Raw genomic sequence first — 227019 nt, 5'->3', positions numbered from 1 at the left:
GAACCGGGTACGTCCTCGATGTAGTTGAAGCCCCAGCTCCACTGGAAGCCGACCACGTTGACCGTGACGTCGGGCTTCTTGTCGAGGCTCAGAAGCTTCGTCTCGTCCCGGGCCGTGAAGTAGAAGAGGACCGAGACGATGATGAGCGGGACCACCGTGTACAGGGCCTCGATCGGCATGTTGTACCGGGTCTGCGGAGGTACCTCGACCTTGGTGCGGCTGCGCCGGTGGAAGATGGCACTCCACAGGATCAGGCCCCACACCAGCACACCGGTGGCCAGCGCGGCCGCCCAGGAGCCCTGCCACAGGGAGAGGATCCGCGGAGCCTCTTCCGTGACCGGGGTGGGCATGCCAAGGCGGGGGAAGTCCTTGTATGTGCAACCGGTTGCGGTCGCCAGGACCAGGCCCGCGGTCAGTGCCTGCAGCAGCTTCCGCCGCATCGGGCGCCGCGGCGAGCGGTCGGAGCCGTTGGGACTCACGTAGCGCCTTCCCGAGAGTCTCGCCCGCGCGGTTCGGCTGCGGCCTTCTCGCTGGTCGGTCGCGGCCCTGCGTCGGGCAGGGGTTTGGATGTTTATGCGGACCAAACCCTAGCCGACGCTCTCCGAGGGTTCGCGGGGAGGGTGGCATACGCGCCGCTGGTCACTCCTTAAGGGTGGGATTGGGCGCCTAATAGCTCGGGTTGTCGCGGTTTGGCGGGCGAGTTCGGGTGCGTTGTGGCTGGTCGCGCTGTTCCTCGCGCCCCTGGGTTGGCTGCCCTCACCGAAGTCTTAACGTTGAGGCGTGTCCTACTTTGACGCTGCCTCCGCCGCTCCCCTTCATCCCGTAGCTCGTCAGGCCCTGTTGGCCTCTTTGGATGAGGGGTGGGCCGATCCTGCTCGGCTGTATCGGGAGGGGCGGAAGGCTCGGATGTTGCTTGATGCGGCTCGGGAGGCGGTGGCCGAGGCGGTGGGGTGCCGGGCGGACGAGGTCGTGTTCACCTCCTCCGGGACCCGGGCCGTACACACCGGCGTCGCGGGGGCGTTGGCCGGGCGGCGGCGGGTGGGACGCCACCTGATCGTGTCCGCTGTCGAACATTCCTCGGTACTCCATTCGGCGGAGGCGTTCGAGGCGGCGGGGGGGACGGTCAGCCATGTGGCCGTGAACCGCGCCGGCGCCGTCGACCCGTCGGCCTACGCGGCCGCGCTCCGGCAGGACACCGCGCTGGCCTGTCTGCAGTCGGCCAACCACGAGGTCGGGACCGTGCAGCCGGTGGCCGAGGTGGCCGAGGTGTGCCGGGCGGCCGGGGTGCCGCTGCTGGTGGATGCCGCCCAGTCGCTGGGATGGGGGCCGGTCGAGGGCGACTGGTCGCTGCTGGCGGCCAGTGCCCACAAGTGGGGCGGGCCTTCGGGGGTGGGGCTGCTCGTCGTGCGGAAGGGCGTGCGGTTCGCTGCGCGGGGGCCCGTGGACGAGCGGGAGTCGGGGCGGGCGCCCGGGTTCGAGAACCTTCCGGCGATCGTCGCGGCCGCGGCCTCCTTGCGGGCGGTGCGCGCCGAGGCGGCCCAGGAGGCGGTACGGCTGCGGGAGCTGACGGAGCGGATCCGGGCACGGGTGCCCGAGCTGGTGTCGGACGTGGAGGTGGTGGGGGATCCCGAGCGGCGGCTGCCGGGGATCGTCACCTTCTCCTGTCTCTATGTCGACGGAGAGGCCCTGCTGCACGAGTTGGACCGGGAGGGTTTCTCCGTCTCGTCCGGCTCGTCCTGCACGAGCAGCACGCTGACGCCCAGCCATGTGCTGAAGGCGATGGGGGTGCTGAGCGAGGGCAACGTGCGGGTGTCGCTGCCTTCGGGGGCGGCCGCGGAGGACGTCGAGCGGTTCCTGGCGGTGCTGCCGGGTGCGGTGGCAGGGGTGCGGGAGAAGCTGGGGGCGCCCGCTCCGGCGACCGTGGTCCAGGCGGAGGAACTGGTCGTCGACTCCCTCGGCAAGCGGTGCCCGATCCCGGTCATCGAGCTGGCCAAGGTGATCGGGGATGTGCCGGTGGGCGGCACGGTACGGGTGCTGTCGGACGACGAGGCGGCTCGGTTGGACATCCCGGCGTGGTGCGAGATGCGGGGGCAGGAGTACGTCGGGGAGGAGCCCGCGGAGCGGGGTACGGCGTACGTGGTACGGCGAGTGAGCTGATGGGGGATCCAGGGGGCTCGCCCCCCGGAAGGGGCGCGGGGCTGTGTCGATTTGCGGCTACCGCCGCGTGGGCGCGACCAGCCCCCACGCACCCGCACCCGAGAACGGCGCCTCAGCCCAGGTGCGCCTGAACCTCTTCGGCCGCGTCAACGCCGTACGCCTTGGTGAACCGGTCCATGAAGTGCGCCCGCCGCAGCTGGTACTCCTGCGTTCCCACCGTCTCGATGACGAGAGTCGCCAGCATGCAGCCGACCTGCGCCGCGCGCTCCAGGGAGACACCCCAGGCCAGCCCCGAGAGGAACCCCGCGCGGAAGGCGTCGCCGACACCCGTGGGGTCGGCCTTGCGCTCCTCCTCCGGGCAGCCGACCTCGATCGGGTCCTCGCCGGCCCGCTCGATCCGTACGCCCCGGGAGCCGAGCGTGGTGACGCGGTGGCCGACCTTGGAGAGGATCTCGGCGTCGCTCCAGCCGGTCTTGGACTCGATGAGCCCCTTCTCGTACTCGTTGGAGAAGAGGTACGTCGCCCCGTCCAGCAGTATCCGGATCTCCTCGCCCTCCATGCGGGCGATCTGCTGGGAGAAGTCGGCGGCGAAGGGGATGTTCCGGGAGCGGCACTCCTCCGTGTGGCGGAGCATCGCCTCCGGGTCGTCGGCTCCGATCAGGACCAGGTCGAGGCTGCCGACGCGGTCGGCGACCGTCTTCAGCTCGATGAGGCGGGCCTCGCTCATCGCACCGGTGTAGAAGGAGCCGATCTGGTTGTGGTCGGCGTCGGTGGTGCACACGAAGCGCGCGGTGTGCAGGGTCTCGGAGATACGGACCGAGTCGGTGTCCACGCCGTGGCGGTCCAGCCAGGCTCGGTACTGGTCGAAGTCGAAGCCCGCGGCCCCGACGAGGATGGGCTTGGTGCCGAGCTGGCCCATACCGAAGGCGATGTTCGCGCCGACGCCGCCCCGGCGGACGTCCAGGTTGTCGACCAGGAAGGAGAGCGAGACCGTGTGCAGCTGGTCCGCGACGAACTGGTCGGCGAAACGGCCGGGGAAGGTCATGAGGTGGTCGGTGGCGATGGAGCCGGTGACTGCGATGCGCACGTCGGCATTCTCCTGCGGGAGGCTGGATTGACAGTTCACGCTACCCGCTCTTGGGCAGCCACTGAAGCTGGCAAAACTACCCGATAGTAGATCTTTCTTCGCGAGGCCCGGCGTGCCTACGGTGCCGTCATGACGAACCTCAAGGTCAACTCCTCCGCTGCCCCCGCCGATCTCGAGGGCGACCTCGCCTCGCTGCGCGGGGACTGCGCCCGGATGGCCCCGCACTGGACGGTTCCCGAGCACACCGACTCCCGCCCGGTGCCGCCGTCGCTCATCCATGGGGTGAACGTGCCGGTGAAGTCGGCCCGGATGCTGGACGCCATGTCGGACTACGGCGACTGACGCCAGGGGCGCACCACGGGAACCGCGCGCTCCCCTCGCACGTCCCATCGCCGTCCCCCGTGCCGGGGGCGTGGGACACGATCCAGCGAGGAGCGATGCGGTGAACACCGAGCGACCCGAGAATTCCGAGGAGCCCGAGGTCTCCGCGGCCTCCGACGCGACCGAGAACGCCGAGAACGCCGAGGAGCCCGGGGCCTCCTCGGCATCCAAGGAACCCGAGGTCTCCGAGGCGTCTGGCGTCTCCGAGATCTCGGAGGGCGGCGAGGCCGCCGGTCCCCCGCACGGCGAAGTCCGTGAGGTCGTTGGTGCCGGTGCCGGTGAGCAGCCCGGGCGGCGGCGCTCCCCCATGGTCGTCGTCTCGGTCGCGGCGGCCGTCCTGCTGGTCGGGGGCGGGGGTGCGTACCTCGCCGCGAGCCATGGTTCGGACGGCCGTACGGGCGTCGGCGGGTCCGGCGGTGGCGGTACCCCTCCTCCCCTGGTCCTGGACGGCTGGGCGCAGGGCGGCACGGGCGACATCGCGCCGGGTGAGCCGAATCCGTACGGGGCGACGTACGTGGCCGCGGGGAAGCTGGCCGACGGTCCCGGCTCGGCGCCGGTGTACGCGCCGAAGGGCGAGGTCGGCAAGGAGGACGTGGCCCGGCTGGCCAAGGCGCTCGGGATCGACGGCACGCCGGTGGCCGAGGGACCGAGCTGGCGGGTCGGCGGCAAGGACGGCTCCGGGCCGGCGCTCCAGGTGAACAAGGACGCCCCGGGCAGCTGGACCTTCAGCCGGTACGCGCCCGGCACCGACAACTGCAAGAAGGTCACCGTCTGCGCGCAGGACCCGGGTGCTCCGGCGGGCGAGCCGGTGAGCGTGACGGTCGCCGAGAAGGCGGCGGCGCCGGTGCTGAAGGCGCTCGGGCAGGACGACGCGAAGATCGACGCGAGCCAGATCATGGGCGCCCAGCGGGTGGTCAACGCCGATCCGGTGGTGGGCGGGCTGCCCACGTACGGCTGGACGACCGGCCTGACCGTCGACAAGCAGGGGGTCATCGTCGGCGGCCACGGGCTGCTGGTGGCGCCGGCCAAGGGGGACACGTACCCCGTGCTCGGCGCGGAGAAGACGCTGAAGCTGATGAACTCCGGGCAGAAGCACGGGCACCGGATGGGCATCGGCGGCTGTGCGAGTCCGGTCCCGCTGAAGAACCGGCTGGAGCAGCCGTGCGGCACGTCCTCGACGGCGCCCCGGGTGGCCACGGTCACCGTGGAGAAGGCGGTGTTCGGGCTGGCCGCGCACTCGGTCGCCGGGCGGCAGACGCTGGTGCCGTCCTGGCTGTTCGAGGTCCGGGGTACGGAGGCGCGGGGCGCGTTCACGGTGACGTATCCGGCGGTGGACCCGAAGTACCTGGCCTCGCCGTCGGCGTCGGCGCCGTCCCCGGAACCGACCTCGCCGTCCTCGGCGCCGAGGACGCATGACGTGAAGGTCGACGGCTACACCGCCGACGGCCGCGAGCTGAACGTGAGCTTCACGGGCGGGGTGTGCGCCGACTACAAGGCGTCGGCGAAGGAGAGTGCGAGCCTGGTGACGGTGAAGGTCACCGAGAAGACCTGGCCGGACGCGGTGTGCGTCGCGATGGCCAAGATGTACGTGAAGACCGTACGGCTGGATGCGCCGCTGGACGGCCGGAAGGTGGTCGGCGCCGACGGGGCGCGGATCCCGCAGGCGAAGGCCGGAGCGCTGCGGCCGCTGGCCCGCTGAGCGCTCCGCGGGAAGTGCCGCGATGTGGCCGTCTGCGGCACCGCCGTGGCTGATCGCGCAGTTCCCCGCGCCCCTTTGCGGCGCTGCAGAACCGCAGCCGACTTCGCCGACCCCGCTCAGCGCCCCATGGACACACGAAGGCGGCGGCCCCTCGGAGGGGGCCGCCGCCTTCGTCGTCAGGCTGTGGCCGGCTCAGTCGTCAGGCTGTGGCCGGGCTCAGCTGAAGGAGTCGCCGCAGGCGCAGGAGCCCGTCGCGTTCGGGTTGTCGATCGTGAAGCCCTGCTTCTCGATCGTGTCCACGAAGTCGATGGTGGCGCCGCCCAGGTAGGGAGCGCTCATGCGGTCGGTGACGACCTTGACCCCGCCGAAGTCCTTCTCCACGTCGCCGTCGAGCGAGCGCTCGTCGAAGAAGAGCTGGTAGCGCAGGCCGGAGCAGCCGCCGGGCTGGACGGCGACGCGCAGCGCGAGGTCGTCACGGCCTTCCTGGTCGAGCAGGGCCTTGACCTTGGACGCCGCGGCGTCGGTCAGGACGATGCCGTCGGTCACGGTGCTGGTCTCGTCCGATACGGACATCTACATCTCTCCCGGGTTGTACGGAGACTGCTTGCCGACCAGTGCAACCGGCGTTTCCGCGGATTCATTCCGGGCCGGGCGTTCGCGTGGTCGCCTTTTTTCTTCCTCCCTCATGCTCGCACATGCCCGCGGGGGCGGACAGCGACCGATGGAGGGGCCCGGCGGGATTCACGTCACATCGACGCTATCGCCATCGTCAAACTGACGTGAACCGGTTATGATAGATAGCGTCAGTTAGACGAAAAGTAGAAAGGGTGCGTGACGTGACCACCGCCCAGACCCCGGAGCTCGACGTACAGCCGTCTCCGCTCGCCCTGCTGCTTCTCGGCCGTGAGGCCGACCCGAAGAGCGAGCGGGGTGTCGAGTGTCCCGGTGACCTGCCCTCGCCGTCCGACCCCGACCTGGTCGAGCGCGCCCGCGCGGCCAAGGAGAAGCTCGGCGACAAGGTCTTCGTGCTCGGCCACCACTACCAGCGTGACGAGGTCATCCAGTTCGCCGATGTCACGGGCGACTCCTTCAAGCTGGCCCGGGACGCGGCCGCGCGCCCGGAGGCCGAGTACATCGTCTTCTGCGGTGTGCACTTCATGGCCGAGTCGGCGGACATCCTGACGTCCGAGGACCAGAAGGTCGTCCTGCCGGACCTGGCCGCCGGCTGCTCCATGGCCGACATGGCCACGGCCGAGCAGGTCGCCGAGTGCTGGGACGTGCTGACCGAGGCGGGCATCGCCGAGCAGGTCGTGCCGGTGTCGTACATGAACTCCTCGGCCGACATCAAGGCGTTCACCGGCAAGCACGGCGGCACCATCTGCACCTCGTCGAACGCCAAGCGCGCCCTCGACTGGGCCTTCGAGCAGGGGGAGCCCTCGGCAACAAAGGTCCTGTTCCTGCCGGACCAGCACCTCGGCCGCAACACCGCCGTCCGCGACATGGGGATGTCCCTGGACGACTGCGTGGTCTACAACCCGCACAAGCCGAACGGCGGCCTCACGGCGGACGAGCTGCGGGCCGCGAAGATGATCCTGTGGCGCGGCCACTGCTCGGTCCACGGCCGCTTCAGCCTGGACTCGGTGAACGACGTGCGCGAGCGCATCCCGGGCGTGAACGTCCTGGTCCACCCCGAGTGCAAGCACGAGGTCGTGGCCGCGGCGGACTACGTCGGTTCGACCGAGTACATCATCAAGGCCCTGGAGGCGGCCCCGGCCGGCTCGAAGTGGGCCATCGGCACCGAGCTGAACCTGGTCCGCCGCCTGGCGAACCGTTTCGCTCCCGAGGGCAAGGAGATCGTCTTCCTCGACAAGACGGTCTGCTTCTGCTCGACCATGAACCGGATCGACCTGCCCCACCTGGTCTGGGCCCTGGAGTCCCTGGCCGAGGGCAACCTGGTCAACCGCATCGAGGTCGACAAGGAGACGGAGGCGTTCGCCAAGCTGGCGCTGGAGCGGATGCTGGCGCTGCCGTAGCCGTCCGACGGAGTCCGGCGTCGGCGTGCGTCCGTCACGTCGACGCCGGTTTCCGTTCGGGGTGAGCCGGATCCACTGTGAAGAGCGTGCCGTCGGGGGTCGTCACCACCAGGGAACCGCCGTTGACGAACAGCTCCGGCGAGCTGTAGTCGCCGCTCAGCACCCTGCCCGCGCGGGGATGGGACTCCCACAGCAGGTGTCCGGTGCGGGCGTCGAGGGCGGCGACCCGGCCGCTCGCGCTGTACATGAACACGCTGCTCCGCTTGTCGGCGACCGGCGCGGCCGGCTGCTCAAGGGTCGTCGCGGTCTGCCACACGCGCTTGCCGGTCACCGGTGAGACGGCGCTCATCCGGCCGTCCGAGGCCGCGAAGCAGAGCACTCCGTGCACCATCGCCGCCCGACCCAGGTGTTCCTCGGACAGGGTGCGGGTCTCGCGGGTGCCGGTACGCGGGTCGATCACCTCGACGCGGGCGTACGGGTTGTCGCTCGCCGTCGGGTCGTTGCTGCGCCTGCCCACATAGACCAGCCGTCCGTCCAGGGTTCCGGCGTAGTCCGCGACCACCGAGGGTGCGGTCGCCTGCCGCCGCGTGGAACCGTCGGCCGGATCGACGGCGATCAGCCGGCGCTGGGCGCCGGAGGCGGTGTGGTAGCCGGTGCAGTCCGCGTACACGCCGTCGTCCGCGCCGAGGAAGTCGCAGTGGTATCCGCCGGCCGGCAGGGGCATCGTCCAACGCGCGGCGCCGTCGCGCGGGGAACGGGCGGTCACGGTCGGGCCGTCCGGCGTGAGGACGAGGCCACCCACGAGCGTGGGGGACGCGCTCCCCACCCTTGTCGGGCGGGACCACAACCGCTGTCCGCTGTCGGCGCCGAACGCGACGACGGAGGACGCCGTGAGGTTGGCCGCTGTTTTCAGGACGCTCTCGTGCACGAGCACGACGCCCTCGTGCACCCCGATGATCCTGCTGTCGTAGTTGTCGCGGTCGAGCCCCGGCGGCTGGGTGTCGGCGCGCCAGAGCGTGCGGCCGGTGACGGCGTCGACGCGGACCGGCAGGGTCGCGTTGCCCCCGCAGTAGACCGAGCCCCCGTCCAGCATGCAGGACGGCTGCGCGGCGGGGTCGGACCCGTTCGTCGGCGCCGAGGGACGCTTGACGCCGAGGGCGGCGACCGCGTGCAGCGTCGTCTGCCAGGGGCGCCAGCCCGCCGGGAGGGCGCCCCATCGGGTGGTCGCCGGGTTCGGTGTGCGGCTCGCCCCGGTCCCCTCGCCGCCCTTGAGCGGCCCGAGCAGAACGGCCATGACCGCGGCGACCAGCACACCCACCACCCCGGCGGCGTAGGGCAGCCGACGACTGCGTGCCCGGGGCGTGGAGGCGTCGGGTGCGAACGCGGCCTCGGCGGGGACGAGTCGGGCGGCCGACGGAGGGCGGGTCGGTTCCGGGTTCCGAGGGCGTTGCGGGACGGTGCGGGGCTCGCCGTCGGGCTGCTCGGGCAGGGCCGCCGCGAACTCCGCGGACAGGGTGTCCAGGGCGGGACGGGCGGTCGGGTCCTTGGACAGGCAGCGGGACAGGATCGTGCGCAGCGGCTCGGTGACGACCGCCAGGTCCGGCTCCTCGTTCATCACCCGGTACGCCGTCAGATACGGGTTGTCGGCGTCGAAGGGGCCGCTTCCGGTCGCGGCGAAGACGACCAGCGCGGCGAGCGAGAAGACGTCGGACGCGGGGCCCGCCGACCGGGCATCCGTGAGCTGCTCCGGAGACATGAACGGCGGGGTGCCCATCATGTGCCCGGTCTCGGTCAGCGCCTGGTTCTCCGCCGCGCGCGAGATGCCGAAGTCGATGACCCGGGGGCCGTCGTCGGCCATCAGCACGTTGGCCGGTTTGAGGTCGCGGTGCACGACCCCGGCCCGGTGGATGTCGCGCAGCGCCTCGACCAGGCCGAGGACGAGCCGTCGTAGCTCGGCGCCGCGCAGCGGGCCGTCGGCGCGGATGTCCGCGGAGAGCGAGCGGCCGGGGACGTACTGGGTGGCCATCCAGGGCCGGGGCGCCTCCGGGTCGGCGTCCACGACCGGTGCGGTGAAGGCACCGCTCACCTTGCGGACGGCGGCGATCTCCTGCCGGAAGCGGGCCCGGAAGACCGGGTCCTCGGCGTACTGGGCGTGGACGACCTTGACGGCCACCTCGCGGCCCGACCGGGCCCTCGCCCGGTAGACCACCCCCATGCCGCCGGCCCCGAGCCGGTCGACGATCCGGTATCCGCCGAGCGACCCGGGGTCACCCTCGTGCAACGCCACCGCCCCGTTCCCCCTCCCCCGAAGAGCAGTTCCTGATCACAGGATAGGAAAGCCCGGTGAGGGAGGGGACGCCGGTGCCGGGGGTCAGACTCCCGCCGGCTCCGGTTCTTCGGAGGCGGACTCCGTCGGGGAGGAGAGGCCCTTCTTCGCCGCCCGCTTCTTCGCCCGCCGCTCCTTGCGGAGCTCCAGCATCGCGTAGAGCGTCGGGACCAGGAGCAGGGTCAGCAGGGTCGACGTGATCAGGCCGCCGATGACCACGACCGCGAGGGGCTGGGCGATGAAGCCGCCCTCGCCGGTGACTCCCAGGGCCATCGGGAGCAGGGCGAAGATCGTCGCCAGGGCCGTCATGAGGATCGGGCGGAGACGGTGGCGGCCGCCCTCCACCACGGCCTCGACGACGCCGTAGCCCTGCTTGCGGTACTGGTTGATCAGGTCGATCAGCACGATCGCGTTGGTCACCACGATGCCGATCAGCATCAGCATGCCGATCATCGCCGGGACGCCCATCGGGGTGCCGGTGACCACGAGGAGGCCGATGGCGCCGGTCGCCGCGAACGGGATCGAGACCAGCAGGATCAGCGGCTGGGCCAGCGAGCGGAACGTCGCCACCAGCAGCATGAAGACGATCGCGATGGCCGCCAGCATGGCCAGGCCCAGGTTCTTGAACGCGTCGTCCTGGTCGGAGGACACACCGCCGATCTCCGCCTCGGCGCCCGCCGGGAGCTTCAGGGCCTTGATCCTCGACTGCAGCTTGGTGCTGATCGCGCCGGTGTTGTCCCCGGTCGGCCGGGCCGTGATGGTGGCGGCCCGCTGGCCGTCGATGCGGGTCATGGACACGGGACCGTCGACCAGCTTGACGGTCGCGATGTCGCCGAGCTTCACCGGGCCGAGGCGCAGCGCCTTCAGCTGGGCCAGGGTCGTGGCGGGCTTGGCCGACTTCACGACGACGTCGCGCTCGGTGTCGTCGAGGATCGCCTTCGCCGCCGTCGTACCGCGCACGGCCTGCGCGACCGCCGCGCCCAGCTTCTGGTCGTCGAACCCGGCCGCGGCCGCCTTGGAGTTGGCCTTGACCGAGATCCGCGGCACGCTCTGGGCGAGGTCGCTGGTGACGTCGGTGACGTGGTCGAGGCCGGCCACGGTGGAGCGCACCTGCTCGGCGGCGTCGCCGAGGACCTGCGGGTCGGACGCCTTCACCACGACGCTGAGGTCCTGGTTGCCGAAGCCGTCACCGGCCGAGACGGTGGTCGTGCCGATGCCCCTGAGCTTCTTCAGCCCGTCCTCGAGGTGCTTCTGCACGTCGCCGTAGGAGGCCGAGTCCTTCAGCATGACCTGGTACGACGCCTGGTTGGTGTCGGTGCCGCCGCCGAAGGCCGCCATGAAGCCGGAGGAGCCGACGGTGACCTGGTAGTCCTTGACGCCCTCGGTGGAGCCGAGCAGCTTCTCGACCCGCTTGGCCTGCGCGTCGGTGGCCGCGAGGCTGGTGCCGGGCCTCAGCTCCTGCTTGACGGTGAGGACCTCCTGGTCGCCCTGGTCGAAGAAGTTCGTCTTCAGCAGTCCGGACATGCCGAACGTGAGGACCAGGACGACCACCGCGATCAGCACGCTGGTGAGGCGGCGGCGGGTGGCGAAGCGCAGGACGGGGACGTAGAGGCGCTGCAGGCGGCTCTTCGCCTCCTTCTCCTCGGCCCGGCGGCGGGCCTCCTCGGCGTCCTCGGGGGTGCCCTTGGGGGCGCGCAGGAACCAGTACGACAGGACGGGTACGACCGTCAGCGACACCAGCAGGGAGGCGAGCAGGGCCGCCGTCACCGTGATGCTGAACGAGCCGAACAGGGCGCCCACCATGCCGCCGACCAGGCCGATCGGCAGGAACACGGCGACCGTGGTGAGGGTGGAGGAGGTGACCGCGCCGGCCACCTCGCGCACCGCGCCCAGGATCGCCTCCTTGCGCTCCTCGCCGTAGCCGAGGTGCCGCTTGATGTTCTCCAGGACCACGATCGAGTCGTCCACGACCCGGCCGATGGCGATGGTCAGCGCGCCCAGGGTGAGCATGTTGAGCGACAGGTCCCGGGTCCACAGCACGATCAGGGCGAGGACGACCGACAGCGGGATGGACACCGCCGTGACCAGCGTGGAGCGGATCGAGGCCAGGAAGACCAGGATGACCAGGACCGCGAAGAGCAGGCCGAGCGCGCCCTCCGTGGTCAGGCCCTTGATGGACTTGGACACGGCCGGACCCTGGTCGCTGACGACCGTCAGCTTGGCGCCGGCACCGAGGTCCTTGCGCAGGTCGGGCAGCTTGTCCTCGACCGCGTTCGAGATGGAGACCGCGCTGCCGTCGTGGTCCATGGTGACGTTGACGGCGAGGCTGGGCCGGCCGTCGGTGCGGGTGATCGAGTCGGCCGGGGCCGGCTGCTCCTTGACGGTGGCCACGGCACCGAGGCGTACAGGCTTCCTGACGCCCTCGCCGGTGACCATCAGGTCCTTGATCTGCTGCAGCGAGGTGAAGCCGCCGCCGACCTGGACGGTGCGGTTGGCGCCGTCCTCGTCGAAGGAGCCGGCCGGGACGGTCGCGCCGCCCGCCTGCAGGGCCTGGCCGAGCGCGGCGGAGGTGAGGCCCGCCTGCGCGAGCTTCGCGTCGTTCGGGGTGACGGCGACCTGGAGGTCGCGGACGCCGGTCACCTGGACGCGGCCGACGCCGTCGACGTCCTTCAGGGCCGGGACGACGGTCCTGTCGAGCTGGTCGGCGAGGGCCTGCTGGTCCTTGTCGGAGGTGACGGCGAGCACCACGGTCGGCATGTCGTCCGTGGAGCCGGCGACGACCTGCGGGTCGACGTCGTCCGGCAGCTGGGCGCGGGCCCGGTTGACGGCCTGCTGGACGTCGGAGACGAGCCGCTTGGTGTCGTTGCCGTAGTCGAAGGACGCCATGATCACGGCGTTGCCCTCGCTGGCGGTGGAGGTGACACCGGTGATGCCGTCGACGCCCTGGAGGTTGTCCTCGATGGGCTCGACGACCTGCTTCTCGACGACGTCCGGTGCGGCGCCCTGGTACGGCGCGATGACCGACACCATGGGCAGGTTGATGGTGGGCAGCAGTTGCTGCTTGATCTGGGGTATCGCGATCAGCCCGAAGACGAGCGCGATGAGCGACATCAGGCCGATCAGGGCCCGTTGCGCGAGGCTGAATCTCGACAGCCAGGACATGGGTCAGGGTCTCTCTTCTGTGAGCGGCAGAAGCTCAGAAGCTGCTGCGGGGCGCACAGGTGAGCGCCCACCCCAACACCCTGAGCCATGGAAGAGCCCGCACTTGTAGGCCCCAGGTCCCGTTCCTTATCCGGCCCCTACTCCGCGCGCAGTACGCGCGGGTGGAGATCAGTCCATCCTCGGACGTACCAGTCCCGACTCGTAGGCGATGACGACGAGCTGGGCCCGGTCCCGGGCGCCCAGCTTGGCCATGGCCCGGTTGACGTGCGTCTTCACGGTCAGCGGGCTGACTTCGAGGCGTTCGGCGATCTCGTCGTTGGAGTGGCCGCCGGCGACCTGGACGAGCACCTCCCGCTCCCGGCCGGTGAGCGCGTCGAGGCGCTCCGAGCGGGCGGGGTCGCGGCCGTCGTCGCCGTCGCCCTGGGCGAGGAAGCGGGCGATCAGGCCCTTGGTGGCGGCCGGGGACAGCAGCGCCTCGCCGCCCGCGGCGACCCGGATGGCGCTGAGCAGTTCCTCGGGTTCGCTGCCCTTGCCGAGGAAGCCGGAGGCCCCGGCGCGCAGGGACTGGACCACGTAGTCGTCGACCTCGAAGGTGGTCAGGATGACCACGCGGACGTGGGCGAGGGACGGGTCGGCGCTGATCAGGCGGGTGGCGGCGAGGCCGTCGGTGCCGGGCATCCGGATGTCCATGAGGACGACGTCGGCGCGGTGCTCCTTGGCCAGCCGGACCGCCTCGGCGCCGTCGGAGGCCTCCCCGACGACCACCATGTCGGGCTCGGAGTCGACCAGCACCCGGAACGCGCTGCGCAGCAGTGCCTGGTCGTCGGCGAGCAGGACACGGATCGTCATGCGGGCTCCCCCGATGCCGTCGTACGGGTCTTGACCGGCAGGATCGCATGGACGCGGAAGCCGCCGCCGTAGCGGGGTCCGGTGGTCAGGGTGCCGCGCAGGGCGGTGACCCGCTCCCGCATGCCGAGCAGCCCGTGCCCGCCGCCGCCCCCGGGCTCGGCGGCCGCGCCCGTGCCGTCGTCCAGGACGGTGACCTCGATGTTCGGTCCGACGCGTACGACGCTGACCTCGGCCTTGGCATCGGTGCCCGCGTGCTTCTGCACGTTGGTCAGGGCCTCCTGGACGATCCGGTAGGCGGCCAGGTCGACGGCGGCCGGGAGTGCGGTGCCGTGGTCGGCGCGGGCCACCTCGACGGGGAGTCCGGCGCTGCGGAAGGTGCCGGCGAGGTCGTCGAGACGGCTGAGGCCGGGGGCGGGTTCGGTGGGGGCCTCGGGGTCGCCCGACTGGCGGAGCAGGCCGACGGTGGCGCGCAGTTCGTTGAGCGCGGAGCGGCTGGCCTCGCGGACGTGGGCGAGGGCCTCCTTGGCCTGGTCGGGCCGCTTGTCCATGACGTGGGCGGCGACTCCGGCCTGCACGTTGACCAGCGCGATGTGGTGGGCGACGACGTCGTGCAGATCGCGGGCGATGCGCAGCCGCTCCTCGGCGACCCGGCGGCGGGCCTCCTCCTCGCGGGTGCGCTCGGCCCGCTCGGCGCGCTCCCGCATGGCCTGGACGACCGCGCGGCGGCTGCGGACCGCGTCCCCGGCGGTGGCGCCGATGCCGGTCCAGGCGAGCACACCCAGGTTCTCCTGCGCGTACCAGGGCAGGGGGCCGCCGAGCATGGCGGCGGCGGTCAGCACGGTCATGGTGAGCAGGCCGATGCGCCAGGTGGTGGTGCGGTCGGTGGTCGAGGCGACGGTGTAGAGGGCGACCACGGCGGACATGGCGACCGGGGCGCGCGGGTCGCCGGTGACGCACTCGATCAGGGACAGGGTGCCGGCGACGGCGAGCACCGTCTTCGGTGCCCGGCGCCGGAAGACGAGCGCGGCGGCGCCGAGAGTCATCAGCAGCAGGCTGAGCGTGTCCGGGCTGCGGACACCCCAGGTGACGCCGTTCTCCCCACGGGGATCCACGAAGGAGCCCGCGACCATACACACCAGCACCCCCGCCGCGATGGCCGCGTCCAGCGCGAGGGGGTGCGCCTTCAGGCTGCACCGGGCGCGTTCGAGAGTGCTCACCTGGTGAACAGTACGGGCCCCGGCGGGGTGCCGGAACAGAGCGGGGTGCAGCTCACCCGCCGTCAGCTGTCGACCGGTGTTCGCAGGGGGTACGGCAGCCGGACGCCCCGTGTTGGCCGTACATGCTCAACCTTCTCGTCGGCATTCGCGCCGCCCCGGCCGGATGCGTCCTGTCGACGAAAGGCAGCCCTCGTGCGCGCTTCCCTCATGTGGCCCGCCGCAGCCCTCGCCCTCGCCTCGGCCACGGTGCTGGTCACCCCCGCGCAGGCCGTCACCTACGGCACCCCGACGATCAAGCTGTCGTCGGCCTACCTGTCGGGCGCGGTCGGCAGCAGCGGTGACCCGACGGTCGCCGTGACGGTCGCGCAGAGCGGCGCGGACGCCTCGGCGCTGACGGTGACGGCCACCCGGAGCAGTCGTACCGCCGTGGCGGCCACCTCCGACGTACGGGTCACGGGCGCCGGAAGCGGCCGTACCGTTGCCGTCGCCGCGCACGCCCAGGGGTACGCCGACCTCACCCTGAAGGTGACGGGGCTCGGTGGCAAGACCGCCACCACCACGCTGCACTACGCGGCTTCCCCCACGGTCCAGTACTCGGCCGACGCCCGCTATCTGACCGGCGCCTCGGACGCCTCCGCCGCGGTGGACGTCGGGGGCGGGTACGTCGTCGTCGGCAACGACGAGGACAACACCCTGCGTCTGTACGACGGCACGGCCTCGGGTGCCCCGGTGAAGACCTGGGACCTGGGCGGGGCGCTGGGCGCCGGCAAGGAGGTCGACATCGAGGGCGCGGCGCGCGTCGGCGACACGATCTACTGGACCGGTTCGCTGGGCAACAACAAGGACGGTGTGTACAAGCCCGACCGCAACACGGTCTTCACCACCACCGTCTCCGGCTCGGGCGCCACCACCTCGCTCACCTTCGGCAGCGCCGGGCACAGCCTGCGCGACGACCTGGTGGCCTGGGACGAGGCGAACGGCGACCGGTACGGCTTCGCCGCGGGGACGGCCGACGGGCAGACGCCGAAGCAGGTGGACGGCTTCAACGTGGAGGGTCTGGAGTTCGCGCCGGGCTCCACCACCGCCGCCTACGTGGGCTTCCGCGCCCCGCTGGTGCCGCCGCAGTCGGGTGGGAAGGCGCTGATCGTGCCGGTCACGAACATGGACCGGGTGGTGCACGGCACGCAGGCCACGTTCGGTACGCCGATCGAGCTGGACCTCGGCGGGCTGTCCGTCCGTGACCTGCGCCGGAACGACAAGGGGCAGTACCTGATCCTGGCCGGGTCCTGGGCGGCCGACGACAACAGCGACCCGCAGGCGCTGTACCGCTGGGACGGGGTGGCCGGACACCAGCCGGTGAAGGTGCTGGACCTGCCGACCTCGGACGCGGGGGCCTGGGAGTCGGTCGTGTCCGTGCCCGACCTGGACGCCGCCGGCGCCCGGGTGCAGCTGATCACCGACGACGGGGCCGCCGACCTCTACGGCGACGGCGTCGAGGCGAAGGACCTCGGCCACCCGGAGTGGCAGAAGTCCCGCACCACCTGGTTCACCCTGGGCTAGCCCGGGATCAGTCCGTCGTCGCTCAGCAGCTCCCGGACCTCCGTGAGCGTCGCGTCCGAGGACGGAAGGATCAGCTCCGAGGGTTCCAGGGCGTCGTCCGGCAGCGGGGTACCGAACCGGCGGACGGCGTCGAGGAGCGCGGAGAGCGTGCGACGGAAGCCCGCGTCGTCGCCGCTCTCCATCTCCGCCAGCAGCTCGTCGTCCAGCTTGTTCAGCTCGGTGAAGTGGGCGTCGTCCAGCTTCACCTGGCCCTCCCCCATGATCCGTACGATCACGTCGGCCTCCTCGGCTCGGGGTCCCGGCGCCGGACTACTGCTTGTCGAAGCGCGGGGTGTCCTGCGGCTGCTGCTGGGACTGCCCCTGGCCGGTGCCGCCCTCGATCGCCTGCTGCGGCGAGCCTCCGGCCAGCTCCGCCTTCATGCGCTGCAGTTCCAGCTCTACATCCGTACCACCGGAGATGCGGTCCAGCTCGGCGGCGATGTCGTCCTTGGCCATGCCGGTGGGGTCGTCCAGGGCGCCGGAGGCGAGCAGCTCGTCGATGGCGCCGGCCCGGGCCTGGAGCTGGGCGGTCTTGTCCTCGGCGCGCTGGATGGCGAGGCCGACGTCGCCCATCTCCTCGGAGATGCCGGTGAAGGCCTCGCCGATGCGGGTCTGGGCCTGGGCGGCGGTGTAGGTGGCCTTGATGGTCTCCTTCTTCGTACGGAAGGCGTCCACCTTGGCCTGCAGCCGCTGGGCCGCGAGGGTGAGCTTCTCCTCCTCGCCCTGGAGGGTCGCGTGCTGCGTCTCGAGGTCCGTGACCTGCTGCTGGAGGGCGGCACGGCGGGACAGCGCCTCACGGGCCAGGTCCTCGCGGCCGAGCGCGAGCGCCTTGCGGCCCTGGTCCTCCAGCTTGGAGGACTGCTGCTGCAACTGGTTGAGCTGGAGTTCCAGGCGCTTGCGGGAGGTCGCCACGTCGGCGACGCCGCGGCGCACCTTCTGCAGCAGCTCCAGCTGCTTCTGGTACGAGTAATCGAGGGTCTCGCGCGGGTCCTCGGCCCGGTCAAGGGCCTTGTTCGCCTTCGCGCGGAAGATCATCCCCATACGCTTCATGACACCGCTCATGGGCTTCGCGCGCCCCCTTCTGACGGACTCCAGCTCACAGATCCTGCGACAGAACCCACAGTACGGGCCCTGACTCCATTACCGCACTGTTCGGGGAGTGATGCGCTCATCCCCAAGGACGACTGCGGACGGTACCGCTCCGGCGTGAGGAGTAGGTGGATCTCCGGGTGGGCTCCTCGGGCCCTTCGATGACCGCCGGGTGAAGCGTCTGCAACGTCCCCTCTGTCCCCCTACAGACGTCCGGTGTTGCCGGATCGTTCCCCGGTGGACTGGGGTCCATGCCGGGGAAGCCCTTACCCTTGGGTTTTGTGTTCCGTAGCCGTGCCAAAGAAGAGAAGGCCCCCGCCGACAAGGCGCCGGTGAACTTCTCCAAGCAGTCCCGCGACCCGCAGGCCCCGAAGGGCAGGCCCACGCCCAAGCGCAGTGAGGCCCAGTCCCAGCGCCGCAGCGTCGCCAACACGCCGACGACCCGCAAGGACGCCGCCAAGCGTCAGCGCGAGGAGCGCCGGCAGGCGCTGGAGCGGCAGCGCCAGGCGCTGGCCGGCGGCGACGAGCGCTATCTGCCCGCCCGGGACAAGGGCCCGGTGCGCAAGTTCGCGCGCGACTGGACCGACTCGCGGTTCAACGTGGCGGAGTTCTTCCTGCCGCTGGCCGTGGTCATCCTGGTGCTCAGCGTGGTGCGGGTGCCGGCGATCCAGAACATCGCGCTGCTGCTGTGGCTGATCGTGATCGTGCTGATCGTGCTCGACGCGGCCCTCAGCGGCCTCCGGCTGAAGAAGCGGCTGGCCGAGCGCTTCCCCGACCAGAACCGCCGGGGCGCCGTCCCCTACGCCCTGATGCGCTCCCTTCAGATGCGCCGGCTCCGGCTGCCGAAGCCGCAGGTCAAGCGCGGAGAGCGGCCCTGAGCGCAGAGGCTTTCACCGGGGGCGCGGCCGAGTCCTGGCTGAACAAGCTGGGCGGGCTGCGTGATGTCGTACGACAGGAGCTGGTGGCCCGGCAGCTCGACGAGCAGATAGCCGGGCGGTTCCCGGTCGGGCAGCGGCTGCGGGTGCTCGACGTGGGCATGGGCCAGGGCACGCAGGCGCTGCGGCTGGCCCGGCTCGGTCACCAGGTGACCGGCGTCGAGCAGGACGCGACGATGATCGCGGCCGCGCGCGAGGCGCTCGCCGGTGAGCCGGACGGCATCCGCGAGCGGGTGCGGCTGGTGCAGGGGGACGGGCGGGACACCGGTGTGCACTTCCTGCCGGGCAGCTTCGACGTGGTGCTGTGCCACGGCGTCCTGATGTACGTCGAGGACCCCGACGCGCTGGTGGCGGGTCTGGCCCGGATGCTCGCGCCGGGCGGGCTGCTGTCGCTGCTGGTGCGCAACGGCGACGCGCTCGCCGTGCGGCCTGGCCTGTCCGGGGACTGGGCGGGCGCGCTGGCCGCGTTCGACACCACCACCTACCGCAATCGCCTCGGCCTGGAGGTGCGGGCGGACCGCCTCTCGGCGCTCACCGCCACGCTCGCCGGAATCGGCGCCGCGCTGCACGCCTGGTACGGCGTGCGGGTCTTCACGGACACGGCGGCGGACGGCGCGGAGATCCCGGACGACCTGGAGACGCTGCTGGCGGCCGAGGAGCGGGCCGGGCGGACGGATCCGTACCGGGGGGTCGCGGCGCTGCTGCATCTGTGCGGGGTGCGGGGCTGAGCCCTCGGCCGTACGGGGTGTAAATCGGGCCCGTTCGGGTGCACACGGCAAGCTGTGACATTCACCCCGAAGGGACACTCGGGGCATGGACGCTTCCCGTACCCGTGCCCTCCGCAGGGGCGCCGTCGTGCTCGTGTTCGTGGCGGCCGCGCTCGTGGCCGCCGGCTGTACGACCCCGGAGTCGTCGGCGGCGAAGAAGGACGCCGCGGCCACCCGGGCGGCCCTCCCGATGTCCGTGGACGACCTGCAGAACCAGTATCTGAAGGTCATCAAGGAGGTCCTGCCGTCGGTCGTGCAGATCCAGGCGAGCCATGCGCTGGGCTCCGGGGTGGTGTACGACGGCAAGGGGCACATCGTCACCAACGCGCACGTGGTCGGCTCCGACAAGACCTTCAAGGTGACCACGGCCAACAACGAGGAACCGCTCACCGCGCGCCTGGTGTTCTCCTACCCGGACCAGGACCTCGCGGTGATCAGGCTCGACAAGGTGCCGGCGGGGCTGAGGCCGGCGACGTTGGGGAACTCCGAGAAGGTGCAGGTCGGCCAGATCGTGCTGGCCATGGGCTCGCCGCTCGGGCTGTCCTCCAGCGTGACCCAGGGCATCGTCTCGGCGACCGGACGGACCGTCAGCGAGGGCCGCTCGGGCGGGGGTACGGGCGCCACGATCGCGAACATGGTGCAGACGTCGGCCGACATCAACCCCGGCAACAGCGGGGGCGCCCTGGTCAACCTCGACGGGCAGATCATCGGCATCCCGACGCTGGCCGCCACCGATCCCGACCTCGGCGGCGGCGCGGCGCCCGGCATCGGGTTCGCCATCCCGGCGTCGATGGTGAAGACGGTCGCCGACCAGATCGTCAGGAGCGGCAAGGTCGTCGACTCGGGCCGGGCCGCGCTCGGCATCACCGCGCGGACGGTCCTGGACGAGAGCTACCAGCCGGCCGGGGCCGCGGTGGTCACCGTCAGGAGCGGCGACGCGGCCGACCGGGCGGGGCTGCGGCCCGGCGATGTGATCACCAAGGTGGACGACGCCCCGGTCACCACCACCACGGAGCTGTCCGAGGCGCTGGCGGTTCTGAAGCCGGGGCAGAGGACGACGGTGACCTACCAGCGTGACGGCGTCGAGAAGACGGTGGAGGTGACGCTGGGCGAGCAGTGAGGAGGGCGGCCCCTGGCTCCGGGTGTCCCCTCCTCACCCCCCGATCGGGTTACGACGCCTCGGCGTGCAGGCTCATCGGGCCGTAGATCTCGCTGCTGTCCTCGAACAGCCGCACCTGGTCCGCGCCGCCCTCCGCCAGCGCCTTCCAGTGCTCGCCGATCCAGGACTCGGCGTCCCCCTGCGTGGTGAACTCCTCCGGCTGCACCGCAGGCTGGACCTCCGTCCCGTCGGCCTTCTCGAACCGCCACGTCCATGCCGTCATGTGGGCCTCCTTTGATCCAACACGTTCCGGCAGCGTAGCCGGAAGCGCAAGACCTGCTGAGACAGGTGAAAATCGGTGCGTGGAAGTGACTCTGCTCGGTACCGGTGCCCCCGCGGGACTGCCCCGCCCCGACTGTCCCTGTGCCGTCTGTGCGACGGCGCTCGGGCCGGACGCGCGGGCGGCCACCGCGCTGCTGGTGGACGGGACGCTGTTGCTCGACCTGACGCCCGGGGCGGCGTTCGCGGCCGCGCGGTCGGGGCATTCGCTGGGCGGGGTACGGCAGGTGCTGCTGTCGCATCCGCACGACGGTCCGGCGGTGGAGGTGCCGGCCGGCCTGCCGCAGCCCGGGCGGGTGCCGGACGGGCGGGAGTTGGCACTGCTGACGGGGCATCGGGTGCGGGCCGTGGCGATGGACGCGGGCGGCACCGGGTACGCGGTGACCGGGCCGGACGGGCAACGGCTGCTGTACCTGCCGCCGGGCGGGGCGCCGGCCGGTCTCGAGGGGGCGCCGGCGGAGACCTACCAGATGGTCCTCGCCGACGTCGTGGGACGCCCGGACGCGCTGGCCCGGCTGCGGGCGGTCGGATCCGTGGGGCCGACCACGGACGTCGTGGCCGTCCATCTCGACCACGACGTGCCGCAGGGCGCGGAGTTGCGGCGGCGGCTCGCGGCGGCCGGGGCGCGGGCGGTGCCGGACGGTACGACGCTGACGGTCGGGGTGTACGAGGACGTGCCGGACGTGCCGCGCCGGACGCTGGTGCTGGGCGGGGCGCGTTCGGGCAAGTCGGTGGAGGCCGAGCGGCGGCTGGAGTCCTTCCCGGAGGTGCTGTACGTGGCCACGGGCGGGACACGGGGCGGGGACACCGAGTGGGCGGAGCGGGTGGCCGTGCACCGGGAGCGGCGGCCGGGGTCGTGGCGTACGACGGAGACGACCGATCTGGTGCCGCTGCTGGGGGTGGACGGGCCGCCGGTGCTGATCGACTGTCTGTCGCTGTGGCTGACGGATGTCATGGACTCCGTGGGGGCGTGGGACGACGCGGAGTGGGCGGGGGGTGGGGAGAAGGCGCTGCGGGAGCGGGTGCGGGAGCTGACGTCCGCGGTGCGGGCCACTCGGCGGACCGTGGTGGCCGTCTCGAACGAGGTGGGCTCGGGGATCGTGCCTGCCACTGCTTCCGGGCGGCGGTACCGGGATGAACTCGGGCGGCTGAACGCTGCGTTCGCGGCGGAGTGCGAGCAGGTGCTGTTGGTGGTGGCGGGGCAGGCGTTGGTGTTGCGGGGTTGAGCTACGAGCGCCCCTAAGGGGCGCGGGGAACTGCGCGACCAGCCCCCGCCGGGTCGCAGTCAGAGGACGGCGTTGGTGTTCTTGCGGGCCACCAGGCGGTACGCGTTGGAGAAAGGGGTGTGGCGGAACAGCGGAGCCAGTGCGTGGTCCAGGATCGCGGCCACGTCGAGTGCCGGGGCGGCCATCGCTCTCAGAAGCAGGGGGGCGGGGGCCAGGGCCAGGGTGAGGGCCGCTGAGAGGTCGTAGGGGACGTGGGGGGACGTGCGGTCCGTCACGAGGATCGTGCAGCCCTGGGTCTCCAGTTCCGCGCGGAGGTTGGGCAGGGGCAGCAGGTGGAGATGGCGGGGCTGGCCGTAGGGGAACCACCACTTGCCGAGGAGCGCGGCGAACACGCTGCGCGGGTCGGGGACTTCGACGACGAGGTGGCCGCCGGGGCGCAGGACCGTGAGCGCGGCACGGAGTTCGGCGCGTGGGTCCGGGGCGTGTTCCAGGTGGTGGAACATGCTGACCACGTCGTAGCGGGAGCGCAGCCGGGCCGCCATCCCCGGGGTGGTAAGACAGCCGCGGTGGGCCTCCTCCACCCGGCCCTCCAGCAGGGCCTGTTCCACGCGGGCCGTCAGGTCCAGGCCGTCGAAGCTGGTGTACGGGAAGAACTCCTTCGCCGCCTCCGGGAACCGGGCGTGCCCGGTGCCCACGTCCAGCCAGCTCTCCGGATCGGGCAGCGCCGACAGCTTGTGGGCGGCGGCACGGTGTCTGCGGCTGACCGCGCGCTCGGAGAGGACGCGCGCGGTGAACTCCTCCAGCTGTCTCTCGTAGAAGTCCCGGTGGTAGAAGGCGAATCCCTCCGCCGTGAGCCGGGGGTTCTGGAAGACGTGCGCACAGTCTCCGCACTCGTCCAGGACGAACGTGCCCGGCCGCTGCCGCAGCGGGTCGGCGGCGCGCAGCCGGGTCCGCAGCCGACGGGAGCCGCACCAGGGGCAGGCCTCGCGGCGCGGCTCCTGGAACGGGTCGCGCGGCTCGATGACCTGCGGGGTGAGGGGCGAGGGCTGCATGGCGGCTCCCTGGGCGACAATCCGCTGCAAACCGGAACGTATGGGATACCCCTCTCGGGTGCAAAGACGTCGCGACCATGTGGTGGCGGTGTGGCGCGGATGCGTTCGTTGACTGGCGGTACTGTTCGGCGAATGAGCAGCCTTAATCTGGACGACTTCACCGATCTGATCGAGCGCCCGGACGGGGGCGTACGCCGTGACGCCGAGGCCCGCAGGGAGCGCCAGATCGTGCCGCCCGGGTCGCTCGGGCGCCTGGACGAGCTGGGCGAGTGGCTGGCCGCCGCACAGGGCGCCGTACCGGTGCGGCCGGTCGAACGGCCCCGGGTGGTGCTCTTCGCCGGTGACCACGGCATCGCCGAACTCGGCGTCTCCGCACGGCCGGCGGGCAGTGCCGAGCAGCTGGTGCGGGCGGTGCTGGAGGGCGGCAGCCCGGTGTCCGTCCTCGCGCGCCGGCTCGACGTGCCCGTGCGGGTCGTGGACATGGCCCTGGACTGCCCGCCGGACGCCTTCCCGGAGGAGGTCGTACGGCACCGGGTGCGGCGCGGCAGCGGTCGTATCGACGTCGAGGACGCGCTGACCCTCGACGAGGCCGAGGCGGCCTTCCGGGCGGGCGTGGCCGTCGCCGACGAGGAGGCCGACTCGGGGACGGATCTGGTGGTGCTCGGCGATGTGAGCGTGGGCGGGACCACGGCGGCCGCGGTGCTGGTCGCGGCGCTGTGCGGGACCGACGCGTCCGTGGTGACCGGGCGGGGCGGGCTGGCCATCGACGACCTGGCGTGGATGCGCAAGTGTGCGGCGATCCGGGACGCGCTCCGGCGGGCGCGGCCGGTGCTCGGGGACCAGTTGCAGCTGCTCGCGACCGTGGGCGGGGCCGATCTGGCCGCGATGACCGGGTTCCTGTTGCAGTGCGCGGTGCGGAAGCTGCCGGTGATCCTGGACGGTGTGGTGGCCGCCGCGTGTGCGCTGGTCGCCCAGCGGGTCGCGTTCCGGGCGCCGGACTGGTGGCTGGCCGGGCACGACAGCGGGGAGCCGGGCCAGGCGAAGGCGCTGGACCGGATGGCCCTGGAGCCGCTGCTGGAGCAGGGCGTGAAGGTCGGCGAGGGGGTGGGGGCGCTGCTGTCGCTGCCGCTGGTCCGGGCCGCGGCGGCGCTGGCCGCCGAGCTTCCCGAGAAGCCGGAGTCCGAGAAGGAGCCGGAGGAGTCCGAGCAGCCCAAGGAGAAGGAGTAGTCGCACCACGGCAGCCGGAAAAGAATGGTTCGCCAGGACGGCCCCCATATGATCCTCCCCCATGGGAGATGCCCGAATTGCCGTGGAACTGCAAGCCGAGCCGGAGCGGCGGTCCAGCGGGGCCTCCCGTCGGGCCGCCGCCTTCGCCGTCTGGTATCTGCGGGCCGTCGCCTTCATCAACTTCCTGAGCGCGGTCTGGGTCTCGCTGGGCCAGGACGTGCGCCGGCACAACCAGGAGAACTACTTCACGCCGTACCTGCTGACGGCCGGCTTCGCCTCGGGCGTGTTCACCGCGTTCCTGGCGATCACGATGCGCCGGCGCAAGCGGGCCGCGTGGATCCTGAACCTGGTGCTGAGCGGGTCGTTCCTGGCCCTGTTCGCGTTCGCCATGGCGTTCCCGGAGATCCGGCGGTACGCGCAGAACTGGGTCTCCCTGGTGCTGACGGCCGCCTTCGTCGGCGCGCTGCTGGTCGGGCGCCGGGAGTTCTACGCCAAGGGTGACCGGTCCAACCCGCGGCTCGCCGCGACCGTCGCCGTCGGCGGTGGGCTCGTCGCCTCGCTGCTCGCCGGGCTGCTGATCACGGTCACCAACACGGCGCCGGACGCGGCCCGTTCGACGTTCCTGGAGCGCTGGCACTACGGCACCCTGCGGCTGGTGTCGGTGGCCGCCGAGGAGTCGCGCTTCCCCGGCATCGAACCGCCCAACTGGGCCAACGTGGCGATCAACGTGCTCAGCACGCTGCTCGTCCTCGCCGTGTTCTACGCCGCCTTCCGCTCCCGGCGTGCCGTCGACCCGCTCACCGAGGACGACGAGAAGCGGCTGCGGGCGCTGCTGGAGCGGCACGGCGAGCGGGACTCCCTCGGCTACTTCGCGCTGCGCCGGGAGAAGAGCGTGGTGTGGTCGCCGACCGGGAAGGCGGCCGTCGCCTACCGCGTCGTCGGCGGGGTGAGCCTGGCCTCCGGGGATCCGCTGGGCGATCCGGAGGCGTGGCCCGGTGCGATCGTGCCGTGGCTGGTGGAGGCGCGGGCGCACGGGTGGATCCCGGCGGTGATGGGGGCGAGCGAGGAAGCGGGGACGGTCTACGCCCGGCACGGCCTGGACGCGCTGGAACTCGGTGACGAGGCGATCGTGGAGGTGGCCGAGTTCACGCTGGAGGGACGGGCGATGCGCACCGTGCGGCAGGCGTACAACCGGGTGAAGCGGGCCGGGTACCGGGTGCGCATCCGACGGCACGCGGACATCCCGGCGGACGAGATGGCGCGTCTCGTCGAGCGCGCGGACGACTGGCGGGACGGGGCGACCGAGCGCGGGTTCAGCATGGCGCTGGGGCGGCTCGGGGACCCCGAGGACGGGCAGTGCGTGATGCTGGAGTGCACGGACGCCGAGGGCAGGCTGCGCGCGCTGCTGTCCTTCGTGCCCTGGGGGCCGCACGGACTGTCCCTGGACCTCATGCGGCGGGACCGGGACTCCGACAACGGGCTGATGGAGTTCATGGTCATCGAACTGCTGCGCCGGGCCGGCGAGATCAGGATCACCCAGGTCTCACTCAACTTCGCCATGTTCCGATCGGTCTTCGAACGTGGGGCGCGCCTCGGTGCCGGACCGGTGCTGAGGCTGTGGCGGTCGCTGCTCAGCTTTTTCTCCCGCTGGTGGCAGATCGAGTCGCTGTACCGCGCCAACGCCAAGTACCGGCCCATCTGGGAGCCCAGGTTCCTGCTCTTCGAGAAGAGCGCGGACCTACCGCGCATCGGCATCGCGTCGGCGCGCGCGGAGGGGTTTCTGGGGGGCCTGTCGTCGGATTCCCGTCGTCCGCCCGCAGGGCGGGCCCGGCGGCGTCTGGTGCGTGCGATCGCAAGGCGCCGGAGTGCCTTCGTGGCGGAGCCACGTGGGCGCTTCGGCAACGCGGCGAGCGTGCGTGCCAGACGCCGCCGGGCAGGCGGGAATCCGACGACAGGCCCCACGGCGCCGGGACTGCCGAAGTGGCTGCACCGCAGGCACCTGGACACGCACCGATGAGGATCGTTTGATGAGGACGCTCGCCCGCTGGGCCCGTGCCGAGTGGGGGCTGCTGTACGTCACCGTGCGCGAGCCCCTGCTCAAGCGCCGTTGGCGGGCGTTCCCCATGACGCTGGGGGCGGTGCTGCTGACCGCGCTGCTGCAGTTCGTGCAGAACCAGCCGTGGGGCTATCAGATCGTGCAGGACATGGGTGCCGTACGGGCGGAGGACCCGCTGGGGCCGGCGCTGCTGCGCACTCCCCTGTCGCTGTTCGTCCCGGCGCTGGACCTGCCTGTGTGGGGGGCGCTCGCGCAGATCCTGTTCGTGTTCGGCGTCGCCGAGGTGTGCATCGGCTGGTGGCGGACGCTGGCCATCGCGTACGTGGCCACGCTCGCCGGGACGCTGTACGCGCGCGTGGGCATCTCGCTCGGCCCGCATGCGGCGTTCGGCCTGCCCTGGACGGACGCGCAGGTCGTGGACACCGGTCCGTCGGCGGCCGTGGTGGGGCTCGCCGTCTATGTGAGCTGGCGGTACGGCGCCTATGTGACGTCGGGTGCGGTGACGTTGGCGATGGTGGTCGAGGTGCTGCTCAAGGAGAACCTGGCGGGCAAGGAGCATCTGGCCGCGCTGATGGGTGTGGGGACGCTGTGTCTGGTGGCGGCGGTACGGCACCGGTACGGGCGGCTGCCGGGGCCCGGTCAGTGGCGGTGGCCGCCGGGCAGGCGGACCGGGCGCGGGTCGGGTTTGCCGCCGATCCAGTCCTGAAGGGCGCGGCGGGGCCCGGCCCAGCGGCGGTCGTGGTGATAGGCGCGCAGGGCGGCCTTGGCGCGGGCGCGGGGTCGGCGGCCGTAGAAGCGGCGGGCCCAGGGGGAGCCGGGGCGGGCCAGGCGGACGGCGCCGACCATCGCGACCAGCGGCACGATCACGCCGAAGATCGCGACCCGGGTCTTGCCCTTGCTCAGGGCGATCAGGGAGAAGAGGAAGTTCATGCCGATGTTGGCGATGACCGTGCCCCGGTCCTGGAGTTCCTCGGCGGACAGGTCGTTGACACCGAACGGCGCGAACCCGGCGAGCAGCAGGCCGACGAGGGCGGCGGTGACCACGACGACCTCGACGCTCTTGCGGCCCTCCTCGGTCCAGTAGACGTCGTCGAGGTGCAGGATCAGCGCGAACTCGTCCAGGACGAGCCCCACCCCCATACCGAAGACGACCGCGGCGAGGGCCCCGCCCGCGCCGTGCCGGTCGCTGGCGACGGCACCGAAGCCGCCGACGACGGTCAGCAGGACCCCGGGGACCACGTGGTGGATGTGCAGCCCGCCCGCCTTGACGTTGCCGAAGGGGCCCTTGCCCGCACGGATCAGCCGGGTGATCACACGGGTGACGACGAAGGTGACGACGAAGGCGGTCAGGGCCAGCAGCAGCGGAAGCTTCCCCGGCTCCAGGATGTTCCGCTCCCACCAGTGCCCCATGTGCGCACTTTATCCTTGGCCCTATCAGGGGGCGCCGCGACGGCCCGGTAACCTGCGCCGGTGCTCAAGTCCTCCCCTCTCGACGGCCTTCGCTTCGCCTTCGGCACGCTCTCCGTGCTGCCCGTCCGGGTGCACCGGTGGGACAGGGAGGCCGCGCGCGGGGGCATGCTGGGCGCCCCGGTCGTCGGGCTGGTCGCCGGCGGCTGTGCGGCGGGGCTCGGGCTGCTGCTGCTCCTCCTGGGCGCCGGTCCGCTGCTCGCCGCCGTCGCCTCCGTCGCCGTACCGGCCGCGCTGACCCGCGGTCTGCACCTCGACGGGCTCGCCGACACGGCGGACGGGCTCGGCAGCGGCAAGCCCGCGGAGGAAGCGCTGCGGATCATGAAGCAGTCGGACATCGGGCCGTTCGGGGTGCTGACCCTCGTCCTGGTGCTGCTGGCCCAGGTCGCCGCGCTGGCGCAGCTCTACGCCGACTCCTGGGTGCGGGGCGGCACCGCGGCGGTGACCTCGGCGGTCGTGGCCCGCCTCGCGCTCACCCTGGCCGCGCGCACGGGGGTGCCGGCGGCCCGTCCGGAGGGTCTCGGGGCGGCGGTCGCCGGCGTGGTGCCGGTGCCGGGCGCGCTGGCCGTCACGGCCACCTGCACGATCGTCGCGGCCGCCTGGGGCACGACACTCGGCCCGTACGGCGCCGTGCGCGCGGCGGCCGCGGTCCTGCTGTCCCTCGCCACCGCCGAACTTCTGCTGCGCCGCTGCACCCGCCGCTTCGGCGGGGTCACCGGGGACGTGTTCGGCGCCCTCGCGGAGACGGCGGCGACGGCCGCGCTCGTGGTGCTGTCCCTGGGCTGACCGGCGACTCACCGACGCCCGGGGGCGAGAAGTGGCCACGACGCCACGCACAGGTGAACACCCGCAGGCATGAGCGAACGGTCGTACGCGCGTAGTCTCGTCACGGGTGTTCGCCGACAGGGTGAAGGCCCCGGTTGCCACCTACCCCAAGGCCTGGACCTAGGGTCGGCTCTCGGGCCCGGTCGACCCACCCCTCATCGGCCACAGCAACTTCACATCGGAAGCGAGATTTCACCACCGTGACTGCTCTGACTCTCAGCACCGCCGCGGCGCCCGGCCTGCGGGCCGACGCGATCGTGATCGGTGTCGCCAAGGGCGCCAAGGGACCCATCGTCGCGCCCGGCGCCGACGCCGTGGACAACGCGTACGACGGCAAGCTGGCCGGCGTCCTGGAGACCCTCGGCGCCTCGGGTGCCGAGGGCGAGCTGACGAAGCTGCCCGCCCCGGCCGGCTTCAAGGCGCCGCTCGTGGTGGCGGTGGGCCTGGGCGCGGTGCCCGAGAAGGACGCCGGGTACGACGCCGAGGCGCTGCGCAAGGCCGCCGGCGTGGCCGCCCGGGCGCTCGCCGGCTCCAAGAAGGCCGCGTTCGCGCTGCCCCTCGAAGGCCCGGACGCCGTCGGCGCGATCGGCGAGGGCGTCCTGCTCGGCGCCTACGCCTTCGACACGTACAAGGACTCCGGCAAGGACGCCAAGGCCAAGAACGGCAAGGCGCCGCTGGGCGAGGCCGCACTGCTCGGCGGCAAGCCGCGGGACGCGGCCCACAAGGCCGCCGTGGCCCGGGCCGTCGCGGTCTCCGAGGAGCTGAACCGTTCCCGCGACCTGATCAACATGCCGCCGAACGACCTCACCCCGCAGGCGTTCGCCGCGGTGGCCCAGGACGCGGCCAAGGAGCACGGCCTCAAGGTGCAGGTGCTCGACGACAAGGCCCTGACCAAGGGCGGCTACGGCGGCATCCTGGGCGTCGGCGGCGGCTCGGCCGCGACTCCGCGCCTGGTCAAGCTGACGTACACGCACCCGAACGCCGAGAAGCACCTGGCCTTCGTCGGCAAGGGCATCACCTACGACTCGGGCGGCATCTCGCTGAAGCCGGCCGGTCACAACGAGACCATGAAGTGCGACATGAGCGGTGCCGCCGCCGTGTTCGCCGCGGTCGTCGCCGCCGCCCGCCTCGGCCTGGAGGTCAACGTCACCGGCTGGCTGGCGCTGGCCGAGAACATGCCCTCCGGCTCCGCGGTGCGCCCGGGTGACGTGCTGCGCATGTACAGCGGCAAGACCGTCGAGGTACTCAACACCGACGCCGAGGGCCGGCTGGTCCTGGCCGACGCGCTGTGGGCGGCCTCGCTGGAGAAGCCGGACGCGATCGTGGACGTGGCCACGCTGACCGGCGCGATGATGCTGGCGCTGGGCAGCCGGACCTTCGGGGTCATGGCCAACGACGACGCGTTCCGCTCCGCGGTGTACGAGGCGGCGGAGGAGGTCGGCGAGCCCGCCTGGCCGATGCCGCTGCCGGAGCACCTGCGCAAGGGGATGGACTCCACCGTCGCCGACATCGCGAACATGGGTGAGCGGATGGGTGGCGGGCTGGTCGCCGGTCTGTTCCTGAAGGAGTTCGTCGGCGAGGGCATCACCTGGGCGCACCTGGACATCGCCGGGCCGGCCTTCAACGAGGGCGGTGCGTTCGGTTACACGCCGAAGGGCGGTACGGGCAGCGCGGTGCGGACGCTGGTGCGGCTTGCGGAGCTCACCGCGGCGGGTGACCTCGGCTGAGGCTGAGTCCTTTGCCATGACGGCTCCGGGGTGTCCTTCACTCCGGAGCCGTTTTGTCCCGTTGCTCGCCACCAGTGCGATGTGTCACACCCCGGCCCGGCGTCTCGTCCGCCTCGAACAAGTGCAAAGATGGAGCCCGGCAGGACAGGGCCCCCACCGAAGGGCCGAAGCATCAAGCGGCCGGACACCAGCCGCCCGCCGGTCACTGGAGACCGGTCTACGGCGCACATGCATGGAGGACGTGACGTGGCGAACGACGCCAGCACCGTTTTCGACCTAGTGATCCTCGGCGGTGGTAGCGGTGGTTACGCCGCGGCCCTGCGCGGGGCGCAGCTGGGCCTGGACGTCGCCCTGATCGAGAAGGACAAGGTCGGCGGCACCTGCCTGCACCGGGGTTGCATCCCCACCAAGGCCCTGCTGCACGCGGGCGAGATCGCCGACCAGGCCCGCGAGAGCGAGCAGTTCGGCGTCAAGGCCACCTTCGAGGGCATCGACGTCCCGGCCGTCCACAAGTACAAGGACGGTGTCATCGCCGGCCTGTACAAGGGTCTGCAGGGCCTGATCGCCTCCCGCAAGGTGACCTACATCGAGGGTGAGGGCCGTCTGTCCTCCCCGACCTCCGTCGACGTGAACGGCCAGCGCATCCAGGGCCGCCACGTCCTGCTGGCGACCGGCTCCGTGCCGAAGTCGCTGCCGGGCCTGACGATCGACGGCGACCGGATCATCTCCTCCGACCACGCCCTCGTCCTGGACCGCGTGCCGAAGTCCGCGATCATCCTGGGCGGCGGTGTCATCGGCGTCGAGTTCGCCTCGGCGTGGAAGTCCTTCGGCTCGGACGTCACGGTCATCGAGGGGCTGAAGCACCTCGTCCCGGTCGAGGACGAGAACTCTTCGAAGCTTCTTGAGCGCGCGTTCCGCAAGCGCGGCATCAAGTTCAACCTGGGCACCTTCTTCCAGAAGGCCGAGTACACCCAGGACGGTGTCAAGGTCACCCTCGCCGACGGCAAGGAGTTCGAGGCCGAGGTCCTCCTCGTCGCCGTCGGCCGCGGCCCCGTCTCCCAGGGCCTGGGCTACGAGGAGCAGGGCGTCGCGATGGACCGCGGTTACGTCCTCGTCGACGAGTACATGCGCACCAACGTTCCGACCATCTCCGCCGTCGGTGACCTGGTCCCGACGCTCCAGCTCGCGCACGTCGGCTTCGCCGAGGGCATCCTGGTGGCGGAGCGCCTGGCCGGTCTGAAGACCGTTCCGATCGACTACGACGGTGTCCCGCGGGTGACGTACTGCCACCCGGAGGTCGCCTCCGTGGGTATCACCGAGGCCAAGGCCAAGGAGATCTACGGCGCGGACAAGGTCGTCGCTCTGAAGTACAACCTGGCGGGCAACGGCAAGAGCAAGATCCTCAACACCTCGGGCGAGATCAAGCTCGTCCAGGTGAAGGACGGTGCCGTGGTCGGCGTCCACATGGTCGGCGACCGCATGGGCGAGCAGGTCGGCGAGGCCCAGCTGATCTACAACTGGGAGGCACTGCCGGCCGAGGTCGCCCAGCTCATCCACGCCCACCCGACGCAGAACGAGGCGCTCGGCGAGGCACACCTGGCGCTGGCCGGCAAGCCGCTGCACTCCCACGACTGAGCCTTCGGTCACGGGCGCGACGACACAGACTTCCGCAATTCGTAAGGAGCAACCGAAACCATGGCGGTTTCCGTAACCCTTCCGGCGCTCGGCGAGAGCGTCACCGAGGGCACTGTCACCCGCTGGCTGAAGGCCGAAGGCGAGCGCGTCGAGGCCGACGAGCCGCTGCTCGAGGTGTCGACCGACAAGGTCGACACCGAGATTCCGGCGCCGGCCGCGGGCATCCTGGCCTCGATCAAGGTCGCCGAGGACGAGACCGTTGAGGTCGGGGCCGAGCTGGCGATCATCGACGACGGCACCGGTGCGCCGGCCGCCGCTCCGGCCCCGGCCGCCGAGCCGGTGGCCGCCCCGGTCGCCGAGGCCGCTCCGGCTCCGGTCGCCGAGGCCCCGGCCGCCCCCGCCCCCGCTGCCGCTCCCGCCGCCCCGGCCGGTGGCGCCACCGGCACGGACGTGGTCCTGCCCGCGCTCGGTGAGTCCGTCACCGAGGGCACCGTCACCCGCTGGCTGAAGTCGGTCGGTGACTCCGTCGAGGCCGACGAGCCGCTGCTCGAGGTCTCCACGGACAAGGTCGACACCGAGATCCCGGCGCCCGCCTCCGGCGTGCTGCTGGAGATCGTGGTGAACGAGGACGAGACCGCCGAGGTCGGCGCCAAGCTCGCCGTCATCGGCGCCGCGGGTGCGGCTCCGGCCGCCGCCCCGGCCCCCGCCGCTCCGGCCCCGGCCGCCGCTGCCCCGGCTCCGGCCGCTCCGGCCGCCCCCGTGGCTCCGCCGACCCCGGTCGCTCCGGCCGCCCCGGCTCCGGCGCCCGCTCCGGTTGCCGCTGCCCCGGCCCCCGCGCCGGTCGCTCCGGCCCCGGTCACCCCGGCTCCGGCCGCTCCCGCCCCGGCCGCCCAGGCGACCGACGAGGGCGCCTACGTCACCCCGCTGGTGCGCAAGCTCGCCGCCGAGAACGGCGTCGACCTGTCCACCGTCAAGGGCACCGGCGTCGGCGGCCGTATCCGCAAGCAGGACGTCATCGCCGCCGCCGAGGCCGCGAAGGCCGCCGCCGCTGCCCCGGCCCCGGCCGCTGCCGCTCCGGCTGCCGCCGCCAAGAAGGCCCCGGCGCTGGAGGTCTCCCCGCTGCGCGGCCAGACCGTCAAGATGACCCGCATCCGCAAGGTCATCGGCGACAACATGGTCAAGGCGCTGCACGAGCAGGCCCAGCTGTCGTCGGTCGTCGAGGTCGACGTCACCCGTCTGATGAAGCTGCGCGCCAAGGCGAAGGACTCCTTCGCGGCCCGTGAGGGCGTCAAGCTCTCCCCGATGCCGTTCTTCGTCAAGGCCGCCGCCCAGGCGCTGAAGGCCCACCCGGTCATCAACGCCCGGATCAACGAGGCCGAGGGCACGATCACCTACTTCGACACCGAGAACATCGGTATCGCGGTGGACTCGGAGAAGGGCCTGATGACCCCGGTCATCAAGGGTGCGGGCGACCTGAACATCGCCGGCATCTCCAAGGCCACGGCCGACCTGGCGGGCAAGGTCCGCGCCAACAAGATCACCCCGGACGAGCTGTCCGGCGCGACCTTCACCATCTCCAACACCGGTTCGCGTGGCGCGCTGTTCGACACGATCATCGTGCCGCCGAACCAGGTCGCGATCCTCGGCATCGGTGCCACGGTCAAGCGTCCGGCCGTCATCGAGACCGAGGAGGGCACGGTCATCGGCGTCCGCGACATGACCTACCTGACCCTCTCCTACGACCACCGCCTGGTCGACGGCGCCGACGCGGCCCGTTACCTGACGGCGGTCAAGGCCATCCTGGAGGCGGGCGAGTTCGAGGTCGAGCTCGGCCTGTAAGCCCCCTGGGCTTCATGCCAGTACGGCACCCCGTCCGGAGCTTTCCGGACGGGGTGTTCGTGTTTGTCGGGACGCTCAGCGTGTAAGGCTCGTCTCACCTGCGCAAAAGCACCCCCACACGCCCTACTCACGGAGCGAACCCGCCGTATTGTCTAAACGTCAGCCCTCCCTAAGGAGCCCTCATGACCGCGCCCGTCGTCCACTCGCTGCGCGAGCAGATCCGCGAGCACATCGTGGAGGGAATCGTCAGCGGGCGCTGGCAGCCGGGCGAGCGCATCGTGGAGCGGCGGATCGCCACCGAGCTGGAGGTCAGCCAGACCCCGGTACGGGAGGCCCTGCGTGAGCTGGAGTCCCTGCGGCTGATCGAGTCGGCTCCGAACAAGGGCGTACGGGTCCGGAACCTGACCGCGGCCGACCTGGAGGAGAGCTACCCGGTCCGAGCCGGCCTGGAGGCCATCGCCGCGGAGCTGGCGGCGGACCGCCTCGCCGAGGACTGCTCGGCGCTGGAGCCGCACGTCCTGGCCCTGTACGAGGCCGACCGCAAGGCCGACGGCACGGCCCAGGTCCGCCACACGGTCGGCTTCCACCGCGAACTCGTGCGCGCCGCGCGCAACTCGGTGCTGCTGCACACCTGGGAGGGCCTGGGCATCGAGGTCTTCACGGCCCTGTCGATCCGCTGGCTGGGCACGGTCCAGCAGTCGTACGCGGAGGAGCACGAGGAGCTGGTGCAGGCCTTCAAGCGCCGGGATCCGAGGATCGCGGAGCTGGTGAAGGCCCACGTGCTCGGCTGCGCGCCGCGGGCTTGATTCAGTAGAGCGCACCCCCGCTCAGACGCCGCCCCACCTGCGAAAACAAGGCGATTCAGCGTCACCCGGTGCCATCGCCGAAGGCACCGGGTGCCTACTTTCTCGGAATCGAGAAGTTTTGCCCCGCAACCCTTTGATCGATCATCGATCAGGGAGTTACAGTCGCCGACGGACTTCCACCGAAGTCCGCCTGCCCTGTCCTGCCAAAGACCAAGGGCACCCCCGAACCCTTACCGATGAGGGAACCCCCTTCGACTGAGGAAGGCGGCGACATGACCGACCCCAACGCCATCCAGCCGAGCGCGCTCGACCAGCTCCCCGACCGCGACCCGGAGGAGACCGCCGAATGGCAGGCCTCCCTCGACGCCGTCGCCAGGGAGGCCGGGCCGCACCGCGCCGCATACCTGATGCGGCGCACGCTGGAGCGCGCCGAGGCGGGCGGCATCGCGCTGCCGAAGCTCCTCGAGACCGACTACGTCAACACCATCCCCACCGCCGCCGAGCCGGGCCTGCCCGGTGACGAGGCGATGGAGTCCCGGATCACCGCCTGGAACCGCTGGAACGCGGCCGCCATGGTGACCCGCGGCTCGAAGTACGGCGTCGGCGGCCACATCGCCACCTTCGCCTCCGCGGCCTGGCTCTACGAGACCGGCTTCAACCACTTCTTCAAGGGCAAGGAATCCCAGGAGGCCGCCGGCTCCGGCGACCAGCTGTACATCCAGGGCCACGCCTCCCCCGGCATCTACGCCCGCGCCTTCCTCGACGGCCGCCTGAACGAGCACCACCTGGACCACTTCCGCCAGGAGTCCGGCGGCAACGGCCTGCCGTCCTACCCGCACCCGCGCCGGCTGCCCTGGCTGTGGGAGTTCCCGACGGTGTCGATGGGCCTCGGCCCGCTCTCCGCGATCTACCAGGCGCGCTTCAACCGCTACCTGACCAACCGCGGCATCAAGGACGTCTCCGCCTCGCACGTGTGGGCGTTCCTCGGCGACGGCGAGATGGACGAGCCGGAGTCGACAGCGGCCCTCGCGCTCGCCGCCCGTGAGGAGCTGGACAACCTCACCTTCGTCATCAACTGCAACCTGCAGCGCCTGGACGGCCCGGTCCGCGCCAACTTCAAGATCGTGCAGGAGCTGGAGGCCCAGTTCCGCGGCGCCGGCTGGAACGTCGTCAAGACGCTCTGGGGCACCGCCTGGGACGAGCTGTTCGCCCTCGACACCACGGGCGCGCTCGTACGCCGCCTGCGCGAGGTACCGGACGCGCAGATCCAGACGTACCAGACCCGCGACGCCGCCTACATCCGCGCCGACTTCTTCGGCAAGGACCCGGCGCTCGTCGAGATGGCGAAACTGCTGAGCGACGACAAGATCCTCGAGGTCTTCCACCTCTCGCGCGGTGGTCACGAGGCCCGCAAGGTCTACGCCGCGTACAAGGCCGCCGTCGAGCACAAGGGCGCGCCGACCGTGATCCTGGCCCAGACGGTCAAGGGCCACACCCTCGGCGAGGGCTTCGCGTCGAAGAACGCCAACCACCAGATGAAGAAGCTGACGGTGGACGAGTTCAAGACGATGCGGGACCTGCTCGACCTGCCGATCAAGGACAGCGACTTCGTCGACGGCGTGGTGCCCTACGGCCACCCGGGCGCCGACTCCCCCGAGGTCCGCTACCTCCAGGAGCGCCGCGCCGCCCTCGGCGGTCCGGCCCCGGCCCGTCGTACGCACGCGCTGGCCCCGCTGCCCGCGCCCGCCGAGAAGGCCTTCGCCTCCTTCGACAAGGGCTCCGGCTCGCAGAACGTGGCCACCACGATGGCCTTCGTCCGCCTGGTCAAGGACCTGGTCCGCGACAAGGAGACCGGCAAGCGCTGGGTGCCGATCGTCCCCGACGAGGCGCGCACCTTCGGTATGGAGTCGCTGTTCCCGTCCCTCGGGATCTACTCCCCCAAGGGCCAGACGTACGAGCCGGTCGACCGCGACCAGCTGATGTACTACAAGGAGGCCAAGAACGGCCAGATCCTCAACGAGGGGATCACCGAGGCCGGTTCGATGGCCGACTTCATCGCCGCGTCCACCGCGTACGCCACGCACGGCGAGGCGATGATCCCCTTCTACATCTTCTACTCGATGTTCGGCTGGCAGCGCACCGCCGACCAGATGTGGCAGCTCGGCGACCAGCTCGGCCGCGGCTTCCTCGTCGGCGCGACGGCGGGCCGTACGACCCTGACGGGTGAGGGCCTGCAGCACGCCGACGGCCACTCCCCGGTCATCGCGGCCACCAACCCGGCGGCCCTGACGTACGACCCGGCCTTCGCGTACGAGGTCGCGGGCATCGTCCGCGAGGGTCTGCGCCGGATGTACGGCGAGGCCAAGCCGGGCGAGGACCAGAACGTCTTCTACTACCTGACGGTCTACAACGAGCCGATGCCGCAGCCGGCCAAGCCGGCCGGGCTCGGCATCGACGAGGGCATCGTCAAGGGCCTGTACCGCTTCAACACGGCCGAGTCCGCGGGCGTGACCGCCCCGGCCAACGCCCCGCGCATCCAGCTGCTCGGCTCCGGTACGGCGATCCACTGGGCCCTCGAAGCCCAGAAGCTGCTCGCCGAGGAGTGGGGCGTGGCCGCCGACGTGTGGTCCGCGACCTCCTGGTCCGAGCTGCGCCGTGACGCGATGGAGGCCGACGCGGCCCTGCTGCGCGGCGAGGAGCGCGTGCCGTTCGTGCGCCAGGCCCTGCAGGGCGCCGAGGGCCCGGTGCTCGCGGTGTCCGACTACATGCGCCAGGTCCCGGACCAGATCGCGCAGTGGGTCGAGCAGGACTACTCCTCGCTGGGCGCCGACGGCTTCGGCCTCTCCGACACCCGCGAGGCGGCCCGCCGCCACTTCGGCGTCGATGCCCAGTCGATCGTCGTCGCGGCCCTGGCCCAGCTCGCCAGGCGCGGCGAGGTCAAGGCGACGGCGGTGAAGGAGGCCCGGGAGAAGTACGGGCTGTAGTCACCGAGGTCCTGGGAAGGGGTACGGCATCTGCCGTACCCCTTCTCTGTCAGTGGCCCCCGGCATGATGAACGCATGCGTGCGGCCCGCCTCATCAAGATGGTGCTCCTCCTCCAGTCCCGGCCCTCCATGACCGCCGCCGAGCTGGCCCGGGAGCTGGAGGTGTCCGAGCGGACCGTGACCCGGGATGCGCAGGCGCTGTCGGAGGCGGGGGTGCCGGTGTATGCCGACCGGGGGCGGGCCGGCGGTTACCGGCTGATCGGCGGGTACCGTACGCGGCTGACGGGGCTTGCGCGCAGCGAGGCCGAGGCCCTGTTCCTGAGCGGGGTGCCGGGGGCGCTGCGGGAGATGGGTCTGGAGGACGTCGCCTCCGCGGCCCGGCTGAAGGTCTCCGCCGCTCTGCTGCCCTCCCTGCGGGACGCCCCGGACAGCGCCGCCCAGCGCTTCCATCTGGACGCGCCCGCCTGGTTCCGGGAGCCGGAGACACCCGCGCTGCTGCCCGTGATCGCCGAGGCGGTGTGGGAGGAGCGGCGGATCGGCGCCGGCTACCGGCGCGGGGATGTGGTGGTCGAGCGGGAGCTGGAGCCGTACGGGCTCGTGCTGAAGGCGGGCGTCTGGTACCTGTGCGCGCGGGTGCCCGACGGCGGCGCCTTCCGGACGTACCGGATCGACCGGTTCGACACCGTCGAGGCCCGTGACGAGCGCTTCGGCCGTGATCCGGAGTTCGACCTGCCCCGCCACTGGGCCGAGCAGGCCGAGCGGTTCGCCCGGTCGATCCTGCGCGCCGAGGTCGTCGTACGGCTGTCCCCGGACGGTGTGCGCAGACTGCCGTACGCCGTCGACCCGCTCTCCGCGCGCGAGGCGCTCACGGACGCGGGCGAGCCGGATGGCGAGGGGTGGGTGACGGTGACCCTGCCGGTGGAGTCGGAGGAGGTCGCGCACAGCCAGCTGACGGCGCTGGGGCCGGAGGCCGAGGTGCTGGCGCCGGGAGGCCTGCGGGAGCGGTTCGCGGCGGACGCGGCCGCGCTCGCCACGCGGTACGGGCGCGGGAACGTCTGATAACGATCCTCCGCACTCCGCGTGCGCCCCACCGGCTCAGGCACGATGCTGGTGCCGTGATGGAAGAGACGGAGTTCTGGGAGCTGATGGACGCCGCCCGCGAGGCCGCCGAGGGCGACCCCGAGGACCAGGCCGACGTGCTCGTGGAGCGGCTCCTCCAGCTGGACCCCGAGACGGTCCTGGACTTCGCCCGTCACTTCGAGTCCCGCTACAACCGTGCCTACACCTGGGACTTGTGGGGCGCCGCCTGGGTGTTGCTCGACGGGGCCAGCGACGACGCCTTCGACTTCTTCCGGTGCTGGCTCATCGGACAGGGCCGGGAGATCTTCGAGGGCGCCGTGCACGAACCGGACTCCCTGGCCGAGCTGCTGGAGGACTTCGACGAGGAGATCGACGGCGACGGCGAGGAGCTGGGTTACGCGGCCGACGAGGCGTACGAACAGCTCACCGGCACCGTCGCCCCGGACCTCGGCATCGCGCCGGCGCCCGCCGAACCCGAGGGCACCCCGATCGACTTCGAGAACGAGGCGGTCCTCACCGAGCTGTATCCCCGGCTTTCAACGCGTTTCAAGGGCTGACTCCGCGTGCAGCGGCGGCGCCGCGTTGGCCCGGTCGAGGGCCGAGGCCGTCGCGGCGGCCGGCCCGACCACGACCGCCGCGACCACGCAGACGACGGTCCAGGGGCGGCGTACCGCCCGGGTCCACACGGACTCTTTCTGCTGCTGCGTACGACCGCTCATCGTTCCCCACCTCCAGTCGGCGCATCTCGCGCCGAGTGCGTGCCTCGACGGTAGGGCGGAGACCTCAGGGGGTGCGGTGAGCCACCTGTGGCGTTCCTGTGGGCACCGGGCCTGCGGGGACACGGCCCTGCATGCGGGCCGCGGTCCGTCTGATCTCCGGGAGCCGGGCGGTCAGGGCGGCGCCCGGGCAGCTGGTCATGAAGCCTTCGTTGTGGCCGGCCACGGCGGGCAGGGTGGCGGTGCTGCCCGCCTTGTAGCGGCTGAGGCCGTTGCTGGAGACCAGGCGGGTGCGGGAGCGCGGGTCGACGTCGGCGAGGCCGAGCTTCCAGGCGGCGACGGCGGCGATCGCGTCGGTCATGGCCTGCGGCACGGGGACGCCGGCGGTGAAGGTGCCGAGGGCGGCGATTCCGGCGGTGCGGTGGTTGAAGCCCTGGGTGTGGGCGCCAGTGACGGGCCGCTCGACGCCTCCGGCGCGGCCCTCGTAGATGGTGCCGCAGCGGTCGACGAGGAAGTTGTAGCCGATGTCGTCCCAGCGGCGGGGGCCGGTCTGCCCCGCGTACAGGTCGCGGATGATGCGGGGAGAGTCCGCGCACTGGTAGCGGTTGGGCGAGTCGGTGTGGTGGACGAAGACGGCGACCACCTTGTCGTCGTAGCGCGGGGGCGGCTGGCTGGGCGTGGCCGCGGTGCGCTCCATCCAGGCGGAGCGGGGCAGGATCCGCGGCCGCGGGGCGTGGTGGGCCGGCTGGGGCCGGTCCGCCGCGGGCCGGCCGAGCCGGACCGCGACCGGGCGCTCGACACCGCGGGCGAACAGGGCCAGCGCGAGGACGGCGGTCAGGCCGGGCAGGCATCCCAGCAGGACCAGTACGGCGCCGGGAACGCGCAGGGCCCGCCGCTTCCGCGTCCCACGCGATCTTCGGAGGACAGACATGAGCCCACTGTCGGGCCGGTACGCCGGGCTCGCGATGTGTGCTGTGCCACCCGGTGGAACCATCGTCCTGGTGGAGGACGTTTCTGGGGATATACGCACACGTGGCCGGTCCGCCGCCCGGTGGCCGCTCCCGCGCGCGGGACTGATCATCGGGCCCGTCCCGGCCGTATAAGGGGGTCCGAGAGAAAGGCGGCTCCGTGGACCTGCTCGACCTGGTGCTTGCACTGGTGATACTCGTCTACGCGGCGTCCGGGTACCGGCGCGGGCTGGTGGCCGGATGCGTGTCCCTGGCCGGGTTCGTGGGCGGCTCGGTCATCGGTGTGTGGGTGCTGCCGTGGGTGACCGGTCTGGTGGCCCGCGGGTCGGCGGCCGCGACCGTGCTGGCCGTGCTGACGGTGCTGGTGCCGGGGGTGGTGGGGCACGAGCTGGCGGGCCGGCTGGCGCTGCGGCTGCGGCGGGAGCTGGACCGGGAGGGCCGGGGTCCGCTGCGGGTGGCGGACGGGATAGGGGGTGCGGCGGCGAACTCGGTCGCCGTGCTGATCGTGGCCTGGGTCGCGGCGAGTGTGCTGGGCGCCTCCTCGTCACAGACCCTGACGACGTCGATACGGAACTCGGCGTTGCTGGGCGCGGTGCAGCAGACGATGCCGGAGACAACCCCCGTGTGGTTCTCGCGGGCGACGTCCGCGCTGACCGAGGCGGGCTTCCCGCAGGTCTTCAACCCGTTCGAGAACGAGTCGACGGCCCAGGTGCCCCGGCCCACGGGCGACAGTGTCACGCCGGCCGCGACCGACGCCGCCAAGCGGAGCACGGTGAAGATCGAGGGCGCCTCCGGCACCGAGGGCCGCGAGGGCAGCGGCTTCGTGTACGCGTCGCGGCACGTGATGACGAACGCCCACGTGGTGGCGGGCATCGACCACCCGAGTGTGCGGGTGGGCGGGGTCGGGCGGTCGTACGAGGCCCGGGTGGTGCTCTTCGACCCCGACCGGGACGTGGCGGTGCTGTACGTGCCCGAGCTGCGCGCCCCGGTGCTGCGGTTCGACCGGGACGCCTCGCGCGGCGACTCGGCGGTGGTCGCGGGCTACCCGCAGGACGGGAACCTGAACCTGCAGGCGGCGACGGTGGCGAACCGGGTGCGGGCGACCGGCCAGAACATCTACAACGACCACACGGTCACCCGGGAGATCTACTCGATCCGCTCGACGGTCCGGCCGGGCAACTCCGGCGGCCCGCTGCTGACCACCGACGGCAGGGTGTTCGGCGTGGTCTTCGCCCGCTCCACCTCGGACGCCGAGACGGGGTACGTGCTGACGGCGGCCGAGGTGGCGAGCGACGCGGGGCGCGCGGCCAGGGCGACCGCGCCGGTGGACACGGGGCAGCTGGTCACGTCGTAGCTCTGGTCGTGCAGCGCGTCGCCTCATAGCGCGTCGACTCCTGGCGCGTCCTCGCCGCATGACGGCCTCCTTAGGTGCGAGGGGGAAGGATGGGGCGCATGGAACGTTCGCGAATCGCGGTGGCCGGTGCGTCCGGTCTCATCGGCAGCGCCCTGGTGCGGTCCCTGACCGCGGACGGGCACGAGGTAGTGCGCCTGGTCCGCCGTGCGCCCCGGGACGGGAGCGAGGTCCGCTGGGACCCCGAGCGGCAACAGGTGGACGCGGCCGGGCTGGTCGGCTGCGACGCGGTGGTCAACCTCGCGGGGGCGGGGATCGGTGACCGGCGCTGGACACCGGAGTACAAGCGGCTGGTGCGGGACAGCCGGGTGCTGGGCACGGCGGCGCTGGCGGAGGCGGTGGCCTCGCTGGACACCCCGCCGCGGGTCTTCGTGAACGGCAGCGCGATCGGTATCTACGGCGACACGGGCGACCGGGCCGTGGACGAGGACGCGCCGCCCGGGGACGGGTTCCTGCCGTCGCTGTGCGTGGAGTGGGAGGAGGCGGCGGCGCCCGCGCAGGAGGCCGGCGTGCGGACGGTGTTCGTGCGCACGGGGCTGGTGGTCGCGCGGGGCGGCGGGGCCTGGGGGCGCTTGTTCCCACTGTTCAAGGCGGGGCTCGGGGGGCGGATGGGCGACGGACGGCAGTACTGGTCGTACGTCGCGCTGCACGACGAGGTCGCCGCGATCCGGTTTCTCATCGACCACGACACACTGTCCGGGCCGTTCAACCTGACCGCACCCCAGCCGCTGACGAACCGTGAGATCACGGCGGCGATGGGGCGGGTGCTGCACCGGCCGACGCTGTTCGCCGTCCCGGCACCGGTGTTGCAGACGGTGCTGGGCGAGATGGCAGGGGAGGTGCTGGGCAGCGCGCGGGTGGTGCCGAAGCGGCTGCTGGAGTCCGGGTTCACCTTTGCGTTCCCCGGTATCGACGACGCGATCCGCGCGGCCTGACACCACGTCAGGGAAGCTCCTGAGATCTCCTGCGACCTCCTGCGACTTCTTGTGACCGTATGCGACCGCCGTGCGACCGTGCCCTGTTGATGCGCGACTGTTCCTGACCGATCACGGCCCTAACCTCGACCCGAACTCGGGTATCCCTGGAGCCAGTTGGGGGCATGACGTCTCCACCGGCCGCGCAACCACAGGAGGGGCCTCGTGCTTGAGCCCGCGTACCAGGTGGACGTCGTCATCGTGGGAGCCGGAATCGCCGGACTCTCGGCGGCTCATCGGCTCACCAGCGCAGGAGTAACGACCACAGTCCTGGAGGCCGCCCCTTACGTGGGCGGCCGTATGTCGACCGAGAAGGTCGACGGCTTCCGGCTCGACCGCATCGGACAGCTACTGTCCACGTCCTATCCCGAGCTCCGCCGCACCGCGGGGCTCGACTCACTCACCCTGCGCCGCTTCGCGCCCGGCGTCCTGCTGCACCGCGACGGGCGCACCCATCGCGCGGGCGCACCGGCGGCCGGAGGGAGCGCAAGGGGCGCACTCCATGTGGTGCGCGCCCTGGCGAGCGCCCCCAGGGGTCCGGCGGCCGTGCCGGGCCGGGCCGGTGCGCCGGTGGGCGGCGCGGTCGACCAGGCCCGCCTGGGCGCCGCCCTGGGCCGGATCGCCGCCACCCCGGTCGAACGTCTGCTGTCCCGGCCCGAACTGCCCGCCGCGCAAGCCCTCGCCGCCCGTGGGGTGCCCGCCCGGACGGTCGACGGCTTCCTGCGTCCGCTGCTCGCCGCGCTGCTGTGCGACCCGGAGCTGACCACGTCCAGCCGGTGCGCCGACCTGGCGCTGCACTCCTTCGCGAGCGGCCGACTGTGCGTGCCGGAGGGCGGCGCCGAGGTGCTGCCGGAGCTGCTGGCCGGCGCGCTGCCGCCCGGCACCGTGCGCACCGGAGTGCGGGTCACCTCCGTGTCCACGACCTCGGTGACCACGGCCGAGCACGGTGAGATCCGCTGCCGTGCGGTGCTGCTGGCGACCGACGCGCGGGCCGCGGCCGAGCTGCTGCCGGGGCTCAGGGTGCCGGACTTCCACCCGGTGACGGTCGTCCACCACACCACGGACGAGCCGGCCGCGGTCTTCGCGACGGGCACGTCGCTGCTGCTGGACGCCGACCGGGGCGGCCCGGTCGCGCACACGGCGGTGCTCAGCAACGTCGACCCGAGCCGCGCCCCGGCCGGCCGCGTGCTGATCTCGTCGACCGTGCTGGGCACCCCGCCCGACGGGATCGACACCGCCGTCCGCATCCACCTCTCGCGGCTCTACGGCACCTCGACGCGCCGCTGGGAGACGCTCGCCGTGCACCACACCCCGCAGGCGATACCGGCGATGCGCCCCCCGCACGACCTGCGCCGCCCGGTACGCCTCCTGGCCGGCCTGTACGTCTGCGGCGACCACCGCGACACCAGCACCGTCCAGGGCGCCCTGCACTCGGCCCACCGCGCCGCGGCGGCGGTCCTGGCGGACCTGGGAGCGACGGGTTCGCTGCACAGCGCGGACCCGGCCCCGACGCTACCGAGGGCGGCGTAGCGCCCCAAAGGGGCGCGGGACTGGCGAGAGAGGTGCACCTAGCCCAAAGCCGCCACCTTCTCCCGGTACCCCCGCACCGGTGCCGCGTCCCGATACGGCTCCAACCTGCGTTCGAAGTCCTTCACGTATTCGATCGCGCGAGCGCTCCGCATCTCCGCCGCCTGGCCGGCGGCCTCGGCGGCCAGGGCGCAGGCCTGGTCGAGTTCGCCGAGGCCGAGCCGGGCGGTGGCGAGGACGACCCGGCAGAACAGCCGGCTGCGGGCGTAGGAGGGGGCGCGGAGCTGGAGGGAGCGTTCCGCGTGCTGGGCGGCGGCCCGGAACTGCTGCAGGTCGCGGTGGCAGTGCCCGAACTCGTCCGCGAGCTGCGCCTCGTCGAAGAACCGGGCCCAGTACGGCACCTCGTCCCCGGGCCGGGCCGCCTCCAGGGCGCGCTCGGCCCGCACCAGCGCTCCGGTGCACGCCCGCACCTCCCCGAGCACCCCGTGCGCGCGGGCCTCGGAGGCGTGCAGCAGCGCCTGCACGACCGGTGGCGCGCCGGTGCCGACCCCCTGTTGGGCCACCCGCGCCAGCTGCACGGCCTCCCTGCCGTGCCCGAGGTAGACGGCCTGGCGGCTCATGGTGACCAGCACGTAGGAGCCGTAGGACCGGTCACCGGCCGCCTGGGCGAGGCGCAGGGCCTGCACGAAGTAGCGCTGGGCGAGTCCGTGCGCGGCGATGTCGTACGAGGTCCAGCCCGCGAGCCGGGTGAGGTCGGCGGCCGCGGCGAACAGGCGGCGGCCGGTCTGCTCGTCGTAGATGCCGCGCAGCATCGGCTCGCACTCGTGCTCCAGGTAACGCACGAGGGCCTGCCGGGCGTGGCCGCCGCCGTAGGCGTCGTCGAGGGTGCGGAACAGCTCGCCGACCGAGCGCAGCGCGGCGATGTCACCGCCGCTGACCTTGTGGCCGGGGGCGCGGGCGGCGTGGCCGCGGGGCCGGGGCGGAGCCGGTACGGCCTCCGGGCGGCCCTGGGCGCCGGGGCGGACCTGGGCGGGCACCCGGGGCGCCGGCTCCCGGGCCACCTTGTCGTCGGCCTTGCCGATCAGCCAGTCCCGGCTGGGCACGACCAGCCCCGCCGGGGTGAAGGCGATCTTGCGCAGCTCGGCGTGGCTGCCGGAGTCCTTGCGCCACAGCCCGCTGACGATGTCGACGGCCTCCTCCGGGGTGGCCGCGAACTCGAGCCCGGCGTACACCGGCGCACAGGCGTCCAGGCCGAGATCCTGGGCCGTGAGCCGGCGCCCGAGCCGGCGCGTGAACACCTCGGCGATCAGGGCGGGCGTCGTGCCCCGGGGCTGCTGCCCGCGCAGCCAGCGGGTGACCGAGGTCTTGTCGTATCTGAGGTCCAGCCCGTGTTCCAGACCGAGCTGGTCGACGCGACGGGCCAGTCCCGCGTTGGAGAACCCCGCTTCTGCGATGAGCGCGGCGAGCTGGCGGTTGGGGGTGCGCTGCGCGGGTCGGTCCGTCATCTGTGGTGCGGTCTCCTGCCTTCCGGGCTTCTGAAGTGCCGGGATTGCCTGTGAGCTGCCCTTTTGGCATCACGAACGGCGCGAATGTAGCGGAGAGTGAGTAGACCATCACACACTTCCCGGCGCATTCATCCGATCGTGTGAGGATTGCCCCCAGGGCTGACGTACGCCGGACGGACGTACAGTGGCGTGGGCGCTTTACGTGCCTGACACACCCATCGCTGAGGGAGGCGCTTGCCGTGAGTGAGTTGCGGTTCGTCCACATGGGGTTCGGCGCGGATGCCGTCGAGTACCAGGAGGCGTGGGACGAGCAGCGCCGGGTGCACGCGGCCCGGTTCGCCGACGAGGTCCCCGACACCGTGCTGCTCCTGGAACACCCCCCGGTGTACACGGCGGGCCGCCGCACCGAGGACAGCGAGCGTCCGCTGGACGGCACCCCGGTCATCGACGTGGACCGCGGCGGCAAGATCACCTGGCACGGCCCCGGTCAGCTGGTGGGCTACCCGATCCAGAAGCTGCCCCGGCCGGTGGACGTCGTCGCGCATGTGCGCCGCCTGGAGGAGGCGCTGATCCGCACCTGCACCGAGTTCGGCGTGGAGACCACCCGGGTCGAGGGCCGTAGCGGCGTGTGGGTGCTCGGCGACCCGGTCGAGCAGCGGCCGGCGCTCGGCGGACTCTCCCTCGACTTCGACCCGCGGCTGCACGACGACGAGTTCGATCCGCGCCTCAACGGTCCGGAGTACGCCCCCTCCAACGCCGGCCAGCGCCGCGAGGACCGCAAGATCGCCGCGATCGGCATCCGCGTCGCCAAGGGCGTCACGATGCACGGCTTCTCCTTCAACGTGAACCCGGACAACCGCTGGTTCGACCGGATCATCCCGTGCGGCATCCGGGACGCGGGGGTGGCCTCCCTCGCCAACGAGCTGGGCCGGGAGATCACGATCGAGGAGGTCCTGCCGGTGGTGCAGCGCCACCTGACGGACATCCTGGAGAACGCGGAACTGAAGCCGCGGGTGATCGAGAAGGCATCCGCCTGATCCAGGGAATGCGCCCTGCGGCCGTGAGGTTGGCCTCACCGGAAGGGCTCAGTTAACACGGGCGTACCCTGGTGTACGCCGAAGAATCGAAGCTACAGGGAGCCGGTCGTGTCCGCAGTCGCACCCGACGGACGCAAGATGCTGCGCCTGGAGGTCCGCAACAGCCAGACCCCCATCGAGCGCAAGCCCGAGTGGATCAAGACCCGGGCGAAAATGGGTCCCGAGTACACGAAGATGCAGAACCTCGTGAAGAGCGAGGGCCTGCACACGGTCTGCCAGGAAGCCGGCTGCCCGAACATCTACGAGTGCTGGGAGGACCGCGAGGCGACCTTCCTCATCGGCGGCGACCAGTGCACCCGGCGCTGCGACTTCTGCCAGATCGACACCGGCAAGCCCGAGGCCCTGGACCGGGACGAGCCGCGCCGCGTCGGTGAGTCCGTGGTCACCATGGACCTGAACTACGCCACCATCACCGGCGTCGCCCGCGACGACCTGGAGGACGGCGGCGCCTGGCTGTACGCCGAGACCGTGCGCCAGATCCACCAGCAGACCGCGGACCGCGAGGCCGGCCGCACGAAGGTCGAGCTGCTGGCCCCCGACTTCAACGCGGTCCCGGAGCAGCTCGCCGAGGTCTTCTCCTCCCGCCCCGAGGTCTTCGCGCACAACGTCGAGACCGTGCCGCGGATCTTCAAGCGCATCCGCCCCGGCTTCCGCTACGAGCGCTCGCTGAAGGTCATCACCGAGGCCCGCGACTACGGCCTGGTCACCAAGTCCAACCTGATCCTCGGCATGGGCGAGACCCGCGAGGAGGTCAGCGAGGCGCTCAAGCAGCTGCACGAGGCGGGCTGCGAACTGGTCACCATCACCCAGTACCTGCGCCCCTCCGTGCGCCACCACCCGGTGGAGCGCTGGGTCAAGCCGCAGGAGTTCGTGGAGCTGAAGGAGGAGGCCGAGCAGATCGGCTTCTCCGGTGTGATGTCCGGTCCGCTGGTGCGGTCCTCGTACCGTGCCGGGCGCCTGTACCAGATGGCAATCGAGAAGCGGGGCTCGTACATCGCGACCCAGGCGGTGTGAGCCGCGCGTGTGAATTCGCGCACAAGAAATTACTGGCCAGTAATGGCCGAGTCGACGCGGTTCTGACCGTCCTCGCTGATGAGGGCGACCGTCAGGGCCGCGTCTCTGTTTCAGCGCTCTGTATCAAGGCTTCATTGGTGTTTGACCGGTCGGTCACGCCCTGGTAACACCAATCAGTGACTCTGATATCACGCCCAGTACACCCGACCGAGGGGGGACCTCGATCATGCAGGCCGCGCCCGTTCGCGCCACCGCCATTCCGTCCTTCACCGACGCGCTCCGCGCCGTCGAGTCCCTGCTGATGAGCAGCGGACAGCGCACGGCCCGCCGCAACGCCTGGACCTCCGTGCTGGAGGACCGCCGCCGCGCCAAGGACCGGGTCGAGGCGCAGCGCGTGCTCGATCAGGCCGCCACCCGCTCCTGAAACCCCTCCCCACCGGGCACTGCCGTCGTGGGCACTCCCGGGGGCACGTAGACTTCTGGGCATGGCGAGGAAGGAAACCGCGGCGGACGCCGCGAACGCAGGGCGACTGAAGCAGATCGCCCTCACGTACAAGATGACCCGCAAGGCCGACAAGAAGATCGGTCTTGTACTCGCGGCCGTCGGCATCGGCACCCTCGGTGTCTTCCTCGCGATCGGCTTTCTGATCGGTCACCCGGTCTATCTCGGCATCCTGGGCCTGTTGCTGGCCTTCCTCGCGGCGGCGATCGTTTTCGGCCGCCGCGCCGAGCGGGCCGCCTTCGGGCAGATGGAAGGCCAGCCGGGGGCCGCGGCGGCCGTGCTGGACAACATCGGCCGGGGCTGGACGACGACTCCGGCGGTGGCGATGAACCGCAGCCAGGACGTGGTGCACCGGGCGGTCGGCAAGGCCGGCATCGTGCTGGTCGCCGAGGGCAACCCGAACCGGGTGAAGAGCCTGCTGGCCGCCGAGAAGAAGAAGATGAACCGCATCGTGGCGGACGTGCCGGTGCACGACGTGATCGTCGGCACGGGCGAGGGCCAGGTCGAGCTGAAGAAGCTGCGCACGACCATGCTGAAGTACCCGCGCGTGCTGACCGGCCCCCAGGTGACCACCACCAACGACCGACTGCGCGCCATGGGCGACCTGATGAGCAACATGCCGCTGCCCAAGGGCCCGATGCCGAAGGGCATGCGGATGCCGAAGGGCGGCCCGAAGGCCCGCTAGACCTCCTCGTACGAGACGCGTACGAGAAAGGGGGCGCCCGGTTAATCCGGGCGCCCCCTTCGTCGTACGAGAACTCCTCGCCGTAGGAGGATCAGATCCGTACTTCCACGGTCTGCGCGAGCCGGTCGTGCAGGCCGCGGCCGTCCCGGTCCCAGATCAGGGCGGGGAGCGCCAGGCACAGCAGGACCGTGCGCAGCAGGGCCCGGAGCGGGTTGACCGTGCCGGTCTGCAGGGCCACGACCCGGATGCCGAAGAGGCGCTTGCCCGGGGTGAAGCCGAGCGTGCCGACCAGAAGGGCGCTCATCACGAAGAAGATGAGCAGGGCCCAGTTGCTGGTGGCGGGGCTGTTGCCGTGCGTGATCAGGCCGTATGCGATCAACACACATAGACCCCAGTCGACAGCCAGGGCCCCGAGGCGCCTGCCGGGCCGTGCGATCGAGTTCGGTCCGTCCTCCGGGAGGCCGAGCTGTTCGCCCCGGTATCCGAAGTCGGCTCCGGCTTCTTCCATGGCCGCGCGCGGCCCGGAAAGCCACGATCCCATTGCTTGCCTGTTGTCCACCCGTCCACGGTACGCGCCCGGATTCGGGCAGGGCGCACAGGGGTGTGTCGGCGCTACGGTGGAAGCGTGGCCGGTTAACTTCTGCGAAACAAATGGGTCACGCCCGAGAAATCACCCGTCCCTAGGGTCGGAGGCAGCGTGTGCCACCGCACTGGCCGCACGAACGATCTACCACCCCGGCGGGACGGTCGGGAGTAGGAGGAGCTGGATGTTCCAGAACGCCGACGAGGCCAAGAAGTTCATCGCGGACGAGGACGTCAAGTTCGTCGACGTCCGGTTCTGCGACCTGCCGGGCGTCATGCAGCACTTCACGGTGCCCGTTGAGGCGTTCGACCCGGACGAGGAGCTGGCCTTCGACGGATCGTCGATCCGTGGTTTCCAGGCCATCCACGAGTCCGACATGGCCCTGCGCGCCGACCTCTCCACGGCCCGCGTGGACCCGTTCCGCCGCGACAAGACCCTCAACATCAACTTCTTCATCCACGACCCGATCACGGGCGAGCAGTACTCCCGTGACCCGCGCAACGTGGCCAAGAAGGCCGAGGCCTACCTCGCGTCGACCGGTATCGCGGACACCGCGTACTTCGGCCCCGAGGCCGAGTTCTACGTCTTCGACTCCGTCCGCTTCGCGACCGGCGCGAACGAGTCCTTCTACCACATCGACTCCGAGGCGGGTGCCTGGAACACCGGTGCGGTCGAGAACAACCGTGGTTACAAGGTCCGCTACAAGGGCGGTTACTTCCCGGTCCCGCCGGTCGACCACTTCGCCGACCTGCGCGCCGAGATCTCCCTGGAGCTGGAGAAGAACGGCCTGAAGGTCGAGCGCCAGCACCACGAGGTGGGCACCGCCGGCCAGGCGGAGATCAACTACAAGTTCAACACGCTGCTCGCCGCCGCCGACGACCTCCAGCTCTTCAAGTACATCGTGAAGAACGTGGCCTGGCGCAACGGCAAGACCGCGACCTTCATGCCGAAGCCGATCTTCGGTGACAACGGCTCGGGCATGCACGTGCACCAGTCGCTGTGGAGCAACGGCGACCCGCTGTTCTACGACGAGGCAGGCTACGCGGGCCTGTCGGACATGGCCCGCTACTACATCGGCGGCATCCTCAAGCACGCCCCGTCGCTGCTGGCCTTCACCAACCCGACGGTGAACTCGTACCACCGTCTGGTCCCGGGCTTCGAGGCGCCGATCAACCTGGTGTACTCGCAGCGCAACCGCTCCGCCGCGATGCGTATCCCGATCACCGGCTCCAACCCGAAGGCCAAGCGCGTCGAGTTCCGCGCGCCCGACTCCTCCGGCAACCCGTACCTCGCCTTCTCGGCCCTGCTCCTCGCGGGCCTGGACGGCATCAAGAACAAGATCGAGCCGGCCGAGCCGATCGACAAGGACCTCTACGAGCTGGCTCCCGAGGAGCACGCGAACGTGGCCCAGGTCCCGACCTCCCTGCCGGCCGTCCTCGACTCTCTCGAGGCCGACCACGAGTTCCTCCTCCAGGGCGACGTCTTCACGCCGGACCTGATCGAGACCTGGATCGACCTCAAGCGCACCAACGAGATCGCGCCGCTGCAGCTGCGTCCGCACCCGCACGAGTTCGAGCTGTACTTCGACGTGTGATCGACGCTGCCCCCAGCATGTGAGGGCCGCCACCGGGAACGCTCCCCGGTGGCGGCCCTCGGCCGTGTCTCCGACCCGTCGCCGTCAGCTCACCACGATCACCACGACGGGGGTGTTGAACCCGTTGTTGAAGCCGAACCCGTTGTTGAAGCCGAAGAAGCCGTTGCGGTCGAAGCAGTTGCCCCGCCAGTCGTTGAAGCAGCCACGGTTGGTGGACACCTGCGTCGGGGTGGCTGCCGACGCGGTACCTGCCGTGCTGATCGCGGCACCGCCGAGCATGAGGACGCCGATGGCGGACACTGCGGCGAGTCGCCTCGCGCGATGTGCATTCATGGATCCACCTTCCTTCCACCCCTCGTGCGGCTTTCCGAAGCACGAGACTGATGGCCGCGAACTCGGAGTGAAGAGTCCGGCGCGGGTAGGGGGCACCGCACGCGTAGGAGAAAGCAGGGCAGACGACGTCGGACACCCTGCGGTGCGGCTCTCACGGAAAATGCTAGCCGCGAAACGACCATGCAGCATCCTGGGCAACCTTTGCCGCTTCCCATGCTTCCTACTCTCGGGGGATCATCCTCCTGGTTCTGTCCGACGAGAGAGGTTGAACGGGGATGACCGAACGGGACGACTGGGAGCGCGAGTTCGATCACAGATGGGCGAACTCTGCCGAGCACAAGGAGCCCTCCGCACGGGCCCGGATGCTCGCCGCCCGCTGGAAGGAGAACCCGCCGGACCCGGCACCCTTCCGCGCCGACCCGGAGCCGGCGGCGCCGCGGCGGTCGTCGTGGGTGTCGACGGTCGTGGTGCTGGGCTGTGTGGCCGCGGTGATAGTGCTGCTCGGGTACGCGCAGATGCGTTCTCCGTATTAGGAGTATCCGGAGTAAGAGGAGTGCGGGGGATGCGGGAGGGGAGCCGGGCCGCGCTACGGCTGGCCGAGGGCGCGGCGCTGCGGGACGTGATCGACACGAGCGACCCGAGCGCCTGGCTGTGGCTGGACGAGGGGGTGCGGACGGACGAGTGGTACTTCGCGCCGTACGCCGTCCCCGCCTGGGAGGAGACGCCCAGCGGGCTTTCGCTGGCTGCCGCCCTGCACGCCGCCGGCCCGCTCACCGAAGGGCAGCTCGCACTCGCCCTGTGCCACCGGGACGGCCGGATCCGGTACCGGGCGCTCGGGCGGGTCGCCGGGCGGCCGGCGCTGCTGCCGCTGGTGGTCGTGCGGTGCGCGGACTGGGCGGAGCCGGTGCGGGAGCGGGCCAGGAAGCGGTTGGCCGAGGCGCTGGACGCGGAGACGGCGGCACGGCTGGCCCCGCTGGTCCGGCGCCTCGCCGACCGCCACCGGGGCGACCACGCCCTCGGCCTGCTGGGTGAGGTGCTGCGGCAGGCGCCCGGTGAGCGGTTGGCCCCGCTTCTCGCCTCCCCCGACCGCCCCGTACGCCGGTTCGCGTACGGTCTCGCCGTCGAGGAGGGGCTTCTCTCCGCCGTTGAGCTGGCTCGCGCTGCCGCCGGGGACGACGACGCCGTCGTACAGACCCTGTGCGGCGAGGCCGCCCTGGCCGCCGTAGGAGATGAGGACGCGGAGGAGGTGCTGGGGGCGCTGCTCGGCGCCCGCAGTCCCCGGGCCCGGTCCGCCGGGGTGACCGCGCTGCGGCGTCTGGGGCGGCCCGAGCAGGCCATCGGGTTTCTGGCGGACCGGTCGGCGCTGGTGCGGGCCTGCGCCCGGTATGTCGTACGGCAGTACGGGACCGATCCGCTGCCCTGGTACCGGGACCGGTGCGCCGACCCCGGTGACCCGGCGCTGCCGCCAGGTGCCGCGATCGGGCTCGCGGAGTGCGGGACCCGCGCGGACGCCGGCCTGCTGTGGCCGCTGCTGGACCACCCGGCGCCCGGCGTGCGGGCCAAGGCGGTGGCCGGGCTGCGCATGCTCGATGTGACGGACGTGCCGCGGATGCTGCGGCTGCTGGACGATCCGGCGCCCGGGGTCGTCGGCGAGGCCACCCTCGCGCTGCTCCCCTCGGCCGGGCTGCTGCCCGAGGCGTGGCTGGCGGAGCGGCTGGCGGCCGGGCGTCCCCGGTGGGTACGGGTGTCGGCGTACCGACTGCTGGACGCGCGCGGTGGTGTCGTACGACTGCGGGCGGCCGTGGCGCTGCTCACTGACGCGGACGAGCGGCTGCGGGCGCGGGCCGAGCTGACCGTGCGGTGGACGCGTCCGTGGGGAGCGGACGACGAGGTCGCGGAGCTGCTCGCCCGGGCCCGTTCCCATCTGGGCCGAGGCGCCACGGATCCAGCCCAGGATTCATAGGAAGCCTTTGCTGCCCCTAGGTCTGCTCGCGACCTCCTTATGGGATTCCGCAGGTGCACACTGGACATCGGGACGAGTGCCTGACTGCGGGGTGATGCAAGATGCAGAGCCGCTTTAGGAGCGATCGGCAGCTGACCGTGCGGATGACGGTCACGATGTTCCTGCTCGGGCTGCTGTACGTGGCCTTCGTCGCCGCGTTGATCGTGCTGCTCAAGTCCTGGCTGCTGGTCGTCGTCCTGATCGGGGCGATGTTCGTGGCTCAGTTCTGGTTCTCCGACCGGATCGCGATGTTCGCCATGCACGGGCGGGTCGTGGAGCGGGAGGAGTATCCCGAGCTGCACGCGGTGGTCGACCGGCTGTGCGCGATCGCGGACATGCCCAAGCCGGTGATCGCCGTCTCCAACATGGACATGCCGAACGCGTTCGCGACCGGGCGCAATCCCGACCACGCCGTGGTCTGTGTGACCACGGGCCTGCTGCGTCGGCTGGAGCCCGCCGAGCTGGAGGGCGTGCTCGCGCACGAGCTGTCGCACGTGGCGCACAAGGACGTCGCCGTAATCACGATCGCGTCCTTCCTCGGGGTGATCGCGGGACTGATCGTCCGGTTCGCCTTCTACTCGCAGCTCTTCGGCGGGGGCCGCAGGGACCAGAACACCGCCGTCGTGTTCGCCGCCGTGATGGGCGTCTCGGCGGCCGTGTACGCGCTCAGCTTCCTGCTGATCCGGGCCCTGTCCCGGTACCGGGAGCTGGCGGCCGACCGGGCGGCCGCGCATCTGACCGGCCGGCCCTCGGCACTGGCCTCGGCGCTCACCAAGGTCTCCGGGGAGATCGCCCGGATCCCGACCAAGGACCTGCGCACGGCCCAGGCCTTCAACGCCTTCTACTTCACCCCGGCGACCGGCAAGGAGCCCGGCATCGAGCGCTTCTTCTCCACCCACCCGACCCTGGAGCAGCGGCTGGACCAGTTCGGGCGGATCTCCGCGGAGCTGGGCGAGGCGGCGGCTCCCGGGAAGGCGGGCTGAACATTCGAAGGCGGGCTGAACACGTGAGGCAGCTGCGGAAGGCGGGCTGAACTTTGGGGCTGCTGGACATCCTGCTCGGGCGGACGAAACCCGTCGCGCCCGACCTCGACCAGCTGTTCGCGCTGCCCTCGGCGGCGATCACGCTCCAGGCGGCAGCGGGGTTCACGCCGACCGGGGTGGGTGCGGTGTGCTTCGCCACGGTCGAGGGCGCGGCCTTCGAGCAGACCCACCGGGAGGTGCAGGCCCTGCTCGACGCGGACGCCGACCGCGCCGGTCCCCCGGTGGAACTGACCCAGGACGGCTACGGCTACTCCTGGCTGGTCTCCCGGCGGGCCCCCGACCAGCTGCCCCAGCTGGTCAACGACCTGCACGCGGTGAACAGCTCGATGGAGGTCAACGGCTTTGGACCGCAGCTGCTGTGCTCCCTGGCCGCCTTCGAGGACGAGCGGGGACGGCGCCTGGCCCTCGTCTACCTCTACAAGCGCGGCACCTTCTATCCCTTCGCGCCCCTGCCCGGCGCCGCCGAACGCCGGGACAGCGCACTGGAGTTGCAGGTGAAGGCGCAGCTCGTAAGCGACCTCAGGACCGAGCAGGACCTGAGCCGCTGGTTCCCGGTGTGGGGAGCCCCCGGCCTGTGACCGGGGGCTCCCTGGCTCACTTGCTCTTCTCGCGCTCCTGGCGCCGGGCCTCGTAGGGGCGCTCGCGACGGTAGCGGCGCTCCCACTTGGCCTGGCGGTCCCGGCGCTCGCGGTAGGCCTGGTAGGTGGTGGGCGCACCCGGCTGTCCTCCCCCGGCGGACGGGGTTTCGCCCCGCCCGTACCGCACGTAGAGGAAGAGGACGGCGACGGCGGCGAGCCACCAGGTGTGGTTTCCGAATCCGAGGATCACCAGGACGGCGGTCCCGGACAGGACGATGGTGCCCATGACGGTCCTCCGTTCGCGTGGATGTGTGGTCGGCGTGAATCCAGCGTAGGGATCCGGTCACTCGGAGTGCATCCCGATTTCCGTGAGTGAATGGGCGTCATGAGCGAGCCGATCTCCTTCACTCACGAGTACGACGGTGAACGCCTCAGCGGCCTGTACGGCGGCGGTCCCGGCCGGGCCACCGTCGTCCTCCTGCACGGCGCGGGCAACGGCAGCAAGGAGCGACTGCTGCCCCTGCTCACCGAGGCCGCCTCGCACGGCTGCCGCGCCCTGGCCTTCGACTTCTCCGGACACGGCGAAAGCACCGGCGCGCTCGCTGAGTTGAGCCTGCGCCGGCGGTTCGAGCAGGCGGTGGCCGTGCTCGACGCACACGCTCCGGCGAACGACCCGCTGGTCCTGGTGGGGTTCAGCATGAGCGGGCAGACGGTCGCGGATCTCGTACGGCACTACGGCCCACGGGTGGCCGCCGTGGGCCTGTGCGCGCCCGCCGTGTACGCGCCGGAGGCCCATGACGTGCCCTTCGGGGAGGATGGGGGTCCCTCCCGCTCGAGCGAAGCCGAGAGTGGGGGAGGAAGGTTCAGCGAGATCATCCGTACGCCCGGCAGCTGGCGGAACTCCCCCGCCCTCACGGCCCTGCGGGCGTACGAGGGCCGGGCGGTGCTCGCCGTACCTGGCACGGACACGGTCATCCCGCCGGAGGTGACGGAGGCCGTCCAGGACGCGCTGGCGGCGCGCGCCCAGTACACCCGCTTCGAACTCCCGGACGCCGAGCACCGGTTGGGGCTCTGGTTCCGCGACCACGCCGAGGACCGGCGGGCGTTCGTCGCGGCTCTGCTGGGCGGGCTGGAGGAGCAGGGCTGGGCGGCGACGCGGAGATGGGTGGCCAAGCAGCTTCCGCAGGGGCGTTCGGTCACCGACTCCCGCCCGCTCTCAGGGGGTTGGTCCTCGCAGATGCGCGGGCTCACCCTGGACGACGGGGAGGAGCTGGTGCTGCGCACCTTCGTGAAGCCCTTCTTCCGGCGGCACGCCCCGGGCCTGCTGTCCCGCGAGGCGGGCGTTCTCGGCCTGCTGGCGGGGCAGGAGGGCATCCCGGCCCCGGCGCTGGTCGCCGCGGACGCCGGCGGCGAACACTGCGACCACCCCTCGCTGTTGATGACCCGGCTGCCGGGTCTGGTGCGGGTGGACGAGGAGGACCGGGAGTCCCTGGACCGGCGTCTGGACCTGCTCGCCGCCCAGCTGGTCCGGATCCACACGGTCGACCCCGAGGAGCGTCCGCGCCCGTACCAGGCGTGGACCTCGCCGGAGCGGGTGCGCACCCCGGAGGGCGGGATGTGGGATCGGGCGGTGGACGTGATCCGCCGCGACCCGCCGCCGTACCGGGGCCGCTTCCTGCACCGGGACTACCACCCCGGGAACGTGCTCTTCACCGGGGCCGGGGACGGACTGCAGGTCAGCGGGGTCGTCGACTGGGTGGAGACCTCGTGGGGCCCCGCCGACCTCGACGTCGCCCACTGCTCGACCGCGCTGGCCCTGCTGCACGGCCCGGCGCACGGGCTCGCCTTCCGGGACCGGTACGAGGAGCAGGGCGGCCACGGGCTCGCGGACGGGCCGGACCACCTGTACTGGCGGCTGCTGGACGCACTGGCCTACTCCCCCGACGCGGAGAAGCTGGCCGGACCGTGGCGTGAGCTGGGGCGTACCGATCTGACACCGGCAGTGCTGGGCGGGCGGCTGGAGGCGTACGTGCGCGGGCTGCTGGAGCGGTACGGCTGAGCGGCGCCCCCCGCGGTCAGACCCCCGGTGTCGCCGTGACCACGCCCGCCGTGATGGCCGCGCCGAGAGCGGCGTGGTCGGCGGTGGTCCGGTCGGCGTAGACCACGGCGAAGTCGGCGACGGCGTGGTCGAAGGTGTCGGCGGTGCCGAGGTAGGCGGCGATGGCGATGCGGTCGCCGGAGCGGGCGTGGGCGCGGGCCAGGGTGGTGCCGCACAGCCGGGCGTAGGCGAGCAGACCGGCCGGGTCCAGGCCGGCGACCTCGGCGGAGCCCTTCATGTCGCGCAGCTGGCGCCAGTAGAAGGAGCGGCCCTGCGGCCCGTTCATCCAGCCGAGGAAGATGTCGGTGGCGGACTGCAGCAGCCGCTGTCCGGCGACCACCCGGTGCCCGGGATGGACGTACGGCCCGCTCGGCAGATGCTCCTCGAGCACCGAGGCCCGCGCCTCCTTGATCTGCAGGAACAGCGGGTCGTCGGCGTCCCGCCCGGCGAGCAGCACGATGAAGCAGCGGGTGCCGACGCTGCCGACGCCGACGACCTTGCGGGCGGCGTCGACGAAGCGGTAGCGGTCGAGGAGGTGGCGGCGCTCCTCGGCGAGGGTGGAGCGGTAGTCGCAGAAGATCTTGCGCAGGGAGGCCATGTCCGGCGCGCCGGCGGGTTCCAGGAGCGGCGGGTCGTGGACGATCCGGCGCCGCCCGCCCACCACCTCGGTCAGGCTGCCGAGCGCCTGGAGGCTGGTGCGGCGGCGCGCCCGGGTGAGGCTGGACTCCAGGCGGCGCCGGCGGCGGGCGGAGCGGACGAGGGGCAGCAGGCTCTCGGCGTCGACCTGCTCGTACCAGACGGCCAGCTCCCCGAGTCCGGCCAACCGGCGTATGCCGGTGCGGTACCCGGCGGCGGCCGCCCGGGCCGCGGCCCGTTCCCCGGCCTTGGTGTGCCCGTTCTCCCGGGCGGCCACGGCCACACTGGCCGCGAGCCGTTTGACGTCCCACTCGAAGGGCCCGGGGTGGGTCTCGTCGAAGTCGTTGAGGTCGAAGAGCAGGGCACGTTCCGGGGAGGCGTAGAGCCCGAAGTTGAGCAGGTGGGCGTCGCCGCACAGCTGAACGGTGAGCCCGGTGTGCGGCTGGCCGGCGAGGTCGGCGGCCATCACCGCGGCGGCGCCGCGCAGGAAGGTCAGCGGCGAGCCGGCCATCCGCCCGTACCGGATCGGCAGCAGCTCCGGCAGCCGGTCCCGGCCCTGCCGCTCCAGTACGGCGACGGGGTCGCGCCGGTCGGCGGACGGGAGCCAGAGGGCGTGCGCGGAGCGGGGGGCGTGCTTGCGGGCCTCTTTGCCGCGCCGGGCCCGGTCCTCGGGGGTACGGCGCGTCGGACGGTCCTCGGGGATGCTCATACGGCAGCCTCTCTCTCCGGGGCCTCGCCCTCCCGCCACCTCCTGTTCGCAGTGAAGGACGCGGGGGCGGGCGTGCGCATGCCGTGCGCGGCGATCGGGTGACGGGGGCGACTGTCAGTGGCGTCGGCGACCATGCTGGGGAGGGCAGCGGGAGCGACGGGGAGGTCGGCATGGGTGACGGACGGCGGCGGCACATCGACGTGGCGGAGCGGCGGGCCCGGCTCTCCCTGCGGCACCGCCTGGCGGGTGCGGCACGGGCGGCGACGCCCGAGGAGGTCACCGCCTCGCTGGTGGCCCTGCACGGCACGGACCCGGCGACGGTGTACCTGGCGGTGGCCGCGCGGCTCGCCGACCCGGCGAAGGCGGTGCCGGAGACGGAGCGGGCGCTGTACGAGGACCGCACGCTGGTCCGGATGCACGGCATGCGGCACACGGTGTTCGTGTTTCCCACCGAGCTGACGGCCGTCGTCCACGCGTCGACGGGTCTGACGGTGGCCGCCCGCGAACGGGCCTCCCTGCTCAAGGACATGGCCAAGGCAGGTGCTCCCGACGCGGCCTGGCTGGCCGAGGTCGAGACGTCCACGCTGGCCGCGCTGGCCCGGCGGGGCCAGGCGACGGCGGCGGAACTGACGGCGGACGAGCCGCGCCTGCGCGAGCAGTTCGTGTACGCGGCCGGGAAGAGCTACGAGGGCGTCCACACGGTCTCCTCCCGCCTGCTGCGCGTGCTCGGCGTCGAGGGCAAGGTGGTCCGCGGCCGCCCGCTCGGCTCCTGGACGTCCAGCCAGTTCCGCTGGGCGCAGGCACCCGAGCACCCCGAACTGGACGCGGCACGGGCCCAGGCAGACCTGCTGGACCGCTGGCTGCGGGCGTGCGGCCCGGCGACGGAGGCGGACCTGAAGTGGTGGACCGGATGGCGGGTCACCGAGGTGCGCCGCGCCCTGTCCGCGATCGGCGCACAGGAGGTCCTTCTGGACGAGGGCACGGGTTACGTCGCCGACGGCGACGTGGACCCGGTGGCGGCCCCCGGGGAGCCCTGGGCGGCCCTGCTCCCCGGCCTCGACCCGACGGCCATGGCCTGGCAGCGGCGCGACTGGTATCTCGGCCCGGACCTGCGCCCGCACCTCTTCGACCGCAGCGGCAACGTGGGCCCGACGGTGTGGTGGGACGGCAGGGTGGTGGGCGGCTGGGCCCAGCGGGCGGACGGGGAGATCGTCTGGCGCATCGCCGAGCCGGGGGTACGCCGGGAGGCCGAGGCGGCGGTCGCGGCGGAGGCGGAGCGGCTGCGGGCGTGGGTGGGGACGACGAAGGTGACTCCGCGGTTCCGGACGCCGTGGGAGCGGGAGTTGTCGGCGTGAGGTGCCGGGTGCCCCGCACGGACGCGGGGCACCCGGCACCACGGCTCAGCGCGAGTACCGCATGAACGCCCGCACCATGTGGCACGTCGTGTCCGACGGCGGGTGCACGCCGATCTTCTCCGCTGTGCTGCGGATCGTCTCGTTGCGCGCCTGGTTGGGCAGGTAGACGCCCAGGTCGAGCAGGGCTATGGCGAGGCGCATGGCCTTCAGGCGCCGGTTGTGCGTCACGTACCACTCGCGCGGCCGCCCGGCCGGCAGGGCACGCTTCTCCATCGGCACGTAGGGCGAGTCGAGCCGAACGGAACGCTTGGCGGTGGACTGGGTCGGCAACGGCTTGGTCGTCAGGGCGGCAGCGGGCACAGGCATCCTCCTGTCGCGGTCAGGGCAGCACCGGCAGGCTCCGGCGACACCCTCGAACACTGACTCCATTCTACTGCCGGGCACTGACAATGAGGGAGTCCGGAGGGTCCACCAAAGGTCCAGGTCAGCAAGGAAATTGCCACCATGTCACCGCAGGTTCGAGAGGTGCGCGTGAGGTGGCGTCAAATTCGAACAGAGCCCACTGGCGAGGGTGGTCCGCCCGGGCCGGTGCCCGCACATGCCTCGGCGGCGGCCGCCCGGCTTGCCGCGTAGTCAGGTACCGGCACGAGGAAGGCACAGACCTCCTCGCCCGTCAGCGCACTGGGTCTGCCGACCACGGCGGCCTGCCCGTCGGAGCGTGCGGCCAGCGCACGGAAGGTGGTGGCGACGCCTTTGGGCCGGCCGGTGGTGCCGCCCGTGTACGTCACGCGAGCCACATCGTCCTCGCGGGCCGCGATCGGCACCGCGACCGCCGGACGGCGCGCGGACTCCGTGAGCAACGCGGCCAGAGTCAGCCGCGGCACCCCGTGTCCGGCACCGGCATGTCGTGCACCACCAGTTCGGGACGGCAGTCCCGGAGCAGGTGCTCCACTCCGTACAGGGAGGGGTCCTGTACCACCAGGGTCAACCGCGCGCCGAGTACGTGGGCGGCGGTGCGCAGGAGCAGCGCCTGAGCCCGGTTCTCACCCAGCACACACGCCAGACCGGATCCGCGGCACACACCCGCATCGCCCAGCACCCCGGCGACCCGGTGGACCTCTTCGAGCAGTGCGCCATGGTCGAGCACGCGACCGCCGAGACCCGCACCCCCCAGCGCCGGGCGGCCGGCATGGCCCTCCAGCGCCTCGACGAGTCGGGTCACGTATGTCGCCGCCACGGTCCCATGGAAGGCCGCGCATGACCGCATTGCAATATAAAGCCGCCCATAGTGGCACTCATCCGCGACACCGACGGGAGACCGTTCTCGCATACCGTGGACCGCATGGAAATCTGGATCAATCCGGCCTGCTCCAAGTGCCGTAGCGCGCTCAGCCTGCTCGACGCCGAGGGGGCCGACTACACCGTCCGGCGTTATTTGGAGGACGTGCCGAGCGAGGACGAGATCAGGGCCGTACTCGACCGGCTCGGGCTCGAACCGTGGGACATCACCCGCACCCAGGAGGCCGCGGCCAAGGAGCTGGGGCTCAAGGAGTGGGCGCGCGACGAGACGGCACGGGACCGGTGGATCACGGCCCTCGCCGAGCATCCCAAGCTCATCCAGCGCCCGATCATCACGGCCGAGGACGGAACCGCCCTGGTCGCCCGCACCGAAGAGGCCGTACAGGAGGCGCTCTCCCGGAACAAGAGCTGAGCGCGGCTCAACTCCTTTGTGACGCAGGTTACTTCGGTGACTCCTGTAAACCGCTGAGTAACCTCGTTCGGGATCTCGTACATAGCGGCGTACGCTCCCCTACCTCTTCAGGAGGCGCGCATGTCGCGTAGGCGAACTCTCAGCACCAAGAAGAAGCTCGCGCTGCTCCTCAGCGCCGCGGCGGTGGCGGGCGGCGGGGCCTTCGCGCTGGCGTCCACCTCGAACGCCGCGCAGAGCCCGCAGAACGCCAAGACGCTGTCCGCCGGGGACTCGACCGTATGCCAGGGGCTGGCCACGGCCCACGGCAACAACGACAAGTTCATCGCGGACCAGAAGGCGAACCCGGACGCACAGTCGGCGGCCCGGATCGCCAACCGCGAGGCGGTCATCAAACAGATCGAGGTCCAGCAGAAGGCTGCCGGATGCACCGTTGGGGAGTCGGCTCAGGGCTCCCAGGCGGCGCAGGGCAACGCGGGTCAGCAGGGCAACGCGGGTCAGCAGGGCAACCAGCAGGCGGGCGGCGCCCAGCAGTCCGCGCAGCCCGCGCAGACCGGCGCCGCGGGAAACGCCGGCGGTGGCGCTGCCGCGGCCTCCGGTCAGCAGGTGTGCAAGGGCTCCACCGTGACGCTCTCCGGCGAGGGCGGTGCCCCGGCCGCGTCCAGTAACCAGTTCCCGGCGGGTACGACCCTGAAGGTCACCAACCTGGACAACAACAAGTCCACGACGGTGAAGGTCACCTCGGTCTCCGGCAGCTGTGTCCTGCTGAACAACGCGGCCTTCGAACAGGTCCGGGAGCCGGGCAAGTTCCTCATCCGCCGTGCGGTGATCGAGAAGGTGGGGTGAGGCTCGGCCACCGGACAGGACATCGATGAGGTGATCAGGCGCCCCGGCCGGCGACCGTTACGGGGGTGGCGGTCGCCGGCCGGGGTGTTCGGGGCGGGGGCTCCGGTCAGCGCCTTGTCGTACGCAACCGTTCCTCGGCTCGTCGGCCGGGGCCGGCCGGCTCACCGCGATCCGGCCGTCTCCGGCCGCCGCCCCGCGAACGGCCTTCGGGGCCCAGGGGGTGGCCCATACCCCGCCGCCCCCGCCCTCACAACGTGAGTCGGGACACAGAACCACCAGGTAACACGGGGTTCACACGCGAGCAATGGACGGGAAATCGCCTGTTGACAGGCTGCCCGGCAGATCGACGCGGCGCCCCAGTGCCGCAGCGCCGCAAGCACCCGCGAGTGCACCCGACCCACCCCCGAAGGATGTGGCCCCGTGACCTTCAAGGCTGAGTACATCTGGATCGACGGCACCGAGCCGACGGCCAAGCTGCGTTCCAAGACGAAGATCATCACGGGTTCCCCCGCCGGTCTCGACGCGCTGCCGATCTGGGGCTTCGACGGGTCCTCCACCAACCAGGCCGAGGGGCACTCCTCGGACCGTGTGCTCAAGCCGGTCTTCACCTGCCCGGACCCGATCCGCGGCGGCGACGACATCCTCGTCCTGTGCGAGGTCCTGGACATCGACTTCACCCCGCACTCCTCCAACACGCGTGCCGCGCTGGCCGAGGTCGCCGAGAAGTTCGCCGCGCAGGAGCCGATCTTCGGCATCGAGCAGGAGTACACCTTCTTCGACGGCGCCCGTCCGCTGGGCTTCCCCGAGGGCGGCTTCCCGGCCCCCCAGGGCGGCTACTACTGCGGCGTCGGCGCCGACGAGATCTTCGGCCGCGAGATCGTCGAGGCCCACCTCGACAACTGCCTGAAGGCGGGTCTCGCCATCTCCGGCATCAACGCCGAGGTCATGCCCGGCCAGTGGGAGTTCCAGGTCGGCCCGGTCTCGCCGCTGGAGGTCTCCGACCACCTGTGGGTGGCCCGCTGGCTGCTGTACCGCACCGCCGAGGACTTCGGCATCTCCGCGACCCTGGACCCGAAGCCGGTCAAGGGCGACTGGAACGGCGCCGGTGCGCACACCAACTTCTCCACCAAGGCGATGCGCGAGGGCTACGACGCGATCATCACCGCCTGCGAGTCGCTCGGTGAGGGCTCCAAGCCGCTCGACCACGTCAAGAACTACGGCGCCGGCATCGACGACCGCCTGACGGGTCTGCACGAGACCGCCCCGTGGAACGAGTACTCCTACGGCGTCTCCAACCGCGGTGCCTCGGTCCGCATCCCGTGGCAGGTCGAGAAGGACGGCAAGGGCTACATCGAGGACCGCCGCCCGAACGCCAACGTCGACCCGTACGTGGTGACCCGCCTCCTGGTGGACACCTGCTGCTCCGCCCTGGAGAAGGCCGGCCAGGTCTGATCCGCACGCTCTGCACGAAGGGGCGCCCACCGACCTGGTGGGCGCCCCTTCCGCGTGCCCCAAGTGGCCTGCCGAACAGCACTCGTCCGAATCGTGAGACGGCATTTCGGACGTGCCGGCGACCGGAAAGCCGCTGACCAGGGCCGTACGACCGTCCGAAGGGCACACGCAACGCCAACTTCACGTCAAGGAAGCGTCCAAGCAGTGAGAGGAGGGTCCTGCTCGGCGCGCTCGTCTGCTTCAATGGGCGCATGGCCAGCTTCCAGTACTACACCGCGACAGGTCGCCATGACCTCGAGCCGTTCTGGCCTTCCCGTCAGCACCACGACTTCGACCGGGTGTGTTGCCGCGCGATGAACGCGCGGGCCCTCTAAAGCCGTACACCCCGGCCTTCGGCCAGCGCGAAACGACGTACGTCCCCCGGCGCGCCCGACCACGAATCGCGGCCGTCGTCCTGCCCGACGAACTTCTCGCGCGAAAGAGCTGACCTCTCATGGCGACCACTCGTTCTCTTTCCACCGCCACCCTCACCACCCCCGCCCAGAGCGGCACCCGGCACCGGCTGCGGGCCGTCGACCGGGACGAGGTCGTGGACGTGGCGGACTTCCTGCCGCCGGGCGCCACCTGGCTGCCCGCGCCGCAGCACACCCTGCCCACCCTGCCCGGCCAGCCGCCGATGGTCGGCTACCTGGTGCTGGTCCCGGCCGACCAGCGGCCCCCGTTCCTGCCGGTCGCGGTGCCGGACCAGCCGGAGACGGCCGCGCAGGCGGACGGCGACCCGCTGGTGCGGATCGACTCCGTGCAGCGCACCGCCAGCGTCGACGGCCACGAACTCGACCTCACCTACCTGGAGTTCGAGCTGCTCGCACACCTGGTGGCGCACCCGCACCGGGTGCACACCCGCGACCAGCTCGTCACCACGGTGTGGGGCTACGGCCACGTCGGCGACGGCCGCACCGTCGACGTCCACATCGCCCGGCTGCGCCGCAAGCTGGGCGCCCAGCACCGCCAGACGATCCAGACGGTGCGCCGGGTCGGCTACAAGTACACCCCGCCGACCGGGCGTTGACCCGGGCTGTCTGCCGACGGCAGACAGCTCTTCCCTCCCCGGGCCCGTACCGGGCACGCTCCCTGGCATGAGACTTCTCGTGCTGGGCGGTACGGAGTTCGTGGGGCGGGCCGTCGTGGAGGCCGCGCTCGGGCGCGGCTGGGAGGTGACCGTCTTCCACCGGGGACGGCACCGGCCTCCCGAGGGGGTGCGGTCGCTGCACGGCGACCGCACCGCCCCCGACGGCCTGGCCGCCCTCGCCGGTGACGACGGCACCTGGGACGCCGTGGTCGACACCTGGTCGGCCGCGCCGCGCGCGGTCCGGGAGGCGGCACGGCTGCTGCGGGGCCGTGCCGGACGGTACGTGTACGTCTCCAGCCGGTCCGTGTACGCCTGGCCCTGGCCCCCTGGAGCCGGCGAGGACGCTCCGCTGGTCGAGGGCGCCGCCGCCGATGCCGGGGCGACGGAGTACGCGAAGGACAAGCGGGGTGGCGAACTGGCCGCCGTCGAGGCCTTCGGCACCGAGGACTCGCTGCTGGTGCGGGCCGGGCTGATCCTCGGCCCGTACGAGAACGTCGGCCGGCTGCCCTGGTGGCTGACCCGGATCGCCCGCGGCGGCCCGGTCCTGGCACCGGGGCCGCAGGACCTGCCGCTCCAGTACGTCGACGTGCGCGACCTCGCCGACTGGGTCGTCGGGGCGGTGGAGCGGGAGTCGAGCGGGCCGTACAACCTGGTGAGCCCGCCCGGCCACACCACCATGGGCGAGCTGCTCCGCGCCTGCGTGCACGTCACCGGCGCGGACGCCGCGCTGCGCTGGACCGACCCGCGGGTGATCCTGGACGCCGGGATCGAGCCGTGGACCCAGCTGCCGGTGTGGGTGCCCCCGGACGGCGAGCTGTCCTGCGTGCACCGCGCGGACGTGTCCCGGGCGCTGGCCACCGGGCTGGAGTGCCGGCCGGTGGGCGAGACCGTCGCCGACACCTGGCGGTGGCTGACGGAGATCGGCGGCACCGCACCGCAGCGCCCGGACCGTACGGCCAAGGGCCTGGACCCGGAGGTGGAGGCGAAGGTGCTGGCCGCGGGCGGGGGTGTACCTGGCACCACCCCCTGACATGGGACTTCGGCCCAGTGACCGGGGCCGACGGGTCGGCGAGACTTGCGGCATGAACACCGAAACGAACAGTGGCCGTGCCCGCGCGCGGACCCGAGAGGTGCTGCTGGCCGCCGTACAGGGACTCGCGCTGGCCGTGGCCGTGCTGCCCTTCTCGGTGCTGTTCCTCGTGCTGACCCTCGTCTCCGTCGCGCTCATCCCGATCGGCGTCGGCCTCGTCACGACCCCGCCGATCCTGACCGCGGTACGGGCCCTCGCGGACAAGCGCCGGGAACTCGCGGCCGAGTGGTGCGGGGTGCGGATCCCGTCGGCCTACCGGCCGGTCCCCGCCGGCGCGAACCCCTGGACGCGGACGTTCGCGATGCTGCACGACCCGCAGGTCCGGCGGGACCTGCTGTGGCTGCCCGTGGACATGACGGCCGGCTTCGTGACCGCGCTGCTGCCGGCCGTCCTGCTCTTCTACCCCTTCGAGGGGTTCGCGGTGGCGGCCGGGCTGTGGCGGGTGCTCGCGAAGGACGAGACGTACTGGTACGGCTTCGTGCCGGTCACCGACCAGCCGTCCGCGCTCGGCGCCGCCGCCACCGCCGCGGTCCTCCTGGTCGCCGCCTACCGCCTCACCCCGCGCCTGCTGACGGCCCACTTCACGCTGACCCGGGCCGTCCTCGGCGCCGAACAGGGCGAACTCGCCGAACGGGTACGGGTGCTGACCGAGACCCGGCGCGACGCCGTGGACACCTCGGCCGCCGAGCTGCGCCGCATCGAGCGGGACCTGCACGACGGGGCGCAGGCGCGGCTGGTAGCGATGGGCATGGACCTCGGCACGATCGAGATGCTGCTGGACAAGGACCCGGCGCAGGCGAAGAAGCTCCTCTCCCAGGCCCGCCGGAACTCCACCGAGGCCCTGGAGGAACTGCGCGACCTGGTCCGGGGCATCCACCCGCCGGTGCTGGCCGAGCGCGGACTCGGGGACGCCGTACGGGCGTTGGCGCTGCGGCTGCCCCTGCCGAGCGAGGTGAGCGTGGAGCTGTCCGGCCGCGCGGAGGCACCCGTCGAGTCGGCCGCCTACTTCGCGGTCAGCGAGGTGCTCACCAATGCCGTCAAGCACTCCGGGGCCGACCGGCTCTGGGTGGACCTGCACCACGCCGGCGACCTGCTGCGGATCACGGTCACCGACAACGGCAGGGGCGGCGCCGCGATCGGCGCGGGCTCGGGGCTCGCCGGTGTCGAGCGGCGGCTCGGTACATTCGACGGCGTCCTGGCCGTCAGCAGTCCTGCGGGCGGTCCCACCCTGGTGACCATGGAGATCCCGTGCGTGTTGTCCTAGCCGAAGACCTCTTCCTGCTGCGCGACGGACTGGTCCGGCTGCTGGAGGCGTACGGGTTCGAGATCGCGGCGGCCGTCGAGTCCGGGCCCGAACTCACCCGTGCGCTCGCCGAGTTGGAGCCCGACGTCGCCGTGGTCGACGTACGGCTGCCGCCCACGCACACCGACGAGGGCCTGCAGTGCGCGCTGCGGGCCCGGCGGGAGCGGCCCGGGCTGCCGGTGCTGGTCCTCTCCCAGCACGTGGAGCAGCTGTACGCGCGGGAGCTGCTGGCCGACGGCAGCGGCGGGGTGGGCTATCTGCTCAAGGACCGGGTCTTCGACGCCGACCAGTTCGTCGACGCCGTACGACGGGTGGCCGCGGGCGGTACGGCGATGGACCCGCAGGTGATCCAGCAGCTGCTGTCACGGCGGTCGGCGGAGGACCGGCCGCTGGGCCATCTCACCCCGCGGGAGCGGGAGGTGCTGGAGCTGATGGCGCAGGGCCGGTCGAACGCGGCGATCGCCGCGCAGCTGGTGGTGACGGAACGGGCCATCGCCAAGCACACCTCCAACATCTTCGGCAAACTGGGTCTTGAGGTGTCGGACGACGACAATCGCCGCGTTCTGGCAGTGCTCGCCTATCTCGACCACGACCACTGAGTCTCATGTCAACTTCCGCTGCTCAGGGGGCATTTGGGCCCCGCCTGCGGGGTAAACCTCTGACTAATTTGTGAGACGGCTGAACACCTCTGGGGCGGCGTCCGTATGGATGGACGCCGCTTCACTCCTGTCGGGCGCCTCGATGCTGCCCCGCAAGGAAGTCAGAGGAGTTCCATGGGACGCAACACACGAAAACGCCGTACGCCGCTGGCCACCAAGGCCATAGCCGCATCGGCGGCCCTAGCGCTCGGTGGGGGCGGGCTGATCTGGGCGAACTTCTACGCCTCGGCGCACGAGTCGAACAACCAGTCGTGGGGAGGCAATCAGACCAAGGCCGCGACGGCGCAGGTCGCGACGATCTCCTGCCCGGACGTCGGCCAGAAGCTGACGAACGTGCCGAACCAGGCCCGCCAGGGCGTGGCGACGGAGCTGGCGAACCTCGACAAGCAGATCACCGAGGCCTACTCCCGGCTCGCCTCCACCCGGCAGGCGCAGACGAACGATCCGAGCTTCGTGCAGAACGCGATCGTCGGCCCCCTCAAGGAGAAGCGGGCCGCGACGATCGACCGGATCAGGATCGACATCCAGCGGGTCGGCGGTTCCTTCGACAACTCGCTCAAGCAGCTCGCCGCGTGTACGACGCAGACCGCCAACCAGACCAACGCCGGTGGTCAGCAGCAGAACGGCGGGCAGCAACAGAACAACGGCGGCCAGCAGCAGAACGGCGGTGGTCAGCAGCAGAACGGCGGGCAGCAACAGGGCAACGCCGGTCAGCAGCAGAACATCGGCGGGCAGGCCGGCAACGGCCCGGTCGCGGCCGACTTCGTGGACATCACGAAGGTCGCGGCGAACGTCCTGGCGAAGCCGCAGAAGTCCGGCAACGCCTCGACGGGCACGTTCACCACGCGCTGCGGTGTGAACGCGAACAAGAACCACAACACCGACAACGTGATCGTGGCGCCCGGCGTGACCAACGGCGCGCACCACCTGCACGACTACGTCGGCAACCAGAAGGTCAACGCGTTCTCCAGCAACCAGACGTTCCTGCAGGGCGGCACCAGCTGCCAGAACAAGAACGACCTGTCGTCGTACTACTGGCCGGTGGTCCGGATCCAGGACGGCTCGCAGGACTTCGACCAGAACGCGGACGGCGGTGGCAAGGAAGGCAACGTCGGCAAGATCCTGACGCCGGTGTCGGCGCAGATCAAGTACGTCGGCAGCCCGGCCAGCAAGGTCGTCGCGATGCCGCAGTTCCTGCGCATCATCACCGGTGACGCCAAGACCACCACCAACGGTCTGGCGAACGCCAACGCGCACTGGAGCTGCACCGGCTTCGAGAACAAGGTGCAGCTGACGACGCAGTACCCGATCTGCCCGCAGGGCAGCAAGGTGGTGCGTACGTTCGCCTTCCAGAGCTGCTGGGACGGGCAGAACATCGACAGCGCCAACCACCGTACGCACGTGGCCTTCGCCGACCCGGCGAGCGGTGTCTGCGGGAACGGCTTCAAGGCGATCCCGCAGCTGACGATGCGCCTGACGTACAACATCACCCCGCCGACCATCGTGAACGGCCAGGTGAAGAACGCCTACGCGGTGGACGGCTTCCCGGAGCAGCTCCACAAGCCGGCCACCGACCACGACGACTTCATCAGCGTCACGACCGGCGGCCTCGCGAACAAGATCGCGAACTGCATCAACACCGGCCAGCGGTGCGCGTAGTGAACACCCCCTAGGAAAGCGGGCGGTGGGAATCTCCCACCGCCCGCTTTTCTTGTGCCCCGAACAGAGCCGAACAGATCAGCCGCTGTGGGCGCCGCTGTGGGCCTTGTGGTTGGTGCCGATCTCCACGTCGCCGCCGAGCGTGCCGCGCAGCGCCTTGACGACCCCGTCGTCGCCGACGGCGACCCACTTGCGGCCGACGAGGTAGTAACCGCCGTAGTCCTTCGCGTCGTTGATCCACTCGCGCTGGCCGCGGTCGGTGGCGAAGGTGGCGAGGATGAACCGCCCGTCGGTGTTCTTGCAGATGGCCTGCCGGAGCTCGTCGGCGTCGGTCTGCATGTTCGGCTTGCACTTCACCTCGGCGGCCAGGCTCTCCAGACTGCCCGTGGCGGTGGGCGGCACCGCCTTCGTGTCGCCGCTCGAACCACAGCCCGCCAGGGCCAGCGCCGCTGCGGCGCCGATCATCAGTCGCGTCAACCTCATCCGTTCCTCCGGTCCTGGTGGGCCAAGCATGCCCCAGCCCTCTCGGATACGGCTGCGGGGCGCGGTGCGCTCAAATCCGATGCCACGGCAGGCACAGGCGTGCGAAGGTGACCCGGTGAACCAGGACTGGGAAGACCGCCTGACCGCCGCCTGGGCGACCTTCGACGACTACGCCGAAGAGGACGCCGCCGACTTTCGCGCCGCGATCGACAAACTCGTCGCCGAGCTGCCCGAGGGCAGCCCGCTGGGCCCCTTCGAGCAGGCCTGCGCCTGGGACTCGACCGGGCACTCGGACCAGGCGGTGCCGCTGTACCGGGAGGCGCTGGCGCGCGGCCTCGACGGCCACAAGGGGCGCCGGGCCAAGATCCAGCTGTCGTCCTCCCTGCGGAACATCGGGCAGGCCGAAGAGGGCGTCAAGCTCCTCACCCCGGAACTGGACGCCCCTTCCGACGAGTTGGACGACGCCGTGCGGGGCTTCCTCGCCCTGTGCCTGTCGAGCCTTGGCCGCGACCGCGAGGGCCTCTCCCTCGTGCTCGGCGCCCTGGCCCCGCATCTGCCGCGCTACCAGCGGTCGATGGCCAACTACGCCCGCCTGCTCGTCGAACCGGAGGAGTGAGTCACCCGCTTGGCGGTGACCAACCAACGGTTCGCTCGTTTTGCTGGACGTGCAGTCACAGGATGTAGCCAAGCGTCACGCACCCTCCTCCGCCGGGGCCGCCGGACCGGTCGTCGACGTCGAACAGGCCGAGGCCGCGCTCGTCGAGCACTACCCCCGGCTGGTCCGGCTCGCCTACCTGGTACTGCCGCCGAGTCTCGGTCGCAGCCGGCGGGTGCTGACGGCCCACGCCCTCGTGCAGCGCGCCCTGCCCCGGGGCCGCAAGCAGACGTCCGTGATCCCGGCCCAGTCCACGGGCCGGGAGGGCGACCCCGGGTACGCCTACCTCCGCCTCCAGGTCCTGCGTACGGCACTGGAGGCGACCCGCGCCCGCAAGGGCCGGCCCAGGCTCTCGCCGCTGCCGCCGCTGCTCCCCCAGGTGTGGGGCCTGCGCCTGTTCCCGCGCTCCGGCGGCGCCGACGAGCTGGCCCTGGACCAGCGGCTGTCCGCCCTGTCCGGACCGGCTCGCGCCGTGTATGTGCTGCGCGGCCTGGAGAAGCTGCCCGACGCGGACATCCGCAGGATCCTCACCTCCGCCGGGATCGACCACCCCGAGTCCGCGCTGGCGGAGGCCAACGGGGTGCCGGCGCAGGACGCGCTGCTCACCTCACCGGAGTTCGACCCCTGCTCCCTGCAGGCCCGGCCCACCGACCTGATGCGCCGCCGTCAGCACACCAAGGCCGCGCTCGCCGCCGCTGCCGCGCTCGCGGTGTGCGGGGCGCTGGTGGCCCTGCCGGGCGGCGGCTGGGGCCCCGACGGCGCCGCCGCACCCGTCTACGCGGAGAACCCGGCGGCCGAGGCGGCCCTGGACCCGGGCAAACTGACCCGGGTCGCCCCGACGGCATGGGAGTCGGCGGCCCGCACCGACTTCTCCGTGTGGCCCGCCCGCGGCCCGCTCACCGGTGACAAGGCCCTGCTGCGCCGCGCCCTCGCCGTCTGGGCCCGCCCCGGAGAGACGGTCCGCGTCTCGGCCACCCCCGGCACCCAGACCGGCGCCCCGCCCGGCCCGCCCCAGCTGCTGTACGCGGGCGAGGTGGACAACGCGCGCGTGGCGATCTTCTACGACGGCCTGCGCATCGCCCGCTACGCCGAGCCCAAGGACGGCACCGCGGGCGCCGCCCTCGACTTCGCCCGCGTCGACGGCGCGACCGGCGCCGAGGCGAGCGCGCTGGTGCTCGGCCGCGCAGACGGCAACGTCCGCTATCTGACCGCCCCTTGGGTGCGGAAGGCGGCCGAGCGGGACCTGATGAAGCCCGAATCGGCCGCCGCGCCCCTCACCGTCACCGACGGCGTCACCGCACCGCTGGCCAGCCCCGCCCTGCAGCCCGGCACCTGCACCTCGTGGAACGTGCTCCAGCTGACCGACGCCTCCGGCAACCGACTCGCCACGGACCTGGGTGAGTTGATCCCGGCGCACCTCACCGCCGGGCGCCCGGGCGCCACCGGTGAGGCGTCCGGCGCGGAGGGGCTGCGCTCCTGGGCGCCGTTCGCCTGCTCGCTGCTCGCGGAGCGCTCCGCGGGGGTGCGCAGCGTCAACGCCTGGGCGTTCGCGGACCAGCCGCTGCCCGACGGAAGCGGGGCGGGCGCATGGGTGTGCACCAGGGCCGAGACCTGGCGCGGTGACGGTACGGCCGCACTGGCCCAGTTCCGTACGCCGGGCGGGCCGGTCGGGGCGATCGTGGCCAAGGGCACGGACGTACCGGCCTGCGGTCCGCGCGACCCGCACGTCCTGGCCGGGGTGCTGTGGAAGTCCCGCGCCGGGAACTGGTACCTGCTGGCCGCGGGCAGCCGGGACACCGCGTCGATCCGGGCGACGGGCGGGGTCACCGCGTCCGGCCCGGGGCCGCTGCTGGTGGCCCGGGCCGAGCAGGGGGCACAGGCCCAGCTGAAGGGCGCCCTGACGGACGGCAGCTCGATCAGCGGACTGCACTAGCTGACACTCGCGTCAACAAGGTGCCGCACGGGGGTTCTCAGACGAGCTACCCGTCAGTACATTGACGCCATGTCTAACACGCAGGCCCGGCCGGTGGAGTCCGAGCGCATACCGCTCAAGGCCCGCAACGTGTCCTTCTCCTGGGAGGACACACCGCTGCACTGGGTGCCCGGCGACCCGTTCACCACGCACACCATCAACGTGCTGCACCTGCTGCTGCCCGCCGGCGAGCGGTGGTTCGTGCATGTGTACAAGCAGGTGCTGCCGCTCATCCGGGACGACCGGCTCCGCGAGGACGTCGTCGGCTTCATCGGACAGGAGGCGATGCACTCCCAGGCCCATGACGAGGTCCTGCCGCACCTGAGGGAGCTGGGGCTCGACCCGACGCCGTACACCGCGCAGGTCGACTGGTTCTTCGAGAAACTGCTCGGCGACCGCACGCTGCCGCCGGGCAGGGCGCGCCGCTGGTGGCTGCTGGAGCGGGTCGCACTGATCGCGGCCATCGAGCACTACACCGCCTTCCTCGGCGACTGGGTGCTCAACGCGGCCGAGCTGGACCGGCGCGGCGCCGACCCGACCATGCTGGACCTGCTGCGCTGGCACGGCGCCGAGGAGGTCGAGCACCGCTCCGTCGCCTTCGACCTGTTCCTGCACGTCGATGGCAGCTACCGGCGCCGGGTGCGCACCTGGGCGACGGCCTTCAGCGCGCTGGTCTTCCTGTGGCAGCGCGGGGCCCGCTTCTTCATGGAGAACGACCCCACCCTCGTGGACGGCAAGGCCTCCTTCAAGGACTTCCACCAGAGCGGCCGGCGCGGCACCCTGCCCACCACCGGCGCCATGCTCAGGTCCATCCCTCGCTATCTCAGCCACTCCTACCACCCCTCCCAGGAGGGCTCGACCGCCCAGGCCGTCGCCTACCTGGCCTCCTCCCCCGCCGCGCTCGCGGCGGAGAAGACGGGGTCGTGATGCCGAAGCTGCGCACCGTCGCCCTCGTCGCGGGCGCCGCCCTGCTGACCCGGCGGGCCCTGCGCCGCCGCATCCAGGTCTCGCCGCTGTGGCCGCTGCCCGCCCTGGACCCGCCGATCTCGGGCCGCCCGCGCTCCCGGGCGCTGCGGCTGCTGGTCACCGCGCACGAGACGGCCGCCGACGGTGTCGTACAACTGCGCCTGGAGGGTGGCGGGTTGCCGCGCTGGGAGCCCGGTGCGCATCTCGATCTGGTGCTGCCGTCGGGGCTCGTACGGCAGTACTCGCTGTGCGGCGACCCGGAGGACACCTCGTCGTACACCGTCGCGATCCGGCTCGTCGAGGACGGACGGGGCGGCTCGCGTGAGGTGCACGAGCAGGTGACGGAGGGCATGGAGTTGGAGGTGCGGGGGCCGCGGAACCGATTCCCGCTGGTCGGGGCACCGTCGTACGTCTTCGTCGCCGGTGGGATCGGGATCACCCCGCTGCTGCCGATGCTGCGGGCGCTTCCCGAAGGCACGGACTGGCGGCTGCTGTACGCCGGTCGGACGCGGGCGTCGCTGCCGTTCCTGGAGGAGGTCGAGAAGCTGGGCCGGATGGGGGTCCCCCCGGGCGAGCGAAGCCGAGCCTGGGGGAGGGTGACCGTGGTGGAGGGGCGGCCGGATCTCGACGCACTGCAGGTGCCGGAGGGAGCCGTCGTCTACTGCTGCGGGCCGGAAGGGCTCATGACAGCCGTCGAGGAGCGCTTCCCGCATGTCCGCGTCGAACGGTTCGCACCGCGCGTCTCCGCCGACGGCAACCACGAGTTCGACATCGAATTGCGCCGCAGCGGGCGGACGTTGACGGTCCCCGCCGACTCCACCGTGCTGGCCGCCGTACGCCGCGAACTGCCCGACACCGCCTACTCCTGTGAACAGGGCTTCTGCGGGACCTGCCAACAGCGGGTGCTGGAAGGGGAGATCGACCACCGGGACGAGCTGCTGACGGATGCGGAACGGCACGAGTCGATGCTGATCTGCGTATCACGGGCCCGGAGTGATCGCTTGGTGCTCGACATGTGAACATGGACGACCGAATCCGGTCGGTAAGGTGTTCGCATGAGTACCGGGGTTCGCCGCAGGATGGGCGTCGAGGAGCGGCGGCAGCAGCTGATCGGTGTCGCGCTCGACCTGTTCAGCCGCCGTTCGCCCGACGAGGTCTCCATCGACGAGATAGCGTCGGCGGCGGGCATCTCGCGCCCGCTGGTCTACCACTACTTCCCCGGCAAACTCAGTCTGTACGAGGCCGCGTTGAAGCGTGCCTCGGAGGATCTGGCGGGCCGCTTCGCCGAGCCGCACGAGGGTCCGCTCGGGGCCAGGCTGCTGCGGGTGATGCGCCGCTACTTCGACTTCGTGGACGAGCACGGGCCCGGCTTCTCGGCGCTGATGCGCGGCGGCCCGGCTGTCGGCTCCTCGACGACCAACGCGCTCATCGACTCCGTACGCCAGGCCGCCTACGAGCAGATCCTCACGCATCTGGGCGTCACCGAGGCGCCCGCGCGCATGGAACTGGTCGTCCGCTCCTGGATCTCGCTGGCCGAGTCGACCGCGTTGATCTGGCTGGACGGCCGCCGTATCCCGCGCTCCGAGCTGGAGCTGCAGCTCGTGCACGACTTCGCCGCGCTGGCGGCGGTGAGCGCCGCCTACGACGCGGACATGGCCGCCCTGCTGCGCACGATGGTCAAGGACGAGCCGGCCGACGGGCCCTTCGCGGAGCTGGTCGGCCGGCTGCTGTCCCTGGCGCCCTGAGGGCCGAGGGCCGCTACCGGTCGAACTTCCGGTACGACGGATCGAGGTCGCGGATCTCGGCGGAGGCGTGCAGGGCGAAGCGCTTGTCCGCCACATGCTTGCGGAGCAGCTCCAGCACGGTCTCCGTGAGCCTCGTCTTCGTCTCGTCGCTGCGGCCGGCGAGGAGCCCGATGGTCACGTGCACGATGGCGTGCCCGTGCTCCGCCGGGTCCTCGTACCCGTACGCCGTGAGCGCGCTCGGCCGGAACTGCGTCTTGCAGGCCTCCGGCCTGGCCGCCGCGATCTCCACGGTCGCCTCGTGCAGCTCCCGCGCGAAACCCGCGCGGTCGAAGGCGGCCTCCATCGTGTTCGAGTAGTCGACGGTGATCTGCGGCATGAGCACTCCTGTTCTACGGCAACGGGCCCGACCCTACTTCGCCGCCCGGGTGAAGACCGCCACCGTCCGCGCGGGAACGGTGAACGTGCCCGAGTCGGCGGCGTAGGAGGAGGTCTTCACCACCGCGTCCGCGCCGGCCGCCTGCACCTGGTGCAGCCGGTAGGCCGTCCCGGCGAGGGCGCCGATCCGCTGCTCCTGCTGCTGCGGAGTGGCGTTGAAGACCACGACCAGGTCACCGAGGCGCATGGTGATCACGCCCGGCGTCTCGTCCTTGCCGGACAGCGGGAAGGACAGCCGGTCCTGCACCTGGGCGGCCGTACCGAGGGAGAACGCCTTCTCCGTCGTACGGATCCGCAGCAGGTCCTGGTAGGCGGCCGAGGTGCCGGTGATCTGCGGGCAGCCCACCTTGACCGTGCCGAGCAGCGGCTTGGCGTAGTCCCACTTGGACTGGTTGTCGGCCGCCATGGGCAGCCCCCGGCCGAAGCCGTTGCCGTCGGCGCAGTTCCAGTGGATGGCGTTGAACCAGTCGCCGCTGTCGAAGGAGTTGCGGTCCAGCGACTTCGAGCGCAGCAGATCGGTGCCCGCCTGGGAGAGGGCCGGCCCCTGCGAGAGGGCGGCCGTGGCCATCGCCAGGACCTGCATCCGGGCCCGGTCGGACGCGGACGTGTCCTTCGGGAGCTTGTAGGTCAGGGCGTCGAACAGCGACTCGTTGTCGTGCGCGTCCACGTAGGCGAGGGCGTCGCCGGGTGCGGCCGCGTATCCGGCGGGCGAGCCGTTGTAGTCGACCTCGGAGCCCTTGACCTCCTTGCCGTCGGTGTCGGTGAAGTGGTACTTGGCGAGGTTGCCGGTCAGGCCGATCTTGATCAGGTCCTGGTAGTGCAGGAGCCGGGCCTTCTGTTCGGCCGAAGTGCCGTTCGCCGCCGATCCGTTGGGGTCGGTGTAGAGCCCGGACGCGAAGCCCTGGATGCCGGGGTCCGCGTCGAAGGGGCTGCCGCCGCGCACGGCGTCACGGGCGCGGTCGGAGAAGGTGGCGATCCCGGTGCCGGCCATGTTCTGCTGCGTGGCCTGCACGAACCGGGCGTCGTTCGCGACCTCCCCGAAGTTCCAGCCCTCGCCGTACAGGATGATCTTCTTGCCGTCGACGCCGTCCTTCTCCAGGGTCAGCGCGTCGAGGGCCTTCCGGACCGCGAGGATGTTGGCCTTCGGGTGGTGGCCCATCAGGTCGAAGCGGAACCCGTCGACCTTGTACGCCTTGGCCCAGGTGACGATCGAGTCCACCACCAGCTTGCCCATCATCGCGTTCTCGGGCGCGGTGTTGGCGCAGCAGGTGCTGTTGGCCACCGAGCCGTCGGCGAGGAGCCGCTGGTAGTAGCCGGGCACGACCTTGTCCAGGACGGAGGTGTCCGCCTGGCCGCTGGCGGCGGTGTGGTTGTAGACGACGTCCATGACGACCCGGAGGCCGTCCCCGTTCAGCGACTGCACCATCTTGCGGAACTGGACCGTGCGGGCGGTGCCGTCCGGGTCGGTGGCGTACGAGCCCTCGGGGACCGTGTAGTGGTACGGGTCGTAGCCCCAGTTGTAGGCGTCCTTCGCGGCGGTCTTCGCCACGCATTCCTGCTGCTTCTCGGAGTCGGCCGCGTAGGAGGCCAGGTCGCAGTCGGTTCTCGCCTGGTCGGCCTTCTTCTCCGGGATGGTGGCGATGTCGAAGGCGGGCAGCAGGTGGACGTACGAGGTGCCCGACTTCGCGAGCTGGCGCAGGTGCTTCGAGCCGTCGCTGTTCTTGTCCGTGAAGGCCAGGTAGGTGCCCTGGTCCTTGGCCGGGACGGTCGTGTCGGCGACCGAGAAGTCCCGGATGTGCAGCTCCTGGATCTGGGCGTCCTTCAGCGGTACGGCCTTGGGCTTGTGCAGACCCGACCAGCCGCTCGGGGCGAGGGACCTGTCGTTCAGGTCCACGACCAGGCTGCGCTCGGAGTTCGCGGTCAGCGCGACCGAGTACGGGTCGGTGACCTTGTTGGTGACCACCTTGCGGACGCTGGGCGCCCAGACCTTCACGACGTACCGGTAGGGCTTGCCCTTCCAGGAGGCGGGGCCGGTGACGGACCAGACGCCGGTGGTGGCGTTGCGGTGCATCTTCACGGCCGTGCCGGCGAGGTCGAGGTGGACGGACTGGGCCGTGGGCGCCCACACGGAGAGGGTCGGCTTGCCGTCGTGGAAGACCGGGCCGAGGCTGCTCTTCGTCGCGCCGGAGTACAGGTCGTCCAGCACACCGGCGATCTGCACCCCGGTCGCGGCCAGTACGGCGCCGTTCGCCGCACGCTGCGAGGCCACCAGCTGCCCGCCGAGCGCCGAGCGCACCCGGTCCCGGTCACGCGGGTCGACGGACCAGGCGGTGTAGTCCTTCAGGTGCGGGAACTTCGCCTTCTGGGCGTCGGTGAGCGTCGTCTTCTCCAGCCGCAGCCAGCGCTCGTCGTCGCTGGTCAGCGTCCCGTCCTTGACGGCGATGGAGCCGTCGTGGGAGTACAGCAGCTGGGTGGAGGCGGCGCCGTCGGAGCCGTTCCAGGCGACCGTGTTCCGGTCGATCCAGATCGCCTTGGACGTGGTCAGGTCGAGGGCGGCCGCGCTGCCCGCGGGCTGCGGCAGCAGGTACTTCTCCTGGCCGTTCAACAGCCACACCTCGTAGCCGTTGGACTTGAGGTCGAGTGACTGGTCGGCGGGGAGATCCTTGTCGTCGCCCTTGTGGATGATGTAGCTGAGGCTGGTGGCACCCTCGGTGAGCGGTACCTCGAAGACCGCGCCATAGGCATCAGTCTTCACCGGCTTCAGCGGGTTCGACCAGTCGGTGGGGTTCGCGGCACCCGTCCAGACGTGCAGGCCCCAGCCGTCGTAGTTCCCGTCGGCGCGGTGGTAGTGGATGACCGCCTTGGTCTTGTCCTGGGCGGGATAGTCGGGCTTCTGGGTCAGGACGTCGGCCTTGCCCTGCTCGATCCAGACCTCACCCGTCCTGGTGACGTCGATGGACCGGTCGGCGGAGACGTCCTTGTTGCCGTCCTTGTCGATGACCAGGAAGCCGACGTTCGAGGCGCCCGGCTTCAGCTTGACGTAGGCGAAGGCGCCGTACGCGTCGCGGCCGACGAAGGGGTGGCTGTCCGGCCAGTTGGTCGCCTCGCCGTCGGCCAGGTCGCCCCAGGCGTACAGACCCCAGTCGGCGTAGTCGCCGTCGGTGCGCTTGTAGTGGACGATCGCGTAGTCCCGGGAGGAGGCCGTGGGGACCTCGGGTGCGGGCGGGGTGCCGGTGGTGCTGCTCGCCAGGGCGCTCGCGGTGTGCCCGGCCGAGTCGATCACGACCGCCTTGTAGCGCAGCGCGGTCCCGGCGGGTACGTCCTTGCCGAGGGCCTGGGTGACCTTGTAGGGGGCGTGGTCGGCGGAGCCGAGGGTCTTCCACCCGCCGTTGCCCACCTGGGCGGCGAAGACGACCCGGTTGAGCTGGCCTCCGTCGACATCGGCGGTGACGTCCACGGTCCCGGTGGCTCCGGCGGCCGGGGCCTTGAGCGCGATCGTCGGCTCGGCGGCGGGCTTGGCGAGGGTACCGGCGGCCTTGAGGACGACGGCGGAACCTGCCGGGACGGTGACGGTGAGCTTGCGATCCGCGTCGGACTTCACCGCGTCGGAAGTCCCGTAGACGCCCTGGTACGACATGTCGGCCGAGCCGGTCGCGAAGGTCGCGGACTTCTCGCTGTCGGCGTTGTTGAAGGCGACCACGTACTCGGCGCCGGTCTTGGCGTCCGTACGGGTGAAGGCGTAGACGCCGGCGCCGTCGGCCGCGTACCGCTCGGTCTGGACGCCGTCCGTCAGGGCCGGGTTGGTCTTCCGGAGCTTCGAGAGGGCGGCGATCTCCTTGTAGAGCGGCGCCTTGGTGTCGTACGCGTCGCTCGCGTGGGTGCGGTCGGTGCCGATCTCGTCGTCGTCCAGGTAGTCGGCGACCTTGGAGGCGAACATCGTCTGGCGGGCGTCCTTGTCGCCGCCGGAACCGGTGAAGCCCTGCTCGTCGCCGTAGTAGACGACCGGGTTGCCGCGGCTGAGGAACATCAGCTCGTTGGCGAGCTTGTCCTTCTTCAGGATCTCGGCGTCGCCGGCCTTCGGGTTGTCCTGCTTCAGGAAGTACCCGATGCGGCCCATGTCGTGGTTGCCGAGGAAGGTGACCTGCTCGTACGCGTTGGCCTTGTCGGTCGTGTACTTGTAGTCGTCACCGAAGACGCTCGCCAGCCGCTGCGCGCTGCCGCCCTGGGAGGCGTAGGAGCGGGCCGCGTCCTGGAAGGGGAAGTCGAGGGTGGCGTCCAGGCGGCCCTGGGTGACGTACGGGGACGTGATGGACGTGTCCGCCGAGTAGACCTCGCCGAACATGAAGAAGTTCTTCCGCCCGTGCGCGGCCGCGTACTTGTCGAGCGCGGTGGCCCACTGGGTCCAGAACTCCATGTTGACGTGCTTGACGGTGTCGATCCGGAAGCCGTCGACGCCGAAGTCCCGCACCCAGCGCTCGTAGATCTTCTCCATGCCGCTGACGACCTCGGGACGCTCGGTCCACAGGTCGTCCAGGCCGGAGAAGTCGCCGTAGGTCGTGGACTCGCCGGCGTAGGTCGAGTCGCCCCGGTTGTGGTACATCGTCGGGTCGTTGAGCCAGGCCGGGACCTTGCTCCTGCTCGTGACCTTCGGGGTGCGCGGGAAGGAGTCGGCGTCGACGGCCGGGAACTTCCGGGTGCCGTCCGCGTAGTCGGAGTCGTCGAAGGGCCGCCCGCCCTTGGTCAGGTACGGGAAGGCGCCCTTGGACAGGTAGTCGTACGACTTCTCCTCGTAGTCCACGACGTCGGCGGTGTGGTTGGTGATGACGTCGAAGAAGACCTTCATGCCCTTGGCGTGCGCCTTGGAGATGAGGGTCTGGAGGTCCTTGTTCGTCCCGAAGTGCGGGTCGACCTGGGTGAAGTCGGTGATCCAGTAACCGTGGTAGCCGGCGGAGGCGTTGCTGCCGGTGCCCTGCACGGGACGGTTCTTGAAGATCGGCGCCATCCAGATGGAGGTGGTGCCGAGCCCCTTGATGTAGTCGAGCCGCTTGGTCAGGCCCTTGAGGTCGCCGCCCTGGTAGAAGCCCTTGTCGGTGGGGTCGTAACCGGTGCTGAGGCGGGAGCCGGTCAGCCCGCCCCTGTCGTTGGACTTGTCCCCGTTGGCGAAACGGTCCGGCATGACGAAGTAGAACTGCTCGCGGGTGTCGTCGTGCCGGGCGGGCTGGGCCGCGAGCCTGGCGTCCGACGGCGGCGGGGGCGGGGCGTCCGCGTGCGCCGCGAGCGGCTGCACGAGGGCCAGGGCGAGCGCGGCGACGGTGACGGCCGCGGCCCGTCTGGCATGGGCGGTGCGGCGCGTCGGGGGCGCCGGCCATCTCGGTATCACAGGCGGGAACTCCTTGCGATTACGGCTCTTTTGGGTCCGACCCCGCGCGACCGTATCGCTGCCGAAAGGTTTACAGCAAGACCCTTGAAACTCATAGCAAGAAGTTTCAACGTCAACCTTGACGTGCCCTTCTCAACTGCCGCACGCTCACGGGTTGTTGAACCCTGTCACCTTCTCTCGAAGTTCGTTTCGGAGCCGCACATGATCGGACACCGACCCCAGGGTGTCTTCCGCCGCACCGCGACCGCCGCAGCCGCAGGCGCCCTCGCGCTGGCGGGAGCCATAGCCCTGCCGGCGACACCCGCACAGGCGGACACCACCGCCAAGGGCGACGTCATCGCCAACCTGTGGGAGTGGAACTGGGACTCCATCGCCACCGAGTGCACCAACGTCCTGGGCCCCGCCGGCTACGGCGCGGTACAGGTCGCCCCGCCCGCCGAGTCCCTGAAGCAGTCCAGCTACTACTGGTGGGACGTCTACCAGCCGTACTCCTACAACCTGAACAGCCGCTTCGGTACGGCGGCGAAGTTCGCGTCGATGGTGAGCACCTGCCACCAGGCCGGCGTCAAGGTCTACACGGACGCGGTGATCAACCACACCGCCGCACAGACCGGCACCGGCTACAACGGCACGACGATCACCAACAAGTACGACACCCCCGACTGGGACCGCGCCAACTACCACGACTCGACGTCGTGCCCCACCTCCGACCTGACGATCCAGGACTACTCGAACCTCACCCAGGTCCAGAACTGCGAACTCCTCGGCCTGCCCGACCTGAAGACCGGCTCGGACACGGTCCGCGCGGGCATCGCGAACTTCCTCAACAGCCAGCTCGCCCTGGGCGTCGACGGCTTCCGGGTGGACGCGGCCAAGCACATCCCCGAGGCCGACCTGGCGGCGATCGAGTCCAAGCTGACGAACACCACGTCGGGCTCGGCGCCGTACGTCTTCCAGGAGATCTACCCGGGCTCCACCCCGCAGCCGTCGGACTACTACGCCTCCGGTGACGTCCTGGACTTCACCTACGCGAGCAAGCTGAAGTCGGCGTTCCAGGGCAACGTGAGCGACCTGGAGTCCCTGTCCTCCTCCGGCATCCTGCCCGCCGCCAACTCGGTGTCCTTCGTGACGAACCACGACACCGAGCGCAACGGCCTGCACATGTCCTACAAGGACGGCGACACCTACAAGCTGGCGAACCTCTTCCAGCTGGCCTACAAGTGGTCGACCCCCACGGTCTACGCCAGCTGGGAGTGGACCCAGAGCGACCAGGCCCCGCCCAACTCCTCGGGCTTCGTGACGAACACCGACTGCTCCAGCGGCTCCTGGTACTGCCTGGACCGCGACACGGCGGTCGTCGGCATGGTGTCCTGGCACAACGCGGTCGACACGGCGGCCGTCTCCAACTGGCAGACCAAGTCGTCGTCCGTGATCGGCTTCGGCCGCAGCGGTGCCGGCTTCTTCGCCGCGAACAACGGTACGAGCAGCGCCACCTACACCTTCGCCACGGGCATGGCGGACGGCACGTACGCCAACGTCGTCGACGGCGGCGCGACGAAGGTCACCGTCTCGGGCGGCAGCGCGTCCCTCACCCTCCCCGCGAAGGGCGCGGTCGCCTTCTACAACGCGTCGTACACCTGCACGGTGGGCTGCGGCGACGCGGGCGGCGGCTCCGGAGACACGGTGAACGCGACGTTCAACGAGTACGCGCCGACGACGTCCGGCACCAACGTGTACGTCGTCGGCTCGATCTCGGCCCTGGGCGGCTGGGACACCTCGAAGGCGATCAAGCTGTCGTCGTCGGGATACCCGATCTGGTCGGGCGAGGTGAGCGTGCCGGTCAACACGTCCTTCGAGTTCAAGTACATGAAGAAGGACAGCTCCGGCAACGTGACCTGGGAGTCGAACGCCAACAGGTCGGCGACCACCACGACCTCGGCGGTCTCCCTGAACAACTCCTGGAACGTGGCGAACGCGAGCGCCACCGACGTCACCTTCAACGAGACCGCGTCGACCGACCTGGGCACCAACGTGTACGTCGTCGGCTCGATCGCGTCCCTCGGCTCCTGGAACACGAGCGACGCGATCCCGCTGTCCTCGGCGTCCTACCCGACCTGGAGCAAGCTGGTCATCGTCCCCAAGAGCACGGCCTTCGAGTACAAGTACATCAAGAAGGACGGCTCCGGGAACGTGACCTGGGAGTCCGGGACGAACCGCTCGTACACGACGGGCAGTTCGTCCGGCTACACGACCAGCGACACCTGGAAGTAGTGCCCCGGGCTCAGCAGCTCGACTTGCCGGCGTAGATCGCGAGCGCCGTGTTCGAGCCCAAGGTGGCGGTGAACTGCCCTGCGGAGTTCACCGCCACCGTCGTGTTGTTCTGGACGTTGCAGTACGTGCCGGCCGGGAGGGACGTCTGGTAGGTACGGGTCAGGCTGCTCGACTCGTGGTTGATCGCCACATACCCCTTGCTGCCCCGGCCGAAGGCGATCGCGTTGTTGCCGTTGTCCCACCAGTTGGAGACGGCCTGGCCGCGGGTCGCGTTGCGGAAGGCGACCATGCGGATGATCTCCGGCCAGGCGTGCTGGCACTTCCAGCCGTCCTGCCAGCAGGCGTTGACGGTGCCGCCGTTGGGCGGGCCCGCGTCCGCGTCGGACCATTCGTAGCCGGAGTTGATGTCCGGGGCGCCGTAGGGGTAGGCCAGCATGAAGACGTTGGCCAGGGTGTAGTTGGCGCCGTCCTTGTAGTTGAGGGTCGAGCCGTTGCGTTCGGTGTCGTGGTTGTCGACGAAGACGCCGGCCGCCGAGCTGCTGAGGTAGCCCCAGCCCTCGCCGTAGTTGCTCAGGTACGCCAGCTTCTCGTTGGTGAAGACGCGCTTGAGGTCGTAGGCGTAGCGGAACTCCTGGACGTCCCCGTTGCCGGTGTACTCGGACGGCTGGACGGCCTCGTTCGCGCCGTAGATGACCTCCTGCTTCCAGTAGGCGGAGGGGTTGGTCAGGCGGCTCTTGATGTTGGCCAGGTCGTCCGCCGGGATGTGCTTCGCGGCATCGATCCGGAAGCCGTCGACCCCCAGCGTGAGCAGGTCGTTCATATAGCCGGCGATCGTCTTGCGGACGTACTCCTCGCCCGTGTCCAGGTCCGCCAGGCCCACCAGTTCGCAGTGCTGGACGTTCCAGCGGTCCTGGTAGTTGGTGACCTGGGACGTGCAGTCGTCGAAGTCGTAGGAGGAGTAGAGGCCGGGGTAGTTGTACTTCGTGTACGACGAGCCGCCGGTGCCGGTGCCCGATCCGGCCGACATGTGGTTGACGACGGTGTCGACGACGACCTTCACGCCGGCCGCGTGGCACGTGTTCACCATGTTCTGGAACGCGGTGCGGTCGCCGAGGCGGCCCGCGATCTTGTACGACACCGGCTGGTACGACGTCCACCACTGCGAGCCCTGTATGTGTTCGGCGGGCGGGGAGACCTGGACGTATCCGTAGCCGGCGGGGCCGAGGGTGTTGGTGCACTCGCTCGCGACCGAGGAGTACTTCCACTCGAAGAGGACCGCGGTGACGTCCTTGGTGCCGGGCGGGGAGGCGTACGCCGCGGTGCCGGGGGCGAGGAACGCCGCCGCCGCGGTGAGGGCGAGGGCACCCGAAACGATTCTGCTGCTGGCCATGTGGGGGTTCCTTCTCCATTGAAGGGCCTTGCTGAAATCTTTCAGAAACCTTGCGGTGGCCAGATGTTAAAGGCCCGCCACCCAAAAGGGCAGCGGGCCGTGAGAAGTTGACGGAAGAAGTTATCGAGCGGTGATCACGCCGTCGTCCACCACACCGTCGTGTCGGCCGGCAGCTTCGCCTCGCCGTCGGCCTCGGTCACCTCACCGCTGGCGAGCAGGACACGGCCGTGGGACGGGATCGTCACGGACTCGCCGGTGGTGTTCGCGACACACACGAACTCGCCCCGGCGGAAGGCCACGACACCCTCCGGCGCGCGCAGCCACTCCACCGCGTCGCCCGCGCCCAGGTCGGGCTGCGACCGGCGCGCGCTGAGCGCCGAGCGGTACAGCTCCAACGTCGAGCCGGGGACGCCCGTCTGCGCCTCGACGCTCAGCTCGGCCCACGTCGACGGCTGGGGCAGCCAGCTGCCACCGCTGCCGAAGCCGTACGACGAGCCCTCGCGGGTCCACGGGATCGGCACCCGGCAGCCGTCGCGGAAGCCGTCCTGGCCGGCGCCGCGGAAGAACGCCGGGTCCTGGCGCACCTCGTCGGGCAGGTCCACGACGTCCGGGAGGCCCAGCTCCTCGCCCTGGTAGACGTACGCCGAGCCGGGCAGGGCCAGCATGAGGAGGGTCGCCGCGCGGGCCCGGCGCAGGCCCAGTTCGCGGTCGCCGGCCGTGCGGATCTGGGTGCCGAGGCCGGGCGGGTTGGCGAAGCGCGTCGCGTGCCGGGTGACGTCGTGGTTGGACAGGACCCAGGTGGCGGGGGCGCCGACCGGGCGCATCGCCTCCAGGGTGCGGTCGATGACCGCCCGCAGCTCCTTCGCGTCCCACTCCGTGCCCAGGTACTGGAAGTTGAAGGCCTGGTGGAGCTCGTCCGGGCGGACGTAGTTCGCCGTGCGCTCGACGGTCGGGGTCCAGGCCTCGGCGACGAAGATGCGCTCGCCGGCGTACTCGTCGAGGACCACGCGCCACTGGCGGTAGATGGCGTGCACGCCGTCCTGGTCGAAGAACGGCATGACATCGTTGCCCAGCAGCTTGAGCTGGTCGTGGGAGCCGAGGTCCGGGAGGCCGTCGGCCTTCACCAGTCCGTGGGCGACGTCGATGCGGAAGCCGTCGACGCCCATGTCCAGCCAGAAGCGCAGGATCGAGCGGAACTCGTCGCCGACCGCCGGGTGCTCCCAGTTGAAGTCGGGCTGCTCGGGGGCGAAGAGGTGGAGGTACCACTCGCCGTCCTCGACCCGGGTCCAGGCGGGGCCGCCGAAGATGGACTCCCAGTCGTTCGGGGGGAGTTCGCCGTTCTCGCCCTTGCCCGGGCGGAAGTGGTAGCGCTCGCGCAGCGGCGAGCCGGGGCCCTCGGCGAGGGCGCGCTTGAACCACTCGTGCTGGTCGGAGGAGTGGTTGGGGACCAGGTCGACGATGATGCGCAGGCCCAGCTCGTGGGCGTCGCGGATCAGTGCGTCGGCGTCGAGCAGGTTGCCGAACATGGGGTCGACGGCGCGGTAGTCGGCGACGTCGTAGCCGGCGTCGGCCTGCGGGGAGGCGTAGAAGGGGCTGAGCCACACGGCGTCCACGCCGAGGTCGCGCAGGTACGGGAGTCGGGAGCGTACGCCTTCCAGGTCGCCCATGCCGTCGCCGTTGCTGTCGGCGAAGCTGCGCGGATAGACCTGGTAGATCACCGCGTCCCGCCACCAGTCGCGGTGCTGGGCGACGGTGGCGACGGCGGAGTCGTCGGCCGGGGCTGCAGGGGTCTGCTGGCTCATGGCGTCCTTGATGCGTAAGGGAGTTCTGGTCATGGGAGCGTGGGTACGGCGACAGGGGCCAGGGGTGTGCGAGGCGGCCGCGGTGTCAGCGGGGTCGGATGGACACCGCGGCCGCCTACCCGCGCGGACAGGCGCGCGGGAGCCTCATTTCCGAAGCGGGCGTCAGCCCTTGGTGCCGCCGGCGGTGAGGCCGGTGACGAGGTTCTTCTGCACGAGGTAGAAGAACACGGACACGGGTATCGCGATCAGTACCGCGGTGGCGGCCATGTAGTTCCACTGCGCGTCGTGCTCGCTGACGAAGGTCTGCAGACCGACGGCGAAGGTGTACTTCGAGTCATCGAGCATGAAGGTGGTCGCGAAGGCGACCTCGCCGACGGCGGTGATGAAGTTGTAGAAGGCGGCGACGGCCAGGCCCGGGCGGGCCAGCGGCAGGATCAGCCGGAAGAAGGTGCCGAAGGGGGTGAGCCCGTCCACGCGTCCGGCCTCGTCGATCTCGAAGGGGACGGTGTCGAAGTACCCCTTGAGCAGCCAGGCGCTGTACGGCACGGCGGTGGTGCAGTTGATGACGATCAGCGCCCAGTAGGTGTCGATGAGCCCGAGTTCGCTGAAGATCTCGTACATCGGCACGATCAGGATGGCGATCGGGAAGGCCTGGGTGAGCAGCAGCACCCACATCAACGACTTGTAGCCGGGGAAGCGCATGCGGGAGACGGCGTAGCCGGTGGTCGCGGCGACGAAGACACCGATCAGGGTGGTGCCGAGGGCCACGATCATCGTCGACTTGAACCAGTCGAAGAAGGCGGTGTGCTGCAGCACGAAGCTGTAGTTGGAGAAGGTGAGCTTGCCCAGGATCTTGCCGGGGTGCAGGTAGTCGTCCTTGTCCGGGCCGAGGGACAGGAAGACCAGCCAGGCCACCGGGGCCAGCGCGATCAGGCTCGCGACGGCGAGGCCGCCGTGCAGGAGGGCGGCGCCGAGCGGGCCGCGCTCGCCGCGCCGCCGGGTCCGCCCGGGCGCGGGGGCGGAGGTCGCTCGGGCCTCTGTCTTCTCGAGGGTCGTGGTGCTCATGGCGGCGGCTCCTGCGGCGTCAGACGGCGAGCTGGTCATTGCGCTTCAGCCAGCGGAAGTAGAAGGAGGTGAAGACGGTCAGGATCGACAGCAGCAGCACGCCGTACGCGGCGGACTGGGCGAAGTCGCGGGGCTGCTGTCCGAAGCCCAGGAAGTAGGCCCAGGTGACGAGGATCTGGGCGTCGGGCGCGCCGGTGGGGCCGAACAGCAGGAAGATGATGGCGAACTGGTTGAAGGTCCAGATGATGCCGAGCAGCACCACGGTGGAGCTGACCGAGCGCAGGCCGGGCAGGGTGACGTGCCGGAACTGCTGCCAGGCGCTGGCGCCGTCCATCTCCGCGGCCTCGTAGAGCGTGGAGTCGATGGACTGCAGGCCGCCGAGCAGCGAGAGCATCATGAACGGCACACCGCACCAGGTGTTGACCATGATCGCGGCGAACCGCTGCCAGAAGGTGTCCTCCAGCCACTGCGGCTCGGGCAGGTGGAGGGCGCCGAGGACCTGGTTGATCACCCCGGAGTCGGAGAGCATGATCCGCCAGGAGAAGACGGTGACGAACGTCGGCACGGCCCAGGGCACGACCAGCAGCAGCCGGTAGAAGGTGCGACCGCGCAGCTTCTGGTTGAGCATGAGCGCGAGGCCGAGGCCGAAGGTGTAGTGCAGGGCCACACAGGCGACCGTCCAGAAGACGGTCCACAGGAAGTGCGACCAGAACCGGTCGTACGACAACGGGCCGAACAGGATGTCCTTGTAGTTGTCGAACCCGATGAACTTGTAGGTGGCGGCGATGTGGTTGACGCCGATCGTGCGCGCCGAGTTGAGGCTGTTGGCGTCGGTGAGGGTCAGGTAGACGCCCCGGACCAGGGGGTAGCCCACGATGACACCGAGCACGACGACCACGGGGGCGATCATCGCGTAGGCGTACCAGTGCTTCTGGTAGCCGTTCTTGATGCGCTGCCCCAGCCCGGGCCGAGGCGCGCGGTCACCGCGGCGCTTGCCGGTCGCGCGGTCGATGGCGACTGTCATGGTTCGACACCTTCTGATGGTTCAGGGGTTGGGCTGGGCACAGGTCGGTGGCCGCCGGATCCTTCCCCCCCTCGAGAGAGAATCCGACGGCCACACGGGCTCACTTGCTGAAGTCGGGCACCAGCTTGGTGATGGCCACCTCGGCGTTGCTCAGACCCTTGTCCAGCGACTCCTTGCCGCCGGCGATCTTGGGCAGCTCGGTGTCCAGCGGACCCCACAGGGAGCTGTACTCGGGCAGCGCCGGGCGAGGCTGGGCGGCAGCGAGGACGCCCTGGTAGCCGGCGATGCCGGGGTCGGCCTTGACCTGCGCGGTGTAGGCGTCGGAGCGGGTGGGCAGCGTGGAGTTCTTCAGGGCGATGGTCTCCTGGGACTTCGCCGAGGTCATGAACTGCACGAGCTTCAGCGCCGCGGCCTGGTGGGCCTTGTCGGAGCCGGCGTAGACCGAGAGGTTGTGGCCGCCGGTCGGGGCGCCCGCCTTGCCGGTGGAGCCGGCCGGGACGGTGGCGATGCCGAGGTTGGACTTGTCCTTGAAGGCCGAACCCTTGTAGAAGTTCGTGATCTCCCAGGGGCCCTGGATGATCGCGGCGACCTTGCCGTTGACGAACGCGTCCTGGATGTGGGCGTAGGCGTCGGCGGTGGTGTCGGCCTTGTGCAGGCCCTTGCCGGAGAACGTGCTCAGCCAGGTGCCGTAGGCCTTCTTGGCGGCGGCCGAGTTCACGGTGATCTTCTTGGCGGCGGCGTCGACGGTGTCGGTGCCCTCGCCGTAGAGGAAGGTCTGGGCGTAGTAGGCCTGGGTGGAGCCCCAGTAGCCGTCGACGCCGGCCTTCGCCTTGACCTTGGCGGCGTCGGCCTTCAGCTCGTCCCAGGTCTTGGGGGCCTCGGTGATGCCGGCCTTCTTGAACAGGGCCTTGTTGTAGACCAGGGCGAGGGTGTCGGTGACGAACGGCACGCCGTAGGTCTTGCCCTCGTACTGGGCCTGCTTGATCAGGTTCGGCTGGAACTTGGCCTGGTCGGTGAGGGCGTCGGTGCCGTCCAGCGGCAGGAAGTAGCTCTTCTTCGCGAAGGCCGGGGTCCAGCCGACCTCGGAGCGCAGCACGTCCGGGGCACCCTTGGAGCCGGCGGCCGTGTCGAACTTGTTCTGCGCCTGGTCGAAGGGGACGTTGACGTACTTGACCTTGATGTTCTTGTTGGCGGCCTCGAACTGCGCGACCAGGGCCTTGTACGTCGGTGCCTCATTGGTGGCGTTGGAGGTGTCCCACCAGGTGATGGTGACCGGGCCGTCCGACTTGCTGTCGCTGTCGCTCCCGCCGCACGCCGTCGCCGCCAGGGCGAGGGACGCCACCAGCGCGGAGGCCGCTATGCCACGCCGCATGAGTTCTCCTTGAGGGTTAAGCCCGAGTGGTGCCGACTGCGCCGTTGCGGCGGCCGGGCGACTGGGAACGTAACAGCCATGTAAGCGTTGCGAAAGACCTTGCAGAAAAAAAGTGCAAGAGGACACTGGGGTTACCAGTCCGTGACCTGTCGTCGACCCGTACGAAACCTGGTTACGGTGCCGATCAGCGGGGATGGGGAGACTTGTGCAAGACTCTGCAAGCTCTTGCCACCACTTGACTCGAGGGAGCGCGATGACGCAGCAATCCACGGCAGGCCGATCGCGCGGCCGCCCGCGGCGTCCCGTCGGTGTGCAAGGCGAGGTGCGGCCGGTACAGTCCAGTGCCGTGACCACACGGCTTGCGGACATCGCTGCGCAGGCGGGGGTGAGCGAAGCGACCGTCAGCCGCGTCCTCAACGGGAAGCCGGGCGTCGCCGCCACCACCCGCCAGTCCGTGCTCGCCGCGCTGGACGTGCTCGGCTACGAGCGTCCGGTACGGCTGCGGCAGCGCAGCGAGGGCCTGGTGGGCCTGATCACCCCGGAGCTGGAGAACCCGATATTCCCGGCCCTGGCCCAGGTCATCGGCCAGGCGCTGACCCGGCAGGGCTACACCCCGGTGCTCGCCACCCAGACCCCGGGCGGGTCGACGGAGGACGAGCTGACCGAGATGCTGGTGGACCGCGGGGTGGCGGGGATCATCTACGTCTCCGGGCTGCACGCCGACACCACCGCCGACATGCAGCGCTATGAGCGGCTGCGGGCGCAGGGCGTGCCGTTCGTGCTGGTGGACGGGTTCTCGCCGAAGGTGCAGGCGCCGTTCATCTCCCCCGACGACCGGGCGGCGATGACCCTGGCCGTCACGCACCTGGCCTCGCTGGGGCACACCCGGATCGGTCTCGCGCTGGGCCCGAAGCGGTTCGTGCCGGTACAGCGTAAGATCGAGGGCTTCGTGCGGGCGATGCAGGACCAGCTGGGGCTGAGCGCCCAGACGGTCGAGACCGAGCTGATCCAGCACTCGCTGTACACCCTGGAGGGTGGCCAGGCGGCCGCGACCGCGCTGATCGAGCGGAACTGTACGGCGGTGGTGTGCGCGAGCGACATGATGGCGCTCGGTGCCATACGGGCGGCCCGGCAGCTGGGCCTGGAGGTGCCGCGTGACGTGTCGGTGGTGGGCTTCGACGACTCCCCGCTGATCGCCTTCACCGATCCGCCGCTGAGCACGGTCCGCAAGCCGGTCCCGGCGATGGGACAGGCCGCTGTGCGCACGCTGCTGGAGGAGATCGGCGGGACGCCCGCGCCGCACAGCGAGTTCGTGTTCATGCCGGAGCTGGTGGTGCGGGGTTCGACCGCTTCGGCACCGAATGTCCTCCGTACGTCGTAGAACGTGCGGGGCGGACCCAACCTTGGGATGATCTGGCGAGGAAGCCTTTTCTGGCAGACTCTGTGCCTATGAGTGACTCGACCGTGACAGAACCGGAAGGTCGCGAGGAGGTGGCCGTTCCGCAGGCCGTCACGGGCGAGCACAGACAGGGTGTCCTGCACCGAGCGCGACGCCCGCGCAGGCCCCGGTTCTGGTTCGAGATCCTGCTGATCGCGGTGAGTTACTGGACGTACTCCCTGATCCGCAACGCGGTCCCGGAGCAGAAGGCGGAGGCGCTGCGCAACGCCGACTGGGTCTGGCGCGTCGAGCACCAGCTGGGCATCGCGCTCGAGGGGTCGGTCAACCACGTCGTGAACTCGGTGACTTGGCTGATCATCGGCATGAACTACTACTACGCCACGCTGCACTTCGTGGTCACGCTGGGTGTTCTGGTGTGGCTGTACCACTGGCATCCCGGCCGCTATGCCGCGACCCGGCTGGTGCTGTTCGCGACCACGGGTGTGGCGCTGGTCGGTTACTACCTGTTCCCGCTGGCCCCGCCCCGGCTGATGAACGGCGGCCGCTTCGTGGACACGGTGGCGGTGCACCACACCTGGGGCTCGATGGCCTCGGGCGACCTGAAGCACATGTCGAACCAGTACGCGGCGATGCCGTCCATGCACATCGGCTGGTCGCTGTGGTGCGGGCTGACGGTCTTCGCGCTGGCGTCCGTGCCGTGGGTGCGGGTGCTGGGCCTGCTCTACCCGGCGACGACGCTGCTGGTGATCGTTGCCACGGCCAACCACTTCTGGCTGGACGCGGTGGGCGGCGTTCTCTGTCTGACCTTCGGCTTCACGGTGGCCCGGCTCTGGTACGGCAGCCTGCCGTACGCCCTGCCGAGGCTGGTGCCGGCTCCGGCGCGGGCGGCCGCGCCGGTTGAGGTCCCGTTGGTGTAGGACCGGCTCAGCTTCCGTTGGCGTAGGACCGGCTCAGCTCCCGTCCGCGTAGAACAGGTCCTTCACGACCGTGCGCGCCCTTCGGGTCGTACGGCGGTAGGCGTCCAGCATGTCCCCGGCGTGGCCGGCGCCGTAGCCCAGGTAGCGGCCGACGGCGGCCAGCTCGCGGGGTTCGGTCGGGAAGGTGTCACCGGCCCGGCCGCGGACCAGCATGACCGCGTTGCGCACCCGGGTGGCCAGCACCCAGGCCTCGTCCAGCACGGCCGCGTCCTCGGCGGCGATCAGCCCGACCGCGTGGGCGTGGGACAGGGCCTCACGGGTGCGGGTGGTGCGCAGCCCCGGCTCGTGCCAGCCATGGCGCATCTGGATCAGCTGGACGGTCCACTCGACGTCGGACAGGCCGCCGGGGCCGAGCTTGGTGTGCAGCCTGGGGTCGGCGCCGCGCGGCAGGCGCTCGGCCTCCATCCGGGCCTTCAGCCTGCGGATCTCGCGCACCGCGTCGTCGCCCAGGCCCCGCTCCGGGTAGCGCAGCGGGTCGATCAGCTCGGTGAAGCGGCGGCCCAGGTCCTCGTCCCCGGCGACCGGCTCGGCCCGCAGCAGCGCCTGCGACTCCCAGACCAGGGACCAGCGGCGGTAGTACGCCTCGTACGAGTTCAGGGTGCGCACCAGCGGCCCGGACTTGCCCTCGGGGCGCAGGTCCGCGTCGATGAGCAGCGGCGGGTCGGCGCTGGGCAGCTGCAGCAGGCGGCGCATCTCGGCGACGACCTTGTTCGCGGCCTCCGCGGCCTCCCGCTCGTCCACGCCGTCCCGCGGCTCGTGCACGAACAGCACGTCGGCGTCGGAGCCGTAGCCCAGCTCGTGGCCGCCGAAACGGCCCATCCCGATGATCGCGAACTGGGTCGGCAGGGTGTCCCCCCAGCCGTCGCGGACCACCGCGCGCAGGGTGCCCGCGAGGGTGGCCGCTGTCAGGTCGGAGACGGCCGCGCCGACCCGGTCCACCAGGGCACCCTGGTCGGGCTCGGCGGGGCTGGTCTCGGTGCCGTACGAGGAGACGATGTCCCCGGCGGCCGTACGGAACAGCTCGCGGCGGCGGACTCCGCGGGCCGCCGTGACACCCTGCTCGGCGTTCTCGGCGCGGCCCGCGGCGGCGAGGATCTCCTGCTCCAGCGGGGCGCGGTCGCGCGGTTCGAGGCCGCCGCCGGTGCCGGTGGTGCCGTCGCCGAGCAGGGCCACCGCCTCGGGGTTGCGCATCAGGAGGTCGGGGGCGAGGCGGCCCGCCGACAGGACGCGGGCCAGGTTCTCGGCGGCCGCGCCCTCGTCCCTGAGGAGCCTGAGGTACCAGGGGGTCTTGCCGAGCGCGTCGGAGACCTTGCGGAAGTTGAGCAGGCCCGCGTCCGGGTCGGCGGAGTCGGCGAACCAGCCGAGCAGGACGGGCAGCAGGGTGCGCTGGATGGCGGCCTTGCGGGTCACGCCGGAGGCCAGGGCCTCCAGGTGGCGCAGGGCCGCGGCCGGGTCGGCATAGCCCAGGGCGACCAGGCGCTCGCGGGCCGCCTCCATGCTCAGCCTGGCCTCGCCGGGCGCCAGTTGGGCCACGGCGTCGAGCAGCGGGCGGTAGAAGAGCTTCTCGTGCAGGCGGCGTACGACACCGGTGTGCCGCTTCCACTCGCGCTGCAGGTCGACCACCGGGTCGGTGCGCAGGCCCAGGGAGCGGCCGAGGCGGCGGAGGTCCGGTTCCGCTTCGGGGACGAGGTGGGTGCGGCGCAGGCGGTACAGCTGGATGCGGTGCTCCATGGAGCGCAGGAAGCGGTAGGCCTCGTCGAGGCGGGCCGCGTCCTCGCGGCCCACGTAGCCGCCGGCGGCGAGTGCCTGAAGGGCGTCGAGGGTGGTGCCGCTGCGCAGGGACGGGTCGGTGCGGCCGTGCACCAGCTGGAGCAGCTGGACGGCGAATTCGACGTCCCTGAGGCCGCCCGGGCCGAGTTTCAGCTCGCGTTCGATCTCCGCCGCGGGGATGTTCTCCACCACCCTGCGGCGCATCTTCTGCACGTCGGTGACGAAGTTCTCGCGCTCGGCCGCCTTCCAGACCAGGGGTTCCAGCGCGTCGACGTACTGCCGTCCCAGCTCGATGTCCCCGGCGACCGGGCGGGCCTTGAGCAGGGCCTGGAACTCCCAGGTCTTGGCCCAGCGTTGGTAGTAGGCGAGGTGGCTGCTGAGGGTGCGGACGAGGGGGCCGTTGCGGCCCTCGGGGCGGAGGTTGGCATCCACCGGCCAGATCGAGCCCTCGATCGTGGTCTCGGAGCAGATCCGCATCATGTGCGAGGCCAGTTTGGTGGCGGATTTGAGCGCTTTTCCCTCGTCCGCGCCGTCGGTCGCCTCGGCCACGAAGATCACGTCCACGTCCGAGACGTAGTTCAGCTCGTGGCCGCCGCACTTGCCCATCGCGATCACCGCGAGACGGCAGGCCGCGGCGTCCCCCGGGGCGGCGACCTCCGCCATGGCCAGGGCCGCACGGAGCGTGGCGGTCGCGAGGTCGGCCAGTTCCGCGGCGGTCTCGTGCAGGTCCGTGGTGCCGCACACGTCACGGGCCGCTATCGACAGCAGGCAGCGGCGGTAGGCCACGCGCAGCGAGATGGGGTCGGTGGCCTCGGCCAGACCGCGCTCGAACTCCTCCACGCCGGGGTGCAGGTCCCGGGGCTCGTACGTGACCAGGGCCTGCCAGTCGCTCGGGTGGCGGGCGAGGTGGTCGGCGAGGGCGGCGGAGGCGCCCAGGACGCCCAGGAGGCGGTCGCGGAGGGGCTTGGCCGCTATCAGGGTGTCCAGCAGCTCGCGGCGGGCGGTGGGCACGGGCTGGGACTCCAGGAGACGTACCAGACCGTGCAGGGCGAGGTCGGGGTCGGCGGTGGCGCCCAGGGCCTCCAGGAGGAAGGGGTCGTCGCGGACGGGGGCCAGTTCGCCGCTGTCCAGGAGGCGCTCGGCGGCGGAGGGGTCGGTGAAGCCGTGCCGCAGCAGTCGCGTGAAGGTACTGCTCCTGCGCCCCGGCGTCATCGGTGGCCTCCCCTGGATCTAGGTCGTCCTGGCGAGAGCCTAACCGGAGTGGGCGTCCGTGGCTCTGGGGCGGCTCCGTCCGCGGGGGCGTGGTGGGGTTGCGTCTGGGCCTGCGGCGGCCTTGTTCGGGTGCGTCGTGGCTTGCGCCGACGCCTGCGGGGCCTTGTTCGGGTGCGTCGCGGCTTGCGCCGACGCCTGCGGGGCCTTGTTCGGGTGCGTCGCGGCTTGCGCCGACGCCTGCGGGGCCTTGTTCGGGTGCGTCGTGGCTTGCGCCGACGCCTGCGGGGCCTTGTTCGGGTGCGTCGTGGCTTGGCGCGCCCATCCGTGGTGGGTGAGTCGGGGCCGCGCCGGGTGGTGTCCGTCCTCGGTCCGGCGGACGGTTCGCCGAGGGGTGGGCGGAGTTTTCGCCGGCCGCTGCGGGCGGACACCACCCGGCACGTCCCCTTCCCGCCGTTCGCGGCTGCCCGCGGCTTTGGTGTTTTCCGTGGCGCCCCGCACGGTTTTCGGCTTCGGTAAGGGCGAGCCGTTCAGCCGGATGTGAAGGAGTCGTTCATGGAGATGACGCTCGAAGTGATCCTGCTGCCCGTGTCCGACGTGGACCGGGCCAAGGCGTTTTACCGGGACAAGGTCGGCTTTCATGTCGACCTCGACGGTGAGGTGATGGAGGGCGTGCGGATCGTGCAGCTCACGCCGCCGGGGTCCGGGTGTTCCATCGCGCTCGTCGACGGGCTGCAGGTGCCTACCGGGACGCCTCGGCCGGGGACGTACCACGGGATGCAGCTGTGTGTGACGGATGCCAAGGCCGCGTACGAGGAGCTGACCGCGCGGGGGCTCGAGGTGAGTGAGCCGGTGCAGTTCGCGCCTCAGGACGGGGCCACCTTCATGTACTTCAAGGATCCTGACGGGAACGGGTGGGCCATCCAGGAGTACAAGCGGCGGGCCACTGAGCCGCTGCATCAGGTGCTGGCCGCACTGGCCCACCGGGAGCAGTAGGTCACGCCCGCGTATCTGCGGTGAACGGAGCGGCGGGCGGGTCAGAGTAGGGACATGGACGACAGAAACCTTCTGGCCCGGGGTCATGTGGCCACCCGGCTGCCCGCCCAGGACCTGGACCGGGCCCGCCGTTTCTACTCCGAGGTGCTCGGCCTGGAGCCCGTCGACGAACGCCCGGGCGGGCTGCTGTACCGGTGCGGGGGCACGGACTTCGTCGTGTTCCGGTCGACGGGCGCCTCTCCCGGTACCTTCACGCAGATGGCCTGGGAGGTCGCGGACATCGAGGCCGTCGCGTCCGAACTGCGGCGGCACGGGGTGGTCTTCGAGGAGGTCGACCTGCCCGGCCTCCAGACGCGGGACGGCATCGCCGAGATCGACGGGAACTACCCGAGCAAGGGCGCCCGGGGCGAGCGCGGGGCCTGGTTCCGGGACAGCGAGGGCAACCTGCTGGGGATCGGGGAGCCGGTCCGCTGACGGGGCACCCGGACGGTCAGGGGAGCGTCGAGGTGTCGATGACGAAGCGGTAGCGCACGTCCGAGGCGAGCATCCGCTCGAAGGCTTCGTTGATCTTCGCGGCCGGGATGATCTCGACCTCGGCGCCGATGCCGTGCTCGCCGCAGAAGTCGAGCATCTCCTGCGTCTCGCGGATGCCGCCGATGAGTGAACCGGCGCAGACGTGGCCGTGCATGACGAGGGAGACCACGTTCAGTGAGAGCGCTTCGGGGGGAGCACCGACGTTGATCAGGGCTCCGCCCGGCTTCAGCAACCCGAGGTAGGAGTCCAGGTCGACTCTCGCGCTGACCGTGTTGACGATGAGGTCGAAGGCACCGGCGAGCTGCTCGAAGGTGGCCGGGTCGCTGGTGGCGAAGTACCGGCGTGCGCCGAGGCGCAGGCCGTCGTCCATCTTCTTCAGCGACTGGGACAGGACCGTGACCTCCGCACCCAGGGCGTGGGCGATCTTGACCGCCAGGTGACCGAGTCCGCCGAGCCCGACGACCGCGACCTTCTTGCCAGGTCCCGCACCCCAGCGTCGCAGCGGGGAGTACGTGGTGATGCCCGCGCACAGCAGTGGCGCGGCCTCGTCCAGGGCGAGCGTGCCGGGGACACGGACGACGAAGTCGTCGTTGACGACGACGTGCGTGGAGTAGCCGCCCTGCGTGAGGGTGCCGTCCGCGTCGACGGAGCCGTACGTGAGGGTGTTGCCGTTCAGGCAGTACTGCTCCTCGCCCCTCAGACAGGGTTCGCACGCCCGGCAGGAGTTGACCATGCAGCCGACGCCGACGCGATCGCCGGGAGCGTACCCGGTGACCTCCCGGCCGACCTCGGCGACGACGCCGGCTATCTCGTGGCCGGGGACCATCGGATAGGACGCCGGGCCCCACTCACTGCGGACGTTGTGGATGTCCGAGTGGCAGATACCGACGTACTTGATCTCTATCAGGATGTCGTGCGGGCCCACGTCCCGTCGCTCGACGGTCGTGGGGGTGAGCGGTTCGGTCGCGGACGTCGCGGCGTAGGCGGGAACGGTGAGCACGCGTCTCTCCCGTGCTTCGAGGGTGCGTGGTACGCAACGGCGGAACACATCCACCCTGCGCCACAACCTGGGCCGGAGCCACCTGAGCAGGGTGGCGGTCGGCTTCGGGGGCCGGGCGGTGAAACGCCGAAGGGCCGACGGTCCACGACCGTCGGCCCCACGGGATCGTTTCGCCGGGAAACCCGCCTGACCTGCGCCTACAGCACCGGCAGATTCTTCCGCAGCTCGAACGCCGTGACCTCCGAGCGGTACTCGTTCCACTCGGCCCGCTTGTTGCGCAGGAAGAAGTCGAAGACGTGCTCGCCGAGGGTCTCGGCGACCAGGTCGCTGCGCTCCATGAGGGTGAGGGCCTCGCCGAGGTTCTGGGGCAGGGGCTCGATGCCCATCGCGCGGCGCTCGGCGTCCGAGAGGGCCCAGACGTCGTCCTCGGCGCCCGGCGGGAGCTCGTAGCCCTCCTCGATGCCCTTGAGGCCGGCGGCGAGCAGGACGGCGTAGGCCAGGTACGGGTTGGCGCCGGAGTCCAGGGAGCGGACCTCCACGCGCGCGGAGCCGGTCTTGCCGGGCTTGTACATCGGGACGCGGACGAGGGCGCTGCGGTTGTTGTGGCCCCAGCAGATGTAGGAGGGGGCCTCGCCGCCGGCGCCGGCCGTGCGCTCGGAGCCGCCCCAGATGCGCTTGTAGGAGTTCACCCACTGGTTGGTGACCGCGGAGATCTCCGCCGCGTGCTTGAGCAGGCCCGCGATGAAGGAGCGGCCGACCTTGGAGAGCTGGTACTCGGAGCCGGACTCGTAGAAGGCGTTGCGGTCGCCCTCGAAGAGGGACAGGTGCGTGTGCATGCCGGACCCCGGGTGCTCCGAGAACGGCTTCGGCATGAAGGTCGCGTGGACGCCCTGCTCCAGGGCCACCTGCTTCATGACCAGGCGGAACGTCATGATGTTGTCCGCCGTGGAGAGCGCGTCGGCGTAGCGCAGGTCGATCTCCTGCTGGCCGGGGGCGCCCTCGTGGTGGGAGAACTCGACCGAGATGCCCATCGACTCCAGCATGGTGATCGCCTGGCGGCGGAAGTCCATGCCGACGTTGGTCGGGGTGTGGTCGAAGTAGCCCGAGTTGTCCGCCGGGGTGGGACGGCTGCCGTCCAGCGGGCGGTCCTTCAGCAGGAAGAACTCGATCTCCGGGTGGGTGTAGAAGGTGAAGCCCAGGTCGGAGGTGCGGGCCAGGGCGCGCTTGAGCACGTAGCGCGGGTCCGCGAAGGACGGGGAGCCGTCCGGCATGAGGATGTCGCAGAACATGCGGGCCGTGCCCGGGGTCTCCGCGCGCCACGGCAGGACCTGGAAGGTGGAGGGGTCCGGCTTGGCGATCATGTCGGACTCGTAGACGCGGGCGAAGCCCTCGATGGCGGAGCCGTCGAAGCCGATGCCCTCGTCGAAGGCCTGTTCCAGCTCGGCCGGGGCCACGGCGACGGACTTGAGGAAGCCCAGCACGTCCGTGAACCACAGGCGTACGAACCGGATGTCGCGCTCCTCCAAGGTCCGGAGCACGAACTCCTGCTGCTTGTCCATCTTCCGCTTCCCCATCCTTGCTGGTCAGGCCTCCGAGCCATCCCACCACAACACCATTTCCATCGCGTTGCGGACCTTGATCGCCCGAGCGTCCTCGGCCTGAACGCCTGTCGTACGGCAGGTGTCCTTCTCTGCCGCCCATCTTGCCTGCTCGCGCCGACATCCGTAATGGCCGGTCCCGCTTCCCCCGTGATCGAGACCACGCCCATTTAATTTGCATCTCAGATGCAAGTTTTCATAGCGTGCCGGGCAGCAGAGCCGATCCGTCGAGCCGAGCAGTCGAGCCGTGAGGAGTCACGATGCTGTCCGAGCCGTCCGCAGCCACCGTCCACGCCACCCTTCCCGCCGTCGGCGCGGCCATCGGCGAGATCACCGAGCGCTTCTACGCCCGGCTCTTCGCCGCCCACCCCGACCTGCTGCGGAACCTCTTCAACCGCGGCAACCAGGCCTCCGGCGCCCAGAAGCAGGCCCTGGCCGGCTCCATCGCCGCCTTCGCCGCCCATCTGCTGGAGCACCCGGACCGGCGCCCGGACGCCCTGCTCGGCCGCATCGCCCACAAGCACGCCTCCCTCGGGGTGGCGCCCGAGCAGTACGAGGTCGTCCACGAGCACCTCTTCGCCGCCCTCGCCGAGGTCCTCGGCGAGGCCGTCACGCCTGAGGTCGCGGCCGCCTGGGACGAGGTGTACTGGCTGATGGCGAACGCGCTCATCGCCGTGGAGAAGCGGCTGTACGAGGAGAGCGGGAGCCGTGGGCCGCGGCAGTGGGAGGTCGTCGAGCGCATCGACGAGACCGCGGACGTCGTCTCCTTCCGGCTGCGGCCGGTCGACGGGGGGCCGGTGGCCGACTTCCGTGCCGGGCAGTACGTCTCCGTCCAGGTCGCCCTGCCCGACGGGGCCCGTCAGATACGGCAGTACAGCCTCTCCGGGGCTCCGGGCGAGGCGGTCAGGCAGTTCAGCGTGAAGCGGGTGCACGGCGGTACGGCCCCGGAGGGCGAGGTCTCGAATCACCTCCACGCGCGCGTGCGTACCGGTGACGTACTGGAGCTGTCCGAGCCGTACGGCGACCTGGTGCTCGGCGACACCGCCGGCCGGCCCCTCCTGCTCGCCTCCGCGGGCATCGGCGTGACCCCGATGGTCGCCATGCTCGCCGCACTCGCGGCCGACGGCCACCCCGCCTCGGTCACCGTCGTACACGGCGACCGCTCCCCCGCCGACCACGCCCTGCGCACCGACCACGAGGCGTACACCGCCAAGCTCCCGGACGCCTCCGCGCACTTCTTCTACGAGCGTGACGCCCAGCCCGGCACCCGCACCGGCCTGGTCGACCTGGCCGACATCCCCGTACGCCCCGGCACGCGCGCGTACCTGTGCGGACCGCTGCCCTTCATGCGCGCGGTGCGGTCACAGCTGCTCGAGAAGGGCGTGGCTGCGGCCGACATCCACTACGAGGTGTTCGGGCCGGACCTGTGGCCGGCCCAGGGCTAGGGAGGTCAGGCCCCGAAGCGCCGTGCGCCCTCCCGGCCGATCTCCTGGTTCTCGGTCACGTACGGGCGGAGTTCCTGCTCGTACGTCGCGAAGGCCTTGGTGTGGTCGTCGGCGGACCCGGCGAGGGCGCGGGCGAGGGTGTGGGCGCCGATCAGGGCCTGGGAGGTGCCCATGCCGGAGGTCGGGGCGGCGCAGTAGCCGGCGTCGCCCACCAGGACCACGCGGCCCTCGGACCAGCGGTCCAGGTGCACCTGGCAGGCCGAGGAGAAGTAGAAGTCGGTGGCGGCGGACATGTCCTCCAGGAGGCGGGGCACCAGCCAGCCCGCGCCGGCCAGCCGGTCCCGGGTGATGCGCTCCTGCTCCGCGCGGTCCAGCAGGTCGAGCGCCGGGGAGTCGCTGGCGAAGGACAGGCTGACGGACGTCCGCTCCGGGTCCGCCGCGCTGAACATGTAGACCGCCCGTCCGGGGGTCTGCCACAGCGCTCCCCGGTGGTCCAGGCCGAGGTGGTTGGCCGTGCTGAAGCCGACGCCGGAGAGGCCGAGGTGGCGGATCGCCTCGGTGTGCGGGGCGAAGACCAGACGGCGCACCACGGAGTAGATGCCGTCGGCGCCGACCACCAGGTCGTACGTGTCCGGCTCGGCCCGCTCGAAGCCGACCCGGACACCGCCGGCGTCCTGTTCGATGCGGTTGATCGAGTCGTCGAAGACGTAGCGCACCGCGTCGGCCGTGTGCTCGTGGAGGATGCGGGTCACCTCGTGCTTGGGAACCTCCAGTTCGCCGGCGAAGGTCTCGGCCGGCAGCTCGCCGGCGCGGTTGCCGTCGGCGTCCAGGAGGTCGGTGCCGGTCATCCCGGTCGCGTGGGCGCGGACCTCCGCCAGGATGCCCAGCTCCTCCAGCACCTCGAAGGCCGGTCCCCGGAAGTCGACGGCGTAGCCGCTGTCGCGCGGGGCCGGGGCGCGCTCGACGACGGTCACCTCGTGGCCGTCGCGGTGCAGGAACCAGGCCAGGGCAGGTCCGGCGACACTCGCACCGGAGATCAGGATCTTCATACGTTCCCCCGTTGTCGATCCATGCGGAGGTCCCAGCCTTCCTGAGGCCGGTGCCGCTGATCAACGACCGTTTCCGGCCAAGTGGCGGCCCCGGGGCCCCTCAGCCGCGCCCCGGCCCCCTGGAGATGCCCAGCAGCAGCGGGCCCGTCGGCTCCGCCACCATGTCCTGCACCGTCAGCGGGTCCAGCGTCGCGAAGAACGCCTCCTGGGCCCGGCGCAGGGCGCCCCGCAGGCGGCAGGCGGAGTGCAGGGGGCAGGGGGTCGCGCCCTCGCAGTCGACCACGTCGCCGTCGCCCTCGAAGGTGCGGACGACCGAGCCCACGGAGGCCGAGCGGCCGCGTTCCGTCAACGTCAGGCCGCCGCCCCTGCCGCGGCGGGCGTCGACCAGGCCCAGGTGCTGGAGTTCCGCCACGACCTTCGCGGCATGCGTGTACGGCACGTCCATGTCCTCCGCGACCTGGCGGGTGGTGGGGCTGGCGTCGCCGGCGACGGCGAGCCGCATGAGGACCCGCAGGGCCAGGTCGGTGGAGCGCAGCAACCGCATACCGCGAGGGTAGGTAATGCGCATCCTGGGTTCAAATTATCCGGTTGCGCGCCCTCCCTTACGGACGGGCACTCCAAGCGCACTACGATCAGCGAGCCCCACCGTCCACGTCCGTTTCCCCCAAGAAGGACACCTCATGGGTTCCGCCAAGAACAGCAGCAGCGCGGCGCGCAAGGCGCGCATCGAGGAGTTGCGGCGCGCCGAGCGTGCCCGGGAACGCCGCAACCGGGTGCTCACCGTCGCCGCCAGCGTGGTGGTCGTCGGCGGTCTCGTCGTCGGTGGTGTGGTGCTCGTGAAGTCGCAGTCGGACAAGTCGAGCAAGAGCGACTCGGCCGCGAGCAGCGACGCCAAGGGCGGCTCGTCCGGGGACTCCGGGCACTTCACCACCGGCAAGGACGGGGTGAAGACCTGGGATGGCAAGCTGTCGCGGACGCACGTGACGACCAAGGTGTCGTACCCGATGCACCCGCCGGTCGGCGGCAACCACAACCCGGTGTGGCTCAACTGCAACGGCGACGTCTACACCAAGCCGGTGCAGGACGAGAACGCCGTGCACGCGCTGGAGCACGGCGCGGTCTGGGTGACGTACACCGGCAAGGCGGCCAAGGCCGACGTCGACGCGCTCGCGGCCAAGGTGAAGAAGACGCCGTACTCGCTGATGAGCCCGTACGAGAACCAGGCCGCCCCGCTGATCCTGTCGGCCTGGGGCCACCAGGTGACCGTGAAGAGCGCGAGCGATCCGGAGGTGGACAAGTTCTTCGCCACCTACGTGCAGGGCGACCAGACGCCCGAGCCGGGCGCCTCGTGCACCGGCGGGATGATGAAGTGAGGCGGCAGCACATCGGCTGGGTGGCGGGCGCGGCCGCGGCGGTGCTCGTCGCGGCCGGGGCGATCACGTACGCGGTCGCCGAGGACGGCGGATCGGATACGAAGACGCCGAGCGTCGAGTCCGCCGACGCGGGGTTCGCGCGGGACATGGCCGTCCATCACCAGCAGGCCGTCGAGATGTCGTACATCGTGCGGGACCGCACGAAGAACGAGGAGGTGCGGCGGCTCGCGTACGACATCGCGCAGACGCAGGCCAACCAGCGCGGGATGCTGCTGGGCTGGCTGGATCTGTGGGGGCTGCCGAAGGTGTCGGCCGACGCGCCGATGACCTGGATGGGCATGGGTGACATGGCCTCCGGCAAGGACGGCGCGCTGATGCCGGGTATGGCGACGAACACCGAGATGAAGAAGCTCGGCACGCTCAGCGGCAAGCAGGCGGAGATCTTCTACCTCCAACTGATGACGGACCATCACAAGGGCGGTATCCACATGGCCGAGGGGTGTGTGGCCAAGTGCACCGTCGGGGTGGAGAAGCGGCTCGCGCAGGGCATGGTCGACGCGCAGCAGTCGGAGATCGAGTTGATGGCCGGCATGCTCAAGGAGCGGGGCGCACAACCCCGTTCGTAACACCGCTGTAAGGATGAATGCCTCAAATCGCCCTGCATGAAGGTTACTTGAGCTTCTCTTGACCTTTGCGTTCCCCTGGCATGAACGGTTCATCGAAAGAGTGGCCCCCATCGTGTGATCAGCCGCGGGCCGATTGACCGCCGCGGGCCGGTGTGCGGATCCACGACGTACCGACCACTACATGCATGCGAACCGCATCGCAGGGGGTTCTATGAGATCCAACCGCGCCAAGGTGCGCGCCGGCGTGAGCATGGCAGCGACACTGCCCATGATCGCCGGGGCGCTGGCGTTCGGTATATCCGCGGCGCACGCCGCGGACACCCCGGCTCGTGACGCACTGGCGGGCACCAAGCCCGCATGGGCCACGGCCAAGGCGGACAAGGGTGCCACCGCCGACAACGCGCAGGTCAAGGCCCGGGTTTACCTGGCCGGCCGGGACCAGGCCGGACTCGCCGCCTACGCCAAGGCCGTGTCCGACCCCAGCTCGCCGCTGTACGGCAAGTACCTGAGCGCCAAGAAGGCGCAGGCCCGCTTCGGGGCCACCAAGGCCCAGGTGGCCGCGGTCAAGTCCTGGCTGAAGTCGGCCGGGCTCCAGGTCACCGAGGTCACCTCGCACTACGTCGCCGTCTCCGGTGACGTCGCCGCCGCCGAGAAGGCGTTCGGCACCCAGCTGCACAACTTCGCCAAGGGTTCGAAGACCTACCGCGCCCCGGCGAAGACCGCCTCGGCGCCCGCCGGTCTGCAGGGCGCCGTCCTGACCGTCACCGGTCTGGACAACGCCCCGCACAAGTCGACCCACGACGAGCAGCTGCCGCCCCCGGACGCCGTGTTCAAGAACTCCGGGCCGTTCTCCTCGTACTTCGGCTCGAACATCGCGACCACGCTGCCGGACGCGTACGGCCAGAAGATCCCGTACGCGATCAAGGGCTACACCGGCAAGCAGCTGCGTGCCGCCTACGGCGCGGGCGACTACACCGGCAAGAACGTGCGCATCGCGATCACCGACGCGTACGCCTCGCCGACCATCGCCTTCGACGCGGGCAAGTACGCGCTGAAGCACGGTGACGCGGCCTGGAAGACCGGCCAGCTGCACCAGGTGCTGCCGAACAACTACACCAAGACCAAGGAGTGCGGCGCGGCCGGCTGGTACGGCGAGGAGACCCTCGACGTCGAGGCCGTGCACGCGGTCGCGCCGGCCGCCGACGTCACCTACGTGGGCGCCGCGTCCTGCTTCGACGACGACCTGCTCGACTCGCTCAGCAAGGTCGTCGACAACCACCTGGCCGACATCGTCTCCAACTCCTGGGGCGACATCGAGGCCAACCAGACGCCGGACCTCGCGGCCGCCTACGACCAGGTCTTCCAGCTGGGCGCGGTCCAGGGCATCGGCTTCTACTTCTCCTCCGGTGACAACGGCGACGAGGTCGCCAACACCGGCACGAAGCAGGTCGACACCCCGGCCAACTCGGCCTGGGTGACCGCGGTCGGCGGTACCTCGCTGGCCGTGGGCAAGGGCGACACGTACCAGTGGGAGACCGGCTGGGGCACCGAGAAGGCCGTGCTGTCCGCGGACGGCAAGAGCTGGACCAACTTCCCCGGCGCGTTCACCTCGGGCGCGGGCGGCGGCACCAGCAAGACCGTGGCGCAGCCGTACTACCAGAAGGGCGTCGTCCCGGACTCGCTCGCCAAGGCCAACAGCGCCGACGGCAACCGCGTCGTCCCGGACATCGCGGCCATCGCCGACCCGAACACCGGCTTCCTGGTCGGCCAGACCCAGACCTTCCCGGACGGGTCGGAGCAGTACAGCGAGTACCGCATCGGCGGCACCTCGCTGGCCGCCCCGGTGATCGCGGCGGTCCAGGCCCTGGCCCAGGAGGCGCGCGGCAAGGCGATCGGCTTCGCCAACCCGTCGATCTACGCCAAGTACGGCAAGAAGGGCGTCTTCCACGACGTCACGGACAACCCGACGGGCTCCGGCCTGGCGGAGGCCCGTATCGACTTCGTGAACGGCTTCGACGCCTCCGGCGGCCTCGCGACCTCGGTCCGCAGCCTCGGCAAGGACAGCTCGCTGTCCGCGGTGAAGGGCTACGACGACGTCACCGGCGTGGGCTCGCCCGCGGGCGGCTACGTGCAGTCGTTCCGTCGTCACTGACCGGCCGGCGCTGATCCGCTGAAACGGTGGGGGGCGTGGGGTACACAACACCCCGCGCCCCCCATTGCGTCGCTCTGACGATTACACTGGGCCCGTGCCTCCGTTGAACTTCTGGTCGATCTATCAGCACGGCTTCGCACGCATTGCCGCGTGCACGGGCCACACCGTCATCGCCGATCCGCACGCCAACTCCGAAGCGGTCCTGCGCCACGCGCGCCGGTGCGCCGAGGAAGGGGTGGCCGTCGCCGTCTTCCCGGAGATGGTGCTGTGCGGCTACTCGATCGAGGACCTGCTGCTGCAGGACCCGTTGCTCGATCAGGTCGAGGCGGCGCTCCAGGAGGTGGTCGCCGGGTCGGCCCAGCTGCTGCCGGTACTGGTCGTCGGCGCCCCGCTGCGCCACCGCAACCGCGTCTACAACTGCGCGGTGATCGTGCACCGGGGCCGCGTCCTCGGTGTGGTGCCGAAGTCGTACCCGCCGAACTACCGGGAGTTCTACGAGCGCCGGCAGATCGCCGACGGCGCCGACGAGCGCGGCGGTTCGATCCGGGTCGGCGGCGAGAGCGTGCCGTTCGGCGTGGATCTGCTGTTCGCGGCGGAAGACGTCCCCGGGCTCGTGCTGCACGCGGAGCTGTGCGAGGACATGTGGGTGCCGGTGCCGCCCAGTGCGGAGGCGGCCCTCGCCGGCGCGACCGTCCTGGTCAATCTCTCGGGCAGCCCGATCACGGTCGGGCGGGCCGAGGACCGCAAGCTGCTGTGCCGCTCGGCGTCCGCCCGCTGCCTCGCCGCGTACGTCTACGCGGCGGCCGGCCTCGGCGAGTCGACGACCGACCTGTCCTGGGACGGCCAGACCATGATCTACGAGAACGGCGTGCTGCTGGCCGAGACCGAGCGGTTCCCGCTGGGTGACGAGTACGCGGTGGCCGACGTGGACCTCGACCTGCTGCGCCAGGAGCGGCAGCGGATGGGCACGTTCGACGACAACCGCCGTACGCACCGCGCGCGAACCGACGACTTCCGGACGGTCGCCTTCGAGCTCGATCCGCCGCTCACCGACCTGGGGCTGCGCCGTCGCCTGGAGCGCTTCCCGTTCGTGCCGGCCGACGCCGAGCGCCTCGCCCTGGACTGCTACGAGGCGTACAACATCCAGGTCGAGGGCCTTCAGCAGCGGCTGGCATCGATCGGTGGCCCGAAGGTGGTCATCGGGGTGTCCGGCGGCCTCGACTCCACGCACGCGCTGATCGTCGCCGCCCGTGCGATGGACCGCGCGGGGCGGCCGCGCAGCGACATCCTGGCCTGGACGCTGCCCGGCTTCGCCACCAGCGACCACACCAAGGACAACGCGCACGCGTTGATGCGTTCTCTGGGTGTCACCGCGGCCGAGCTGGACATCACGCCGACCGCGCGGCTGATGCTGAAGGAGATGGAGCACCCGTTCGCCTCCGGTGAACCCGTGTACGACGTCACCTTCGAGAACGTGCAGGCCGGACTGCGCACCGACTATCTGTTCCGGCTCGCCAACCAGCACGGCGGCATCGTGCTCGGGACCGGTGACCTGTCGGAGCTGGCGCTCGGCTGGTCCACGTACGGCGTGGGCGACCAGATGAGTCACTACAACGTCAACTCCGGTGTGCCGAAGACGCTGATCCAGCATCTGATCCGCTGGGTCATCAGCAGTGGGCAGTTCGACGAGGAGACCGGCAAGATCCTCGCCGCGATCCTCGACACCGAGATCAGTCCGGAGCTGGTGCCGGGCGAGGAGATGCAGTCCACCGAGTCCAAGATCGGCCCTTACGCGCTGCACGACTTCACGCTCTTCCACGTGCTGCGGTACGGGTTCCGGCCCTCGAAGATCGCGTTCCTGGCGTGGCACGCGTGGCAGGACGCGGACGGCGGCGCCTGGCCGCCGGGGTTCCCCGAGGCCAAGCGGGTGGCGTACGACCTGCCGGAGATCCGACGGTGGCTGGAGGTCTTCTGCCGCCGCTTCTTCGGGTTCGCGCAGTTCAAGCGATCGGCCATGCCGAACGGGCCGAAGGTCTCGGCCGGCGGTTCGCTCTCGCCGCGCGGCGACTGGCGCGCGCCGTCGGACAGTTCGGCGCGGGCGTGGCTGCGGGACCTTGCCCGGTTCGACGTCCCGTCCTGACCCGCCGGGACTGTCCTTTACCCACCCGCCCACCCGACTCGGTCGGCCGAGAAGCCGAGGCACCGGGGGTTCCGCCTTGAGCGCGGCGACGAAGGGCACCCAGGCGGCGAAGCGGCACTGAAGGAAACGTTCACGGGTCAGCTGTCCACGGCATCCATGGCTGAAGGACACGCGTTGGGGCGGGTATCGCGTGACCGTATCCCGCCCCAACGCCGTCACGCGAAGGATCGGGAAGTCGGGCACGAGATGAATGAGATGGAGATTCTCGTCGGCGAGCTGAAGGCGGCTCACGCCGATGGAAAGGACGCGATACGAGGAGTTCACGAGCCTCCTCTCACCATGGCTCACCCATGCGTGAGGAGCCTTCGGGACCCGAAGGACGCATCTCACCGGTCTCCTCGACGCCCAGGAGCGCCCACCGGTCCAGGCCGGAGGCGACTCCCTACGTAGACCTCACCCGTGCCGAACGGAGCGCCCTGCGCGACAAGGCTCCGCTGCCACTCACCGCTGAAGAGGTCGAGAAGCCGCGCGGCCTCGGCGACGTCATCGACCTGGACGAGGTGCGCGACATGTCAGCCTCGATGAGGTTGTCCGGTGGGAGCACATCCCGGACACTCTTCCCGCCGCGAAGTGGCGCCGACGCTGACTGCCCTGGTACGCGAAACCAGCCCCACCGACGATGGGAACATCGCGCCGATCATCGCCAATGAACCAGGCGCCTACACCTGCGGTTCCAGCAACTGTGTCGCCCGTTCCGTACGCAGATGCAGTGCCGTACGGCCCCTCCGCTGGGTCGTCACCAGCCCCGCTCCCCGCAGGGCCCCCAGGTGCTGTGAGACCGCGCTCGGGGTGATGCCCAGGCGGTCGGCCAGGGTCGCTGTCGTCAGGGGTTCGGCCAGGGCCGTGAGCAGGGCGGTCCTGGTGCGGCCCAGGACCGGGACGAGTCCCGCCAGGGCCGGCGGGGGCGGTTCCCAGAGCAGGCCGACGCCCACGGCCGGGTAGCGGATCGACGCGGCGGTGAGCGGTGACTTGTCGACGCCCACGTGCGGCCAGTTGAAGACGCTGGGCAGCAGGACCAGGCCGTGCCCGCCCGTGTCCACCGTCCAGACGGAGTGCGGGGTGCGTCGGCCGTGCACCACCAACTGGCCGCCGTCCCACGCGATGTCCCGGTGCAGTTCGGCGAAGAGCGCCTGGACCCCGCCGTCCACCAGGGTGAGCGCGCGCCTGCCGATGTCGGCCTCCAGAACCGCCCGCATCCGGCCCCAGCGCGGTGCAACGACCAGTTCGTGGCAGCGGTGCAGCGCTGCGGCGAGCCGCGGCAGTACCGCCTCCGGCTCGGGGGCCTCCTCCTGCGGGATGCCCAGGACCGCCGCGTACTCCCGCCGGAAGAAGACCTCCTCCGTGGCCCGCAGCACCTCCAGCTCCGCCGCCATCGACGGCAGCCGCTCCTGCGGCACCGGGAACAGGAACGAGGGCAGCGGCCCTGCGATCAGCGCCCGCAGCAGCGGCAGCTCACGCTCGTCCGCCAGCAGCGGCCGTGCCCCGCGCACCCACGGCTCGTGCACCGCGTGGCCACCCGTACCGAGCAGGATCCGCAGCGCCAGCACCGTCTCACCCAGCAGCGAGAGGGCGAACCGCACCCTCGCGACCGAGGCCGCGGTGAACCGGATCTCTACCGCCATACCGCCATCCGTGCCGCCCCGTCATCCCCATCATGTAGCCGGAGCTAAACGATAGTCGGGCGCCCGCCGTCACCCCCAGACTGCCCGGCATGGACTCCTTCACCTCGTACGACGGCACGAAGCTCGCCTACCACGCGACCGGCGACGGCCCCGCCCTCGTCTGCCTGCCCGGCGGGCCGATGCAGGACTCCGCCTATCTCGGCGACCTCGGCGGCCTCACCGCCCACCATCGCCTGATCCGGCTGGACCTGCGCGGCACCGGACGATCGGCACGGCCCGAGGACTCCGCCACCTACCGCTGCGACCGGCTCGTCGACGACGTGGAGGCCCTGCGCCGCCATCTCGGCCTCGACCGGATCGATCTGCTCGCGCACTCGGCCGGCGCGAACCTGGCCGTGTCGTACGTGGGCCGCCACGCGGAACGGGTCGGCAGGCTCGCGCTGGCCACGCCCAGCGTTCTGGCCGTCGGTGTCACCATCGACGGAGAGGACCGGCTCCGGGCCGCGCGGCTGCGCAGCGACGAACCCTGGTTTCCGGAGGCGTTCGCGGCCCTTGAGGCGGTCGTCGCCGGGCAGGGTACGGCCACGTCCTGGCAGGCTGTCGCCCCCTTCTGGTACGGCCGCTGGGACGACACCGCCCGCGCCCACCAGGCCGCCCAGGACGAGCAGCGCAACGCCGAGGCAGCGGCCGTCTACGCGGCCCCCGGCGCCTTCACCCCGGACACCACGCGTACGGCACTGGCCCGGTTCGCGTCGCCGGTGCTGGTCCTCGCCGGGGAGGCCGACGTGGCGGGCCCGCCCCGCGCGATGGCCGAGGTGGCCGGGCGCTTTCCCCACGGCCGACTGGTGATCCAGCCCGCGGCCGCGCACTTCCCGTGGCTGGACGACGGGGACCGGTTCGTGGCAACGGTCGGCGGGTTCCTGCGAGGATCTTGACCAGCCGGGACGGGTTGGCGGGCGAACTCAGTGCTGCAACGCCCCCGACTGCTCGGGTACGTGCGCAGCAACGACGCGCCCCACCGAAGCAACCTCCCGCCGCCGGTCCACCAGATGAGCCACGCTCGCCACGCCCAGTCCAAGAACAGCCAGCGCCGCCCCGGCCACCGCAGGCGACGTAACTCCAAACCCCGCCGCCAACGCCAACCCCCCGATCCAAGCGCCGCCGGCATTCGCCAGGTTGAACGCCGCCTGGTTGGCCGAGGAGGCCAGGGAGGGAGCCGCGGCGGCCTTCTCCATGACCATCAGCTGCAGCGGGGACCCGGTGACGAACGCCGCCATGCCGAGCAGCGCCACAGCAAGGGCAGCGCTCCACTCCGCCCGCATCAGCAGGGGGAACAGAAGCAGTACGGCCACCAGCGAGGCCAGCCCGCCGAACAGCGTGCCCCGCATCGACTGGTCGGCGAGACGGCCTCCCAGCAGGTTGCCCGCCGTCGCGCCCACGCCGAACAGCGCCAGCAGCACCGTCACGCTGCCCTCGGCGAACCCGGCGGAGTCCGTCAGCATCGGGGTGACGTAGCTGTACGCGGAGAAGAGCGCGCCGAAACCGGCAACCGTCGTACCCAGGGCCAGCCACACCGGCACCGACTTCAGCGCGGCCAGTTCGCCGCGCAGGCCCGTCGTGGGAGCGGCAACGCTGTCGTGCGGGATCAGCAGCGCGAGCGCGACTATCGCGGCGACGCCGATCGCACTCACGCCGAGGAAGGTCGCCCGCCACCCCAGGTGCTGTCCCATCAGCGTGGCGACGGGAACGCCCGCGATGTTGGCGACGGTCAGGCCGAGGAACATCAGGGACACGGAGCGGGCCTTGCGCTCCGGCGCGACCATGTTCGTGGCGACGACCGCGCCCACGCCGAAGAAGGCGCCGTGCGGCAGGCCGCTGAGGAAGCGGGCGGCGAGCAGGGAGTCGTAGCCGGGAGCGAACGCCGAGAGCGCGTTGCCCGCGACGAACATGGCCATCAGACCGATGAGCACTGTGCGGCGGGACATCCGGGCGGTGAGCGCGGCCAGCAGCGGGGCGCCGATGACGACGCCCAGCGCGTACGCCGAGACCAGGTGCCCGGCGGTGGGGATCGAGATGTGCAGGTCGTCCGCGACGTCGGGCAGCAGGCCCATCATCACGAACTCGGTGGTACCGATACCGAAAGCGCCGACGGCCAGAGCGAGCAGGGCCAGAGGCATGAAGGGCCTGTGCCTTTCGAAGTAAGAGAGCGGAGTTCCGTCACCAGCTTATGTTCAACTACGGAACAAAGTCTCTCAGGCCCAGTATTCCAACCGGTTACGAGGACGTGTCCACCTTCACACGAGCAGCCACCGGAAGGTGGTCGCTGTCGGTGCGCGGCAGGGTCCAGGAGCTCTCCGGCTCGACGCCCCGGACCATGATCTGGTCGATCCGCGCCATCGGGAACGACGCCGGCCAGCTGAATCCGAAGCCGCTGCCCGCCGCGCCCTGCGTGGAGCGCAGCTGGGAGGTGACGGCGTTGAGCGAGCGGTCGTTCATCGTGCCGTTCAGGTCACCGAGCAGCACGACCCGCCGCAGCGGCTCGTCGGCGATGGCCTCGCCGAGCGCGTCGGCGCTCTTGTCCCGCTGCCGGGCGGTGAAACCGGCCTCCACCTTCACCCGCACCGAGGGCAGATGGGCGACGTAGACGGCGAGCGGACCCTTGGGGGTGGTCACGGTCGCGCGCATCGCGCGCTTCCAGCCGAGCTTGATGTCGACGTCCCGCACGTCGGCCATCGGGTACTTGCTCCACAGACCGACCGTGCCGACGACCGCGTGGTACTTGTACGTCGACGCGAGCGCCTTCTCGTACACCGGGACGGCGGACGCGGGCAGCTCCTCAAGCGCCAGCAGGTCCGCCCCGGAGGAGGCGACGTCCCGGGCGGTCGCGGCCGGGTCGGGGTTGTCGGCGTTCACGTTGTGGGTGGCCATCATCAGGTCGCCGCCCGCGGCCGTCCTGTCGGTGAGCAGTCCGCCGAAGAGGTTCAGCCACACGATCGCCGGGAGGAGGATCGTGAGCAGGGCGGTCGCCGACTTCCGAAGCACGCCGAGGACCAGCAGGACCGGGATGGCCACGCCCAGCCAGGGCAGGAAGGTCTCCGTGAGGCTGCCCAGGTTGCCCACCCGGTTGGGGATGTGCGAGTGCAGCAGCATCACCAGCGCGAGCAGCAGCGCGAGGACGGCGAGGATGATGCCCCGGCGCCAGATGCGTGGATCGCCGCGCCAGCCGCCGAACAGGCGGTGCATCAGGCGCCGAAGCCCAGAACCCGGTCGCTCGGGCCCCGAGCCGCCGTTGTCCGTCTCCGTCATGTACGCCTGCTGCGCCATACCGTCTGCCTCACTGCCTGCCGTGCACACCGTCGTTCCCCCGTGTTCATCCGACCCTAGGGGATGATCGGCTCCGTTCCCGCCGTCCCATGACGGCCGTACGGAAGACGAGGACGAACGAGGCGGCGCCCGGGGTTCCGGTTACCCCCGGGACCGGCGTGGTCTGTGACGAAACATGCACATACGTGCTACGAGGCTGTCGAGCTGACGGGCCGTAGGCCTTCCAGGACCGTGTCGACGATCCGTTCCGCGAGGCCCTCGGGCAGGTCGCCGTCCGGACGCATGACGGAACGCACGAGCATGGGGCCGATGAACATGTCGTTGGCCAGTTCCAGGTCGACGTCCGCCCGGAGTTCGCCGCGCTGCCGCGCGCGGCGCAGCACGTCCAGGGCGAGGGCGCGCCGGGGCGCTATGACGCTGGCGTGGTACGCCGCCCAGATCTTGGGGCTGCTCTTCATCTGGGCGTACACGTTGTGCAGGATCGCCGACGAGCGGCTCGCGAGGCCGCGTTGGCGCAGGGACTCCAGCAGCACGACCAGGTCGTCGCGCAGCGAGGTGCCGGGGAGCACGGGGTCGGGGGGTTCGGCGGCGCGTACGACGTCGACGAACAGCTCCTCCTTGCCGCTCCAGCGGCGGTAGATGGTGGCCTTGCCGACCCCGGCCGTGCGCGCGACGCGCTCGATGGAGAGTTCGGCGAGGGGCACACCGTCCTCCAGGAGCTTCACCACGCCCTCCAGGATGGCGCGTTCCACGGCCTCACTGCGCGGTCGGCCCCGCACGGGCCCGTCCGGCCGCGGCCGGCTCTCGGCAAGGCTCACTCGTCCGTCCTTTCGCTGTGCTGCGGGAATTCTCCCGCAGCAGCCTCCTTCCCCCGTGGACCGGTTGGTTTCCCCTGTGGACCGGTCGGTTTCGGTCACTCCGCCGCTACGACCAACTCCTGTTCCTTCTTGCCCTCCTGACCGGCCGGCGGCTTGCCCGGCAGGAAGAGGGCCGTCACCAGGGCGCCGACGAGCGCCACGCCCGTACCGCACAGGGCGGTGACGTGCATGGCGTGCAGGAAGGCGTCGTTGGCGGGGGTGACGAGGGCCTTGCCCTGCGCGCCGAACTTCTCGGCGACGCCGAGCGTGGCCTCGATGGACTCGGCGGCCGTGTCCCTCAGGCCGGGCGGCAGCAGGCCGAGCTTGCCCTCGATGCCGTTGCGGTAGGAGGCGGAGAGCACCGAGCCGAGCACGGCGATACCGAGGGCGCCGCCGACCTGGCGGAAGGTGTTGCTGAGCGCGGAGGCCGAGCCGGCCTTCTCGCGGGGCAGGGCCTGCATGATGACGACGGAGGTCGGCGTCATGATGTGCGCCATGCCGGTACCCATGAGGAAGAAGACGACCTCCAGCACCCAGATCGGCGTGTCGGCCTCGAAGCCGGAGAACGCGGCCAGCGTCGCCGCGATCAGCACCAGGCCCCCGGTGGTCGTGGCCTTGTTGCCGAACCGGTCGACCAGCAGCCGGGCCCGCGGCGCGAAGATCAGCTGGGCGGCGGCCAGCGGGAGCAGCAGCAGACCGGACTGCAGCGGCGAGTAGCCGCGCACGCTCTGGGTGTAGAAGACGGAGAAGAAGGTCACGCCCATCAGCGCGAAGAAGACCAGCGCGATGGCGGCCATGGCGGCCGAGAAGACCTTGTTCTTGAAGTAGGTGACGTCCAGGGACGGGTGGTCGCTGCGCTTCTCGAAGATCACGAAGCCGGTGAGGACGGCGAGACCGGCGATGATGGTCGCCAGCACCTTGGCGTCGGTGAAGTCGGCCAGCTCACCGCCCTTGATGATGCCGTAGACCAGCAGGACCAGGCCGACGACGGACAGGACCACGCCGACGGGGTCGAGACGGCCCGGCCGGGGGTCGCGCGAGTCGGGCACGAGCCACACCATCAGGGCGAGCGCGGTGATCACGATCGGCACGTTGATCAGGAAGACCGAGCCCCACCAGAAGTGGTCCAGAAGCGCGCCGCCGGTGATCGGGCCGATCGCGATGGCGAGGCCGACACCGCCGGCCCAGATACCGATGGCCTTGGGCTGCTCCTCGCGCTCGAAGACGTTCATCAGCACGGCGAGGGTGGAGGGCATCACGAAGGCGGCACCGAGGGCCATCAGGGCGCGGTAGGCGATCAGCTGGTCCGGGGAGCCGGACTCGGCGGCCAGGGCCGAGCCGATGCCGAACACGACGAGCCCGCCGAGCAGGACCTTCTTGCGGCCGAGGCGGTCGCCGATGAGTCCGGCGGTGAACAGCAGGCCGGCGAAGACGAGGGTGTAGGCGTTGATCGCCCACTCGATCTGGCTCTGGGTGGCGCCGAGGCCGACGGGCGCCGGGGTGGAGATGGTCTTGATGGCGACGTTCAGGATCGAGTTGTCGAGCACCACGATGAGCAGGCTCAGCATCAGCACACCGAGGATCGCCCATCGGCGCCGGTGCACCGCTTCCGGTATCCGGGAGGCAGGGACGGAAGTTGTCATGCGTTCGAGCCTAGGACCATTTCGATACGGAACCGTCTCGTATCTTATTTCTTTACCGAGACCTTACACAGCGGGGGCGCAGCCGCGACGCGCCTGGGGGAACCGAGGAGAGCCGAAGGGATCACAGGGGGGTCCCCTGGCCCTCGCTGGCACGAGGTGCCACCATGGAGACGATCCGGGGACGCCGTTAAGGGCGCCTCGAGATGACTGAAGGAGCCGTTGCCATGACGCAGCTTTCGGCTGCCCAGAACAAGCCTTCCGACGGCAGCAAAGCGCTGTACGGGGGGAAGGGCACCCGCCGCATCACCGTCCGCGACATCGCCCTCGCCAAGGAACGCGGCGAGAAGTGGCCCATGCTCACCGCCTACGACGCGATGACCGCGTCCGTCTTCGACGAGGCCGGGATCCCGGTGATCCTGGTCGGCGACTCCGCGGGCAACTGTCACCTCGGGTACGAGAGCACCGTGCCCGTCACCCTCGACGAGATCAGCATGCTGTCGGCGGCCGTCGTACGCGGCACCCAGCGCTCCCTGATCGTCGGCGACCTGCCCTTCGGCTCGTACCAGGAGGGCCCGGTGCAGGCGCTGCGCTCGGCGACCCGGCTGGTGAAGGAGGCCGGCGTCGGAGCGGTCAAGCTGGAGGGCGGCGAGCGCTCGCACGAGCAGATCCGGCTCCTCGTCGAGTCCGGCATCCCGGTCATGGCCCACATCGGCCTGACCCCGCAGTCCGTGAACGCCATGGGCTACCGCGTCCAGGGCCGCGGCGAGGAGGCGGCCCAGCAGCTGCTGCGCGACGCGAAGGCCGTGCAGGACGCGGGCGCGTTCGCGGTCGTACTGGAGCTGGTCCCGGCGGAGCTGGCGGCCGAGGTGACGCGGGTGCTGCACATCCCGACCGTGGGCATCGGCGCCGGGCCGGAGACGGACGCGCAGGTCCTGGTGTGGACCGACATGCTCGGGCTGACGCCCGGTCGTGTCCCGAAGTTCGTGAAGAAGTACGCGAACCTGCGTGAGGTCATGGGCAACGCGGTGAAGGAGTTCGCGGAGGACGTCGTCGGCGGAACGTTCCCGCTGGAGGAGCACTCCGTCCACTAATCGCTGCCGCTGAGCCATCGCCGCACCATGGACGGCCCGCCGATCATCCCCCGTCGGCGGGCCGTCCCCCTGTCGGCGGTCGCTGTCCCTGGGGGCTGCCGCCCCCAGACCCCCGCTTCGGCCTGAACGGCCTCGTCCTCAAACGCCGGACGGGCTGTTTTTGCTTGTCGGCGCCTTGTAGGTGCTCTGTCGGTGGTTTGTCGGTGGGGCCTGGCATCTTCATGGGCATGACGCGAATCGATGACAACCCCGCCGGCGGGCGCGCCGCCGTGACCGTACGGGGACTGGTCAAGCACTACGGCGAGACCAAGGCACTGGACGGGGTCGACCTGGACGTGCGGGAGGGCACCGTGATGGGGGTGCTCGGGCCGAACGGCGCCGGGAAGACCACCCTCGTACGGATCCTGTCCACGCTGATCACGCCGGACGCCGGACAGGCCACCGTGGCCGGGTACGACGTCGTGCGGCAGCCCCGGCAGCTGCGCCGGGTGATCGGGCTGACCGGGCAGTACGCCTCGGTGGACGAGAAGCTGCCCGGCTGGGAGAACCTGTACATGATCGGGCGACTGCTCGACCTCTCCCGCAAGGACGCCCGTACCCGCGCCGACGAGCTGCTGGAGCGGTTCTCGCTGACGGAGGCCGCGAAGCGCCCGGCGAGCACGTACTCCGGCGGAATGCGGCGGCGGCTGGATCTGGCCGCCTCGATGATCGGGCGGCCTGCCGTCCTCTACCTGGACGAGCCGACCACCGGGCTCGACCCGCGTACCCGCAACGAGGTGTGGGACGAGGTCAAGGCAATGGTCGGTGAGGGGGTCACCGTGCTGCTCACCACCCAGTACATGGAGGAGGCCGAGCAGCTCGCCTCCGAGCTGACCGTCGTGGACCGCGGGAAGGTCATCGCGAACGGCGGCATCGAGGAGCTGAAGGCCAGGGTCGGCGGGCGCACGCTGCGGGTGCGGCCGGTGGACCCGCTGCAGCTGCGGCCGCTCGCCGCCATGCTGGACGAGCTGGGCATCACCGGGCTCGCCGCCACCACCGTGGACCCGGAGACCGGGACGCTGCTGGTGCCGATCCTCAGCGACGAGCAGCTGACCGCCGTGGTCGGCGCGGTCACCGCGCGCGGCATCACGATCTCCTCCATCACCACCGAACTGCCCAGCCTGGACGAGGTGTTCCTGTCGCTCACCGGCCACCGTGCCGGTGCCCCGCAGGACATCACGCCCGCCGACACCCGCGAGGAGGTCGCCGTATGAGCGCCGCCACTCTGACCCCGGCCGCCGCCGCTTCGAAGGGCGACACGCCCATCCCGCTGCGCGCCCACCTGCGCCACACCGGCGCCCTCATCCGCCGCAACCTGCTGTGGATCCGGCAGGACCCGGAGTCGATGTTCGACGCCATCCTGTTCCCGGTCATCTTCACGCTGCTGTTCGTGTACGTCTTCGGCGGCTCCATCGGGCAGTCCCTGGGCGGCGGTCAGGACCAGTACGTGCAGTACGTCGTGCCCGGCCTGATGGCCATGATGGGCATGAACATGGCCCAGGGCGTGGGAACCGGCTTCAACCAGGACTTCAACTCCGGTGTCATGGACCGCTTCCGGTCCCTGCCGATCGGGCGCGGCTCCGTGCTGTTCGCCAAGATCGCGGTGGAGCTGATGCGGATGCTGTTCGCGACCGTCGTGCTGATGATCGTCGCCGTGCTCGTGGGCTTCGACATCACCAACTGGGCGGGGCTGCTCGCCTCCGTGGGCCTGTCCGCGCTGTTCGGCTCGGCCCTGATGTGGGTGTTCCTCACCCTCGGCGTGGTGATGAAGAGCGCGCAGTCGGTGCAGGCCATGGGCTTCCTGGTGCTGATGCCGCTGCAGTTCGGCTCGTCGATCTTCGCGCCGACCGCCTCGATGCCGGGCTGGCTGCGGAACTTCACCGACTACAACCCGCTGTCCGCCCTGGCGGACACCGCGCGCGGCCTGATGGTCGGCGGACCGGTCGCACACGGCCTGTGGGTGACCCTGATCTGGTCGGCCGGCCTCACCGCGGTGATGGCCCCGGTCGCGATCTACAAGTTCCGCACGAAGAGTTGACCTAAGAAGAGCAGAGACACGTTCAACGGCTCACAGCAGGGCGGTGGCCTCCGCGAGGGAGAGGCCACCGCCCGCGGCGTACGCGGCCGCGTACGCGGGGCCGTCGAGCGTCTCGCGGATCCGGGACTCGGTCAGCTCGTACACCCGGCGCTCCATACCGGAGGAGACGTGCTCGGCCGGCAGCAGGGCGTCCGCGGCGGCCAGGCAGCGGGCGGCGTCCGCGGCGCGGGTGCCGCCGTCGAGGCCCGCCAGGGCCATCGCCGCGATGGTGAGGCAGATGGAGCCCAGATGCGGCGTGATCACCTGGGACAGCGGGTCGTCGGCGCGCCGCAGTGCCGTGCGGACGCGGGTCAGGGACTCCTCGGACCGGTGGTCGAGGGCGTCCAGCCAGGCCTCCTGGCTGAGGATCATGACGTCGAAGACGACGAAGTGCGCGATCGTGAACTCCTCGCGCAGCAGCCGGAGTTGCTCACGTGCCTCGGCGGTGCGCCCGGTCAGGCCGAGCCGGCCGGCGAGGAAGAGCCGGGCGGCCGGCATCGCCTCGTTGACGGCGCCCTCCTGGTTGGCGATGACGTCCCGCAGCATGCGCTCGCCGCGTTCGGCGTCGCCCGCCTCCATGAGCACGCTGCCGAGCCGGGCGCGGAGCACGGCCATCTGGGCGCGGGCGCCGAGGCGTTCGGCGTGGACGATGGCCGCCTCGTAGTCGGCGGCGGCCGTGCGGTAGGAGCCCTTGCGTTCGTTGGCCTCGCCGCGTGCGGACAGCGCCTCGGCGATGCCCCACTGGTCGCCGAGGCGCCGGTAGATCTCCAGGGCCTCGTCGGCGTCGCGGGTGGCGTCGCCCGCCCAGGCGGTGCGGTTGGCGAGCAGGTTGGCGCGCATCTGCAGGGCGCCGGCCAGCTCCCACTCGAAGCCGGGGTTGTCCCGGCAGGTCCGAATGGTGGCGTCGGAGATCGTGCGTATCCGGTCCGCGCCGTCGGTGAGGATGACGGCGTAGAACCATATGGCGCCCGGGGCGCGGCAGGTCTGCGGCAGGCCGGGCTCGTAGACCTGGGCCATCGCCCGCAGCTTGGCCTGAGCCTCGGGGGTCTGCCAGGCCTCCATCTCGGTGTCCATGCAGGCGAGATGGGCGAGGTGGACGCCGCGCCGGGCCTCGGCGAGCAGTTCGCCGGTGAACGGGGGCGGGATGTCGGTGCAGCGCTGCCAGACCGGGCGGGCGGGGCGGGCCGGCTCGGCGAACGGGTCGGGGCCGAGGGCCATGGCCTCCTCGCACCAGGTGCGGCACTCGATGCGCAGGTCGCGCATCTGCCAGTACCAGACCAGGGACAGCACCAGGCTGAGCGCCTCCTGCTCGTCGCCGAGGGCGACGGCGTGCCGCAGGGCGGTGCGCAGGTTCTCGTACTCCAGCTGGAACCGGTCGATGGCGGCGCGCTGTTCGCCGCCGCGCAGCAACGGGTCGGTGGTGCGGGCGAGTTCGCGGTAGTACGTCAGATGGGCGCGCTCGGCCTCGGCCCGGCGCCCGGTCTCGTCCAGCCGTTCGGCCGCGTACTCGGCGACGGTCTCCAGCAGCCGGTAGCGCATCCCGCCGTCCGCCGCCGGGGAGGCCACCACCAGGGACTTGTCGACCAAGGAGCCGAGCGCGTCCAGGGCGGCCGGGCCGCACACGCCCTCGGCGGCGGCCAGGTCGCAGCCGCCCGCGAAGAGCGACAGGCGGGACAGGACGTCCCGTTCGTCCGCGTCGAGCAGGTCCCAGGACCAGTCCACGACGGCGCGCAGGGTCTGCTGGCGGGGCAGCACGGTGCGGCTGCCGCTGGTGAGCAGCCGGAAGCGGTCGTCCAGCCGGCCGGCTATCTGGCGCGGGGTCAGCATGCGCAGGCGGGCGGCCGCCAGCTCGATCGCGAGGGGCAGCCCGTCGAGCCGGCGGCAGATCTCGGCACAGGCCTCGGGGTCGTCCTCCAGACGGAATCCGGGCCGGGCCGCCGCACCCCGGTCGGCGAGCAGCCGCAGCGCGACCGGTTCGGGCAGCGGCTCCACGGGCCGTACCAACTCCCCCGGCACACCGAGCGGTTCACGGCTGGTGGCGAGCACGGTCAGCTGCGGGCAGCGGGCCAGCAGCCGCTCGGCCAGCCGCGCGGCCGCCTCGACGACGTGCTCGCAGTTGTCGAGGATCAGCACCATGCGGCGGCGGGCGCAGTACTCCACGAGCCGGTCGGCCGGGTCGTCCACGTCGGTCATCGCGCGCATGGCCTCGACACCGGCGCCGTGCAGCACGGTCTCGCGGGCGCCGATCGCGGTCAGCACGGCCTGCGCTACGGCGTCCGGGTCGTCCACGGGCGCCAGCTCGGCCAGCCACACCCCGTCCCGGGCGGTGTGCCGTACGGCCTCGGCGGCTTCCTGGGACAGCCGGGTCTTGCCCGCTCCACCGGGCCCGAGCAGGGTGACGAGACGGGCCGCCGCGAGGTCGGCGCCGATGGCCGCGATGTCGGCCTCCCGGCCGACGAAGGAGGTGAGCCGGGCGGGCAGGTTGCCCAGGGCGGCGGGCGGCGCGGGCTGCGGTTCCCGTTCCGCTTCGGTGAGCAACTCGGTATGCAGGGCGCGCAGTTCGGGACCGGGGTCGGAGCCGAGCCGGTCCGCGAGGAGCTGTCGTACGTCCTCGTAGGCGGCCAGTGCCTGGGCCGGGCGGCCCGCGTCGCGCAGCGCGCGCAGCCGCAGCGCCTGGAGCGGCTCGTCCAGGGGATGGGCGTCGCACAGCGCGGCCAGCTCCGGCAGGGACTGCTCGGCGTGGCCGAGGGCGAGGGCGGCGGTGTGCCGGGCGCGCAGGGCGTCCAGGCGGCGGGTCTCCCAGCGGGCCGCGTCGGCGGTGTGGTCGGGCAGGTCGGCGAGGGCGGGGCCGTGCCACAGGGCGAGCGCGTCGTCCAGGACGGCGGCGGCCTTGGCCGGGTCCCCGTCGGCCAGGGCGACGAGGCCCTCGCCGGTCAGCCGGTCGAACCGGGTGAGGTCGATGTCGTCGGGGGCGGCGGCGAGCCGGTAGCCGCCCTCGGCGGAGGCCACCGCGTCGGCGCCGAGGGCCCTGCGCAGCCGGCCGACCAGCGCCTGCAGCGCGCCCGTGGCGTCGGCGGGCGGCTCAGCACCCCACACCTCGTCCACCAGCAGATCGGTCGGCACGGTCCGGCCGGCCCGCAGCGCGAGCACGCTCAGCAGGGCACGCAGCCGCGCCCCGCCGACCGGGACTGGCGTGCCGTCGGGGCGGAGGGCCTGGGTGGGGCCGAGGAGGCGGTAGCGCACGGGGTTCATTGTCTCCGGAGGGGGCAGGACGGGTCACCGGGTTCGGGCGGCGCGCCGCCCGGGACCTCCCGGGTCGTCCGGGACCTCCAGGGTGACGAGGGCGCCGACGGCGCGGCGGACGCGGTACGGCACCTTGCGCGGTGGCTGCTCCTCCTCCTCGAAGTCGCCGAACCACTTCGGACAGCTGTCGACGGGCTCCAGGGTCCGTGCGCCGGGCACCGGCTCCAGCTTGCGCCCGGTCGCCCGGAAGACCACCGTGCCGGGCTTCAGGTCGGCCAGTACGGCGGGTTCGTCGGCGCGCGGGTCGTGGTGGGCCGAGTACTCCTGGTGCACGACGTCGATGGAGCGGACATGGCCGACGGCCTTGTGCTTCGGGCCGCCATGGTTCTCCACCCAGGCCTCGGCGCCCTGCCAGTGACCGTTCCCGGCCTCCTCCCCGTCGACGGCGACCAGCCGCCAGCCGACCTCCTGGCCCACGCTGAACGGCTTGCCGCAGCACTCCATCTGCCAGTCCTCGTAGAACACCCTCATCAGTGCCATTCCCCCACCCTCCAGGAACCGGACGGCCATCGCGAGACGTTTTCCCGGTGAGTCCCCGGCCGGTACGGTCGGCCTCCCGACCGTACTTGCCCACAGGAGCCGCTCATGACGACCGCCACCACCCGCAGCGGCGAACGCCGGATCAGTCCCGTCTTCCTCGGGATCCTGGCCGTCACGGCGGTGACCGGCTGGGCCACCTGGTCGGGGTTCGCCGAGCAGCCGGGCATCGCGGTGTTCCTGTTCGTGACGGCGGCCTGGATCGTCTCCCTGTGCCTGCACGAGTACGCACACGCGCGCACCGCCCTGCACAGCGGGGACATCACGGTCGGCGCGAAGGGCTACCTCACGCTGAACCCGCTGAAGTACACGCACGCGCTGCTGAGCATCGTGCTCCCGGTGCTGTTCGTGATCATGGGCGGCATCGGCCTGCCGGGCGGCGCGGTCTTCATCGAGCGGGGCCGCATCAGAGGCCGCTGGCGGCACAGCCTGATCTCGGCGGCGGGCCCGCTGACGAACGTGCTGTTCGCGGCGGTGTGCACGGCGCCCTTCTGGCTGCACGCCCTGGACGGCGTGCCCCTCGTCTTCCGGTACGCGCTGGCGTTCCTCGCCCTGCTCCAGGTGACGGCGGCGATCCTGAACTTCCTGCCGGTGCCGGGCCTGGACGGCTACGGCGTGATCGAGCCGTGGCTGTCGTACAGCGTGAAGCGGCAGGTGGAGCCGTTCGCTCCGTTCGGGCTGCTGTTCGTGTTCGCGCTGCTGTGGGTGCCGTCGGTGAACATCGCGTTCTTCGACGCGATCGACGCGATCCTGCGCGGGCTGAGTGTCGACGACTTCTCCCAAGCCTGCGGCCACGAGCTCTACCGCTTCTGGCGCGACAGCCCGGACGTCTGCATCAACCCGTGACGGACTTGCCCTGCGCCGCGGTGGCCCGGCCGCGCTTGACGTAGTACCAGGTCATGTTGGACGACAGGCCCGCCAGCAGCACCCAGACGATCCCCAGCCAGCTGCCCTGGACGAACGAGACGACCGCGGCGGCCACGGCGAGGAGGCAGACGATCAGGGTGTAGAGAGCGATGCGGGGCATGGGGGTCGGCTCCTTGCGGGGGACACTGCTACGACGACCAGTGTCCCCCATGCCCTCAGACGTCCGTGACGCGGAGCCCGGCGTGTGCCTTGTACCGGCGGTTGACGGAGATCAGGTTCGCGACCAGCGACTCGACCTGGTGGGCGTTGCGCAGGCGGCCCGCGAAGATGCCGCGCATACCGGGGATGCGCCCGGCCAGCGCCTGGACGATCTCCACGTCGGCGCGGGCCTCGCCCAGCACCATCACATCGGTGTCGATCTCCTCGATCTCCGGGTCCTGGAGCAGCACGGCCGACAGATGGTGGAAGGCGGCGGCGACCCGGGAGTCCGGCAGCAGGGCGGCGGCCTGCTCGGCGGCGCTGCCCTCCTCCGGCTTCAGCGCGTAGGCGCCCTGCTTGTCGAAGCCCAGCGGGTTCACGCAGTCGACGACGAGCTTGCCGGCCAGCTCCTCGCGCAGCGACTCCAGCGTCTTGCCGTGGCCGTCCCACGGTACGGCGACGATCACGATGTCGCTGCGGCGCGCGGTCTCGGCGTTGTCGGCGCCCTCGACGCCGTACCCCAGCTCGTCGGCGGCGGCCTGGGCGCGCTCGGCGGCCCGCGAGCCGATGATCACCTTCTGGCCGGCCCGGGCGAGCCGGTAGGCGAGGCCCTTGCCCTGCGGGCCGGTGCCGCCGAGCACGCCGACGACCAGCCCGGAGACGTCGGGCAGGTCCCAGGGGTCCTTGGCGGGGGCCTTCGCGGGAGTCTGTGCGCTGTCGGTAGAGGTCATGGGCCGACTCTACGTCCGTGGGGCGTACGGCACCGGGTCAGGTGAGCCGCGTCACGGGCACCCGGCGGAAGGTGATGGTCTCGTAGGCGCTGAAGTCCCCTGTCTCGTAGAGGAGTCCGACCGTGCCCCGGTCGACGCGGACCAGGTCGGAGTAGGCGGCGGGCAGTCCGTCCACGGAGAGGGCCTTGCGCCAGGTGGTGCCGCCGTCGCCGGAGGCGCGCAGGGTCATCAGGGCGCGGGCGGCGGGGTCGGCCGGGGCGGAGAAGAGGAGCAGGTCGGGGTCGCGGAGCTGCAGGACGGAGGCCTCGCAGACCGGGGCGGTGAGGCCGGCCTGCGGCCGGAAGGGCTTGACCAGCGTCCTCCCGCCGTCCTTGGAGTGGGCGTCGGCGCGGTTGCCGGGCGCGGGCGAGTCGTTGCGGGTGTTGAAGTAGACGCGGCCGTCGGGGAGTTCGGCGGCGGTGGTCTCGTTGACGTTGATGTAGCCGTCGGTGTTCTCGTCCAGGTAGCCGAGGTACCAGGTCTCGCCGCGGTCGTCGCTGAGCAGGCAGTGGCCGCTGTTGTACTTGGCCTCGGCGCCGGTGTCGGTGCCGGTGGGCGGCAGGGTGTGGTTGCCGGGGACGAGCACGCGGCCGCTGCTCAGTTGCAGGCCGTGCCCGGGGGTGGTGGCGTACCAGCGCCAGCCGGGCTTCTTCACCTGCGCGGTGATCTCTCTCGGCTTGGACCAGGTCGCGCCCTCGTCGTCGCTGTGCTGCACCCACACCCGGCGGCCGTCGGCGTCGTTGACCTGGCCGCGCAGGATGGCGGCCTCGGTGGCGCCGGCCGCGGCACGGACGTGCACGAGCAGGATCCGGCCGGTGTCGAGGACGACGGGGGCGGGGTTGCCGGCGAGGTTCTTCCCGTTGCTCGCGGCGACCCGCAGCGGGCCCCAGGTGCGGCCGCCGTCCGTGGACCGCTTCAGCACGATGTCGATGTGCCCGTGGTCGGCGGCGGAGTCGACCCGGCCTTCGCAGAAGGCGAGCAGCGCGCCTTTGCGTGTGGCTACGACGGCCGGGATGCGGAAGCTGGCATAGCCCTCTTGGCCGGCGCGGAAGGGGACGGTCACGTCGGTCATCTGGCGGCTCCTCACACGGACGGGTTCGGCCGTGAATTTCCCCAGGTTGGGCGAATTCGGGGTGAACTTCGCGTCACGAGTGACCGGTTGGGGCAGGATGCGGTCGCATGGACGCCGTACGGGTCGCGCTGCTGCGCGAAGTGCTCGCCGGGACCGAGTGGTTGGGGGCCACGCGGCGGTTCGCGGGGGTGCTGCGCGGGTCCGTGGTGGCGCACGGGGGCGGGCTGCTGCTGGTGGGCACGCCCGAGTACGAGCCCTGGCATCTGGCCGCGCACCTGGTGGACGAGGCGGCCTGGTCCGGCACCCCTGAGCTGGCGCCCACGCTGGTACGACACCACGCGCGGCCCTCCGATCCCGCGCACCTCGCTGTCGGACCCGGCCGGATCGAGGAGGCGCGGCGCGGCGAGACCCTGCTCGTGGTCGCACCTGAGGAGCCCGCGGAGCTGCTGGAACGGGTCCATGCGGCGCGGCGGGCCGGGGTGACGGTGCTGGCGCTGGGCGCGGGCGGGAGCGAGCTGTCCGCGATGGCCCACGACACGCTGGCCGTACCCGAGGGGGCGGAACTGGACCTCGACAGCGTGCAGCACCTGGTGAGCGCGGCGGCAGGCGAAAACGGGGGCTCTCCGAGGGTTCGGCGGGGGTTCCGGGACCGTCTGTCGAGGCTGGCGGAGATTCTGACGGCACCGCCGGCTGCCCCTTGGTGACTTTCCCACGTTTTCAGCCGACCGAGACGGGTGGGTGGTGGGAAACGGGGTCCGGGGCGGAGCCCCGGGCGGTGCCTGCAGAAAAGCAGTTGCCCTGTACTTCCGTCGAGCAGAGCATGCCCCCGTGGCCCAAGCTCTCCTCCCCGACCTCGCCCCCTGGAAGGCCTCCGCCGACTTCCGCAGACTCTGGGCATCCGGTCTGATCAGCAACTTCGGCAGCTTCCTGACCTTCGTCGCACTACCGGTCCAGCTGAAGGACCTCACCGGCTCGGCGGCGGCCGTGGGCGCGATCGGCGCCGTAGAGCTGATCCCCCTGATCGTCTTCGGCCTGTACGGCGGCGCCCTGGCCGACGCCCTCGACAAGCGGCAGCTGATCGTGTGGACGGAGGCCGGCCAGGGCCTGCTCAGCGCCGCCCTGCTGCTGAACGCCCTGCTGCCCCACCCCGCCGTATGGCCGCTGTACGTGATCGCGGCCCTCTCCTCCGCCCTGGTCTCGGTACAGCGCCCCGCCCTGGACTCCCTGCTCCCCCGGATCGTCGCCCACGACCACCTGCCCGCCGCGTCCTCCTTGAACTCCCTGCGCTGGACGGTCGGCGGAGTGGCCGGCCCGGCGGTCGCGGGCGTCGTCGTCGCCTACGCGGGCCTCGGCTGGGCCTACGCCGCCGACCTGCTGACCTTCGCCATGTCCCTGGCGTACATCGTCCGCATCGCCCCCTCCCCCGCCTCCTACGAGGCCGCGAAGCCGGACCTGCGGGCGATCGCCGAGGGCGCCCGCTACGCCTGGAGCCGCAAGGAACTCCTCGGCACCTACGTCGTCGACCTCGCCGCGATGTTCCTGGCCATGCCGCTCGCCGTCCTGCCGTTCCTCGCCGACGAGCTGCACGCCGAGTGGGCGCTCGGCCTGATGTACGCGACCGTCCCCCTGGGCGCGATGGTGGTCGGCCTGACCAGTGGCTGGGCCTCCCGGGTGCACCGGCACGGCCGCATGGTGGTGCTGGCGGCCGCACTGTGGGGCGTGGCGATCGCGGTCGCCGGGGTCGTGGGCAACGTGTGGCTGGTGCTGCTGCTCCTGACCGTCGCCGGCGGCTGCGACATGGTCAGCGGGGTCTTCCGGGCCGCGATGTGGAACCAGACGATCCCCGACGAGCTGCGCGGCCGCCTCGCCGGCATCGAGCTGCTGTCGTACTCGGTGGGCCCGCAGCTGGGCCAGGTCCGCTCCGGCACGGTCGCCGGTTGGGCGGGCGTACGGACGTCCGTGTGGTCGGGCGGACTGCTGTGCGTGGGCGCGATGGGCCTGCTGGCGCTGTGTCTGCCGGGGCTGATGACCTACGACGCCCGGACCAACGAGCACGCGGTACGGCTGCGCGAGCAGCGCTCCGCCACCGCACCCACGCAGGTGTGATCAGTCCTGGTCGGCGTCCTCGTCACCGCGCGCGGAGGCGTCGTGCCAGCGGGGGTCGGTCTCCCACTCGAGGTTGCGCTCGGCCGCGGTCTCCATCGCGCGCTGGGCCTCCTCCGGAGAGGCGTACGGCCCGAAGCGGTCCTTGCCCGGGCACTCCGGGCCCTCCTCGACCTTCTTGTGCTCCAGGCAGTAGTACCACTCACCCGGCTTGCCGACGGTGCGCTTCTTGAACAGGGGCATGAACAAGCTCCTCTCACCACGGACATGTTCCCCCATGCCCGCTGGTTAGACTCGCTGGCATGTCTGGCCAGTCGCTGCTCGTACCAGGGGAGCTGTCCCCCACCCGTTCGGTACCCGGAAACATCCGCCGCCCCGAGTACGTCGGAAAGCCCGCGCCGACGCCGTACACCGGACCGGAGGTGCAGACCCCGGAAACGGTCGAGGCGATGCGCGTCGCCGGCCGGATCGCCGCGCAGGCGATGGCGGAGGCCGCGAAGATCATCGCGCCGGGCGTGACCACCGACCAGCTGGACGAGGTCGCCCACGCGTACATGTGCGACCACGGCGCCTATCCGTCCACGCTCGGCTACCGCGGCTTCCCGAAGTCGCTGTGCACCAGCGTCAACGAGGTCATCTGCCACGGCATCCCGGACTCGACGGTGCTCAGGGACGGCGACATCGTCAACCTGGACGTGACCGCGTACATCGGCGGGGTGCACGGCGACAACAACGCCACCTACCTCGTCGGTGACGTGGACGAGGAGTCGCGGCTGCTGGTGGAGCGGACCCGGGAGTCCCTCGACCGGGCGATCAAGGCGGTCAAGCCGGGCCGGCAGATCAACATCATCGGCCGGGTCATCGAGTCGTACGCCAAGCGCTTCGGCTACGGGGTCGTACGGGACTTCACCGGGCACGGCATCAGCTCGTCGTTCCACTCGGGCCTGATCATCCCGCACTACGACAGCCCGCACGCGACGACCGTGATGCAGCCCGGCATGACCTTCACCATCGAGCCGATGCTGACGCTGGGCACGCACGAGTACGACATGTGGGACGACGGCTGGACGGTCGTGACCAAGGACCGCAAGCGGACGGCCCAGTTCGAGCACACGCTGGTCGTGACGGACACGGGTGCGGAGATCCTCACCCTGCCGTAACCGCCACCGCCCTCCCGCAGCCCGCCCTGACGCCCAGGGCGGGCTTTTTTCTGCCTTTTTCTGCCCGGTCCCGTCTGCTGATGTTTTTCCGACAGCCTGTCGGTAAACTTACCGACAGCAGGTCGGCAAACCGAGGAGAGTCCATGGAGTCGTTCTCGACCCTCATCCGCACGGCGTCCCATGAGCAGCACGTGGAGGCGGAGACCTCGACGTTCATGAGCGACCTGCTCGGCGGCCGGCTGGGCGTGAGCGCGTACGCCCGCTACACCGAGCAGCTGTGGTTCGTGTACGAGGCGCTGGAGAACGCGGCCGGGCGGCTGGCGGCGGATCCGGTGGCGGGGCCGTTCGTACGCCCCGAGCTGTTCCGGCTGGCCGCGCTGGAGCGGGACCTCGCGCATCTGCGGGGGTCCGGGTGGCGGGCGGAAGTGAGCGCGCTCCCGGCGACGCGGGCGTACGCGGACCGGGTGCGGGAGTGCGCCGAGCGCTGGCCGGGCGGGTACGTCGCCCATCACTACACCCGCTACCTCGGCGATCTCTCCGGCGGGCAGATCATCCGCGACAGGGCGGAGAAGACGTGGGGCTTCGCCAGGAAGGGCGACGGGGTCCGCTTCTATGTGTTCGAGCAGATCTCCAACCCGGCCGCGTTCAAGCGGGGTTACCGGGAGCTGCTGGACGGGGTCGCCGTGGACGACCTGGAGAAGCAGCGGATCGTGGCGGAGTGCAAGCGGGCGTTCGCCCTGAACACGGAGGTCTTCCGGGCGTTGGGCGAGGAGTTCCCCCTGTCCGCGTGACCGCCCCGCTGGGGGCTGCCCTACCGCTCCAGGAAGACCCGCCCCCCGATCTCCACCCATCCGTACGGCTGAGGCGCGGTCAGGATCTGGGAGCCCTTGCCCTGCGTGATGTTCAGCGCCCGGCCCAGCTGGTCGGTGAGGAGCAGGGCCGCCGCGCCGGTCGCCTCGTCCTCGTCGATGCCGTCGTCACGGCCGGGGAAGGCGCGGGCGCGGATCCGGCCGGCCGCCTCGTCCTCCCAGGCCCAGGCATAGACCCACTCGCCGGGCGGCGGCACGTCGAGGGCGTCGACCTGGGCTGCGGTCGGGTACTGGCGCAGGGTGCGCGGCGGGGCCCACTCCGCGCGGGCCTCGATCCAGCTGAACTCGCCGTCCAGCCGGGCGCCCACGACCCCGGCGGGCGTGACCAGTTCGGGGACGTCCAGCAGCCAGGCCGCGCCGACGCAGGGGTGGCCGGCGAAGGGCAGGCGCAGGGTGGGGGTGTAGATGTCGATGACGCCGCGCTCGGGGTCGTCCACGAACACGGTCTCACTGAAGCCGAGCTTGGCGGCGAGCGCCTGCCGGTCACTCCGCTCGGGCACGACCGAGCCGTCGCGGACGACACCGAGTTCGTTGCCGTAGCCGCCGTTCGGTGCACAGAACACGCGGAGTACGTCGTAATCAGTCACTCCGGAATTGAAACATCGCGGCACCGGCGAGCGCGTCCCGGGCAGGAGCGCCGCCGGGGAGGGGCCAGGAGCGGGTGGGGGCAGGCTCGTACGGCAGGTCCGCCAGGGCGTCGCCGTAGCCCTCTTCCATGAGTGCCCGATGGCGCGCGGCACCGGGGTCGCGGCGCGTCGCCAGCCACTCCCTGTCGCGCTCGCGCTGCTCGGTCATCGCCTCGGCCCGACTGCGCCACTGCGCCTCATCGGGCACCTGGGTGAGCACCACGCACTGCGGCGTCCCGCCCTCCGCGAGCACGGCCACCGCGCGGTCGTGGCCGTCGAGGATCACCCAGCCGTCGAGGAACGACACCCACCACAGCAGGACGGGCGCAAGCGTGCCCTCGCGGGCGTGCTTGCGGTACGACATCACCCTCGGGGCGTCGGGCGGTGAGAGTTCGCGCAGGGGCAGGATGCCGTGCCAGCCGCCCCCGCAGTAGAGCTCCAGGCTGCCGGTGGGCCAGTCGCGGACGAAGTCCACAGTCCAGATCGGCAGGGCGAAGGCGGTCCGTAAGCAGAGTTCCCAGCGCCCGTCATACAGCGGGCTCTGCGGGGCGTCCTCCAGCCAACGTGCGTACTGGTGCGTCCAGTTGACGGACGAGCGCAGCTCCGTGGCGCGGAGGGGCGGCAGGGGCGAGCGGTAGCCGTCGAGGCGGTGCAGGCGGAGGTCGAAGCAGCAGCCTTCACCGTCCATCCTGCCGAGCAGGAGCGTCCGTTCCCCCTGCCGCAGCAGCTTCAGCCGCCCGTCGTCGGTGGTCTCGAAGCGCAACGGCGGCGGGCCGGGCCGGCCCTGCACGTCCAACACCAGCCGCCCCGCCCCGAGCAGTTCCCTGCGCACCCTGGTCATGCGGGCATTCTCAGGGAGCCACTCCCCCACCCGGCAACGGGATTACGCCCCCAGTAGCCCTGCGCCAACCGCATCCTCTTGACCTTTCCTTTACCATCTCTTGGGATCTGTTTTGAGCCGTCGAAATCAAGCCGTGTCTGTGAGATTTCCGTGAGCAGTGAATCAGGACCCGGGCGGGTATTGGTGAGGTAAGCCTCATGTAAGTTAGGCCAGCCTCACCACACCGTTCCCGCTTGGAGCCTGCATGCGAGCCGTCCGACTCACCGTCACCGCCGCCGCCACCGTGGCCGCTCTGACCGCCATCACGGCGTGCACGGCGAAAAGCGACGCCAAGGACGGCGACGCGATCCAGGTGACCGCCGCCGACTCGAAGTGCGAGACCTCCGCCAAGTCGGTCCCGGCCGGCCAGGTCACGCTGAAGATCGAGAACAAGGGCTCGAAGGCCACCGAGGTCGAGATCCTCTTCCCGGACGACCGGATCGTCTCCGAGAAGGAGAACATCGGCCCGGGCACGAAGTACACGCTGACCGCCGAGGTGAAGGCCGGTTCGTACGAGATCGCCTGCGTCCCGGGCATGAAGGGCAAGGGCGTCCGGCAGAAGCTCACGGTCACCGGCTCCGGCAAGGTCGCGAAGCGCGACCCGCAGCTGGACAAGGCGGTCGCCGACTACCGCGAGTACGCCCAGGAGCAGGCCGACGCCACGCTGCCGCTCGTCGAGACCTTCGTGAAGGCGGTCAAGGACGGCGACATCGAGGCCGCCAAGAAGGCGTACGCCCCCTCGCGCCTCGGCTGGGAGCGCACCGAGCCGGTCGCCGAGTCCTTCGGTGACATCGACCCCAAGGTCGACGTCCGTGAGGACGGCCTGGAGGACGGCCAGAAGTGGACCGGCTGGCACCGCCTGGAGAAGGCCCTCTGGGCGGACAAGAAGATCGGCGCCGAGGAGAAGACCCTCGCCGACCAGCTGGTGACCGACCTGAAGGACTGGCAGAAGCGGGTCGGCAAGGCCGAGATCACCCCGACCTCCATGGCCAACGGCGCCAAGGAGCTGCTCGACGAGGTCGCCACCGGCAAGGTCACCGGCGAGGAGGAGCGCTACTCGCACACCGACCTGGTCGACTTCAAGGGCAACGTCGAGGGCGCGCAGAAGTCGTACGAGCTGCTGAAGCCGGTCGCCTCGAAGAACGACGCCGCGCTGACCACCGAGCTGGACAAGCAGTTCGCGGCCCTGAACACGCTGCTCGACAAGTACCGCACGGACAAGAACTCGTACGACTTCACCTCGTACGACAAGGTCGGCAAGGACGAGCAGAAGCAGCTCTCGGACGCGGTGAACGCGCTCGCCGAGCCGCTGTCCAAGCTCGCCGCCGCGGTTGTGAAGTAAGGGGAGACGGGACATGACCGAGACCCAGGAAGTCCAGGGCGGCTCCTCCCCCTCCCGCCGTGCGCTGATCGGCTGGGGCGGTGCCGGGCTCGCGCTCGGTGCCGCCGCGGCCGGCGGTGCCGTGGCGGCGGCCAAGGCGGGCAACGACGTGGATCCGGCCGCCGCCGAGGTGGGCGCCGCCGTGCAGTTCCACGGCGCCCACCAGGCCGGCATCGCCACGCCGGTGCAGGACCGGCTGCACTTCGCCGCGTTCGACGTGAAGACCGACAACCGCGACGAGTTCGTGCAGATGCTGAAGGACTGGACCGAGGCCGCGCGCCGGATGACCGCCGGGAAGGCGGTCGGCGAGGGCGCGTACGGCGGGCTCGCCGAGGCGCCGCCGGACGACACCGGTGAGGCCCTGGGGCTGAAGCCCTCGCGGCTGACGCTCACCATCGGCTTCGGGCCGTCGTTCTTCGAGAAGTTCGGGCTGTCCGGCAAGCGGCCCGAGGCCCTGGTCGACCTGCCCAAGTTCCCGGGCGACAACCTCGACCGGACCCGCACCGACGGCGACCTGTGCGTCCAGGCCTGCGCGGACGACCCGCAGGTCGCCGTGCACGCCATCCGCAACCTGGCCCGCATCGGCTTCGGCAAGGTCGCCATCCGCTGGTCGCAGCTCGGCTTCGGCAAGACCTCGTCGACGACTCCGGACGCCCAGACCCCCCGCAATCTCATGGGGTTCAAGGACGGCACCCGCAACATCGCGGGCACCGAGACGGACCGGCTGAAGAAGTTCGTGTGGGTCGGCGAGGGCGACGGCACGAAGTGGATGACCGGTGGGTCGTACCTGGTCGCCCGGCGCATCCGCATGCACATCGAGACCTGGGACCGGACCTCGCTGCAGGAGCAGGAGGACATCTTCGGCCGGGACAAGGGCGAGGGCGCGCCGGTCGGCAAGGCCAAGGAGCACGACAAGCCGTTCCTGAAGGCGATGAAGCCGGACGCGCACGTGCGCCTCGCGCACCCCGAATCCAACAACGGGATCACCATCCTGCGCCGCGGCTACTCCTTCACCGACGGCACCGACGGGATGGGCCGCCTGGACGCGGGCCTGTTCTTCCTGGCCTACCAGCGTGACGTGCGCAAGGGGTTCATCCCGCTGCAGCGGCAGCTGTCGGCGAAGGACGCGCTCAACGAGTACATCCAGCACGTGGGTTCGGCCGTCTTCGCCGTCCCGCCCGGCGTCCGGGACAAGGACGACTGGTGGGGCCGCACGCTGTTCTCCGAGGAGGCGTAGCCCGTGTTCTCCAACTACCTGATCGGCCTGCGCGAAGGCCTGGAGGCCTCGCTCGTCGTCTGCATCCTCATCGCCTACCTGGTGAAGACGGACCGCAAGGACGCCCTGAAGCCGATCTGGATCGGCATCGGCATCGCGATCGCCATCGCGATGGGCTTCGGCTGCGCCCTCGAATTCGGCTCGCAGGAGCTGACGTTCGAGGCGCAGGAGGCGCTGGGCGGCTCGCTGTCCGTCGTCGCCGTCGTCCTGGTCACCTGGATGGTGTTCTGGATGCGGCGCACCGCCCGGCACCTCAAGTCCGAGCTGCACGGCAAGCTGGACGCGGCCCTCGCCATGGGCACGGGCGCGCTGGTCGCCACCGCGTTCCTGGCCGTCGGCCGGGAGGGCCTGGAGACCGCCCTGTTCGTGTGGGCCTCCGTGCACGCGGCGAGCGACGGCACCCCGCGCCCGCTGATCGGCGTGGCGCTCGGCCTCGCCACGGCGGTCGTCCTCGGCTGGCTGTTCTACCGGGGCGCGCTGAAGATCAACCTGGCCAAGTTCTTCACCTGGACCGGCGGCATGCTGGTCGTGGTCGCTGCGGGCGTGCTCGCGTACGGCTTCCACGACTTGCAGGAGGCCAACTGGATCCCGGGCATCCGGGACCTGGCCTTCGACATCAGCGACACGATCGAGCCGGACAGCTGGTACGGCACGCTGCTGAAGGGCGTGTTCAACTTCCAGCCCGACCCGACCGTGGTCCAGGTCACGGTGTGGCTGCTGTACCTGGTCCCGACACTCGCGATCTTCCTCGCCCCGGTAGGGTTCGCCTCCGGGAAGGGGAAGGTGAAAGCACCTCATGACCAGGGAACGCAGCCGTCGAAGGCTCCGCAGGCGTGACCGGAACGCGCTCATAGCGGTCTCACTGACCGCCATGGCGCTGACGGCGAGCGGATGTGTGGTGGTGCACGGGGAGCGCGAGGTGCTCCCCGCCACCACCCGCGCCGAGGCCGCCAAGGCACTCACCCAGTTCACGGACGCGTACAACAAGGCCGACAAGGCCTACGACCGCTCCCTGGACAAGGACCACGTCACCGGCGCCCTCGCCGACATCGACGGCGCCCGGCTGAAGGCCGGGCACGCCAACAGCCCGTCGGGCAACGCGAACCACACCCAGCTCACGCTGACGGACGCCAAGTTCACGATCCCGAAGAAGGCCGGCTGGCCCCGGTGGTTCGTCGCGGACGCCAAGGGCAACATCGGGGGTGCGGGCGCCCGTTGGCTGCTGGTGTTCACCCGCGACGACCTCGGCCGGCCGTGGCAGGTGGCGTATCTGACGCTGGTCGCGGCCGGTGACGTACCGGAGTTCAAGAAGGACAAGGACGGCTGGGCCGAGGCCGTGCCCGCCGACTCCACCCAACTGGCCGTGCGGCCCGCCGATCTGAGCAAGGGCTACGCGGCCTATCTGAAGAGTGGCGGCACCACGTTCGCGGACGGCCGCAACACCAGCGGCTGGCGCTCGGACCGCGCGAAGGAAGCCAAGAAGCCGGGCCTGGTCCGGCAGTTCATCGACCAGCCGCTGACCCACGGCGACTACGCGCCGCTCGCGCTGCGCACGGCGGACGGCGGGGCGCTGGTGTTCTTCACGACGCACCACTACGAGAAGCGGACGGCGGCCCCGGGCACCACGGTGCCGATCCCGAACAAGGACGTGCAGGCCCTGACCAAGGGCGAGGTCAAGCAGTCGCTGACGCTGGAGTTCATCTCCAACGAGGCCGCCCTCGACCCGGCGGGCAGCGGCCAGGTGTCGGTCCTGGGCCGGCTCCAGGGCCTGACGGCCGCACAGGGCGAGTAGGCCCGGCCCCCTCGGGGACGGTCGGGCCTCAGGGCCGCAGGGGCCAGGCGGCGCTCGCGTGGTCGGGCTCCGTGCCGGCGTGGCGGGCGCAGGCGTCCGTGAGCGCCTCCAGCAGGGTCAGCGGGTCGGGCAGCGGATGCTCCGGGCCGCGGACCCAGCGCACCTGCTGGTCGTCGCCGGGCAGCCGGGCCGGCGGTACGAGGACGTAGGAGCCGCGGCAGTGCCAGCGCAGCCCCGGATGCTCGTCCATGGTCTCGGGGTGGCAGTCCAGCGCGCAGGGCCACCACTCGTCCTCGTCCTCGGGGGTGCCCCGGGTGAGGGTGAAGAACAGCATGCGGCCGTCGTCGCTCTCGGCGACCGGACCGACCTCCACACCGGTGCCGAGCAGCCGGTCCAGCGCCTCCCGGCCGGCCTCCAGGGGCACGTCGAGGACGTCGTGCACCATGCCGGTGGCGGTGATGAAGTTGGCCTCCGGCTGGTGCCGGGCCCAGCGCTCGAGCTGCGCGCGGTCCGTCGTGGACTGGGTCTGCCAGGCGAACGACACCGGGTGCCGGGCCGGGGTGGGACAGCCGACGCGGTCGCAGGAACAGCGGTAGCCGTCGGCGGGGTGCGCGGCGGGTGCCAGGGGCAGGCCCGCTGCGGCGGCGGCGAGCAGCAGGGCCTCACGACCGCCGTCGTCTGCGGCGTCCTCCTTCGGGCGGCGTCCGAGCAGCCACTGGGAGAGTTTGCCCTGCCGGCCGGTCCGGCCGCCGAACGTCGCGCTCATCTAGCCCCTCAGCCTCGTGGTCGCCTCGCTGTTGTGCCCGACAGCATGCCTTATCGTCCCATCTTCCGATGCTTCGGGGGGCCGGAGCCGGGATCCGGAGGAACCGGACGAGACGTGCGTCACAGCAGATCAGCGGGGGGCCAGGCCGTACAGGGCGTAGTCGACCAGGGTGTCGGTGTACGCGTACGAGATCGGCCCGGTGTGCTGCAGCCAGCGCTGGGCGAGCGGTGAGACGAAGAGTTCGAGGGCGATGCGCGGGTCGACGTCGGGACGTACCTGGCCGGTGTCCTGCGCGGAGCGCAGCCGGTCGACGTACAGCTGGAGCTGGGGTTCAAGGAGCTTGGTGACGAACTCGCGGCCGAGCTGCTCGTTGACCAGGCCCTCGGCGGCCAGCGCGCGGCTGGGCATCTCGAAGCGGGGGTCGAGCAGCTCGTCGACGGTGGCCCGCAGCACCGCCTTGAGGTCGGCGGCGAGGTCGCCGGTGTCCGGGATGGCGTACGACTCCTGCCCGGCCGCCCGTGCCGCCTGCTCGCCGAGGTCCAGGAAGGCCTCCAGCAGCACGTCCGCCTTCGACCCCCACCACCGGTAGATCGTCTGTTTGCCGACCCCGGCCCGGGCGGCGATCCCCTCGACCGTGGTCTTCGGATATCCGACCTCGCCGACCAGGGCGAGGGCGGCGTCGTAGATCGCCCGACGGGACTTCTCGCTGCGGCGGGTGGCGTCGGGGGCGGGCTTCTTGACCATGGGGTGAAACTAACAAGCCCCGTCGGCTACGCGGTCGGGTCCTGCGGCGGCCAGGCGTCGCCCCAGTCGGCGTCCCGGGCCGCCTTGTACAGGTCGCCGTGGCGCTTGGTGACCGTCGTGCGGCGCAGCTGCTCGTCGGCCTCGCACAGGTCGAGGAGCACCTGGCCCTTGCGGATCTGCGGGCGCCGGACCACCCGGGCGGGGGCCGGCTCGGCGGGCAGCCGGGTGGCGGCGACGTAGCTGAACTTCTCGTCCTCGTACGCCAGGGAGCCGCCCTTGACCTGGCGGTGCAGGGAGGAGCGGCTGACCCGGGCGGAGAAGTGGCACCAGTCCGTGCCGGGGACGATGGGGCAGGCGGCGCTGTGCGGGCAGGGCGCGGCGATGCGGAACCCGGCACGGATCAGGCGGTCGCGGGCCTCGATGATCCGGGCGTAGCCGGCCGGGGTGCCGGCCTCCACGATCACCACGGCCTGCGCGGCGGCCGCGGCCGCGTCGACGAGGGCGGTGCGGTCGGCCTCGGCGAGTTCGTTGAGGACGTACGACACCGTGACGAGGTCGGCGCTGTCGAGGGTGAGCGCGGTGCCGATGCGGGCGCGCTGCCAGCGGGCGTCCCGCAGCGCGGGGTTGGCCCGGGCGATCTCCCGGCCGAGGGCGAGGGCGGGCTCGGCCCAGTCCAGCACGGTGACGCCGCGCTCGCCCGGCCAGGTTGCGGTGACGGCCCAGGTGGCGGCGCCGGTGCCGCCGCCGACGTCGACGTGGCTGGCGGGGGTCCAGTCGGGTACGGCCGCTGCGAACGCCTCCAGGGCCGAGTGGACGGCCTCGAAGGTGGCCGGCATGCGGTAGGCGGCGTAGGCGGCCACGTCGGCTCGGTCGCGGAGGATGGGGGCGTCGGTGGGGGTGGCCCCGCGGTAGTTGGCGATCAGGCGTTCCACCGCTCCGGCTGCTTGCGTCGGGGGGAGGCCGTCGAGCAGGTCGGCCAGTGCGGTGCGGAGGGATTCGGCCGGGGATGCGGGGGCGTTCACCTGGCGATTGTATGGCTGGGCGGTGCTGGTGCCGGACTGCTGGGGGCTCCGCCCCCAGACCCCCGTTTCCCACCCACACCACCCGACTCGGTAGGCCGGAAGGCCAAGGTCGAGATCAGATCACCGCCCGCGCCAGATACGTGCCCAGTCTCGCCCTCGGTCCGCTGTCCGGTGCCCGGCGTCTCGGGTGGACCGTGTTCGCCAGCAGCACCAAGAACGTGTCCGTCCTCGGGTCCAGGACCAGTGACGTGCCCGTGAAGCCGGTGTGGCCCGCCGCTCCCCGGCCCGCGAGTTCGCCCATGAACCACGGCTGGTCCACCGTGAAGCCCAGGCCCGGTGGGGTCAGCAGGAGTTCCACGAAGTCGGGGCCGAGGATGCGCGCGGGGCCGTACGCGCCGCCCGCGAGCAGGGCGCGGCAGAAGACCGCCAGGTCGGGCGCGGTGGAGAAGAGGCCGGCGTGGCCCGCCACCCCGCCGAGCGCCCAGGCGTTCTCGTCGTGGACCTCGCCGCGCAGCATGCCGCGGTCGGCCTTGGCCCAGGGTCGCCGTTGGTCCTCGGTGGCCGCGGCGCCGGGGCAGGGGCCGAAGGCGGTCGCCGTCATCCCGAGTGGGCGGGTGATGCCGTCCTCGATCAGGACGTCGAGGGGGCGGCCGGTGATCCGCTCCAGGACGAACTGGAGCAGGATCATGTTCAGGTCCGAGTAGAGGTACCGGCCGGGCTCGGACGTGGGGGCCTCCGCGCGGAGCAGCGCGAGTCGGGCGGTGTCGTCCCGGCAGTCGTACAGCGGGAGTTCGGGGCGCAGCCCGGAGGTGTGGGTGAGCAGCTGCCGCACGGTGATGCCGTGTTCGGCGGCCGCGGTGAACCCGGGCAGGTAGGCGCCGATCCGGGCGTCCATGCCGAGGGTGCCGCGCTCGATCTGCTGGACGGCGGCGACGGACGTGAACAGCTTGGTGAGGGAGGCCAGGTCGAAGGGCGTGTCGACGCTCGTCGGGACCCGGGCGGCGGGCGGCAGTTCGACGCCGGTGTCGGTCTCGGGGTCGTAGGAGGCGTAGCGGACCGCCCAGCCCGCGGCCTCGGCCACGGCGATCACGGGGCCGCGTCCGGCCATGACGACGGCACCGGCGGCCCAGGGGCGTGCTCCGGTGGTGAGGGCGTGCACCTCGCCGGCCAGGCGCCCGAGTCCGGTGGGATCGAGCCCGGCGCGTTCGGGTGTGCCGACGCGCAGCTTCGGTGCGCTCAGTTGTCCTCTCCCTCCGACCCCGCACGGGTGTTCCAGGGACGGCACATTCCCACGAAGCAGGCCGCCGCTACCAGTGCGCCCGCCAGTTGGACGACCGCCATGGGCACGGCGGTGTGCTCTCCGGCGACGCCGACGAGCGGGGAGGCGACCGCTCCGACGAGGAACGAGGTGGTGCCAAGGAGGGCGGAGGCGGAGCCCGCGGCGTGCCGGGTGCGCAGCAGGGCGAGGGACTGGGCGTTGGGCAGGGTGATGCCCATCGCGGACATGAGGACGAACAGGGCGGCGGAGACCGGGGCCAGGCCGACCTCGCCGAAGGTGCCCGTGGTCATCAGCAGCAGCGCGGTCGCGGCGAGCACGATCACCGCGAGGCCGGTGCCGAGCACCTTGTCCAGGCTGACCCGGCCCACCAGCAGCCGGCCGTTGACCTGCCCGGCGATCACCAGCCCGACCGAGTTGACGCCGAAGAGCAGGCTGAAGGTCTGCGGGGAGGCGCCGTAGATCTCCTGCACGACGAAGGGGCTGGCGGACACGTAGGCGAACAGCGCGGCGAAGGCGAAGCCGCCGGCGAGCATGTAGCCGGTGAAGGGCAGGTCGGCGAGCAGGCCGCGCATCGAGCGCAGGGCCTGCCCCACTCCCCCGCCGTGCCGTTCGATGGGCGGCAGAGTCTCGGGCAGCCGCAGCCAGACGACCGCGGCGAGCGCGGCCCCGACCACGGTGAGGACGACGAACACGCCCCGCCAGTCCGTGACCCTCAGGATCTGCCCGCCGATCAGGGGCGCCACGATCGGCGCGACCCCGGAGATCAGCATCAGGGTGGAGAAGAAGCGGGCCATGGCCACGCCGTCGTAGAGGTCACGTACGACGGCTCGTGCGATGACTATGCCGGCCGCGCCCGCGAGGCCCTGGGCGATACGGAAGGCGACCAGCGCCTCGACGGTGGGCGCGAGGGCACACAGGGCGGTGGCGAGGAGGTAGACGGCGAGGCCGGTCAGCAGCGGGCGGCGGCGGCCCCAGCGGTCGCTCATCGGGCCCACGACCAGCTGCCCGAGCGCCATGCCGGCCAGGCACGCGGTGAGGGTGAGCTGGACGGTGGCGGCGGGGGCGTGCAGGGAGCGGGTGACCTCCGGCAGGGACGGGAGGTACATGTCCATCGCGAGCGGGGGTGTGGCGGTGAGGCCGCCGAGGACGAGGGTGACGAGCAGACCGGTGCGGCGGGTGGCGGCGACCGGGGCGGGTGCGGTGGTGGACTGGTGCTCCGTTTCCGGTGTCGGTGCCGCCGCGTGCTCGGGCATGTGCCCCTCCCTCTCCTACTGGATCGGCCTCTATGCTCGCAGCTCGTACACACTGCCGTGGCACACATGAACGAGGGCGGGGCGGGATGGCGGAGCAGAGCGTGCGGTGGGGGATCCTGGCGACCGGCGGAATCGCGGCCGCGTTCGCGGCGGACCTGGTGGACCTGCCGGATGCCGAGATCGTGGCCGTGGCCTCGCGCAGCCAGGAGTCGGCCCAGGCGTTCGCCGAGCGGTTCGGGGTGACGCGGGCCTACGGCGACTGGGAGTCCCTGGCCGCGGACGCGGACATCGATGTCGTGTACGTCGCCACCCCGCACGCGGCGCACCGGGCGGCGGCCGGGCTGTGCCTGGCGGCCGGGCGGAACGTGCTGTGCGAGAAGGCGTTCACGCTCAACGCCGGCGAGGCCGAGGAGCTGGTGGCGCTGGCGAAGGAGCACGACCGCTTCCTGATGGAGGCGATGTGGATGTACTGCAATCCGCTGGTCCGGCGGCTGAAGGCGCTGGTCGCGGACGGGGCGATCGGCGAGGTGCGCACAGTCCAGGCCGACTTCGGTCTGGCCGGTCCCTTCCCGCCGGCGCACCGGCTGCGGGACCCGGCGCTGGGCGGCGGGGCGCTGCTGGACCTCGGGGTGTACCCGGTGTCGTTCGCGCAGCTGCTGCTGGGCGAACCGGACGAGGTCGCCGCGCGGGCGGTGCTCTCGGAGGAGGGCGTCGATCTCCAGACGGGCGCGCTGCTGTCCTGGGAGAGCGGGGCGCTGGCCTCGGTGCACTGCTCGATCGTCGGCGGTACGGCGACCGCCGCCTCGGTCACCGGCTCACGCGGCCGGATCGACATCCCGTCCGGCTTCTTCCACCCCGACCGCTTCGTGCTGCACCGCGACGGCCGCGCGCCGGAGGAGTTCACCGCCGACCCGGCCGACGGCCCGCGCACCAGCCTGCGGCACGAGGCCGAGGAGGTCATGCGGGCGCTGCGGGCCGGCGAGAAGGAGTCACCGCTGGTGCCGCTGGACGGCAGCCTCGCGGTGATGCGCACGCTGGACGCGATCCGGGAGCGGATCGGGGTGCGGTACCCCGGGGAAGCCGCGGCGGTCGCCGTTTAGCCGTATGGCGGACACCTGATTCCGCATGGCGGACTTCCCGCCTACGCTGCGGAACCATGACTGACAGGCAATCGAAGATCGCGGTGGTGACCGGCGCCGGCTCCGGTATCGGGCGGGCCGTCGCCGTGGAGCTGCTGCGCGCCGGCTGGTCGGTGGCGCTGGCCGGCCGGCGCGTCGAGACGCTGGAGGAGACGGCGGCGCTGGTGCCCGAGGCGCCCTCGCTCGCCGTGCGCACCGACGTGTCCCGACCCGAGGACGTGGAGGCGCTGTTCACGGCGGCCGTGGACCAATTCGGTCGCGTCGACCTGCTGTTCAACAACGCCGGGACGTTCGGCCCGGGCGGGGTGCCCGTAGAGGACCTGTCCTACGACGCCTGGCGGCACGTGGTGGACACCAACCTCAACGGGGCGTTCCTGTGCGCGCAGGCGGCGTACCGGCGGATGAAGGAGCAGGACCCGCAGGGCGGCCGGATCATCAACAACGGCTCCATCTCCGCCCACACGCCCCGCCCGCACTCGGTCGCCTACACCGCGACCAAGCACGCGCTGACCGGCCTGACCAAGTCACTGTCGCTGGACGGGCGGCCGTACCGCATCGCGGTCGGGCAGATCGACATCGGCAACGCGGCCACCGACATGACGGCCCGGATGCAGACCGGAGCACTGCAGGCGAACGGGGAAGTAGCCCCGGAACCGGTGATGGACGTGGCCGACGTGGCACGCACCGTGCGGCACATGGCCGAGCTGCCGCTGGAGGCGAACGTGCAGTTCACGACGGTGCTGGCGACGGCGATGCCGTATATCGGCCGGGGTTGAGGACAGACCGGAATCCAAATCCTCAAGTTACACAAACGGAATTTCAACGTCCGCACTATTGCGGCCGGTCGGCCGCATATGCTCAACTTTCCTCCACAAGAGCTTCACACTTGGAGCACGGGGGTTCCGTAGCCACACCGAGGGGGGAGTCGGCAGTCGTTCCACCGGACCGGAGTTGGGGGTGGACCTCGCGTGGGACCGCGGGGTACGCACCGGTCGGTGGAACGGCTGCCGCTGTACGCATCCCGAGCGCTCAGCGCCGGTGCCGACCCCCGGACTCGGGCTCCGTTCCCGTCTCCGTCTCCGTCTCCCTCTCCGTCTGCGCCTCGGCCGTGGCCTCCGCACGCGCCGCCTTCGCCCGGACCATGCGCCGCCGCAGCGCCCACGCGCCCGCTCCCAGCAGGGCCACCGTCCCGGCGCCGCCCTCCAGCAGCCGCCATGACGAGGGGTGTCCGGACGACGACACCGAGCCGGGCGCACCGGCCGCGGCCCGGGCCGCCTTCCCCTGGGACGTCGGACTCGCGCTCGCGCTCGCCCCGCCTTCGCTGAGCGGTTCGACGAGCGTGCCCACCGCCTGCGCCGAACGCCCCTGCCCGAAGCCCCAGTCGAGCAGCGCGGCGGTCTGCTCGTAGACGGCGTTGCTGCCCTCGGTGGGATGCATCACGGTGACCAGCAGGGTGCGGCCGCCCCGGGTGGCCGCACCGGTGAAGGTGTTGCCGGCGTGGCTGGTGTAGCCGTTCTTCACGCCGATCAGACCGTCGTACGTGCCCAGCCCCCAGGCCCCCGTGAGCAGGCGGTCGGTGTTCTGGATCTGGAAGGTCTTCTTGCCGCCGGCCGGGAAGTCGGCGGTCCGCGTGCCGCAGTAGCCGCGGAAGTCGGCGTTCTTGAGGCCGTGCCGGGCGAAGAGCGTGAGGTCGTACGCCGAGGAGAGCTGGCCCTTGTGGTCGAAGCCGTCGGGGCTGACCACATGGGTGTCCAGGGCCTGCAGGTCCTCGGCCTTGGCCTGCATCTCGGCGACCGTCTTGGCCACGCCGCCGTTCATGTGCGCGAGCACGTGCACCGCGTCGTTGCCGGAGCGCAGGAACACGCCCTGCCAGAGCTGCTCGACGGAGTAGGTGATGCCGGGCTTGACGCCGACGAGGCTGGATCCGGCCGGGATGTCGGCGAGGTCGGCGTCGGTGACCTTGTACCGCTCGGTCCGCTCGAACTTCTTCAGCACGGTGTCGGCGAACAGCATCTTCAGCGTGGACGCTGGCGCCAGGCGCCGGTGCGCGTTGAACGACGCGAGCACCTCGCCGGTCTCGCAGTCGGCGACCAGCCACGAGCGGGCGGTGAGCTTCTTGGGCAGGCCGCCGGCGCCGCGCACCTGGACTCCGGTACGGGCCAGCCGCTCACCGCCGATCACGGTCGCGGCGGAGGCGGGGGCGGCCACGGACAGGGGGAGGGCGGCGGCCGTCAGCCCGAGGGCGGCACGCCGGCTGAGCCGGGAACATTCACGCACCCGGGGACCGTACACCGCACCCAACAGGCATTTCCTGGCAGGAGGCCCTCCAGGGCATAGGAATTTGCTGTCTTATGAAAATTTGATCACCCACGTCGCTTTCTCAGCTCTGACACATCCTTTACTCAGTGCGCCTCAAAGGTTCCTCCCTAGCTTGTGGCAGCGCCCACAGCGGGCGCCAAGAACCTTCGAGGAACGGGATGTTTGGCATCTATCTCAAGCGCGAGCTGAGCCGCCGCAAGAAGGCCGCTCTGGTCATCGCCATGGGTCTGGCGCTCGGAATCGCCCTGGTCATCACCGTCAACTCGGTGTCGGCCGGTATGACGCAGGCGCAGGACAAGGTCCTCAAGTCGCTCTACGGCCTCGGCACCGACATGACGGTCACCAAGGCGCAGTCGGCGCCCAAGGCCGGCAGCTCGCAGGGCCCGAACTTCAAGTTCGACGCCAAGTCCAGCAGCAAGAGCTCGCAGAGCTCGGACCGGGTGATGACACAGGGCGGTCAGGCCCTGAAGTCCTCGCTGGTCGAGAAGGTCGCAGCGCAGAAGGGCGTGGCGAGCGCGGTGGGCGCCCTCTCCCTGAACGTCACCAAGGTCGACGGCTCCTTCACCCAGGGCAAGGCGAAGTCGTCCACGTCCTCCGGGAACTCCCAGCAGCAAGGCGGCCCCGGCGGCAACGGGCAGCCGCAGGTGCAGGGCGGCGGCGCCAACTTCAACGTCAACAGCTACTCGGTGGCCGGCGTCGACGTCACCGACCAGGCCCTCGGCCCGCTGGCCACGATGAAGATCACCTCCGGGAAGACCTTCACCTCGGCACAGACGAACGCGAAGGTCGCGGTCGTCAGCAAGTCGTACGCCAAGGAGAAGAAGTACAAGGTGGGCTCGACCTTCAAGGTCTCCGGCACCAAGTACACGGTCATCGGCATCGCCACCCCGGACAGCAGCGAGTCCACCACCGACGTCTACCTGCCGCTGAAGCAGGCCCAGTCGCTCGGTGACGCCAAGAACAAGGTCACCACGATCTACGTCAAGGCGACCGACTCCAAGCAGATCTCCACCGTCAAGAAGACGATCCAGAGCAACATCTCCGGTACGACGGTCACCACCTCCTCCGACCTGGCCTCCACCGTCTCCGGCTCGCTGTCCACGGCCTCGAACCTGGCCGGCAGCGTCGGCAAGTGGCTCTCGATCACCGTCCTGGTCGCCGCCTTCCTGGTGGCCGCGCTGCTCACCTCCTCGGCCGTGTCCCGGCGGGTGCGGGAGTTCGGCACCCTGAAGGCGCTCGGCTGGCCGAGCCGCAAGGTGACCCGGCAGGTGGTCGGCGAGTCCATGGTCAACGGCCTGATCGGCGGCGGCCTCGGCATCGTCCTGGGCCTCGCGGCCGCCTACACGGTCACCGCGATCAGCCCGAAGCTCCAGGCGGAGCTGGGCAGCAGCGGCGGCGGTGGCGGTATGGGCGGTGGCATGGGCGGCCCCGGTGGCGGCGGCCCCGGCCAGCAGGCCACCAAGAACACCCTGGAGATCGCGCTGACCGCGCCCGTCTCCCTGACCACCATCGCCCTGGCCGTCGGCCTCGCGGTCGCCGGCGGTCTGATCGCCGGCGCGATGGGCGGCTGGCGCGCCTCCCGGATGCGCCCGGCCGATGCCCTGCGCAGCGTCTCCTGACCCGCTCTTCTGTCTCATCTTCTGTCTCACTCACGGAGCACCCATGTACAGACTCACCGGCGTCACCAAGCGGTACACGCGGGGCAAGGAGACGGTGGAGGCGCTGCGCGGCGTCGACCTCACCATCGCCGACGGCGACCAGCTGGTCATCCAGGGCCCGACGGGCGGCGGCAAGTCGACGCTGCTGCAGATGATCGGCGGCCTCGACCGCCCCTCCTCCGGCAGCGTCGAACTGGACGGCGTCGACCTCGGCACCATCAGCGAGGCCAAGCTGACCCAGCTGCGCGCCGAGAAGATCGGCATCATCTTCCAGGCGTTCAACCTCATCCCGACGCTCACCGCGCAGGAGAACGTGGAGACGGCCCTGGTCCCGCTGGGCGTGAAGCCGGCGGAGCGGCGCGAGCGCGCGGCGGAGGCCCTGCGCTCGGTCGGCCTCGGCGAACGCCTGTCGCACGTCCCGTCCGAGATGTCGGGCGGTCAGCAGCAGCGCGTGGCCATCGCCCGCGCGCTGGTGAAGAACCCGAAGGTACTGCTCGCCGACGAGCCCACCGGCAACCTCGACGAGGGCACCCGCGACGACATCATGGCCCTGCTGGAGGGCCTGTGGCGGGAGCACGGACTGACCTTCATCATGGTCACCCACGACTCCTCCATCGCCCGCCGCGCCCCGCGCCTGGCCACCATCAAGGCGGGCCGGATCACGCTCACCGAGCAGGGGGGCGGCGGGGCGGCACGGCAGCAGGCGTACGGCCGGCACGCGTCGCAGGAGCAGTACGCGCAGCAGCCGTACGGCGGTTACGGCTACTGACCCTTAGTCGTACGGCTCGTCGGGGCCGCTCATCGCCCGAGCAGGCGGTCGATCTCGGCCAACTGCTCTGCGGTGAGCGGCCCCTTCGCGATCGCGCCGGCGTTGTCCTCGGCCTGGGCGACGGACCGGAAGCCCGGGATCGGGACGGTACGCGGGCTGCGCGCCCACAGCCAGGCCAGGGCGCCCTGGGCAGGGGTGCGGCCATCACTGGTGAGGATGTCCCGCAGGGCCTCGACCCGGCTCACCCACTCGGGATCGGAGCCGGACCCGTCGCCCCCGAACCCCTGGAGCCAGGCCGGCGGCTTGCTCCGAATGTCCCCGGCTTCCAGGGAGGTGTGCCGCTTACCCGTCAGCAGCCCCATCGCGAGCGGGCTGCGGTTGATGCTGGCGAGGTCCAGCCGCTCGCACAGGGCCAGCATGTCGGGCGCGTCCTGCAGCACGTTGAGCGCGTGCTGTACGGCCGCGCAGTGCTCCCCCTCGGCGAAGACGGCGGCGCGGGCGGGGTCGTCGGTGCTCCAGGCGTAGGCGCGGACGAGCCCCTCCTTGACGAACTCCTCGCAGAGGTCACGGAGTTGCCCCGCCTTCTCCGGTTCCGCGTCGGAGAGGTGCAGCTGGTAGAGGTCGACGTGGTCGGTGCCGAGGCGACGCAGGGACGCGGTCAGGGCCCGGCGGGCGTACTCCGGGGAGTCGTCGGCGCCGGTGAGAGTGCGGCTGTCCGGGTCGAAGACGTTGCCCCACTTGGTGGCGAGGACGACCTGGTCCCGGCGCTTGCCCAGCGCACGGCCCAGAACCTCCTCACTGTGCCCGGTGCCGTAGACGTCGGCGGTGTCGAAGAAGGTGACGCCGAGGTCGAGGGCACGGCGAACGGCCCGTACCGACTCCTCGTCGTCGACCTTCCCCCACCCGAGCGGCTGCCCGTCGGCTGCCTGCCACTCACCGCCGATGGCCCAGCACCCGAAGCCGAGGGCACTCACTTCGATACCGCTGCGTCCCAGTGTCCTGCTGGTGGTCTCCATGCCTGGGAACGCTAGGAGTTGAAGCGCACACGAAGGCAAGCGGTTGCGCGGAGATCTTGTGCGGGGGATCTTGTGCGGGGATTACGCCTGCCCGGTCTCGAACCGCGAGATCCTGCCGTCGTCCTCGACCTCGAAGTGCCACTTGGTGCGCATCTCACCCCAGGCGTCGTTGCGGTAGCGGGCGATGAGGTCGCGGCCGCCCCGGGACTCGTTGTCGACGTCCATGTGGCCGTTGGAGGAGAAGATCTCCCGGTCGATCCACTCGGCGAGGTCGCGGTCGGAGCCGTCGTCGGACATCGTCGCGCCGGGCGCGAGGAGGGACATGAAGCCCTCACGGTCGTGGGAGTTCACGGCGTTGACGAAGGCCCGGACGGCCGGGTCGCTGAGTTTGGCTGGCTGAATCGTCATGGCGCCAGGCTCACACCGCTCCCCCGGCCCCGCCACCCGAACGCCACCCGAACGCCATCCACGACGGGCCCGTCGGTGCGCGGGATGCGACGGTGACAACGGACTTCTTAGGCACTGATGGGAGCAACCGTGACCTGCTACGACCGACGTGATCTGGGCCTGCTGCTGCTCCGGCTGGGGACCGGTGGGGTGCTCGCCGCACACGGTGCGCAGAAGCTGTTCGGCTGGTTCGGCGGACACGGCCTGGAGGGCACCGGCCAGTTCATGGAGTCCGTCGGCTATGCGCCGGGCAAGGCGAGCGCGACGGCGGCGGGGCTGGCGGAGGCGGGCGGCGGCACTCTGCTGGCCCTGGGCCTCGCGACCCCGGCGGCGGGCGCGGCGGCGGCCGGCGCGATGGCCGGAGCCGCGGCGGTCCACAAGCCCAACGGCTTCTTCGCCCAGGAGGGTGGCTACGAGTACGCGGCGACCCTGGGCCTGGCCGCGACCGGCCTGGCCATCGCGGGCCCCGGCCGCCTCTCCCTCGACCACGCGTCCGGGCATGTCTTCGACCGGGGCTGGATGGTGCCGGTGGCACTGGGACTGACGGCGGCGGCTACGGCGGTGGTGGTGGGGGCACGGAATCGGCGGGTGCGGGCGAAGGTGGAGGGCGAGCAGGAGGTCCTGTTCGAGGACTAGTCCACCCGGGACATGCCAAGCTTCGGGGCGACACCTCCCCCCGCCCTCTGGCCGACGATCGACGAACTGTGGGACCGCCTGGCCAGAACCCACGCAAGGGGGTCACCCACACGTGGGAGGACGTCCAGGCGGAGCTGTGCGATGTGGCGATCACGGCGCTGGTGGCGTTGCGGACGCTGACGCCGGAGGCGCGGGAGGTTTTCACGGGACACCTGGCGAGGGTGGCGCGCCGCCCCTACTGACTACCGGCGCCGTTGCCCACGGTCGGAACCCTCATCCATCCACTGTCGGATGCGTCCCCGGGAGGCGGACGGACTGCGCGTGCCGGAAGACATGATGTAGCAGCCGTCGGTGTTCGTGATCTCGGGCAGTTCCGGGGTGGGCACCACAGGCACGCCACCGCTCTCCATCGGTCCTGCGCGCTCTCGCGCCCCGCGATGCCGACATGGGGGGGCATGGGGGTACTCATCCAACGAGGCGGTCCCGCAGGCGAGTCAGGGTGGACACGTCGAGGCCGAGGCCGTCGGTCAGGAACGCTCCGAAGCTGCCGTAGTCGTGCACGGCCTGGTCCCGGAAGGCGGCGAGGTAGTCGCTGCGCACCTCCTGGAGAGGGATGAGCAGGTCGGGATTCTGCAGGTAGCCGGCCGCCTTGAGCTGGTCGCGCAAGGCCTGATCGGAGGCGGCGCGCAGCTGATTGGACAGCAGGTAGTCGCTCTCGGAAGTCGATGCGGGAACGCCCACGGCTCGCATGATCGTGTCGGCGAGGACTCCGGTACGGTCCTTGCCCGCCGAACAGTGAAAGAGGACCGGCTTCGTGGAGTTCGCGACGGTACGGATGGCGGCGCCAAGTGCGGCCCGATTACCGGAGTTGGTGACGAAGCCCCGGTAGAGGGCGCGCATCCGCTCCTCCGCCTTGCCGTCTCCGAGCATGGCCTGCTGGTACACCGGGTCCTTGCTGCGCACGACCTGCCCGATGAAGGCGAAGAGGCTGGTGTCGTCGACCGGTTGAGGGACGGAGGCCACGCCCGCCGGGAGCCGGTCGGTTCCGTCGGCCTGCACCTCGGTGGGGGTACGAAGGTCGATGACGTTGCCGAGGTGCAGGTTGCCCAGGACGGTCACACCCTCCGGCGGAATCCTGGCCAGACTCTCGGACCGGTACAGCACACCCCACCGGGTGGTCTTGCCGTCGTAGGTGCGGTAGCCGCCGGTGTCGCGGGCGTTGACGGTGCCGGGGATGGTGAGGACGCGGGAGGTGTAGACGGACTGGGAAGCAGGCGCCGTCCTCGCTTGGGCCGCCGGCATCGCCTGGGCGGCGACGGGAGCGAGGGGGCCGGCGAGGGCCAGCGTGAGGGCGATTGCGCTGGCAGCACGTGCTTTGCGTCTCATGTGGGTGCCCCTTCCTGGAAACAGGGGGGCGAAGCTAGCGCTGGGATCTTGAGAGCGGAATACGGATGCTCATGAAACGCCTGGACGGGAAGCGAGGACGCCGTTCGCATGCGGGCGCCCCTCGCGCTCATTTCAAGTGCTGCCGTTCTTGTACGGCGTCGTGCGCAGATCTGCCCTGGGCGGCGTACCAGTAGGCGAGGAAGCGGAAGAGCGCGCGAGGGGCGCGGTGCGCGGGCACGTGCTGTCGTTCACGCCGTACCCGGGCCACCCGGTCAGACCGGGGTGATGTCCGGCCAGGTGAGAGCGGCGGATCCCCAGGTGAGGCCGCCGCCGAAAGCGGTCAGCAGCATGCGCTCGCCGGGCTGGAACGCTCCCGCGGCCGCCGCATCGGCCAAAGCCAGGGGAATGGACGCGGCGGAGGTGTTGCCGACCTTTTCGATGTTGGTGACGGCACGGTCGGTGTCGAGGCCGAGCTGCTCGGCGACGGCCCTGAGGATGCGCAGGTTGGCCTGGTGGCCGACCAGGTGCCCGACCTGGTCCGCGCTCCAGCCGACGCTCTTGAGCAGGGCCAGCGAGGAGTCCGACATCCGGTGCACCGCGTGGGCGAACACCTTCTTGCCCTGCATGGTGAAGTAGTAGTCGTCCTCGGCCGCGGCCAGACCGCTGCCGCGCTGCCGGGACCCGCCCGCCGGGATCTGGATGAGGTCCTTGCCGGTGCCGTCGCTGCCCAGGTCGAAGCCGAGCAGCCGGCCCGGCTCGTCCGCGGCGCCGCAGGACAGCACGACAGCCCCGGCGCCGTCACCGAAGATCACGGAGGTGGTGCGGTCGTTCGGGCTGAGAATCGTGGAATACGTCTCGGCCCCGATGACCAGCGCCCGCTCGACCCGGCCCGCCTGGATGGCGTTGGCGGCGGCTTCGAGGGCGTAGACGAAGCCGGAGCACACCGCGGAGATGTCGTACGCGGCGGCGTTCGCGAGCCCCAGCCGGGCCGCGACGTCGGGCGCGGTACCGGGGCAGGGATGGTCGGGTGTGGTGGTGGCGACGACCAGAAGGCCCACATCGGCCCCGTCGTCGAGACCGGCGGACTTCAGGGCACGACGGCCGGCCTCGGTGGCCAGGTCACCCGTGGACTGGCCGGGCTCGGCCCAGCAACGCTCCTTGATTCCCGTACGGGTGGTGATCCACTCGTCGGAAGTGTCGAACATCTCCGCGAGTTCGTCGTTGGTGACGCGCCTCGCCGGTAGATAAGTGCCTAGCCCGCGCAGGACGGCGTAGGGCATGTGTCTCCCCCAAATTTCCTGGGTGGTGTCCGGTTCTGTGTGTCCTCGCTGTGGTGGCTCTGTTCTCTGGTGGTGGTCGTGACGGGTGCGGGCCTCGCGGGGCGGCAGGGGTTCGAAAAAGGTCGGGTTGCCCCGCCGGACCGGTGGGACAACCCGACTCTCAGGCCGCGGAGCCTCTGACTTCCCGCGACAGGGTGAGCAGCGACAGGGCTCGCTCAGCGCGGGTCCCGGGGACCGGCATGAACACGGTGAGCCGCAGTCCCAGCCTGGGGGTGAAGTCCAGTGTCGTCCGCCGCAGGGACAGCTCACCGGCCCGCGGATGCTGGAGCAGGTCGATGCCGCAGGAGTCCTCCTGCACCTCCTGCGCGTTCCACAGCTTCGCGAACTGCTCGCTGCGCGCGAGCAGCCGGTCCACCATCGCCTCCAGCAGGGGGTCGCCGGAATGGTTCGCGGTGTGCGCCCGGAACCGGGCCACCACCGTCGCCGTGTCCTGCTCCCAGTCCGGATACCGGGTACGTGTCCGCGGGTTGAGGAAGAAGTCCTCCACGAGGTTGCCGCAGCCGGAGTCCAGCGCGAGCAGTTCGCGGGCGGCGGCGTTCGCCACCACCACGTTCCACACCCGGTCGGCGATGTAGGCCGGGTTGGGCAGCCAGTTGTCGACGAAGGGTTTGAAGGACTCCCCGTCCGGTGGGGGCGAGGAGGCGAAGTGGGACGAGCCCAGACCGGCGAGGCGCCACACGTACTGGCGCTGGGTGTCGTCCAGGTTGAGGACCCGGGAGATCGCGATGAGGACCTCGGCGGACACGTTCTCGGCCCGGCCCTGCTCGATCCAGGTGTACCAGGACACTCCCACACCGGCCAGGAGTGCCACTTCCTCACGGCGCAGCCCGGGTGTTCTGCGCACGCCGCCCCGTGGCAGACCCACTTCGGTGGGGTTCACTTCCGCCCGGCGCACCTTCAAGAACTGTCCGAGTTCCCTTAATTGACGGCCAGTCGTCATGACTTCCCGCCCCTTTGTCCAGTCATGGGTACTGAGATATACGCCACCTTACCCACCTGCTCTTCTGCCGTGTGCGGCACGTGACAGGGGTTACACCTCCATGGTCGGACACCGAGATGCCCCTGCGGAAGGGGGACTTGAAGCACGGCATCGCCGCGCGGCGGCCGACGCGCCATGCGCTGTCACCTCCAGGTACAGGTCGAACTCCGACTCGTTGTCGTCGTGGCGTCGATGACGCCCAAGTGCATGGGCAGGTCCAGTCGATGACGCCCAAGTGCATGGGCAGGTCTAATCGGGCGAGCCAAAGCACGGCTTAAGAAGCTCTGGCCAGGACTCCGTTCTCCCGTCGCCCCGGCTTCCCCTTGTCCCGGCCGTCGGGCCTAGGCCGCCGTTAGGGCGCCTTTAGACAGGTCGCCAACGATGACGCGGCCGTGACCCGGCGGCTTCCCGCCGGGCGGGGCGGCGACGGTTCGGCGCTTCTCCTCCGTCACGAGCCGTCCCGGAATACCGAGCCCGCGGAGCGCATCCTGCGGGCGCAGAGCCTGGGAGGGCTGAATGGGAGGGCTGAACAGGTGAAGACCGTCGATGGCCTCGCCTCCGGGGCCGGAACCGTCCCGCCCTGTCTGCTGCCGTGGCAGCGGCTGCCGGACAGCGCGGCGATCCGGCTGCTGTGCTTCCATCACGCGGGCGGTGCCGCTTCCTCCTTCGCCACCTGGCAGGCCGGCCTCGGTCCGGACGTCGCGGTGGTCCCGGTGCAACTGCCGGGGCGGGAGCGCCGGGTACGCGAGCCTCGGTTCCGTGACTTCGACCGGCTGTTGGACGAGCTGGACGAGCAACTCGACCCCCTGCTGGACGGGCACCACGCGGTGTACGGGCACAGCCTGGGCGGTCTGATCGCCCACGAGCTGACCCGGCGCCGCGTGGCGACGGGCCGGCGCGCGCCGGAGCTGCTGGTGGTGGGGGCGTGCGCGCCGCCGCATCTGCCTCACTCCGCCGTCGCCCCGCAGAACGCCTCCGACGCTCAACTCACCTCGTGGATGCGGGGCCTGGGCGGTGTCCCGGACAGAGTGGCGCGCCACCCGGACTGGCTGCGGAGGTCCGTCGAGCTGCTGCGGGACGATCTGTGTCTGGTGCACAGCCACCCGCGTCGCCGCGCCGAGGCGCTGCCCGTGCCGCTGCGCGTACTGGCCGCCGAGAGCGACCCGCTGCTCACGCCGGCGCAGGCCCGGGAGTGGGCGCGGCACACCTCGTACGACTTCCGGGTGCACACCCTGCCCGGCGGCCACTTCTTCCACCGGGAGCACCCCGAGGCCACGCTGCGGGTCATCTCCCAGCTGCTCCCGGTCGCCACCGAGGAGATATGAGCCGAGGGCCGGCCCCAGATGTCGGGACTGTGAAAACATTGCTGCACAGACCAACCGGAAATAAAAACTTGGTCAAGAAAACCGACCAGGAATAACCGATTTCGCACGCCATCGATTGTTTACCACTCACGGAGCCACCCCCTTCATTCGAACAGCAGTCGTTATCGTGGAAACGATTGGACAGTTCGGGGGAAAGGTTTCAGTCATTGTGGAAACATCTTTGGCCACCACGGACACTCCACGCGTGGCATCGGTGCGCTGCGGTGAATCACTGCAGCTCCTGCGGGCACTCCAGCGGGTCGGGGACGGCCACGGCGGCGTCGTCGAACTGCACGGGGACCCGGGGTCCGGAAAGACACGGCTGCTGGCCCAACTGATGGCGGCGGCCCGGGACCAGGGAGTCCGGGTGCTCGACGGCCGCTGCTACCCGGCGGAACGGGACGCGTTCTGTGTCTTCACCCGGGCCCTCGGCGACCTGGTGACGCCGCAGGGGCTGGCCCGGCTCTCACCGGCCCACGCCGAACTGGTCCGGGCGGGACTGTGCGCCCGGCGCAGCCGCACGGATCCCCCGCCCCAGCCGCTCCCGCTGTCCCAGGCGGTGCACGCCCTGCTGGCCGACGCCGCCGACGGCGGGCTGCTGCTGGTGCTCGACGACTTCCACTGGGCCGACCCGAAGTCCCTGGAGCTCGCCGACCACCTGGTGCGCTGGTCGCTCAGGGCACCCCTGCTCATCGTCATCGCCCACCGGCCCCGGCAGGCCGACCCGTTACTGCTCAGCACGCTCGCCTACGGTGCCGAACAGGGCCGGGTGACCCGCGTCGGGTTGGGGCCGATCAACCCGGAACAGGCGGCCCGGCTGCTGAACGTACGGCCCGACACCGGCTGGCTGCGGTCGGCGTATCTGGAGAGCCAGGGCAACATCCTGAATCTGCTGGTGCTCGGTGAGTCCGCGCCGCTCAGGCCCTCCCTGACCGCCGACCTGGTCACCGGCCGACTGGCCCCGCTCACCGCCGAGCTGGAGTTGCTGAACCCTGTCGAACGCCTCGTGGCGGAGTCCGGGGCGGTGCTGGGCGACCGCTTCACCCGTGAGGAAGTGGCGGACGTCTGCGAGCTGCCCTTCGACGAGGTGTGCATGGCCGTCACCGGGCTGATCCGGCTCGACATCCTGCGCCCGCTGCCCCACTCCGCCACCCGGTTCGTCTTCCGCCACCCGGTGCTGCGCGAGCTGGTGCACGAGCGGGCGGACCACCGCCGACGCCGGCAGGCCCACCGCAGGGCGCTGACCGTCCTCAACCAGCGCGCCGCCCCGGCCGCCGAGCGTGCCGTACACATCGAGTTGTCCACCAGCACCTTCACCCCGGAGGACCTGGAGACGCTGGCCCGGGCCGGCAAGGAGGCGGCGCTGAGCGCCCCCGAGGACGCCCTGCGCTGGCTCCTGCTCGCGCTGCGCGGCCTCGCCTCGGACGACCGCTCGCCGGGCCGGCTGCTCGGCCTGGTCCCGCCCCTGGCCCGGGCACTCCAGGCGACCGACTACCTCAACGACAACGAGGCGTTACGGCACCTGCTCACCCAGGATGCCGGGATACGGCCGGACGAGGCGCACCACGCGGCGATACGCGTCTGTGTGCTGGTGGAGTGCCTGCACGGACGGTTCGCCGAGGCCGACGCGTTGCTGCGCACCGAACTCGCGCGGGCCGGCTCCACCGCCGACACGGATCTGCTCGCCCGGCTGACGATCTTCCGGGGCATCGTGTCGTCCCTGTGCGACAACGGCGAACTGGCCGTCCTCGCCTCCACCGCGCTCCAGCTGGCCCGCTCCGGTGGCCGGGCGACGACGCTGGCCGGCGCCCTGTCGCTGCACGCCCTCGCCGAACTGACCGCCGGCCGCACCGCGCGGTCCCTGGCCGCCTACGACGCCGCGGTACGGCAGATGGACGAGCTCCCGAACTCCGAAATACGCCTGCACACGGAGTATTTCGCCCTGCTCGGCCGGTGCGCCCTGTTGCTGGGGCGGCCGCAGGAGGCGGAGTCCCGCTACACACGCGGTATCGCCGTCTCGGCGGGCCGCTCCCCCGACACCATGCTCCCCACGCTGCTCAGCGGACTCGCCGAGGCCCAGCTGCGGCAGGGCCGGCTGAACAGCGCGCGACGCTCGGCCGCCGACGCCGCGGACCTGGCCGGACGCCTGGGCGCGGACCGGCTGCGGGCGTACGCGATGGCCCAGGAGGCGCTCTGCATCACCTACGCGGAGCCGCCGGGCAGCAGCCGTGCCTCGGCCTATACGGAGGAAGCGCTGCGGGCCCTGCACCACTGGAGCGACACCTGGCATTCCCTGGCCGTGCTGACGGTTGCCGAATCCCTTCTGCTCCAGGGCAGTCAGCAACGCTGCCTGGACCTGCTGCTCGATCTGGGCGCCCCCGACCTCGGCGCACTGAGCCCTCCGCTGCGGACCCGGGCCTACGAGCTGCTCGCCCTGGCCTCCGTCTCCAGCGGCATCCGCGCCGCGCTGTGGGCCGAGCGCGCCTTCCGGGCGATGAAGGTCTGCCCGCTGCCGCACACACGGGCCTACGCGCTCTTGGCCCGCGGCCATGTGCTCACCCAGCAGAACGAGCCGGCCGCGGCGATCACCGCCTACCGGAAGGCCGAACGCCTCTTCGACGGAGCGCAGTTGAGACTCCAGAGCCTGAGTGCGGCCGTACGGACCGCCGGGGCGGCGAGTGCCCGCGGACGGCCCGAGGAGGCGGAAGGGCTGTGGACCGCCGCGCGGGAACTGGCCGATCACTGGCAGGTGCCGCTCTTCGCCCAGCTGCCGTCGGGCAGCCCCCAGGAGGGCCCCCATGAGCGCGGCCGGCCCTCCGCGGCACCCTCGCCCGTGCCTTTGGCACCCGACCTCGCGCCCCTGACCCGGCGCGAGCTGGAGGTGGCGCGCCTGGTCGGCACCGGGCGACGCACCCGCGAGGTCGCCGAGACACTGCGGGTGAGCCCGCGCACGATCGAGGTCCACCTCTCCCGTATCTACCGGAAACTGGAGATCGGTTCCCGGGCGGAGCTGGCCAGGCTGATGGCCGTACGTGTTTCTACTGATGCACGTACACAGACTCCCTGAGAGGCTGAAATCAGGTACGACGACAATTACAAGAGGAAATCTTCCGGCGAGTGGCGCGGCAATGGTCTGCCGCAGCAATCCGCCTCGACGAGTGCTCCGGCCCAGTGTCGCGCCGAGCGTCGTCGGGCCTCCCCCCACCAGGAAGGCAGCGTCATGCGATTCGAGATCTTGGGAAGCCTGCGCATCAGTGACGGCAAGGACGTGTTCACGGTCACCGCTCCGAAGATGGAGTCCCTGCTCGCGGCGATGGTGGTGCGTGCCGACGATGTGGTCTCCATGGACCAGATGTGCACCGAGATCTGGGGTGACTCGCCCCCGCGCCGTGCCGCCGCCACTCTGCACGTCTACATATCGCAGCTGCGCAAACTGCTCGGACGCACGGATCAGGGCCACAGCCCGATCGTGACCCGGTTCCCCGGTTATGTCCTGGAGCTCGGTGACGGCAGCCTGGACGCGCACGAGTTCCAGCGGCTGGCCCGGCAGGGCCGGGCCGCGTTCTGCGCCGGGCGGTACCAGGAGGCCTCCGTGGCCTGCGGCCGGGCACTCGCGCTGTGGCGCGGCACGGTACTCGGCGAGTTGCGCGGCGGCCCCATCGTGGACGAGTTCGCGACCTGGGCCGAGGAGACCCGGCTGGAGTGCGTCGAGTTGGGCAACGAGGCGGACCTGATGCTGGGGCGGCACCGCGAGCTGGTGGGGCCGCTGTACGCGCTGGTGAACAAGCATCCGCTGATCGAGGCGTTCCACCGGCAGCTGATGCTCGCGCTGTACCGCTCCGACCGGCGGGCCGACGCCCTGCATGCCTTCCAGCGCGTGCGGTCCGTGCTCGACCGCGAGCTGGGCATCACGCCGTGCCGGCCCTTGCACGAGCTGCACCAGCAGATCCTGGCCGACGAGGAGTTGAGGGTGCCGGCGGCGGCGTGAACCGCCACGGGCGCCGGGTGCGAGTCGTCCTCACCCGGCGCCCTGTCCGCTCTCGGTCCTCACCCCGCCGAGACGAGGTCCAGCAGGCTCCCGGCCAGGTCGAGGGTGTGGTCGACGGTGCTGGTCACGAAGGTGAAGTCGACGAAGACCTCGGATGCCGGCAGCACCGAACGCATCTTCATCACCTCTTCGGCGACCACCGTCACCGGCGTGCCGGCGGCCACGTTGACCCGCAGGATCACCCCGATCCCGTCCGGGTCCCGCCCGGCCTCCTCGGCCGCGTGCCGGACGGTCGCCCACCCCTCGGTGAGCCGCGCCGCCGGAAAGGCCTCCGGCGCCCACCACACCGGCATCCAGCCGTCGGCCCGCGCACCGATCCGCCGCAATGCCCGTCGTCCGAACGCGCCTAGATAGATCGGGGGATGCGGCCGCTGCACCGGCTTCAGCTCGACGTGACCGGCCGGGATCGTGAACAGCGGGCCCCGGTGCTCCACGGGGTTGGTCGTCCACCAGGCCACGAGCACGTCGAGCAGTTCGTCCAGCCGCGCACCGCGCCCGTCGAACGGCACCCCCGCGGCCTGGTACTCCTCGGGCGACCAGCCGCTCCCGAACCCGGCGATGAGCCGGCCACCGCTGGCCACGTCGATGCTGGTCAGCGCGCGGGCCAGCAGCGCGGGCGGGTACCACGGCGCGTTGATGCCGCTGCTGCCCAGCCGGACCTCGCCGGTGGCCGCCGCCGCGACCGCCAAGGCCGTCAACGGGTCGGCCGCCACCCGGAATTCGTCCGGAATGGAGAGGGAACCGGGCGAATATCCGACAGTCGGATCCACCGGGGTCAACAGCCGGTCGCCGACCCAGAGGCTGCTCGCGCCGAGTTTCTCCGCGTCGGCGGCGAACCGGGCTATGCCGTTCACCTCGTTGGCCGCCGGACCGAATGTCGGAAGACCGAAGCCCAGACGCATATGTCCGCTCCACCCGCTCTGGAATGTCATCAGCAAGGACAGTGCAAGAACGCACCGGAATCCCTTCCGGCAGCTTCACCCACGTTAGGGGAGCGGAAAGCGGTGCTCCAGAGCGCGCTGGTCCCCCTACCGCCGGCACTGGTGGTGCGACCCATAGGAGAAACTGACTCCCCCCTGTGCCGCGACCCAGCCCATATATTCGTTCAGGCGGCGAATCATCCATGACAGACAGGGGATTTGATGTATCCGGAACGACTCAAATTCGGCGCGTTTCTGGCACCGTTCCACCCGCTGGGCGAGGATCCCACCCTTCAGTTCGAGCGGGACCTCGAACTGATCGAGCTGTTCGACCGGCTCAACTACGATGAATTCTGGATCGGCGAACACCATTCGCTGGGCTGGAACAGCATCGGCGTCCCGGAACTGTTCGTGGCCGCCGCCGCCGAGCGTACGCGCCAGATCAAACTGGCCACCGGTGTGATGACACTGCCCTATCACCATCCGTTCATGGTGGCCACCCGCGCCATGCATCTCGACCATCTGACCCGTGGCCGCTTCATCCTCGGGGTCGGGGCGGGCAGCAGTCCGGTGGACGCGCACATGCTCGGCCGCGAGTGGGGGGAGATGCGCCGCATGTTCGGCGAGTCCCTGGAGGCGGTCGTGGAACTGCTCCACGGAGACCAGCCGGTCACCAGGAAGACGCCGTGGTTCACACTTCAGGACGCCAAGCTCCAGCTCGCGCCGTACCGGGCGGGCAAGGTGGAGATCGCGGCCGCGAGCGTCGCCTCCCCCCACAGCGTGCGGCTGTCCGGCCAACTCGGCATCAGCACCGTCTCGTTCGGTGTGTCGCGGCCCGGTCACCGGCCTCCCGACATGAAGACACAATGGCGGTACGCCGAGGAGGCCGCCGCGGAGCACGGCAGGACGGTCGACCGCGGGAACTGGCGGATCACGCTGCCGATCCACGTCGCCGAGACGCGCGCGCAGGCCATCGCCGACGTGCGCGCCGGTTACCAGCGCTGGGCCTACGAGTACTGGGGTGATCTGCGCGGGCTCGACGTGAACATCCCCGGCGTCGAGCCGGAGAACGCGATCGAGGCGGCGATCGAGGCCGGCAGCGCGATCGTCGGGTCGGTCGAGGACTGCGTGGCGGGCATCCGGCGCATGCAGGAGGAGACCGGCGGTTTCGGCACCCTCCTGGTGTATCTCCAGGACTGGGCCGATCCGGAGCGGACCAAGCGCAGTTATGACCTGCTGGCACGCTATGTGGCTCCCCACTTCACCGGTTCGGCGCGCCCGCTGGCCGAGTCCGCGCGGTGGTACCAGGAGAACCGCGACCTGTTCGGCGGCAAGCTCACTCTGCCCGATCACGGAGCGCGGCCGCGGGGTGGCTCGGCCGCCGGCTGAGCGATCGTCATCGAACGCCGCTGCCGCACCGGGCGATGTTCGCCCTGGTGCGGCAGCGGCGCTGTGCTCGGCCGACCCCGCTGACGGCGGATGGTCAGGCGGTGGCGATGGCGGCCTCACGGTGTTCGGCGCGGGCGATCATCAGCCAGGCGCCGACGGCGGCGACGAGATACGCGACGCCGATCACCGCGAAGCACAGCGCCGGCCCACGGTTCCAGTCCGAGGTGGTGCCGAGTACGACGCTCATCGCGGCGATGCCCACGAGCGTGCCGATCTGACGGTTGGCGTTGAGCACGGAGCCGGCCGCGTTCGCGTGCTCGGGGCCGGCGGCGTCCACCAGCGCCGCGGTCATCCCGGGGGAGATGATGCCCGCGCCGATGTTGGCGAGGCCGACTGCCACCGCCACCACCCAGTAGGGCGTCGCGGAGGACACGGTGACCATGGTCAGCGAGGAGATGCCGGCGACCAGCAGGAAGACCGTCAGCAGTGCCCCGTTGGAGAACCGTGCGGAGATGCGCGAGTAGACGACGTTGGCCAGCGGGAACCAGATCGTCATCGGCAGCAGTTCGAGCCCGGCCTGGAAGGGGGTGGCCCCACGGGCGTGCTGGAGATACAGGCTCAGCATGAACATGCTGCCGTACAGCGCGAGGTTGAAGAGGAAACCCACCAGGTTCGCGCCGGCGAAACTCGGCCGGCTGAACAGGCTCCACGGCATGACCAGGTTGTCGGCGCGGCGTTCGCGCACCAGCAGCGAACCGGCGGCGACCACCAGCACGGCGTACGACACCAGCATCCCGCCGGCCCCCCAGCCAAGCCGCGGTCCCTCGATGAGCGCGAAGCTCAGGGCGGCGAGTGCCACGATCCACAGGACATGGCCGGGCACCGCCAGTTTGGTGGCTCGCACCTCGGACGGGGCGATGAAGCGCTTGGTCAGCAGCATGCCGATGATGCCGATGGGCAGGTTGAGAAAGAAGATGCTCTGCCAGCCGAACGCGCTGACCAGGAGCCCGCCCACGGTCGGGCCCAGACCGGCGGAGGTGGCCACGATCGCCGACCACAGGCCCAGCATCCGGGTGCGCTCCCGCTTCTCCGGGAACGAGAACACCAGAAGGGACAGCGAACTCGGCATGAAGAGCGCGGCCCCCACGCCCTGGAGGAGACGCGCGCCGATCAGCACGGCCGCGTTCGGCGCGAGCGCGCAGCCGAGGGAGGCCACGAAGAAGACGGCCATGCCCCACAGGTAGACGTTCTTCGCGCCGAGGCGGTTGGCCAGGCCGCCGGCCAGCAGCAGCAGCGAGCTGAAGACCAGGACGTATCCGTCCACGATCCAGGTGAGTTCCGGCAGCGAGGCGTGCAGCTGCTCCTGGATCGCCGAGCCCGCGACGTTGACGACGGTCACGTCCAGGGCTGCCATGACGAAACCGGTGGCGAGGGCGGTTAACCGCAGTCCTGGTGGCACGGTCCGTCGGGCCGGTGCCACCTCACCGGGCAACGGCACTGCTGGGGACTCAGCACGGGGCATCGTTCTCTCCTCCGAGGGGGGGTTCGCTGGGGCGAAGAGCGACCGCAGACCACCGACAACCGCGGCCAGGAATCTCCGTGTCCATTGAAACGGATATGACGATGACGGTCAAATTTAATGGGCGTCATCATATGACAGCTGTCGTACGATGAAGGCGCCACGCCGGAACGCAAGGAGGCCGAGTCACGTGACCGCACAGACCACCGAGCGCATCACCGATCACCTCGCTGCCGAGGACATCGCGCTCCAGGGCGTGCTGGAGGCGCTGGCCGACCCGGTGCGGCGCAGCATCGTGCGCCAACTCGCCGACTCGGAGCGGAACATGGCGTGCGGGACCTTCGACATCAATGTCACGCGCTCCACCAGCACCCATCACTTCAAGGTGCTGCGGCGTGCCGGAATCCTCTGGCAGCAGTACGAGGGCACGGTGAAGACGAACTCTCTGCGCCGTGCCGACCTGGACCGCGCCTTTCCCGGCCTGCTCGACTCGATCATCGAGGCGGCCCGACGCGAGGCGAACCAGTAGCCGGCACGTCCGGCCGAGCCTCGAGTGCCGGCGTTCACCCGGCCCGATCACCGGCGTTTCAGCCGGCCCGGTCGCCGTCGATCTGGGTCGGCATATAGAGCATGAGCAGCGGCTCGGACCTCTGATGCAGCCCCATGACGACGTGGTGGAAGGCCGCCCTGCGGCCGGGGGCGGGCCGCACCTCGACGGTCGCGATCCCCGTGTCCCGGGTCTCGTGCCGCGCCCACAGCCGGTCGAAGTCCGGACTGGCCGAGCACAGCCTTCGCGCCAGGAGTTCGAAGTTCGGATCGTCGAGAAAGCGCACGGCCTGGACGCGGAACTGGCCGACCAGGCGGCTCGCCACGTCCATCCAGTGGGGGAAGCGACTCCTGTTCCGGCCGTCGGTGAAGAACGACCAGAGGTAGTTGGAGTCCGTGTCCTGCACGCCGAGCAGGGTGCGCGCGGGGGCGTTGCTCACCAGGACGTTCCAGTACCGGTCGACCATGAAGGCCGGAGCCGGCTGCCACGCCTCGACGGCGAGCCGGAGCCGGGACAGCTCCTCCGAGGTCGCCTCCTGGCGGGCGGCCGGCGGATTCACCCCGGCCAGCAGGTACAGGTGCGCGCGCTCGGTGCGATCCAGGTTGAGCGCATTGCTGACCGCGTCGAGCACGCCCTCGGACACCTTGATGTCCCTGCCCTGTTCGAGCCACGTGTACCAGGAAGCGCTCACCCCGGCTAACACGGCGACTTCCTCGCGCCGCAGCCCCGGTGTGTTCCGGCGCCCGCCCACCGTCAGCCCGACGTCGCCGGGCGAGAGCCGCGCCCGGCGGGACCTGAGGAAGTGGCGCAGCGCGGCCCGCCGCTCTCTGTCGGCGTCTCTGACGGTCCTGGTCTCCTCCTGGCCCAAAGCGACACTGCTACCCCTCATATAAGCCACCCTTCACGCACGAAGAACCAGTCCGAGTTACCCGGAACGCCTGTCAGAAGGCGAGGATCAGACGCCCTCGGACCCCACCGGCCTCCAGGCGCCGGTGAGCTTCGGGAGCCCTCTCGGGAGCGAGTACGTCGGCGGTGCGCAGGGTCAGTACGCCCTTCTCCGCCAAGGCGGCGAGCTCCTCCAGCGCGGGGCGCTTGGCGGGATGCGCCAGAACCAGTACCCCATGGATGGTGATGCCGCGCTCCGAGGCCAGCTCGTAGGGGCGGCACTTGACGAACCGGCCGCCGTCCTTCACCACGCCCAGAGCGTCGGCACCGATGACGGCGGCGTCGACGATCGCGTCAGCCCCCTCGGGAACCGCGGCGCGATAGGCGGCGGCGAGATCAGCGGTGGCGGCGGGACGCGGCACGACCAGGTCCGCGCCGAGCCCATGGACCAGGTCGCGGTCCCGCACAGCGGCGTCGGCGACGACTCGGAGCCCGCGGTGCTTGGCCAGTTGCACCACGTACCCGCCCAACGCGCCCGCCGCTCCCGTGACAGCCAGCGTCGCTGCTTCGGGCAGGTCGAGGAGGGAGAGGGCCAGGTTCGCGGTGAGCCCGTTCATGGGCAGGCCGGCGACGTCACGGAGGTCGAGGCCCCGGGGCGCGGCGACGACCTGGTCGCGGGGCACCACCACGTACTCGGCCTGGGCTCCGCCCCCGGCGTGGAAGGGATTGACGAACGCCATGACCGGCTCACCGACCCCGAGGTCGACACCGTCACCGACCGCGTCGACGACTCCTGAGGCGTCCATGCCGGGAGTGTGGGGCGGCTCCTGCCCGGCCATGGCGGCTGCCAGCTGCCCCGAACGCAGCAGCAGGTCAGTGGGGTTGACCGCGGCGGCGGTGACCCGGATACGGACCTGTCCCGGGCCGGGGACGGGCAACGGACGGTCGACGACCTTCAACACATCGGGTCCGCCGAACTGTTCGATTCCGACAGCGCGCATGATGGGGGGTTCCTTTCACCAAACGAATCAAGGGGTCATACGGAGGGGGCGCCTGGCCGGCGATCCGGTGACCGCGGTCAGAGTGCGGCGGTCACCACGGGACGGGGTCTCTGTGCGCCCGGGAACGCAGCGAGAGTGGTCAGCCGCTTCGCGGTCATGCGCTGGAAACCCGAACTGGGCCTGGTCAACCCGGACATGACCACGATCATTCACCGAGTGGCGGAACCGAACCAGTTCGCAGATGTCATATTGGCAGCACCAACACGATCGAGGCGCGGGCGTGGTGGTGCCGCTCCCAGGCGGACGGCAACCGGCACAGACTCGCCCTCTCCGCCCGCTGGATCAGCTCCTACGATTTCCCCGTGAGCGATCAACTGCCGTACGACTGTGCGGCGGTTACCTTCTCATGAGGAGAGCGATGGCAACTCGTCTGGACGCCTCGGCCTTCGACTCGGCGCACTTCCGCCGAGTGCTCGGACACTTGCCGACCGGTGTGGTGGCCGTCTCGGCGATCGACGGGGACGAGCCGGTCGGTCTGACCGTGGGTTCCTTCGCGTCGGTGTCACTGGAGCCGCCCATGGTCGGCTTCTTCCCCAGTGTGACCTCCACCAGTTGGCCACGTATCGAACGAGCCGGATCCTTCGTGGCCAACGTGCTGGCGGAGCATCAGGCGGAGCTGTCCACGGTGTTCGCGACCAGTGGAGGCGACAAGTTCGGCCGGCTCGACTGGCACCGAGGGGTCACCGGCGCCCCGATCCTCGACGGCGTCGCCGCATGGATCGAATGCGAGGTGGCGGATGTCGTCCCGGCCGGCGACCACCTGTTCGTCCTGGGCCGCGTACTCGACCTGGCGGTCGCCGGTGATCCTCGCCCGCTGGTCTTCTTCCAGGGGGACTACGCGCGACTGGCCGGACAGTGACGCGGGGAGATCATCCGGGCGGAAATGGGGAGATCATCCGGGCGGAAATACAGAGCGGCAGACGAGTCGGGCTGTACGCCGGGTTCTGTTCCCCGGGTTCCTCGCGGAGCCCGGGGCGACGGCCATCCATCTAGGACCGGCGTTGCCACCGGCCTCGTGCGGTCTACCCGCGGACTCGGGCGGGCAGCCCTCGAACGTCCGCGCAGAGCCGCCTTTTACAGCGGCCCCTTTTGACCTTGCTCCAGGTGGGGTTTACCTAGCTGCCCAGGTCACCCTGGGCACTGGTGGTCTCTTACACCGCCGTTTCACCCTTACCGAGGGCCGAAGCCCCCGGCGGTCTGTTTTCTGTGGCACTGTCCCGCGGGTCACCCCGGGTGGCCGTTAGCCACCACCCTGCCCTGTGGAGCCCGGACGTTCCTCGGGAAGCCCCCTAGGGGGACTCCACGCGGCCGTCCGCCCGGCTCGTCTGCCGTGTCGACCATGGTACCGGGCGTGTGGGGCGGCGGGGACCGGCGGTCGCCGTGGCCAGGACCGAGCCCGCCAGGATCAGGGTGAAGGCGACCAGGATGCCGGAGGTCAGGGGCTCGTTCAGGAAGAGGGCTCCCGCCGCCACCGCCACCGCCGGGTTGACGTACGTGATGACCGTCGAGCGGGTCGGGCCGACCTCCTTGATCAGTTCCAGGAAGGCCACGAAGGCCAGCGCCGTGCAGATGACGCCCAGGCCGGCGAGGGAGGCCAGGACCTGGCCCGACGGTACGGTGGACGGCCAGGTGGCCGCGGCCGCGGGGGCGTAGACGAGGGCGGCCAGGGTGAGGCAGGGGGCCGTGAGCTGGAGGGTGGGGACGTCCTTCAGCCAGCGCGCGGCTATCAGGGGGGCCGTCGCGTAGCCCAGGACGGTCAGCAGGACCTCGCCGAGTGAGCGGGCGTCGCCGCCGGTGAGGTGGGGGACGGTGAGGACCGCCACGCCGGCGAGGCCCAGGGTCAGGCCTGCGGCGCGCCGCACTCCGAGGCGTTCTGCGTCACCGAAGAAGCGGGCCAGGAGCACTCCGACGATCGGCACGCCCGCGATCAGCAGGCCCGCCGTGGAGCTGGACAGGTGCCGTTCCGCGTCGGTCAACGTGAACCACGGGCCCATGATCTCGATGCACGCGAAGGCCAGCATGGGGAGCCAGTGCGTTCGTACCGTCCGGATCAGGCCGCCGCCTCGGATCGCGAACGGGAGGAGCAGGAGTGCGCCCAGCGCACAGCGCGTGAACACCACCATGGACGGGGACAGGTCGTCCACCGCCACCTTGATCATCAGATAGGGGACGCCCCAGACCACTCCCATCAGGGAGAAGAGGAACCAGCCGCGTGCAGTCATGGGTCGAGTTTCGGTCGTGACCGCGTTAAGTGTCTTGAACGCTGTTGCGGTACGCCGCCGGGGTCACGCCCAGTACTCGGCGGAACCACCGGGTGAGGTGCGCCTGGTCGGCGAAGCCCACCAGGCCCGCCACTTCGGCCGGGCGCAGTCCGGCCTCCAGCAGGCTGCGGGCCCGCGTCACCCGGTACTGGGCCAGCCAGGCGTACGGGGGTATCCCCATCGTCGTGCGGAAGGCGCGGAGGAGCTGGTAGCGGGAGAGGCCCAGGTCAGACGCGAGTAGGGCCAGGGAGGGTGGGGCTGTCAGTTCGTCGGCCAGGCGGTCTCGGACCGTGAGGGCCAGGGTGGCGGCGCCGGGGATGTGGTCCGAGATCGGTCTTGCCGTGGAGTGGCGGTGGGCCAGGGCCGTCAGGAGCCAGGGGAGGCGGGATTCGGCCTCCAGGGGGTCGGGGCAGGCGCTGAGTTCGGTGTGGGCCCGGCGGAGGGCCGTGGCCAGTTCGGGGTCGTCGAGGACTGGCTCGCGGAAGTGAGGGAGAGCGCCGAGGGTGCCGTCCGCGAGCAGGGCCGGCTCGGCGTACAGGGCGCGGTAGGCGTAGCCGTCGGTGGGGGTGCCGGGGCCGCCGGTGTGCATCTCGCCGGGTTCGAGGACGACGATCGTGCCGGGGCCGGTGCGGATGTGGCCGCCTCGGTAGTCGATCACCTCGGAGCCGCCCACGCAGACGCCGACCGTGTACTCGTCGTGGGCGTGCGGGGCGTAGGTGTGCCGGCGGAAGTTCGCGGTCAGCAGGTCGAGCGGAGGGCCGCAGCGGCCCAGTCGCGCCCTCGTCCACAGCGCCTGTTCCGTCATCGGACACACCCCCTTGTCATGCTCTTCCTGCTAGACGTGCAACGCCTTCAGGCCCCGTTTCCATGCCGCGTCCAGGTCCGCGTCGGCCGGAAACCGGCCGTGGATCTCCAGGATCACCATGCCGTGGGCGAAGGCCCAGATGGCGCGGGCCAGGTCCAGGTCGCCGGCGCAGGCCCGCAGCAGGGGCAGGGCGGCGCGGTCCTCCAGGCCCGCGGGGAGTTCGGCGCGCGGGAGGGGCTGTTCCGTGGCCAGGCAGTACAGGTGGGGGTGGGCGAGGGCGTAGGTGCGGTAGGCCTCGGCGAGTGCTTCCAGGGAGCCGGGGGTGCGGGCCTCGGCGGCCTCCAGGGCCTCGGCCGATTCCGCGAGCATCTGTCCCGTCAGCTCGACCTCTACGGCGTGCTTGTCGGGGAAGTGCTTGTAGAGGGACGGGGCCTTGATGCCGAGGCGGTCGGCGAGGGTGCGCATGGTGAGGGCCGCCGCTCCGGACTCCTCCAGGAGGGCCCGGGCAGCGGCGACGATCTCCCGTGCCCTCGGCGTCAGACGCTCAGCCACGCTGGAAGCCCTCCTTCGTCCGCAGTCCGTATCCGAAGGCGCGATCGTACGAGATGTGGGCCAGCCAGCCGCACAGCGCCGCGAAGGCGGGGGCCCAGGTGAAGGGGCCGAACGCATACGCCACCAGCAGCGCCAGCGGGACCAGTGCGCGGTGCATCGCGTTGTAGTACGGCACCGCGCGCGGCGCCAGTTGGCCCTTCGCCATGCGGGGTGCCTCGTCTACGGCGACCAGGAAGGTCAGGTCGGGCAGGACCAGGAAGACCAGGGCGAGGGTGCCGGCGAGCCAGCCGTGGTTCACGGCCTCCAGTACCGCGAAGGCGGACCAGAACAGGGCCGCCGCGAGCCAGGCCGTGCGACGCAGGACGGTGAGGGGCGAGGTGGCGCTCGTGGTCGTGGCGGACATGGCTGCCTCCAGGGTCGTACGGCGCCCGGGCCAGACTGGCTAACGCCGTTAGCCACGACGGTATGGCTAACGGCGTTAGCCGTCAAGGGGCAGCTAAGAGGCCATCCGCTCCAGCGCGGCGAACGCGGCCTCCAGTCGGGCACGGTGGTCCTCCGCGACGTCCTCCACCGGATCCCCGGCCATCAGCCGGCGCGCCGAGGTGACGTAGAGCGTGCGGTACGCGGCGACCGTCAGGGCGGCCAGCAGGCAAGGGTCGGCGACTTCCGTTTCGGCCAGGGCTCCGGCCAGGGCGGACTCGACCTCCTCGACCCCCTCGCGGGCGCGGGCGCGCAAGGCCGGTGAGTCGATGACGACCCGCCAGAAGTGCACGAACCTCTCCGCGATGGCGCTCAACGGGTGTCTTTGGTCGAGCAGTCGGAGCGCGAGGCGGCGCAGGGCGGCGAGCGGGGGTTCGCCGGGGGCGCGTTCGCGTACGGCCGTGGCGAACAGGTCGGCAGCCTCGGGGATGCGGTCGAGGAACAGGTCCTCCTTGCGCGGGAAGTAGTTGAAGACGGTCATGGTGGAGACGCCTGCCTCGCGGGCCACCTCGGCGACCGTCACCGCGTCGAAGCCGCGCTGCGCGAAGAGCAACGTGGCGATGTCCGAGATCCGCTGCCGCGTCTCCCGCTTCTTGCGCTCCCTCAGCGAAGGTTCCTCTTCCATGCGAAAACTATAGCCGCTCAAAACTTTTAGTGACTACAGTGAATTCATGACGACCGACGAGAGCATGACGACGACCGATTACGACGTGGTGGTGGCCGGCGCCGGTCCCGTGGGCCTGTTCCTCGGCTGTGAGCTGGGGCTCGGCGGGGCCCGGGTGCTGGTCGTGGAGCGGCTGACCGAGGTCGACGAGACGATCAAGGCGGGCGCGGTCAACATCCCGAGCGCGGTGGCGTTCTACCGGCGGGGCCTGCTGCCGGAGATGGCGGCGGTGTGGGAGGCGGCCCAGGAACGGATGCGGGCCTTCGGGAAGCGCCTCAGCGTCCCGCCGAAGTTCGCCGGCCACTTCGCCGGGATCATGATGGACCCCGACCTGTTCGACGGCTCCGACCCCGCCTGGGCGGAGGTCGGCCCGGCCGCCGAGGCCGGTCTCGGTGTGCCGCAGGCCGAGCTGGAGCGGATCCTGGCCCGGCGGGCCGCGCGGCTGGGTGTCGAGGTGCGCCGGGGTGTGGAGCTGACCGGGTTCGAGGCGGACGCGGACGGCGTGACCGTACACACGCGCGGAGGGACGATCCGGGCCGGCTGGCTCGTGGGCTGCGACGGCGGTCGCAGCACCGTCCGCAAGCTCGCCGGGTTCGACTTCCCGGGGACGGACCCGGAGATCACCGGCTACCAGGCGGTGGTGGAGATGTCCGGCACCGAGCGGCTGGGCGCGGGGTGGAACACGACCGACGTGGGGACGTACGTCCACGGGCCCTTCCCGGGTCGCATCCTCAGCGTGGAGTTCGACGGGCCCCCGGCCGACCGGTCGGCGCCCGTCACCGCCGAGGAACTGCAGGCCAGCCTGCGCCGGGTGGCGGGCGTGCCGGAGGTGACCATCACGAAGGTCGTGACGGCGACCCGGTTCACCGACAACGCCCGCCAGGTCACCGACTACCGAAGGGGCCGGGTGCTGCTCGCGGGCGATGCGGCGCATGTGCACTCGCCGTTCGGCGGGCAGGGGCTCAACCTCGGCATCGGGGACGCGATGAACCTCGGCTGGAAGCTCGCCGCCGTGGTGCGCGGCCGGGCGCCCGAGGCCCTGCTGGACAGCTACACCGCCGAACGGCACCCGATCGGCGCCTGGGTGCTCGACTGGACCCGCGCCCAGATCGCGCTGATGCGCCCCGACCGGCATGCCCGGGCCCTGCGCCGGGTGGTGACCGACATGGCCCTGACCACCACCGGAACGACGTACCTGGTCACGCAGATCTCCGGGGTATGGCAGACCTACGACCTCCCCGGCGACCACCCGCTGACCGGCCACAGCGCCCCTGACCTGGAACTCTCCGACGGCACCCGGCTCGGCGACCATCTGCACACCGGCCGGGCCCTGCTGCTCGACCTCGCGGACGACCCGAAGCTGCGTGCCCGCGCCGGGGGATACGGCGACCGGCTGGACGTCCTGACCGTCGCCTGCCCCGCCCGGCCGGACCTGGCCGCGCTGTTCGTCCGGCCGGATGGGTTCGTAGCGTGGGCGGCGAACGCGGGGGCAGCGGACGCGGGGACAGCGAACGCGGCGGCAGCGGACGGCGGAGACGACGGCACGTCCCTGCCCGAGGCCCTCCAGCGCTGGCTGGGCTCGGCCGCGGTCACCGCTTGACCCTTCCGCGACGTCAACGTCTGTACTGGACCCATGCGGATCGGAGAACTCGCCGCCGCCGTCGGCGTCACCACGCGCGCGGTGCGGCACTACCACCACCTGGGCCTGCTGCCCGAACCCGAGCGCCTGGCCAACGGGTACCGGCACTACACCCTCCGGCACGCCGTCGTCCTCGCCCGGATCCGGCGGCTCACCGAGCTGGGGATGGGCCTGACCGAGGTACGGGACGTGCTCGCCGACGACGCCGGCAAGGACCTGGTCGAGGTGCTCACCGAGCTGGACGAGGACCTGGCCCGGCAGGAGGCGGAGATCAGGGAGCGCCGGCAGCGGCTGCGGGCGCTGCTGGAGGCCGGGGAGCTGCCCGCCGACGGGCCGTTCTCCCCCGAACTGGCCGGTCTGCTCGCCGGTCTGCCCGGCAGCGACTCCCCCATGGCCGCCAAGGACCGCGAGATCCTGGCCCTGATCGACACCGGCGCGGCCCCGGCGGACCGGGAGCGGCTGCTGTCCGCACTGCGCGGCACCCTGGACGGCCCGGACGCGCCGGCGCGGGCGCAGGAGGCGTACGCGCTGCTCGACGCGCTCGCGGACGCCGCACCGGACGACCCGCGCGTGGAGCAGGCCGCGCGGACTCTGGCAGACCTGGTCCCCGCGGAGTTTCTGCCCGCGTCGGACTTCGACCGGGACAACGCCTTCCTGCGCGCCTTGTACGCCGACTTCGCGCCCGCCCAGGCCGAGGCGATCCGCCGCCTCCTGCGGATCCTCGTCGGGGAACGGCCGTGAGAGTCGTCCACGGCCTGGTCCGGCACGAGGCGCGGCTGTTCGTGAGTCTCGGGCTGTGGCTGGCCCGGCGTACTCACGGCACGGCCGGCGGGCGGGCGTTCGGGTATGCGCGGGGGCAGGGCTCGACCCTGTTCGGGCTGGGCTTCGTGTGTGTGGTCGAGTCGTTCACCATGTCCGTGCTGCTGCGCGACTGGCCCACCGCGCACCGGGTCGTACTTCTGCTGGACGTCTACACCCTGCTGTTCGTCGTCGGCCTGCACGCGGCCTGCGTGGTCCGCCCGCACGTGCTCACCCCGGACGCGCTGCGGGTGCGGTACGGCGCCCATGTGGACCTGCGCATACCGCTGGCGGTGATCGGGGCCGTACGACGGGAGACGCGCACCACGCACGAGCGCGCGGCGGGCGAACTCGACCTTCCCATAGCCTCCCGGACCACCCTCACCCTCGAACTCACCGTCCCGGTCACCCGGACGACCCTCTTCGGTCGTCGCCGGACGGCGAGCGTGGTCCGGCTGCACGCCGAGGATCCCGACGACCTCGTACGAGCCCTCACGCGGGTGCGAACAGGATCTTCGACGTGCCCGGATCCGCTCGGGTGAGCCGGACCCGCAGGCGTTCGCCGAGCGGGAGGTGCTCGCCCTCTATCCGGCCGATCACGGCCGGGGACGTCAACTGCACGGTGCCGACGGTCGGTTGGCGGTCCGCGAGGTCCACCACGCAGCCGTCGAAGACCTCCCCGACCCGGTCCTTGAGGAGGGCGGCCTCCACGATGTCGACGCACTCCCGCTCGGCCTCGGCCGCGCGGCGGCTGCCCTCGGTCATCCGCTGCGGCAGCGCGTCGAGCGCGGCGAGGACCCAGTCGGGCGGGGTCTGGCCGGCTGCGGCCGCGAGGCAGAGTTCGGCGGCGTAGCGGTCGGCGAGGCGGCGCAGCGGGGCGGTGCAGTGGGCGTAGGGGGCGGCGACGGCGGCGTGGGTGGTGATCGCGGGCAGGTTCCCGTCCCGGAAGACCGTGTAGCCCGCGCCGCGCAGCAGGGTCGTGCACTCCTGGAGGAAGGCTGCGTGGTGGGTGTCGTGCGGGTCGAGGGTGCGGATCAGCGCCGCGTACGACACGTGGTGCGGCCAGTCGATGTGCAGGGCGACCGCGGTACGGCGCAGCCGGGCCACGGCGCCGTCGGGCGCGGCCGGGAGGGTACGCAGGATGCCCGTGCCGGTGGCCGTCATCAGGTCGGCCGCGGCCATGCCGGCGAGCAGGGAGAGCTGGGCGTTCCAGCCGTCGGCGGGCAGCGGGGCGCGGTAGCTCAGTTCGTAGGTGTGGTCCCGCTCGGTGATCTCCTGCTCGGGGACGCCCAGCGAGATCCCGCCGCGCTCCACCTCGAGGCGCTCCCGGGCCAGGCCAATCTCCCTGAGCAGGGCGACCGGCTCCTCGGCGGTCCCGCTGTCGATCTGCCGCTGCACGCCCGCGTAGTCGAGCTTCGCCCGGCTGCGGACCAGGGCCCGGCGCACGTCGACGGCGACGGTACGGCCCTCCGCGTCCAGGTCGAGCGTCCACAGCACGGCGGGCCGGGTCCGGTCGGGCAACAGGCTCGCGGCGTCCTCGCTGAGCACGGTGGGGTGGAGCGGGACCTTCTCGTCGGGGAAGTAGAGGGTGTTCACCCTCTTGTGCGCCTCCGCGTCCAGGGCACCGCCGGGTGCGACGAAGGCGGCGACGTCGGCGATGGCGTACCGGACCCGGTAGCCGGTGCCCTGCCGGGACAGGTGCATCGCCTGGTCGAGGTCGGTGGAGGTGGGCGGGTCGACGGTGAAGAAGGGCAGGTCCGTGACGTCGTACGACGGCAGGGCGGGCGCCTGCGCCGACCGCTCGGCCTCCGCCTGGACCGCGGCGGGAAAGGCCTCCGGTACGCCGAGTTCGGCGCGGAGCGCGGCGAGGGCGGCCCTCAGAGGGGCCTTGGGGGCGCCGGTCACGCGGATCTTGCGGCGGGGCATGTGTCGAGCGTAGGTCGAAGGCGCGGGGGCAGCACCCCGTACCCTGGCGCAGAACCGGAGAGAAGGAGTACTACCCGTGCTTGTCCTGCTGCCGCCCTCGGAAGGCAAGGCGTCCTCGGGCCGTGGCGCCCCGCTGAAGCTGGAGTCGCTGTCCCTGCCGGGGCTGACCGAGGCGCGGGAGGCCGTGCTCGGGGAGCTGGTCGAGCTGAGCGCCGGTGACGAGGAGAAGGCGCGCGAGGTGCTCGGGCTGAGCGAGGGGCTGCGCGGCGAGATCACGAAGAACGCCGGCCTGCGGACGGCCGGGGCGCGGCCCGCCGGGGAGATCTACACGGGTGTGCTGTACGACGCCCTCGACCTGGCCTCCCTCGACGCGGCCGCGAAGAAGCGGGCCGCACGGTCGCTCCTCGTGTTCTCGGGGCTGTGGGGCGCGGTGCGCGTGACCGACCGCATCCCCTCCTACCGGTGCTCGATGGGCGTGAAGCTGCCGGGGCTCGGGGCGCTGGGCGCCCACTGGCGGGCGCCGATGGCGTCGGTGCTGCCCGAGGCCGCCGGGGACGGGCTCGTCCTGGACCTGAGGTCCGCCGCGTACGCGGCCGCGTGGAAGCCGAAGGGCGAGGTGGCCGGGCGTACGGCGACGGTACGGGTGCTGCACGCGCCGACCCGGAAGGTCGTCAGCCACTTCAACAAGGCGACGAAGGGGCGGATCGTACGGAGCCTGCTGTCGGCCGGGGCCGCGCCCAAGGGTCCGGCCGAGCTGGTGGAGGCGCTGCGGGATCTCGGGTACGTCGTGGAGGCTCAGGCGCCGGTGAAGGCGGGGCAGGCGTGGTCGCTGGATGTGCTGGTGGAGGAGATCCACTGAGCCTCCTCTGAGGCCGTCGGCCTACCCGTTGCAACATATGCAACGACCTTTGCGCGCCCTGCATCACATCGGCAGGATGAGCGGCATGCCCTCGTCTGTGCTGGACCTCGCGCCTGTCGTCCCCGTCGTCGTCATCGAGGACGCCGGGGACGCCGTACCGCTCGCCCGTGCGCTGGTCGTCGGCGGGCTGCCCGCGATCGAGGTGACGCTGCGGACGCCCGCCGCGCTGGACGCGATCCGGGCCATCGCTGACGAGGTGCCGGACGCGGTGGTCGGGGCGGGGACGGTCATCGCGCCGGAGCAGGTGGGCGCGTGCGTGGCGGCCGGGGCGCGGTTCCTGGTCAGTCCCGGGTGGACGGACGCGCTGCTGACGGCGATGCGGGCGTCCGGGGTGCCGTTCCTGCCGGGGGTGTCGACCACCTCGGAGGTGGTGGCGCTGCTGGAGCGCGGGGTGCGGGAGATGAAGTTCTTCCCGGCGCAGGCGGCGGGCGGGACCGCTTATCTCAAGTCCCTGGCCGGTCCGTTGCCGCAGGCCCGCTTCTGCCCTACGGGCGGGATCGGGCCCGGGACCGCGCCGGAGTATCTGTCCCTGCCCAATGTCGGCTGCGTGGGCGGGAGTTGGATGGTCCCGGCGGACGCGATGGCCGCCGGGGACTGGGCCCGGATCGAAGAGCTGGCGCGGGCCGCCGCCGGGCTCAGGGACGCAGGTGGGACGTGTCGTTGAACAGCCGCACGCTCGCGTTGCCGTCCGCGTAGTACGCCACCGCCGACAGGGAGGCGGCGGAGAGTTCCATGCGGAACAGCGACTCGGGCGGGGCACCCAGGGCGAGGCGCACGAGGGTCTTGATCGGGGTGACGTGGGTGACCAGCAGGACCGTGCGGCCCGCGTAGGCCGCGACCAGCTTCTCCCTGGTGGCCTCCATCCGGGTGGCGGTCTCCGCGAAGCTCTCGCCGCCGCCGGTGGGGTGGGCCTCGGGGTCGGCGAGCCAGGCGTTCAGGTCGTCCGGGTGGCGCTCGCGGACCTCGCCGAAGGTCAGGCCCTCCCAGGCGCCGAAGTCCGTCTCCCGCAGGCCCTCTTCGATCGTGACGTCCAGGCCGAGGCGGGCGGCGACGATGCCGGCGGTTTCGCGGGTGCGGGCGAGGGGGGAGGCGAGGATCGCCTGGATCGTGCCTCGCTTGGCGAGTGCCTCTGCTGCTCGGTGGGCCTGTTCGCGGCCCGCGTCCGAGAGGGAGGGGTTGGTGCCGCCGCTGCCGGAGAAGCGTTTCTGGGGGGTGAGGGGGGTTTCGCCGTGGCGGAGGAGGACGAAAGTGGCGGGGGCGCCCATGTCTGCGGCGGCGCTCCAGCCGGGGGTGGAGGGGCGCTGCTCGCCGGACGTTGAGAGGTGCTGCTCGCTGGGGGTGACCGTGCGTTCCCCTCCGGTACTGGAAAGGTGCTGCTCGTCGGGGGCTGTGGGGCGCTGCTCGCTGGGAGGTGCGCCTTTGTCTGGGACGGGCGCCGCCCCAGCGGCACGACTGCCCGCAGCTACGGCGGATTCCGAGGGCGACCACTGGCCGCCCTTGGCCCCCGCGTCCATTGCCTCGTTGGCCAGGCGGTCGGCGTGTTTGTTCTGCTCGCGGGGGATCCACTCGTAGGTGATCTGGTCCGCGGGGAAGATCCGGCCGGCTTCCGCCGCCAAGGGCTTCATCGCAGGGTGCTTGATCTTCCAGCGGCCCGACATCTGCTCGATGACCAGCTTGGAGTCCATGCGGACGTGGACCCGGGCGGTGGGGTCGAGGGTGTGCGCGGCGCGCAGGCCGGCGACCAGGCCTCGGTACTCGGCCACGTTGTTCGTGGCGATGCCGATGTACTCCGCGATCTCCGCGAGGGCTTCGCCCGTCGCCGCGTCGATCACCACGGAACCGTAGCCCGCGGGCCCCGGGTTGCCCCGCGACCCGCCGTCGGCCTCGACGATGAACTCCCGCACCGCGCCGACTCCTTACAGACCCGACTCGGCCGTACGCACCAGGATGCGACGGCAGTTCTCGCAGCGGACCACCGTGTCCGGGGCCGCCGAGCGGATCTCGTTCAGCTCGGTGATGGCCAGCTCCTGGCGGCAGCCCTGGCAGGTGCGGGCGTACAGCTTGGCCGCGCCGATGCCGCCCTGCTGCTCGCGCAGCTTGTCGTACAGCTTGAGCAGGTCCGCGGGGACGGAGGCGGCGATGACCTCGCGCTCCTTGGTCACCGAGGCGACCTCGCCGTCGATCTCCTCGAAGGCCGAGTCCCGGCGGCCGCCCGCGTCGTCGATCTTCGACTGGACGGACCCGACCCGCTCGGTCAGCTCGGTCACCCGCTCCTGCGCGGCCTCGCGGCGCTCCATGACCTCCAGGACGACGTCCTCCAGGTCGCCCTGCCGCTTGGCCAGGGAGGCGATCTCGTGCTGGAGGTTGGACAGGTCCTTCGGCGAGGTGACGGCGCCGGAGTCCAGGCGCTGCTGGTCGCGGGCGGCACGCTGGCGCACCTGGTCCACGTCCTGCTCGGCCTTGGTCTGCTCGCGGGCGGTGTCGCTCTCCTCGGTCTGCGCGGCCACCAGCAGGTCGCGCAGCTGCGTCAGGTCCTTGTTGAGCGACTCGATCTCGGCGTGCTCGGGCAGCGACCTCCGCTTGTGTGCCAGCTGCTGCAGGCGGACGTCGAGGGCCTGGACGTCGAGGAGTCGGATCTGGTCGGCGGGCGCGGCGTTCAGTTGGGGGCTCCCGATGGGCTAGTTGGTGACGGTGGACGCCGCGTGGGCGGTCCAGGGGTCGGTGACCGTCTTGGACACGTGGACGCGCAGGTCCCAGCCGTGGCGGTCGGAGATCTCGTCGAGCTGGGCTGCGGCCAGCTCGCACCAGGGCCACTCGGTGGCCCAGTGCGCCGCGTCGAGCAGCGCGAGGGGACTTTGGGCCACCGCCTCGGAGGCCGGGTGGTGGCGCAGGTCGGCGGTGAGGAAGGCGTCGACGCCGGCCGCGCGGACCTGGTCGAAGAGGCTGTCGCCGGAGCCGCCGCTGACGGCGACCGTGTGGACGACGGCCTCGGGGTCGCCGGCCACCCGGATGCCCTGTGCGGTGGCGGGCAGCCGCTCGGCGGCCCGGGCGGCCAGCTCGCGCACGGTCACCGGGTGGTCGAGTTCGCAGATCCGGCCCAGGCCCCGGCGCCCCTCGGGGTCGGTCGGGTCGGGCACGAGGGGTCGTACGACACGGAGGTCGAGCGCGCCGGCGAGGGCGTCCGAGACGCCCGGGTCGGCGGTGTCGGCGTTGGTGTGGGCGACGTGCAGCGCGATGTCGTTCTTGATCAGCGTGTGCACGACCCGGCCCTTGAAGTGCGTGGCCGCGACCGTCGTCGTACCGCGCAGGTAGAGCGGGTGGTGGGTGACGAGCAGGTCGGCGCCGAGCTTCACGGCCTCGTCGACGATGTCCTGGACGGGGTCGACGGCGAACAGGACCCGGGTGACCTGCTGGTCCGGGTCGCCCACGACCGTGCCGACCGCGTCCCAGGACTCGGCCCGCGCGGCGGGCCACAGGTTCTCCAGCGCGGCGATGACTTCAGACAGACGGGGCACGGGGAAAAGGCTACCTGGCTGTTCTGCCGGGCTGTACCGCATCCGCTTCCCCTGGTCCCGCTCAGCACATACGCCCCGGTTCCCTCAGAGGAATCGCTTCTGCGCCACCCGTATGTGTGAAGCCGGGGTCTGGCGATCCCACGCCCGTGCGTACGAAAACTAGCTTCGTCGCTGGAGGTGACCGAACGATGACAGCCTGTGCGATCGAACCCCCCTCCACCGGTGAGGACGACGGTGTGCCGGGGACGCGGTGCGCCATCACGGTGGACGGCGCATACGCCGCCCGCCTCGCGCTGGGCGGTGACTCCTGGTTCCCGGAGCGCTGGACCCTGGACGGCCCGGAGCCGTACGCGGTGCCGCTGCCCGGCAACCAGCCGGAGGAGCCCGGCACCCAGGTGCAGCCGATGGCGGACGGGCGGGTGCTGATCCAGCGGCTGGTGGAGCGCCGGCACACCTTCTCGCTGCTGTACCCGACCGGCCCCGGCACCGGCGAGCTGCCGCTGGGCGCGGTGGAGTGCCCGGAGCCGGGCACCCGGCTCAGGCTGCTGCCGCCCGCGCCGGGCGGGGTGCGCGCGTACGCCCTCGCGGTCGGTCCGCGGGCCACGGCGGTGTGGCTGGTGGCGGGCGGCGCCTTCGGGCCGGAGCTGCTGGCGGAGGTGCCGGGGCGCTGCTCGGGCGGGGTCTGGCTGGACCGGGGCGGGCGGATGCTCGCGCTGGACCGGGAGCTGGGCGGGCGCACCAAGACGGTCGTGGTCGACCTGGGGCGCGGGGGCGAGATCTCGCCCCTGCTGCAGATCGCGGAGGGCAGCGACGACCGGTTGCTGCTCGCCGACCCGGACAGCGGGCTGCTGCTGATCTCCTCGGACGCGCCCTCTCCGGGGCAGGAACGATTGGGCTGGGGGGTGATGGGCAGCATGCTGCCGGTGCGCTTCCCGGAGTGTCTGCGCGTCCCGGACTGCGCGGTGACGCCGTTCGCGATCCAGCCGGGGCAGGTGCTGATGCCGGAGAGCTGTGCGGTGGCGCTGCGCATCGACGGGCCGTTCGGCAGCTGGGTCGGCACCTGGCGGCCGGCCGAGCGGCAGGTATGTCATCTTCCGGCGCCCGAGGGGTGGTTGACCGGGTCGGGGCTGTGGACGCCGGACGGGGTGCTGCGGCTGCCGTACGCCACGGGGGAGGTCCCGTGCGGCGTGGCGGAGCTGACGGCGCCCAGGGGGGAAGCGGGGGGCCTGGGGACCGCGGGCGGTACGGCCGTCGCGGGGCCGGGGGGAACGGGGGCACCGGGGCCGGGGGGAACGGGGGTACCGGGGGACGCGGGTCCGGGGGATCCGGTCCGGGACGGCATGGCTGCCGGGGTGCCCGAGGCGTCCTGGCAGGCGGCGGAACCGGATCCTCCGGGACCGGTGACGGTCCGTCCGGTACCGCTGCAACAGGCACCTCTCGGCCGACTTGTAACGAAGTAGCACCGGTCGGCGTGCCCGCCTGGATTCGGCCCGTGGTGTGCCGGTTACACTCGCCCGGCTGTAAGAGATCTTGTTGACGGGGTGAATTCTTCCGATGAGCGACACCAGCACGACTCAACCGCTGTCTGCCGACTCTCAGGACGCGGCCGGACACGGCCGACACCGGGGGCCGGTCGCGGTCCAGGACGGCGAGACGGCTCCGCGTGGGCGTCACCGCAAGCCGGCCGAGGAGACCACCGAGGCGGCTGCCTGGCGGTAGCAGGAGAGACAAGAGGGGGTGCCCGTCGCACGACGGGCACCCCCTCTTTCCTTTGCGTCAGCCGCGCTTGAGGCCCAGCACCTCCGCGGCCGCGAACGTCTCCCCCGGCGGCCGGTCCGCGTAGTGCGGGGTGAGCAGCGCGTCGAGTTCGTCGTACGTGAACGTCTCCTGCTTGCTGTCGAACTTCGCCTGCACCCGTGGCCGTTCCACCACGGCGACCATGCCGCCGTGGACGACGAGCAGCTGGCCGTTGACCCGGGCGGCGGCGGGTGAGGCCAGGTAGCCGACGAGCGGGGCGACATGCTCGGGGGCGAGCGGGTCGAGTCCCTCGTCCGGTTCCTGGAAGCCCGCGAAGACGTCCTGGGTCATCCGGGTCCGGGCGCGCGGGCAGATGACGTTGGCGGTGACGCCGTACTTGGCGAGGGCGAGGGCGGTGGAGGTGGTCAGGCCGACGATTCCGCCCTTCGCCGCCGCGTAGTTGGGCTGTCCGGCGGAGCCGGCCAGGAACGCCTCCGAGGAGGTGTTCACGATCCTCCCGTACACCGCCGCCCCCGCCGCCTTGGAGCGGTCGCGCCAGTGTGCGGCGGCGAAGCGGGTGGTGTTGAAGTGTCCCTTGAGGTGGACGCGGATCACCGAGTCCCACTCGCCCTCGGTCATGGAGAAGACCATGCGGTCGCGCAGGATGCCCGCGTTGTTGACGAGGATGTCCAGCTTGCCGAACTCGGCGACGGCCAGGTCGACGAGTTGACGGGCCTGCTGGAAGTCGGCGACGTCTCCGGTGTGCGCGACCGCCCGGCCGCCCGTCTCGCGTATCTCGGCGGCGACCTCCTCGGCGGGCCCCGCCGAGGCCTCGCCGGAGCCGTCGCGGCCGGGCTGTCCGTAGTCGTTGACGACGACGGCCGCGCCGAGCCGGGCGAGTTCGAGCGCCTCGGCCCGGCCGAGGCCGCGCCCGGCGCCGGTGACGACGGCGGACCGTCCCTCAAGTGGCAGTGGCATGCCCGTCCGTCCTCAGATCTCGATGCACGTACGCAGGGCCGTCCCGGTACGCATCTGGTCCAGGGCCTCGTTGATCTCCGCCAGCGGCACCCGGTGGGTGATCAGGCCCTCCAGGTCGACGCGGCCCGCCCGCCACAGGGCGATGGTGCGCTCGTAGGAGCGCAGGACGTCGCCGCCGCCGTACATGGAGGGCAGTATCCGCTTCTCGTCGAAGAACAGCTCGAACATGTTGAGCTGCAGGAAGTCGTCCATGGCGCCCGCGCCGACCACGACGAGGGTGCCGCCGCGCCGGGTGTTCTCGTACGCGGTGCGGGCGGTGGCGGACCGGCCGACGACCTCGAAGACGTAGTCGAAGCCCTCACCGCCGGTCACCTGCTGCTTGGCGCCGGCCAGCTCCTCCGGTGACACCGCCTTCGTGGCGCCGAACCTGAGCGCGGACTCCCGCCGGGAGGCGACCGGGTCCACGGCGACTATCTCGGCGGCGCCCTTCAGCCGCGCGCCCTGGACGGCGGAGATGCCGACGCCCCCGCAGCCGATGACGGCGACCGACGAACCGGCTTCCACATCAGCGGTGTTCAGGGCGGCGCCGAGTCCGGTCGTCACGCCGCAGCCGATGAGGGCGGCGATGTCGAAGGGCACGTCGTCCGGGATGGGCACCGCGCAGCCCGCGTCCACGACGACCTCCTCGGCGAACGTGCCGGTGCCCGCGAAGCCGAAGACGTCACCGCCGGGGCGCTTGAAGTTGGGGGTGCCCGCGTTCATGAACCCGGCCAGGCACAGCTCGGTCTGGCCGCGCTTGCAGGCGGGACAGGCGCCGCAGGCGGGCAGCCAGCAGAGGACGACCCGGTCGCCGGGCTTCAAGTGGCGTACGTTCTCGCCGACTTCGAGGATCTCGCCCGCGCCCTCGTGACCGGGCACGAACGGGGCCGGCTGGGGCAGCACCCCGTTCATCGCCGACAGGTCCGAGTGGCACAGCCCGGTGGCCCGCATCCGGACCCTCACCTTGCCGGGGCCGAAGCCCACCGCCTCGATGTCCTCGATGACTTCCAGCTTTTCCTGGCCGATCTCGTGCAGTACGGCTGCGCGCATGGTGCGGCTCCCCTCGGAGGCTCTTCAGGAGTGCTGAACGATGGTGTCGGCCAGGACGGGCGTGTCCTCCCTCCCCCGCTCTCGGCTTCGCTCGAGCGGGGGGACCCCCATGACGGCGCTCACGGCGACCCGGACCTCGCCCTCCCGCCGCCACATCCGGATCCGCAGGGTCTCCCCCGGGTACACGACCCCGGCGAACCGGGTGGTGTACCCGCGCACCCGGGTCACATCGCCGCCGAGCAGCGTGTCCACGACCGCCTTCAGCGTGATGCCGTAGGTGCACAGCCCGTGCAGGATGGGCCGGTCGAACCCGGCGAGCTTGGCGAACTCGGGGTCGGCGTGCAGGGGGTTGTAGTCGCCGGAGAGGCGGTAGAGCAGGGCCTGGTCGGCGCGGACGGGCCGCTCGACGGTCCGGTCGGGTTCGCCGGTGAGTGGTTCCAGGCGCGTGGAGGGGCCGCGGTCGCCGCCCCAGCCGCCTTCCCCGCGTACGAAGATCTGGGCGTCGTTGGTCCACAGCGGGCCGTCGGCGTCGGTGACTTCGGTGCGCATGACGAGGACGGCTGCCTTGCCCTTGTCGTACACGGCGGCGATGCGGCCGGTGGCGGTGGCGGTGCCCTCGGCCGGCAGGGGCCGGTGGATGCGCAGCGTCTGGCCGCCGTGCAGCACCTTGGCCAGGTCGACGTCGATGCCGGGCATGGACAGGCCGCTGATCACCCCGGGCGAGCCGGCACCGGCGACGGTGGCGAAGCTCGGCAGCACGTGCAGCCGGGACTCCAGGGTGTAGCGCAGCTCGTCGGGGTCGGTGGCGGGGCTGTCCTTGTCCGGGTTCGCGCCGGCGCCGATGCCGAGGTGGTAGAGCTGGACGTCCTTGGCGGTCCAGGTGATCTCGCCGGTCCGGGGCTCGGCGGCGAGGGCCTTGGCTGCGTCGATGGGCATGGGGCTCCTGACGGGTCTCAAGACCTCGGCGCGGACGTCCGCACCGTCGGCCGCACCGAGGTCGTCCAGGGGCGGATCTAGAACGCGTTCCAGTCCGGCGCCCCCTGTATAGCCCAGCACTCCGCAGTTGTGAAGGCTCCTGACACTGTGTCAGACGGCGTGGCTGTGACATTTGTACTGCCCGACTACGGACATCCGCATCTGCCGGGACCGGTCCCGGATTCCTACCGTCTTAGACATGACACAGACGCGGAGCGGACGGGGTGCGGCCGGCGGCCTGACAGTGGGCGGCGATCGCGCTGTTGCTGTGCCGTCGCGGAGGGGCACGGGCCCGCCCCCGGTGCGATCATCGTGCTGACCATCTGGCTGCCGGCGTTCGGTTCGTACGCTGTGCTGTCGTACCGCCGCAGGGCGGCAACCATCTGATCGGGGGACAGAGAGATGTCGTGGTGGGCAGGGGCAAGATGCCACTTCCAGGCCGTGCAGGAGGCGCGAGCCCGATGGCGGGCGGACATGGAGCGGTTCCAAGCCGCGCAGAAGGCCGCCCGGAAGACCGGGAAGACCCCGGACGTCGACCACCCGGGGCCGCCGCCCACCGGCTTCGCGCTGCTGCCCTGGCTGCTGATGGGCATGGGGTCCTTCTCCAATCTGCTGCAGGGCGAGACCCCGAACCCGTGGGTCGGCGGCCTCGGTCTGCTCGCCTTCAACTCGCTGTACATCTACGTCACCTTCCGCGCCTTCGACCGCGAGAAGCGCGAGTCGGTCTCCACTCGGGTGGCGCTGGGGCTGATGGGCCTGGTGACCACGGGCCTGGCCGTCGGGTACGGCGGCAACTGGCTGATGTTCTTCCCGCTGCTGGGCCTCGCGACCGGCGCCACCCTGCGCGGCCCCTGGCTGGGCCGCACCGGGGTGCTGCTCGCGCTGTACGCGACAGCCGTGTCCGGCGTCCGCGACAACTGGGGGGACGCGACGAACATCGGGTACGCGACCTTCCTGTCGAGCATGGTGACCGCCGCGATCCTCGGCCTGTCCGAGGCCGTGCGGGAGCTGCGCGCGGCCCGGGAGGAGCTGGCCCGGCGGGCGGTGGAGAAGGAGCGGCTGCGCTTCTCCCGCGATCTGCACGACCTGCTCGGCCACACCCTGTCGGTGATCGTGGTGAAGTCGGAGGCGGCCCGGCGGCTGGCCCCGCGCGACATGGACGCGGCGCTCACGCAGATCGGTGACATCGAGTCGGTGGGCCGGCAGGCGCTGACCGAGATCCGCGAGGCGGTGACCGGCTACCGCGAGGGCAGCCTGGCCACCGAGCTGACCCGGGCCCGCTCGGCGCTGTCCGCCTCGAGCGTGGAGCCGCTGGTGCGCCAGTCCGGGACGCCGCTGGCCCCGCAGACCGAGGCGCTGCTCGGCTGGGTGGTGCGCGAGGCGGTCACCAACGTCGTCCGGCACAGCGACGCCACCCGCTGCGAGATCACCGTCGAGAGCACCGCCGAGCAGGCCCGGCTCACCGTCACCGACAACGGGTCCGGCAAGGCCGTCACGCGCCCCGCGGAGGGCATCGGCGGCACCGGTCTGAAGGGTCTGACCGAGCGCCTCGCGGCGGCGGGCGGCTCCCTCAGGGCCGGCCCGTCGCCGCGCGGCGGCTTCGCGGTCACCGCCGAACTCCCGGTGGAGCCGACGGAACCGACCGCTGTGGCAGTGGCTACGGCGCCCAGGGCGCGCTGACCGCCCAGCTGACGTCGTCGCTCCAGGACGTGCTGCTGTCCCAGGCGTTGGAGCCGCCGTTGCCGGCTATGTAGACGTTGCTGTTGTAGTGGCGCAGGTACTTCGTCGGGTAGTTGTACGAGGCGAACGAGGTGCCCGTGCCGCTCTTGCCGGTCTGCGGACAGAAGGTGGCGTCCGCCCGGAACTGGCTGGTGCCGTCCATGGGCTGCCGGTAGAGCCGGTAGTTGTAGTGGCGCAGGAAGTCACCGGGGTAGCTCCGCGACTCGAAGGAGACGCAGGAACTGTCGGCGAGGCCCTTGCGGACGATCCAGGTGGCGTCGTTCTTGTCCAGCGACGAACTGCTCGACGTCAGCGGGGAGATGACGGCCGCGTCGTTCTGGTGGCGGACGTAGTCGGTGGTGCAGCAGGCGGTCGTCGCGCGCAGCGAGATCTCCGAGCCGGCGCCCAGCGTGCCGGTGCTGCCGGTCGGGCCGCCGTAGCCGACGGAGACGATGTTGGACTGGACGGCGTCGTCGGCGGCGTCCGTCGGGATGCCGGAGGTCATCACGCCCTCGAAGAAGGACCCGATGGAGCCGTTGCTGTTGTCGCCGCCGGTGCCGAGGACGATCGCGCCCTCCTGGTGCATCGGCGAGTACCCGCCGGCGGTCGGCTCACCGCCGGAATAGGTCGTCGTGAGCCCGCCGGATTGCGCATTGCCGTATTTCAGCGCGAAATGGTTCTGCCCGTTGTTCTTCAGCAGCGCGGTCACGAACGGCAGCGGTCCGGTGCCGGTGTTGGACGTGTTCTTGCTGTACCCGGCGTCGGACTGGAACAGCCCGTTCTCCAGGTCGGCCTGCACCCACGGCCCCTGCCCGTAGCAGGGCGAGAACCAGCACTCGGTGCCGAAGTTGATGGCGTCCATGTGACCGTTGCCGGTGTCCGTGTTGTTCGTCTCGGCGTTGCCGTAGTCGAAGCAGCAGCGGTTGTTGACGTGGGTGCCCGAGGTCACCATGTACATCCCCTCGGCCTGCCCGTTCACGGCCACGCCCGAGGTGGAGTTGTCCCGGTAGCCCATGCCGGCGGATATCTCCAGGCCGTAGACCTGGTGTCCGCCGACGGTCACCGGCAGGGCGTCGGCGGGCGAGCCGACGTCGGCCGCGCCGGCCCCGCCCGCGCCCTCGATGGTGAGGTGGTTGTGGCGCGGGGACTGGTCGTAGATCTCGGTGATGATGCAGGTCGTGCCGGAGCAGAAGGAGTCCTGGGCGGCCGCGTTGGCGTATCCACCGGTGGCCAGCAGGCCGATGTTCGCGGTGGCGCCGTCGGAGGCCCGCTTCACCTGGTAGAGCGAGCCGCTGTACGACGAGTACAGCGCCCGGACCAGGCTGTGCGCGGCGACGCAGGGTGTGCCCGCGGCCGCGTAGACGTCACAGGGCAGCGAACTCGCGGCGGCGGCCTGCGGGGCGCCGACGCCGACGACGAGCGCGGCGATGGTCGCGAAGACCGCGAGCACGGAGAGGACGGCGCTTCTGAGCCGCCGTGGACATGAGCGCAGGAGTGTGGGGAGCACGTGCACCTCTTCTGTTCCTGGTAGGGCGGTGCGGGGTGTTGGTCGATATACCGGACGCCGTTCGATCGAAATGCCGAACTCATTCGACGTCGAAATGCCGAACAATTACCGGAAATGCAGAGGCGATTGTTTGCGGGTCCCCAGGGGCCGTCAACCCCTGCGGACCGGAACCATGACGAGTCTTTAATTTCCCGCCCTTGGCTACGCTTGGACCGTGAAGAACATCCGAGTCCTCCTCGCCGAGGACCAGGGCATGATGCGCGGCGCGCTCGCCCTGCTGCTCGGCATGGAGCACGACATCGAGGTGGTCGCCCAGGTCTCGACCGGCGACGCGATCGTGGCGGAAGCGCTGCTGCACCGGCCGGACGTGGCCCTGCTGGACATCGAACTGCCGGGCATCAGCGGTCTGGACGCGGCGGCCGAACTGCGCGAGCAGGCGCCCGACTGCCGGGTGCTGATCCTGACCACCTTCGGCCGGCCCGGCTATCTGCGCCGGGCCATGGAGGCCGGAGCGGCCGGATTCCTGGTCAAGGACGGGCCGGTGGAGGAGCTGGCCCAGGCGATCCGGCGCGTGCTCACCGGGGAGACCGTGGTCGATCCGGCGCTGGCCGCGGCCGCGCTCAGCGCCGGGCCGAATCCGTTGACCGCCCGGGAGTGCGATGTGCTGAAGGCGTCGGCGGACGGGGCGACGGTCGCCGACATCTCGGGCAGGCTCCATCTGTCCGAGTCCACGGTCCGCAACTACCTGTCGTCCGCCATCGGCAAGACGGGCACACGGAACCGGGCGGAGGCGGTGCGGGAGGCCCGGCAGCAGGGGTGGCTGTGAGCGCCGCCTGGTCCGGCTCGCCTTACTGGATCACCTCCGCCGACCGGTAGCTGGTCCCCTCCGGCGCCACGCACACGAACCAGCTCATCGGAAAGCCGGCCGCCCGCCGAGGCAGGTCCACGATGCTCGTGCCGTCCTTCCAGGTGCACTTGACCTGCTGGGCGGTGGTGGCGACCATGCCGATCACCAGGCGACCGGAGCTCTCGGGTTCGTACCCCAGACGGGTCGCGACGGCCTCCAGGTCCGTGCCCGAGTACTTCTCCAGCTTGCTCACCGTGTTGAACATCACCTGCTGCGGGCGGTGGTCGCCGTAGGCCCGGGTCACGAAGAACGAGACCTTGCCGATCAGGTCGGCGGGCTTGTGGACCTCGGCCGGCTCAAGGCCCAGCTTGTCCATGGCCCGGAACTGCCGGGCCGCTTCCGCCTGGTCGCGCGGCGCTCCCCACAGCTCGACGGCGGCACGCCACTCCTTGCCGCGGTACGTCCCCCGGGCCAGCTCGGTCCGCTGCGGCTCGTACACGTGCCGCTCCTCGGCCGTCGGCGGCCGAGTGGCCACCACCGCACCCCGGTCCCCGTGGCCGCCGTTCCCACCCGGCAGCCCCGTCACCGCCAGGGCTCCCGTCGACCCGGCCACCACCAGCGCCGTAACCGTCGCCACCGCCCAGCGCCGGGCTCTGCGTCGCCGGCCGCCGCGGATGACCGCCTGGACCGGGGCTATACCGATCTCGACCTCGTCCGCGGCGTCCGCGAGGAGGAGGGCGATGTCCGTCTGGCTCATGTCGTGGTTCCTGTTCTGGTCCGCGCTCATCACTTCCGCCCTCCCTGCGTCACCATCTCGGCCAGCCCCGGTATGGCGCGGAGTTTCGCGATCCCCTTGGCCGCGTTGCTCTTCACCGTGCCGACCGAACAGCCCATCGCCTCCGCCGTCTGGGTCTCCGTCAGGTCCTCCCAGTAGCGCAGGACCACCGCCTCCCGCTGCCGCGCGGGCAGTTGGGCGAGCGCCTTGAGCAGGGCGCTGCGGTCGTCGGCCTGCGCGATGCGGTCGCCCGTGTCGGGCACCTCGTGCACCAGACCCGAGTCGTCCCTCGGCGCGAGGAACTCCTTCAGCCTTCTTCTGTGCTTGCGCGCGTGCGCGTTGATCATCACGCGCCGTACGTACGCCTCCGGATCGTCGGCCGAGCCGACCCTGCGCCAGGCCACATAGACCTGTTCGAGCGTCGACTGGACCAGGTCCTCCGCCGCGTGCTGCTCCCCCGTGAGGAGAAATGCCGTACGCATCAGCCGCGGCCAGCGGCCGACCATGAAGCTCTGGAACTCCTCGTTCCGAGCCTGCTTCCGATCCCCCATGGGCACCTCCTAGATGTCAAAAGGAGTCCACGGGCCGCCCGGACCGTTGCCTCAGTTCGCGGAACTCGCGGAAATTTTCTTCGGCAGCCACAGCAGCATCAGCACCACCCCGCCCAGCAGCACCCCGGTCCCGGCCCGGAACGCCAGCGCGTACCCCTCGGTCAGCGCCTCGGCTCCGGCGCCGCTCCCGGTGTGCGCCGTACGCGCCGCCGCGATCGTCGACATCACCGCGAGCCCCAGCGAACCGCCCATCGTGCGTGAGGTGTTGACCAGACCGGACACCAGCCCGGCGTCCGAGGGCGCCGCCCCCGCCGTGGCGAGCGCGGCCAGCGGCGTCGCCGAGAGCCCGGCGCCCAGCATCATCAGGATCCCCGGGCCCATGACGGAGGTCGGGTAGGAGCCGTGCGCGGTCATCGTCGACTGCCACGCGAACCCGGCGACCGCGATCAGCGCCCCCAGTACGGCCACGGTGCGCGCGCCCAGCGCCGGCAGGAAGCGGGGCGCCAGCTTGGAGCCGAGCACCACCGCGAGGGAGCTGGGCACCAGCGCGAGTCCGGCGAGCAGCGGGGAGTAGCCGAGCACGTTCTGGGCGTACAGCGTCATGAAGAACCACATGCAGAACATCGCCGAACCGCTCAGGAACATCGCCGCGTTCGCCGACGCCACCGAGCGCAGCCGGAAGAGCCCGAGCGGCATCAGCGGGGCCGGCGTCCGGGCCTCGACGGCGAGGAACAGCCCGACCAGCGCGAGCCCGGCGACCAGCGGAACCAGCGTGGCCGTCGACGTCCACCCCTCGGCCTCGGTCTGCGAGATGCCGTACGCCAGCGTCGCCAGACCCGCCGTCACCAGCACCGCGCCCGGCAGGTCGAGTCGGCGCCCGTCCCCCGCCCGGCTCTCCGTCAGCCACCTCAGCGAGCCGGCGAGCACCACCGCGCCGACGGGCACGTTGATCAGCAGCACCCACCGCCAGGACAGCACGTCCACCAGGGCGCCGCCGACCAGTCCGCCCGCGGCCCCGCCGCCGGCGCCCACCGCGGTCCAGGTCGCGATGGCCCGGGCCCGGGCCGGACCGTCGGGCACCGCGGCCGTCAGCAGCGTCAGCGTCGAGGGCGCCAGCACCGCCGCGCCCAGCCCCTGCACGGCGCGCGCCACCAGCAGCTGCCAGCCGTCCTGGGCCATGCCGCCGGCCAGCGAGGCCAGCGTGAACAGGCCGAGCCCGACGAGGAACATCCGCTTGCGGCCGTAGAGGTCACCGGCCCGCCCGCCGAGCAGCATGAACCCGGCGAAGGCGATGGCGTACGCGTTCACCACCCACTGGAGGCCCGACGCGCTCAGCCCGAGGTCGGTGCGCATCGACGGCAGGGCGACGTTCACCACCGACACGTCGAGCACGACGAGGAACTGTCCGGCGCAGGCCAGTGCCACCACCACCCAGGTGGCAGGCATGACGCGGCGGGATATGAGGGGCGGGGTGTCGGCGGCTTCCAGCATGGGTGTCATGCTCTCAACCCGGTTACGGTCCTTGCATCGGCATTTCGGACCACCGGCTTCTGGGTCGTACGACCTACACCGCCCCCTGGGTCGTACGGCCTACACCGCCCGCAGCAGCGTCACCACCGCCGCCCCGCCGAGCCCGATGTTGTGGGCGAGGCCCACCCGGGCTCCGGGCACCTGCCGCTCCCCCGCCTCGCCGCGCAGCTGCCAGACCAGCTCGGCGGCCTGGGCGAGGCCGGTCGCGCCCAGCGGGTGGCCCTTGGAGATCAGCCCACCGGACGGGTTCACCACCCAGCGGCCCCCGTACGTCGTCGCCCCCGACTCCACGAGCTTGCCGGACTCGCCGACGGGACACATGCCGAGCGCCTCGTACGTCAGCAGTTCGTTGACGGAGAAGCAGTCGTGCAGCTCCACGACGTCCACGTCCTCGATGCCGAGCCCGGACCGCTCGTACGCCTGCCGTGCCGCCTCGCGGGACATGGGCTGTCCGACGACGTCGATGCACGAGCCGGACGTGAAGGACTCCTCGGTGTCGGTGGTCATGGCCTGCCCGGCGATCTCGACCAGGCCGGTCAGCGCGCGCTCCGCGGCGAACCGCTCCGACACCACCACGGCCGCCGCCGCGCCGTCCGAGGTCGGCGAGCACTGCAGCTTGGTCAGCGGCCGGTGCACCATGCGCGCGGCGAGGATGTCGTCCACGTCGTACACGTCGCGGAACTGGGCGTAGGGGTTGTGCGCCGAGTGGCGGTGGTTCTTGGCGGCGACCGCGGCGAGCTGGGCCTCGGTGGTGCCGTACCTGTCCATGTGCTCGCGGGCCGCGTCACCGAAGATCTGCGCGGTCGGCGGGGTCATCTCGAAGCCGTGCCGGGCGGCCATGATCCCGTAGTGCCGGGCGACAGGGGACGTCGAGAAGTCGCCCCCGTCCGCCCCTCCCCCGAGCGCCCCCTTCTTCATCTTCTCGAAGCCCAGCGCCAGGACGCAGTCGGCCGTCCCGCCCGCGACCAGCTGCCGGGCCAGCATCAGCGCGGTGGCACCGGTCGCGCAGTTGTTGTTGACGTTGTAGACGGGGATGCCGGTCAGACCGAGTTCGTAGGCGGCGCGCTGGCCGGCGGTCGAGGGCTGGAAGCAGTAGCCGACGGGAACCTGTTCCACATCGGTGTACGCGACCCCGGCGTCGGCGAGCGCCGCGCTCCCCGCCTCCCGCACCATGTCCCAGTACTGCCATTCCTGGGTCTCGGGCTTCTCGAAGCGGGTCATTCCGACCCCGGCGACATAGGCCTTCATGGCGCGCCAGAGTAGAACGTGTTCCACCAACACACCAGACCCTGACGGCGGATCAGAATCCCATGGATCGGTCAAGGATTCATTAGAGGCCCGAAGCAACGGAATAGTTGCCTGTGCATACGAGGTTTAGCCAGCACTTATGTCACGCGGGAGGCCTCACTCAATGACGCACACGACGACCGACCAGCCCGACCGGAGGGCCGGCGGAGCCGTGGTCCCGGTGCTCGCCTTCGCGGGCATCGTGGTCGCGGTGATGCAGACGCTGCTGGTACCGGTCATCAAGGACCTGCCGCAGCTGCTGGACACCGCCCCCAGCAACGCCACCTGGGTCCTCACCTCGACCCTGCTGTCCGGCGCCGTGGCCACCCCGATCATGGGCCGGCTCGGCGACCTCTACGGCAAGCGGCGCATGCTGATCCTCAGCCTCGCCGTGATGGTGGTCGGCGCCCTGGTCAGCGCGCTCACCAGCCAGCTGCTCACGATGATCGTCGGCCGCACCCTCCAGGGCTTCGCCATGGGCGCGATCCCTCTCGGCATCGGCCTGATGCGGGACATGCTGCCGCGCGAGAAGCTCGGCTCGGCCATGGCCCTGATGAGCTCCTCGATCGGCGTCGGCGGCGGCCTCGCCCTGCCCGCCGCGGCCCTCGTCGCCCAGCACACCAACTGGCACGCCCTGTTCTACGGCGCCGCCGGCCTCGGCGTCCTCTCCATCGTCCTCACCCTCCTCGTCGTACCGGAGTCCCCGATGCGCGCCGAGGGCTCCTTCGACCTGCTCGGCGCGATAGGCCTGTCCACGGGCCTGGTGCTGCTCCTGCTGCCCATCACCAAGGGCAGCGACTGGGGCTGGTCCTCCGGTACGACGCTCGGTCTGTTCGCCGCGTCCCTCGTCGTGCTCGTCCTGTGGGGCCTGTACGAGCTGCGCGTCCAGGCGCCCCTGGTCGACCTGCGCACCACCGCCCGCCGCGAGGTGCTGCTCACCAACCTCGCCTCGATCATGGTCGGCGTCAGCTTCTACGTCGTCTCGCTCGTCCTGCCCCAGCTGCTCCAGCTGCCGAAGGCCACCGGCTACGGCCTCGGCCAGTCCATGGTCGTCGCGGGCCTGTGCGTGGCCCCGCTGGGCCTGACGATGATGTTCACGGCGCCGGTGTACGCCCGCCTGTCCGCCCGGTACGGCCCGAAGACCACCCTCATCATCGGCATGCTGATCATCGCGATCGGCTACGGCGGCGGCCTCGGCCTGATGGACGCGGCCTGGCAGACCATCGTCACCTCCGTCGTCCTCGGCGCCGGCATCGGCCTCGCCTACTCCTCGCTGCCCGCGCTGATCGTCGGCGCGGTCCCGGCCTCGGAGACCGGCGCGGCGAACGGTCTGAACACCCTGATGCGGTCCATCGGTACGTCCGTCTCCAGCGCCGCCATCGGCATGGTGCTGGCCAACACGGCGAACAATGTGGGCGGGGTCGAGATCCCGACGATGCACGGCTTCCATGTTTCGTTCCTGATCGCCACGGGTGCGGTGGCGGTGGGTCTGCTGCTGGCGATCTTCCTGCCGAAGGCCGGCCGGCCGGCTCAGCACACCCAGCTGCGTGCGACCAGCGAGGAGGACGCTGTGCTGGAGCGGGCCGAGGAGTTGCTGCGGGGCTTCCGGGGGCGGGTGCTGGACGCCTCCGGCGCTCCGGTCGCCCGGGCCAAGGTCACGCTGATCGACCGGCGGGGGCGGCAGGCGGGGGCGACCCTCTCCGAGGCGGACGGCAGCTATGCCCTCGCGGTGCCGGCCGAGGGGGCGTATGTGCTGGCGGCGAAGGCCTCTGGGCATGGGCCGCTTGCCTCTTCTGCCACGCATTCCGGGGAGGAGCGGGCTGTCGAGCTGGATCTTTCGTTGCCTGGGGAGACTGTCAGCGCCTAGTGGGGTGCCGCAGCTTGCCGTCCGGCGGCTGCGGCGCCGTCGTGGCCGGTCGCGCCCGCGCGGCGGAGCCGCATATCGACACAGCCCCGCGCCCCTGCGTTACGCACCCCCTGTCACATGAGTGGCCGGGGGTGCGGCAGCATGGGCGCCCAGACAGTCGTACGACCGAGAGGCGCCCCATGCCCGGCCCCGCCGCACCCAAGCCCGAGATCCTGGCCGCGTTCGAGGCGGCGAAGGGGTTCATGCCCGTGGACGAGGGGCTGGCGCTGTACGCGGCGGCGGTGGAGGCGGGGCGGCTGGGGCTGCCGCTGCTGGAGGTCGGGACGTACTGCGGGCGGTCCACCATCCTGTTCGCCGACGCGGCCCGGCAGAGCGGCGTCACCGCGCTCACCGTCGACCACCACCGGGGCAGCGAGGAGCAGCAGCCGGGCTGGGACTACCACGACCCGGAGACCGTCGACCCCGAGATCGGCCTGATGGACACGCTGCCGACCTTCCGCCGGACCCTGCACCGGGCGGGCCTGGAGGAGCACGTGGTCGCCCTGGTCGGCCGCTCCCCGCAGATCGCTGCGATCTGGAACTCCCCGCTCGGCCTCGTCTTCGTCGACGGCGGCCACACCGACGAGCACGCGACCGCCGACTACGAGGGCTGGGCCCCTCATGTGGCCGAGGGCGGTCTGCTCGTCATCCACGACGTCTTCCCGGACCCCGAGGACGAGTTCACCGGCCAGGCGCCGTACCGCGTCTATCTGCGCGCGCTGGAATCGGGCGCGTTCACGGAGGTCTCCGTGACCGGATCGTTGCGCGTGCTGCGGCGGACCGGGTCGGGGATCTGACCTACGCTCAGCTCGGATCACCGGAGTGGTCCGCAACGGGGGTGGGGCTGTGCAGTTCCTGATCGGACTCCTGCTGATCGTCTTCGGGGCGCCGCTCGTCGGCATCCTCGGCACCGCGCTCCAGGGCAGCGGACGCAAGGGGGCGGGCCGGGCCATCGGTGTCGGCTTGTACCTGGTCGTGCTCGGGGTCGCCGGGTGGCTGATCGTCGACAGTTTCTGAGGCGGTTCTCACAGTTTCCCGAGGGCCGGCCGCCGTCGTCCTCGGCCGGGCCACCCGCCCGGCCCTCTCTGCCATGTGCGGGACCTGTGCGGCCGCTAGGGTGGCAGGCGTGTCGTACGTAGGCCCGGACTTCGATCCCCCGCAGCCCCGCCGGCCCCGGCGCGGGCCGCTGACCGTCGCGCTCGCCGCGCTCGTGCCCGGTGCGCTGCTGGGCTGGGTGGTGTACGAGGCGGTGGGCGGGTCCGGAGGTTCGGGCGGTCCAGGCGGCTCGGACAGTGCGGGCGCGCGTGCCTCCTCCGCCTCGCCCAGCACGGCCAAGCCCTGGTCGGCGCCCGCCACCGACGACGCCAAGCAGGCGAGCCCGACGCCCAGCACGTCCGCCCCCGCCGCCTCCGGCCCCCTCAAGGGCAAGGTCGTCGTCATCGACCCCGGCCACAACCCGGGCAACTTCTCTCACGCGGCCGAGATCAACCGCCAGGTGGACATCGGCACGAACAAGAAGGAGTGCGACACCACCGGCACGTCCACCAACTCGGGCTACACGGAGGCCCGGTTCACGCTGGACGTGGCCCACCGGCTGCGCACGATCCTGGAACAGCAGGGCGCCACGGTGAAGTTGACGCACGACGGCGACTCCCCGCCCTGGGGGCCGTGCGTCGACGAGCGGGCCCGGATCGGCAACACGGCGCACGCGGACGCCGCCATCTCCATCCACGCCGACGGCTCGGCGGAGGGCAACCGCGGCTTCCACGTCATCCTCCCGGCGTCCGTGCACGCGGGCGCCGCCGACACCCGCCCGATCGTCGCCTCCTCGCGCGACCTCGGCGAACGCGTCGCGGGCAACTTCCTCCGGGTGACCGGCGAACCCCCCTCCAACTACGTGGGCGACGGTACCGGTCTCGTCACACGTCGGGACCTGGGCGGTCTCAATCTGTCAACGGTTCCCAAGGTCTTCATCGAGTGCGGCAACATGCGCGATAGCAAGGACGCGGCACTGCTGACCAGCGGCGCCTGGCGGCAGAAGGCGGCGCAAGGGATCTCTGAGGGAATCGTGAGTTTCCTGCGCGAGTCGTGACCGGCGGGCGGAACCGGCCGGACAGCGGGATCTTGTGGACGATAGTGTCTACCGACGACGAGACGACTCACGAAGGACCTTTCGAAGTGAATATCCGCTCCCTCACTAGAGGCGACGGCGTGGTGATCGGAGCAGCGGTGTTGCTGTTCATCGCGTCGTTCCTCGACAACTACTCGTACGACGACCTGCCCGACAGCGTCGACCTGCCGAACCTCTGGGAAAGCGGACCGGTCCTGCTCAGCATCGTCCTGGCGGGTCTGATCGCGGCAGCGCTCATCGTCGTGGCCCGCGGCCTGCCGCAGCCGCCCAAGGTCGCCGGCCTCGAACTCGGCGCGTTCGGCGTGACGTTCGCGGTGTTCGCCGCGTGGAGCGCGCTCGGCAACGTCATCGACCCAGTCGGCGGTCTGGACAACCTCGGGAGCGGCTCGGACAGCAACGCGCCCAGCGCGGGCATGGGCCTGATCCTCGCCCTCGTCGCCACCCTGGTCATGGCCGCCGCCGCCATCGCCACCCCCCTGGTCCCGGCCCTGCAGGCCGGCCTGGTCCCGGCTCCCAAGCCGGCCGCCCCGCAGCCCTACGGTGCCCAGCCGCCCGGTGGTTACGGCTACCCGGGTGCCCAGCCGCAGCAGCCGTACGGTGCCCAGCCGCAGCCGGGTCAGCCGTTCGGGCAGCAGCCGGCCCCGGCCCCGCAGGGTGCCGCCGCCCCGGCGCCGCAGCCGGCCGCCGGTGCGGACTTCTCGCCGTTCTGGTTCGCCGTGCCGGTGGCCCGGCAGCTGTTCGCCGAGGACGGCTCGCCGACGCCGATCGCCGAACTGGCGCCCGGCACCTGGTACTTGGCCGTTGAGCAGCGCGGTGCCGCGCTGGTCGCGCAGACCCAGGACGGCCGCCGTGGCGTACTCCAGGACACCTCCGGGATCCAGCGCGGCTGAGCCCCACCCGTACGTCGCCGACGGCCCCTCGCCCTTCCGGGCGGGGGCCGTTGTCGTACAGTCGCCTCCCGTGCAGTGACTGACGGATCGTCAGGAGGCAGGCATGCGGCTCGGTCTCGCGCTCGGCTACTGGGGCCGCGGCCCTTCCACGGACCACGTGCCCCTCACGCAGGAAGCGGAGCGGCTCGGCTACCACTCCGTGTGGACGGCCGAGTCCTGGGGCTCGGACGCCTTCACCCCGCTGACCTGGATCGCCGCGCAGACCTCAACGATCCTGCTGGGTACGGCCGTTGCCCAGATGGCGGCCCGCTCGCCGACCACCACCGCGATGCACGCGCTCACCCTGGACCACCTCTCCGGCGGACGGATGATGCTGGGGCTGGGGTTGTCCGGGCCGCAGGTGGTCGAGGGCTGGTACGGCCGTCCGTTCCCGAAGTCGCCGCTGACCGCGACCAGGGAGTACGTGGACGTCATACGGCAGGTGCTGCGGCGGGAGGCGCCGGTACGGTCGGAGGGCACCTTCCATCCGCTGCCGTACCAGGGGCCGGACGGCACGGGTCTGGGCAAGCCGCTGAAGCCGATCACCCATCCCCTGCGGCACGATCTACCCGTTCTGCTGGGCGCGGAGGGCCCCAAGAACGTCGCCCAGACGGCCCGGATCGCCGACGGCTGGCTGCCGCTGTACTGGGCGCCCAGCCGGCCCGAGGTGTACGGGGACGCGGTGCGGGAGTTGCCCGAGGGGTTCCTGGTGGCGCCGATGGCGCGGGTGAAGGTGTGCGACGACGTCGCCGAGGGGCTGCTGCCCGTCAAGGCCATGCTCGGCTTCTACATCGGCGGGATGGGGCACGCGGCCCGCAACTTCCACGCCGATCTGATGGCGCGCATGGGGTACGAGGAGGAGGCGCGGCGGATCCAGGAGCTGTTCCTGGCCGGGCGCCGCGAGGAGGCCGTGCTGGCCGTGCCGGACGCGTTCGCCGACGAGATCTCCCTGGTCGGACCGCGTGAACGCATCGCCGAGCGGCTGGAGTTGTGGCGCAAGGGTCCGGTGACGGACCTGCTGGCCCTGTCACCGGACCTGCTCACCCTCAGGGTGCTGGCGGAGCTGAACTCCTAGCCGCCGCTCAGCTGGGAGGCCGAGGGCACCTGGTCCTTGACCGGGGCGCCGGCGCTCTGGCCCGCGTCCTTCACCTTGTTGATGATGTCGTCGAAGGCACCGGCAGCGCCCTCGTCGCCGCTGCGCAGCTTGGACGGCAGGCTCTTCAGGCTCTCGATGCCCGCGCTGAGCGGCGCCAGGGCCTTGGAGAGCAGCGGGTCGCCCTGGGCGTTCTTCTTGGCCGCCTTGAGCCGGTTGTAGGCGAAGCCACCGGCCAGGCCGGCCTTGACCAGGGTCAGCTTGCGGCCCTTGGCGCCCTTCTTGAACTTGCCCGCCTTCCAGGGCTTGACGATCCACTGGTAGACCGCGCCGGCCGCGAGGCCCGCGTTCGCCACGAACCGGGTCTTGGCGAACTTCTGGCGCTCGGCCGACGTGCTCGGACTGGGCGTGGCGGCGTCGGCGGCCGCTATCTGCGCACTGTCCTTCGTACTGGTCTTCTCACTGCTTCCGCAGGCGGTGGAACCGGCCAGCAGGGCGCAGCACAGGGTGAGCGCCACGCAGAGACGCCGTATCGGTACGGGCACGAGGTCCTCCGGACGTGTCTCCCCGAGCGGGTGTTTCCTCCGGCAGCGTCACCCGGACGGCCGGTGCCCGCCACTCGGACGACTCCGTCCGAGGGCACGGCCGGGGTCCCGGACGGGGCCCCGTTCGGGACCCCGGCCTGGGTTTCGCCGCCCCGGAAGGGGAAATTCGAAGGACATGTTCCGGTATCGCACGGGAGCGAATCCGGCCGGGCGGGTCATCGCGATGATCGCCGACGTCATGGCCCTCATCCTCGGCCTGTGGATTCTGCTGTATCTGCTGGACGCGAACCGGGCCAACCGCCTGGTCCAGTTCGTGCACGACGCCGCCACCTGGCTGGCGGGCTGGTCCCTCCATCTCTTCGCCCTCGACCAGGCCTGGGCCCAGGTGGTCGTCGGCTACGGCCTCGCCGCCGTGGTCTACCTGTTCGTGGGCCACGCCATCGCCAACCGGATGGGCCACCGGCACTGATCGGTCGGGTCGGTCAGCCGCAGCAGTCCGGGTCCAGGCCGGAGGGCAGGTGCTCGCCTCCGAAGATCGCGCACGTGGCGTCGTGGCCGCCCAGGGCGGCGACGGCCAGCAGGAGGGAGCCCGCTGTCCAGGTGGTGAGTTCTCGGGGCCAGATCGCGCCGTCGTCGAAGACGTAGCCCGTCCAGTACAGGCCGGTCTCCGCGTCGCGCAGGTGCTGGATGGACTGGAGGATCTCCAGGGAGCGGTCGGACTCGCCCATCGCCCACAGGGCCAGGGCCAGCTCGCTGGACTCGCCGCCGGTCACCCAGGGGTTGGGGACCACACAGCGCACACCGAGGCCGGGTACGACGAAGCGGTCCCAGTCCGCCTCGATGCGCGCCTTGGCCTCCGCTCCGGTCAGGGCGCCGCCGAGGACCGGGTAGTACCAGTCCATCGAGTAGCGGTCCTTGTCGAGGAAGCGCTCGGGGTGGAGGCGGATCGCGTGGCGGAGTGCGCCCACCGCCAACTCCCAGTCCGGCTGCGGCTCTTCACGCTGTTCGGCGATGGCGAGCGCACAGCGCAGGGCGTGGTGGATCGAGGAGCTGCCGGTGAGCAGCGCGTCCGCGGTGGGCGTGCCGTCGTCCTCGCGGCGCCAGCCGATCTGGCCGCCGGGCTGCTGCAGCCGCAGCACCCACTCCATGGCCGCGTAGACGGTGGGCCACATGCGGTCCAGGAAGGTGTCGTCACCGGTGGACAGGTAGTGGTGCCAGACGCCTACGGCTATGTAGGCGACGAAGTTCGACTCGCGGGCGCGGTCGGTGACGTCGTCGTGGGCGCCGTCGGCGTAGGCGGCGTACCAGGAGCCGTCCTCGTTCTGGTGGGTGGCGAGCCAGGTGTACGCCCGCGCGGCGGCCTCGTGCTCGCCGGCCGCGTCCAGGGCCATCGCGGCCTCGGTGTGGTCCCACGGGTCGAGGTGGTGCCCGCGGAACCACGGGATCGCCCCGTCCTCCCGCTGTACGGCGAGGATGCCGCGTACGGTCGCGGCGGCCTGCTCGGCGGTGAGGACCCCGGGCAGGACGAGGTGTTCTGTCCGGGGCGTCGTCACTTGGCGGCCGCCCCGTCGGTCTCGGCGAGCCGGGGCAGGTGCGGCTTGGTCGCGTAGGCGACGAAGCTCTTGCCGATCAGCGGGTTCAGCGCCTGCTCGGCGACCCGGGTGGCGAGCGGCTTCTTCATGATGTCCCAGACCAGCAGCTTGTGGTACGCCCGCACCGGCAGCGCCTTGTCGTTGTCCACGCCGAACGCGCACTTCAGCCACCAGTACGGCGAGTGCAGGGCGTGCGCGTGGTGGGTGCCGTACGGCCTGAGGCCCGCCTCGCGGATCTTGGCGAGCAGCTCGTCGGCCTTGTAGATGCGGATGTGGCCGCCCTCGACCTCGTGGTAGGCGTCGGACAGCGCCCAGCAGACCTTCTCGGGGCCGTAGCGCGGCACGGTGATGGCGATCCGGCCGCCCGGCTTCAGCACGCGGACCATCTCGGCGAGCACGCCCTTGTCGTCGGGGATGTGCTCCATCACCTCGGAGATGATGACGACGTCGAAGGACTCGTCCGGGAAGGGCAGCGCGAGTGCGTCGCCCTCCATCGCGGTCGCGGTGGCGCCGGCCGGGGCCTCGCCCGCCTCCTTCATCGCCGCGAACCACTTGGCGACCTCGCGGATCTCCTCACCGTTCTGGTCGAGGGCCACGACGTGCGCGCCGCGCCGGTAGCACTCGAAGGCGTGCCGGCCGGCCCCGCAGCCGAGGTCCAGGACACGGTCGCCCGGGGCGAGCGGGAACCGGGAGAAGTCGACGGTCAGCACGTGGCCCTGCTTTCGGGATGAGAATCGACGGTCACTGGGGCGGCGGTCACTTGACGGCCTCGGTCAGTTGCGCGGCTGGGGTCGCCTGGACGGGCTGAGTCACCTCGCCGGGGCGTGCCGTGGAGGGGCGTGCGGCCGGGTCCGCGATGGGGGTCCCCCGCGCGAGCGCTTTCGAGCGTGGGTGAGGGCGATGGCCTCGCGGTAGCGGGCGACCGTCCCCTCGGCGGCGCGGGCCCAGGTGAACTTCGCCAGCACCCGCTCCCGGCCCGCGCGGCCGAGCCGCGCACGCAGCTCCGGGTCCCCCAGCAACCGGCCGAGCCCAGCGGCCAGCGCCCCCGCGTCGCCGGTGGGTACGGCCAGGCAGGTCTCGCCGTCGCGTCCCGCGACCTCGGGGATCGCGCCGCCCGTGGTGGCGACCAGCGGGGTGCCGGTGGCCATGGCCTCGGCGGCGGGCAGCGAGAAGCCCTCGTAGAGGGAGGGCACGCAGGCGACCTCGGCCGAGCGGATCAGGTCGACGAGTTCGGCGTCGGAGATGCCCTTGACGAAGTCGACGGCGCCTTCGAGGCCGTAGCGCTCGATGGCCTGGGCGACCGGGCCCTCGGTGGGACGCTTGCCGACGACGACGAGGTGGGCGGCAGGGTGCTCGGTGCGCACCTTCGCGAGCGCCTCGACGAGGAAGACCAGGCCCTTGAGGGGCACGTCGGCGCTGGAGGTGGTGACGATCCGGCCGGGCACCTCGGCCACGGCCGGATTCGGCGCGAACAGATCGGTGTCGGCGCCGATGTGGACGACGTGGATGCGGTCACCCCGGACGCCGAGGTGGTCCACGATCTCCTGGCGGGAGGTGCCGGAGACGGTGAGCACGGAGGGCAGGCGGCGGGCGACGCGCTTCTGCATGCGGGTGAAGGCGTACCAGCGGCGCACCGAGTAGCGGCGCTGCCAGCCCTCGGCCGCGTCCAGCTCCAGCTGCCGGTCGACGGTGATGGGGTGGTGGATCGTGGTGACCAGGGGGGCGCCGATGTCGCCGAGCAGGCCGTAGCCGAGGGTCTGGTTGTCGTGGACGACGTCGAACTCGCCGCGGCGGGCGCGCAGATGGTGGCGGGCGCGCAGGGAGAACGTCAGCGGCTCTGGGAAGCCGCCGGTCCACATGGTGGCCACTTCGAGGGCGTCGATCCAGTCCCGGTACTCGTCCCGCCCCGGGGTGCGGAAGGGGTCGGGCTGGCGGTAGAGGTCGAGGCTGGGCAGCTCGGTCAGGGTGAGCTGGGGATACCCCTCGTCGAGTACGGGGTACGGCTGCGAGCCGATGACCTCGACCCGGTGGCCGAGGCGGGCCAGTTCGCGGGAGAGGTGCCGCACGTAGACGCCCTGGCCGCCGCAGAACGGGTTCCCTTTATAGGTGAGAAGCGCGATGTTGAGCGGTCGCTCGCCGTCGGCAGCAAGGCCCTTCGGGGACCCGGCCTCCCTGGCCTCAGCGGTCACTCTGGACCCCCTTCTCCCTGCACTGTCCCGCGAGACTACGACGGGACGCTAATCTAGAACAAGTTTCAGACTTGATCGTTCAAGAGGCTCTGAATCTACCGGCAGGTAGGGGCGCTGTGAGCAGTGGATCAGGTGATTCACGCCACGGCTCGGACCCCCGCCGTGCAGGATGATCACGTGCCCTACAGATGTCCTCACCGACTGTCACGGAACGGGACCCATGCCTGCGGAAGCGAGTAGTTCGAGGCCTGCCTCGCCGCCCCTCACCGAGCGGCAGGAGGCCCGTCGCCGCCGGATCCTGCACGCGAGCGCGCAGCTGGCCAGCCGGGGTGGCTTCGACGCCGTACAGATGCGCGAGGTCGCCGAGTCCTCGCAGGTGGCGCTCGGCACGCTGTACCGCTACTTCCCGTCCAAGGTGCATCTGCTGGTCGCCACCATGCAGGACCAGCTGGAGCACATGCACGGCACGCTGCGCAAGAAGCCGCCGGCGGGCGACACGGCGGCCGAGCGGGTGGCGGAGACCCTGATGCGCGCCTTCCGCGCACTGCAGCGCGAGCCGCACCTGGCCGACGCGATGGTCCGCGCCCTGACCTTCGCCGACCGCAGCGTCTCCCCCGAGGTCGACCAGGTCTCCCGGCAGACCACCGTGATCATCCTGGACGCGATGGGCCTGGAGCACCCGACCCCGGAGCAGCTCTCCGCGGTCCGCGTCATCGAGCACACCTGGCACTCGGCCCTGATCACCTGGCTCTCGGGCCGGGCCTCCATCGCCCAGGTGAAGATCGACATCGAGACGGTGTGCCGCTTGATCGACCTGACGGAGCCGGAAGGGCCCGCGTAAAGGGGCCGGAAGCGCGGAAGGGCACAAACGCGGAAGGGCACAAATAAAACCTACGAGACGGGTTCCCTTCGCCGGCATGGTCCGGATCAGGTAATGGGGGTCGCCTTCGAGCCTGACTGCTGCTTTCCGGCCTCTCAGCCCTACCGTCGCTGTCGGCCTCGGCGGATGCCTGTGCGTCTCGCCAAAGTCGGCTACTCCGGTTGGACTCCCTCACTCGCCTCGTAGGCTCTATCAGGATAGCCCCGACAGGCGTGACGGAACCCGACAAATAGGGACAATTTCTACCGCAGCGGGAGCCCGCCCGTGTGCCTAGGCGACCGGCTCCAGACCCGCCCAGCCACGCCCCTGCGCCGCCTGTCCGGCCCACTGGTCCAGCAGGCGGTGGGCCTCCTGCTCGGGGGCGGCCAGGGACACCCGCTGGGTGCCCGCGTGGACCTTGCGCTCGCGTTCGACGGTGCCCTCGCTGCAGCAGGCGCACAGCATCTCGAAGCTGCTCGCCGGCTCGGCGCCGTAGCCCTGCGCCACGAACAGGTCGACCAGGGCGTCGACGTCGGCGGCCTCGCCCGCGTCCACCGTGACCGACAGGGTCGGCAGGTCGGAGGCCTCGAAGAGGAGGAGCTCGTCGAAGACGGGGTACTCGTGGCCGTCGACCACCCGGTGACCCTTGGGTTCGCCGTCATGCACGACGATCTCGCCGAAGCGGCGTCCGCCGGTCACCGGCACGTTCATCACCCGGCCACGGGTCGGGCACAGCCGGTCGATCCAGACGACCTCCCGTTCGCCGCCGGTGTCCAGGCGCACACAGGCCGGGCCGAAGCGGGCGTTGATCTCGCCCTCGCCGTCCGGGAGTTCGATGCCGAAGCCGGCCCAGGCCTCCCGGGCCGTGGCCCAGTCGCGCTGGATCGTGGCGGCGATACCGAGGTTCCAGAACGCCGGTTCGCCCTCGCCGCGCGGGGCGCGGGCGGCGGCCTCGCGGCCCAGCTCGTACGCCTTCGCCCAGTTGCGCAGGAACTTGTGGGCGAGCGCGGCGTCGTACCACCACACCGGGCTCTTGGGGGCGTCCGGGAAGTGGGCGAGGACCTGCTCCAGCAGGCCGGCCGCGGTGAGCCACTCCTCGGCGTCCCACGCGTCGTAGGCCTCGTTGATCAGCCGCTTGGCCTCGGACTTGCGCACGCTTCCCACCCTGGTCGGTATGAAGATCTTCGGAACCGCAGGAGACTATCCCGCGGCTCCGACACCTCCTAGTCCTCAGGCGGAAACACCGGCTCCGCGCTCCCCACCAGCGTGATCATGATCGCCTCCACCGGGCAGCTCTCGGCGGCTTCCAGGACCTGTTCGCTCGCGTCGGTGTCCGGTTCGACGGGGTGGGACTGGCGGGCGGAGTCGAGGCGGAAGCCGTCCGGGGCGTGATGGAGGCACTGGGCTGAACCGATGCACACGGACCGGTCGACCTCGACGTGCCAGCGGTCGCCCATCCCTAGGCCCCTGCCGGCAGGTGGATCATCTTGTGTTCGAGGAACTCGCCGTAGCCCTCGGGTCCGAACTCCCGCCCCAGCCCGGAGTTCTTGTAGCCGCCGAACGGGCCCAGCATGTCCAGGCTGAAGGTGTTGACGGAGTAGGTGCCGGTACGGACCTGGCGGGCGACCTCGATGCCGTGCTCGACGTCGGCCGTCCACACGCTGCCGGACAGGCCGTAGTCCGAGTCGTTGGCGATCTTCACGGCCTCCTGCTCGTCGCCGTAGGGCAGAAGACAGATCACGGGGCCGAAGATCTCCTCGCGGGCGATGCGCATCGAGTTGTCGACGCCGCCGAAGAGGGTCGGCTCCACGTACCAGCCGCGTTCGAGACCGGCCGGGCGGCCGCCGCCGGTGAGGATCTTGGCGCCCTCCTCCTGGCCGATGCGGATGTAGTCGAGGTTGCGCTGCTGCTGGCGCCGGGCGACCAGGGGGCCGACCTGGGTGGCCGGGTCCAGCGGGTCGCCGACCTTCAGGGCGTTGGCCGCCTGCGCGAAGGCGTCCGCGAACTCGTCGTAGCGGGTGCGCGGGACGAGGATGCGGGTCTGGGCGACACACGCCTGCCCGTTGTTCATCCAGGCCGCCGGGACGATGCCCGACACGGCCGCCTGGACGTCCGCGTCCGGGAGCACGACCGCCGCCGACTTGCCGCCCAGCTCCAGCGTGACCCGGGTGAGGTTGCGGGCGGCCACCTCCATGACCCGCTTGCCGGCCGCGACCGAGCCGGTGAAGGAGACCTTGTCGACGCCGGGGTGCCCGACCAGGTACTCACTGACCTCGCGGTCGGCGGGCAGGATCGACAGCACGCCCTCGGGCAGCCCGGCCTCCCGCGCGATCTCGCCGAGCAGGTAGGCGTCGAGCGGCGACTCCGGGGACGGCTTGAGTACGACCGTGCAGCCGGTCAGCAGCGCGGGCGCGAGCTTGGCGGCGGCGACGAACTGCGGGACGTTCCACGGGACGACGGCCGCGACCACGCCGACCGGTTCGCGCGTCACGAGGATCGGGCCGAGGACACCGTCGCGGCGCTCCTCGTACGTGAAGTTCTGCGCGACCTTGATCGCCGAGTCCCAGACCATCATCGCGCCGAGCGCCTGGGCGAGGACGCTCCAGGAGTACGGGGAGCCGTTCTCCGAGGAGATCACGCGGGCGATCTCCTCGTGCCGGGCGAGGATGCCGTCCTTGATCCGGCCGACGACCTCGATCCGCTCGGCCAACGAGGCGCGTGGCCAGGGCCCTTCGTCGAAGGCGCGGCGCGCGACGGCCACCGCCCGGTCGACGTCCCCCCGGGAGGCGTGCGGCACCCTGCCGATGACCTCCTCGGTGTGCGGGGAGATCACCTCGATGACGTCCCTGCCCAGCGGGTCGGTCAACTCCCCGCCGATGAACAGCTGTCCGTGCTCCACGAGTTCGGTCATTGCCGACTGCCTCCCACCGCACCGCATGTTTCTGACGCTGTTTCAGAACTGATATCAGTTCTAGTTAAAGTAGTCCACGGAGAGGACGAGAATGCCCCTGACCAGCGGTTTCCCGATGATCAGGGGCGGGGCCGAAACCTGTGGGCCGTCAGGGGGCCGTCGGGGGTTTCTGGGCCGTGCCGTCCTTTCAGCCAGGCGTTGAAGTCACTGCGCCACACGCGCCATTCGCCATTGATCAAGGTGTGGGGTCTGGGTTCTGGGACGCTGCTTGGTAGAGCGCCCGTCGTGGTGCGAGCGGAACTCACCGATAGAGATTGGGAGTTGATCGAGCCGTTCTTGCCGATCGGCAGATCCGGCCCGTGTCCCGAGCCAGCCACGTGATGAGGACGCGAAGCGCACCCTGGAGCGGGAGCATCGCAGCGTCGCTCACACGTCACCCTCAAGATCCACCGGATGCTCCCTATGGAGCCCAGCCTTGGCTCCGCGACCGGAGCTGACCAGGGCTGCTGTAGAAGCGGCAACGGTGACGGCGAGTATGGGCATCGTGACCAGCTGGGCTGCGTCAGCGGTATTCGTGATCAACGCCGCAACGCAGGCGATGGCTGTCGTCGTCACGGCGAGCGCCACCGCAACCCCGGACAGGGCGAGCAACCGCAAGACCTTGGCAGATGGCCGGCACCGGGTGACGACCACAGCAGGCGTCACCGCCACGGTAATGAGGGACGCTGCCGGCCCGAGCACTCCCAAGGCCCCGATCCAATAGGAGAACGGTTCGATGGAGGCGAACGCCAGGAGCAACGGCGCGATCAGCCACGTGGGCAGCGTCGGGATAAGAACCACCAGCGGGCGCCACGCGGTCCAGTCGCCGGTTCTGGAGGTTTCCGCAAGGAGCGCGAGGGCGCCAACCAGCAGGATGAGCCCAGCGCCGTACATGGCGTACTGCGCAACGTCGAGCAGTCGGCGCACCAGGTGCGGAGTCGGCCAAGGTTCCTCGGACAGGACGAAGTTCACTATCGGCAGGACATACAGTGCGGCGCACCAGGTGACCCAGGTGGTGGCGACGCTTGCCTGCATGCGGCGGCGGCGCCGTTCGGCGGACTCATCGGGCATCACCGGGTGAAGCCATGCCCGCAGCGCGCCGACAAGGAGGTCCGCGACGACGCTCGGGCGGGCGCCGGTGTCCTCGACCAGCGCTTCAAGTTCGCAACCGTAGCGCTCCCGGAACGAGGGAGGGTATGCCCGCAAGGCCAGCCGAGCTGCCATGTCGATCACGCGTTTGCTACCCCCAGTCGGGTCAACCCGGTGCGTGCGAAGCGGGCCATCGCCCGGAGTTTGTCGTCGAGCACGGTCTGGCCTTCCGCGGTGATGCGGTAGGGCCGCCGACGCTCGTCCTCGTCCAGCGGCGCGACCAGGCCGCGTTCCTCCAGCCGCGCGATGGCGGCATACAGCGTGCCCGGTCCCAGCCTGATGGATGTCTGTTCCTCGACGTCCTTGGTGATCGCGTAGCCGTGCTTGGGGCCGTCGGCCAGGCTGGCCAGGATCAGCAGCGCGGGTTCGGCCCATCCGACGCGGTCCCGTTGACGTGGCATCGGGCACCTCCTTCGCTCCTCCCGACTACTACGTTATACGATACTCCGTAGTACGTAGTAGCGGCTCAATGCGTCAACCATGAGCTGGGACCGAACTGTCAAGCATCTCCCGGGATCGGACAACGGCGACTCATCCCAGCGGGATAAGACTTTCCCTACTTCATCAAGCACCCGGCTGCGCTCCGCTCCGCCGGGCGGGCTTCCCGGCTCCGCTGCGGGCGCCGCTCCTGCCTTCGGCCCGCTCCGCCCGCGCTGCGCCGACGCGCGCCCACAGGTGGATAGGGCCGACGGCCATGAGTCGATCACCGTATTCGCGGCCCTGGCCAGAACGATGCCTCCGGCGGGGGATCGGCCGGCACCGGGATGGAGGGGGCGCCGTCCCCGACCGGGGGTCCGTCGTGGCGGATGCAGGGGGCTCCCATCCCGCACACCGTCGACCCAGGCAGAGCCGAGCAGACGCGGCCCATGGCGTCCAGGTCATTCGTACAGTGGCGCGCTCCACCTGGACGCCATGAACCACGCCCGCTCCACTGCGTGCGGGTCGACGGCGGACGGGATGGGAGCCGGGCTGAGTGGTGGGTTGAGCAGAACGTGGATCAGTCGTCAAACAGATCCGGATCGACCGAGGCCAAGAAAGCAGCCAACCGCTCGGCAGCTCTGTAGAGGCGGGCCCCGCGCCTCATTGTGTTGCCGTCTGCGCTGGGGTGTCGGCAACGGGTGAATTCAGCCGTTGCCGACACTGGGGACGAGCGCATGGGCGAACCGCGAGACGACCGCTGAAGAGTCGACGTCAGGCGGGGGACTTAAAGATGCAGTTGGATGTGCAAAGATCTCCGATTGAAAGCACCCAAGGGAACGGCGACTGACTCATGCACTTGGAGTCCCGAAACCCATCGCCACCTTCCGGGCCCTCGGTTCTGAAAAGATCCATGTGGATTCCGAATCTGTTCAGTACAGATTCAAACTCGTAGAAAGTCAGGGTTCGAGCGAGTGTGTCATAGCGGGCGCCGGCGAGCCCACCGTTGTTGAAGATCAAGCTCTCAGTGAAGGCGTCGATATCACTCTTGGACAGTCGAGAGACCGGGTTCTTGTCGGCGTCTTCGCGCTGGAGTTCCTGATGCCAGTCCTCCATGGAACGAATGAACTGATACTGCGCTGAGTCCGTCTTCATCAGCGCCTTGAACTCCTGAGTGGTTCTCGCCGGGAAGCGGACCTGGGTGGTGGTCATGAACATTCCTCTCATCGCAGCGCGCCCACAGGGCAGCCAAGGGCTGCCGATCTATGACGGGGCAGTGATTTCCTCGTACCGGATAGCGTCAGACACGAGCAATCAGCGGATCCAAGCCGCGCGTTCTTGGCGGTGATCCCGTCAGCGACCGAATAGGACAGGCAAGTCACCCATGGTCTTGACCTGTCCTGGGAATGTCTCGGATGGTGTCCCGAGCTGACCTACCAGCTCAGGCTCGCATGCCTCAGCCGAGTACCCTCAGGGGTTGGTGGTTAGCAGTTAGGTGTGCAAATGTCGCCGGGGGATGTTGACCACGTGTGGCCTGTGCACTTGCGGTCCCGCATGCCGATATTCGTCAGTTCGCCGCCTGGGTCACGCGGTTCGAAGATCTCGGTCCTGAAAAGATCCATGTGGATTCCGAATCTGTTCAGTACAGATTCAAACTCGTAGAAAGTCAGGGTTCGAGCGAGTGTGTCATAGCGGGCGCCGGCGAGCCCACCGTTGTTGAAGATCAAGCTCTCAGTGAAGGCGTCGATATCACTCTTGGACAGTCGAGAGACCGGGTTCTTGTCGGCGTCTTCGCGCTGGAGTTCCTGATGCCAGTCCCCCATGGAACGAATGAACTGATACTGCGCTGAGTCCGTCTTCATCAGCGCCTTGAACTCCTGAGTGGTTCTCGCCGGGAAGCGGACCTGGGTGGTGGTCATGAACATTCCTCTCATCGCAGCGCGCCCACAGGGCAGCCAAGGGCTGCCGATCTATGACGGGGCAGTGTTTTCCTCGTACCGGATAGCGTCAGACACGAGCAATCAGGCAGATCCGAGCATCCCCTATATATGAAAGTTCGATACGCCCCTGGCCCCCGGTTCACCCGCTTGGTCGGACAGCGTCATTCCAGCGGGCTCTGAGCTCACATCGACGCCCGGGGAAGCCCCGTGGGATGTCGTCCAGGCCGGCGACGAGGTCACGGTCGTCGTTACCGCAATCGGGCGACAGTGGCGCAGACTGTCCCCCCTCTCGACGACAAGGCTCACCGGACCACTAGTGACTCCTGGGTGCACCAGTCGCCTACGAGGTGAAGGGGCAAGCCCCCGTGGCCGGCTCGGTACCCAGCCGCGAAAGCTGCGGGTGTGACCGTGTCCGGGCCTGTCCGGTCGCCGACGAACCTTCACGCACTGAGGGTGAGACGCCGGCGAGGCCGACCTCTTCTATGGGTGTAGGAGCCGGAGGCGACTTCCGATCTGCTCATCCACCCGAGGAAAACGACGCCGCGCCTGGACGAAGGGACCCCGTAGCCCCACTACGAACCCGCTTCCTGCCCAGCACGCACTATCTGCGATACAGGAGAACACCGGACGTCTACAGCGATCAAGGAACCTGCTGGTCAGGGACGATTAGCCAGCTCAATTCTGATTGTGCTCCGGAGCCGTGTGCGCAGGTTCGCGTACATACAGGCGTGGGCCCCCGCAGCGGCCGTATGCCAGCCGCCGCGGACTACCTTTGAACAGGTTCTCAGGTACATCGCCCTAGGTCGGCCCGAAGAGCTCTGGACCTGGCACTTGTATGAGTCCGATGTCCTCGTCAGGTCACTCTCAGTTCGTTTCGTCCTGCTGCTGCCAGACACGAGGCCAGTTGCCGGACGGTGGAGGGGGGCCCAAGATACCTAGGTCACGCCGTGCGAGAGCGTAGAAGTCATCACGTGCTCGGCTCATCTGCCCAACCGCTCTCTCCCAGCCGGCAGGGTCGTCCTTCAGGCCGCGAGCATAAAGTTCGACGTTCCACACAGCTTCATGCCACTTACGAGCCGCCGCTATGGTCTCGGCATCCCCAACGAGCAGCACTGTTTCCCACCCCGCTGCACGCCGCGCCTCGGCCTCGGCGAGCTGTATTAGGCCCTGCTCCGGATCCAGCGGGTCCACAGCGTGCTGGAATCCCCTTGCAGCCCCTATGCGCTGCGCGATGTTGATCTGATGCTTCAAGGTGTTCGCGTAGGACGCGTAGGTGTCCAGTCTCTTTTGATCCCAGCGTTCGGCTCTTGCCCGTCGCCACCGGCTCCGTTCCGTGAGGCTGGTCGCCACGTAGGAGCTGAGGGCCCCTACGACGACGCCGGCCAAGGCAGGTAACTGCTCCCACAACGTTGATCCCCCCATGACTGACACAGACAGTCGGAGACACAGTGCCGTACTCAATGGCTCCGGGGTAGGTGGTGTGCCCGCGATCTCATGCTGTGCAGAGCGCGCTTCGGCCGGCGCAGGTCTCGTCTTTTCCTCGGTGTCCCGGCCTCTTTGACGAAGCCCAGAGCCCGACCGGATTTGGCTCGGGCAAGCTCAGCACCCGCCGAGGTCCCGACGGCAGCGACGGCAACGTTGACGGCAACGACAGCGAACGTCAGCGGCGCTGGGCGACCTGGCGCAGCATCGGCAGAGTGCCGACGCGCCGTCCCATCGAGGCCTGCCCGCATTTTCTAAGCGCCGGACCACAGATGCCGTACAGCAGTCAGTGCAGCAACCACCGCTTCAAGGGCTGGGCCGTCTCTGGGCCGTCCGACAGTGACCAACGTCGACAAGCGACGACAGTTAGCCCGCACATCAGCGCAGGTCAACCCAACACCCAACCCCGTCAGTCGACTTGGGCGACCTTTGAAACCAGTTCTAGTTATAGTGGGCAATGGTCGTGAGGCGCGGGCGGCGGGGTGGAGGACGGATGACGGAGACGTTCGATCACGGCGGGGGCGTACGGTCCATCCGGGTGCCCATTCCGAACAACCCGCTCGGGTACACGCTGGTGTACGTCGTGGACACCGACCGGGGTCCGGTGCTGGTGGACACGGGCTGGGACGATCCGGCGTCCTGGGAGGTGCTGGCGGCCGGGCTGGCGGCCTGCGGCACGTCGGTCGCGGAGGTGCACGGGGTGGTCGTCACCCATCACCACCCGGACCACCACGGGCTGTCGGGGCAGGTCCGTGAGGCCTCCGGGGCGTGGGTGGCGATGCACGCGGCCGACGCGGCGATCGTGCGCAGGGCGCGGGAGACGCGTCCGGAGCGCTGGTACGCGTACATGACGGCCAAGCTGGCGGCGGCGGGCGCGCCCGAGGAGCACGTCGCTCCCCTGCGCGCCGCCCGTGGCCGACGTATCCTGCCCGGACTCGCGCCCGCCCTGCCCGACCGCGAGATCGTCCCCGGCGAACTCCTCGACCTGCCGGGCCGCCGGCTGCGCGCGATCTGGACCCCGGGTCACACACCCGGCCACGTCTGCCTGCACCTGGAGGAGGAGCACCCGGCTCAACTTCCGGGTAATGGCCGCCTGTTCAGCGGTGACCACGTCCTCCCCGAGATCACCCCGCACATCGGTCTGTACGAGGACCCCGATGACGCCACGGTGACCGACCCGCTCGGTGACTACCTGGATTCCCTGGAGCGGGTGGGGCGTCTGACCCCGGCCGAGGTGCTGCCCGCGCACCAGTATGCGTTCACCGATGCGCCCGGCCGGGTGCGGGAGTTGCTCACCCACCACGAGGAACGCCTCACCGGCCTGCTCGGTCTCCTCTCCGAGCCGCTCACCCCCTGGCAGCTGGCCGAGCGCATGGAGTGGAACCGGCCCTGGCCCGAAATCCCGTACGCCTCGAGGAACATCGCGGTCTCGGAGGCCGAGGCGCATCTACGGCGCCTGGTGAAGCTGGGGCGGGCGGAGCCGGTGGCGGGGGGCGAGCCGGTGGCGTACGTGGCGGTGTAAATCGATCGTCGGCCGGAGACCGGGGCTGGTAGACAGCTTCATGGACCCTTTGGAGCAGCTCCTCGCCGAACGCGCCTGCGAGCGCCTGATCCTGGACTTCGTCCACCGGCTCGACCTCGGTGAACCGGCCTCCGTGGCCGGGCTGTTCACCGAGGACGGCAGCTGGGAGTGGCCTCCGCCGGGGGACGGCCGGCGGGTCGTGGGCCGGGAGGCGCTGGGGTCGTACTTCGGCTCCCGTCCCGCCGATCGGCTCTCCCGCCGTCTGATGTCCAACGTCCTCGTCACGGTGACTTCCACGGACACGGCGAGCGCGGTCTCGTACTTCTCGACCTACCGCGTCGACGGATACGACGAATGCGACGGCGGAATCGTCCCCGCGGGGCCACCCGTCCAGGTCGGCCACTATGAAGACACCTTTCGCCGGGTGGACGACGGCACCTGGCTGCTCGCCTCCCGGACCCTGCATCTGCCCTTCGGCGGCCCCACCCCCAAGGTCAGCTGAGGCCCGCCGCCTCTCGCTCCGTCTCGCTCAGTGGCGGGCCGGGCAGGGGGCCCCTGCGGGGGCCGAAGCAGATGTTCCACAGCATGTCGGGGGCGAAGAGGCGGGCCGGCGGGGTCTTCAGGCTCATCACGTCGAGCAGGCCGCGCAGGGCGCGCGGGTTGCCGGAGCCGGCGGCGACCGCCTTGTCGACGTAGGCGGTGAGCAACCGCTCGACGGCGGTCGGCGGCTGGGGTGCGGCGCCGGGGTAGTACGCGTCCTGGCCCACCGCCAGGTTCCAGGCGTTGCCGACCGGCCGGGCCACCGCGCGCTGGATGCGGCGGGCGGTGCCGGGGGCGGTGGGGCCGTGGCGGTCGAGGACCCGGCCGAGTTCCTGCACGCTCTGCGCGGCGACGGAGAGGCCGTGGCCGTAGACGGGGTTGTAGCCGGCGACGGCGTCCCCGATGACCGCGAAGCCGTCCGGCCAGGTCTCGGAACTCTCGTAGTAGCGGCGGCGGTTGGCCGTGCTGCGGGTGGTGACGGGGTCGGTGAGCGGCTTGGCCCCGGCGATGAGGCGGCCGATGATCGGGTCCTTGAGTCCGGTGAGCGCGAAGTGCTCGAACTCGTCGGGGTCGGCGGTCGGTTGGCCGCCGCGGGTGCCGGAGAGCGTGACCAGCCAGCGGTCGCCCTCGATCGGTACGACGACTCCGCCCCGGCCGGGCGCGTCGCGCGGGTCGGCCTGGACGTTCACGACCGGGTAGCGCAGGGCGGCCGTGCCGTCGGGGGCCGCGTAGACACGGCTGGCGTAGGCGACGCCCGCGTCGACCACCCGCTCCTCCACCGGGGCGTGGCCCATCTCCCGCAGCCACTTGTGCGCCTGGGAGGCGCGGCCGCCGGCGTCGATGACCAAGTCGGCGTGGAGGGTCGTGAGTTGCCCGCCGGGCCCGTCCGGCACCCGGATCCCGGTGACCCGCCCCTTGTCACCCGCGAGTCCCGCCACCCGCGTGCCGTCTCGCAGCGTGATCCGGCGCCGGCCGAGGACGTCGGCGCGGATCACCGCGTCCAGCAGGTCCCGGCTGCAGACGATCATGTGGTGCCGGGAGTCGGTGAACCGCCGGAACCACTGGCCCGAGGGCGCCTTGCTCACCAGGTCCGTCATCACGTCGATCAGCCCGGCGCCCTTGCCGACCAGTTCCCCGGTGACACCCGGCAGCAGCTCCTCCAGCGCGGCCACCCCGCCGGACCACAGCAGGTGGGCGTGGCGGGCCTGCGGCAGCCCCTTGCGCGGCTCGGGGCCCTGCGGCAGCCGGTCCGCCTCCACGATGGTGACCTCGTGGAAGCGGCTCGCGAGCACGGAGGCGGCGAGCATGCCGGCCGTACTCCCGCCGATGACGATCGCGGTACGGCGGGCAGTGGCTATGTCAGGCATAAGAGGTGAGACCTTCTGTGACGACCGCCTCCCGGCGGAACGTTTCAACAACCGACGAGTGATAGCGCAGAGCGAGCGCGACACACTCCAGCTCGCTGTCGGGGACGTCGGTCGGGGGTTCGGGTCGTGGGGCGCGGGTGGGCTCGGGCCGGGGGGCGGGGACAGCCCCGGGCTGCGCGGAATCAGCGGACTCGAACCTGCCGACGGGGACAGGCTCGTGTCCCGTCACCGACGCCTCGTCCCCCACCCCCGGGGCACGCAGGATCTCCGCCGCGACCAGGATGTCCACCGCCCCCGCGATGCCCCGAGCCGCCGAGTCGGGGAAGCCGGCCGCTGTTGCCGACTGGTGGGCTCGGTGGCGGCGGGTGGGGTTGAGGTGGGGGGAGAGTTTGAGGAGGCCGTCGTTGATGGCGGCTCGGCGTAGTTCCAGGCGGAGGGCGGCGCCGGAGACCCGGCCGGTTGCCGGGGCGGAGGGGGGCGTGACGGTCAGCATCGCCTGCCACAGGGGCTTGAGGCGACGGTGGGTGCGGACCAGGGCGCGGCGCTCCTCGACGACCGGGCCGGCCTGCCCGGCGATGAAGCCCACGGCGACCAGGCCCGCCTCGGCGATGGCGAACGGCGGGGCGACGTACGTCGACAGCCAGTCCCAGTCGCGGCCGCTCCAGCGCGCGCCGATCGCGGCGAGCTTGGCGACGTCGAAGATGAGCCCGAGCGCGTAGGCGACCTGGAGGAAGACGACGGCCCGGCGCAGCCAGGTGTCCTCGACCTCCTTGAACCAGGCCCACAGGATGCCCGCGGCGACCACCGCGGACACCATGTGCGCAACCAGGTACAGCAGCGCGAACTCCCGCATCCAGGGCGTGTTGGCGTAGTAGGTGTCGAGGTCCCGCAGCCGCTCCACCTGGTGGTCGCCGAGCAGGAACGTCGTCCACAGGCCGAGGATGATGGCGCTGTAGACCATCCAGACCGTACGGGTACGCCGGCGGCGCACCGCGGACGGGGGCTCGCGCCAGGTGATGATCAGCCAGAGACAGGCCCCGCAGTAGGCGGTGAGGAGCGAATAGACCCAGAGGCCCGCGAAGTTGGGGATGCCGGTGATCTCGTTGATGCGGTGCAGGTTGCCCGGCGGCAGCGAGGCGAAGACGACCGCGCCGATGCCGAGCAGCAGCGCGGTGGCCCGCAGGATCGGGTCCTGCCAGGCCCGCCGCAGCAGCGGCAGCTTGATGACGAAGGCCACGGCGAGCAGCGCGGCCGGGACGGCGTAGGCGGTGAAGGAACCCGCGAGGTCCCAGCGCATCACGGGCCGCCGATGTTGCCCAGCGAGGACGACAGACGGCCGGTGAGGGTGTCCTGGGTCGTACGGCCGGCCGCCGCGCCCGGACCCACGACCCGGGAGAACTTCGCCGCCAGCCGCAGCCCGCACTCCTCGGCCTCCCACTCCGCGGCCGCCGCCGCGGCCGCGGGCGACCGGGTGGCCATGGCGACCACCTGGTCCCAGGGGATGTCCTCCTCGGCCTGGGACAGCAGCCGGCGCGCCGCGGCGGGCATGCCGGCCGGGTAGTGCACGTCCAGCGTCTGGTAGTGGATGTGGCCGATCTCGTGTCCCGCGATGACGAACTTGTGCTCGTCGGGCGCCCGTTCCTCGACCACGACGATGTACTGCTCGTCCATGGCGAAGGTGACCCCGGAGACGTCCAGGCCCGACGGGAAGGTGACGAACTTCAGGCGGACCGGGCGGTCCAGCTGCGGACTGAGCGTGGCGCAGATGGCGTGCAGGAACGCCGTCGCCTCGGTGGGCGGGGTCAGTGTCCGGGCGGTGTCACGGACGAGCCGGTCGAGGAACCGCTTCGGTGATCTCGTCGGTCTGCGGGACTTCGGCGATCTGGGCGATCTGTCGGGGCTCATGCGTCGTCCTTGCGGTCGGCGGGCGTGCGGCGACCATAAGACGAGGAAGGCGGTAACAGCACGTTCCCGCCCCCGCAACGATCATTTACGGCCAGAACTGGATCAGGTACGGCCGGAACCCCGTCAGGCACGCCCGGCCTGCTCCGACGTGATGATCATCTCCGCCAGGTCCGCGAGCGTGGCCAGCTGATGCGCGTTCATCTGCGGGGCACGCGCGGCCAGTCGGACCAGCCCGCTCTCCCGCAGCCGCAGCAACGGGTCCGCGTCCACCTCCAGGCCCTGCAGCACCGGCCGCAACGCCTCGTGCAGCGCCTCCTGTTCGTCCGCGGTGAAGAAGCCCGCGGGCAGCCCGAAGAACCTGCGCAGCCGGTCGGTGTGTTCGAGGCTCGGCATACCGCTCTTGCGCCACTCGCTCAGCCACTGCCGGCTGGTTCCGGCGATCCGGGCCAGCTCGTCCAGCGAGTACCGCTTGCCGTCGGGCCGGCGCCGGGTCTCACGGATGAAGTCCAGCCGCTGCCGCACCCGTTGGGCGAGGTCCACCTCCGGCGCCCGGCCGCCCGAGAGCAGCTCGACGACGACGCCGACGGGGATGCCGGTGCGGTGGGAGAGGCCGGCGACGTCCAGGACCTCCGACAGCCGGCCGGGCCGGCCGGTCAGCTCGCCGAGGCGGTCGAGTACGTCGGCCAGCGGGGCGTAGGCGTCACTCACCGAGGTCCCCCCTGGGCGTGTCGTCCGTTCCATGGCTGAGCTGACGCGAGGCTACCCGGTCGCCCGGGCGCCGACCAGACGTGACAACGCCCGCTGCGGAAATAGGCAGCAATCGTTGACAGTTGGGGGTGCGGTGGGTGAGGATCGGGGCACAGAGAGCAAGATCGACCCGCCTCGGGTGCTGCCTATGGGGGAGCAGCATCCGGGGCGTACCTCTGTGCGTAGCTCTGTCCGCCTTCTCCCCACGAAGGTGAGGCTCCGATGCCGCCGTCCGTCCTTCTCCTCGGGGTGAGTCACCGGGGCGCGTACGACGCGTACCCGCTGGCGCGGATCGCGGCGGCCCACCCGGTGGTGCTGGTCGACACGGCCCCGCCCGCCTGGGCGCGCCCGTACCTGGCAGGGCACATCGCGGCGGACCCCGGCGAGGAGGCGGCCACCGCCGAGGCGGTCGGGCGCTACGCGTTACAGCACGAGGTGAGCGGCGTGCTGACCTGGACCAGGGAGTATCTGCCCGGCGCCGCACGCGTCGCGGCCCGGCTGGCGTCACCCGGCATCCCGTACGAGACGGCCGCGGCCTGCACCGACCCGGCCGCGTTACAGATGATGCTCGCCCGCCACAAGATCCCCCCGGCGGGCCGGGAGGACACCGACGCCCCGCTCGTCGGGGCCGAGGCCGTCGTCCTGGACGACGAGGTCCGCATCGCCGCACTGACGCGTACGGCCCCGGGCCCGCCGCCCGCCCGGCAGCCGATGCGCCACTCCGTGCACGCCCACGACGGGCTGCTGCACAACCCCTTCCTGCGGCACACGGTGGAGCGGACCGTGCGCGCGCTCGGTCTCGCGCACACCGTCGTCCACATCGGACTGCGGCTCACCGCCCGCGGCCCCCGCGTCACGGACGTCGTCCCGCACCTGCCCGGCGATCTGATCCCGCTGCTGGTCGAACGGGCCACCGGAGTCGACCTCGCGCGCGCCGCCGCCGCGCTGGCCACCGGCGGGCTCCCGGACGTGGCGCCGACCCGGCAGCGGGCGGCCGCGATCCAGTTCGCCTACCCGGCCACGACCGGCCGGCTGACCCACCTGGACATGGACCCGGCCGCCGCGTACGAGCCGTACGCCGAGCGCATGGTCCTCACCCGGCAGCCCGGCGACCACGTCATGGCCGCCGCGCACGCGGACCCGGACGACCGCCTCGCGCACTGGGTGGCGGAGGGCGAGACCCCGACGGACTGTGCGGACACCCTGCGCCGCATGGCCCACCACCTGAGCGCGGCCGTCAACCCGCCGGCCCGGCCGCACGCGGCGGCCTAGCGGGCCCGCGGCCCGTGTAAGCGGGTGACCCCGGTCACCGTCTTCGTGTGCCCACAGCCACCCCTCAGGCCGCGCGGGGCTGCCGGTAAAGTGGCGGGGTCGTCATCACACCCGTACGGGGGGAAGCCGGTGCAATTCCGGCGCTGAGCCTCCCCCAACTCTCGGCTTCGCTCGAGCCGGGGGCACCCCCATCCGTGAGCCGTCCACCGCCGGACGGTGAGCCGGACTGCCCCGCACGGGACGTTGACCGGCTCGCGTGCGCGGCGACTCGCAGCGCACGGCACCGTCGAGGTTTACGGAGCCGAGCCGCCCGGGGTGTTCCCGTGCGCTGCCGGTTCCCCGCAGGGAGAGGTCGTCGCCGACCATGAACGTCCGCCGCAGTGCCGCGGTTCTCGCCGCCCTGGGTGTGCTGGCCGCCGCCGCACCCGCCATGGCCGCCGACCCGTCCCCGTCCGCTTCCCCGAAGGTGACGATCCCGTCCGGGCTGTTCGGCAAGGCGGATCCGACGTACGACGGTGTCTGGCGCCAGTCGCTCGCCCTGCTCGCCCAGCGGACGCTCGGCTACCGCCCGGCCGACTCGGCCGTCGACTGGCTGGTCGGGCAGCAGTGCGACAAGGGCGGCTTCGCGGCGTTCCGGGCCGACACCGCCAAGCCCTGTGAGGGCAAGGGCGGTGCCCAGCCCGACACCAACAGCACGGCCGCCGCCGTCCAGGCGCTGCAGACGGTCGGCGGTCACGACGCCGAGGTCCGCAAGGCCCTGGTCTGGCTGACGACGCTGCAGAACAAGGACGGCGGCTGGGGCTACTCGCCCGGCGCCCCGAGCGACACCAACTCCACCGGCGTCGTCGTCGGCGCGTTCGCCGCGGTCGGCCAGGATCCCGCCCAGCTGCACCTCCAGGGCAAGAGCCCGTACGACCTGCTGGCCAAGTGGTCCCTGTCGTGCGAGGGCGCCGAGGGCGGAGCGCTCGCCTACCAGCCCGACAAGAAGGGCAAGCTGACCGCCAACGCGGACGCGACGGCGGCCGGTGTGCTGGGCGCACTTGGCAAGGGGTTCGTGACCGAGGCCGGGAAGGCCCCGGAGCAGGGTTACGTCTGCGCCAACTCCGGCAAGCCGCTCACCCCGGCGCAGGTGGCGCGCAACGGCTCCGCCTACCTGGGGGAGGCCATGACCGGCGACGGGTACCTGAAGTCCGTCCTGCCCGGGGCCAAGGACCAGCCCGACTACGGCAACACCGCGGACTCGGTCGTCGCGCTCGCCGCGACCGGCTGGACCCGGCTGGCGAAGAAGCCGTACGCCTGGCTGGAGAAGAACGCGGCGAAGTGGGCGGAGCAGAGCGGCCCGGCCGCCTACGCCGAGCTGATCTTCGCGGCGCACGCGATGGGCGACGACCCGCACGACTTCGGCGGCACGGACCTGGTGCAGGCGCTCAACGCGACGGGCCCGGCACCGCAGAAGGCGGCCGCCACCGCTGAGCCCGGCAAGCGCGCCGAGCACGGCTCGGGCATCGGTGTCTGGTGGATCGTCGGGGCCGGCCTCGTCTTCGGCGTCGGCATCGGCATCCTGCTCAGCGGCCGCCGGAAGCGGCAGCAGCTGTGACCGCCGTCCGCCGTGCCCCGGCCCTGCTGGTCGCCGCGCTCGTCCTCGTCGCCGGCGCCGCCCAGGCGCATGCCGCCGGTTACCGCTACTGGTCGTTCTGGGAGCGGGACGGCGGCCGCTGGACGTACGCCACCGAGGGCCCGTCGACCGCCCGTCCCGACGACGGCGCCGTCCAGGGCTTCCGCTTCGCGGTGAGCGAGGACTCCGCGGACGCGAGCCGGCCGCGCGGCACGGCGGACTTCGCCACGATCTGCGCGGGGACGCCCGCGAAGCCGGGTACGAAGCGGGTGGCCCTCGTCCTCGACTTCGGCACGGCGGCGGACGCCCCGTCCGGCGAGACCCCGCCCGCCGGGCGCACGGCCTGCGCCCGCGTCTCCCCCGACGCGACGACGGCCGAGGCCCTGGCAGCCACGGCCAAGCCCCTCCGCTACGACACCAACGCCCTGCTGTGCGCGATCGCCGGGTATCCGCGGAAGGGGTGCGGGGAGCAGGTGACGACGGAGAAGAAGCCGACGGCTGCCGCCGAGAAGCCCCAGCAGAAGGACAACGGCCCCTCCCTCGGCCTGCCGATCGGCGTGGGCGTGGTCGCACTCCTGGCCGGGGCGGCGGTGTGGCAGGCGCGGCGGCGCAGGAATGTATAGCAACACCACCGTAGCTGCGGGCAGTCGTGCCGCTGGGGCGGCACGGGTGGGCAATGGGGGTCCCCCCGCTCGAGCGAAGCCGAGAGTGGGGGAGGCACCCCGCCAGCGCGGGCAAGCGCAGCCCACCCCCGGTCGGCACCAGCGCCGTGCGCACCTGCACCCCGGTGCCTGGTGGCTCTGGTCGCTCGGGCTCGGTACCGCGGCCACCCGCACCACCAACCCCCTCCTTCTCGCCCTCCTCATAGCCGCAGCGGGCTACGTAGTGGCCACCCACCGCTCCGCCGCCCCCTGGGCCCGCTCCTACACCGCCTTCGCCAGACTCGCCGCCGCCGTCCTCCTCATCCGCCTCGCCTTCACGGTCGTCCTCGGCTCCCCCATCCCCGGCACGCACGTCCTGCTCACCCTCCCCGAAGTCCCCCTCCCGCACTGGGCGCAGGGCATCCGCCTCGGCGGCGAAGTCACCGCGGAGGCCCTCCTCTTCTCCGGCTACAACGGCCTGCAGCTCGCCGCCCTCCTCATCTGCGTCGGCGCCGCCAACGCCCTGGCCAGCCCGGCCCGCCTGCTCAAGTCCCTGCCCGGCGCCCTGTACGAGATCGGCGTGGCCGTGGTCGTCGCGCTCACCTTCGCGCCGCACCTGATCGCCGACGTCCAGCGGCTGCGCGCCGCCCGCCGGCTGCGCGGCCGCCCGGACCGGGGGATACGGGGCCTGCTCCAGGTCGGACTGCCGGTCCTGGAGGGCGCGTTGGAGCGTTCGGTCGCCCTCGCCGCCGCGATGGACGCCCGCGGCTACGGCCGTACCGCCGCCGTCCCCGCCCGGGTGCGCCGTACGACGACCGCGCTCACCCTCGGCGGCCTGCTCGGCGTGTGTGCGGGAACGTACGGGCTGCTCACCGCGGAGGGCGGTACGTACGGGCTCCCGGTGCTGGGGGCCGGGGTCGTCGCCGCGCTCGCGGGCCTGCGTCTGGGCGGCCGCCGTACCCCGCGCACCCGGTACCGCCCGGAGCCGTGGGGTGTGCACGCGTGGCTGGTCGCGGGCTCGGGTGCCGCGGTCGCCGCGCTGCTCGCCCTCGCCTCGGTACGCGATCCGCAGGCGCTGCACCCCGGAGTCGTACCGCTGGTGGCCCCCACTCTCCCGCTGTGGCCGGCGGCCGCGGTCCTGCTCGCCACGCTGCCCGCCTTCATCGTCCCCAAGGAGCCGTCGTGATCCGCTTCGAGGAGGTCAGCGTCACGTACGAGGGCGCGGCCGAACCGACCGTCCGGGGCGTGGACTTCGAGGTGCCCGAGGGTGAACTCGTGCTGCTCGTCGGCCCGTCCGGGGTCGGCAAGTCGACGGTGCTGGGCGCGGTCAGCGGGCTGGTCCCGCACTTCACCGGCGGCACCCTGCGCGGCCGTGTCACGGTGGCCGGCCGGGACACCCGGACCCACCGGCCGCGCGAACTCGCGGACGTGGTCGGCACGGTGGGGCAGGATCCGCTCGCGCACTTCGTGACGGACACGGTGGAGGACGAACTCGCGTACGGCATGGAGTCGTTGGGGCTCGCGCCCGAGGTGATGCGGCGCCGGGTGGAGGAGACGCTGGACCTGCTGGGCCTGGCCGACCTGCGCGACCGCCCGATCGCCACGCTCTCCGGCGGACAGCAGCAGCGGGTCGCGATCGGCTCGGTCCTCACCCCGCACCCGCAGGTGCTGGTCCTCGACGAGCCGACCTCGGCGCTCGACCCGGCGGCCGCGGAGGAGGTGCTGGCGGTCCTGCAGCGCCTGGTCCACGACCTGGGTACGACGGTCCTGCTGGCCGAGCACCGCCTGGAGCGCGTGATCCAGTACGCCGACCGGGTCGTCCTGCTGCCCTCCCCCGGCGCCGCCCCGCTGCACGGCGACCCGGCCGAGCTGATGTCCGTCTCCCCGGTGTACCCACCGGTGGTCGACCTGGGCCGCCTGGCGGGCTGGTCCCCGCTGCCGCTGACCGTGCGGGACGCCCGCCGCCGCGCCACTGACCTGCGGGAACGCCTGGCTTGCGTGGCTGCGGGCAGTCGTGCCGACGTAGCTGCGGGCAGTCGTGCCGCTGGGGCGGCACGGGTGGGCGATGGGGGTCCCCCCGCTCAAGCGAAGTCGAGAGTGGGGGAGGCACCCCGCCAGCGCGGGGAAGCGACCCCACCCCAGGCCGAGGCCAGCACCGCCCCCGCCGTCCGACGCCTCTTCCGTCGCCGCCCCACGCCCGCCCCGGAACTTTCGCGGCAGCACATCGCCGAAGTCCGCTCCCTGGCCGTCCGCCGGGACCGCATCACCGCCCTCCGCCACATCGACCTGACCGTGGCCCCCGGTGAGACGGTCGCGCTGATGGGCCGCAACGGCGCCGGAAAGTCCACACTCCTCGGCTCCCTCGTCGGACTGGTGGAGCCCACCGCCGGTACCGTCCACGTCGGCGGAGCCGTACCGCATCGGACCCCGCCCCGGGATCTCGTGCGCCGGGTCGGTCTCGTTCCGCAGGAGCCGCGGGACCTGTTGTACGCGGACACCGTGGCCGCCGAGTGCACGGCCGCCGACCGGGACGCGGGTGCCGCGCCCGGCACCTGCCGGGCCCTGGTGTCCGAGCTGCTGCCGGACATCACGGACGACACCCACCCCCGCGACCTCTCCGAGGGCCAGCGCCTGGCACTCGCCCTGGCGGTCGTGCTGGCCGCACGCCCTCCCCTTCTGCTGCTCGACGAGCCGACCCGGGGCCTGGACTACGCGGCCAAGGCCCGCCTGGTCACCGTGTTGCGCGCGCTGGCCGCCGAGGGGCACGCGATCGTGCTGGCCACGCACGACGTGGAGCTGGCGGCCGAGATCGCGCACCGGGTGGTGCTGCTCGCCGACGGCGAGGTGATCGCCGACGGCCCGACGGCGGAGATCGTGGTCTCGTCCCCGTCCTACGCCCCGCAGGTCACCAAGATCCTGGCCCCGCAGCCCTGGCTGACCGTGACCGAGGTCCGGGAGGCCCTGGCGTCAGCACCACCTCGCGTGACCACCACCTCGCAGGCCCGGGAGGCCCAGGCATGACCACCACCTCCCAGGCCCGCATCCGCGCCGTCCAACTCGGCCCCCGCTCCCTCGCCGCCCTGGTCCTGGTCAGCGCGGTCGGTGTGGTCGGCTTCTGCTGGCCCTTCCTCGCCCCGCCCACCTCGCAGATCGGCGCGCACGCCGAGGACGCGCCCTGGCTGTTCGCGGGCCTGCTGGTCCTGCTGGTCGCGGTCGTGGCGGCGACGATCTCCGAGTCCGGTCTCGGTCCGAAGGCCGTCGCCATGCTGGGCGTACTGGCCGCGACCGGTGCGGCGCTGCGCCCGATCGGCGCGGGCACGGCCGGGATCGAGCCCATGTTCTTCCTGATGGTGCTGAGCGGGCGGGTACTCGGCCCCGGCTTCGGCTTCGTGCTCGGCTCGGTGACGATGTTCGCGTCCGCGCTGCTCACGGGCGGGGTCGGCCCGTGGATGCCGTTCCAGATGCTGGCGATGGGCTGGTTCACGATGGGCGCCGGGCTCCTCCCGGGCCAGGTCAGGCTGCGCGGCCGGGGCGAACGGCTGCTGCTGGCGGCCTACGGCTTCGTCGCGGCCTTCGCCTACGGCACGGTCATGAACCTGGCCGGCTGGCCCTTCATGGGCGCCCTGACCTCGAACATCGCCTTCGACCCGGCCGGGACGGTCCCCGCCAACCTGGCCCGGTTCGCCGCCTACTGCCTGGCCACCTCCATGGGCTGGGACCTGGGCCGGGCGGTCTGCACGGTCGTTCTCACCCTCGTCCTCGGCCCGGCGCTGCTGCGCGCGCTGCGCCGGGCCACCCGGCGGGCCGCTTTCGAGACCGCGGTCACATTCGACGCTCCCGCTGTGTGAGGGGCCGTATCCGGGCTGTCAGCTCCCCGGTGAAGCACCCCACATGACGCAGGTCACCTACGATCCGGGATCGTTGTTCGTTATGTCCGATTCGTCCTCTCGTGCACCCCTTCCGACCTGCACGTTGAGACGCACGCCACACAAACGACCTTTGCCGCCGATCCGGCCACAACTAGTAAAAGGGGTCATTGCGGACGTGCCTCAAGCCTGTTTCTGTTGAGGACGTCGCCAGGCGCCACGAGCCCGAACGGGTCGCGGCGCCGACGTATGGCCCGGCCACCACAGAGCGGGTGGCTACGACATACGGGCGATCTCCTGTCCCCGACGTAAGAGGTTCTCCGTGTCCGTCTCCTTCATCCGCCGCATCGCTTCCCCGAAGAAGGCCCTCACCGCCGCCGCCGTGGCCGCCGCCACCGCCGGTCTGGCCCTGACCGCGGCGCCCGCCCAGGCCGCCACCACCCAGGCCTCCTCCGCCCAGGCGATCGCGCACAAGATGATCCCGGACGCCGCGCAGTTCAACGCCTTCAGCAAGATCGTCGAGCACGAGAGCGGCTGGAACCCCGCCGCCACCAACAGCTCCTCCGGCGCCTACGGCCTGGTCCAGGCCCTGCCGGGCTCGAAGATGTCCTCCGCCGGTTCCGACTGGAAGACCAACCCGGCCACCCAGATCAAGTGGGGTCTGGACTACATGAACTCCCGCTACGGCAGCCCGGTCCAGGCCTGGAGCTTCTGGCAGGCCAACGGCTGGTACTAAGCCGTTCCACCGCCGAACCACCGAGCGATCTTCGGCAGGGCGGCGACGTACGACCCCACGTGGTCGACGTCCCCCTGATCCAGTACCCGCACCCTCGCCCCCTGACGGGCGAGGGTGCGCGCGCATGTCCGGGCGTTGCCGATCGGCACGTCCGTGTCCTTCTCCCCCGCGTAGAGCCGCACCGGCACGTCCGGCTTCCAGTCGCAGGTGTGGTCGTTGGCACGCAGCGCCGCCAGGAACCCACCCGTGGGGTGGGTGAGCTGCCGGTAGAAGTCGTCCGTCAGCAGCTCCTTCACGTTCGGCGCGAGCTGCCGGACGATGTCCTCCTCCTCGTGCCGCCCGTCGAAGAGCCCCTCGACCCGGTCCGCGTAGGGCGCCCGGAAGACCTGGGCGGGGTTGTCGTAGATGTGATGCAGCCGGTTCTGGGCGGTGAGGAAGTACGAGATGTACAGCACACCGCTGGTGTCGTTGACCCGCCCGTCCGCGAGCGCGGGCACTTCCGTCCCCGCCAGGTCGTACGGCCCCGCCACCGGCGCCAGCGCCTTCAGCCGGAATCCGGGCGCGTCCCCGTGCCGCACCGCCCGCCCCACGGCCATCGCGACCTGCCCGCCCTGCGAGAAGCCGGTCGCGTACAGATCCCCGTTCACCGTGCGGCCGAGCCGCCCCGCCGCCGTCCGGGCCGCCCGCAGCATGTCGACGGAGGCGGTCACGGCGGACCGCGTGTCCATGTACGGATGGCGGCCCGGCCCCTTGCCCAGCCCCAGATAGTCGGGCGCGGCGACGGCGTGCCCGGCCGAGGCGAAGAGATACGACTGAGCCCGCGCATCCTCCGACACGGAGGGCGCGTAGTCGCGGTCGGCCATGGTCCCGTGCGTGTCGGAGACGAGGTCGAGGGTGCGACCGCCGCCCTCGGGAACGGTGAGCAGACCGGTTGCGGTGGTGGGCCGCCCGTACGGGTCGACGGTGCGGTACGTCACCCGGTACGCCCGGACGCCGTACCGCAGCGAGTCGGTCCCGACGTGCAGTTCCTCCAGACCGCGGGCGACCTCCGCCCGACTGTGCCGGGCGACCGGTACGACGGACACCACCTCTCCCCGGTGGCTTCCGCGCGGCCCGGCGACGGCGGCCGGAGCGACGGCGATACCGGCGAGCAGCGCCACAGTCGCGACCGCACCCCCCTTCCGGATACGCCGACCGGGCTGCTTTTCTCCTGCTTTACGCGTGTCCTCTGTCATGTCCCGAACGCTACGGACGCACGCTTCGCCGGGACATCCGAGAGTCCCCCGCGCCCATGGTGGACCTGTCACCACCCCGCCTGTCCGGCTGACCGGAGGAAGCATGACGACGCCGTCACCACCCGTGGCCGACCCGGAGGCACGGGGGGTGCGGCTCGTGGTCGTACTCCTGGTGCTGACCGTGGTCAGCGGCCTGATCGACGCGGTCAGCTATCTGGGCCTGGGCCGGGTCTTCACGGCCAACATGACCGGCAACGTGGTGGTGCTCGGCTTCGCGGCGGCCGGCGCACCCGGCTTCTCCGTCCCGCACACCGCGACCTCGCTGGCCTGCTTCCTGCTGGGCGCGGTGACCGGCGGCCGGGTGGCGGCCCGGTACGGCAAGGGCTCGCGCCGCAGGTGGGCCCGGCTGACCCTCGCTGCGGAGACGCTCCTGGTCGCCGCGTCGGCGGCGGTGGCCTTCGCCTGGCCGGACACGCCCGGCACCCGCTACGCCCTCATCGCCCTCACCGCGTTCGCGATGGGCCTGCGCAACGCGACGGTCCGCAAACTGGGCATCCCCGACCTGACGACCACGGTCCTCACGATGACCCTGACCGGCCTGGCCTCCGAATCCCGCTTCGGCGACGCCACGGGCCACCGCTCCCCGCGCCGCACGGCCTCCGTGATCGCGATGGTCGCAGGCGCCGCCCTCGGCGCCTGGCTGGTCCTCCACCACGGCCTGGGCATCCCGCTGCTGATCTCGGCGGTGCTGTCGGGGGTGCTGGCGGTGGTGGCGTCGGGGCGGGAATAGCTCTGTGCCGACTTCACCGTTTCCGCTGCGCGGCGCTGAGCCGCTCGACCTCATTCCGGATCAGGTGACCTCGGGGGAGGCAGGAACCGGGCATAGGGACGGGGTGTTCCTGCCTCCCTCGGGGTGGGCCGGCGGCGCCGGGAGCCGTCGGCCCCGATCCATGGGTCAGGCCGTGGTGACCTGGAGTTCCTTGACGCCGTTGATCCAGGCCGAGCGCAGCCGGCGGGGGTCGCCGACCAGGCGGAGGTCCGGCATGGCGTCGGCTATCGCGGTGAAGATGAGGTCGATCTCCAGAACCGCCAGGGACTTGCCGAGGCAGAAGTGGGGACCGCCACCGCCGAAGCCGA

Annotated in this window: 204 protein-coding genes, 1 other RNA gene, 3 pseudogenes and 1 riboswitch (2 of these 209 cut by a window edge); of the genes and pseudogenes, 110 read left to right on the top strand and 98 right to left on the bottom strand. The window is 71.2% G+C overall.

The window, feature by feature from the left end; translation table 11 throughout:
• Positions 1–479, bottom strand: the 5' end (the start) of a protein-coding gene (gene coxB, locus CRP49_RS23090) for a cytochrome c oxidase subunit II (RefSeq protein ID WP_097255114.1). It extends 481 nt beyond the left edge of the window; only the first 479 of its 960 coding nucleotides appear in the window; the start codon lies at positions 477–479; the stop codon falls past the left edge of the window.
• Positions 480–780: 301 nt separating this feature from the next.
• On the opposite strand from coxB, the gene CRP49_RS23085 reads away from it, so the two are divergent.
• Entirely contained in the window at positions 781–2157 is a 1377-nt protein-coding gene (locus CRP49_RS23085; protein WP_097255113.1) for a cysteine desulfurase/sulfurtransferase TusA family protein, read from the top strand.
• A gap of 112 nt (positions 2158–2269) precedes the next feature.
• Here the strand turns inward: CRP49_RS23085 and CRP49_RS23080 are convergent, their stop codons facing one another.
• A complete protein-coding gene (locus CRP49_RS23080) occupies positions 2270–3244 on the bottom strand; it encodes a carbohydrate kinase family protein (protein ID WP_097255112.1) in 975 nt (324 codons plus the stop codon).
• A gap of 129 nt (positions 3245–3373) precedes the next feature.
• On the opposite strand from CRP49_RS23080, the gene CRP49_RS23075 reads away from it, so the two are divergent.
• Both CRP49_RS23075 and CRP49_RS23070 read left to right on the top strand, forming a co-directional pair.
• Positions 3374–3586, top strand: a complete 213-nt coding sequence (locus CRP49_RS23075; RefSeq protein WP_094218236.1) for a hypothetical protein — start codon at positions 3374–3376, stop codon at positions 3584–3586.
• A 100-nt stretch (positions 3587–3686) separates the two neighbouring features.
• Entirely contained in the window at positions 3687–5324 is a 1638-nt protein-coding gene (locus tag CRP49_RS23070) for a hypothetical protein (protein WP_257033469.1), read from the top strand.
• 216 nt (positions 5325–5540) lie between these two features.
• Here the strand turns inward: CRP49_RS23070 and CRP49_RS23065 are convergent, their stop codons facing one another.
• Positions 5541–5897 (bottom strand): iron-sulfur cluster assembly accessory protein, encoded by a 357-nt coding sequence (locus CRP49_RS23065; RefSeq protein WP_004001854.1) that lies wholly within the window; start codon positions 5895–5897, stop codon positions 5541–5543.
• Between the two features lie 263 nt (positions 5898–6160).
• On the opposite strand from CRP49_RS23065, the gene nadA reads away from it, so the two are divergent.
• A complete protein-coding gene (gene nadA, locus CRP49_RS23060; protein WP_097257495.1) occupies positions 6161–7357 on the top strand; it encodes a quinolinate synthase NadA in 1197 nt (398 codons plus the stop codon).
• 34 nt (positions 7358–7391) lie between these two features.
• On the opposite strand, the gene CRP49_RS23055 is transcribed toward nadA, so the two are convergent.
• The 4 genes from CRP49_RS23055 to CRP49_RS23040 form a co-directional block, all read right to left on the bottom strand.
• Entirely contained in the window at positions 7392–9644 is a 2253-nt protein-coding gene (locus CRP49_RS23055) for a PQQ-binding-like beta-propeller repeat protein (protein ID WP_097255111.1), read from the bottom strand.
• Positions 9645–9728: 84 nt separating this feature from the next.
• On the bottom strand, positions 9729–12845 hold the full coding sequence (locus tag CRP49_RS23050; RefSeq protein WP_097255110.1) for an efflux RND transporter permease subunit: 3117 nt from the start codon (positions 12843–12845) through the stop codon (positions 9729–9731).
• A gap of 168 nt (positions 12846–13013) precedes the next feature.
• A complete protein-coding gene (locus CRP49_RS23045; RefSeq protein ID WP_097255109.1) occupies positions 13014–13694 on the bottom strand; it encodes a response regulator transcription factor in 681 nt (226 codons plus the stop codon).
• Positions 13691–14911: a sensor histidine kinase gene (locus tag CRP49_RS23040; protein ID WP_097255108.1), complete on the bottom strand. Its 1221-nt coding sequence runs from the start codon at positions 14909–14911 to the stop codon at positions 13691–13693. The genes CRP49_RS23045 and CRP49_RS23040 overlap by 4 nt, the downstream gene beginning before the upstream one ends.
• Before the next feature lie 207 nt (positions 14912–15118).
• Between CRP49_RS23040 and CRP49_RS23035 the strand changes: the two genes are divergently transcribed.
• A complete protein-coding gene (locus tag CRP49_RS23035) occupies positions 15119–16471 on the top strand; it encodes a DUF3616 domain-containing protein (protein WP_097255107.1) in 1353 nt (450 codons plus the stop codon).
• On the opposite strand, the gene CRP49_RS23030 is transcribed toward CRP49_RS23035, so the two are convergent.
• Together CRP49_RS23030 and CRP49_RS23025 are read right to left on the bottom strand one after the other, a co-directional pair.
• Positions 16468–16746: a hypothetical protein gene (locus tag CRP49_RS23030; protein ID WP_097255106.1), complete on the bottom strand. Its 279-nt coding sequence runs from the start codon at positions 16744–16746 to the stop codon at positions 16468–16470. The two genes, CRP49_RS23035 and CRP49_RS23030, sit on opposite strands and share 4 nt — an antisense overlap.
• A 34-nt stretch (positions 16747–16780) precedes the next feature.
• Positions 16781–17572 (bottom strand): PspA/IM30 family protein, encoded by a 792-nt coding sequence (locus CRP49_RS23025; protein WP_097255105.1) that lies wholly within the window; start codon positions 17570–17572, stop codon positions 16781–16783.
• A gap of 278 nt (positions 17573–17850) precedes the next feature.
• On the opposite strand from CRP49_RS23025, the gene CRP49_RS23020 reads away from it, so the two are divergent.
• The 3 genes from CRP49_RS23020 (at position 17851) to CRP49_RS23010 (ending at position 20421) form a co-directional block, all read left to right on the top strand.
• Positions 17851–18477 carry a DUF3043 domain-containing protein gene (locus CRP49_RS23020; RefSeq protein WP_097255104.1) on the top strand — a complete coding sequence of 209 codons (627 nt, stop codon included), beginning with the start codon at positions 17851–17853 and terminating at the stop codon, positions 18475–18477.
• An 83-nt stretch (positions 18478–18560) separates the two neighbouring features.
• Positions 18561–19262: a bifunctional 2-polyprenyl-6-hydroxyphenol methylase/3-demethylubiquinol 3-O-methyltransferase UbiG gene (locus tag CRP49_RS23015; protein WP_094218225.1), complete on the top strand. Its 702-nt coding sequence runs from the start codon at positions 18561–18563 to the stop codon at positions 19260–19262.
• An 85-nt stretch (positions 19263–19347) separates the two neighbouring features.
• Positions 19348–20421: a S1C family serine protease gene (locus CRP49_RS23010; protein WP_097255103.1), complete on the top strand. Its 1074-nt coding sequence runs from the start codon at positions 19348–19350 to the stop codon at positions 20419–20421.
• A 49-nt stretch (positions 20422–20470) separates the two neighbouring features.
• On the opposite strand, the gene CRP49_RS23005 is transcribed toward CRP49_RS23010, so the two are convergent.
• Positions 20471–20683, bottom strand: coding sequence for a hypothetical protein (locus tag CRP49_RS23005; RefSeq protein ID WP_097255102.1), 213 nt, complete (start codon positions 20681–20683; stop codon positions 20471–20473).
• 79 nt (positions 20684–20762) lie between these two features.
• Here CRP49_RS23005 and CRP49_RS23000 point away from each other — a divergent pair, with 79 nt between their 5' ends.
• Positions 20763–21965 (top strand): bifunctional adenosylcobinamide kinase/adenosylcobinamide-phosphate guanylyltransferase, encoded by a 1203-nt coding sequence (locus tag CRP49_RS23000; RefSeq protein WP_097255101.1) that lies wholly within the window; start codon positions 20763–20765, stop codon positions 21963–21965.
• A 59-nt stretch (positions 21966–22024) separates the two neighbouring features.
• Here CRP49_RS23000 and CRP49_RS22995 read toward each other — a convergent pair whose 3' ends face one another.
• Positions 22025–23017, bottom strand: a complete 993-nt coding sequence (locus CRP49_RS22995) for a class I SAM-dependent methyltransferase (RefSeq protein ID WP_097255100.1) — start codon at positions 23015–23017, stop codon at positions 22025–22027.
• 132 nt (positions 23018–23149) lie between these two features.
• On the opposite strand from CRP49_RS22995, the gene cobT reads away from it, so the two are divergent.
• The 3 genes from cobT (at position 23150) to CRP49_RS46930 (ending at position 27006) form a co-directional block, all read left to right on the top strand.
• Positions 23150–24244: a nicotinate-nucleotide--dimethylbenzimidazole phosphoribosyltransferase gene (cobT, locus tag CRP49_RS22990; protein ID WP_097255099.1), complete on the top strand. Its 1095-nt coding sequence runs from the start codon at positions 23150–23152 to the stop codon at positions 24242–24244.
• Between the two features lie 61 nt (positions 24245–24305).
• Complete coding sequence (locus CRP49_RS22985) at positions 24306–26261, top strand: phosphatidylglycerol lysyltransferase domain-containing protein (RefSeq protein WP_257033468.1); 1956 nt, start codon at positions 24306–24308, stop codon at positions 26259–26261.
• A 10-nt stretch (positions 26262–26271) separates the two neighbouring features.
• Complete coding sequence (locus CRP49_RS46930) at positions 26272–27006, top strand: hypothetical protein (protein ID WP_179851727.1); 735 nt, start codon at positions 26272–26274, stop codon at positions 27004–27006.
• Here CRP49_RS46930 and CRP49_RS22975 read toward each other — a convergent pair.
• Complete coding sequence (locus CRP49_RS22975; protein WP_097255098.1) at positions 26940–27710, bottom strand: hypothetical protein; 771 nt, start codon at positions 27708–27710, stop codon at positions 26940–26942. The genes CRP49_RS46930 and CRP49_RS22975 overlap by 67 nt on opposite strands.
• A gap of 60 nt (positions 27711–27770) precedes the next feature.
• On the opposite strand from CRP49_RS22975, the gene CRP49_RS22970 reads away from it, so the two are divergent.
• The 8 genes from CRP49_RS22970 (at position 27771) to CRP49_RS22935 (ending at position 39220) form a co-directional block, all read left to right on the top strand.
• A complete protein-coding gene (locus CRP49_RS22970; protein ID WP_097255097.1) occupies positions 27771–28553 on the top strand; it encodes an adenosylcobinamide-GDP ribazoletransferase in 783 nt (260 codons plus the stop codon).
• A gap of 239 nt (positions 28554–28792) precedes the next feature.
• Positions 28793–30319, top strand: a complete 1527-nt coding sequence (locus tag CRP49_RS22965; protein ID WP_097255096.1) for a leucyl aminopeptidase — start codon at positions 28793–28795, stop codon at positions 30317–30319.
• A gap of 246 nt (positions 30320–30565) precedes the next feature.
• Complete coding sequence (gene lpdA / locus CRP49_RS22960) at positions 30566–31954, top strand: dihydrolipoyl dehydrogenase (RefSeq protein ID WP_097255095.1); 1389 nt, start codon at positions 30566–30568, stop codon at positions 31952–31954.
• 60 nt (positions 31955–32014) lie between these two features.
• Positions 32015–33793, top strand: a complete 1779-nt coding sequence (sucB, locus tag CRP49_RS22955; RefSeq protein WP_097255094.1) for a 2-oxoglutarate dehydrogenase, E2 component, dihydrolipoamide succinyltransferase — start codon at positions 32015–32017, stop codon at positions 33791–33793.
• A gap of 182 nt (positions 33794–33975) precedes the next feature.
• Positions 33976–34599: a GntR family transcriptional regulator gene (locus CRP49_RS22950; RefSeq protein ID WP_030656699.1), complete on the top strand. Its 624-nt coding sequence runs from the start codon at positions 33976–33978 to the stop codon at positions 34597–34599.
• 272 nt (positions 34600–34871) lie between these two features.
• Positions 34872–37583 carry a pyruvate dehydrogenase (acetyl-transferring), homodimeric type gene (gene aceE / locus CRP49_RS22945; protein ID WP_097255093.1) on the top strand — a complete coding sequence of 904 codons (2712 nt, stop codon included), beginning with the start codon at positions 34872–34874 and terminating at the stop codon, positions 37581–37583.
• A gap of 75 nt (positions 37584–37658) precedes the next feature.
• The gene (locus CRP49_RS22940; protein WP_097255092.1) at positions 37659–38642 is read left to right on the top strand and encodes a YafY family protein; all 984 of its coding nucleotides are present in this window, start codon (positions 37659–37661) and stop codon (positions 38640–38642) included.
• 59 nt (positions 38643–38701) lie between these two features.
• Positions 38702–39220: a DUF4240 domain-containing protein gene (locus CRP49_RS22935; RefSeq protein ID WP_179851919.1), complete on the top strand. Its 519-nt coding sequence runs from the start codon at positions 38702–38704 to the stop codon at positions 39218–39220.
• On the opposite strand, the gene CRP49_RS22930 is transcribed toward CRP49_RS22935, so the two are convergent.
• Positions 39200–39382: a hypothetical protein gene (locus CRP49_RS22930; protein WP_097255090.1), complete on the bottom strand. Its 183-nt coding sequence runs from the start codon at positions 39380–39382 to the stop codon at positions 39200–39202. The two genes, CRP49_RS22935 and CRP49_RS22930, sit on opposite strands and share 21 nt — an antisense overlap.
• Before the next feature lie 64 nt (positions 39383–39446).
• Positions 39447–40310: a peptidoglycan recognition protein gene (locus CRP49_RS22925; RefSeq protein ID WP_257033467.1), complete on the bottom strand. Its 864-nt coding sequence runs from the start codon at positions 40308–40310 to the stop codon at positions 39447–39449.
• Between the two features lie 197 nt (positions 40311–40507).
• Between CRP49_RS22925 and CRP49_RS22920 the strand changes: the two genes are divergently transcribed.
• From CRP49_RS22920 to CRP49_RS22910, 3 genes are all read left to right on the top strand, one after another.
• Positions 40508–41701 carry a MarP family serine protease gene (locus CRP49_RS22920; RefSeq protein WP_097255088.1) on the top strand — a complete coding sequence of 398 codons (1194 nt, stop codon included), beginning with the start codon at positions 40508–40510 and terminating at the stop codon, positions 41699–41701.
• 98 nt (positions 41702–41799) lie between these two features.
• Positions 41800–42693: a TIGR01777 family oxidoreductase gene (locus CRP49_RS22915; RefSeq protein WP_097255087.1), complete on the top strand. Its 894-nt coding sequence runs from the start codon at positions 41800–41802 to the stop codon at positions 42691–42693.
• Between the two features lie 204 nt (positions 42694–42897).
• Positions 42898–44262 (top strand): NAD(P)/FAD-dependent oxidoreductase, encoded by a 1365-nt coding sequence (locus CRP49_RS22910; RefSeq protein WP_097255086.1) that lies wholly within the window; start codon positions 42898–42900, stop codon positions 44260–44262.
• Positions 44263–44300: 38 nt separating this feature from the next.
• Here CRP49_RS22910 and CRP49_RS22905 read toward each other — a convergent pair whose 3' ends face one another.
• Positions 44301–45764 carry a regulator gene (locus tag CRP49_RS22905; protein ID WP_097255085.1) on the bottom strand — a complete coding sequence of 488 codons (1464 nt, stop codon included), beginning with the start codon at positions 45762–45764 and terminating at the stop codon, positions 44301–44303.
• Positions 45765–46003: 239 nt separating this feature from the next.
• Here CRP49_RS22905 and lipB point away from each other — a divergent pair, with 239 nt between their 5' ends.
• The 4 genes from lipB to CRP49_RS22885 all read left to right on the top strand — a co-directional run bounded on the left by lipB (position 46004) and on the right by CRP49_RS22885 (position 49062).
• Positions 46004–46801: a lipoyl(octanoyl) transferase LipB gene (gene lipB, locus CRP49_RS22900; RefSeq protein WP_097255084.1), complete on the top strand. Its 798-nt coding sequence runs from the start codon at positions 46004–46006 to the stop codon at positions 46799–46801.
• 108 nt (positions 46802–46909) lie between these two features.
• Positions 46910–47875: a lipoyl synthase gene (lipA, locus tag CRP49_RS22895; protein WP_097255083.1), complete on the top strand. Its 966-nt coding sequence runs from the start codon at positions 46910–46912 to the stop codon at positions 47873–47875.
• Between the two features lie 226 nt (positions 47876–48101).
• Positions 48102–48299 carry a hypothetical protein gene (locus tag CRP49_RS22890; protein WP_094218201.1) on the top strand — a complete coding sequence of 66 codons (198 nt, stop codon included), beginning with the start codon at positions 48102–48104 and terminating at the stop codon, positions 48297–48299.
• Between the two features lie 61 nt (positions 48300–48360).
• Positions 48361–49062, top strand: coding sequence for a DUF4191 domain-containing protein (locus tag CRP49_RS22885; protein ID WP_097255082.1), 702 nt, complete (start codon positions 48361–48363; stop codon positions 49060–49062).
• A 91-nt stretch (positions 49063–49153) separates the two neighbouring features.
• On the opposite strand, the gene CRP49_RS22880 is transcribed toward CRP49_RS22885, so the two are convergent.
• Positions 49154–49621, bottom strand: a complete 468-nt coding sequence (locus CRP49_RS22880; RefSeq protein ID WP_097255081.1) for an RDD family protein — start codon at positions 49619–49621, stop codon at positions 49154–49156.
• A gap of 208 nt (positions 49622–49829) precedes the next feature.
• Between CRP49_RS22880 and glnA (CRP49_RS22875) the strand changes: the two genes are divergently transcribed.
• Complete coding sequence (gene glnA / locus CRP49_RS22875; RefSeq protein WP_097255080.1) at positions 49830–51239, top strand: type I glutamate--ammonia ligase; 1410 nt, start codon at positions 49830–49832, stop codon at positions 51237–51239.
• A gap of 84 nt (positions 51240–51323) precedes the next feature.
• Here the strand turns inward: glnA (CRP49_RS22875) and CRP49_RS22870 are convergent, their stop codons facing one another.
• Positions 51324–51572 (bottom strand): hypothetical protein, encoded by a 249-nt coding sequence (locus CRP49_RS22870; protein WP_097255079.1) that lies wholly within the window; start codon positions 51570–51572, stop codon positions 51324–51326.
• 275 nt (positions 51573–51847) lie between these two features.
• On the opposite strand from CRP49_RS22870, the gene CRP49_RS22865 reads away from it, so the two are divergent.
• The 4 genes from CRP49_RS22865 (at position 51848) to CRP49_RS22850 (ending at position 55195) form a co-directional block, all read left to right on the top strand.
• Positions 51848–52105 (top strand): hypothetical protein, encoded by a 258-nt coding sequence (locus tag CRP49_RS22865; protein ID WP_097255078.1) that lies wholly within the window; start codon positions 51848–51850, stop codon positions 52103–52105.
• A gap of 29 nt (positions 52106–52134) precedes the next feature.
• Positions 52135–53535, top strand: coding sequence for a hypothetical protein (locus tag CRP49_RS22860; RefSeq protein WP_097255077.1), 1401 nt, complete (start codon positions 52135–52137; stop codon positions 53533–53535).
• 101 nt (positions 53536–53636) lie between these two features.
• Positions 53637–54557 (top strand): zinc metalloprotease HtpX, encoded by a 921-nt coding sequence (htpX, locus tag CRP49_RS22855; RefSeq protein WP_097255076.1) that lies wholly within the window; start codon positions 53637–53639, stop codon positions 54555–54557.
• A 53-nt stretch (positions 54558–54610) separates the two neighbouring features.
• The gene (locus CRP49_RS22850) at positions 54611–55195 is read left to right on the top strand and encodes a hypothetical protein (RefSeq protein ID WP_097255075.1); all 585 of its coding nucleotides are present in this window, start codon (positions 54611–54613) and stop codon (positions 55193–55195) included.
• Between the two features lie 16 nt (positions 55196–55211).
• Here the strand turns inward: CRP49_RS22850 and CRP49_RS22845 are convergent, their stop codons facing one another.
• Positions 55212–55481: a hypothetical protein gene (locus CRP49_RS22845; protein WP_094218193.1), complete on the bottom strand. Its 270-nt coding sequence runs from the start codon at positions 55479–55481 to the stop codon at positions 55212–55214.
• 90 nt (positions 55482–55571) lie between these two features.
• Between CRP49_RS22845 and CRP49_RS22840 the strand changes: the two genes are divergently transcribed.
• The gene (locus tag CRP49_RS22840; protein WP_097255074.1) at positions 55572–57254 is read left to right on the top strand and encodes an alpha/beta fold hydrolase; all 1683 of its coding nucleotides are present in this window, start codon (positions 55572–55574) and stop codon (positions 57252–57254) included.
• Positions 57255–57270: 16 nt separating this feature from the next.
• On the opposite strand, the gene CRP49_RS22835 is transcribed toward CRP49_RS22840, so the two are convergent.
• Positions 57271–58638, bottom strand: coding sequence for a DUF2252 domain-containing protein (locus tag CRP49_RS22835; RefSeq protein ID WP_097255073.1), 1368 nt, complete (start codon positions 58636–58638; stop codon positions 57271–57273).
• A 170-nt stretch (positions 58639–58808) separates the two neighbouring features.
• On the opposite strand from CRP49_RS22835, the gene CRP49_RS22830 reads away from it, so the two are divergent.
• Positions 58809–59993 (top strand): winged helix DNA-binding domain-containing protein, encoded by a 1185-nt coding sequence (locus CRP49_RS22830; RefSeq protein WP_097255072.1) that lies wholly within the window; start codon positions 58809–58811, stop codon positions 59991–59993.
• A 45-nt stretch (positions 59994–60038) separates the two neighbouring features.
• Here the strand turns inward: CRP49_RS22830 and CRP49_RS22825 are convergent, their stop codons facing one another.
• From CRP49_RS22825 to CRP49_RS22815, 3 genes are all read right to left on the bottom strand, one after another.
• Positions 60039–60353, bottom strand: a complete 315-nt coding sequence (locus tag CRP49_RS22825; RefSeq protein WP_097255071.1) for a hypothetical protein — start codon at positions 60351–60353, stop codon at positions 60039–60041.
• 182 nt (positions 60354–60535) lie between these two features.
• Positions 60536–60877 carry an AMP-binding protein gene (locus CRP49_RS22820; RefSeq protein WP_097255070.1) on the bottom strand — a complete coding sequence of 114 codons (342 nt, stop codon included), beginning with the start codon at positions 60875–60877 and terminating at the stop codon, positions 60536–60538.
• Positions 60865–61230 carry an AMP-binding protein gene (locus tag CRP49_RS22815; protein WP_143670023.1) on the bottom strand — a complete coding sequence of 122 codons (366 nt, stop codon included), beginning with the start codon at positions 61228–61230 and terminating at the stop codon, positions 60865–60867. Before CRP49_RS22815 ends, CRP49_RS22820 begins: the two co-directional genes overlap by 13 nt.
• Before the next feature lie 105 nt (positions 61231–61335).
• On the opposite strand from CRP49_RS22815, the gene CRP49_RS22810 reads away from it, so the two are divergent.
• The 8 genes from CRP49_RS22810 to CRP49_RS22770 all read left to right on the top strand — a co-directional run bounded on the left by CRP49_RS22810 (position 61336) and on the right by CRP49_RS22770 (position 69839).
• Positions 61336–61704: an arsenate reductase family protein gene (locus CRP49_RS22810; RefSeq protein WP_179851726.1), complete on the top strand. Its 369-nt coding sequence runs from the start codon at positions 61336–61338 to the stop codon at positions 61702–61704.
• A 120-nt stretch (positions 61705–61824) separates the two neighbouring features.
• A complete protein-coding gene (locus CRP49_RS22805) occupies positions 61825–62547 on the top strand; it encodes a hypothetical protein (protein ID WP_094218189.1) in 723 nt (240 codons plus the stop codon).
• Positions 62548–62967: 420 nt separating this feature from the next.
• Positions 62968–63999, top strand: a complete 1032-nt coding sequence (gene glnII, locus CRP49_RS22800; RefSeq protein ID WP_094218188.1) for a glutamine synthetase — start codon at positions 62968–62970, stop codon at positions 63997–63999.
• 493 nt (positions 64000–64492) lie between these two features.
• Positions 64493–65068, top strand: a complete 576-nt coding sequence (locus CRP49_RS22790; RefSeq protein ID WP_097255068.1) for a winged helix-turn-helix domain-containing protein — start codon at positions 64493–64495, stop codon at positions 65066–65068.
• A 67-nt stretch (positions 65069–65135) separates the two neighbouring features.
• Positions 65136–66158: an SDR family oxidoreductase gene (locus CRP49_RS22785; protein WP_097255067.1), complete on the top strand. Its 1023-nt coding sequence runs from the start codon at positions 65136–65138 to the stop codon at positions 66156–66158.
• Between the two features lie 52 nt (positions 66159–66210).
• Positions 66211–67482, top strand: a complete 1272-nt coding sequence (locus CRP49_RS22780; protein ID WP_097255066.1) for a sensor histidine kinase — start codon at positions 66211–66213, stop codon at positions 67480–67482.
• Positions 67467–68120, top strand: a complete 654-nt coding sequence (locus tag CRP49_RS22775; protein ID WP_097255065.1) for a response regulator transcription factor — start codon at positions 67467–67469, stop codon at positions 68118–68120. Before CRP49_RS22780 ends, CRP49_RS22775 begins: the two co-directional genes overlap by 16 nt.
• A gap of 174 nt (positions 68121–68294) precedes the next feature.
• Entirely contained in the window at positions 68295–69839 is a 1545-nt protein-coding gene (locus CRP49_RS22770) for a DUF1996 domain-containing protein (RefSeq protein ID WP_097255064.1), read from the top strand.
• A 78-nt stretch (positions 69840–69917) separates the two neighbouring features.
• Here the strand turns inward: CRP49_RS22770 and CRP49_RS22765 are convergent, their stop codons facing one another.
• Complete coding sequence (locus tag CRP49_RS22765) at positions 69918–70322, bottom strand: hypothetical protein (RefSeq protein ID WP_179851725.1); 405 nt, start codon at positions 70320–70322, stop codon at positions 69918–69920.
• Between the two features lie 79 nt (positions 70323–70401).
• Here CRP49_RS22765 and CRP49_RS22760 point away from each other — a divergent pair, with 79 nt between their 5' ends.
• From CRP49_RS22760 to CRP49_RS22740, 5 genes are all read left to right on the top strand, one after another.
• A complete protein-coding gene (locus tag CRP49_RS22760; protein WP_097255063.1) occupies positions 70402–70938 on the top strand; it encodes a tetratricopeptide repeat protein in 537 nt (178 codons plus the stop codon).
• 49 nt (positions 70939–70987) lie between these two features.
• Positions 70988–72910, top strand: coding sequence for a hypothetical protein (locus CRP49_RS22755; RefSeq protein WP_097257493.1), 1923 nt, complete (start codon positions 70988–70990; stop codon positions 72908–72910).
• A gap of 69 nt (positions 72911–72979) precedes the next feature.
• Positions 72980–73876, top strand: coding sequence for a metal-dependent hydrolase (locus CRP49_RS22750; protein WP_097255062.1), 897 nt, complete (start codon positions 72980–72982; stop codon positions 73874–73876).
• Entirely contained in the window at positions 73876–74934 is a 1059-nt protein-coding gene (locus CRP49_RS22745) for a PDR/VanB family oxidoreductase (protein ID WP_097255061.1), read from the top strand. Before CRP49_RS22750 ends, CRP49_RS22745 begins: the two co-directional genes overlap by 1 nt.
• Before the next feature lie 36 nt (positions 74935–74970).
• On the top strand, positions 74971–75660 hold the full coding sequence (locus tag CRP49_RS22740; protein WP_097255060.1) for a TetR/AcrR family transcriptional regulator: 690 nt from the start codon (positions 74971–74973) through the stop codon (positions 75658–75660).
• Positions 75661–75673: 13 nt separating this feature from the next.
• Here the strand turns inward: CRP49_RS22740 and CRP49_RS22735 are convergent, their stop codons facing one another.
• Positions 75674–76036 carry a 5-carboxymethyl-2-hydroxymuconate Delta-isomerase gene (locus CRP49_RS22735; protein WP_097255059.1) on the bottom strand — a complete coding sequence of 121 codons (363 nt, stop codon included), beginning with the start codon at positions 76034–76036 and terminating at the stop codon, positions 75674–75676.
• Positions 76037–76069: 33 nt separating this feature from the next.
• Positions 76070–81475 carry a pullulanase-type alpha-1,6-glucosidase gene (gene pulA, locus CRP49_RS22730; RefSeq protein ID WP_097255058.1) on the bottom strand — a complete coding sequence of 1802 codons (5406 nt, stop codon included), beginning with the start codon at positions 81473–81475 and terminating at the stop codon, positions 76070–76072.
• Positions 81476–81676: 201 nt separating this feature from the next.
• On the opposite strand from pulA, the gene CRP49_RS22725 reads away from it, so the two are divergent.
• Positions 81677–83746: a carbohydrate-binding module family 20 domain-containing protein gene (locus CRP49_RS22725; RefSeq protein WP_097255057.1), complete on the top strand. Its 2070-nt coding sequence runs from the start codon at positions 81677–81679 to the stop codon at positions 83744–83746.
• A gap of 10 nt (positions 83747–83756) precedes the next feature.
• Here CRP49_RS22725 and CRP49_RS22720 read toward each other — a convergent pair whose 3' ends face one another.
• The 5 genes from CRP49_RS22720 to CRP49_RS22700 form a co-directional block, all read right to left on the bottom strand.
• Positions 83757–85136 carry an alpha-amylase family protein gene (locus CRP49_RS22720; RefSeq protein ID WP_097255056.1) on the bottom strand — a complete coding sequence of 460 codons (1380 nt, stop codon included), beginning with the start codon at positions 85134–85136 and terminating at the stop codon, positions 83757–83759.
• A gap of 134 nt (positions 85137–85270) precedes the next feature.
• Positions 85271–86938, bottom strand: coding sequence for a glycoside hydrolase family 13 protein (locus CRP49_RS22715; protein WP_097255055.1), 1668 nt, complete (start codon positions 86936–86938; stop codon positions 85271–85273).
• Between the two features lie 162 nt (positions 86939–87100).
• Positions 87101–88003: a sugar ABC transporter permease gene (locus CRP49_RS22710; RefSeq protein WP_094218172.1), complete on the bottom strand. Its 903-nt coding sequence runs from the start codon at positions 88001–88003 to the stop codon at positions 87101–87103.
• A 19-nt stretch (positions 88004–88022) separates the two neighbouring features.
• Complete coding sequence (locus tag CRP49_RS22705) at positions 88023–89027, bottom strand: carbohydrate ABC transporter permease (protein WP_097255054.1); 1005 nt, start codon at positions 89025–89027, stop codon at positions 88023–88025.
• 100 nt (positions 89028–89127) lie between these two features.
• Positions 89128–90399, bottom strand: a complete 1272-nt coding sequence (locus CRP49_RS22700; RefSeq protein ID WP_097255053.1) for an extracellular solute-binding protein — start codon at positions 90397–90399, stop codon at positions 89128–89130.
• Positions 90400–90745: 346 nt separating this feature from the next.
• On the opposite strand from CRP49_RS22700, the gene CRP49_RS22695 reads away from it, so the two are divergent.
• Both CRP49_RS22695 and CRP49_RS22690 read left to right on the top strand, forming a co-directional pair.
• On the top strand, positions 90746–91780 hold the full coding sequence (locus CRP49_RS22695; protein WP_097255052.1) for a LacI family DNA-binding transcriptional regulator: 1035 nt from the start codon (positions 90746–90748) through the stop codon (positions 91778–91780).
• A gap of 68 nt (positions 91781–91848) precedes the next feature.
• Positions 91849–92715: a phosphatase PAP2 family protein gene (locus CRP49_RS22690; RefSeq protein WP_179851724.1), complete on the top strand. Its 867-nt coding sequence runs from the start codon at positions 91849–91851 to the stop codon at positions 92713–92715.
• 33 nt (positions 92716–92748) lie between these two features.
• Here CRP49_RS22690 and CRP49_RS22685 read toward each other — a convergent pair whose 3' ends face one another.
• The gene (locus CRP49_RS22685; RefSeq protein WP_097255051.1) at positions 92749–95757 is read right to left on the bottom strand and encodes a bifunctional [glutamine synthetase] adenylyltransferase/[glutamine synthetase]-adenylyl-L-tyrosine phosphorylase; all 3009 of its coding nucleotides are present in this window, start codon (positions 95755–95757) and stop codon (positions 92749–92751) included.
• Positions 95758–96309: 552 nt separating this feature from the next.
• On the opposite strand from CRP49_RS22685, the gene CRP49_RS22680 reads away from it, so the two are divergent.
• Both CRP49_RS22680 and CRP49_RS22675 read left to right on the top strand, forming a co-directional pair.
• Entirely contained in the window at positions 96310–96750 is a 441-nt protein-coding gene (locus tag CRP49_RS22680; RefSeq protein WP_097255050.1) for a VOC family protein, read from the top strand.
• 54 nt (positions 96751–96804) lie between these two features.
• Positions 96805–97224: a VOC family protein gene (locus tag CRP49_RS22675; RefSeq protein ID WP_097255049.1), complete on the top strand. Its 420-nt coding sequence runs from the start codon at positions 96805–96807 to the stop codon at positions 97222–97224.
• 16 nt (positions 97225–97240) lie between these two features.
• On the opposite strand, the gene CRP49_RS22670 is transcribed toward CRP49_RS22675, so the two are convergent.
• Together CRP49_RS22670 and glnA (CRP49_RS22665) are read right to left on the bottom strand one after the other, a co-directional pair.
• Positions 97241–98284: an NAD(P)-dependent alcohol dehydrogenase gene (locus tag CRP49_RS22670; protein ID WP_097255048.1), complete on the bottom strand. Its 1044-nt coding sequence runs from the start codon at positions 98282–98284 to the stop codon at positions 97241–97243.
• A gap of 197 nt (positions 98285–98481) precedes the next feature.
• On the bottom strand, positions 98482–99843 hold the full coding sequence (glnA, locus tag CRP49_RS22665; protein ID WP_094218165.1) for a type I glutamate--ammonia ligase: 1362 nt from the start codon (positions 99841–99843) through the stop codon (positions 98482–98484).
• 299 nt (positions 99844–100142) lie between these two features.
• Between glnA (CRP49_RS22665) and CRP49_RS22660 the strand changes: the two genes are divergently transcribed.
• On the top strand, positions 100143–101327 hold the full coding sequence (locus tag CRP49_RS22660) for a globin domain-containing protein (RefSeq protein ID WP_097255047.1): 1185 nt from the start codon (positions 100143–100145) through the stop codon (positions 101325–101327).
• A 5-nt stretch (positions 101328–101332) separates the two neighbouring features.
• Here CRP49_RS22660 and CRP49_RS22655 read toward each other — a convergent pair whose 3' ends face one another.
• Positions 101333–102376, bottom strand: a complete 1044-nt coding sequence (locus CRP49_RS22655; protein WP_097255046.1) for an FAD-dependent monooxygenase — start codon at positions 102374–102376, stop codon at positions 101333–101335.
• A 100-nt stretch (positions 102377–102476) separates the two neighbouring features.
• A complete protein-coding gene (locus tag CRP49_RS22650) occupies positions 102477–102920 on the bottom strand; it encodes an Rrf2 family transcriptional regulator (RefSeq protein WP_097255045.1) in 444 nt (147 codons plus the stop codon).
• A 136-nt stretch (positions 102921–103056) separates the two neighbouring features.
• Here CRP49_RS22650 and CRP49_RS22645 point away from each other — a divergent pair, with 136 nt between their 5' ends.
• From CRP49_RS22645 to CRP49_RS22625, 5 genes and pseudogenes are all read left to right on the top strand, one after another.
• The gene (locus tag CRP49_RS22645; RefSeq protein WP_097255044.1) at positions 103057–103749 is read left to right on the top strand and encodes a DUF3105 domain-containing protein; all 693 of its coding nucleotides are present in this window, start codon (positions 103057–103059) and stop codon (positions 103747–103749) included.
• A complete protein-coding gene (locus CRP49_RS22640) occupies positions 103746–104375 on the top strand; it encodes a DUF305 domain-containing protein (protein ID WP_097255043.1) in 630 nt (209 codons plus the stop codon). Before CRP49_RS22645 ends, CRP49_RS22640 begins: the two co-directional genes overlap by 4 nt.
• A gap of 211 nt (positions 104376–104586) precedes the next feature.
• Complete coding sequence (locus CRP49_RS22635) at positions 104587–106527, top strand: protease pro-enzyme activation domain-containing protein (RefSeq protein ID WP_097255042.1); 1941 nt, start codon at positions 104587–104589, stop codon at positions 106525–106527.
• 94 nt (positions 106528–106621) lie between these two features.
• Positions 106622–108667 carry an NAD(+) synthase gene (locus CRP49_RS22630; RefSeq protein ID WP_179851723.1) on the top strand — a complete coding sequence of 682 codons (2046 nt, stop codon included), beginning with the start codon at positions 106622–106624 and terminating at the stop codon, positions 108665–108667.
• Positions 108668–109017: 350 nt separating this feature from the next.
• A pseudogene (locus tag CRP49_RS22625) lies at positions 109018–109239 on the top strand (hypothetical protein); the annotation flags it as partial.
• 147 nt (positions 109240–109386) lie between these two features.
• On the opposite strand, the gene CRP49_RS22620 reads toward CRP49_RS22625, so the two are convergent.
• On the bottom strand, positions 109387–110349 hold the full coding sequence (locus CRP49_RS22620) for a DUF5937 family protein (RefSeq protein WP_097255040.1): 963 nt from the start codon (positions 110347–110349) through the stop codon (positions 109387–109389).
• Between the two features lie 89 nt (positions 110350–110438).
• On the opposite strand from CRP49_RS22620, the gene CRP49_RS22615 reads away from it, so the two are divergent.
• Positions 110439–111284 carry an alpha/beta fold hydrolase gene (locus CRP49_RS22615; protein ID WP_097255039.1) on the top strand — a complete coding sequence of 282 codons (846 nt, stop codon included), beginning with the start codon at positions 110439–110441 and terminating at the stop codon, positions 111282–111284.
• 27 nt (positions 111285–111311) lie between these two features.
• On the opposite strand, the gene CRP49_RS22610 is transcribed toward CRP49_RS22615, so the two are convergent.
• The 4 genes from CRP49_RS22610 to CRP49_RS22595 form a co-directional block, all read right to left on the bottom strand.
• The gene (locus CRP49_RS22610) at positions 111312–112526 is read right to left on the bottom strand and encodes an MFS transporter (protein ID WP_097255038.1); all 1215 of its coding nucleotides are present in this window, start codon (positions 112524–112526) and stop codon (positions 111312–111314) included.
• A 97-nt stretch (positions 112527–112623) separates the two neighbouring features.
• The gene (locus tag CRP49_RS22605) at positions 112624–113592 is read right to left on the bottom strand and encodes an endonuclease/exonuclease/phosphatase family protein (RefSeq protein ID WP_373560397.1); all 969 of its coding nucleotides are present in this window, start codon (positions 113590–113592) and stop codon (positions 112624–112626) included.
• A gap of 269 nt (positions 113593–113861) precedes the next feature.
• The gene (locus CRP49_RS22600) at positions 113862–114491 is read right to left on the bottom strand and encodes a TetR/AcrR family transcriptional regulator (protein ID WP_179851722.1); all 630 of its coding nucleotides are present in this window, start codon (positions 114489–114491) and stop codon (positions 113862–113864) included.
• Between the two features lie 95 nt (positions 114492–114586).
• Positions 114587–116173, bottom strand: a complete 1587-nt coding sequence (locus CRP49_RS22595; protein ID WP_179851721.1) for an MFS transporter — start codon at positions 116171–116173, stop codon at positions 114587–114589.
• A gap of 224 nt (positions 116174–116397) precedes the next feature.
• On the opposite strand from CRP49_RS22595, the gene panB reads away from it, so the two are divergent.
• The 3 genes from panB (at position 116398) to CRP49_RS22580 (ending at position 119341) form a co-directional block, all read left to right on the top strand.
• Positions 116398–117264, top strand: a complete 867-nt coding sequence (panB, locus tag CRP49_RS22590) for a 3-methyl-2-oxobutanoate hydroxymethyltransferase (RefSeq protein ID WP_097255034.1) — start codon at positions 116398–116400, stop codon at positions 117262–117264.
• A 227-nt stretch (positions 117265–117491) separates the two neighbouring features.
• Positions 117492–118517 (top strand): ATP-binding cassette domain-containing protein, encoded by a 1026-nt coding sequence (locus CRP49_RS22585; protein WP_179851720.1) that lies wholly within the window; start codon positions 117492–117494, stop codon positions 118515–118517.
• Positions 118514–119341 carry an ABC transporter permease gene (locus CRP49_RS22580; protein WP_179851719.1) on the top strand — a complete coding sequence of 276 codons (828 nt, stop codon included), beginning with the start codon at positions 118514–118516 and terminating at the stop codon, positions 119339–119341. Before CRP49_RS22585 ends, CRP49_RS22580 begins: the two co-directional genes overlap by 4 nt.
• 30 nt (positions 119342–119371) lie before the next feature.
• Here the strand turns inward: CRP49_RS22580 and CRP49_RS22575 are convergent, their stop codons facing one another.
• Positions 119372–122632, bottom strand: a complete 3261-nt coding sequence (locus CRP49_RS22575) for a BTAD domain-containing putative transcriptional regulator (RefSeq protein ID WP_097255032.1) — start codon at positions 122630–122632, stop codon at positions 119372–119374.
• A 24-nt stretch (positions 122633–122656) separates the two neighbouring features.
• Positions 122657–123163, bottom strand: coding sequence for a DUF6578 domain-containing protein (locus tag CRP49_RS22570; protein WP_257033466.1), 507 nt, complete (start codon positions 123161–123163; stop codon positions 122657–122659).
• A 105-nt stretch (positions 123164–123268) separates the two neighbouring features.
• On the opposite strand from CRP49_RS22570, the gene CRP49_RS22565 reads away from it, so the two are divergent.
• On the top strand, positions 123269–124066 hold the full coding sequence (locus CRP49_RS22565; protein ID WP_097255030.1) for a site-2 protease family protein: 798 nt from the start codon (positions 123269–123271) through the stop codon (positions 124064–124066).
• On the opposite strand, the gene CRP49_RS22560 is transcribed toward CRP49_RS22565, so the two are convergent.
• From CRP49_RS22560 to CRP49_RS22550, 3 genes are read right to left on the bottom strand one after another with little or no spacing between them, the layout of a single operon-like run.
• On the bottom strand, positions 124056–124298 hold the full coding sequence (locus CRP49_RS22560) for a hypothetical protein (protein WP_179851718.1): 243 nt from the start codon (positions 124296–124298) through the stop codon (positions 124056–124058). The genes CRP49_RS22565 and CRP49_RS22560 overlap by 11 nt on opposite strands.
• Positions 124299–124302: 4 nt before the next feature.
• Positions 124303–125016 (bottom strand): NADPH-dependent F420 reductase, encoded by a 714-nt coding sequence (gene npdG, locus CRP49_RS22555; protein ID WP_094218142.1) that lies wholly within the window; start codon positions 125014–125016, stop codon positions 124303–124305.
• 37 nt (positions 125017–125053) lie between these two features.
• Positions 125054–126127 (bottom strand): exo-alpha-sialidase, encoded by a 1074-nt coding sequence (locus CRP49_RS22550; RefSeq protein ID WP_097255029.1) that lies wholly within the window; start codon positions 126125–126127, stop codon positions 125054–125056.
• Between the two features lie 107 nt (positions 126128–126234).
• Between CRP49_RS22550 and CRP49_RS22545 the strand changes: the two genes are divergently transcribed.
• Together CRP49_RS22545 and CRP49_RS22540 are read left to right on the top strand one after the other, a co-directional pair.
• Positions 126235–126831, top strand: coding sequence for a hypothetical protein (locus tag CRP49_RS22545; RefSeq protein ID WP_097255028.1), 597 nt, complete (start codon positions 126235–126237; stop codon positions 126829–126831).
• Between the two features lie 124 nt (positions 126832–126955).
• Complete coding sequence (locus CRP49_RS22540) at positions 126956–128233, top strand: MFS transporter (protein ID WP_097255027.1); 1278 nt, start codon at positions 126956–126958, stop codon at positions 128231–128233.
• Here CRP49_RS22540 and CRP49_RS22535 read toward each other — a convergent pair whose 3' ends face one another.
• Positions 128234–128473, bottom strand: a complete 240-nt coding sequence (locus tag CRP49_RS22535) for a hypothetical protein (RefSeq protein WP_179851717.1) — start codon at positions 128471–128473, stop codon at positions 128234–128236.
• A gap of 59 nt (positions 128474–128532) precedes the next feature.
• Between CRP49_RS22535 and map the strand changes: the two genes are divergently transcribed.
• A complete protein-coding gene (gene map / locus CRP49_RS22530) occupies positions 128533–129390 on the top strand; it encodes a type I methionyl aminopeptidase (RefSeq protein WP_097255025.1) in 858 nt (285 codons plus the stop codon).
• 143 nt (positions 129391–129533) lie between these two features.
• Positions 129534–130181, top strand: coding sequence for a heme oxygenase (biliverdin-producing) (locus tag CRP49_RS22525; protein ID WP_097255024.1), 648 nt, complete (start codon positions 129534–129536; stop codon positions 130179–130181).
• A gap of 20 nt (positions 130182–130201) precedes the next feature.
• On the opposite strand, the gene CRP49_RS22520 is transcribed toward CRP49_RS22525, so the two are convergent.
• A complete protein-coding gene (locus tag CRP49_RS22520) occupies positions 130202–130846 on the bottom strand; it encodes a PhzF family phenazine biosynthesis protein (protein WP_097255023.1) in 645 nt (214 codons plus the stop codon).
• On the bottom strand, positions 130839–131726 hold the full coding sequence (locus CRP49_RS22515) for a hypothetical protein (RefSeq protein WP_097255022.1): 888 nt from the start codon (positions 131724–131726) through the stop codon (positions 130839–130841). The genes CRP49_RS22520 and CRP49_RS22515 overlap by 8 nt, the downstream gene beginning before the upstream one ends.
• A gap of 244 nt (positions 131727–131970) precedes the next feature.
• On the opposite strand from CRP49_RS22515, the gene efeO reads away from it, so the two are divergent.
• The 4 genes from efeO to CRP49_RS22495 are packed head-to-tail and all read left to right on the top strand — an operon-like array spanning position 131971 to position 136214.
• Complete coding sequence (gene efeO, locus CRP49_RS22510; protein ID WP_097255021.1) at positions 131971–133107, top strand: iron uptake system protein EfeO; 1137 nt, start codon at positions 131971–131973, stop codon at positions 133105–133107.
• Positions 133108–133120: 13 nt separating this feature from the next.
• On the top strand, positions 133121–134383 hold the full coding sequence (efeB, locus tag CRP49_RS22505) for an iron uptake transporter deferrochelatase/peroxidase subunit (protein ID WP_097255020.1): 1263 nt from the start codon (positions 133121–133123) through the stop codon (positions 134381–134383).
• Positions 134384–134386: 3 nt separating this feature from the next.
• Entirely contained in the window at positions 134387–135259 is an 873-nt protein-coding gene (gene efeU, locus CRP49_RS22500; RefSeq protein WP_097255019.1) for an iron uptake transporter permease EfeU, read from the top strand.
• A complete protein-coding gene (locus tag CRP49_RS22495) occupies positions 135219–136214 on the top strand; it encodes a hypothetical protein (protein ID WP_097255018.1) in 996 nt (331 codons plus the stop codon). Before efeU ends, CRP49_RS22495 begins: the two co-directional genes overlap by 41 nt.
• 28 nt (positions 136215–136242) lie before the next feature.
• Here CRP49_RS22495 and CRP49_RS22490 read toward each other — a convergent pair whose 3' ends face one another.
• From CRP49_RS22490 to CRP49_RS22470, 5 genes are all read right to left on the bottom strand, one after another.
• Positions 136243–136980 (bottom strand): bifunctional DNA primase/polymerase, encoded by a 738-nt coding sequence (locus CRP49_RS22490; protein WP_097255017.1) that lies wholly within the window; start codon positions 136978–136980, stop codon positions 136243–136245.
• Positions 136981–137109: 129 nt separating this feature from the next.
• A complete protein-coding gene (locus tag CRP49_RS22485; protein ID WP_097255016.1) occupies positions 137110–137724 on the bottom strand; it encodes a TetR/AcrR family transcriptional regulator in 615 nt (204 codons plus the stop codon).
• A gap of 26 nt (positions 137725–137750) precedes the next feature.
• On the bottom strand, positions 137751–138746 hold the full coding sequence (locus CRP49_RS22480; RefSeq protein WP_097255015.1) for a small ribosomal subunit Rsm22 family protein: 996 nt from the start codon (positions 138744–138746) through the stop codon (positions 137751–137753).
• 115 nt (positions 138747–138861) lie between these two features.
• Positions 138862–140031 (bottom strand): serine hydrolase, encoded by a 1170-nt coding sequence (locus tag CRP49_RS22475; protein ID WP_179851716.1) that lies wholly within the window; start codon positions 140029–140031, stop codon positions 138862–138864.
• The gene (locus tag CRP49_RS22470; RefSeq protein WP_097255014.1) at positions 139983–141278 is read right to left on the bottom strand and encodes a multidrug effflux MFS transporter; all 1296 of its coding nucleotides are present in this window, start codon (positions 141276–141278) and stop codon (positions 139983–139985) included. The genes CRP49_RS22475 and CRP49_RS22470 overlap by 49 nt, the downstream gene beginning before the upstream one ends.
• A gap of 86 nt (positions 141279–141364) precedes the next feature.
• Here CRP49_RS22470 and CRP49_RS22465 point away from each other — a divergent pair, with 86 nt between their 5' ends.
• Positions 141365–142378 carry a Gfo/Idh/MocA family protein gene (locus tag CRP49_RS22465; RefSeq protein ID WP_179851715.1) on the top strand — a complete coding sequence of 338 codons (1014 nt, stop codon included), beginning with the start codon at positions 141365–141367 and terminating at the stop codon, positions 142376–142378.
• A 56-nt stretch (positions 142379–142434) separates the two neighbouring features.
• Entirely contained in the window at positions 142435–143193 is a 759-nt protein-coding gene (locus CRP49_RS22460; RefSeq protein ID WP_097255013.1) for an SDR family oxidoreductase, read from the top strand.
• A gap of 253 nt (positions 143194–143446) precedes the next feature.
• On the opposite strand, the gene CRP49_RS22455 is transcribed toward CRP49_RS22460, so the two are convergent.
• Positions 143447–144694: a D-alanyl-D-alanine carboxypeptidase family protein gene (locus CRP49_RS22455; RefSeq protein WP_179851714.1), complete on the bottom strand. Its 1248-nt coding sequence runs from the start codon at positions 144692–144694 to the stop codon at positions 143447–143449.
• Positions 144695–144894: 200 nt separating this feature from the next.
• Here CRP49_RS22455 and CRP49_RS22450 point away from each other — a divergent pair, with 200 nt between their 5' ends.
• Together CRP49_RS22450 and CRP49_RS22445 are read left to right on the top strand one after the other, a co-directional pair.
• Complete coding sequence (locus tag CRP49_RS22450) at positions 144895–146355, top strand: ABC transporter permease (protein WP_097255011.1); 1461 nt, start codon at positions 144895–144897, stop codon at positions 146353–146355.
• Positions 146356–146398: 43 nt separating this feature from the next.
• Entirely contained in the window at positions 146399–147163 is a 765-nt protein-coding gene (locus CRP49_RS22445; RefSeq protein ID WP_097255010.1) for an ABC transporter ATP-binding protein, read from the top strand.
• Positions 147164–147192: 29 nt separating this feature from the next.
• Here CRP49_RS22445 and CRP49_RS22440 read toward each other — a convergent pair whose 3' ends face one another.
• Together CRP49_RS22440 and CRP49_RS22435 are read right to left on the bottom strand one after the other, a co-directional pair.
• Positions 147193–148179, bottom strand: coding sequence for an aldo/keto reductase (locus CRP49_RS22440; RefSeq protein WP_179851713.1), 987 nt, complete (start codon positions 148177–148179; stop codon positions 147193–147195).
• 81 nt (positions 148180–148260) lie between these two features.
• Positions 148261–148587 (bottom strand): hypothetical protein, encoded by a 327-nt coding sequence (locus tag CRP49_RS22435; RefSeq protein WP_097255008.1) that lies wholly within the window; start codon positions 148585–148587, stop codon positions 148261–148263.
• 129 nt (positions 148588–148716) lie between these two features.
• Between CRP49_RS22435 and CRP49_RS22430 the strand changes: the two genes are divergently transcribed.
• Both CRP49_RS22430 and CRP49_RS49150 read left to right on the top strand, forming a co-directional pair.
• Entirely contained in the window at positions 148717–149262 is a 546-nt protein-coding gene (locus CRP49_RS22430) for a DoxX family protein (protein ID WP_097255007.1), read from the top strand.
• Between the two features lie 68 nt (positions 149263–149330).
• Positions 149331–149504 (top strand): annotated as a pseudogene (locus tag CRP49_RS49150) (MazG-like family protein); the annotation flags it as partial.
• A gap of 223 nt (positions 149505–149727) precedes the next feature.
• On the opposite strand, the gene CRP49_RS22425 reads toward CRP49_RS49150, so the two are convergent.
• The 3 genes from CRP49_RS22425 to CRP49_RS22415 all read right to left on the bottom strand — a co-directional run bounded on the left by CRP49_RS22425 (position 149728) and on the right by CRP49_RS22415 (position 152928).
• Positions 149728–150648, bottom strand: coding sequence for a tyrosine-protein phosphatase (locus tag CRP49_RS22425; RefSeq protein ID WP_097255006.1), 921 nt, complete (start codon positions 150646–150648; stop codon positions 149728–149730).
• Positions 150649–150920: 272 nt separating this feature from the next.
• Positions 150921–151928 carry a beta-ketoacyl-ACP synthase III gene (locus CRP49_RS22420; RefSeq protein ID WP_097255005.1) on the bottom strand — a complete coding sequence of 336 codons (1008 nt, stop codon included), beginning with the start codon at positions 151926–151928 and terminating at the stop codon, positions 150921–150923.
• A 160-nt stretch (positions 151929–152088) separates the two neighbouring features.
• Positions 152089–152928: a helix-turn-helix domain-containing protein gene (locus tag CRP49_RS22415; RefSeq protein ID WP_097255004.1), complete on the bottom strand. Its 840-nt coding sequence runs from the start codon at positions 152926–152928 to the stop codon at positions 152089–152091.
• A 572-nt stretch (positions 152929–153500) separates the two neighbouring features.
• Here CRP49_RS22415 and CRP49_RS22410 point away from each other — a divergent pair.
• The 3 genes from CRP49_RS22410 (at position 153501) to CRP49_RS22400 (ending at position 158319) form a co-directional block, all read left to right on the top strand.
• Positions 153501–154292: a thioesterase II family protein gene (locus CRP49_RS22410; RefSeq protein ID WP_179851712.1), complete on the top strand. Its 792-nt coding sequence runs from the start codon at positions 153501–153503 to the stop codon at positions 154290–154292.
• A gap of 244 nt (positions 154293–154536) precedes the next feature.
• Positions 154537–157398, top strand: a complete 2862-nt coding sequence (locus CRP49_RS22405) for a helix-turn-helix transcriptional regulator (RefSeq protein ID WP_143670022.1) — start codon at positions 154537–154539, stop codon at positions 157396–157398.
• A 153-nt stretch (positions 157399–157551) separates the two neighbouring features.
• Complete coding sequence (locus CRP49_RS22400; protein WP_097255001.1) at positions 157552–158319, top strand: AfsR/SARP family transcriptional regulator; 768 nt, start codon at positions 157552–157554, stop codon at positions 158317–158319.
• A gap of 59 nt (positions 158320–158378) precedes the next feature.
• Here the strand turns inward: CRP49_RS22400 and CRP49_RS22395 are convergent, their stop codons facing one another.
• The gene (locus CRP49_RS22395; RefSeq protein ID WP_097255000.1) at positions 158379–159281 is read right to left on the bottom strand and encodes a TIGR03619 family F420-dependent LLM class oxidoreductase; all 903 of its coding nucleotides are present in this window, start codon (positions 159279–159281) and stop codon (positions 158379–158381) included.
• Between the two features lie 240 nt (positions 159282–159521).
• Here CRP49_RS22395 and CRP49_RS22390 point away from each other — a divergent pair, with 240 nt between their 5' ends.
• A complete protein-coding gene (locus CRP49_RS22390) occupies positions 159522–160688 on the top strand; it encodes an LLM class flavin-dependent oxidoreductase (protein WP_097254999.1) in 1167 nt (388 codons plus the stop codon).
• Positions 160689–160782: 94 nt separating this feature from the next.
• Here CRP49_RS22390 and CRP49_RS22385 read toward each other — a convergent pair whose 3' ends face one another.
• Positions 160783–162210 (bottom strand): MFS transporter, encoded by a 1428-nt coding sequence (locus CRP49_RS22385; protein WP_097254998.1) that lies wholly within the window; start codon positions 162208–162210, stop codon positions 160783–160785.
• A 187-nt stretch (positions 162211–162397) separates the two neighbouring features.
• On the opposite strand from CRP49_RS22385, the gene CRP49_RS22380 reads away from it, so the two are divergent.
• Positions 162398–162736: a helix-turn-helix transcriptional regulator gene (locus tag CRP49_RS22380; protein ID WP_257033465.1), complete on the top strand. Its 339-nt coding sequence runs from the start codon at positions 162398–162400 to the stop codon at positions 162734–162736.
• Positions 162737–162794: 58 nt separating this feature from the next.
• On the opposite strand, the gene CRP49_RS22375 is transcribed toward CRP49_RS22380, so the two are convergent.
• Positions 162795–163643, bottom strand: a complete 849-nt coding sequence (locus tag CRP49_RS22375; RefSeq protein ID WP_097254996.1) for a helix-turn-helix transcriptional regulator — start codon at positions 163641–163643, stop codon at positions 162795–162797.
• 52 nt (positions 163644–163695) lie between these two features.
• On the bottom strand, positions 163696–164640 hold the full coding sequence (locus CRP49_RS22370) for an NADP-dependent oxidoreductase (protein WP_097254995.1): 945 nt from the start codon (positions 164638–164640) through the stop codon (positions 163696–163698).
• 418 nt (positions 164641–165058) lie between these two features.
• Here CRP49_RS22370 and CRP49_RS22365 point away from each other — a divergent pair, with 418 nt between their 5' ends.
• Positions 165059–165559: a flavin reductase family protein gene (locus tag CRP49_RS22365; protein ID WP_179851711.1), complete on the top strand. Its 501-nt coding sequence runs from the start codon at positions 165059–165061 to the stop codon at positions 165557–165559.
• 58 nt (positions 165560–165617) lie between these two features.
• On the opposite strand, the gene rnpB is transcribed toward CRP49_RS22365, so the two are convergent.
• The 6 genes and pseudogenes from rnpB to CRP49_RS22330 form a co-directional block, all read right to left on the bottom strand.
• Positions 165618–166024, bottom strand: an RNA gene (gene rnpB, locus CRP49_RS22360) — RNase P RNA component class A.
• 118 nt (positions 166025–166142) lie between these two features.
• Positions 166143–166859, bottom strand: a pseudogene (locus tag CRP49_RS49145) (DMT family transporter); the annotation flags it as partial.
• 88 nt (positions 166860–166947) lie between these two features.
• Complete coding sequence (locus CRP49_RS22345) at positions 166948–167766, bottom strand: AraC family transcriptional regulator (protein ID WP_097254992.1); 819 nt, start codon at positions 167764–167766, stop codon at positions 166948–166950.
• Between the two features lie 30 nt (positions 167767–167796).
• A complete protein-coding gene (locus CRP49_RS22340) occupies positions 167797–168306 on the bottom strand; it encodes a TetR/AcrR family transcriptional regulator (protein ID WP_097257488.1) in 510 nt (169 codons plus the stop codon).
• Between the two features lie 4 nt (positions 168307–168310).
• Positions 168311–168721 (bottom strand): DUF4260 family protein, encoded by a 411-nt coding sequence (locus CRP49_RS22335; RefSeq protein WP_097254991.1) that lies wholly within the window; start codon positions 168719–168721, stop codon positions 168311–168313.
• Between the two features lie 93 nt (positions 168722–168814).
• Positions 168815–169423 carry a TetR/AcrR family transcriptional regulator gene (locus CRP49_RS22330; RefSeq protein ID WP_097254990.1) on the bottom strand — a complete coding sequence of 203 codons (609 nt, stop codon included), beginning with the start codon at positions 169421–169423 and terminating at the stop codon, positions 168815–168817.
• Positions 169424–169469: 46 nt separating this feature from the next.
• On the opposite strand from CRP49_RS22330, the gene CRP49_RS22325 reads away from it, so the two are divergent.
• Genes CRP49_RS22325 through CRP49_RS22315 form a run of 3 tightly spaced genes read left to right on the top strand, consistent with a single transcriptional unit; the run spans position 169470 to position 172441 of the window.
• Positions 169470–171062, top strand: coding sequence for an FAD-dependent monooxygenase (locus CRP49_RS22325; protein WP_218892967.1), 1593 nt, complete (start codon positions 169470–169472; stop codon positions 171060–171062).
• A 33-nt stretch (positions 171063–171095) separates the two neighbouring features.
• The gene (locus CRP49_RS22320) at positions 171096–171842 is read left to right on the top strand and encodes a MerR family transcriptional regulator (RefSeq protein WP_097254989.1); all 747 of its coding nucleotides are present in this window, start codon (positions 171096–171098) and stop codon (positions 171840–171842) included.
• Positions 171839–172441: a hypothetical protein gene (locus CRP49_RS22315; protein WP_097254988.1), complete on the top strand. Its 603-nt coding sequence runs from the start codon at positions 171839–171841 to the stop codon at positions 172439–172441. The genes CRP49_RS22320 and CRP49_RS22315 overlap by 4 nt, the downstream gene beginning before the upstream one ends.
• Here CRP49_RS22315 and CRP49_RS22310 read toward each other — a convergent pair.
• Entirely contained in the window at positions 172392–173825 is a 1434-nt protein-coding gene (locus tag CRP49_RS22310) for an RNB domain-containing ribonuclease (protein ID WP_097254987.1), read from the bottom strand. The genes CRP49_RS22315 and CRP49_RS22310 overlap by 50 nt on opposite strands.
• Positions 173826–173901: 76 nt before the next feature.
• Here CRP49_RS22310 and yaaA point away from each other — a divergent pair, with 76 nt between their 5' ends.
• Both yaaA and CRP49_RS22300 read left to right on the top strand, forming a co-directional pair.
• Entirely contained in the window at positions 173902–174684 is a 783-nt protein-coding gene (gene yaaA, locus CRP49_RS22305; protein WP_097254986.1) for a peroxide stress protein YaaA, read from the top strand.
• A 76-nt stretch (positions 174685–174760) separates the two neighbouring features.
• On the top strand, positions 174761–175408 hold the full coding sequence (locus CRP49_RS22300) for a bifunctional 4-hydroxy-2-oxoglutarate aldolase/2-dehydro-3-deoxy-phosphogluconate aldolase (RefSeq protein WP_097254985.1): 648 nt from the start codon (positions 174761–174763) through the stop codon (positions 175406–175408).
• On the opposite strand, the gene CRP49_RS22295 is transcribed toward CRP49_RS22300, so the two are convergent.
• The 3 genes from CRP49_RS22295 to CRP49_RS22285 are packed head-to-tail and all read right to left on the bottom strand — an operon-like array spanning position 175380 to position 178259.
• A complete protein-coding gene (locus CRP49_RS22295) occupies positions 175380–176648 on the bottom strand; it encodes a bifunctional RNase H/acid phosphatase (RefSeq protein WP_097254984.1) in 1269 nt (422 codons plus the stop codon). The genes CRP49_RS22300 and CRP49_RS22295 overlap by 29 nt on opposite strands.
• 12 nt (positions 176649–176660) lie before the next feature.
• Complete coding sequence (locus CRP49_RS22290) at positions 176661–177404, bottom strand: zinc ribbon domain-containing protein (protein WP_097254983.1); 744 nt, start codon at positions 177402–177404, stop codon at positions 176661–176663.
• A gap of 18 nt (positions 177405–177422) precedes the next feature.
• Positions 177423–178259 carry a Nif3-like dinuclear metal center hexameric protein gene (locus CRP49_RS22285; RefSeq protein WP_097254982.1) on the bottom strand — a complete coding sequence of 279 codons (837 nt, stop codon included), beginning with the start codon at positions 178257–178259 and terminating at the stop codon, positions 177423–177425.
• A gap of 188 nt (positions 178260–178447) precedes the next feature.
• Between CRP49_RS22285 and CRP49_RS22280 the strand changes: the two genes are divergently transcribed.
• The gene (locus tag CRP49_RS22280) at positions 178448–179719 is read left to right on the top strand and encodes a hypothetical protein (RefSeq protein ID WP_097254981.1); all 1272 of its coding nucleotides are present in this window, start codon (positions 178448–178450) and stop codon (positions 179717–179719) included.
• A gap of 94 nt (positions 179720–179813) precedes the next feature.
• On the top strand, positions 179814–179978 hold the full coding sequence (locus tag CRP49_RS46925) for a hypothetical protein (protein WP_097254980.1): 165 nt from the start codon (positions 179814–179816) through the stop codon (positions 179976–179978).
• A gap of 57 nt (positions 179979–180035) precedes the next feature.
• Here the strand turns inward: CRP49_RS46925 and CRP49_RS22270 are convergent, their stop codons facing one another.
• From CRP49_RS22270 to CRP49_RS22260, 3 genes are read right to left on the bottom strand one after another with little or no spacing between them, the layout of a single operon-like run.
• Entirely contained in the window at positions 180036–180974 is a 939-nt protein-coding gene (locus CRP49_RS22270) for a 3-oxoacyl-ACP reductase (RefSeq protein WP_097254979.1), read from the bottom strand.
• Between the two features lie 12 nt (positions 180975–180986).
• A complete protein-coding gene (locus CRP49_RS22265; protein ID WP_097254978.1) occupies positions 180987–182063 on the bottom strand; it encodes a Zn-dependent alcohol dehydrogenase in 1077 nt (358 codons plus the stop codon).
• A 24-nt stretch (positions 182064–182087) separates the two neighbouring features.
• Positions 182088–182999 (bottom strand): MaoC/PaaZ C-terminal domain-containing protein, encoded by a 912-nt coding sequence (locus CRP49_RS22260; protein WP_097254977.1) that lies wholly within the window; start codon positions 182997–182999, stop codon positions 182088–182090.
• 441 nt (positions 183000–183440) lie between these two features.
• On the opposite strand from CRP49_RS22260, the gene CRP49_RS22250 reads away from it, so the two are divergent.
• Positions 183441–184718 (top strand): sensor histidine kinase, encoded by a 1278-nt coding sequence (locus CRP49_RS22250; protein WP_179851709.1) that lies wholly within the window; start codon positions 183441–183443, stop codon positions 184716–184718.
• Here CRP49_RS22250 and CRP49_RS22245 read toward each other — a convergent pair.
• Positions 184696–186264, bottom strand: a complete 1569-nt coding sequence (locus CRP49_RS22245) for an alpha-L-arabinofuranosidase B (protein WP_097257486.1) — start codon at positions 186262–186264, stop codon at positions 184696–184698. The two genes, CRP49_RS22250 and CRP49_RS22245, sit on opposite strands and share 23 nt — an antisense overlap.
• Before the next feature lie 214 nt (positions 186265–186478).
• Here CRP49_RS22245 and CRP49_RS22240 point away from each other — a divergent pair, with 214 nt between their 5' ends.
• Entirely contained in the window at positions 186479–187090 is a 612-nt protein-coding gene (locus tag CRP49_RS22240; protein ID WP_097254975.1) for a response regulator transcription factor, read from the top strand.
• Between the two features lie 22 nt (positions 187091–187112).
• Here the strand turns inward: CRP49_RS22240 and CRP49_RS22235 are convergent, their stop codons facing one another.
• The 4 genes from CRP49_RS22235 to CRP49_RS22220 all read right to left on the bottom strand — a co-directional run bounded on the left by CRP49_RS22235 (position 187113) and on the right by CRP49_RS22220 (position 191215).
• The gene (locus CRP49_RS22235) at positions 187113–187898 is read right to left on the bottom strand and encodes a hypothetical protein (RefSeq protein WP_179851708.1); all 786 of its coding nucleotides are present in this window, start codon (positions 187896–187898) and stop codon (positions 187113–187115) included.
• Positions 187898–188437, bottom strand: coding sequence for a SigE family RNA polymerase sigma factor (locus CRP49_RS22230; protein WP_097254973.1), 540 nt, complete (start codon positions 188435–188437; stop codon positions 187898–187900). Before CRP49_RS22230 ends, CRP49_RS22235 begins: the two co-directional genes overlap by 1 nt.
• Before the next feature lie 51 nt (positions 188438–188488).
• The gene (locus tag CRP49_RS22225) at positions 188489–189937 is read right to left on the bottom strand and encodes an MFS transporter (protein WP_097254972.1); all 1449 of its coding nucleotides are present in this window, start codon (positions 189935–189937) and stop codon (positions 188489–188491) included.
• A gap of 90 nt (positions 189938–190027) precedes the next feature.
• Positions 190028–191215 carry a lipid-transfer protein gene (locus CRP49_RS22220; RefSeq protein WP_097254971.1) on the bottom strand — a complete coding sequence of 396 codons (1188 nt, stop codon included), beginning with the start codon at positions 191213–191215 and terminating at the stop codon, positions 190028–190030.
• 163 nt (positions 191216–191378) lie between these two features.
• Here CRP49_RS22220 and CRP49_RS22215 point away from each other — a divergent pair, with 163 nt between their 5' ends.
• The 6 genes from CRP49_RS22215 to CRP49_RS22195 all read left to right on the top strand — a co-directional run bounded on the left by CRP49_RS22215 (position 191379) and on the right by CRP49_RS22195 (position 197295).
• A complete protein-coding gene (locus CRP49_RS22215) occupies positions 191379–193121 on the top strand; it encodes an MFS transporter (RefSeq protein ID WP_097254970.1) in 1743 nt (580 codons plus the stop codon).
• Positions 193122–193300: 179 nt separating this feature from the next.
• The gene (locus CRP49_RS22210) at positions 193301–193957 is read left to right on the top strand and encodes a class I SAM-dependent methyltransferase (protein ID WP_097254969.1); all 657 of its coding nucleotides are present in this window, start codon (positions 193301–193303) and stop codon (positions 193955–193957) included.
• A gap of 49 nt (positions 193958–194006) precedes the next feature.
• The gene (locus tag CRP49_RS46920; protein ID WP_179851707.1) at positions 194007–194177 is read left to right on the top strand and encodes a hypothetical protein; all 171 of its coding nucleotides are present in this window, start codon (positions 194007–194009) and stop codon (positions 194175–194177) included.
• Between the two features lie 109 nt (positions 194178–194286).
• On the top strand, positions 194287–195252 hold the full coding sequence (locus tag CRP49_RS22205; protein WP_097254968.1) for an N-acetylmuramoyl-L-alanine amidase: 966 nt from the start codon (positions 194287–194289) through the stop codon (positions 195250–195252).
• A gap of 86 nt (positions 195253–195338) precedes the next feature.
• On the top strand, positions 195339–196181 hold the full coding sequence (locus CRP49_RS22200; protein WP_097254967.1) for a DUF5336 domain-containing protein: 843 nt from the start codon (positions 195339–195341) through the stop codon (positions 196179–196181).
• 103 nt (positions 196182–196284) lie between these two features.
• Entirely contained in the window at positions 196285–197295 is a 1011-nt protein-coding gene (locus CRP49_RS22195) for an LLM class F420-dependent oxidoreductase (RefSeq protein WP_097254966.1), read from the top strand.
• Here CRP49_RS22195 and CRP49_RS22190 read toward each other — a convergent pair.
• Complete coding sequence (locus CRP49_RS22190) at positions 197292–197858, bottom strand: hypothetical protein (RefSeq protein WP_097254965.1); 567 nt, start codon at positions 197856–197858, stop codon at positions 197292–197294. The genes CRP49_RS22195 and CRP49_RS22190 overlap by 4 nt on opposite strands.
• Positions 197859–198033: 175 nt before the next feature.
• Between CRP49_RS22190 and CRP49_RS22185 the strand changes: the two genes are divergently transcribed.
• Entirely contained in the window at positions 198034–198327 is a 294-nt protein-coding gene (locus tag CRP49_RS22185) for a hypothetical protein (RefSeq protein ID WP_097254964.1), read from the top strand.
• 13 nt (positions 198328–198340) lie between these two features.
• Here CRP49_RS22185 and CRP49_RS22180 read toward each other — a convergent pair whose 3' ends face one another.
• The 3 genes from CRP49_RS22180 to CRP49_RS22170 form a co-directional block, all read right to left on the bottom strand.
• On the bottom strand, positions 198341–199411 hold the full coding sequence (locus CRP49_RS22180) for a prenyltransferase/squalene oxidase repeat-containing protein (RefSeq protein WP_097254963.1): 1071 nt from the start codon (positions 199409–199411) through the stop codon (positions 198341–198343).
• On the bottom strand, positions 199408–200160 hold the full coding sequence (locus CRP49_RS22175) for a class I SAM-dependent methyltransferase (protein ID WP_097254962.1): 753 nt from the start codon (positions 200158–200160) through the stop codon (positions 199408–199410). The genes CRP49_RS22180 and CRP49_RS22175 overlap by 4 nt, the downstream gene beginning before the upstream one ends.
• A 99-nt stretch (positions 200161–200259) precedes the next feature.
• Positions 200260–201639 carry a glycosyltransferase family 4 protein gene (locus CRP49_RS22170; protein WP_257033463.1) on the bottom strand — a complete coding sequence of 460 codons (1380 nt, stop codon included), beginning with the start codon at positions 201637–201639 and terminating at the stop codon, positions 200260–200262.
• A gap of 220 nt (positions 201640–201859) precedes the next feature.
• On the opposite strand from CRP49_RS22170, the gene CRP49_RS22165 reads away from it, so the two are divergent.
• Positions 201860–202480, top strand: a complete 621-nt coding sequence (locus CRP49_RS22165; protein WP_097254961.1) for a TetR family transcriptional regulator — start codon at positions 201860–201862, stop codon at positions 202478–202480.
• A 46-nt stretch (positions 202481–202526) separates the two neighbouring features.
• A riboswitch (TPP riboswitch) is annotated at positions 202527–202702 on the bottom strand.
• Between the two features lie 87 nt (positions 202703–202789).
• On the opposite strand, the gene CRP49_RS22160 is transcribed toward CRP49_RS22165, so the two are convergent.
• From CRP49_RS22160 to CRP49_RS22125, 7 genes are all read right to left on the bottom strand, one after another.
• On the bottom strand, positions 202790–203653 hold the full coding sequence (locus CRP49_RS22160; protein WP_097254960.1) for a tetratricopeptide repeat protein: 864 nt from the start codon (positions 203651–203653) through the stop codon (positions 202790–202792).
• 68 nt (positions 203654–203721) lie between these two features.
• The gene (locus tag CRP49_RS22155) at positions 203722–203955 is read right to left on the bottom strand and encodes a ferredoxin (protein ID WP_094218068.1); all 234 of its coding nucleotides are present in this window, start codon (positions 203953–203955) and stop codon (positions 203722–203724) included.
• A 2-nt stretch (positions 203956–203957) separates the two neighbouring features.
• Positions 203958–205409 carry an aldehyde dehydrogenase gene (locus CRP49_RS22150; protein ID WP_097254959.1) on the bottom strand — a complete coding sequence of 484 codons (1452 nt, stop codon included), beginning with the start codon at positions 205407–205409 and terminating at the stop codon, positions 203958–203960.
• Positions 205410–205835: 426 nt separating this feature from the next.
• Positions 205836–206681, bottom strand: coding sequence for a hypothetical protein (locus CRP49_RS22145; RefSeq protein ID WP_097254958.1), 846 nt, complete (start codon positions 206679–206681; stop codon positions 205836–205838).
• The gene (locus CRP49_RS22140; protein WP_097254957.1) at positions 206678–206998 is read right to left on the bottom strand and encodes a PadR family transcriptional regulator; all 321 of its coding nucleotides are present in this window, start codon (positions 206996–206998) and stop codon (positions 206678–206680) included. Before CRP49_RS22140 ends, CRP49_RS22145 begins: the two co-directional genes overlap by 4 nt.
• A 790-nt stretch (positions 206999–207788) precedes the next feature.
• Positions 207789–208226 (bottom strand): hypothetical protein, encoded by a 438-nt coding sequence (locus CRP49_RS22130; RefSeq protein WP_143670020.1) that lies wholly within the window; start codon positions 208224–208226, stop codon positions 207789–207791.
• A gap of 272 nt (positions 208227–208498) precedes the next feature.
• Positions 208499–208933, bottom strand: a complete 435-nt coding sequence (locus CRP49_RS22125) for a hypothetical protein (protein WP_143670019.1) — start codon at positions 208931–208933, stop codon at positions 208499–208501.
• Positions 208934–210929: 1996 nt separating this feature from the next.
• On the opposite strand from CRP49_RS22125, the gene CRP49_RS22115 reads away from it, so the two are divergent.
• Both CRP49_RS22115 and CRP49_RS22110 read left to right on the top strand, forming a co-directional pair.
• Entirely contained in the window at positions 210930–211958 is a 1029-nt protein-coding gene (locus CRP49_RS22115; RefSeq protein ID WP_097254953.1) for an MBL fold metallo-hydrolase, read from the top strand.
• Positions 211959–211998: 40 nt separating this feature from the next.
• A complete protein-coding gene (locus CRP49_RS22110) occupies positions 211999–212460 on the top strand; it encodes a nuclear transport factor 2 family protein (protein WP_097254952.1) in 462 nt (153 codons plus the stop codon).
• Here CRP49_RS22110 and CRP49_RS22105 read toward each other — a convergent pair.
• From CRP49_RS22105 to CRP49_RS22090, 4 genes are all read right to left on the bottom strand, one after another.
• Positions 212453–213865 (bottom strand): NAD(P)/FAD-dependent oxidoreductase, encoded by a 1413-nt coding sequence (locus CRP49_RS22105; RefSeq protein ID WP_097254951.1) that lies wholly within the window; start codon positions 213863–213865, stop codon positions 212453–212455. The genes CRP49_RS22110 and CRP49_RS22105 overlap by 8 nt on opposite strands.
• The gene (locus CRP49_RS22100) at positions 213858–215162 is read right to left on the bottom strand and encodes an MAB_1171c family putative transporter (protein WP_097254950.1); all 1305 of its coding nucleotides are present in this window, start codon (positions 215160–215162) and stop codon (positions 213858–213860) included. Before CRP49_RS22100 ends, CRP49_RS22105 begins: the two co-directional genes overlap by 8 nt.
• Complete coding sequence (locus CRP49_RS22095; RefSeq protein ID WP_244201910.1) at positions 215162–215770, bottom strand: hypothetical protein; 609 nt, start codon at positions 215768–215770, stop codon at positions 215162–215164. Before CRP49_RS22095 ends, CRP49_RS22100 begins: the two co-directional genes overlap by 1 nt.
• A gap of 123 nt (positions 215771–215893) precedes the next feature.
• The gene (locus CRP49_RS22090) at positions 215894–216478 is read right to left on the bottom strand and encodes a helix-turn-helix transcriptional regulator (RefSeq protein ID WP_097254949.1); all 585 of its coding nucleotides are present in this window, start codon (positions 216476–216478) and stop codon (positions 215894–215896) included.
• A gap of 261 nt (positions 216479–216739) precedes the next feature.
• Here CRP49_RS22090 and CRP49_RS22085 point away from each other — a divergent pair, with 261 nt between their 5' ends.
• From CRP49_RS22085 to CRP49_RS22055, 7 genes are all read left to right on the top strand, one after another.
• Positions 216740–217789: a hypothetical protein gene (locus CRP49_RS22085; RefSeq protein ID WP_097254948.1), complete on the top strand. Its 1050-nt coding sequence runs from the start codon at positions 216740–216742 to the stop codon at positions 217787–217789.
• Positions 217790–218153: 364 nt separating this feature from the next.
• On the top strand, positions 218154–219386 hold the full coding sequence (locus CRP49_RS22080; RefSeq protein ID WP_097254947.1) for a prenyltransferase/squalene oxidase repeat-containing protein: 1233 nt from the start codon (positions 218154–218156) through the stop codon (positions 219384–219386).
• Entirely contained in the window at positions 219383–220027 is a 645-nt protein-coding gene (locus tag CRP49_RS22075; RefSeq protein WP_097254946.1) for an SCO2322 family protein, read from the top strand. Before CRP49_RS22080 ends, CRP49_RS22075 begins: the two co-directional genes overlap by 4 nt.
• On the top strand, positions 220020–221231 hold the full coding sequence (locus CRP49_RS22070) for an energy-coupling factor transporter transmembrane component T (protein WP_097254945.1): 1212 nt from the start codon (positions 220020–220022) through the stop codon (positions 221229–221231). The genes CRP49_RS22075 and CRP49_RS22070 overlap by 8 nt, the downstream gene beginning before the upstream one ends.
• Entirely contained in the window at positions 221228–223066 is a 1839-nt protein-coding gene (locus CRP49_RS22065) for an ABC transporter ATP-binding protein (RefSeq protein WP_097254944.1), read from the top strand. The genes CRP49_RS22070 and CRP49_RS22065 overlap by 4 nt, the downstream gene beginning before the upstream one ends.
• Complete coding sequence (locus tag CRP49_RS22060) at positions 223063–223893, top strand: ECF transporter S component (protein ID WP_097254943.1); 831 nt, start codon at positions 223063–223065, stop codon at positions 223891–223893. Before CRP49_RS22065 ends, CRP49_RS22060 begins: the two co-directional genes overlap by 4 nt.
• Positions 223894–224233: 340 nt before the next feature.
• Positions 224234–224647 (top strand): transglycosylase SLT domain-containing protein, encoded by a 414-nt coding sequence (locus tag CRP49_RS22055; protein WP_097254942.1) that lies wholly within the window; start codon positions 224234–224236, stop codon positions 224645–224647.
• On the opposite strand, the gene CRP49_RS22050 is transcribed toward CRP49_RS22055, so the two are convergent.
• Entirely contained in the window at positions 224644–225882 is a 1239-nt protein-coding gene (locus CRP49_RS22050) for a S9 family peptidase (protein WP_097254941.1), read from the bottom strand. The two genes, CRP49_RS22055 and CRP49_RS22050, sit on opposite strands and share 4 nt — an antisense overlap.
• A gap of 103 nt (positions 225883–225985) precedes the next feature.
• On the opposite strand from CRP49_RS22050, the gene CRP49_RS22045 reads away from it, so the two are divergent.
• Entirely contained in the window at positions 225986–226672 is a 687-nt protein-coding gene (locus CRP49_RS22045) for a YoaK family protein (RefSeq protein ID WP_097254940.1), read from the top strand.
• A 165-nt stretch (positions 226673–226837) separates the two neighbouring features.
• Here CRP49_RS22045 and CRP49_RS22040 read toward each other — a convergent pair whose 3' ends face one another.
• Positions 226838–227019, bottom strand: the 3' end of a protein-coding gene (locus CRP49_RS22040) for a cytochrome P450 (protein ID WP_097254939.1). 1054 nt of this gene lie beyond the right edge of the window; only the last 182 of its 1236 coding nucleotides appear in the window; its start codon lies off the right edge, out of view; its stop codon occupies positions 226838–226840.

Origin of the sequence: Streptomyces sp. Ag109_G2-15, assembly GCF_900215565.1 — a bacterium.
GTDB classification, from domain to species: domain Bacteria; phylum Actinomycetota; class Actinomycetes; order Streptomycetales; family Streptomycetaceae; genus Streptomyces; species Streptomyces diastatochromogenes.
Note: the sequence above shows the minus strand (reverse complement) of the source record. Positions and strands in the feature narration are given on the sequence as shown.

Excerpts from the sequence above, each read along its gene's own strand:
- CRP49_RS23075 (WP_094218236.1), top strand. The coding sequence starts at position 3,374 with ATGACGAACCTCAAGGTCAACTCCTCCGCTGCCCCCGCCGATCTCGAG.
- CRP49_RS23065 (WP_004001854.1), bottom strand. The coding sequence starts at position 5,897 with ATGTCCGTATCGGACGAGACCAGCACCGTGACCGACGGCATCGTCCTG.
- CRP49_RS23050 (WP_097255110.1), bottom strand. The coding sequence starts at position 12,845 with ATGTCCTGGCTGTCGAGATTCAGCCTCGCGCAACGGGCCCTGATCGGC.
- CRP49_RS23045 (WP_097255109.1), bottom strand. The coding sequence starts at position 13,694 with ATGACGATCCGTGTCCTGCTCGCCGACGACCAGGCACTGCTGCGCAGC.
- CRP49_RS23035 (WP_097255107.1), top strand. The coding sequence starts at position 15,119 with ATGTGGCCCGCCGCAGCCCTCGCCCTCGCCTCGGCCACGGTGCTGGTC.
- CRP49_RS23025 (WP_097255105.1), bottom strand. The coding sequence starts at position 17,572 with ATGAGCGGTGTCATGAAGCGTATGGGGATGATCTTCCGCGCGAAGGCG.
- CRP49_RS23020 (WP_097255104.1), top strand. The coding sequence starts at position 17,851 with ATGCCGGGGAAGCCCTTACCCTTGGGTTTTGTGTTCCGTAGCCGTGCC.
- CRP49_RS23010 (WP_097255103.1), top strand. The coding sequence starts at position 19,348 with ATGGACGCTTCCCGTACCCGTGCCCTCCGCAGGGGCGCCGTCGTGCTC.
- CRP49_RS23005 (WP_097255102.1), bottom strand. The coding sequence starts at position 20,683 with ATGACGGCATGGACGTGGCGGTTCGAGAAGGCCGACGGGACGGAGGTC.
- CRP49_RS22995 (WP_097255100.1), bottom strand. The coding sequence starts at position 23,017 with ATGCAGCCCTCGCCCCTCACCCCGCAGGTCATCGAGCCGCGCGACCCG.
- cobT (WP_097255099.1), top strand. The coding sequence starts at position 23,150 with ATGAGCAGCCTTAATCTGGACGACTTCACCGATCTGATCGAGCGCCCG.
- CRP49_RS22985 (WP_257033468.1), top strand. The coding sequence starts at position 24,306 with ATGGGAGATGCCCGAATTGCCGTGGAACTGCAAGCCGAGCCGGAGCGG.
- CRP49_RS46930 (WP_179851727.1), top strand. The coding sequence starts at position 26,272 with ATGAGGACGCTCGCCCGCTGGGCCCGTGCCGAGTGGGGGCTGCTGTAC.
- CRP49_RS22975 (WP_097255098.1), bottom strand. The coding sequence starts at position 27,710 with ATGGGGCACTGGTGGGAGCGGAACATCCTGGAGCCGGGGAAGCTTCCG.
- sucB (WP_097255094.1), top strand. The coding sequence starts at position 32,015 with ATGGCGGTTTCCGTAACCCTTCCGGCGCTCGGCGAGAGCGTCACCGAG.
- CRP49_RS22950 (WP_030656699.1), top strand. The coding sequence starts at position 33,976 with ATGACCGCGCCCGTCGTCCACTCGCTGCGCGAGCAGATCCGCGAGCAC.
- aceE (WP_097255093.1), top strand. The coding sequence starts at position 34,872 with ATGACCGACCCCAACGCCATCCAGCCGAGCGCGCTCGACCAGCTCCCC.
- CRP49_RS22940 (WP_097255092.1), top strand. The coding sequence starts at position 37,659 with ATGCGTGCGGCCCGCCTCATCAAGATGGTGCTCCTCCTCCAGTCCCGG.
- CRP49_RS22935 (WP_179851919.1), top strand. The coding sequence starts at position 38,702 with ATGGAAGAGACGGAGTTCTGGGAGCTGATGGACGCCGCCCGCGAGGCC.
- CRP49_RS22930 (WP_097255090.1), bottom strand. The coding sequence starts at position 39,382 with ATGAGCGGTCGTACGCAGCAGCAGAAAGAGTCCGTGTGGACCCGGGCG.
- CRP49_RS22925 (WP_257033467.1), bottom strand. The coding sequence starts at position 40,310 with ATGTCTGTCCTCCGAAGATCGCGTGGGACGCGGAAGCGGCGGGCCCTG.
- CRP49_RS22915 (WP_097255087.1), top strand. The coding sequence starts at position 41,800 with ATGGAACGTTCGCGAATCGCGGTGGCCGGTGCGTCCGGTCTCATCGGC.
- CRP49_RS22905 (WP_097255085.1), bottom strand. The coding sequence starts at position 45,764 with ATGACGGACCGACCCGCGCAGCGCACCCCCAACCGCCAGCTCGCCGCG.
- CRP49_RS22890 (WP_094218201.1), top strand. The coding sequence starts at position 48,102 with ATGCAGGCCGCGCCCGTTCGCGCCACCGCCATTCCGTCCTTCACCGAC.
- CRP49_RS22885 (WP_097255082.1), top strand. The coding sequence starts at position 48,361 with ATGGCGAGGAAGGAAACCGCGGCGGACGCCGCGAACGCAGGGCGACTG.
- glnA (WP_097255080.1), top strand. The coding sequence starts at position 49,830 with ATGTTCCAGAACGCCGACGAGGCCAAGAAGTTCATCGCGGACGAGGAC.
- CRP49_RS22870 (WP_097255079.1), bottom strand. The coding sequence starts at position 51,572 with ATGAATGCACATCGCGCGAGGCGACTCGCCGCAGTGTCCGCCATCGGC.
- CRP49_RS22865 (WP_097255078.1), top strand. The coding sequence starts at position 51,848 with ATGACCGAACGGGACGACTGGGAGCGCGAGTTCGATCACAGATGGGCG.
- CRP49_RS22860 (WP_097255077.1), top strand. The coding sequence starts at position 52,135 with ATGCGGGAGGGGAGCCGGGCCGCGCTACGGCTGGCCGAGGGCGCGGCG.
- htpX (WP_097255076.1), top strand. The coding sequence starts at position 53,637 with ATGCAGAGCCGCTTTAGGAGCGATCGGCAGCTGACCGTGCGGATGACG.
- CRP49_RS22845 (WP_094218193.1), bottom strand. The coding sequence starts at position 55,481 with ATGGGCACCATCGTCCTGTCCGGGACCGCCGTCCTGGTGATCCTCGGA.
- CRP49_RS22840 (WP_097255074.1), top strand. The coding sequence starts at position 55,572 with ATGGGCGTCATGAGCGAGCCGATCTCCTTCACTCACGAGTACGACGGT.
- CRP49_RS22835 (WP_097255073.1), bottom strand. The coding sequence starts at position 58,638 with ATGAGCATCCCCGAGGACCGTCCGACGCGCCGTACCCCCGAGGACCGG.
- CRP49_RS22830 (WP_097255072.1), top strand. The coding sequence starts at position 58,809 with ATGGGTGACGGACGGCGGCGGCACATCGACGTGGCGGAGCGGCGGGCC.
- CRP49_RS22810 (WP_179851726.1), top strand. The coding sequence starts at position 61,336 with ATGGAAATCTGGATCAATCCGGCCTGCTCCAAGTGCCGTAGCGCGCTC.
- CRP49_RS22805 (WP_094218189.1), top strand. The coding sequence starts at position 61,825 with ATGTCGCGTAGGCGAACTCTCAGCACCAAGAAGAAGCTCGCGCTGCTC.
- CRP49_RS22790 (WP_097255068.1), top strand. The coding sequence starts at position 64,493 with ATGGCGACCACTCGTTCTCTTTCCACCGCCACCCTCACCACCCCCGCC.
- CRP49_RS22785 (WP_097255067.1), top strand. The coding sequence starts at position 65,136 with ATGAGACTTCTCGTGCTGGGCGGTACGGAGTTCGTGGGGCGGGCCGTC.
- CRP49_RS22780 (WP_097255066.1), top strand. The coding sequence starts at position 66,211 with ATGAACACCGAAACGAACAGTGGCCGTGCCCGCGCGCGGACCCGAGAG.
- CRP49_RS22770 (WP_097255064.1), top strand. The coding sequence starts at position 68,295 with ATGGGACGCAACACACGAAAACGCCGTACGCCGCTGGCCACCAAGGCC.
- CRP49_RS22765 (WP_179851725.1), bottom strand. The coding sequence starts at position 70,322 with ATGAGGTTGACGCGACTGATGATCGGCGCCGCAGCGGCGCTGGCCCTG.
- CRP49_RS22760 (WP_097255063.1), top strand. The coding sequence starts at position 70,402 with ATGCCACGGCAGGCACAGGCGTGCGAAGGTGACCCGGTGAACCAGGAC.
- CRP49_RS22750 (WP_097255062.1), top strand. The coding sequence starts at position 72,980 with ATGTCTAACACGCAGGCCCGGCCGGTGGAGTCCGAGCGCATACCGCTC.
- CRP49_RS22745 (WP_097255061.1), top strand. The coding sequence starts at position 73,876 with ATGCCGAAGCTGCGCACCGTCGCCCTCGTCGCGGGCGCCGCCCTGCTG.
- CRP49_RS22740 (WP_097255060.1), top strand. The coding sequence starts at position 74,971 with ATGAGTACCGGGGTTCGCCGCAGGATGGGCGTCGAGGAGCGGCGGCAG.
- CRP49_RS22735 (WP_097255059.1), bottom strand. The coding sequence starts at position 76,036 with ATGCCGCAGATCACCGTCGACTACTCGAACACGATGGAGGCCGCCTTC.
- CRP49_RS22725 (WP_097255057.1), top strand. The coding sequence starts at position 81,677 with ATGATCGGACACCGACCCCAGGGTGTCTTCCGCCGCACCGCGACCGCC.
- CRP49_RS22720 (WP_097255056.1), bottom strand. The coding sequence starts at position 85,136 with ATGGCCAGCAGCAGAATCGTTTCGGGTGCCCTCGCCCTCACCGCGGCG.
- CRP49_RS22715 (WP_097255055.1), bottom strand. The coding sequence starts at position 86,938 with ATGAGCCAGCAGACCCCTGCAGCCCCGGCCGACGACTCCGCCGTCGCC.
- CRP49_RS22710 (WP_094218172.1), bottom strand. The coding sequence starts at position 88,003 with ATGAGCACCACGACCCTCGAGAAGACAGAGGCCCGAGCGACCTCCGCC.
- CRP49_RS22705 (WP_097255054.1), bottom strand. The coding sequence starts at position 89,027 with ATGACAGTCGCCATCGACCGCGCGACCGGCAAGCGCCGCGGTGACCGC.
- CRP49_RS22700 (WP_097255053.1), bottom strand. The coding sequence starts at position 90,399 with ATGCGGCGTGGCATAGCGGCCTCCGCGCTGGTGGCGTCCCTCGCCCTG.
- CRP49_RS22690 (WP_179851724.1), top strand. The coding sequence starts at position 91,849 with ATGAGTGACTCGACCGTGACAGAACCGGAAGGTCGCGAGGAGGTGGCC.
- CRP49_RS22685 (WP_097255051.1), bottom strand. The coding sequence starts at position 95,757 with ATGACGCCGGGGCGCAGGAGCAGTACCTTCACGCGACTGCTGCGGCAC.
- CRP49_RS22680 (WP_097255050.1), top strand. The coding sequence starts at position 96,310 with ATGGAGATGACGCTCGAAGTGATCCTGCTGCCCGTGTCCGACGTGGAC.
- CRP49_RS22675 (WP_097255049.1), top strand. The coding sequence starts at position 96,805 with ATGGACGACAGAAACCTTCTGGCCCGGGGTCATGTGGCCACCCGGCTG.
- glnA (WP_094218165.1), bottom strand. The coding sequence starts at position 99,843 with ATGGACAAGCAGCAGGAGTTCGTGCTCCGGACCTTGGAGGAGCGCGAC.
- CRP49_RS22660 (WP_097255047.1), top strand. The coding sequence starts at position 100,143 with ATGCTGTCCGAGCCGTCCGCAGCCACCGTCCACGCCACCCTTCCCGCC.
- CRP49_RS22655 (WP_097255046.1), bottom strand. The coding sequence starts at position 102,376 with ATGAAGATCCTGATCTCCGGTGCGAGTGTCGCCGGACCTGCCCTGGCC.
- CRP49_RS22650 (WP_097255045.1), bottom strand. The coding sequence starts at position 102,920 with ATGCGGTTGCTGCGCTCCACCGACCTGGCCCTGCGGGTCCTCATGCGG.
- CRP49_RS22645 (WP_097255044.1), top strand. The coding sequence starts at position 103,057 with ATGGGTTCCGCCAAGAACAGCAGCAGCGCGGCGCGCAAGGCGCGCATC.
- CRP49_RS22635 (WP_097255042.1), top strand. The coding sequence starts at position 104,587 with ATGAGATCCAACCGCGCCAAGGTGCGCGCCGGCGTGAGCATGGCAGCG.
- CRP49_RS22620 (WP_097255040.1), bottom strand. The coding sequence starts at position 110,349 with ATGGCGGTAGAGATCCGGTTCACCGCGGCCTCGGTCGCGAGGGTGCGG.
- CRP49_RS22615 (WP_097255039.1), top strand. The coding sequence starts at position 110,439 with ATGGACTCCTTCACCTCGTACGACGGCACGAAGCTCGCCTACCACGCG.
- CRP49_RS22610 (WP_097255038.1), bottom strand. The coding sequence starts at position 112,526 with ATGCCTCTGGCCCTGCTCGCTCTGGCCGTCGGCGCTTTCGGTATCGGT.
- CRP49_RS22605 (WP_373560397.1), bottom strand. The coding sequence starts at position 113,592 with ATGCACCGCCTGTTCGGCGGCTGGCGCGGCGATCCACGCATCTGGCGC.
- CRP49_RS22595 (WP_179851721.1), bottom strand. The coding sequence starts at position 116,173 with ATGACAACTTCCGTCCCTGCCTCCCGGATACCGGAAGCGGTGCACCGG.
- panB (WP_097255034.1), top strand. The coding sequence starts at position 116,398 with ATGACGCAGCTTTCGGCTGCCCAGAACAAGCCTTCCGACGGCAGCAAA.
- CRP49_RS22585 (WP_179851720.1), top strand. The coding sequence starts at position 117,492 with ATGACGCGAATCGATGACAACCCCGCCGGCGGGCGCGCCGCCGTGACC.
- CRP49_RS22580 (WP_179851719.1), top strand. The coding sequence starts at position 118,514 with ATGAGCGCCGCCACTCTGACCCCGGCCGCCGCCGCTTCGAAGGGCGAC.
- CRP49_RS22575 (WP_097255032.1), bottom strand. The coding sequence starts at position 122,632 with ATGAACCCCGTGCGCTACCGCCTCCTCGGCCCCACCCAGGCCCTCCGC.
- CRP49_RS22570 (WP_257033466.1), bottom strand. The coding sequence starts at position 123,163 with ATGGCACTGATGAGGGTGTTCTACGAGGACTGGCAGATGGAGTGCTGC.
- CRP49_RS22565 (WP_097255030.1), top strand. The coding sequence starts at position 123,269 with ATGACGACCGCCACCACCCGCAGCGGCGAACGCCGGATCAGTCCCGTC.
- CRP49_RS22560 (WP_179851718.1), bottom strand. The coding sequence starts at position 124,298 with ATGGGGGACACTGGTCGTCGTAGCAGTGTCCCCCGCAAGGAGCCGACC.
- npdG (WP_094218142.1), bottom strand. The coding sequence starts at position 125,016 with ATGACCTCTACCGACAGCGCACAGACTCCCGCGAAGGCCCCCGCCAAG.
- CRP49_RS22550 (WP_097255029.1), bottom strand. The coding sequence starts at position 126,127 with ATGACCGACGTGACCGTCCCCTTCCGCGCCGGCCAAGAGGGCTATGCC.
- CRP49_RS22545 (WP_097255028.1), top strand. The coding sequence starts at position 126,235 with ATGGACGCCGTACGGGTCGCGCTGCTGCGCGAAGTGCTCGCCGGGACC.
- CRP49_RS22535 (WP_179851717.1), bottom strand. The coding sequence starts at position 128,473 with ATGCCCCTGTTCAAGAAGCGCACCGTCGGCAAGCCGGGTGAGTGGTAC.
- map (WP_097255025.1), top strand. The coding sequence starts at position 128,533 with ATGTCTGGCCAGTCGCTGCTCGTACCAGGGGAGCTGTCCCCCACCCGT.
- CRP49_RS22525 (WP_097255024.1), top strand. The coding sequence starts at position 129,534 with ATGGAGTCGTTCTCGACCCTCATCCGCACGGCGTCCCATGAGCAGCAC.
- CRP49_RS22515 (WP_097255022.1), bottom strand. The coding sequence starts at position 131,726 with ATGACCAGGGTGCGCAGGGAACTGCTCGGGGCGGGGCGGCTGGTGTTG.
- efeO (WP_097255021.1), top strand. The coding sequence starts at position 131,971 with ATGCGAGCCGTCCGACTCACCGTCACCGCCGCCGCCACCGTGGCCGCT.
- efeB (WP_097255020.1), top strand. The coding sequence starts at position 133,121 with ATGACCGAGACCCAGGAAGTCCAGGGCGGCTCCTCCCCCTCCCGCCGT.
- CRP49_RS22495 (WP_097255018.1), top strand. The coding sequence starts at position 135,219 with ATGACCAGGGAACGCAGCCGTCGAAGGCTCCGCAGGCGTGACCGGAAC.
- CRP49_RS22490 (WP_097255017.1), bottom strand. The coding sequence starts at position 136,980 with ATGAGCGCGACGTTCGGCGGCCGGACCGGCCGGCAGGGCAAACTCTCC.
- CRP49_RS22485 (WP_097255016.1), bottom strand. The coding sequence starts at position 137,724 with ATGGTCAAGAAGCCCGCCCCCGACGCCACCCGCCGCAGCGAGAAGTCC.
- CRP49_RS22470 (WP_097255014.1), bottom strand. The coding sequence starts at position 141,278 with ATGCCCGAGCACGCGGCGGCACCGACACCGGAAACGGAGCACCAGTCC.
- CRP49_RS22465 (WP_179851715.1), top strand. The coding sequence starts at position 141,365 with ATGGCGGAGCAGAGCGTGCGGTGGGGGATCCTGGCGACCGGCGGAATC.
- CRP49_RS22460 (WP_097255013.1), top strand. The coding sequence starts at position 142,435 with ATGACTGACAGGCAATCGAAGATCGCGGTGGTGACCGGCGCCGGCTCC.
- CRP49_RS22450 (WP_097255011.1), top strand. The coding sequence starts at position 144,895 with ATGTTTGGCATCTATCTCAAGCGCGAGCTGAGCCGCCGCAAGAAGGCC.
- CRP49_RS22445 (WP_097255010.1), top strand. The coding sequence starts at position 146,399 with ATGTACAGACTCACCGGCGTCACCAAGCGGTACACGCGGGGCAAGGAG.
- CRP49_RS22440 (WP_179851713.1), bottom strand. The coding sequence starts at position 148,179 with ATGGAGACCACCAGCAGGACACTGGGACGCAGCGGTATCGAAGTGAGT.
- CRP49_RS22435 (WP_097255008.1), bottom strand. The coding sequence starts at position 148,587 with ATGACGATTCAGCCAGCCAAACTCAGCGACCCGGCCGTCCGGGCCTTC.
- CRP49_RS22425 (WP_097255006.1), bottom strand. The coding sequence starts at position 150,648 with ATGAGACGCAAAGCACGTGCTGCCAGCGCAATCGCCCTCACGCTGGCC.
- CRP49_RS22420 (WP_097255005.1), bottom strand. The coding sequence starts at position 151,928 with ATGCCCTACGCCGTCCTGCGCGGGCTAGGCACTTATCTACCGGCGAGG.
- CRP49_RS22415 (WP_097255004.1), bottom strand. The coding sequence starts at position 152,928 with ATGACGACTGGCCGTCAATTAAGGGAACTCGGACAGTTCTTGAAGGTG.
- CRP49_RS22400 (WP_097255001.1), top strand. The coding sequence starts at position 157,552 with ATGCGATTCGAGATCTTGGGAAGCCTGCGCATCAGTGACGGCAAGGAC.
- CRP49_RS22395 (WP_097255000.1), bottom strand. The coding sequence starts at position 159,281 with ATGCGTCTGGGCTTCGGTCTTCCGACATTCGGTCCGGCGGCCAACGAG.
- CRP49_RS22390 (WP_097254999.1), top strand. The coding sequence starts at position 159,522 with ATGTATCCGGAACGACTCAAATTCGGCGCGTTTCTGGCACCGTTCCAC.
- CRP49_RS22385 (WP_097254998.1), bottom strand. The coding sequence starts at position 162,210 with ATGCCCCGTGCTGAGTCCCCAGCAGTGCCGTTGCCCGGTGAGGTGGCA.
- CRP49_RS22375 (WP_097254996.1), bottom strand. The coding sequence starts at position 163,643 with ATGAGGGGTAGCAGTGTCGCTTTGGGCCAGGAGGAGACCAGGACCGTC.
- CRP49_RS22370 (WP_097254995.1), bottom strand. The coding sequence starts at position 164,640 with ATGCGCGCTGTCGGAATCGAACAGTTCGGCGGACCCGATGTGTTGAAG.
- CRP49_RS22365 (WP_179851711.1), top strand. The coding sequence starts at position 165,059 with ATGGCAACTCGTCTGGACGCCTCGGCCTTCGACTCGGCGCACTTCCGC.
- CRP49_RS22345 (WP_097254992.1), bottom strand. The coding sequence starts at position 167,766 with ATGACGGAACAGGCGCTGTGGACGAGGGCGCGACTGGGCCGCTGCGGC.
- CRP49_RS22335 (WP_097254991.1), bottom strand. The coding sequence starts at position 168,721 with ATGTCCGCCACGACCACGAGCGCCACCTCGCCCCTCACCGTCCTGCGT.
- CRP49_RS22330 (WP_097254990.1), bottom strand. The coding sequence starts at position 169,423 with ATGGAAGAGGAACCTTCGCTGAGGGAGCGCAAGAAGCGGGAGACGCGG.
- CRP49_RS22325 (WP_218892967.1), top strand. The coding sequence starts at position 169,470 with ATGACGACCGACGAGAGCATGACGACGACCGATTACGACGTGGTGGTG.
- CRP49_RS22320 (WP_097254989.1), top strand. The coding sequence starts at position 171,096 with ATGCGGATCGGAGAACTCGCCGCCGCCGTCGGCGTCACCACGCGCGCG.
- CRP49_RS22310 (WP_097254987.1), bottom strand. The coding sequence starts at position 173,825 with ATGCCCCGCCGCAAGATCCGCGTGACCGGCGCCCCCAAGGCCCCTCTG.
- CRP49_RS22300 (WP_097254985.1), top strand. The coding sequence starts at position 174,761 with ATGAGCGGCATGCCCTCGTCTGTGCTGGACCTCGCGCCTGTCGTCCCC.
- CRP49_RS22280 (WP_097254981.1), top strand. The coding sequence starts at position 178,448 with ATGACAGCCTGTGCGATCGAACCCCCCTCCACCGGTGAGGACGACGGT.
- CRP49_RS46925 (WP_097254980.1), top strand. The coding sequence starts at position 179,814 with ATGAGCGACACCAGCACGACTCAACCGCTGTCTGCCGACTCTCAGGAC.
- CRP49_RS22270 (WP_097254979.1), bottom strand. The coding sequence starts at position 180,974 with ATGCCACTGCCACTTGAGGGACGGTCCGCCGTCGTCACCGGCGCCGGG.
- CRP49_RS22265 (WP_097254978.1), bottom strand. The coding sequence starts at position 182,063 with ATGCGCGCAGCCGTACTGCACGAGATCGGCCAGGAAAAGCTGGAAGTC.
- CRP49_RS22260 (WP_097254977.1), bottom strand. The coding sequence starts at position 182,999 with ATGCCCATCGACGCAGCCAAGGCCCTCGCCGCCGAGCCCCGGACCGGC.
- CRP49_RS22250 (WP_179851709.1), top strand. The coding sequence starts at position 183,441 with ATGTCGTGGTGGGCAGGGGCAAGATGCCACTTCCAGGCCGTGCAGGAG.
- CRP49_RS22235 (WP_179851708.1), bottom strand. The coding sequence starts at position 187,898 with ATGAGCGCGGACCAGAACAGGAACCACGACATGAGCCAGACGGACATC.
- CRP49_RS22230 (WP_097254973.1), bottom strand. The coding sequence starts at position 188,437 with ATGGGGGATCGGAAGCAGGCTCGGAACGAGGAGTTCCAGAGCTTCATG.
- CRP49_RS22225 (WP_097254972.1), bottom strand. The coding sequence starts at position 189,937 with ATGACACCCATGCTGGAAGCCGCCGACACCCCGCCCCTCATATCCCGC.
- CRP49_RS22220 (WP_097254971.1), bottom strand. The coding sequence starts at position 191,215 with ATGAAGGCCTATGTCGCCGGGGTCGGAATGACCCGCTTCGAGAAGCCC.
- CRP49_RS22215 (WP_097254970.1), top strand. The coding sequence starts at position 191,379 with ATGACGCACACGACGACCGACCAGCCCGACCGGAGGGCCGGCGGAGCC.
- CRP49_RS22210 (WP_097254969.1), top strand. The coding sequence starts at position 193,301 with ATGCCCGGCCCCGCCGCACCCAAGCCCGAGATCCTGGCCGCGTTCGAG.
- CRP49_RS22195 (WP_097254966.1), top strand. The coding sequence starts at position 196,285 with ATGCGGCTCGGTCTCGCGCTCGGCTACTGGGGCCGCGGCCCTTCCACG.
- CRP49_RS22185 (WP_097254964.1), top strand. The coding sequence starts at position 198,034 with ATGTTCCGGTATCGCACGGGAGCGAATCCGGCCGGGCGGGTCATCGCG.
- CRP49_RS22165 (WP_097254961.1), top strand. The coding sequence starts at position 201,860 with ATGCCTGCGGAAGCGAGTAGTTCGAGGCCTGCCTCGCCGCCCCTCACC.
- CRP49_RS22155 (WP_094218068.1), bottom strand. The coding sequence starts at position 203,955 with ATGGGCGACCGCTGGCACGTCGAGGTCGACCGGTCCGTGTGCATCGGT.
- CRP49_RS22150 (WP_097254959.1), bottom strand. The coding sequence starts at position 205,409 with ATGACCGAACTCGTGGAGCACGGACAGCTGTTCATCGGCGGGGAGTTG.
- CRP49_RS22140 (WP_097254957.1), bottom strand. The coding sequence starts at position 206,998 with ATGCCACGTCAACGGGACCGCGTCGGATGGGCCGAACCCGCGCTGCTG.
- CRP49_RS22130 (WP_143670020.1), bottom strand. The coding sequence starts at position 208,226 with ATGACCACCACCCAGGTCCGCTTCCCGGCGAGAACCACTCAGGAGTTC.
- CRP49_RS22125 (WP_143670019.1), bottom strand. The coding sequence starts at position 208,933 with ATGACCACCACCCAGGTCCGCTTCCCGGCGAGAACCACTCAGGAGTTC.
- CRP49_RS22115 (WP_097254953.1), top strand. The coding sequence starts at position 210,930 with ATGACGGAGACGTTCGATCACGGCGGGGGCGTACGGTCCATCCGGGTG.
- CRP49_RS22110 (WP_097254952.1), top strand. The coding sequence starts at position 211,999 with ATGGACCCTTTGGAGCAGCTCCTCGCCGAACGCGCCTGCGAGCGCCTG.
- CRP49_RS22105 (WP_097254951.1), bottom strand. The coding sequence starts at position 213,865 with ATGCCTGACATAGCCACTGCCCGCCGTACCGCGATCGTCATCGGCGGG.
- CRP49_RS22100 (WP_097254950.1), bottom strand. The coding sequence starts at position 215,162 with ATGCGCTGGGACCTCGCGGGTTCCTTCACCGCCTACGCCGTCCCGGCC.
- CRP49_RS22095 (WP_244201910.1), bottom strand. The coding sequence starts at position 215,770 with ATGAGCCCCGACAGATCGCCCAGATCGCCGAAGTCCCGCAGACCGACG.
- CRP49_RS22085 (WP_097254948.1), top strand. The coding sequence starts at position 216,740 with ATGCCGCCGTCCGTCCTTCTCCTCGGGGTGAGTCACCGGGGCGCGTAC.
- CRP49_RS22080 (WP_097254947.1), top strand. The coding sequence starts at position 218,154 with ATGAACGTCCGCCGCAGTGCCGCGGTTCTCGCCGCCCTGGGTGTGCTG.
- CRP49_RS22070 (WP_097254945.1), top strand. The coding sequence starts at position 220,020 with ATGTATAGCAACACCACCGTAGCTGCGGGCAGTCGTGCCGCTGGGGCG.
- CRP49_RS22060 (WP_097254943.1), top strand. The coding sequence starts at position 223,063 with ATGACCACCACCTCCCAGGCCCGCATCCGCGCCGTCCAACTCGGCCCC.
- CRP49_RS22050 (WP_097254941.1), bottom strand. The coding sequence starts at position 225,882 with ATGACAGAGGACACGCGTAAAGCAGGAGAAAAGCAGCCCGGTCGGCGT.
- CRP49_RS22045 (WP_097254940.1), top strand. The coding sequence starts at position 225,986 with ATGACGACGCCGTCACCACCCGTGGCCGACCCGGAGGCACGGGGGGTG.